The 230,686-nt window shown below is 35.5% G+C and carries 185 protein-coding genes, 1 tRNA gene and 1 other RNA gene (2 of these 187 running past the window's edge); 85 read left to right on the forward strand and 102 right to left on the reverse strand.

What is annotated here, in order from left to right:
- Positions 1-389: the start of an ATP-dependent chaperone ClpB gene (clpB, locus tag RNZ47_RS06345; RefSeq protein WP_311937917.1), read on the reverse strand. The gene continues 2,218 nt to the left of window position 1, outside the view; only the first 389 of its 2,607 coding nucleotides appear in the window; it begins with the start codon at positions 387-389; the stop codon falls past the left edge of the window.
- Positions 390-685: 296 nt separating this feature from the next.
- Here clpB and ytxJ point away from each other — a divergent pair, with 296 nt between their 5' ends.
- Positions 686-1,075 carry a bacillithiol system redox-active protein YtxJ gene (ytxJ, locus tag RNZ47_RS06350; protein ID WP_311937919.1) on the forward strand — a complete coding sequence of 130 codons (390 nt, stop codon included), beginning with the start codon at positions 686-688 and terminating at the stop codon, positions 1,073-1,075.
- A 39-nt stretch (positions 1,076-1,114) separates the two neighbouring features.
- Here the strand turns inward: ytxJ and RNZ47_RS06355 are convergent, their stop codons facing one another.
- Together RNZ47_RS06355 and fahA are read right to left on the reverse strand one after the other, a co-directional pair.
- Positions 1,115-2,293 carry an outer membrane protein assembly factor BamD gene (locus tag RNZ47_RS06355; RefSeq protein ID WP_311937921.1) on the reverse strand — a complete coding sequence of 393 codons (1,179 nt, stop codon included), beginning with the start codon at positions 2,291-2,293 and terminating at the stop codon, positions 1,115-1,117.
- 124 nt (positions 2,294-2,417) lie between these two features.
- Positions 2,418-3,701 (reverse strand): fumarylacetoacetase, encoded by a 1,284-nt coding sequence (gene fahA / locus RNZ47_RS06360; RefSeq protein WP_311937922.1) that lies wholly within the window; start codon positions 3,699-3,701, stop codon positions 2,418-2,420.
- Between the two features lie 199 nt (positions 3,702-3,900).
- On the opposite strand from fahA, the gene glyA reads away from it, so the two are divergent.
- Entirely contained in the window at positions 3,901-5,172 is a 1,272-nt protein-coding gene (gene glyA, locus RNZ47_RS06365) for a serine hydroxymethyltransferase (protein WP_311937923.1), read from the forward strand.
- A 415-nt stretch (positions 5,173-5,587) separates the two neighbouring features.
- On the opposite strand, the gene RNZ47_RS06370 is transcribed toward glyA, so the two are convergent.
- The 10 genes from RNZ47_RS06370 to RNZ47_RS06415 form a co-directional block, all read right to left on the reverse strand.
- On the reverse strand, positions 5,588-6,403 hold the full coding sequence (locus RNZ47_RS06370; protein WP_311937924.1) for a hypothetical protein: 816 nt from the start codon (positions 6,401-6,403) through the stop codon (positions 5,588-5,590).
- A 152-nt stretch (positions 6,404-6,555) separates the two neighbouring features.
- The gene (locus tag RNZ47_RS06375) at positions 6,556-7,200 is read right to left on the reverse strand and encodes a hypothetical protein (RefSeq protein WP_311937925.1); all 645 of its coding nucleotides are present in this window, start codon (positions 7,198-7,200) and stop codon (positions 6,556-6,558) included.
- A gap of 133 nt (positions 7,201-7,333) precedes the next feature.
- Complete coding sequence (locus tag RNZ47_RS06380; protein ID WP_311937926.1) at positions 7,334-8,902, reverse strand: hypothetical protein; 1,569 nt, start codon at positions 8,900-8,902, stop codon at positions 7,334-7,336.
- Positions 8,903-9,028: 126 nt separating this feature from the next.
- Positions 9,029-10,162, reverse strand: coding sequence for a patatin-like phospholipase family protein (locus RNZ47_RS06385; RefSeq protein WP_311937928.1), 1,134 nt, complete (start codon positions 10,160-10,162; stop codon positions 9,029-9,031).
- 78 nt (positions 10,163-10,240) lie between these two features.
- Positions 10,241-11,521: a tetratricopeptide repeat-containing protein gene (locus RNZ47_RS06390; protein ID WP_311937930.1), complete on the reverse strand. Its 1,281-nt coding sequence runs from the start codon at positions 11,519-11,521 to the stop codon at positions 10,241-10,243.
- A 179-nt stretch (positions 11,522-11,700) separates the two neighbouring features.
- Entirely contained in the window at positions 11,701-12,336 is a 636-nt protein-coding gene (locus RNZ47_RS06395; protein WP_311937932.1) for a glycoside hydrolase family 19 protein, read from the reverse strand.
- A 266-nt stretch (positions 12,337-12,602) separates the two neighbouring features.
- A complete protein-coding gene (locus tag RNZ47_RS06400; RefSeq protein ID WP_311937934.1) occupies positions 12,603-15,905 on the reverse strand; it encodes a hypothetical protein in 3,303 nt (1,100 codons plus the stop codon).
- On the reverse strand, positions 15,892-16,812 hold the full coding sequence (locus RNZ47_RS06405) for an AAA family ATPase (RefSeq protein WP_311937936.1): 921 nt from the start codon (positions 16,810-16,812) through the stop codon (positions 15,892-15,894). The genes RNZ47_RS06400 and RNZ47_RS06405 overlap by 14 nt, the downstream gene beginning before the upstream one ends.
- Positions 16,809-18,179 (reverse strand): TIR domain-containing protein, encoded by a 1,371-nt coding sequence (locus RNZ47_RS06410; RefSeq protein WP_311937938.1) that lies wholly within the window; start codon positions 18,177-18,179, stop codon positions 16,809-16,811. Before RNZ47_RS06410 ends, RNZ47_RS06405 begins: the two co-directional genes overlap by 4 nt.
- A gap of 245 nt (positions 18,180-18,424) precedes the next feature.
- Positions 18,425-19,396, reverse strand: coding sequence for a toll/interleukin-1 receptor domain-containing protein (locus RNZ47_RS06415; RefSeq protein ID WP_311937940.1), 972 nt, complete (start codon positions 19,394-19,396; stop codon positions 18,425-18,427).
- Between the two features lie 1,022 nt (positions 19,397-20,418).
- Between RNZ47_RS06415 and RNZ47_RS06420 the strand changes: the two genes are divergently transcribed.
- The 5 genes from RNZ47_RS06420 to RNZ47_RS06440 all read left to right on the forward strand — a co-directional run bounded on the left by RNZ47_RS06420 (position 20,419) and on the right by RNZ47_RS06440 (position 22,677).
- A complete protein-coding gene (locus RNZ47_RS06420; protein WP_311937941.1) occupies positions 20,419-21,177 on the forward strand; it encodes a hypothetical protein in 759 nt (252 codons plus the stop codon).
- Positions 21,177-21,575, forward strand: coding sequence for a DUF5675 family protein (locus tag RNZ47_RS06425; protein ID WP_311937942.1), 399 nt, complete (start codon positions 21,177-21,179; stop codon positions 21,573-21,575). The genes RNZ47_RS06420 and RNZ47_RS06425 overlap by 1 nt, the downstream gene beginning before the upstream one ends.
- A gap of 26 nt (positions 21,576-21,601) precedes the next feature.
- On the forward strand, positions 21,602-21,844 hold the full coding sequence (locus RNZ47_RS06430; protein WP_311937944.1) for a hypothetical protein: 243 nt from the start codon (positions 21,602-21,604) through the stop codon (positions 21,842-21,844).
- 4 nt (positions 21,845-21,848) lie between these two features.
- The gene (locus RNZ47_RS06435) at positions 21,849-22,022 is read left to right on the forward strand and encodes a hypothetical protein (protein WP_311937946.1); all 174 of its coding nucleotides are present in this window, start codon (positions 21,849-21,851) and stop codon (positions 22,020-22,022) included.
- A gap of 322 nt (positions 22,023-22,344) precedes the next feature.
- Positions 22,345-22,677: a helix-turn-helix domain-containing protein gene (locus RNZ47_RS06440; RefSeq protein ID WP_311937948.1), complete on the forward strand. Its 333-nt coding sequence runs from the start codon at positions 22,345-22,347 to the stop codon at positions 22,675-22,677.
- A gap of 639 nt (positions 22,678-23,316) precedes the next feature.
- Here the strand turns inward: RNZ47_RS06440 and RNZ47_RS06445 are convergent.
- The 16 genes from RNZ47_RS06445 to RNZ47_RS06520 form a co-directional block, all read right to left on the reverse strand.
- Complete coding sequence (locus tag RNZ47_RS06445) at positions 23,317-23,973, reverse strand: hypothetical protein (protein ID WP_311937950.1); 657 nt, start codon at positions 23,971-23,973, stop codon at positions 23,317-23,319.
- Between the two features lie 14 nt (positions 23,974-23,987).
- Positions 23,988-25,475 (reverse strand): DUF2779 domain-containing protein, encoded by a 1,488-nt coding sequence (locus RNZ47_RS06450; RefSeq protein ID WP_311937951.1) that lies wholly within the window; start codon positions 25,473-25,475, stop codon positions 23,988-23,990.
- A gap of 20 nt (positions 25,476-25,495) precedes the next feature.
- Complete coding sequence (locus tag RNZ47_RS06455) at positions 25,496-26,308, reverse strand: hypothetical protein (RefSeq protein WP_311937953.1); 813 nt, start codon at positions 26,306-26,308, stop codon at positions 25,496-25,498.
- Between the two features lie 8 nt (positions 26,309-26,316).
- Positions 26,317-32,295, reverse strand: coding sequence for a DEAD/DEAH box helicase family protein (locus RNZ47_RS06460; protein ID WP_311937955.1), 5,979 nt, complete (start codon positions 32,293-32,295; stop codon positions 26,317-26,319).
- A 12-nt stretch (positions 32,296-32,307) separates the two neighbouring features.
- The gene (locus RNZ47_RS06465; RefSeq protein ID WP_311937957.1) at positions 32,308-36,789 is read right to left on the reverse strand and encodes a sacsin N-terminal ATP-binding-like domain-containing protein; all 4,482 of its coding nucleotides are present in this window, start codon (positions 36,787-36,789) and stop codon (positions 32,308-32,310) included.
- A 7-nt stretch (positions 36,790-36,796) separates the two neighbouring features.
- On the reverse strand, positions 36,797-41,671 hold the full coding sequence (locus RNZ47_RS06470) for an Eco57I restriction-modification methylase domain-containing protein (protein WP_311937959.1): 4,875 nt from the start codon (positions 41,669-41,671) through the stop codon (positions 36,797-36,799).
- A gap of 2 nt (positions 41,672-41,673) precedes the next feature.
- Positions 41,674-44,520: a helicase-related protein gene (locus tag RNZ47_RS06475; protein WP_311937961.1), complete on the reverse strand. Its 2,847-nt coding sequence runs from the start codon at positions 44,518-44,520 to the stop codon at positions 41,674-41,676.
- A gap of 15 nt (positions 44,521-44,535) precedes the next feature.
- Complete coding sequence (locus tag RNZ47_RS06480) at positions 44,536-45,486, reverse strand: HipA domain-containing protein (protein WP_311937963.1); 951 nt, start codon at positions 45,484-45,486, stop codon at positions 44,536-44,538.
- On the reverse strand, positions 45,483-45,800 hold the full coding sequence (locus RNZ47_RS06485) for a HipA N-terminal domain-containing protein (RefSeq protein WP_311937965.1): 318 nt from the start codon (positions 45,798-45,800) through the stop codon (positions 45,483-45,485). Before RNZ47_RS06485 ends, RNZ47_RS06480 begins: the two co-directional genes overlap by 4 nt.
- Positions 45,772-46,011, reverse strand: coding sequence for a helix-turn-helix transcriptional regulator (locus tag RNZ47_RS06490; RefSeq protein ID WP_311937967.1), 240 nt, complete (start codon positions 46,009-46,011; stop codon positions 45,772-45,774). Before RNZ47_RS06490 ends, RNZ47_RS06485 begins: the two co-directional genes overlap by 29 nt.
- 208 nt (positions 46,012-46,219) lie before the next feature.
- A complete protein-coding gene (locus RNZ47_RS06495; RefSeq protein WP_311937969.1) occupies positions 46,220-46,828 on the reverse strand; it encodes an AAA family ATPase in 609 nt (202 codons plus the stop codon).
- A gap of 102 nt (positions 46,829-46,930) precedes the next feature.
- Positions 46,931-47,737, reverse strand: coding sequence for a transcriptional regulator (locus RNZ47_RS06500; RefSeq protein WP_311937970.1), 807 nt, complete (start codon positions 47,735-47,737; stop codon positions 46,931-46,933).
- Positions 47,738-47,763: 26 nt separating this feature from the next.
- On the reverse strand, positions 47,764-48,063 hold the full coding sequence (locus tag RNZ47_RS06505) for a helix-turn-helix domain-containing protein (protein ID WP_311937972.1): 300 nt from the start codon (positions 48,061-48,063) through the stop codon (positions 47,764-47,766).
- 226 nt (positions 48,064-48,289) lie between these two features.
- Positions 48,290-49,126 carry an RteC domain-containing protein gene (locus tag RNZ47_RS06510; protein ID WP_311937974.1) on the reverse strand — a complete coding sequence of 279 codons (837 nt, stop codon included), beginning with the start codon at positions 49,124-49,126 and terminating at the stop codon, positions 48,290-48,292.
- Positions 49,127-49,224: 98 nt separating this feature from the next.
- A complete protein-coding gene (locus tag RNZ47_RS06515) occupies positions 49,225-50,472 on the reverse strand; it encodes a site-specific integrase (RefSeq protein WP_311937976.1) in 1,248 nt (415 codons plus the stop codon).
- Between the two features lie 263 nt (positions 50,473-50,735).
- Positions 50,736-50,820 (reverse strand) — tRNA-Ser (locus tag RNZ47_RS06520).
- Positions 50,821-51,179: 359 nt separating this feature from the next.
- Between RNZ47_RS06520 and RNZ47_RS06525 the strand changes: the two genes are divergently transcribed.
- Both RNZ47_RS06525 and RNZ47_RS06530 read left to right on the forward strand, forming a co-directional pair.
- Positions 51,180-51,809, forward strand: a complete 630-nt coding sequence (locus RNZ47_RS06525; protein ID WP_311937978.1) for an NAD(P)H-dependent oxidoreductase — start codon at positions 51,180-51,182, stop codon at positions 51,807-51,809.
- 147 nt (positions 51,810-51,956) lie between these two features.
- A complete protein-coding gene (locus tag RNZ47_RS06530) occupies positions 51,957-53,156 on the forward strand; it encodes a DegT/DnrJ/EryC1/StrS family aminotransferase (RefSeq protein ID WP_311937980.1) in 1,200 nt (399 codons plus the stop codon).
- A gap of 2 nt (positions 53,157-53,158) precedes the next feature.
- On the opposite strand, the gene RNZ47_RS06535 is transcribed toward RNZ47_RS06530, so the two are convergent.
- Positions 53,159-53,509 carry a hypothetical protein gene (locus tag RNZ47_RS06535; protein ID WP_311937981.1) on the reverse strand — a complete coding sequence of 117 codons (351 nt, stop codon included), beginning with the start codon at positions 53,507-53,509 and terminating at the stop codon, positions 53,159-53,161.
- A gap of 141 nt (positions 53,510-53,650) precedes the next feature.
- Here RNZ47_RS06535 and RNZ47_RS06540 point away from each other — a divergent pair, with 141 nt between their 5' ends.
- Positions 53,651-54,256: a pyridoxamine 5'-phosphate oxidase family protein gene (locus RNZ47_RS06540; RefSeq protein WP_311937982.1), complete on the forward strand. Its 606-nt coding sequence runs from the start codon at positions 53,651-53,653 to the stop codon at positions 54,254-54,256.
- Here the strand turns inward: RNZ47_RS06540 and RNZ47_RS06545 are convergent, their stop codons facing one another.
- Positions 54,257-55,141: an AraC family transcriptional regulator gene (locus RNZ47_RS06545; protein ID WP_311937985.1), complete on the reverse strand. Its 885-nt coding sequence runs from the start codon at positions 55,139-55,141 to the stop codon at positions 54,257-54,259.
- Between the two features lie 181 nt (positions 55,142-55,322).
- On the opposite strand from RNZ47_RS06545, the gene RNZ47_RS06550 reads away from it, so the two are divergent.
- The 4 genes from RNZ47_RS06550 (at position 55,323) to RNZ47_RS06565 (ending at position 61,167) form a co-directional block, all read left to right on the forward strand.
- Positions 55,323-57,071 (forward strand): serine hydrolase, encoded by a 1,749-nt coding sequence (locus RNZ47_RS06550; protein ID WP_311937987.1) that lies wholly within the window; start codon positions 55,323-55,325, stop codon positions 57,069-57,071.
- A 195-nt stretch (positions 57,072-57,266) separates the two neighbouring features.
- Positions 57,267-59,477, forward strand: a complete 2,211-nt coding sequence (locus RNZ47_RS06555; RefSeq protein ID WP_311937989.1) for a CRTAC1 family protein — start codon at positions 57,267-57,269, stop codon at positions 59,475-59,477.
- Positions 59,478-59,697: 220 nt separating this feature from the next.
- A complete protein-coding gene (locus tag RNZ47_RS06560) occupies positions 59,698-60,585 on the forward strand; it encodes a hypothetical protein (protein WP_311937991.1) in 888 nt (295 codons plus the stop codon).
- Positions 60,586-60,624: 39 nt separating this feature from the next.
- Positions 60,625-61,167, forward strand: a complete 543-nt coding sequence (locus tag RNZ47_RS06565; protein WP_311937993.1) for a hypothetical protein — start codon at positions 60,625-60,627, stop codon at positions 61,165-61,167.
- A gap of 82 nt (positions 61,168-61,249) precedes the next feature.
- On the opposite strand, the gene RNZ47_RS06570 is transcribed toward RNZ47_RS06565, so the two are convergent.
- Both RNZ47_RS06570 and RNZ47_RS06575 read right to left on the reverse strand, forming a co-directional pair.
- Entirely contained in the window at positions 61,250-61,825 is a 576-nt protein-coding gene (locus tag RNZ47_RS06570; RefSeq protein ID WP_311937995.1) for a GNAT family N-acetyltransferase, read from the reverse strand.
- Positions 61,826-61,953: 128 nt separating this feature from the next.
- The gene (locus tag RNZ47_RS06575) at positions 61,954-62,589 is read right to left on the reverse strand and encodes an alpha/beta hydrolase (protein ID WP_311937998.1); all 636 of its coding nucleotides are present in this window, start codon (positions 62,587-62,589) and stop codon (positions 61,954-61,956) included.
- A gap of 51 nt (positions 62,590-62,640) precedes the next feature.
- Between RNZ47_RS06575 and RNZ47_RS06580 the strand changes: the two genes are divergently transcribed.
- The 5 genes from RNZ47_RS06580 (at position 62,641) to RNZ47_RS06600 (ending at position 67,717) form a co-directional block, all read left to right on the forward strand.
- Positions 62,641-63,066, forward strand: a complete 426-nt coding sequence (locus RNZ47_RS06580; protein ID WP_311938000.1) for a PaaI family thioesterase — start codon at positions 62,641-62,643, stop codon at positions 63,064-63,066.
- Positions 63,067-63,076: 10 nt separating this feature from the next.
- Positions 63,077-64,201 carry a chorismate-binding protein gene (locus tag RNZ47_RS06585; protein WP_311938002.1) on the forward strand — a complete coding sequence of 375 codons (1,125 nt, stop codon included), beginning with the start codon at positions 63,077-63,079 and terminating at the stop codon, positions 64,199-64,201.
- 88 nt (positions 64,202-64,289) lie between these two features.
- The gene (gene menD / locus RNZ47_RS06590) at positions 64,290-66,041 is read left to right on the forward strand and encodes a 2-succinyl-5-enolpyruvyl-6-hydroxy-3-cyclohexene-1-carboxylate synthase (RefSeq protein WP_311938004.1); all 1,752 of its coding nucleotides are present in this window, start codon (positions 64,290-64,292) and stop codon (positions 66,039-66,041) included.
- Positions 66,042-66,182: 141 nt separating this feature from the next.
- The gene (locus tag RNZ47_RS06595; RefSeq protein WP_311938006.1) at positions 66,183-66,521 is read left to right on the forward strand and encodes a DUF2853 family protein; all 339 of its coding nucleotides are present in this window, start codon (positions 66,183-66,185) and stop codon (positions 66,519-66,521) included.
- 365 nt (positions 66,522-66,886) lie between these two features.
- Complete coding sequence (locus RNZ47_RS06600) at positions 66,887-67,717, forward strand: CvfB family protein (RefSeq protein ID WP_311938008.1); 831 nt, start codon at positions 66,887-66,889, stop codon at positions 67,715-67,717.
- On the opposite strand, the gene RNZ47_RS06605 is transcribed toward RNZ47_RS06600, so the two are convergent.
- Positions 67,709-68,137, reverse strand: a complete 429-nt coding sequence (locus RNZ47_RS06605; RefSeq protein WP_311938010.1) for a hypothetical protein — start codon at positions 68,135-68,137, stop codon at positions 67,709-67,711. The two genes, RNZ47_RS06600 and RNZ47_RS06605, sit on opposite strands and share 9 nt — an antisense overlap.
- A gap of 423 nt (positions 68,138-68,560) precedes the next feature.
- Between RNZ47_RS06605 and mnmE the strand changes: the two genes are divergently transcribed.
- Positions 68,561-69,964 (forward strand): tRNA uridine-5-carboxymethylaminomethyl(34) synthesis GTPase MnmE, encoded by a 1,404-nt coding sequence (gene mnmE, locus RNZ47_RS06610; protein WP_311938012.1) that lies wholly within the window; start codon positions 68,561-68,563, stop codon positions 69,962-69,964.
- Between the two features lie 289 nt (positions 69,965-70,253).
- Here the strand turns inward: mnmE and RNZ47_RS06615 are convergent, their stop codons facing one another.
- Positions 70,254-70,814: a hypothetical protein gene (locus tag RNZ47_RS06615; protein WP_311938013.1), complete on the reverse strand. Its 561-nt coding sequence runs from the start codon at positions 70,812-70,814 to the stop codon at positions 70,254-70,256.
- Between the two features lie 239 nt (positions 70,815-71,053).
- On the opposite strand from RNZ47_RS06615, the gene RNZ47_RS06620 reads away from it, so the two are divergent.
- From RNZ47_RS06620 to RNZ47_RS06630, 3 genes are all read left to right on the forward strand, one after another.
- A complete protein-coding gene (locus RNZ47_RS06620) occupies positions 71,054-72,109 on the forward strand; it encodes a serine hydrolase domain-containing protein (RefSeq protein WP_311938014.1) in 1,056 nt (351 codons plus the stop codon).
- A 61-nt stretch (positions 72,110-72,170) separates the two neighbouring features.
- Entirely contained in the window at positions 72,171-72,896 is a 726-nt protein-coding gene (locus tag RNZ47_RS06625; protein WP_311938015.1) for an NAD(P)-dependent oxidoreductase, read from the forward strand.
- A 270-nt stretch (positions 72,897-73,166) separates the two neighbouring features.
- Positions 73,167-73,856, forward strand: a complete 690-nt coding sequence (locus tag RNZ47_RS06630; protein ID WP_311938017.1) for an FAD-binding oxidoreductase — start codon at positions 73,167-73,169, stop codon at positions 73,854-73,856.
- A 63-nt stretch (positions 73,857-73,919) separates the two neighbouring features.
- Here the strand turns inward: RNZ47_RS06630 and RNZ47_RS06635 are convergent, their stop codons facing one another.
- The 6 genes from RNZ47_RS06635 to RNZ47_RS06660 all read right to left on the reverse strand — a co-directional run bounded on the left by RNZ47_RS06635 (position 73,920) and on the right by RNZ47_RS06660 (position 81,028).
- The gene (locus RNZ47_RS06635) at positions 73,920-77,195 is read right to left on the reverse strand and encodes a cytochrome c biogenesis protein (protein WP_311938019.1); all 3,276 of its coding nucleotides are present in this window, start codon (positions 77,193-77,195) and stop codon (positions 73,920-73,922) included.
- 245 nt (positions 77,196-77,440) lie between these two features.
- Positions 77,441-78,709 (reverse strand): hypothetical protein, encoded by a 1,269-nt coding sequence (locus RNZ47_RS06640; protein ID WP_311938021.1) that lies wholly within the window; start codon positions 78,707-78,709, stop codon positions 77,441-77,443.
- A 17-nt stretch (positions 78,710-78,726) separates the two neighbouring features.
- Positions 78,727-79,098, reverse strand: coding sequence for a plastocyanin/azurin family copper-binding protein (locus tag RNZ47_RS06645; protein WP_311938023.1), 372 nt, complete (start codon positions 79,096-79,098; stop codon positions 78,727-78,729).
- Complete coding sequence (locus tag RNZ47_RS06650; RefSeq protein ID WP_311938025.1) at positions 79,098-79,637, reverse strand: DUF4142 domain-containing protein; 540 nt, start codon at positions 79,635-79,637, stop codon at positions 79,098-79,100. Before RNZ47_RS06650 ends, RNZ47_RS06645 begins: the two co-directional genes overlap by 1 nt.
- A 76-nt stretch (positions 79,638-79,713) precedes the next feature.
- Positions 79,714-80,358 carry a GTP cyclohydrolase I FolE gene (folE, locus tag RNZ47_RS06655; protein WP_311938027.1) on the reverse strand — a complete coding sequence of 215 codons (645 nt, stop codon included), beginning with the start codon at positions 80,356-80,358 and terminating at the stop codon, positions 79,714-79,716.
- A gap of 4 nt (positions 80,359-80,362) precedes the next feature.
- Complete coding sequence (locus RNZ47_RS06660) at positions 80,363-81,028, reverse strand: ferredoxin reductase domain-containing protein (RefSeq protein WP_311938029.1); 666 nt, start codon at positions 81,026-81,028, stop codon at positions 80,363-80,365.
- A gap of 143 nt (positions 81,029-81,171) precedes the next feature.
- On the opposite strand from RNZ47_RS06660, the gene RNZ47_RS06665 reads away from it, so the two are divergent.
- Positions 81,172-81,843: an RNA polymerase sigma factor gene (locus RNZ47_RS06665; RefSeq protein WP_311938031.1), complete on the forward strand. Its 672-nt coding sequence runs from the start codon at positions 81,172-81,174 to the stop codon at positions 81,841-81,843.
- Between the two features lie 79 nt (positions 81,844-81,922).
- Here RNZ47_RS06665 and RNZ47_RS06670 read toward each other — a convergent pair whose 3' ends face one another.
- Positions 81,923-82,921, reverse strand: coding sequence for a metal-dependent hydrolase (locus RNZ47_RS06670; RefSeq protein ID WP_311938032.1), 999 nt, complete (start codon positions 82,919-82,921; stop codon positions 81,923-81,925).
- A gap of 237 nt (positions 82,922-83,158) precedes the next feature.
- On the opposite strand from RNZ47_RS06670, the gene RNZ47_RS06675 reads away from it, so the two are divergent.
- From RNZ47_RS06675 to RNZ47_RS06700, 6 genes are all read left to right on the forward strand, one after another.
- Positions 83,159-83,605, forward strand: coding sequence for a hypothetical protein (locus tag RNZ47_RS06675; RefSeq protein WP_311938033.1), 447 nt, complete (start codon positions 83,159-83,161; stop codon positions 83,603-83,605).
- Positions 83,606-83,889: 284 nt separating this feature from the next.
- Positions 83,890-85,221: a beta-helix domain-containing protein gene (locus tag RNZ47_RS06680; RefSeq protein WP_311938035.1), complete on the forward strand. Its 1,332-nt coding sequence runs from the start codon at positions 83,890-83,892 to the stop codon at positions 85,219-85,221.
- Between the two features lie 143 nt (positions 85,222-85,364).
- The gene (locus tag RNZ47_RS06685) at positions 85,365-86,804 is read left to right on the forward strand and encodes a T9SS type B sorting domain-containing protein (protein ID WP_311938037.1); all 1,440 of its coding nucleotides are present in this window, start codon (positions 85,365-85,367) and stop codon (positions 86,802-86,804) included.
- A gap of 1 nt (position 86,805) precedes the next feature.
- Positions 86,806-89,175 (forward strand): PorP/SprF family type IX secretion system membrane protein, encoded by a 2,370-nt coding sequence (locus tag RNZ47_RS06690; protein ID WP_311938039.1) that lies wholly within the window; start codon positions 86,806-86,808, stop codon positions 89,173-89,175.
- 414 nt (positions 89,176-89,589) lie between these two features.
- Positions 89,590-99,285, forward strand: a complete 9,696-nt coding sequence (locus RNZ47_RS06695) for a T9SS type B sorting domain-containing protein (RefSeq protein ID WP_311938042.1) — start codon at positions 89,590-89,592, stop codon at positions 99,283-99,285.
- Between the two features lie 20 nt (positions 99,286-99,305).
- Positions 99,306-100,304 carry a PorP/SprF family type IX secretion system membrane protein gene (locus RNZ47_RS06700; protein ID WP_311938044.1) on the forward strand — a complete coding sequence of 333 codons (999 nt, stop codon included), beginning with the start codon at positions 99,306-99,308 and terminating at the stop codon, positions 100,302-100,304.
- On the opposite strand, the gene RNZ47_RS06705 is transcribed toward RNZ47_RS06700, so the two are convergent.
- The 6 genes from RNZ47_RS06705 to RNZ47_RS06730 are packed head-to-tail and all read right to left on the reverse strand — an operon-like array spanning position 100,301 to position 110,367.
- Positions 100,301-101,020: a 4'-phosphopantetheinyl transferase family protein gene (locus tag RNZ47_RS06705; protein ID WP_311938047.1), complete on the reverse strand. Its 720-nt coding sequence runs from the start codon at positions 101,018-101,020 to the stop codon at positions 100,301-100,303. The genes RNZ47_RS06700 and RNZ47_RS06705 overlap by 4 nt on opposite strands.
- A gap of 11 nt (positions 101,021-101,031) precedes the next feature.
- The gene (locus RNZ47_RS06710; protein ID WP_311938050.1) at positions 101,032-103,416 is read right to left on the reverse strand and encodes a condensation domain-containing protein; all 2,385 of its coding nucleotides are present in this window, start codon (positions 103,414-103,416) and stop codon (positions 101,032-101,034) included.
- Positions 103,417-103,428: 12 nt separating this feature from the next.
- The gene (locus RNZ47_RS06715) at positions 103,429-105,423 is read right to left on the reverse strand and encodes a condensation domain-containing protein (RefSeq protein WP_311938052.1); all 1,995 of its coding nucleotides are present in this window, start codon (positions 105,421-105,423) and stop codon (positions 103,429-103,431) included.
- Complete coding sequence (locus tag RNZ47_RS06720; RefSeq protein WP_311938054.1) at positions 105,420-106,211, reverse strand: hypothetical protein; 792 nt, start codon at positions 106,209-106,211, stop codon at positions 105,420-105,422. Before RNZ47_RS06720 ends, RNZ47_RS06715 begins: the two co-directional genes overlap by 4 nt.
- Positions 106,212-106,216: 5 nt before the next feature.
- Positions 106,217-109,144, reverse strand: coding sequence for a non-ribosomal peptide synthetase (locus RNZ47_RS06725; RefSeq protein ID WP_311938056.1), 2,928 nt, complete (start codon positions 109,142-109,144; stop codon positions 106,217-106,219).
- A gap of 23 nt (positions 109,145-109,167) precedes the next feature.
- Entirely contained in the window at positions 109,168-110,367 is a 1,200-nt protein-coding gene (locus RNZ47_RS06730; RefSeq protein WP_311938058.1) for a HupE/UreJ family protein, read from the reverse strand.
- A 278-nt stretch (positions 110,368-110,645) separates the two neighbouring features.
- On the opposite strand from RNZ47_RS06730, the gene RNZ47_RS06735 reads away from it, so the two are divergent.
- Positions 110,646-111,710 (forward strand): ornithine cyclodeaminase family protein, encoded by a 1,065-nt coding sequence (locus tag RNZ47_RS06735; protein WP_311938060.1) that lies wholly within the window; start codon positions 110,646-110,648, stop codon positions 111,708-111,710.
- On the opposite strand, the gene RNZ47_RS06740 is transcribed toward RNZ47_RS06735, so the two are convergent.
- Positions 111,700-113,322 carry a hypothetical protein gene (locus RNZ47_RS06740; protein ID WP_311938062.1) on the reverse strand — a complete coding sequence of 541 codons (1,623 nt, stop codon included), beginning with the start codon at positions 113,320-113,322 and terminating at the stop codon, positions 111,700-111,702. The genes RNZ47_RS06735 and RNZ47_RS06740 overlap by 11 nt on opposite strands.
- A 192-nt stretch (positions 113,323-113,514) precedes the next feature.
- On the opposite strand from RNZ47_RS06740, the gene RNZ47_RS06745 reads away from it, so the two are divergent.
- The 6 genes from RNZ47_RS06745 to RNZ47_RS06770 all read left to right on the forward strand — a co-directional run bounded on the left by RNZ47_RS06745 (position 113,515) and on the right by RNZ47_RS06770 (position 123,514).
- Entirely contained in the window at positions 113,515-114,666 is a 1,152-nt protein-coding gene (locus RNZ47_RS06745; protein ID WP_311938064.1) for an acyl-CoA dehydrogenase family protein, read from the forward strand.
- A 7-nt stretch (positions 114,667-114,673) separates the two neighbouring features.
- On the forward strand, positions 114,674-116,242 hold the full coding sequence (locus tag RNZ47_RS06750; RefSeq protein WP_311938067.1) for an amino acid adenylation domain-containing protein: 1,569 nt from the start codon (positions 114,674-114,676) through the stop codon (positions 116,240-116,242).
- A gap of 1 nt (position 116,243) precedes the next feature.
- Positions 116,244-116,477: an acyl carrier protein gene (locus tag RNZ47_RS06755; protein ID WP_311938069.1), complete on the forward strand. Its 234-nt coding sequence runs from the start codon at positions 116,244-116,246 to the stop codon at positions 116,475-116,477.
- Positions 116,478-116,512: 35 nt separating this feature from the next.
- A complete protein-coding gene (locus RNZ47_RS06760) occupies positions 116,513-120,628 on the forward strand; it encodes a non-ribosomal peptide synthetase (protein ID WP_311938070.1) in 4,116 nt (1,371 codons plus the stop codon).
- Between the two features lie 70 nt (positions 120,629-120,698).
- A complete protein-coding gene (locus tag RNZ47_RS06765; protein WP_311938072.1) occupies positions 120,699-121,133 on the forward strand; it encodes a hypothetical protein in 435 nt (144 codons plus the stop codon).
- Positions 121,134-121,279: 146 nt separating this feature from the next.
- Positions 121,280-123,514 carry a TonB-dependent receptor gene (locus RNZ47_RS06770; RefSeq protein WP_311938074.1) on the forward strand — a complete coding sequence of 745 codons (2,235 nt, stop codon included), beginning with the start codon at positions 121,280-121,282 and terminating at the stop codon, positions 123,512-123,514.
- Between the two features lie 191 nt (positions 123,515-123,705).
- Here the strand turns inward: RNZ47_RS06770 and RNZ47_RS06775 are convergent, their stop codons facing one another.
- Positions 123,706-124,338: an acetyltransferase gene (locus RNZ47_RS06775; protein WP_311938076.1), complete on the reverse strand. Its 633-nt coding sequence runs from the start codon at positions 124,336-124,338 to the stop codon at positions 123,706-123,708.
- A gap of 154 nt (positions 124,339-124,492) precedes the next feature.
- Entirely contained in the window at positions 124,493-125,527 is a 1,035-nt protein-coding gene (locus tag RNZ47_RS06780) for a glutaminyl-peptide cyclotransferase (protein ID WP_311938078.1), read from the reverse strand.
- A gap of 88 nt (positions 125,528-125,615) precedes the next feature.
- Between RNZ47_RS06780 and ffs the strand changes: the two genes are divergently transcribed.
- Together ffs and RNZ47_RS06790 are read left to right on the forward strand one after the other, a co-directional pair.
- Positions 125,616-125,714: signal recognition particle sRNA small type (gene ffs / locus RNZ47_RS06785), an RNA gene on the forward strand.
- A 150-nt stretch (positions 125,715-125,864) separates the two neighbouring features.
- Positions 125,865-126,668 (forward strand): SDR family oxidoreductase, encoded by an 804-nt coding sequence (locus RNZ47_RS06790; protein ID WP_311938080.1) that lies wholly within the window; start codon positions 125,865-125,867, stop codon positions 126,666-126,668.
- 686 nt (positions 126,669-127,354) lie between these two features.
- On the opposite strand, the gene RNZ47_RS06795 is transcribed toward RNZ47_RS06790, so the two are convergent.
- Positions 127,355-129,823 carry a TonB-dependent receptor gene (locus tag RNZ47_RS06795; protein ID WP_311938082.1) on the reverse strand — a complete coding sequence of 823 codons (2,469 nt, stop codon included), beginning with the start codon at positions 129,821-129,823 and terminating at the stop codon, positions 127,355-127,357.
- Positions 129,824-129,926: 103 nt separating this feature from the next.
- Between RNZ47_RS06795 and RNZ47_RS06800 the strand changes: the two genes are divergently transcribed.
- The gene (locus RNZ47_RS06800) at positions 129,927-130,289 is read left to right on the forward strand and encodes a CoA-binding protein (RefSeq protein ID WP_311938084.1); all 363 of its coding nucleotides are present in this window, start codon (positions 129,927-129,929) and stop codon (positions 130,287-130,289) included.
- Here RNZ47_RS06800 and RNZ47_RS06805 read toward each other — a convergent pair.
- Positions 130,260-131,720, reverse strand: coding sequence for a sodium:solute symporter (locus RNZ47_RS06805; protein ID WP_311938086.1), 1,461 nt, complete (start codon positions 131,718-131,720; stop codon positions 130,260-130,262). The two genes, RNZ47_RS06800 and RNZ47_RS06805, sit on opposite strands and share 30 nt — an antisense overlap.
- A gap of 84 nt (positions 131,721-131,804) precedes the next feature.
- On the opposite strand from RNZ47_RS06805, the gene recR reads away from it, so the two are divergent.
- The 14 genes from recR (at position 131,805) to RNZ47_RS06875 (ending at position 143,252) form a co-directional block, all read left to right on the forward strand.
- Positions 131,805-132,422, forward strand: coding sequence for a recombination mediator RecR (gene recR, locus RNZ47_RS06810; protein WP_311938088.1), 618 nt, complete (start codon positions 131,805-131,807; stop codon positions 132,420-132,422).
- A gap of 6 nt (positions 132,423-132,428) precedes the next feature.
- The gene (locus RNZ47_RS06815; protein ID WP_311938090.1) at positions 132,429-133,529 is read left to right on the forward strand and encodes a glycosyltransferase family 2 protein; all 1,101 of its coding nucleotides are present in this window, start codon (positions 132,429-132,431) and stop codon (positions 133,527-133,529) included.
- A gap of 85 nt (positions 133,530-133,614) precedes the next feature.
- On the forward strand, positions 133,615-134,931 hold the full coding sequence (locus RNZ47_RS06820) for a dihydrolipoamide acetyltransferase family protein (protein ID WP_311938092.1): 1,317 nt from the start codon (positions 133,615-133,617) through the stop codon (positions 134,929-134,931).
- Between the two features lie 132 nt (positions 134,932-135,063).
- Positions 135,064-135,819 carry a hypothetical protein gene (locus tag RNZ47_RS06825; RefSeq protein ID WP_311938094.1) on the forward strand — a complete coding sequence of 252 codons (756 nt, stop codon included), beginning with the start codon at positions 135,064-135,066 and terminating at the stop codon, positions 135,817-135,819.
- Positions 135,819-136,595: an exonuclease domain-containing protein gene (locus tag RNZ47_RS06830; RefSeq protein WP_311938096.1), complete on the forward strand. Its 777-nt coding sequence runs from the start codon at positions 135,819-135,821 to the stop codon at positions 136,593-136,595. Before RNZ47_RS06825 ends, RNZ47_RS06830 begins: the two co-directional genes overlap by 1 nt.
- 206 nt (positions 136,596-136,801) lie before the next feature.
- Positions 136,802-137,413 carry a fumarylacetoacetate hydrolase family protein gene (locus RNZ47_RS06835; RefSeq protein ID WP_311938098.1) on the forward strand — a complete coding sequence of 204 codons (612 nt, stop codon included), beginning with the start codon at positions 136,802-136,804 and terminating at the stop codon, positions 137,411-137,413.
- Between the two features lies 1 nt (position 137,414).
- Positions 137,415-137,756 carry an Hpt domain-containing protein gene (locus RNZ47_RS06840; protein ID WP_311938100.1) on the forward strand — a complete coding sequence of 114 codons (342 nt, stop codon included), beginning with the start codon at positions 137,415-137,417 and terminating at the stop codon, positions 137,754-137,756.
- The gene (locus RNZ47_RS06845; RefSeq protein ID WP_311938102.1) at positions 137,756-139,009 is read left to right on the forward strand and encodes a competence/damage-inducible protein A; all 1,254 of its coding nucleotides are present in this window, start codon (positions 137,756-137,758) and stop codon (positions 139,007-139,009) included. The genes RNZ47_RS06840 and RNZ47_RS06845 overlap by 1 nt, the downstream gene beginning before the upstream one ends.
- A 79-nt stretch (positions 139,010-139,088) precedes the next feature.
- Positions 139,089-139,325, forward strand: coding sequence for a 50S ribosomal protein L28 (gene rpmB / locus RNZ47_RS06850; protein ID WP_311938104.1), 237 nt, complete (start codon positions 139,089-139,091; stop codon positions 139,323-139,325).
- Positions 139,326-139,351: 26 nt separating this feature from the next.
- Positions 139,352-139,534, forward strand: a complete 183-nt coding sequence (gene rpmG / locus RNZ47_RS06855) for a 50S ribosomal protein L33 (protein WP_099574372.1) — start codon at positions 139,352-139,354, stop codon at positions 139,532-139,534.
- Between the two features lie 112 nt (positions 139,535-139,646).
- Positions 139,647-139,799 (forward strand): DUF4295 domain-containing protein, encoded by a 153-nt coding sequence (locus tag RNZ47_RS06860; protein ID WP_311938106.1) that lies wholly within the window; start codon positions 139,647-139,649, stop codon positions 139,797-139,799.
- 274 nt (positions 139,800-140,073) lie between these two features.
- Positions 140,074-141,027 (forward strand): signal recognition particle-docking protein FtsY, encoded by a 954-nt coding sequence (ftsY, locus tag RNZ47_RS06865; protein ID WP_311938107.1) that lies wholly within the window; start codon positions 140,074-140,076, stop codon positions 141,025-141,027.
- A 64-nt stretch (positions 141,028-141,091) separates the two neighbouring features.
- Complete coding sequence (locus RNZ47_RS06870) at positions 141,092-141,520, forward strand: SRPBCC family protein (RefSeq protein WP_311938109.1); 429 nt, start codon at positions 141,092-141,094, stop codon at positions 141,518-141,520.
- A gap of 79 nt (positions 141,521-141,599) precedes the next feature.
- The gene (locus RNZ47_RS06875; RefSeq protein ID WP_311938110.1) at positions 141,600-143,252 is read left to right on the forward strand and encodes an amidase family protein; all 1,653 of its coding nucleotides are present in this window, start codon (positions 141,600-141,602) and stop codon (positions 143,250-143,252) included.
- Here the strand turns inward: RNZ47_RS06875 and RNZ47_RS06880 are convergent.
- Positions 143,249-144,334, reverse strand: a complete 1,086-nt coding sequence (locus tag RNZ47_RS06880) for a serine hydrolase domain-containing protein (protein WP_311938112.1) — start codon at positions 144,332-144,334, stop codon at positions 143,249-143,251. The genes RNZ47_RS06875 and RNZ47_RS06880 overlap by 4 nt on opposite strands.
- A 140-nt stretch (positions 144,335-144,474) precedes the next feature.
- Here RNZ47_RS06880 and rimO point away from each other — a divergent pair, with 140 nt between their 5' ends.
- Complete coding sequence (gene rimO / locus RNZ47_RS06885) at positions 144,475-145,776, forward strand: 30S ribosomal protein S12 methylthiotransferase RimO (RefSeq protein WP_311938114.1); 1,302 nt, start codon at positions 144,475-144,477, stop codon at positions 145,774-145,776.
- Between the two features lie 480 nt (positions 145,777-146,256).
- Here rimO and thrC read toward each other — a convergent pair whose 3' ends face one another.
- From thrC to thrA, 3 genes are all read right to left on the reverse strand, one after another.
- On the reverse strand, positions 146,257-147,549 hold the full coding sequence (thrC, locus tag RNZ47_RS06890) for a threonine synthase (protein ID WP_311938116.1): 1,293 nt from the start codon (positions 147,547-147,549) through the stop codon (positions 146,257-146,259).
- Between the two features lie 182 nt (positions 147,550-147,731).
- Complete coding sequence (locus tag RNZ47_RS06895) at positions 147,732-148,655, reverse strand: homoserine kinase (protein WP_311938118.1); 924 nt, start codon at positions 148,653-148,655, stop codon at positions 147,732-147,734.
- 70 nt (positions 148,656-148,725) lie between these two features.
- Positions 148,726-151,170 carry a bifunctional aspartate kinase/homoserine dehydrogenase I gene (gene thrA / locus RNZ47_RS06900; RefSeq protein ID WP_311938120.1) on the reverse strand — a complete coding sequence of 815 codons (2,445 nt, stop codon included), beginning with the start codon at positions 151,168-151,170 and terminating at the stop codon, positions 148,726-148,728.
- 424 nt (positions 151,171-151,594) lie between these two features.
- Here thrA and RNZ47_RS06905 point away from each other — a divergent pair, with 424 nt between their 5' ends.
- Positions 151,595-153,160 (forward strand): NAD(P)H-hydrate dehydratase, encoded by a 1,566-nt coding sequence (locus RNZ47_RS06905; protein ID WP_311938123.1) that lies wholly within the window; start codon positions 151,595-151,597, stop codon positions 153,158-153,160.
- A gap of 61 nt (positions 153,161-153,221) precedes the next feature.
- Here the strand turns inward: RNZ47_RS06905 and RNZ47_RS06910 are convergent, their stop codons facing one another.
- The 6 genes from RNZ47_RS06910 to RNZ47_RS06935 form a co-directional block, all read right to left on the reverse strand.
- Positions 153,222-154,256: a TlpA family protein disulfide reductase gene (locus RNZ47_RS06910; RefSeq protein WP_311938125.1), complete on the reverse strand. Its 1,035-nt coding sequence runs from the start codon at positions 154,254-154,256 to the stop codon at positions 153,222-153,224.
- 80 nt (positions 154,257-154,336) lie between these two features.
- Positions 154,337-155,194, reverse strand: a complete 858-nt coding sequence (locus RNZ47_RS06915; protein ID WP_311938127.1) for a substrate-binding domain-containing protein — start codon at positions 155,192-155,194, stop codon at positions 154,337-154,339.
- Between the two features lie 14 nt (positions 155,195-155,208).
- Positions 155,209-156,072, reverse strand: a complete 864-nt coding sequence (locus RNZ47_RS06920; RefSeq protein WP_311938129.1) for a nucleoside phosphorylase — start codon at positions 156,070-156,072, stop codon at positions 155,209-155,211.
- Positions 156,062-157,003: a DUF1835 domain-containing protein gene (locus tag RNZ47_RS06925; RefSeq protein ID WP_311938130.1), complete on the reverse strand. Its 942-nt coding sequence runs from the start codon at positions 157,001-157,003 to the stop codon at positions 156,062-156,064. Before RNZ47_RS06925 ends, RNZ47_RS06920 begins: the two co-directional genes overlap by 11 nt.
- 3 nt (positions 157,004-157,006) lie before the next feature.
- Positions 157,007-157,336 carry a translation initiation factor gene (locus RNZ47_RS06930; RefSeq protein WP_311938132.1) on the reverse strand — a complete coding sequence of 110 codons (330 nt, stop codon included), beginning with the start codon at positions 157,334-157,336 and terminating at the stop codon, positions 157,007-157,009.
- A gap of 136 nt (positions 157,337-157,472) precedes the next feature.
- The gene (locus RNZ47_RS06935; protein WP_311938134.1) at positions 157,473-158,423 is read right to left on the reverse strand and encodes an isopenicillin N synthase family dioxygenase; all 951 of its coding nucleotides are present in this window, start codon (positions 158,421-158,423) and stop codon (positions 157,473-157,475) included.
- A gap of 134 nt (positions 158,424-158,557) precedes the next feature.
- Between RNZ47_RS06935 and RNZ47_RS06940 the strand changes: the two genes are divergently transcribed.
- Both RNZ47_RS06940 and RNZ47_RS06945 read left to right on the forward strand, forming a co-directional pair.
- A complete protein-coding gene (locus RNZ47_RS06940) occupies positions 158,558-160,561 on the forward strand; it encodes an alpha-ketoacid dehydrogenase subunit alpha/beta (protein WP_376717816.1) in 2,004 nt (667 codons plus the stop codon).
- Between the two features lie 208 nt (positions 160,562-160,769).
- Positions 160,770-161,642 (forward strand): sterol desaturase family protein, encoded by an 873-nt coding sequence (locus RNZ47_RS06945; RefSeq protein ID WP_311938136.1) that lies wholly within the window; start codon positions 160,770-160,772, stop codon positions 161,640-161,642.
- A 203-nt stretch (positions 161,643-161,845) separates the two neighbouring features.
- Here RNZ47_RS06945 and RNZ47_RS06950 read toward each other — a convergent pair whose 3' ends face one another.
- Complete coding sequence (locus tag RNZ47_RS06950) at positions 161,846-163,279, reverse strand: YfcC family protein (protein ID WP_311938138.1); 1,434 nt, start codon at positions 163,277-163,279, stop codon at positions 161,846-161,848.
- An 81-nt stretch (positions 163,280-163,360) separates the two neighbouring features.
- On the reverse strand, positions 163,361-164,665 hold the full coding sequence (locus RNZ47_RS06955) for a dipeptidase (protein ID WP_311938140.1): 1,305 nt from the start codon (positions 164,663-164,665) through the stop codon (positions 163,361-163,363).
- A gap of 96 nt (positions 164,666-164,761) precedes the next feature.
- Between RNZ47_RS06955 and RNZ47_RS06960 the strand changes: the two genes are divergently transcribed.
- Positions 164,762-165,175, forward strand: coding sequence for a 3D domain-containing protein (locus RNZ47_RS06960; RefSeq protein ID WP_311938142.1), 414 nt, complete (start codon positions 164,762-164,764; stop codon positions 165,173-165,175).
- Positions 165,176-165,178: 3 nt separating this feature from the next.
- Here the strand turns inward: RNZ47_RS06960 and RNZ47_RS06965 are convergent, their stop codons facing one another.
- Complete coding sequence (locus RNZ47_RS06965) at positions 165,179-165,730, reverse strand: ExbD/TolR family protein (protein ID WP_311938144.1); 552 nt, start codon at positions 165,728-165,730, stop codon at positions 165,179-165,181.
- Positions 165,731-165,867: 137 nt separating this feature from the next.
- On the reverse strand, positions 165,868-166,002 hold the full coding sequence (locus RNZ47_RS06970; RefSeq protein WP_311938145.1) for a hypothetical protein: 135 nt from the start codon (positions 166,000-166,002) through the stop codon (positions 165,868-165,870).
- Between the two features lie 640 nt (positions 166,003-166,642).
- Between RNZ47_RS06970 and RNZ47_RS06975 the strand changes: the two genes are divergently transcribed.
- Positions 166,643-167,311, forward strand: coding sequence for a hypothetical protein (locus RNZ47_RS06975; RefSeq protein ID WP_311938147.1), 669 nt, complete (start codon positions 166,643-166,645; stop codon positions 167,309-167,311).
- A 1-nt stretch (position 167,312) separates the two neighbouring features.
- Here the strand turns inward: RNZ47_RS06975 and mgrA are convergent, their stop codons facing one another.
- Positions 167,313-168,326 (reverse strand): L-glyceraldehyde 3-phosphate reductase, encoded by a 1,014-nt coding sequence (mgrA, locus tag RNZ47_RS06980; RefSeq protein ID WP_311938149.1) that lies wholly within the window; start codon positions 168,324-168,326, stop codon positions 167,313-167,315.
- A gap of 142 nt (positions 168,327-168,468) precedes the next feature.
- Positions 168,469-170,775, reverse strand: coding sequence for a S9 family peptidase (locus RNZ47_RS06985; RefSeq protein WP_311938152.1), 2,307 nt, complete (start codon positions 170,773-170,775; stop codon positions 168,469-168,471).
- A gap of 245 nt (positions 170,776-171,020) precedes the next feature.
- Here RNZ47_RS06985 and RNZ47_RS06990 point away from each other — a divergent pair, with 245 nt between their 5' ends.
- From RNZ47_RS06990 to RNZ47_RS07035, 10 genes are all read left to right on the forward strand, one after another.
- Positions 171,021-172,577 (forward strand): DEAD/DEAH box helicase, encoded by a 1,557-nt coding sequence (locus RNZ47_RS06990; RefSeq protein ID WP_311938154.1) that lies wholly within the window; start codon positions 171,021-171,023, stop codon positions 172,575-172,577.
- A gap of 309 nt (positions 172,578-172,886) precedes the next feature.
- A complete protein-coding gene (locus tag RNZ47_RS06995; protein ID WP_311938156.1) occupies positions 172,887-173,396 on the forward strand; it encodes a DUF3124 domain-containing protein in 510 nt (169 codons plus the stop codon).
- Between the two features lie 186 nt (positions 173,397-173,582).
- Complete coding sequence (locus RNZ47_RS07000; RefSeq protein ID WP_311938158.1) at positions 173,583-174,035, forward strand: cold-shock protein; 453 nt, start codon at positions 173,583-173,585, stop codon at positions 174,033-174,035.
- A gap of 39 nt (positions 174,036-174,074) precedes the next feature.
- Positions 174,075-174,983: an EamA family transporter gene (locus tag RNZ47_RS07005; RefSeq protein WP_311938159.1), complete on the forward strand. Its 909-nt coding sequence runs from the start codon at positions 174,075-174,077 to the stop codon at positions 174,981-174,983.
- A 96-nt stretch (positions 174,984-175,079) separates the two neighbouring features.
- Positions 175,080-176,129 carry a glycosyltransferase family 9 protein gene (locus RNZ47_RS07010; RefSeq protein WP_311938161.1) on the forward strand — a complete coding sequence of 350 codons (1,050 nt, stop codon included), beginning with the start codon at positions 175,080-175,082 and terminating at the stop codon, positions 176,127-176,129.
- 90 nt (positions 176,130-176,219) lie between these two features.
- Entirely contained in the window at positions 176,220-176,762 is a 543-nt protein-coding gene (locus RNZ47_RS07015; RefSeq protein WP_311938162.1) for a DUF4251 domain-containing protein, read from the forward strand.
- Positions 176,763-176,993: 231 nt separating this feature from the next.
- A complete protein-coding gene (locus RNZ47_RS07020) occupies positions 176,994-177,620 on the forward strand; it encodes a dioxygenase family protein (RefSeq protein WP_311938163.1) in 627 nt (208 codons plus the stop codon).
- Between the two features lie 127 nt (positions 177,621-177,747).
- Entirely contained in the window at positions 177,748-178,065 is a 318-nt protein-coding gene (locus tag RNZ47_RS07025) for a GNAT family N-acetyltransferase (protein WP_311938164.1), read from the forward strand.
- A 58-nt stretch (positions 178,066-178,123) separates the two neighbouring features.
- Positions 178,124-178,708: a TMEM175 family protein gene (locus RNZ47_RS07030; protein ID WP_311938165.1), complete on the forward strand. Its 585-nt coding sequence runs from the start codon at positions 178,124-178,126 to the stop codon at positions 178,706-178,708.
- Between the two features lie 69 nt (positions 178,709-178,777).
- Positions 178,778-179,215, forward strand: a complete 438-nt coding sequence (locus tag RNZ47_RS07035) for a hypothetical protein (protein WP_311938166.1) — start codon at positions 178,778-178,780, stop codon at positions 179,213-179,215.
- 66 nt (positions 179,216-179,281) lie between these two features.
- Here the strand turns inward: RNZ47_RS07035 and RNZ47_RS07040 are convergent, their stop codons facing one another.
- Entirely contained in the window at positions 179,282-180,067 is a 786-nt protein-coding gene (locus RNZ47_RS07040; RefSeq protein ID WP_311938168.1) for a patatin-like phospholipase family protein, read from the reverse strand.
- Between the two features lie 448 nt (positions 180,068-180,515).
- Here RNZ47_RS07040 and RNZ47_RS07045 point away from each other — a divergent pair, with 448 nt between their 5' ends.
- Positions 180,516-181,712, forward strand: a complete 1,197-nt coding sequence (locus RNZ47_RS07045; protein ID WP_311938170.1) for an acyl-CoA dehydrogenase family protein — start codon at positions 180,516-180,518, stop codon at positions 181,710-181,712.
- A gap of 40 nt (positions 181,713-181,752) precedes the next feature.
- Here the strand turns inward: RNZ47_RS07045 and RNZ47_RS07050 are convergent, their stop codons facing one another.
- The gene (locus RNZ47_RS07050; protein ID WP_311938172.1) at positions 181,753-182,493 is read right to left on the reverse strand and encodes an arylesterase; all 741 of its coding nucleotides are present in this window, start codon (positions 182,491-182,493) and stop codon (positions 181,753-181,755) included.
- 27 nt (positions 182,494-182,520) lie between these two features.
- On the opposite strand from RNZ47_RS07050, the gene RNZ47_RS07055 reads away from it, so the two are divergent.
- The 4 genes from RNZ47_RS07055 to RNZ47_RS07070 all read left to right on the forward strand — a co-directional run bounded on the left by RNZ47_RS07055 (position 182,521) and on the right by RNZ47_RS07070 (position 188,984).
- Entirely contained in the window at positions 182,521-183,210 is a 690-nt protein-coding gene (locus RNZ47_RS07055) for an ABC transporter ATP-binding protein (protein WP_311938174.1), read from the forward strand.
- Positions 183,211-183,257: 47 nt separating this feature from the next.
- On the forward strand, positions 183,258-185,753 hold the full coding sequence (locus RNZ47_RS07060; RefSeq protein ID WP_311939054.1) for an ABC transporter permease: 2,496 nt from the start codon (positions 183,258-183,260) through the stop codon (positions 185,751-185,753).
- Positions 185,754-185,882: 129 nt separating this feature from the next.
- Positions 185,883-186,500, forward strand: a complete 618-nt coding sequence (locus RNZ47_RS07065; protein ID WP_311938176.1) for a MarC family protein — start codon at positions 185,883-185,885, stop codon at positions 186,498-186,500.
- Positions 186,501-186,770: 270 nt separating this feature from the next.
- On the forward strand, positions 186,771-188,984 hold the full coding sequence (locus RNZ47_RS07070) for a DNA cytosine methyltransferase (protein WP_311938178.1): 2,214 nt from the start codon (positions 186,771-186,773) through the stop codon (positions 188,982-188,984).
- On the opposite strand, the gene RNZ47_RS07075 is transcribed toward RNZ47_RS07070, so the two are convergent.
- On the reverse strand, positions 188,977-189,921 hold the full coding sequence (locus RNZ47_RS07075) for a hypothetical protein (RefSeq protein ID WP_311938181.1): 945 nt from the start codon (positions 189,919-189,921) through the stop codon (positions 188,977-188,979). The genes RNZ47_RS07070 and RNZ47_RS07075 overlap by 8 nt on opposite strands.
- Before the next feature lie 904 nt (positions 189,922-190,825).
- Here RNZ47_RS07075 and RNZ47_RS07080 point away from each other — a divergent pair.
- The 4 genes from RNZ47_RS07080 to RNZ47_RS07095 all read left to right on the forward strand — a co-directional run bounded on the left by RNZ47_RS07080 (position 190,826) and on the right by RNZ47_RS07095 (position 195,760).
- Complete coding sequence (locus tag RNZ47_RS07080) at positions 190,826-191,449, forward strand: YqaA family protein (RefSeq protein WP_311938187.1); 624 nt, start codon at positions 190,826-190,828, stop codon at positions 191,447-191,449.
- Positions 191,450-191,513: 64 nt separating this feature from the next.
- The gene (locus tag RNZ47_RS07085) at positions 191,514-191,804 is read left to right on the forward strand and encodes a DUF3817 domain-containing protein (protein WP_311938191.1); all 291 of its coding nucleotides are present in this window, start codon (positions 191,514-191,516) and stop codon (positions 191,802-191,804) included.
- Positions 191,805-193,058 carry a mechanosensitive ion channel family protein gene (locus RNZ47_RS07090; protein ID WP_311938193.1) on the forward strand — a complete coding sequence of 418 codons (1,254 nt, stop codon included), beginning with the start codon at positions 191,805-191,807 and terminating at the stop codon, positions 193,056-193,058. It abuts the gene before it with no gap.
- A 374-nt stretch (positions 193,059-193,432) separates the two neighbouring features.
- Positions 193,433-195,760, forward strand: a complete 2,328-nt coding sequence (locus RNZ47_RS07095) for a hypothetical protein (protein ID WP_311938195.1) — start codon at positions 193,433-193,435, stop codon at positions 195,758-195,760.
- A gap of 187 nt (positions 195,761-195,947) precedes the next feature.
- Here the strand turns inward: RNZ47_RS07095 and RNZ47_RS07100 are convergent, their stop codons facing one another.
- The 6 genes from RNZ47_RS07100 to RNZ47_RS07125 all read right to left on the reverse strand — a co-directional run bounded on the left by RNZ47_RS07100 (position 195,948) and on the right by RNZ47_RS07125 (position 203,188).
- Complete coding sequence (locus RNZ47_RS07100; RefSeq protein ID WP_311938197.1) at positions 195,948-197,543, reverse strand: alkaline phosphatase PhoX; 1,596 nt, start codon at positions 197,541-197,543, stop codon at positions 195,948-195,950.
- Between the two features lie 105 nt (positions 197,544-197,648).
- Positions 197,649-198,707 carry a 3-isopropylmalate dehydrogenase gene (leuB, locus tag RNZ47_RS07105; RefSeq protein ID WP_311938198.1) on the reverse strand — a complete coding sequence of 353 codons (1,059 nt, stop codon included), beginning with the start codon at positions 198,705-198,707 and terminating at the stop codon, positions 197,649-197,651.
- Between the two features lie 344 nt (positions 198,708-199,051).
- Positions 199,052-200,572 carry a hydroxymethylglutaryl-CoA lyase-like TIM-barrel protein gene (locus RNZ47_RS07110; protein WP_311938200.1) on the reverse strand — a complete coding sequence of 507 codons (1,521 nt, stop codon included), beginning with the start codon at positions 200,570-200,572 and terminating at the stop codon, positions 199,052-199,054.
- The gene (gene leuD, locus RNZ47_RS07115; protein ID WP_311938203.1) at positions 200,573-201,169 is read right to left on the reverse strand and encodes a 3-isopropylmalate dehydratase small subunit; all 597 of its coding nucleotides are present in this window, start codon (positions 201,167-201,169) and stop codon (positions 200,573-200,575) included.
- A 71-nt stretch (positions 201,170-201,240) separates the two neighbouring features.
- On the reverse strand, positions 201,241-202,635 hold the full coding sequence (gene leuC, locus RNZ47_RS07120; protein ID WP_311938205.1) for a 3-isopropylmalate dehydratase large subunit: 1,395 nt from the start codon (positions 202,633-202,635) through the stop codon (positions 201,241-201,243).
- 193 nt (positions 202,636-202,828) lie between these two features.
- On the reverse strand, positions 202,829-203,188 hold the full coding sequence (locus tag RNZ47_RS07125) for an acyl-CoA thioesterase (protein WP_311938207.1): 360 nt from the start codon (positions 203,186-203,188) through the stop codon (positions 202,829-202,831).
- A 301-nt stretch (positions 203,189-203,489) separates the two neighbouring features.
- Between RNZ47_RS07125 and RNZ47_RS07130 the strand changes: the two genes are divergently transcribed.
- Positions 203,490-203,906 carry a glyoxalase gene (locus RNZ47_RS07130; protein WP_311938209.1) on the forward strand — a complete coding sequence of 139 codons (417 nt, stop codon included), beginning with the start codon at positions 203,490-203,492 and terminating at the stop codon, positions 203,904-203,906.
- A gap of 9 nt (positions 203,907-203,915) precedes the next feature.
- On the opposite strand, the gene RNZ47_RS07135 is transcribed toward RNZ47_RS07130, so the two are convergent.
- The 5 genes from RNZ47_RS07135 to RNZ47_RS07155 all read right to left on the reverse strand — a co-directional run bounded on the left by RNZ47_RS07135 (position 203,916) and on the right by RNZ47_RS07155 (position 207,706).
- Positions 203,916-204,599: a DUF2461 domain-containing protein gene (locus tag RNZ47_RS07135; protein WP_311938211.1), complete on the reverse strand. Its 684-nt coding sequence runs from the start codon at positions 204,597-204,599 to the stop codon at positions 203,916-203,918.
- Between the two features lie 81 nt (positions 204,600-204,680).
- A complete protein-coding gene (locus tag RNZ47_RS07140; RefSeq protein ID WP_311938213.1) occupies positions 204,681-205,244 on the reverse strand; it encodes a hypothetical protein in 564 nt (187 codons plus the stop codon).
- A gap of 45 nt (positions 205,245-205,289) precedes the next feature.
- The gene (locus tag RNZ47_RS07145; protein WP_311938215.1) at positions 205,290-205,514 is read right to left on the reverse strand and encodes a hypothetical protein; all 225 of its coding nucleotides are present in this window, start codon (positions 205,512-205,514) and stop codon (positions 205,290-205,292) included.
- Between the two features lie 209 nt (positions 205,515-205,723).
- A complete protein-coding gene (locus tag RNZ47_RS07150; RefSeq protein ID WP_311938217.1) occupies positions 205,724-206,626 on the reverse strand; it encodes a mechanosensitive ion channel family protein in 903 nt (300 codons plus the stop codon).
- Between the two features lie 303 nt (positions 206,627-206,929).
- Entirely contained in the window at positions 206,930-207,706 is a 777-nt protein-coding gene (locus RNZ47_RS07155; protein WP_311938219.1) for a tRNA pseudouridine synthase A, read from the reverse strand.
- A 99-nt stretch (positions 207,707-207,805) separates the two neighbouring features.
- Between RNZ47_RS07155 and RNZ47_RS07160 the strand changes: the two genes are divergently transcribed.
- On the forward strand, positions 207,806-208,222 hold the full coding sequence (locus RNZ47_RS07160) for a hypothetical protein (protein WP_311938221.1): 417 nt from the start codon (positions 207,806-207,808) through the stop codon (positions 208,220-208,222).
- Positions 208,223-208,287: 65 nt separating this feature from the next.
- On the opposite strand, the gene hisIE is transcribed toward RNZ47_RS07160, so the two are convergent.
- From hisIE to RNZ47_RS07250, 18 genes are all read right to left on the reverse strand, one after another.
- Positions 208,288-208,881 (reverse strand): bifunctional phosphoribosyl-AMP cyclohydrolase/phosphoribosyl-ATP diphosphatase HisIE, encoded by a 594-nt coding sequence (gene hisIE, locus RNZ47_RS07165; RefSeq protein WP_311938222.1) that lies wholly within the window; start codon positions 208,879-208,881, stop codon positions 208,288-208,290.
- Positions 208,882-208,924: 43 nt separating this feature from the next.
- Entirely contained in the window at positions 208,925-209,680 is a 756-nt protein-coding gene (gene hisF, locus RNZ47_RS07170) for an imidazole glycerol phosphate synthase subunit HisF (RefSeq protein WP_311938225.1), read from the reverse strand.
- Positions 209,681-209,772: 92 nt separating this feature from the next.
- Positions 209,773-210,507, reverse strand: coding sequence for a 1-(5-phosphoribosyl)-5-[(5-phosphoribosylamino)methylideneamino]imidazole-4-carboxamide isomerase (gene hisA, locus RNZ47_RS07175; protein WP_311938228.1), 735 nt, complete (start codon positions 210,505-210,507; stop codon positions 209,773-209,775).
- 1 nt (position 210,508) lies between these two features.
- On the reverse strand, positions 210,509-211,108 hold the full coding sequence (hisH, locus tag RNZ47_RS07180; RefSeq protein WP_311939056.1) for an imidazole glycerol phosphate synthase subunit HisH: 600 nt from the start codon (positions 211,106-211,108) through the stop codon (positions 210,509-210,511).
- Positions 211,109-211,224: 116 nt separating this feature from the next.
- Positions 211,225-212,358: a bifunctional histidinol-phosphatase/imidazoleglycerol-phosphate dehydratase HisB gene (hisB, locus tag RNZ47_RS07185; RefSeq protein WP_311938230.1), complete on the reverse strand. Its 1,134-nt coding sequence runs from the start codon at positions 212,356-212,358 to the stop codon at positions 211,225-211,227.
- Positions 212,355-213,392 (reverse strand): histidinol-phosphate transaminase, encoded by a 1,038-nt coding sequence (hisC, locus tag RNZ47_RS07190; RefSeq protein ID WP_311938232.1) that lies wholly within the window; start codon positions 213,390-213,392, stop codon positions 212,355-212,357. The genes hisB and hisC overlap by 4 nt, the downstream gene beginning before the upstream one ends.
- A gap of 85 nt (positions 213,393-213,477) precedes the next feature.
- Positions 213,478-214,764 carry a histidinol dehydrogenase gene (hisD, locus tag RNZ47_RS07195; protein ID WP_311938235.1) on the reverse strand — a complete coding sequence of 429 codons (1,287 nt, stop codon included), beginning with the start codon at positions 214,762-214,764 and terminating at the stop codon, positions 213,478-213,480.
- A 120-nt stretch (positions 214,765-214,884) separates the two neighbouring features.
- Positions 214,885-215,742, reverse strand: coding sequence for an ATP phosphoribosyltransferase (hisG, locus tag RNZ47_RS07200; protein ID WP_311938237.1), 858 nt, complete (start codon positions 215,740-215,742; stop codon positions 214,885-214,887).
- Positions 215,743-216,063: 321 nt separating this feature from the next.
- Positions 216,064-216,879 carry a prohibitin family protein gene (locus tag RNZ47_RS07205; RefSeq protein WP_311938244.1) on the reverse strand — a complete coding sequence of 272 codons (816 nt, stop codon included), beginning with the start codon at positions 216,877-216,879 and terminating at the stop codon, positions 216,064-216,066.
- 10 nt (positions 216,880-216,889) lie between these two features.
- Positions 216,890-218,923 (reverse strand): VWA domain-containing protein, encoded by a 2,034-nt coding sequence (locus tag RNZ47_RS07210; RefSeq protein ID WP_311938249.1) that lies wholly within the window; start codon positions 218,921-218,923, stop codon positions 216,890-216,892.
- 26 nt (positions 218,924-218,949) lie between these two features.
- Positions 218,950-219,696: a 3-oxoacyl-[acyl-carrier-protein] reductase gene (gene fabG, locus RNZ47_RS07215; protein WP_311938251.1), complete on the reverse strand. Its 747-nt coding sequence runs from the start codon at positions 219,694-219,696 to the stop codon at positions 218,950-218,952.
- A 186-nt stretch (positions 219,697-219,882) separates the two neighbouring features.
- Positions 219,883-220,755: a succinate--CoA ligase subunit alpha gene (gene sucD, locus RNZ47_RS07220; RefSeq protein ID WP_311938258.1), complete on the reverse strand. Its 873-nt coding sequence runs from the start codon at positions 220,753-220,755 to the stop codon at positions 219,883-219,885.
- Between the two features lie 74 nt (positions 220,756-220,829).
- Positions 220,830-221,774, reverse strand: coding sequence for a UDP-3-O-(3-hydroxymyristoyl)glucosamine N-acyltransferase (locus RNZ47_RS07225; protein ID WP_311938263.1), 945 nt, complete (start codon positions 221,772-221,774; stop codon positions 220,830-220,832).
- Positions 221,774-222,340: an elongation factor P gene (gene efp / locus RNZ47_RS07230; RefSeq protein ID WP_311938265.1), complete on the reverse strand. Its 567-nt coding sequence runs from the start codon at positions 222,338-222,340 to the stop codon at positions 221,774-221,776. The genes RNZ47_RS07225 and efp overlap by 1 nt, the downstream gene beginning before the upstream one ends.
- A gap of 74 nt (positions 222,341-222,414) precedes the next feature.
- The gene (gene lpxA, locus RNZ47_RS07235; protein ID WP_311938267.1) at positions 222,415-223,200 is read right to left on the reverse strand and encodes an acyl-ACP--UDP-N-acetylglucosamine O-acyltransferase; all 786 of its coding nucleotides are present in this window, start codon (positions 223,198-223,200) and stop codon (positions 222,415-222,417) included.
- Between the two features lie 94 nt (positions 223,201-223,294).
- The gene (locus RNZ47_RS07240) at positions 223,295-224,701 is read right to left on the reverse strand and encodes a bifunctional UDP-3-O-[3-hydroxymyristoyl] N-acetylglucosamine deacetylase/3-hydroxyacyl-ACP dehydratase (RefSeq protein ID WP_311938269.1); all 1,407 of its coding nucleotides are present in this window, start codon (positions 224,699-224,701) and stop codon (positions 223,295-223,297) included.
- The gene (gene lpxD, locus RNZ47_RS07245) at positions 224,692-225,714 is read right to left on the reverse strand and encodes a UDP-3-O-(3-hydroxymyristoyl)glucosamine N-acyltransferase (RefSeq protein WP_311938276.1); all 1,023 of its coding nucleotides are present in this window, start codon (positions 225,712-225,714) and stop codon (positions 224,692-224,694) included. Before lpxD ends, RNZ47_RS07240 begins: the two co-directional genes overlap by 10 nt.
- A gap of 165 nt (positions 225,715-225,879) precedes the next feature.
- Positions 225,880-227,115 carry an HD domain-containing protein gene (locus RNZ47_RS07250; protein ID WP_311938284.1) on the reverse strand — a complete coding sequence of 412 codons (1,236 nt, stop codon included), beginning with the start codon at positions 227,113-227,115 and terminating at the stop codon, positions 225,880-225,882.
- Between the two features lie 38 nt (positions 227,116-227,153).
- Between RNZ47_RS07250 and porX the strand changes: the two genes are divergently transcribed.
- The 4 genes from porX (at position 227,154) to RNZ47_RS07270 (ending at position 230,036) form a co-directional block, all read left to right on the forward strand.
- Positions 227,154-228,707, forward strand: a complete 1,554-nt coding sequence (gene porX / locus RNZ47_RS07255) for a T9SS response regulator signal transducer PorX (protein ID WP_311938286.1) — start codon at positions 227,154-227,156, stop codon at positions 228,705-228,707.
- Positions 228,708-228,800: 93 nt separating this feature from the next.
- Positions 228,801-229,226 carry a tRNA (adenosine(37)-N6)-threonylcarbamoyltransferase complex ATPase subunit type 1 TsaE gene (tsaE, locus tag RNZ47_RS07260; RefSeq protein ID WP_311938287.1) on the forward strand — a complete coding sequence of 142 codons (426 nt, stop codon included), beginning with the start codon at positions 228,801-228,803 and terminating at the stop codon, positions 229,224-229,226.
- Positions 229,227-229,408: 182 nt separating this feature from the next.
- Positions 229,409-229,552 carry a hypothetical protein gene (locus tag RNZ47_RS07265; protein WP_311938294.1) on the forward strand — a complete coding sequence of 48 codons (144 nt, stop codon included), beginning with the start codon at positions 229,409-229,411 and terminating at the stop codon, positions 229,550-229,552.
- Positions 229,515-230,036 carry a hypothetical protein gene (locus RNZ47_RS07270; protein ID WP_311938300.1) on the forward strand — a complete coding sequence of 174 codons (522 nt, stop codon included), beginning with the start codon at positions 229,515-229,517 and terminating at the stop codon, positions 230,034-230,036. The genes RNZ47_RS07265 and RNZ47_RS07270 overlap by 38 nt, the downstream gene beginning before the upstream one ends.
- Here the strand turns inward: RNZ47_RS07270 and RNZ47_RS07275 are convergent.
- Positions 230,033-230,686 carry the end of a TonB-dependent receptor domain-containing protein gene (locus tag RNZ47_RS07275; RefSeq protein ID WP_311938306.1) on the reverse strand. Its footprint extends 1,773 nt past the window's final position, so the window shows 654 of its 2,427 coding nt (coding positions 1,774-2,427); its start codon lies beyond the right edge, outside the window — the gene reads right to left on this strand; it ends in the stop codon at positions 230,033-230,035. The genes RNZ47_RS07270 and RNZ47_RS07275 overlap by 4 nt on opposite strands.

The raw sequence follows: 230,686 nt of genomic DNA on the forward strand, positions 1-230,686 counted from the left end.
GTTACGCCTTGGTCTTTTAGCATTTGCGCTATTTTGCTGTTCGATTTAAAAACCGCCAAAATTAAATGCTCGATGGAAACAAAATCATCCTTCATTTTTTTAGCAATAATAGACGCTTCGTTTAGCGATTTCCCAGCTTCGCGCGATAACATTAATTCGCTACCCGTAACTTTGGGGAAGCTTTCCAATTGCTTGTCTAAAGCTTGTTGCAGGATATTAATGTTAACATTCAGTTTTTTTAAAATGAATGGCAATACGTTTTCATCAACTTCAAAAATGCCTTTGAAAATGTGCTCGTTTTCTATTTGTTGATGCCCGAAACCCTGAGCAATTTGCTGTGCTTGCTGAATGGCTTCTTGGGATTTTATAGTATAATTATTTAAGTTCATATAAAATTTAATTTTTCATTCCTTTAAAGAGGACATGTTATTATTGTTTTCTTTCTAAAAAAGTAAAAATCTACTATATTATTTTATTTTTACAATAGCACTAAGTCAATAACCTTACCAATGCTATTTGAGCGACAAAATGTCTTGATAGACCTTTGTTCTAATGACTTTTAGTCAGTTTGTAAGATTTAAAATAAGTTTCGACTTAGGAGAGTAATGGATGTGTTTCTGCTTTAAAAGGAACAGTAAAAATGAGATTCCCTCCATTGAGGGTATGAAAATATAATATAGAAATTATGGGATTATTGAATAAATTATTTCGTGGCGATAACGAAGCAAAAGAAGACAAGGTTTTGCCTTGGATTCCTTTAAATGAATTGACTCAGTTAGACAGTATTAAAAATCAATCGGATACCAAAACCCAGGTTATTTTTAAACACTCTACACGCTGCGGTATCAGCAGAATGGTAATGAAGCAATTTGTTGATGCTTATAATTTTACTGAAAAAGACTTTGATTTGTATTATTTGGATTTGCTGAATTACCGTGAGGTTTCTAACGAAGTTGGATATAAATTTCAGGTGCTGCACGAATCCCCGCAGCTTTTGGTAATTAAAAATGGTGCGGTGGTGTCGCATGCCTCCCATGGCGCGATTAACGCTTTGGATTTGAATCGATTTATTTAAACAAAAACACCTCCCAAAAGTTGAGAGGTTTTAAATTGATTATCTAATCGTATAAGAATTTATAATATCCTTGAGTTTGTATTTTAAATCTTCGCCAGTGTCGTAAACCATTTGCTCGTTACTTGGGAATGGCACACGCCTGTTGTCCAACAATAATCTATCCTCTTTGTTTAACGCACGTTTATCGCCTCTTGAGCGTGCGAAATAATGTTCGAAAACAAATTCGCTATCAATGGTAAAGGTATCTAACGGTTGCTTTGATGCCAAATCTAAATACACTACGTCTGCAATAACTTGAGACGACTTGGTTTGAAGCGTTTCCAATAAACGGCATTTTACCCTAATAATTTTATCAACTTTTATATCGTTGCCCAAGGTGTCTTTTACCACATTTCCAGCGCTGTCTAATTGATATTCCCAACCATCTTTAACGTCCTTTTCCCGTAAAAACTCACGTTCCTTAATGCGTTCCGGCGAAATATTAATACGCTTTAAATTGAGGTGCATGGCGTAATCGTATGTAACATCATTTATTTTATTGGCATGATAAACACTCCAAAATTTATTTAATCCGTAAGTATCAAAATTCAACAAATCCTCTTCTAATCGTGTTGGGATTATTTGTTGTGTTTCATTGTTAATGGAAACCAAAATATAGTTGGTGCCTCTTTGGTGGGCTTCATCTAACAGTTCACGCGTGTTTTCGTAATTCGGACTTATTCTGTCTAAATAATCAAGCGTTTGGTAAGCTTCCCTAATCGCAAGTTTGTCATCAGATTCTAAAAGTTTTATGCCTTTTTCATATAAATAATCTGAAAGATTTTTTCGGGACTCAATAATGGCATTGCTATAATTATTAAAGTCAAACGGAATATCTTTGCCGTTTACCTGCAGTGGTAAAATGGGTTTGATAACTTCCTGCCTTGCATTCAAATCCAAATAACGCTCGTAAATCTCCCGATACAATTCTGGGTTATTATCTTTTTTAAGATGGTTTATGGTGTTTAAATCCCTGTCTTCAGCCTTGTAATAGGCGTCTTGTAGCATTAAAACTACGTCGCGTTTACGCTTGGAGTCTTTATTTGTTCGTAGGGTTTTAAGCGCTGTGTTTATGGCCTGATCGTAATTACCGGTATTTACAGCTTTTTCAACTTCTTTTTTTGCACTACAGGCAATACATAATGAAAGTGTAAGGATGATGAGTAGAAATCTTTTCATAGGTTATCATTTTAGGTTATTTGGGATACTATTCAATAGTGGTGCCAAAATACTAAAACTATAGATTAAATACTAATAAATCCGTTAAAACGTAAAATTTAGATATATTTCAGTAAGATTAGTCTTATTTTTTAAAATAAACCGGAAGCAATTTAGTTGAAACCTCGCCAAAGCCAATACGTGTACCATCCTTCTCGCAATGCCCGCGCATAATTACGGTGTCGTTGTCATTTATAAACTTGCGCTGTGTACCGTTATTTAGTTTAATGGGTTTTTCGCCACGCCATGACAGTTCTAACATGGAACCGTAAGAATCTGGTGTTGGCCCAGAAATGGTACCACTTCCCATCATATCACCGGAGTTTATGGGGCATCCATTTATGGTATGATGCGCCAGTTGCTGCGACATGTTCCAATACATATATTTAAAATTCGATTTGCTAACCACGGTTTCTTTAGCACCATTTGGCTGGATGGAAACCTCCAGATTAATATCGTAGCTCTTTTTGCCTTTGTATTGCAAGTATTCCAATTGCGGTTTTAACGGTTTTGGACCATTGACCCTAAACGGCTCCAAAGCATCCAATGTAACTATCCAAGGTGAAATGGAAGATGCAAAACTCTTCGCTAAAAACGGACCCAATGGCACGTATTCCCATTTTTGAATATCGCGTGCGCTCCAATCGTTAAATAAAACCAATCCGAAAATATATTCTTCGGCTTCGTTTACAGGAATAGATTCACCTAAATCGTTGGCATCGGTGGTGATAAAAGCCATTTCCAACTCAAAATCCACTAATTTACTCGGACCAAAAACGGGCTCTGTAGCACCGTTCGGAAGGGTTTGCCCCTGTGGCCTGTGTATCGGGATTCCGGATGGAATAATGGACGAACTTCTGCCATGGTATCCCACAGGAATATGCAACCAATTTGGCATCAACGCATTCTCCGGGTCTCTAAACATGGTGCCCACATTTGTAGCGTGCTCGATGCTTGAATAAAAATCGGTGTAATCGCCAATTTGAACCGGTAATTGCATTTCAATTTCATCCAAACGAAACAATACAATTTCCTTATGCTTTACATTGTTTTTTAACGCGGTGTTTTCGGCATCAAAAATTTCGGCAATTCTATTTCTAACAGCGCGCCAAGTTTTTCTGCCATCGGCAATAAAATCATTTAAGGTATCTTGAAGAAAAATATCATCGGTTAGCGCAATGCCATCAAAATAGCCCAATTGATGCAAAGCCCCAAGGTCTATGGCGGTATCGCCAATGCGCGTGCCTATGGTAATAATGTCATCGCGCGTTAAAAATACACCGAACGGAATGTTCTGAATGGGGAAATCTGAGTTTTTATCGACGTGTAACCACGAAGCTCTATCTGGATTGTTGGCTGATATTTGCATACCTTATGTATTAGATGTTATTTTAATTCGTATCAAACCTACATAATTTTTTTATTTATTTAATTATAAATGCCTAAAAATAGATTTATTTTAATCGTTAATAAATCGGTTTAAAACTTAGGCGTAAAAATATATATTTTGATGTATTTGAATAATCTATTTGTTATTTTTGCGCAACATTTAACTACAATTAAAATTTATGCAACGCGACGAACAAATTTTTGAACTTATTCAAGCTGAAAAAGAACGCCAATTACAAGGCTTAGAACTTATTGCATCAGAGAATTTTGTAAGCGACCAGGTTATGGAAGCTGCAGGCTCTGTATTAACCAATAAATATGCCGAAGGCTATCCGGGAAAGCGTTATTACGGCGGTTGCGAAGTGGTTGATGAAGTAGAGCAAATAGCTATTGATAGGGCCAAAGCCTTATTTGGTGCAGCTTATGTAAATGTGCAACCACACTCTGGAAGTCAGGCAAATACGGCTGTTTTTGCGGCATGCTTGAAACCGGGTGATAAAATTTTAGGTTTCGATTTGTCCCATGGCGGACACTTAACCCACGGGTCGCCAGTAAATTTTTCGGGTAAATTGTACAATCCGTCGTTTTATGGCGTAGAGCAGGAGACCGGTGTTTTAAATTACGATAAAATTCAAGAAGTTGCCACAAAAGAGCAACCAAAACTAATAATTGCAGGTGCTTCGGCCTATTCGCGCGATATGGATTTTAAGCGTTTTAGAGAGATTGCCGATAGTGTAGGCGCTATTTTAATGGCCGATATTGCGCATCCAGCGGGATTAATAGCCAAAGGTATTTTAAACGATCCGTTGCCGCATTGCCATATTGTAACCACAACAACGCATAAAACCTTGCGTGGCCCAAGAGGCGGTATGATTATGATGGGACAGGATTTTGATAACCCATTCGGTATCACGCTTAAAAACGGAAATCTGCGTAAAATGTCGTCGCTGTTGGATTCTGCGGTATTTCCAGGAAATCAAGGCGGCCCATTAGAGCATATTATAGCCGCTAAAGCCATTGCTTTTGGGGAAGCTTTGACCGACGATTTTTTACACTATCAACTGCAAGTTAAAGAAAATGCCAACGCTATGGCCAACGCCTTGGTAGCAAAAGATTACAATATTATTTCCGGCGGCACCGATAACCACTGTATGTTGATTGATTTGCGCAATAAAGATATTTCCGGTAAAGCAGCCGAACAAGCCTTGGTAAAAGCCGATATTACGGTAAATAAAAACATGGTGCCTTTTGATGATAAATCGCCTTTTGTAACCTCGGGCATCCGAATTGGTACAGCGGCCGTTACCACCCGTGGTTTAAAAGAAGATGACATGCCAGTGATTGTTGATTTGATTGATGAAGTAATTAACAACCACGAAAACGAAGCCGTTTTAGAAACGGTAAAAGAAAAAGTAAATGCCATGATGAAAGGCAAACCTTTGTTTGTGTAGTATCGTCATGATGAACTTGTTTCGGCATGACATCATCACATGGAAATATAATGAGCACCTGAAACTAGTTTAGGTTGACTAAAAAATCCTGCGGTAAGCGGGATTTTTTGTTTGGGCGTTTTAACACGCTTTACTCATTGGTATTTATAGAAAATTTTGGAAATCGTGAATATAAATATTTCTCTACTTAATCTTTTTAAAACCTTCATTGCGAAGAAGCTACCGACGTGGCAATCTGTTAATCTTTACCTTAAAACATAATTATAAGTTAGCTAAGTTTTATAAAGGATTTCAAACATTTAGCCTGCGGTGAGCGCAGTCGAACCGTTCAATGGTTAACGCAGTATCCGTTATGTTTTGTGATTTTAGGTATGAAGTTGGTGCTCGTTTGTAACGCGTGCTAGCGGTGGGTCCGTTATTTATTAGTTCCTTCAAGCGTTTTCTGTAGTTCCGTGTTGATTTTTTCGTCCACGATGTCTGTTAGTTTACCACTTTCAAAATCGTATTTTTTAATTAAAGTCGGTTCATTATAATCCTCGAATTTTCCATCGTTGTTTTTATCTACTCCAAAGAGAATAGTCAAATTCTTTTCGTTATTAAGAAACTTATATTCGAAAATATCCATTCCCACAATTTCTACCTTTTTCAATTTTCGTTTTCCTAATGAATAAATATAAAGCGCTTTAAAGTCCAAAAGGTTAATTACTCCGTCCTTATATGTGTCTTTTTCGGAAACACTCATTAAAAGGTAAATATCGTCTTCAAAATATTCGGCTTCCATTTGGCTAAAATTTACTCTCTTATCAAAGAGTTTGTTATTAGTTCCTTCTTTTGAATTATAAACAATTACATTATTGAATGCTCCATAATATTGTCTTGAATATCTTCCATCGCCCATTTCGTAATTTGAAGTGGATTTTGTTAAGTTTAAAAGCCCAGATATGTCTTCTTGTTCATACAGAGTTTTGTGGGAAACTGGAATGATGTATATAGAATTAAGCGTATCAATCAAGCGTGGATTTTCATATGAAATTACTTGCTCTCGTTTATTTTCTTTTTGTAGTTCCTCAATTTTTTCATCCGATAAAATTCCCGTTTCTATATCATCGTCAAATCGTCTATGTTCCATTATTGTTATTGATATAAAAGCCATTAAAGCAACCATCAAAAAAATTACTCCTACTGTTCCTAAAACAGCGAGAAGTCGTTGGTTATATTTCTCAATTTTCATTTAGTTATCTGTTTTTTCATTGTGCCCAATGGTTACGTATTAGAATAGTGCGTTGTTTGTGCGCGAGGATTTTCCGAAGGAAAATCAGATGCAAACAAACAAGTACTAACTTTTGATTTAGGAATAAACTTACGCATTATTTTTATACAATGTTACCACACGTTTTCTTTTATTCCCATTAATTTTCTCATTACCAAATTATATCTAAACATTATTCTCATTCTGTTTTGGCTCGTTTCAATGAGTAAATAACTATACTTTACGTTATAAATTTTGGCTATTTGTTTTCGCCTTTCAGTTATTTCGTCTTTAGGCCAGTCATAAAGAATTAAAAGAATTTCCTTTTTACCATTTCGAAAATTTAATTCAGCTTGATTTTCGTTGTATTTATTGTAAAATTCAGGTTCGACAATTGAATCTCGGTGAATCGCCAATTTTTTGTCAGAAATTCGAAGTTTTAGGGTATCCTTAATGTTGTTAAAATCAAATTTAAATTGTTCGTTAAAAACTGGCGAATGTTCATTGACTATAATTCGGAGAGAATCTTTCAATAAAACTCTAATTTTAAAAACTCCAGTTGAGTCAGTAATAAATTTGATAATACTATCTCCTTGAATTAACTGAACTTTGCTTTTTCGTTTATTCAGATTTTTGGTATATAGGTCTTTAGTGTCCCTAAATAACACAAATTCCGTTGCTTCCGATTTATAAAATTCTACCTTACCAATAATTTCTTTTTGAGCGTAAAGGTTTTGCTGGAAAGCTAGAATGGTCAATATAAAAACTAATTTTTTCAAATGTGTGATAACTCCTTATATAACAACTTTTATTGCTAAAATCCCATAAATAAGCCAGGATAAAGTAAGTTTTGTGTTTCAGTTATTACGTAAATATAACTAATTTTTCTTACAGAAATAAATAAAAAAAGTACTAATCATCCTCAGGAAATGTAATATGCTGATACGCACCCAAATCTGGAGAAACCGTTCGGTTTACATTTAAAATATCAGTGGGCACTTGACTTGAAAACGTGGGGTTGCCCTTATTTATGGCTGCCGATTCGGCACCAATAATTAATTGGTTTAATGCAGTGTCCTTGAAATTGGGGTCTTCGTTAAAAATAGTGTTTTCGTATAGACTGGTGTTTTCCAAATTATAATTTTCTCCCGTAAAATTGTTGTTGTTATCTTCAAAACGGATTAAACAATTGGTGAATTTAAAATTGAAAGCTACCGACGCTTCTTCAATTTCATCTAATAAAATCTCGGGATTATCATTGCCGTAAATAATACAATTATTAAAATTGGCTTCGATTAAATCGGCTAGAATCGCGTTGTTATCTTCATCCGTTACAAAATTATTGAGTAAAACGGAAGGGAATTGCCTAAAGCCGTTACTCCAATAATTGGCAATGGTGCAATGCGTAAAATTGTAGGCACCGCCCAAGGTTCCGGCAAACGAGGATTGCCCCGAATTGTTAATTACCACGTTTTCGGCACTTATTGAGGTGTTGCGCCCCAGCATGCCAAAATTGCTGGAATTGTAAATTTGAGAGTTGGTTATTTTTAGCTTTTCGGTAGCTTCATTCGCATTGCCATCGCTTAAAATCCCAACGGTTGCATTTTTAATTGTCGTGTAGTTTATGGTGTTGTTTATGCTACCGTCCAACAGCCAAATAGTGCCCCATTGCCCTGGCGTATCGGAGAAATTGGGTTCTAAGCGGTCGCCTTCAAAAACAACTTCATTTTCCAATACATCGGGGTCGTCGCTAAAAGCGCCAGTCACATTAATAGTTGCGCCATTGGACACAATAATACCGGAGTTTGAATGGAAATGCAATCGCGCACCGGCATTAACGGTTAAGGTTTCGCCGTTTGGTACGGCGGCAAACCCGTAGATAACATAAGGTTTTTCGTTGGTAAAAGTGAGTTCGGTGGGCAGTAATTCGCGACCTTGTAATTCGGTTTCAATTAATTCGCCGCCAATATCCAATGTTAGAGTTTCAATAACCTTTGTAGTGTTATCTCTGTCTGGATAAATAAAAATGGCATCCCGCACCAAGGTGACCAACTCCACTTTTTGAAGATTTGAACCGGCATCAAACTCAATTTGATCGGTGTAAAGATAAGTCCCATCGGGGTTCGAAAAATTATTGATATCAATGGTAGTTTCAACAAAAATAAATAGGCTGTCGTTTGCCAAAACCTGAATGTTATCGAAGCTTTTGCCTGCAATCCCATCAACATTCAATCTGTAATTAGACGCCGCACCTCGCGCCAAACCCACAGAGGGAATTGCAATATCGTCGTTACTTTTATTATACACTTTTAGGTTATACGTACTTGAGCCAATATTGGTGAAAACGGTATCCAAATAAATGGTGTCTTTAGAAAATTGTAGGCTTCCTGTGCTTGGTGAGAACTCAAAATCCTTTCGGCAAGAACTCCAAAGCATTAAAAAACAAATGGTACATATAAAATAAAGGATACGGCGTTTCATAAATGGGATTGAATAATATAAATAACGACAAAAATAATTAAATATGCATTAGACCGCATCGTTTAATGAAATTTGTTTGGTGAAGCGTAATAATCGTATCAATTTATAACATAATCACCAATAAACTTAATCAAAATGGGCTTTTAAAACACTACTTGATGCAGCAACTCCAATATCGTAAAGTTCTTGTCTGTTTTCGGCATTGCTCATTTCAATTAAGCTTTCCACATCTTTTGCACTGAATGTTTTTCCTAATCCTAAACCATTTAAGTCATTTTCGGTAATTGGAAAGTTATATCTCAAATATTTAATTAGCGCCTTACCGCCCATAAAATCATCTTGTAACGACTCAATTTCCATATCTATATAATGTGCCGTAGGGGAGTTGGAGAGCCATTGTAAAACAATTTGGTTTTGCCAACTGGCATCTTGCATCAACATATCGGGAACATTTTGCGCCCATGTTTTTAACCAAGCTTCCTCAATTTCACTGGTTTGTTTTTTGAAAACACTATAACCGGTGCCTACGGAAACCACGGTTAATTTATCTTCGCCCATATCCCATTTAAAAGGAAAGCCTTTTAAGGTTGCAACCATTAACAATGTGAGTGCCGGATTGTTGGCCATACTAACGCCGCCATCAACAAACGCAGCGCGTTGCCCATCGCCAACATCAATCATTTGTGGAGCAAAATAGGTAGGGGCGGCACTACTTGCTCTTACGGCTTGCCAAAGTGGAATGTTTTTATTCTTACCTATTTTAGTGTCGTAAAATTTACCTTTTGGATGATTGATGATGGGCCACACGCTATTGGTATCGGCTCTTTTGGCAACAATACAAAGCCCGGTTTTAATTTGATCGCTTCCTAAGGTTATGTCGCCAAATGCGTTTTTCAAGCTTTGTTCCAATGCTTTGTAATCGTAGCCTGCTTTTAAAAACTTCCATGTTTCCAAAGGGTTCCAAAAACTTCTTTTATTGCCGAATATTTTTCCGCCTAAATCCATGTAAAGGCTTACTATTTCATCAACCGATTTTCCAATCGCCAATGCCCCAGCAATGATTGAGCCCGTTGAGGTGCCTCCAATGAGGTCGAAATGGTCACAGAGCAGATAGTCGTTTCCATGTTTTTCGCGTAAAATGGTTTCGATTTTTTTTAAATAGCCAAGTGTTAAGGCGCCCCTAATTCCTCCACCATCTAATGAAAGGATGTTTTTTGAACCTGAATTTGGGTCTAGGTGTTCTTGGAATGTTTTTTTCATTTTATTGATTTATTGGTTGGTTATTTTTTTGCAATGTCTATAATGGCTCCAGTTGCTATGGCAGATTATGGCGGTGTCTTATTTAAAATTAATGTTTAAATCTTTAATTTTCTCTTTTTGTTCGGAGTAAGCACTCATAGCAAAGGTGTCGTTTTTTGCTTTGGCCATGTCTTGTGATTTTTTTTCGTAATTCGTCATTAAATCGTCAAGACCTTTGTAATGATAAGCCTCGGCAATGGTAAGTAAAATCCAAATGGCATCTTCTTTTGTAGAAAAATCTGGTTCCTTTTCTAAATTCAAAGCAATTTCCAAAACCGTATTTCTGATATAATCGGCTTTTAATTTTAAATCCTCCCAAGGCTTATGTTGGGATTTTAATAAATCGGTTTTTTTGTAAAGCATGAATGCGGCATTGATACCGTTGTAATAATCTTGTTTTAATTGAAATCCTTTTTCATACGAAACAATGGCATTTTCCAAATAATTGAGGTCGCCGGTTAATTCATATAACCGTTTATTTATGGCGCCTGTTAACCCTAAAACCTCAAGATCGTTACTTTGTAACGGTTGCAATTCCTCTAAAATAATTTTTGCATTAACCAAGGCTTCCAGCTCGTTTGGTTGTTTGGATTTATAGGTACATAAAGCTTGTCGCGAAACAATAAATGCGAGATTGTCTTTTAAAGTCATGTTTTTTTCGGCATAGGTTTTTGCCTCACCGAATAATTTGAGAGCTTTGGAAAAGTCTTTTGTTTTTTTTGCTTCTTCGGCCTTATCCAACAGACTTGCAAAGGATTCGGGGTTTTGTTCGTTTTGGGATGCATCTTCGGTTATGTTCATTTCTAAAGCTTTGAGTTCGTTTTCTAAAAAAGTAAATACGGGGCTATCATTTAATTTTGGTTCTTGATTGAGGACACCTTTTATTATATTGGTTAAGTGCGCTCTAAACCTTTCAACTTCTTTATAGGGAATACCTTGATCTGAATGGGTGTATTGGTGTATCACAAAATGACCGACATCAAAGGGGATACTGCCCATTTGTTCTTGTTCGCAAATCATGATGGTGTGATTTGGTCTTAGAGCGTGCCTAACTCCAAGCTCCCACATTACATTGGCATTTAGCGTTGAGATATCCACCAGGGCAATGTCTGCGTTTTTAATTTCCTGAAGCATCAATTTGTCGATACTTCCAGAAAGGTTTTTATCGATGGCTCTATAACACGAAATGTTCAAGGCATCAAAAACAGGTTTTATGAGTAGGGTATAGGTTTCATCCAAATCCAGCACCCTCATTTTTCCGTTGGCGTAACTGGTTTTTTTTCCAAAACCGATGATGACGAAACATGTTAAATCTTCCATACTCTTAAATTTGATTTTAAGGTTGTTTGCAGGTTGGTTTTAAGATTTGGACAGGGGAGTTTTTGAGATTTACTAATTTAGTGAAAAAAGGATTATGGTTTAAACTCGGGTTAACATTAATTTAAAAGCCGATAAAGTATATGAAATACTACCGCAATTTATTTCTGTTTACGAGTTAATCAACCTTTATCAGCTTCCAAAACCTCATAAAGTCGCTTAAAAGAATCGAGATACTGTTGACGATGTAGTAGGCCATTAGTGCCCCCGTTAATTCGTTTGGTAACCATATGGATGTCGTCGTCATCGGCGTATCTGTTAAGATTGTTTTTTTTCCAAAACCAACAGGCAGAAGTAAGGGCCAATTCTGGATTTAGAATCAAATCAGGGTTGTTTACGCAATCGACACCATGGTCGTGAGCAAATTTTTGATAGTTGTTTTTCCCCGTAAGTTGTATTAAACCACGTCCTCTATATTTCCAACCATCGCCACTGGCCTCATCACCATTGCCCATCCTATTCCCATAAACTCTATTTGCAATTTTTTCAGGTTTGCGCGCGTAGGCTTCTGCTATTTCGTTTGTTTTAAAATACTTTCCAAATACACTCCTTAAAGCTTTCGCCGAATAGTTTAGGTTTTCCTGATTATACTTAAGTCCACCACTTTCGTGCGCAAGTTGAGACAGAAAATGTGCCTTTCTGAGCGGTGTATCTATACCAAAGTTGGGCAATACTGTATTTACATGCGGTAGGTAAAATTCCGCTTTTTTCCAGTTCATGTCGGGGATGATGCTCTGCATTTGGTTGGTGGTTATCATGATTGTTGTATTTAGTTGGTTTTGAAGTTGTTATAAAGGTACAGAATTTTCTCATCATTTAAAGCGTATTGTCAATTTTAAATTTAGTAAGTTTATTATAAGAAATAATTAGGTCAATCTTCAATTAAAATTTTAATGTAAAGGTTTGAAAGATGACCAATTAATTTCTGAATTCTTATTGGTCAAAAAAAACCATCAGCGTATGCGATATTGATTTTTATCTGGGTGGTTTCTCTAGTTTTTTTATTAAGAATTTTGTTTACTGTTTACATATTTAAACTGTATGCCTCTCTTAGCTTTTTATGGGATTTTATCTTGTAAATGATGAAAAGCACACCAATTAATGTTATTAACATTACTAAAATTGTAGGGTTGAGATCAAAATCTTCATATATAATAGCTGATAGTATAGTTAAACTTACCCAGTAAACAAATAACTCAATGGCATGAATATTATGTTTTCTAATTCTAAAGATTAGGAAAATCAGCAATGTTAATAGGCTGGTTACAAAAACTGAAATGGTTTTAGAATCAAAGTCCGTAGAATCTATTAAACCAAAAATTATTGATAGCATAATCATTATCATGTAAATGCTCGATTCGTATCCTAGGTTTTTGTGTTTTAACCATTTGTTTAAAAAAATACCACAGGTTAAAACAAAAGCTATTAGTAGCAGGATTTCACTTTTAAATTCTTCGTACATTATTAAAAGGGAAGTGCATATTCCAATCCAAAAAACAGAAAAACTAGAGTCGCTGATAAACTGGCGTATGTTCCATTTTCTAGCAATTATAAATAGTAAAACAATAAAAAATAGGTTATAAAAAACGAATCCTTCTCTCCATGTGTCTAAAGAATAAATCATTGATACCGTGTAGCATATTGAAAAATATATGCCAATTTCAGTTTTACTAAAGGATTTAATTCTTCTAAATCGAACAATCCAAAATAGTATTGAGCCAATAATAATTAATATAAATGCCAGTAATACAGCATCACTTTCATTATGGCCATTTATGATATTAGGCAGGGAAACCAAAAACATTATAACTAAAAGTAAGGAAAAGAAAAGCCAATACATGGAAACGGCGGCTCCTGTAATCCCTTTTTTAACTTGATTTCTAATTAATAGAATTGTTAGAATAAACGCTATGATTAAATAGTTGAAAAAGCTATTGTCTTCTTTGTTTTTTGTGTTATTCACTATCGTAAAAAAGGATGTGTTTGTTAAGATAAATGCGTACATATAACCGATGGATAGGAACAACCAATAAAAAGCGACTTCAAAGCTATTAAGGAGGCTTCTTTTTCGCATAAATCTATAAAAGGCAAATCCGTAAAGAATGGTTGAAATTGTTATTCCAATGGTTTCTAATTGTTTATCGTCTTCAATTGCTCGATATATATAATCTGATAAAAAGTAAACACCAATAAAGGATAGGGATAAAAATAAAATGGCCCTTGCAAATGTTTTTTTCCAACCTACACCCTTAAATATATTTTGAAGTTCTTCAGGAAGGATAAAGTCTAAGGCAGATGTACTTTTATTGGGCTGGATAGCTTTTATTTCGGTATAATGACCAAAATCCGTATGGCTTTCCATGTCCTTAATTTCTCTACGGATAATTTTTTTCTTTTCATTGGATATATCCCTTATGAGCAATTCATTGACCAACAAATTGAGTTTATACTCATCAAAAGCATGGGTGTTTTTCTTTGGCGGGTTTTTCCGCATTTGCTCCACAATCTTTTTTCTTACCTCATCCTTTGTGGCATCGTCTAGTTGGGCTGTTAATTGCTCGCGATATTCTAGCGGGATAAAACCATTGTTAAAACATGGGATTTTTAAAAGCGATAACAGGTTTTGTTGCGATATAATAGATTTTCCAGGAAACATAACATCGCCCAAATACAGGGTAAGGTCCCAGAAAAGTTGCGGATAGACAGCGCAGATGCACAGCCACTTAAAAACATCGGGCGTTAATTGATAGCTTAAATGCCTAATGCCCAGATTTACATCATCAGGCAATTCAATTCCGGTACTGGCATGCTCAAATTTCCAAGCGCCTAATTGTGTCGATTTTATTTTTTCGAAGGTATCAATAAGTTCAATTAAGCCCGATGAGCTTGCAGGTAAAATGATAAAAGATTGGGATAGTATTTTTTCTCTATAATCCCAATCTGATGTTGGGCGCGGGGTAAGAATGGCAACATCAGACCAGTTATTCATGCCTAGCGCATATTTTTTTATGGCACCTTTGGTAATATCGAGCATTTCATGCCCCATTCCAAAAATAAGAACCCGATGTTTGGGAAATAGCTTTATCAAGTCCTCTAAACTATAATGCTTTTTATTTTGTGATTCACTCCAAAACATGAGCATATTATCTTGGTAAAAAAACTGATCTATATGAATGTCACTTTCAGAAAACTCATTTGCCAAAAAGGAAAAAAAACTGGCTTGATGGCTTTGTAAGGACGATTTATCTATTAAAGCAATATATTCAGAGGGTTTCGATCGGGGCTTATAAGTAAGCTCTAAGAGCCCGCCATGGTTAAGGGTTTCCTTAATGGTACGGTTAATGTCAAAATCCAATTCATCGCCAATTACGCGTTTTCGAAGATGGTGTGCCGTTTGGTATATTTCGTTGTCCCAAATTATTTTAGGTTTATGGTTTAAATTAAATTGCCAAACATAGGGTGGTTTTTTGCCTTGTTCCAATTCGGCAATAAAAGATTGGTTTTGCGATTTATGGTATTCATTTAAAAAGAAAATAAGAATTAAAATAAGTGTTAAATAGATTTCAACGTCGGGTTTTTCAATGTTAATATCTTGTAAGATTTTTGAAGTGTTATTATAATCATAAGAAATAACATTGTTTTTTAACTTAATTATTCTTCTACTTAAAGCTTGGTTATTTTCAAAATCTAATCTTGAATAATAGATAAGATTATCAAGTGTGTAATAGCTTTCCTTTATCTTTCCGATTTTAAATTCTTTTTCAGCTTTTTCAATTGTTTTTTTTGCTTCTGAAAATTTTTCAGTATTTAACTCACGACTTTTTAGCAGATCTGTAAAGGTTTCGTTTATTTCTTCCTTTTTTTGGTTTACTACTTTTTTTTCTGAGATTTCAGGGTCAGGTAGAATAGGTTTAATTAAATAAATATAGCCAATGCCCAATCCAATTAAAACAACTACTGAAAGGACCAACACAACTATAAATTTTTTTCTTTTATTTGAACGTATCTTTTTCTTTCTTTTATCAATATTATTTATAACCTTATTTTTAGGTTTTTGCTTATCGATATTAGCTTTTTTTTCTACGGCACCAAAATAGGTGTCAAAAACAGCGTAAAACTTTTCTTGTTCTTCTGGGGTTTTGGACAAAAGCGGGCCAATAATGTATTTTAGATCCCCGAAAGCAGTTGTGTTGAAATCTATGCGCTGTAAAAGCTTGTAAATATTCAGGTATTGGCCTGTACTCAACTCATAACCTTCTGTTTTCAGAAATTCTAAAAATCGCCAAAGGGGAGCAGTTGTATTTTCTTTTTGCCTATAAGTTGCCATTAACAAACTTTTGTTTAAGGTCTTTAAAGTCATCACTGGTTTTGGCTAAAACAGAATAGCTAATTAATAAAAGTTCTTTTTGTTCTTCGGAAAGCTTATCAAACTCATTAATGTTTTCCAGTTTTTTAAAGTTTAATTGTTCCAAGATTTGCAACCAAGAAAGCAGTTCGGCTGTGGCAGGTTTTTTCCTTTTTATAAACTTTTGGCGTAGGGTTAGAAAGTGTTTTATTAATTGCTCAAGTTCGGTATTGTTAAAGAATTCAGAAGTTAATCGGGCATCAAGAATAGCCAACAGTTCGTCCGAGCTGGGAAATGGTAAATGATAAAATATACAACGTCTTAAAAAGGCATCCGGAAGGTTCTTTTCAGAATTGCTGGTCATTATAACTATAGGTCGGTTTTTGTGTTCGGACTCGAAAAAAGCCCCGGTTTCTGCTACCTCAAAAGAGAGGCTTTCAATTTCGTTTAATATATCGTTAGGAAGGTCTCTAGGGGCTTTATCAATCTCATCGATTAGCACAACCTTTCTGGATTTAGACTTAATCGCGGCACCCAATGCACCCTCTCTAATAAAGGTATTGATGTCCAGATTTTGTTTGGTTTGAACCGACCTAAAATGCGATAAAGCATCATAAGTGTAGAATAAGTCTCTTGATGTAGAAGTGGTTTTTGTTCTAAACACCAAAGGTTTGCCTAAGTTTAATTCATGCGCAATACTGTATGCCAAATGCGATTTTCCTGTACCGGGTTCTCCTGTTAGTAAAAGTGGTTGCCCAAGCGAGATAGCTACATTCACAGCATTAATAAGTCCCTTTGAAGGAATATAATTTTGTGGTGCATTTATGAAATTGTCTGGCTCAAAAGTGCCCAATTTTGACTCTCCTTTGTAAATATTAAAGTTTTTCATCGTGTTATTTCATTTTCTTTGTTTAAAAAATGGTCTATTATTTTGTGTAAATGCGGTTCTATTTCAGACATGGTACGTTTTTTATCTTCGGGACCAAAAACCTTTACCATGGTATTTTTAACGGTTTCTGAGTTTCTGTAAAATTTGCTAAACCATGCTTGTAGCTCAATGTTATCAACGGATTCTAACTCATCCATTTTGCAGAATATTTGAGAAACCTCGTCTTTGGTATCAAAAATTTCACAAGAATCTACACTTTTTACTATTTTATTGATAAGCTTACTTTTTTTAGATGTAATAGAGTGAAATAGGTTCCTTTTGTGGTTAAAGATTAAACAGAAGAAAAACACTATTTTCGTGTCTGTAGCACACTTTATATTGGTTTGAAAAAAATCATTCAGCAACCAGTTTACAAAATCTGCTCCATGATTGGTTTTAAAACAGTCGTGGCTATAAACCTTAAATTTTAGAACTAAATATTTAAACGGTTTTATAGCGTTAAGGTTAATGATTTCATGGCTGCAAAAATTATTTTTAAGTTTTTCGCCGGCCTCCAATTGTATGTTTCTTTCAAGAATTCTCCTAAACTTGTTAATTGAGCCTTTAAGTGTATTTCCGAATTTAAAGGTTGGATAATGTGCTTCTTTAATGGTTATGCTTTTAATGCTTTCGTTTGCATAATCGCTAAGAACCTCTAAGTAAATACGGTAAAAAAAAGAATCGACTTGCTGATTCTCATCACCGCAAATAAAACTGAATTGAAGAAGTGATTTATGGCTAGAATCATAAAAATGTTCTTTGAATGTTTCCCCTTGTTTTGTTCTGTTACAATCAAATTTATAGCTTTCCAATATAGGAGTGTTGGTATCTGGTTCAGACAATATGTTCGATAAACTCTTATTATAGACAACATTTGAAACTTGTTTTTTCCTATTGTCAAAAACCTTTGTGAGTCCTATGGCCACATCGGTGAACGCTTCATCAGTAGTACCCCAACTCATTACTGGTTTACCTTTGGTCGGGAGGCATTCTATTGAACCAAATTGTTCTTGTTCCCATAAGCACGGTCTCAGTATTACGGGAATAACCAATGCAGGGTCGTTTTCATCATCGTGTCTACTTAACGCCGTTTTTAATTCTATATCATTGCAATATTCTGAAGCAATAAAATCGGGGCTTATTAGAAGTAATATTATATCGGCCTCAGTTAAATATTTATCAATTTCTTTTCCCCATTTCTGACCTGGTATAATTTTGCGGTCATGCCAAAGGTCTATAATGTTTCTCCTTTTAAAGCCAGCTAGTTGCTTTAACAATTCATCTTTTAACTTCTCGTCTTGATGAGAATAAGAAATAAATACTTTCATCTTATAAAAATGCTTATGCGATATAATTTATGGAGAAAAAGGGCGTATTTATTATTAAATTAGAACTTTACATTTTTTTGTTTTTGAAGATACCTCCTTTTATTGATATTGGTTTATTATTAAAAAAGTAAATTCAATAAAAAATTCGATATTGATAAGTTAACACAACTTTGCTAAAGTTAAAAAAATGAATTTAGTTATATTGGTTCCTGACGTATGCCGAAAAATGGGGGGGGGTAGTTAAGTTAATTTGTTTTGGCAAACGCGTCCACCTTACCCTCGGATTTAGACATTAAAACACGCCCACTAAAAAAAGTAGGATCATCGTCAATAGACTTTGCGGTATATCCCTGCCAATTACCAATTAAAGTATCACCACCTGCGCCTTGCGGTTTCATCAGGCAAGTTCCACAAATTGGTATTTCGCCCTCGCTCCAATAACTCAATGCGATTTTTCTGTCTGGAGAGACAATGCCTTCCATAGGATATTTCATGCCTTCTGTTCCGTGTTTTTGGGAGTAGCCCACAAAACGGATTCTGTTAGCTGTGGTCCAAGCATAAAGCTCATCTTTTTCAAAAACCTCTTCAGATCCGTCCTCATTTATTTGGGTCCATTTGGCAAACCAATTGCCTTCAAATTTACTGGCGTTTTCAGAATTATGGAACTGGTCGCGAAAAAGGCTTCTAAAATAAAGATCGTTTTTTTCAGCCTTAACCTTTTCAATGTATACCTGAATGAAACCATCCCACAATTTAATATTCTCTTCGGATATGTTTGCTTCTGTGCTGGTTGATAGAATATCGTAACAGCATTTTCGCATAGATTCCAAATTTTCACCTATATAAGATTGTTGATTGCGATAAACGGAATGAAGGCTTTCTTGACCCATAAAATACAGGATTGGCGTAACTTTTTTAGCTCTTCCAATCGACATTCCACTTTCGTAGGCCAACCACGGTTTGTCATTGGAATCGGGAGTTACAATGGCAATTGTTAAAACGGCGTCTTCAATTTCCTTTTCAAGTCGTGTCCGCCATTCTCCAAGTTCCATACCACCTCCTGGTTTTAAATTGCTAGAAAAAAAAATATCTATCTTGGGTAAATTTGCTATGCTACAAATAGTTTCTAACAATTCCCTTAAATTATCCGCTAGTCGTGAATCTTCATGTGCGTGACTTAGAAAAACTTTAGATTCGTGAATATCCTGAGCATTCATCTGTTTGGTTTTTTAGATTTCGATGACTAAATTGTTGGTTTCAATGTATTAAGATAAGAAATTTTTTAAATACGCAGACCATGAAACTGTATTATGCCTTATATATTGATTGATTATTGGAAAACACCCTTTACAATTTTTAATTTATCAATTGAATAAAAGATACGGTCTTAAGGTGATATTATAAGATATTAATGAAAATATAAAAAGCCCATAAACATGATGTTTATGGGCTTTTAGTGGAATTTGACATATTCCTAGCGGAGAAAGAGGGATTTAACTCCTCTTTATATGCTTTTGTAAATCAGTATGTTATAATTTTTTCATCAATTAAGGTAACCGATTTGGACTCCTTTTTTTACGTACTAAATATCACTAAATTGTGTATTGTAAAAATAGTGAATTAAGTCAATAAAAACAATGGTTTTTAGATATAGAACACTAAAATTTGAACTAGTTTTAGTAGGGTGTAGATTGTTTTTATTGATGAATTATCTCCTCAATTATCAAATGGATTTACTATCCTAAAATCAAGTGAGAGACTTGTTCATATTTTATGCCAGCATAAGCACAAAACTCATCAATGGTTAAGAACTCATTGGAGGTTTTATTGAGTTCTTCTTTAATTTTCCGTACGAGTCTAACACTTTGACGATAACTCTTTCCTGTGATTAGCTGAACGTCTTTTGGATAGATGCATACTCTTTGCATGTCATTTTTCATATACTATCTATACTTTTGATTAGGCTTTGATATACATTAACTTACTATATGATTCTACTTTAAACCTGATTAAAAGTACTATTTTTTTATTGATTTCCTTTTTTAGAAAGATACCTCAACTTTTTTCCCTCTCTAGAGGTTATTTATGTTGTTTTCTGTCATCTGTAGCAGATAGTGACATATGGAATCGCTCTTGCTTTTATTATTGATTTAGTCAAGTGATATTTGATTTAAAATCTATCGAGTTTGTTGCAACACCTTAAAGATTTAAACGGATTGTTTAACTAAATATTTAAATTATGGCAAGACAAAAAGGCATAATTAAATTAAAAGGTACTATTGGAGATATTACCTTTTACAAAACCCAAGATGGACATTTAGCGCGCGAAAAGGGTGGTGTTGATGCACAACGTATTGCTACGGATCCTGCATTTCAGAGAACGCGTGAAAATGGGTCGGAGTTTGGTAGAGCAGGGAAAGCAGGTAAAATTTTAAGGACTGCATTACGTCCATTGCTTTTAAATTCTGCGGATAGCAGAATGGTAAGCAGATTAACCCAGTCTATGGTAAAAGTGATTCAAGCGGATACTACTAGTGAGCGTGGATTACGAAACGTGATTGATGGTGAAGCTGAATTATTGTTTGGATTTGAATTTAATATTCGAGGGAAATTAGGGACTAGTTTGTTTGCTCCATTTACCGCTACGATTGATCGTGTGACTGGTACTTTGGATGCTGATTTGGCTTCTTTTATTCCATCTAATATGATTGCAGCTCCAAGTGGTACTACGCATTTTAAAATGGTTTCTGGTGGTGCTGAAGTAGATTTTGAAGCAGAAACTTTTGTTGTTGCTACTTCAGAAACAGCCATTTTACCATGGGATACTACTGCAACTGCAGCAATCAATTTGAGTAATGCTGTTACTGCTAACAGTACTAGTCCTTTGTTTTTAGCACTGGGGATTGAATTTTATCAAGAGATTAATGGCCAAATGTATCCGCTTAAAAATGGCGCTTATAATCCATTATCTATTGTAAAAGTAGATAGTGGTGTATAATGCTATTGGTATTACATAGAATCTATTTCCCTGAAGGTACACTAGGATTGTTGCAAAACGATGGATCAACTATTTGTTACACTATTGAATTGCCCTGGTTAAATAACAAACGTATGGTGTCTTGTATTCCTGAAGGGAAGTACATTCTAAAAAAGCGATATAGCAATAAGTTTGGTTGGCATATTCATCTCATTGATGTTCCAGGAAGAGACTTTATATTAATTCATCCTGCAAATAATGCCAAAAAAGACCTATTAGGTTGTATTGCACCAGTATCTAATTGCACAGGAATAGGTAAGGGTAATTATTCAAGAAAAGCACTCAAAAAATTGACTGATTTGGTTTTTCCAAAGTTAGACAAGAATACGGAAGTGGAATTGTTAATTACCTCTATTTAAAATGTTTCATCTTTAAATTATAAGTTATGAATTTAACAGAACGAGCTAAAGCTCCCACACCTAAATTTTTTAGAGTTTTGAGGACCATTGGATTATCATTATTAGCGGTTAGCGGTAGTATTATTGCTGCTCCTATTGCCTTACCTGCAAGCATTGTAACCATCGCTGGTTATGTAGCGGTTGCAGGGGGTGTTTTATCAGCTGTGAGTCAGGTTACCGTTGATGATCAGGCTAAAAAACAGCCGCAAATAAATGATCAAGTAAATTAGAATCATGAAAACAGATCTTTCACTTAAAGTAGGCACCACGTCTGGTACTTTATTGAGTATTGTACCGAATATTTTTTCGGAAGATATTCTAAAAACTGTTATTTTAGCAGTCGTTGGTGCTTCGGTTAGTTTCGCTGTATCTCTTTTATTAAAATGGTTAACAAAATCTAAAAAATAGATTATTCAGTTTTGATTGGTAACCTTTACTGAATTCATCAAAGTCCAGTCATATCGATTGGACTTTTTTCTTTTGCATAAATTTTTTCAAAGAAAAGAAAAAAAGAAAGCTGATGTTAAGGTAGCGTGGGTGATGCTGTCAAGGTTTTTGTATAAAAGTTTTTTATGCAAAAATGTTGAAACAGGCGTAATGAGTTTCTTTAAAAAAGTTTTATTCAAAACCCGTAGGGCTTGACCTTTATAACATTGCGCGCTGGCAGAAGGAAGCTACCTATATTTGCTGCCTTTTTTTATTTTCATACTCTAATATAAACTTGATTATTATGGAAAATCCTTTTGAAATTATTAATGAAAGATTAGAGCGCATTGAAAATTTACTTACAAACATTTATGCAAATATTGGAACAAAAGAAACCAACTTCATTACTACTAAAATTATGGATATAGAACAGCTTTCAAATTATTTAGGTTTATCTAAATCGCATATATACAAACTTACAAGCAGCCATACAATACCGCATTCGAAAAGAGGTAAAAGACTTTATTTTGATAAGGAAACTATAAATACTTGGGTGTTGGAAAATAAAATATGGACACAGGATGATATTGAAAAACAAGCATCTGATTATTTAATTAAAAAAGGGAAACACTTTTAGGGGAATTAACACTTAAAAAAATAGGTTTCAGTTCGTATTTGAGCGTTGGATGAAGCGTGTGTATGTGTAGCGTTTTAAATAGTTGTTTGATAAAAGAGCATTTAAACAAGCTACTTATACAGGGCTTTTTGACAATAGCTTATTGCTTTTTAAGGAACAAAAAAAGTAATGTGCTATGGCGTATAAATACATTTTATATGCCTATTTTTTTATAACCGCTGACTTGGGTGGTGGGGAAAAGTGGTTTTATAATTTCAAAGAAACGAAAAGTTTATGTTTAAGTTCAAATTTGAGCGTAGGCAAGCCGATATTTTACATAATACCAGTTATAGCTACGAAACAATTAAAACTTGCGTAGCAAAACCTATAAACAATGTTTTGCTACTATAACTTGTATTATGTAACATAGCTTGGGTAAGTTTAGGGTTTTTATGATACCATAATAGATGAATAGCTTATTGTATTTTGGTTTGATTTTATGAAAACCAAAACTGCAATGTGCTATTACCTTGAAGACCTAAAAAACGCTAAACTTGTAAGGTAAGCGGAACAACACAAAAGACAGAGGGTTATTGCTTTACGCAATAAACTGGGTTTTGGGTTGTGGGGATTTTAAAGTCATTAAAGAAACACAAATAATTACCTTGAGCTTTTCAGTTCTTCGTAAGTTTTACCACCTAAACTATTTATAAAATCTTTTAGCCTTATTGTTTTGATTAAGTCAGAATGATATTCATCTTGCTCTGATACATCTTTGAATGTAATTGTGGCACTTATAATTCTATCGTTTTCATCTTTTACAACATTAGAAGTTTCACCTCCACCATAAACACAATCTTCAGACATTAAATAATCAAGTTTTTTTTGAACAAAATCAAGACAAGTTTCATAGCGTAATACATGACAATCGTGAGTTTTCTTTAATTCTTCATAAGTATCTTCATCATTCGTAAATAAGTCACCAACAAAATTAATATCTGCTCCTTTTCTTATAAAAAAATGAAATAAATTTTTGTAAGGTGCTTTGTCAATTAATAATGATAAGAAATTTGGAACCCAATCGTCTACTGAAAAATTAAAACTTACGTTATCATATATAAAAGGATAAAAAATATTTTTGTAAATCTTATAATCTTTATTATTGTAACACCCTTCAATTATTTTAACTAACAATCTTTGTTTATCGCTTTCTGTTAAAAACGGTCTCTTTAACCAGTAAGAAGATAAAAAACGATTATAATTACCATCTTCTAAATATTTGTATAATTCATATGTATATTTATAACCTTGAAGCATCTACATTTTGTATTTTAAATAATTTCTTTCAAAACCTCATATATCTTAACCATCGCATAGGTGTCACGTTTACAATATTCCAGTAAATCTTTTCTTTTTTTTGCGTAATCGCCGGTAAATTCGGCGCTTGCCATTTGTGCAAATATGGTACTTGCAGTACCGCCTTCTTTGATTTCTAAATCTTGGTATGACAACTCTGGTACTAATGCAGGCAGCACATATTTTATTGAATAACTTCCTTTCATTTCTGGGGTATAATACCAACGTTTTTGAAACGGTATCATTAAGTCTTTTAAGCGATTTATTATGTTATTTATTTCGTTGGCATGTGCAGGGAATAATGTGATGAGATCGTTTAGTTTACCTCTTTCGAAGCCTATGTTATAGACTAAAATATCACCTGAAGTACTACAATCTTTAATTAATTGTTTTACAAAAACAATTCTAGGGTCTTCATTGGTGGTTGTTTCTGCTAAATATTCAAAGTGTTGTAACTCTCCTTCTTTTTCTTTCTGAACATGCAGGGAATATTGAAACACAAATTGTTGATAGGGTCTCGTATTATCATAAATAGGAATCGCTGAACCCATGGTTTCAAAATCCAAAAAATATAATGGATAGTTTAGATCGCTTATAAAGGTTGAAATATTTTCTTTATCTATATGCGTGGCACTATTTAATTCGCTTGTGACTTGTAATAGCTGATTCGCATTTAAAGGATTGTTCTCTAAATCAATTTGATCGAGCGTTACAATACCTTGGTCGTATAATTGAAATTTTTTGTTTGTCCTTAAATTTGAAATATCAAAAATTGAATAGTCTGGTATGTGTTTCCAGCAATGTCCTTTGAAATCGCATGAGTAGGGGGAATCACAATGAGCACCAATATCAATATTAGGTATTGTCTCTTGTTTTATAACTTGTTTTAAGTTTTGAACTTGATTCGGTATAATTGGTAACACTTCTAGAACCCTATCAAAAACTGATTCTATCGTAAATAATTCCTGAATATTAATAGGACCATTTTTTAAATATTGGTTATTGATATATACTATGGAAATGTCTTTTAAATCGATTCCAGAATTTACTATGGTGTAGTATTGTATTGCAGCATCATATATATAAGTATCTGAAACACTCGTTGAACTTTTTACTTCATAAGCTTTCCAACCATCCGTTTCTTTTACAAGAATGTCTAACGCCGCTAAAACACCATTAAACTGGAACGTAGCTTCATAAATAATAGTTTCTCCCTTTGCAATAAACTCTTGAGTTTTAAATACCGATTCTTGCATTTTAAAATGGCTAGACGGTGATGCATCCGCACCATTAGGGAATAGCTCTTGAGCCAATAACCCAACATTTGTACCTTGATTGAAGATAGCTTGTAATTGTGCTGGTGTTTCATCCTTTAAATTATAATGATGCTTATAGAGGTACAATGATTTTTCGCATTGTAAGCCTCTTATAAATGTTGATTTTGAAAGGATGGGTTTTTGCATTTTTAACAAGATTTCTAGAATTATATTTGATGATTCATTAAATTCATTAAAACATCAATATTTTTAATAGCCTCATTTAATTTTGTTGTTGATGTGTCATCAACTATTAAACTTTTATTTGGGTGCGCAACAACTAATCTAATTGCATTAATTCTGTGAATCATTTTATCTAATTTACTTGCAGTTAAATTTAAATGTTCAAGAAATCCCAGATTCTTAAAAATATAGACTAAATCTGTTAAATATAGATACTCAATAAAGGTATAGTCATAACCCTTTTTATTATCCTCGTTATACCGAAATAAAGCATCTTTTCCGTTATTAGATTCTGTGCGATTTTCAAATAATTTAATTAGTGTATTATCACTTACTCCATTATTATAAATGTATTCACCCATTTTATGTTCTAATTGAATAATGAGATTGTATAAATACAAATAAACATGCTTACAATTCAAATTACCAATAGTTATCAAACCAACAGTTTCAGAAAGATTATCCAGAAAAAAATAATTGGATTTTGAGCTGTCAAATTTATTGATAGCATCCTCTATGCTTGTTAAATAATAAAGTGTGTTTGAAGCATCAATTTCTTTTTTAATGATATTACCAGTAGAATAATCACTCCACCTAATTGTTGTATAATAATGGGAATAGCTATTATCTTTATTAATAATTGGAAGTACATCAAATTTATAAGCAGACATTATTTGCGATGCATCCTTTATAGTTTTGGATTCACAAATATTAATCCAATCGAGTTTATTAATCCCAGCTAGTGCAACAGATATTTTTGGATTTCCCGGGTCTTTAAAATGGGCTAATTCTTTCATTCAATTTATTACCTTAATAATTTCAATATTGCATACAATCTTAAGAATTCTTCCCAAATTGCTTTATCTATTTCCTTTTGCTCTGTAGTAACTAGATTGGATTTTATATCAAAATCCTTGAATCTCACAAAAACCCTTGACTTATATAATTCATTGGCTTCTGTTACATCAGATTTCATGTATGCATTTGGCCCCGGTTTAGCTAATTCACCATCTGAAATCATTGTATTTACATCTAAAAGCTTTGAAGCGACTACTTCATCAAAGATGTATTTGTTAAATTCATCTTGACGCGCAGCAAAAAAGTATCCTATTTCCGAATTTATATTTAACGAATTGCTATTTGCCAAAAACCATAGTAAACGTTCTATTGAATTTTTTGCTTTTAACAAGCCTTTATTCAGTTTTTGAGCCATTGGATAATTGTTTAATGCTTGAATTGCTTTTCTGAAGCGTAACGCATCAACATACAAGCTGTCTGTTCTCGAATTATCATCTTCGTTTTCAAATAACAGTACATCAGTCCAGCTTAACGACCATGGTATTATATTAGGTGTTTCAGCAATAGCATCTCTAATTACAATGTCTTCATAAAAACGCATGTGTTTATCAGAAGCATGATATGTGTATCCATCTAAATAAATAGCAACATCTTTAAAAGCTAATAAAGTGTCGATGTCATTAACTACCTGACCATCTCTTTCAATTTGGATACACTTTATTAAGAAATCAGTTCTGGTGCTTACTGAAACTCCATCTTTTTCTCCTAAATTTATTTGCGGTCTGATAGCATAAGTTATATTACCTCCATCTATGGGTAATTTTAAGCGATAGGTTTGGATTCCATTTTCTTTGACCTCACCAAACAAAAAGTTCTTATCAGAATATTTTACAGTATAATTCTTTAAAGCATAAATAAATTTAGATTCCAATTCACTTTCTTCAATCATCCCTGTTTTTGTTAGAGAGGAAATACCTTGATTAATTGGTTCCCAATCCTTGGATTGGTCTACAATATTTTTAAATATCTGTTCTGCTCTTTCCCTGCTTAAATCCTCTCTTATATATTGGTTTGAATACGTTAAAATACATCTATAACAACCGTCTTTACCTTGGTCTTTACAGGAACATTCTTTAATTGCCTTATAGGCTTCATTTAATAAATCTGTAAATTCTTTTGGGTTAAATAATTTTTGTAGATAACCTGTTCCTCCAGGGATGGTGTCATAGGCCACCAAATACCTATCAAACCTTTGATTAGCTTGATTATACTCTGAATAAAAGTCGAATGCTACGTGATCTGGATTACCTTTATAATATTTTTTTAGCCCCAATTGCAAACCTGCTTTAAACATTTGCTGTGTCGCCTCGTTTAAAAACTCTTGAACAGGTAAGAGTATTTTTATAGCCTCTGTTTTAATGCTTCTAAATAAAAAGACTTCTTCGAAAACATCATTGGGAACACCATTATAATCTTCTTCTCTATGTTTGCAGAAACCGTAATGAAATTTTTTATAGGTACTGTTTAAAACTAAATTTGGTTTTGAGGTTGACTTACCACAATGCTTGCAAGTTACAAAGCCATGACGAGCTACATTTTCAAATTGATTGATTGTTATGTGACTTGAATTTAATACCCCTGTTCCTAAATTTACCTTTGTTAACTGAACATCTTTTACATATTCGATACCAAATGGAATTTTTACCATTCCCCAGGTACCTTCAATGGTTTTGGGGTTGAATTTGAAGTGCGTAGAAACGGTGTAGTGCTGTTGCTCTCTTTCGTCTTTAGCATCATTAAGTGTCGATTTATTTCTAGAATTTACCGATTTTACGGTCTGTAATCTGGCAAACATATGTTTGTTAGATGCCGAGTTCCAAGATTCATTACCACATTTAGGGCATAGTCCTTTTTCTGCCTTTAAGTCTTCTTCAAGATGGTCGCAATTAGAACAAAAGCGCATTGCAACTAAACTCGATTTTTCTCCACTCCAATCGTAGGTGTTTAAACCCGAAATTTCTAATCTATTGCCTTGACTATAGAAATAATTATCGGGTGCAAACTCTTTCAATGCAGAAGCAGCTGAACGTACTATTTCAAATGATTTGTTTTCAGGTTCTTGTTCGGCACCTTCTGGTTTAAAACCATAAACATGTGCGTTTAAGGTAACACCAGTTTCAGGGAATGCGTAATTAGGTAACACACCCACATTTGTAAGGTGTTCAATAACTTGTCTGGTTTCAATCCCTTTTTTTAACTGCCAAAGCGCCCTTTTTTCACGCGTTAATTCCTTATGCTCGTCATCTGTTTCCCCTAACTCTTTTTCCTTGATATAATCATCAATATCAGCTACTTTTTGAATGATAAAAAAACATTCATTTTTTAAATCCTCGAAGACTCTAACTAATTTATTCTGAAAAACGCCTTGTTGAATGGCTATTTTAATATCATCAATAATAGTCATGTCTATTTGACCATCGTAAGCCGTTTTAAAGGCCTGAATTAATTGTTTTTGATTATCTAAAACAAATCCTAATAATTGATTTATAAAAAACCCTTTGCTACTTAATTTACCTGCCTCTAGTAAGTTTAATTGTTTAATTAAAGCAGGTATTTGATGTCTTTCAGGATCTTCCTTAGTCCAACTATCAAAACAATAAGCTGTAAAATGTCTAAACAAAATGTCTTTAGCATTTAAGAAGCACCCAGGTGTATTTATATCACCTTCCATCATTTCATTAGGTTCTTCATAGTAAAACAAATCATGCGCCTTATTTTGGGAAAAATTTGTGATTAACGCGGTGCCTGAAGAACGTCCTGCACGCCCAATTCGTTGTAAAAAATTTGATGGTAACGGTGGAATACTTGTGTTAATTGCAGCATTTAACGACCCTACATCAATACCCATTTCTAAAGTTGATGTGGCTACCAGCGTATTTAAAGAATTGTAGTTTGGTCTTTCTTTAAAATCGTACTCTGTTTTTTCCCTAACTTTTCTATCAAGTACTCCCGTATGTTCTGATGCATAAATTCTTGGGGAATGCTCTCTATTGTAAATTAAGTTATAATAATTGAATGTGTTGTTGTTTGATTTTCCATATTTACCCGGACATCTATAATTTATACAAGCTGTTCCTTCCACTAGGGCATCATTATTATTGACATTTAAGGTAGATGTACACTCATTACAGCTGTAAGTAGCTACTTTGTTGCTTATAATAATTTTTTCAGGGTTTATGGCAAAATTATCACCATCTTTTGCCGTTTCACTATTTAGAATTTCGGCTTCCAACAAGTGCGCAAATAATTTTTGGTAGAACTCGTTAATAACCGCTGTATTATCGGGTACAAATTGAAAGGATTTTTTAAAATAGGCGTGAAACCAATTGGTTGTTCTAGCATGTGTGCTATCAATAATCCCTCTATTATCTGGATAATTCACTACCAATTTAGGAATACGTGTTCTTGGATGATAACGTCTGCTTAAATAATGTCTACCATCACGCATCCAATTTAAATCCCATATTTTAAGATCTCTTGTTCTAAATTTTACTAAATAATCATGATTTACAGCCCCACGAATACGCATACGGTGTAAACAACCATTTAGAAATTTTAAAAAATCATCTTTCGTCATGCGCTCTAGCATATTCTCATTTAGCCATGGTTCCATGATAGAAAATATGGTCTCAAATTTTTCATGATTAAAACTAGGTGCTGATGAGCTTGTTTTTTCCAATGTCCTACCAATGCCTGCATTATACCCAAACTCTGAAATTATTTCCCAAAATACACGGGTATCAAACTCTTTTTCAAAGGTTTTGGAAAATGAGTTTGTGGTTAAGTTTCTAAAATCTTCAACTCTGGCTTCTCCAATTCTGTCTGCCGGAAAAAAACGATAGAAATAGGCCTCTAAATGGTTTTTTTCTGTTGGATCTGCATGTGTTTTCCAATACGCAATAAATTTTTCTTTTAGAGTAATTAAGTCTGTTGGTTCATTGATTTCATTAATGACTTTTTGCAAAGACGCTCTAAATGTAAACCTGTAATTTCTAGATTCTATAAATCCTGCTTGGTGTGCTGCATCTTGAACACCATTAGTGAATGCTAATACTTTACGATATTTTTCACCACGCTCATCTAAATTTGAAGCGAGTATTTGACTGGTTGTAATAGAATTTAAAGTTGCGATACGCGTACCTATTATACTCATATCGTTATTGGCGTTACATTCAGGACAGGTGTGTAAGCCTTTATTGTCCCTAACTTTTCTGTAAGCTAATAGATTGATTCGTCTATCAGACGGTGTATCATGAAATTTTAAATCTACCTCATGTACATAGGGTGTTATGGCTGCGGTAGGCTCATATTCGTCAATTTTATAATGTGCTGGTGTATTATAGTTTACAAAATAAACGTTTTTGTGATTGCTAAAATATTGTTCATAAACTTCTAATGGATCTAACTCAAATTGGTTTCGGTTGTCTTGCTTATTTGCTAACCATCCGCTTGCTCCACATTCACGACAGAAATACGGTGGTAATGCTTGTGCTTCATTTTTGCCTCCAATTTTATCACGCCATGTAAACTTTGGTTGTTCAGAAAAGACTCTTAACACACCACTTAATTCACGAATCCATATTTGAATTTGAAGGAATAAAAAAGGAAACCGTTCTTTTTCATCTGCTTTAGCTTCTGCAATTAAGGCTAAAATAGACGTGATGACTTCCTCTTTGGGGTGGTAGTCATGTTCAGCATCGTATTCAATGATGTTTTTAAAATTAGCGTTACTATCATCTAACCTATTAATGAGTTGATTTATAGACACAATACCTTCACTGCAAAGTGTACTTATCTCTTTAACAATCTTTAATTTCTTTAATTCGGAAGCTAGTTGATAGGCCGAAATTGATTCAGGAATCTGCCATAATTTCTTTTGGCGCTTTATGTAATCGTGATACTCTTCATCTATTCCTAATCTGCTTTGTTGAATACCGACTAATCTAGGTAAAAAGGTATCTAATTTATCGTCTGGAAGTGTGTAAAATTCTTCGGAAGATAAGCGGTGTTCAATAATCACCGATTCTGGTGGGAAGATTTCTCCAAACACATCAGATGCGTACTGTGTGAGTAGTTTAACCGAATCTTCTCCTTTTCCTATGGTGGCAGAGGTACCAATAGGACATAAATGATTTTCAGGAATATCCAACTTTAATTTCAACCTACGAATCAAATTTGCTACATCTGTTCCTTGCGCTCCGTCATACGTATGTAATTCATCCAATACTAAAAAACGCAGTAGTTCTGGGTTTTCAAAGTTATGTGACCATAGCTTGTTATAATTATGACGCATTAAACCATAATCCAGCATTTTAAAGTTGGTGAGTAAAATATCTGGTGGATTGCTAATGATGTGGTCTCTGTTTTCAATCACATGAGTTTCTCCCATAGTGGTTGGAAACTTGCTTTTGTTTTTTCCTTCACCAATGAATAATCCCGCTGTTATGGTGCCTTTAAGCTTCTCATCATTAAAAATAGTTTCTGCTAAACGTTTGGCCTGGTCTGTAGCCAAGGCATTCATTGGGTATAAAATAATAACTTTTATACCGCTTTCGTTCTTATGTTTATGACAATAATCTAAAATGGGATATAAAAACGATTCTGTTTTACCCGAACCTGTACCTGTAGTTAATAAGGTAGGTTCTGGTTTATGACCATTTTTGGTATGCAATCGTTTAAACGCTTCAAACTGATGTTTATAAGGTGGGAAATTTGGTTTTATTTCTAATGGTAGCTCCTCATCATCTGTATAGGTAACAAAAGGTAATTTTAAGGACACATAAGGTCCTTTAAAAATGCCTTCTTTTGGATGCTCTATAAAGTTATAGAAAGCATCAGACACTACTTTTTCTTTAAAGCTGAATGTTGCTTTTAAATATTCTATTATGGATTGCTTTACTTCGTAAGCTTGTTGCAGTGGTAGCATATTTTATCTTTATTATTCTATATCTAAATAGACAATGTATTCGTTAGTTATTGGTTGGTATTTAGAGTTTGTATAAAAGTCTTTAATAGGAATTATGGTTTTACCATTTTTAACTAACCAAATTTCATAATCTTCTTGATTTTGTTCACCAAAGTTGAATTCATCTTTTGACAAATAAAATATCCCTGTATTAAAGGTTTTTACTTCTATAAATTTAATATTTCCGTTTTCATCTGTAAACCTAATGTCATAATGCAACCCTTCATTATCTTCGGAAGCCTTATAGATGTTCGTGTAATTATTGTCTTTCAGATATTGCATCACACAATCTTCCGAGGCGTTACCAATTTGTTTTAGTTTCCCTTTATTGTCTTTTCCTGGTAAATATGGTTTTCTGTTACCTGCCCCTTTAAAAGGCGTCTTCTTTTGCTTTAGTTTTTCACTCGAAACAACTTCTAATTCATTTGTTTGGGATTGATTTTTGTTTTCGTTTTGATTCGTTTCAGTTTTAGTATTCAATTGTGATTCTAAAATAGCTTTTAAGCTTTCTAAATTTTCTTCAAAATGTAACAGACTCTTTAACTCAATATCCTGATTTATTAGTTCTAATTCTGTATTAGAAAAATAAGAGCCGTTCGTGACTAATATCTTATGAAAGTCCATTATGTTACTTTCTAGTTTTAGATCTCCATAAATACCAGAAATGTAATTATTTAAAATCTTATTTTCCTCTATTTGAAACACGTGTTTTTGGTTTTCTGACATTTCTTTGGCAAAACCTTCATATGCCTCCAGCTTATTTATTTCGGTTAAAAAAGTTTTCTTTTCTTCTAAATTCCCCTTAAGTAGCTTGTTCCAAATTGCTGTTTTAACTTTTGGTTTGTTAGATAATATTATATCTCTGATTGTTTTAAAATGCTGTACTTCATATGAAATTTTATAGGGATAAATATTAGCAAACTCTTTGAGCGATATACGTAACTCGTTAAACAAGTTTTTCAATTTATTGACTTGTGTATTACTAGAAATATTCTCATATTCTAATTTAGCCACATCAAAGCTTACTTTTAATTTTTCTGCTAATAATGTATTTAAAGCGATATCATCTAGTCCTTCATCATATTCAATACCTTTTAAAGTGAACATTGTTTTCCAGAATGCTTGCTTATAATCTGCTAGTCCCAATAATTCTTTAGCTTCTTTTAAAGTATCTTCACTAAAATCTCTTATAATATCACTTTCAACAACCTCTATATCGCTTCTAATAATATTTCGGAATTCTGTCTTGTCATTTTTTACATCAAAGGATAAAGCTAGAATTTCAGCAATGTTATCAGTAAAATCAGAGTTATTAATAAGGTCCTTTAACACATCGAATGAATTTACTTTCATGTAATAGGTGTGCTCCTCAACATGAATGTATTCGTAGGTTGAAGTACCATACTGTTTTTCATTTACCTTATAGTCCAATTCAGAACATAAGACAAGTTTAATCTTATTACAAATTGATGCTTGTATTTGTTGTGATTTTAAATCATCAAAATCATGGATTCTTTGTGCGAGAATGTATGGCTTTAATTCAGAGAGATGCTTATTAAACTGTTCCGAAATATTTTCAAGAATTTGATGTGACTCTAATTCGATTTCAATATCATTTAAATCGTTAATCCCGAAAAACTTTATAGCCTCAACACCACCAGAACGTGCGGGGAAATTAAAAATTGGGAAGTCCTTTTTTAACTTATTAGGTAACTTTATTTTTTCACTAAAATAGATTTGATTTTGATTATAAACTTTATCTTTTTCACCATCATTTGCAAACAACTTTATGGGTGTATTAATAACAATTTTATTCTCTTTATAATGACTTAATGCCTTTTTGTAAAAGGTAACAGACTTTGAACCGTCTGGATATTTAACAGGTAGTTTATTTATAATATCTGCGACTTTCTCAATCGGTAAATCATTAAAATTATCTTTAGCACCTAACGCTACTAAAATTTCTTGAATAACACTTTTAGATAAGTTGTTTTCAATAAATAACGGATGTCTATAATTGATTTCTAAATCATTAACCCAGTTGTATTTTTCATCAATTAATAAATTCCTGAACTTAATATTATAGTGCTTCTCTATTAAATATTTTAGAAAGGACGTTTTTTCTCTGTAATAGTATTTAGTACGATATAAATATTCTACTGTATCTTTATTAGAATCATTATATAACTGACCTTTTAACTTACTGTCAACATGTATCCAAAGAATAAAATTTTCTAATGGGATATTCTTTAATATATCATGGAACCCTACAATGGTAATGACATCTAGTGAATAACTTGTATATACCTCTTTATGAATATATCTGAAATAATTATCAGCACCATTATTTTTAAACTCTTTATTTTCATATTTGGCATGCTCATTCACTTTTAACCACAAAAGATAATCTTGAACCTTGTAAATAGCCTCTTCGTTATTTAAATCGATTCCCAGCTCTTTTGGATTAGCTATATAATTTGCATCTGTATAAATCCCTTCAAAAATAATTTGGTTGGCATGTCCCTTTGGGTAAGTATTGGAAAGTATGGTCTCTGAACTAACCACAACCTCTCCATTTAGGTTTATGGTTGGGATTTCTATTGGTAAAGGTGTATTAATAGCCTCTAGATTTATAAACTCGAAGTTGTGAAATAAACAGCTATTCATTTCCTGAATCACTTCCACTTCATTGATATCTGGTTTCTTTAATTCACTTTTGGTTTCTCTTATAATTTTTTGTGCTAAAAAAGCAGGTTCAAAACTATGAATGTTACATAATCCCTCAAGTTTATCTGCTACAAATCGGCTTCGGTTTTTATCCTTTTGAGTATTGTAATTAAATAGTTCACTTAAACTAAAATATAACTGAGGATTGATAAACTTTATTTTAGCATAATCTGGTGTTTTTAGTGTACTGTTTTTAGTCTCAGGAGTGTACACATATTCATTACCAAGAATTGGTTTTTCATACTTGTCAACAAGCAAATTTAGTTTAATCTTATAGCCTGATAATTCAAAACGTTTTTTTACAATTTCATTTATAAACAAGCTACGTTGCTCAATAGTTAGTGGTAAAGCCGCTATATTGTTAAATACCTGAACAACATCTTTTATGTTTTTAAAGCTGTTATAGATTTCTGAAAAGATTGAAAAGCTAGTGAGATTTACTTTTTCTGCAGGCAATAAATGAAACCCTAAAATTTCAGTTGCTTCTATTTTTTGTAGCATCTTCGCAAAACTATCTCCATAATACACCACTTGGTTAAGTTTACGATAGGTATTATTAACGCAAGGAAACACTTCCTCTTTTTTAAAGGCTGCCTCAATTAAATTGTAATAACCCAAATTATTCAATGTGTCAGCTTTGTAGCTATGATGCAATATTTGTAAAGGTTTATAACTTACCTTTTCTTGGGTAAAGTATTTAGCTACTTTAATAGTAAACTGTACTATTTTTTTAAGAATGATTTTATTTTTATCAGATTGTACGAGTTGGTTTCTTGTAGAATCCAAATCAAACGTAGCATGTAAAATATAAGGTTGTCCTAAATGGATATTAGTTGGAAAAAAGGAATATAATTTCCCTGTAGGTTTTGCCATATTTTCTTCTATGGCTATTTTAATTTGATAGAATTCTTCTTCTATCTTATCACTTTTTAGGACTTCGCCTAAAGATTCTTCTTCTTTAAAAATGTACCATGTGGTGCCTTTGTAACTTATTTTTTCTGTAGGCACAAAAGCATCACTTTCCGTATTAATAGCTTCTTTATGGGTTTCTATAGATTTTACAGATTCGTCAAAACCTTCAAAATTGATACGTTGTAAGCTTTTTAAAAAAAAGAGCGTTTCAGGTGTGATACTTTTAACTTGCTTTAAAATACTGTTAAAAAAAGTAGGTTTATAGGTTATAACTATACTCGTAACATAATTGTTTGATGCTATAGCTTTAACTTCAGGAATGCCTAGAAAAGGTACTGGAATGGCAGTATCAATTAAGCCTTCATCTTTTAAAATAGCGTTACGCTTTTGTTCATCAAAGTTTGAATAGAAAAATGTTTTGCGGCTTTCTTGGTTATACACCAAAGACAGGTTATTGCTTTGAATCTCAATTTGGTCACTCCAATTTATAATAGAACGAAAGCCCAAACCTTTGTTGCCAATATGTTCTTTTTTAGAGATTTTAGAAGAGCGAAAAGGCATAAACAAGGATTTATACCCTTTTTCTGAAAAAGGTGCCCCATTATTACTAATGGTTATGGTATTGGCGTCTTTATCTAATTTAATTAAAACTTCTGTACTACCTTCGTCATCACAATTTTGAAGCAGCTCTAATATTTGCCGCCCATTATAGCCTTTAATGATTTCGTTTTCTTCATTGTACTCCTTTAGTAAATAATCGAAGTCTTTTAAGTAGCCTATTTTTTTTTCTATTTGTGATTTTACGAAGTCTAACATAGGCTATTTAATTGTCGTACTTATTAAAAATAGCCTCAAAATGAGCCCAAGCCACCTTATAATCTTCTACACGGTCGCATTTATCAAATGGTGCGTGGTAGGTTACTACTTTACCTTTGTATAACTCACTTTTTTCTATGGTATGCTCATAGGTTTCTCCTGCTTTTAAGTCTTTAATATCATTCCAAACAGGACGATCTACACCAACTCCTGTTAAACCTTTAGAGCAGGTAAATACAATATTACCTGTGGTATCATACCAAGTGTCATCTTCGTTTTGTTGTAGTACGGGGAACTGTACGTTGTAAATAAGGATTAACTCATCTAACGTTAACCCTAAAGCCATAGCAGTAATAACATCTATCTCTACCAAAGCTTGTCTGCGCTCGTACCAATTGCGCAAGGGCGTTGCCCATTGCCACTCTTTGGTTAAGGTGTTAAATGGTTTTAAGCGTTTATCTGGTTTACTCCAAGTATCTTGTTTAAAATCTTCTTGAAAATTGCGTTCCCATAATGGGGCGTAATATTTGTTTAAACAATTGAGTTGAAGGGTCCTGTTGAATAATTGACGTAAATAGTTTGGTTTAACACCTAAAATTAAAGCAGAAATGCGACTATCAGTTAAGTTTGAAGCACCAATGGTTTTCACAAAAAAATCGAAAACTAAAGAGGCACTTAACCCAGAAAACTCTATTAATTCTATTTCATTTTTAAATGTGACACTAATTACTCCATTAACGTGAGTCGTTTTTGGATGCAAAATAGCTCCTGTTAACGTGCGTTCTCCTGCTTGACTTAACATTTTACGGAAGCCTATTTTGTAATAATCTATCCAATTATCATAAACAGGATTCCCTTCTTCATCTTTACCTGTTTGAAAACCTTTAATTATTGATTCATACCCTGGCGCCACATTTTGCGGTAAGTAATTGGTACGGGCAACATCTTCTTCTTTTAGAACCTCGTGAGATAAAATATCATAATGAGAGTTTAAGGTACAAACCTCGCGTGGTGTTTTATAAAGTGGGTTAGACACATAAAAATGTGGGCCACTATAAATCATCTCAAATTGATTAACCTCTGGAAATTTAGTTTTCCGTTCAATAAATCCAGCATTTAAATCGTTGGTTTCGTCCCAACAAACCGTTATTTTATTTTCAAAATCTTTTACCGTGGTTGGAAATTGCCCTAATTTTTCTAAAACGCTCATAATTTCTTTGGCGTGTACGCTCACTAATTTGGCACTTTGCCAATCGTCTGTACCTTCAAAAGTTTGGGCAATAATTTTAAGTTCTTTTTCTGTGAAGTTTACCAATCGAGAACTATGGGGTTTTATATTCCAAACAAAAGCATTTTTATTTTCATCTTTTATTTTTATTCCCTTTACTTCACCAGCACTATTAGTAATAAAACAACCATCTACTGTTGAAGGATGAAATAGATTTGAAATAGAATTAAAATTAATCTCTAATTTTTCTCCTCTATAAATATGAACTCCATAAATCATTTGATCGTGAACCTCTTGAAAAAGAAGTAGCCCGTTCTTAAATTCAAAATGATATCTCAATCGTTGATATATTTCCTTACGCAAAGGTTGACCTTTAGGGTCGTCATAAACACCTTCTGGGTGTATTAAGCCCAAAAAGCCTTTTTTAGATATCCAATGAAAGCCATTTTCTAAAATACATTTGTACAAGTTGGTTTGTTGGCCTTTAAGCAATGGGTAATTTTGGTAGGCATTCATAAATACCGCAGAGGCTTCAGTTTCTATATACTCCGTAAAATAAGCCTCTTTTTGTGTAGCAACTTCTAAAAAGCTTTGTTGCAATTTACGCACTTGTGGTGCGGTAGTTTTACGTATATCCAACTCTGGGAACACTTCACTCATCAAGCCTTTTTCTTCAAAAAGTAATTTTAACCAAGGCGGGTTACCCACAGCAACATCAAAGCCACCTCGTTCTTTAAATACCTCTATAAATTCTAATTGGTAATGAAAAAAGTGGTTGTTTGCCGCTAATTGGTTCACAATCTTGCTACGCTCATTTTTAAACAACGAGTCAGGATTGCTTTGTAGGGCTTCGCCTAATTTTTTAAGGGTTGCTGTTTTGTCTTTACGGTAACTTTTTAGGGTGTATTGTTTGTTTGGCTCTTCAAACAAGCTTCCTTGTCGTAAACTTGGTTTTGGCAAAAGGTCTTCTTCAACTTCTAGGTCATCATCTTCCAGCAGGTTTAAATCTATATTGATGATTTTTTCAATATCATCGTACCATTGTTGGCGTGTTGGTAACTCTTTGGCATCCCGCATATCCCAAAACCATAAGGCACACCAATAATCCATAATGAGTTTTAATTTGTAATAGGGCGCATTGCTGTTGTTACGTTGTGCTGCTAGTTGTTCTTTTTCATCATAACTGCGTAGACCTAATTTATGTTGTTCCTCGGCTTCATAAGCCCCAAAAAATTCACCTTTGGTTTTGGTTTGGGCATTAATACGTGCTTGGAAGTGATAGTGTTCTTCCAGCAAGAAGTCTATGGCTTTAGAGAGTTTTTGCAAGCGTATAAACTCGTCGCCGTTTATGGGTTGGCAGAAGTCTTTTTTCCAATCGCGAATGTGTGTGGCTTCTGTATCGAACTCGTCTTTTAACAGCTTAATACCAGCTGAAGGCACCATGTTTTTATCGGGCAGCAGGAAATGATAAATCTCGTTGTCCTTGCGTTGTATGGCATCATTAGGTTTAAAATGTAAATGCTTTGGTGCTGTGTCCCACCATTCTTTTTTAATAGGCGAATTGCGTTGTCTGGTGGTTCCTGTTTTTGGGAATTCTACTATAATATCTTTTTTGTTATACACTTTTAACCAAGCGCCCACAACCGCATTCCCCACACCCAAACGGTAGCCAAAAAATGGGGTTTCCATATCTTTATGAATCACGTTAAGCCATAAAGAGAGTTTACCCAACTCGATAGCCGTAGGGTTTAAATCGACCCCATAGGTGTTATTGGTAGCAATGTAGGCTTTTACCTTTTGTAATTCCTCACGAAATTTTTCGGGTGCTATTTTTTGGTTAAGCTCTTTTTGGCGATAGCTTAAATAAGCTTCTGCCAATTGGTTAATCAGTTCGTTATGAAAAGCTGCAGCACCCATTGCAGGTTCCAACAATTTGAGTTCTAAAAGTTCTAGCGCTTTCATTTCGCCAGTTTCTACTTTTTCTAAAATAGATTTCAGCGTGTATTTTACCGTACATTGTGTTAACACCTCTGGTGTATAATACGACGCCGATTTTTGGCGGTCGCGACCACTTAAGCGATATACAAATTGCCCTTTAGGAATAATGACCTCTTTGTTGTTTTTATCTTTCAACACTTCATCATCCTTAAAATCGTCACGTCGTTTACGCGGTACGAGTAAGGTACCCTCTTTAGGTTTTCCCTTGGGATGTACTTCTATATAATCTTGTTCGGCATAAAACCCACGGAAGGCTAATAAACTCTCGTACACCGAACCCAATTGGTTGATGCCCAAATTGGCATAGGAAATACGCCCACGTGCTTTTCCTTTTTGCTTTCGCGATAGGGATAATTGACAAATAACATCTTGCCATACAAAGTTGCGGTACTTGACCCCTTTGAGTTGGTTGAGCTTATCATCATCAAATAAAGGCGAATCGATATGACGGATTCTAAAACTTTTGTTACTGCCGTTTTCGTTTTCACGATAGCCACTTCCCATTAATTGAAAAAGTTGCTGTAAGGAATCGTGAAAGAAATACCCATTTAAACTATGGTCTGTAATGAGCTGGGTTTGTTCTAAATCGCGTAGCATTTCCAAAGAATAGCCTTTTTGATAGACGCTATCTGAAATGGGCAGGATATCTAAATCGGCTCGAGATTCGGCATAAAACACGAATAACAAGCGATACACTATGCTTAAACAGTCGTCCTTCACTTGGGCTTCAAAATTATCGTCGGTTTCATCAAACTCTTCCGACAGTACCGTTTTGCGGTAATACAAGGCTTCATTTGCCAGCGCTTCCACAGCGTGGATGATTCCTTCTTTTAAATCTTTGGTAACCTCGTAAGCACTTTTATGGCTGTCTTCTTCCAGTTGGTCCATTAACACCATATCGCTATCTGGGGCCAGCATTTCTTTAGATAACAACAGATAGAATAAGGAAAAATAGGTGCGTGTTACGGTCGCTTCAGAAAAGAATTCTTCCAAATCAAAATATAGGTATGAGCCTCTAAACCATTTTTCAACATCGATTAAAAACACCACATTACCAGCTATTAGTAAAATATATTGCGGGCGTTCCTTTTGATCTAACAAGCACAATTGTGAAATCGCTTTATTAATTATGACAGGCGATATTTTAAGGTCTTCTTGCACCTTAAAAATGCGGCTCCATTGTGCTCTGTGATAACGTTGCTCTTTAGACTGTAGTTCTTCGTCATCAATATTATACCGCTGTTCGAATAAGCCATCGGGTTCTTCATCTCCTTCTTTAATAAGCGGTTGCATTTCCATCACCATCATATGTAACTTATCACCACGATACAATTTATGGCGTACAGGAAGTACTTCGGTTTCACTAAAATGAAAGGGGTCGTTATATTGATGGTTGCTGCCATCGTAACCTAAAGCATTTAAAAGCAGCGTATGAAATTGGTGGGTTTCGTAAATTTTATCTTTGGTGCGTAAACGCCCTTCAATAATGGTTTGCTTATACTTAAAATACTTATCCTTAAGCGGACTAATGCGTTTTTGTAATGCCTTTTGGTCTTCGTTGCTAAAGCCAGATTTGGTGTGTACTTTTTTAACGAAGTCTTCATCGAAATAATTGGTAGCGAAAAAATCGCCTATGTTGTCTATAAACTTAATCATACCTATGCGTTAAAAAATACAGCCATTACTTTAATATATGCTTCTTGGTCTAGTGCCATGACATTTTTAATGTACTGACTGGAATCGGCCACAATAGAATTAATTTCGTCCAACTCTTTTTCCTTTTTATTTTTCATAAAATTGGTATCGGCCGTATTTTCAAATTTTACCTCTAGCTGTTTTATAGAAGCTTTTTGCCATTTTATAATCTTTTCTTCCTGTTTTACCATTTCGTTGAACATCTGTTTTGACAGTTCTCCTTGTAACTGTTGCATATGTTTCTGTTGTGCATATTCAATTGCTACAGGCAACATTTGGTGTAAGGTCTCTAGTTCTTGAGAAGTGATGTGCTCATCAAATAATTCTTCCTTTAGATGATAGGTTTCTAGAAATTCAACTATAGGCAAACAATTGATTACTTTATCTTCTGAAACTCCCACCACAAAAAAGTCTGAAATAACGGGCTGGCCTAAATTGTTTGAAATTTGACCTTGTAAGATGTACCACGCGGAATTTCTAGGAAGCTTACCACTTAATTTTGCAGCCAACGCTTCGTTTTTAGGCACACTTGCTTCTAGCTTGGTCATATAGTATTTAATAGCAGGATGCAAATCGTATAACATTTGAAACTCTGCCCATTCGTCTGTTTTTTTACGAGCATTTTCAATAGCTTGTTGCACTAAATCTTTATCGGTAGTCAGTTTAAACAGCTCATTGACTTTCGGCTTTGATTCTGGTGGTAAATCATATAAAATTTTATTTAGCTCTTTGGTATGCGTAAGCTCTAAATATTCATCCTCTTTATGAAAAGTAAAATCACCAGACTGTATGAGTTGGTCACCACTTAACTGTGTGAATAATGTTGTGTAATAGCTAAAGTCGTTATTGTAAATAGTTAGTTGTTTTTCGTAGGGATTATCCGTTATGGTTGCTGCCGTCGTATCGTCTTCACTTATAAAAGCTGCTCCATAATCGAAATTTTCTAGTTCTTCTAAAAAATCCTCATCTTGTTTCTCTATAGCTTCAACCACTTTCTTTTCTTCCTCATTGGCATTGTAGAGTTGCATAATGGAACCGATATCACCTAACGTTTTATGCTTTTCTTCTTCCTTTCTAGTAAGGTTATCAATAATATGTAAATCGGTTCTTAAGGCTTCATCATCTGTTTTTCCAACTAGGTAATAGATGTATGGGGTTTTCTTTTGCCCATAACGATCGATACGCCCATTACGTTGCTCTAGTGTAATTAATGACCACGGAATATCGTAATTAAACATTCGGTTACAGTAGTAATGCAAGTTTACTCCTTGTGAGCCAGCATCGGAACACAGCAAAACTCTAACCTTGCTATCTGCTTTTCCGAAATCTTCAATTTTTCGTTGTTGTTCCACATCAGAATCAGAACCACTAAAAGATTGTATTGCTTCTTCTTTAAGTCCAAAATCTCTAATCAGGTTTTCTTTAAGATAGTCCAACGTTGCAATACGTTCAGCAAAAACCACATAGCGGTCGTCTTTCTTTTTACCAGACCAACCTAACTCCATAAGCGTCGCTTTAAACTTCTTATATTTACTATCTTGTTTTGCCTTTAAAATGTCTTCCAAGTACATTCTTAATTCTTCCAACACTTCAAGACTATCTTCAAAATTGGAAGAACTACCACCAATAGATTTTACCTTTTCAATTCTATTATTGATAGACATCAAAGCCGCATAAGGCGACGACATAAATGCTTTAAATATCATAATAGAGAATAATAAATCGTCTTTTGATTTCTTATTCTTAAGCGCTTGAATCCCTTGAATTTTTAAGGTTTGTTGGTAACGTAAAAAAGCGAGTTCTTCCGAAGACAAATCGGTTTCTAAACGAACAATTTCACGGTCTTGAAAATTGGCACGAACAGCGTCTTCTGTAATATCGTTTTTAAAACGTCTTACATAATAGGGTTTAACATCTTCATTGGTATAATTGCCACTTTTGGGGATAGCCGTAGGCTCAATCATATTAATGAGGTTGGCAAAGCTTTCCTTTTTTCCATTATGAGGTGTGGCTGATGTAAGAATCAACGACTCACATTGCTTTGCTAAAAATTGTGCCAAATCTCCACGTTGACTCTGGTTGTTGGCTACCGTATGACATTCGTCTATTACAATAATGTCCCATTGTGATTTTTCTATATAGTGCCTGAATTTCGCATTGTTCTTAAGCGTATCAATAGATACAATGGTCTTGTCGTAGTAATCAAATGGGTTTTTGTTTGCCGGTAATTGTGTTTTTATTTTGGCAATACCCTCACTATCCAATCGCACTAATGGAATAGCAAAACGATTCCATAATTCCTGTTGAAACTGGCCTAAAATAGATTTTAAAGCTAAAACCATAATACGCTTCCCTTTTCCTCTTTTTATCATTTCAGAGATAAAGATTCCCACTTCTATAGTTTTACCCAATCCTACACCATCGGCAATTAATAGTCGAGGTCTAGGTAATTGTAATGCTGTTAATGTTGGTGTTAATTGGTACTCTGAAACATTAAATGCTGCTTTGGTAGCAATAGCAATTTTATCGGAATAAATCGTAGAATTACGGATATGGGTTTCTATATATAGCTTGGTTTTACGATACCCACTTTCGGTATCGGCAATAAACCGTGTATCGTTTGGGTCAACGGGTTTTATTTCGCTATCTATTTTGGTATCGAAAGCGAAACGTTTTCCTTTAACCAATTCACTTATGCCTTCAACATCCAATAATTGACTACCATCAGAATTATTGACAATATTTGTAATTAAAAAATCTTCACCTCTAGTTGTGATGCGTTGACCTACTGAAATAGTTTTTGTGTTCATTTAATTCAAATAATTTTAAAGAGATAAATCTAATTGTTTCGCTCTATTTTCTATCAGTGCTATTAAAGTACTTTTATTTCCATCACTTAAAAAGCTACAGGCGATTAATTCTTGCCATTGCTGCATGCCTTTTTCTATACGATTCCAGAGGTTCTCAATAGCTTTTGCAGGGATTTGTGCTTTGGCCATGGCTTCGTTAAAATCTAGACGTTTTAGTTTGCGTTTTTTACCGTTGAGGTTTAGCGCCAACTCTTCTTGATCCTCTGGAATTAATAATTTAACAGCTACCATATCATAGGCTGGTGCCAATGCATAGTGTTTACTGTCTTTTGCAATGAGTGAAAAGTTTTTTAAATGCATATCGTTATTTCCAATAAGGAAAGAAACAATAACTTGCTCATAAAATTTTACGGCATCCAGTAATGGGTTTTGAGCATAAGTTATAATGCCTTTTGTAATTTGCTCGTAAGATCCACGGTATTTATGCTCTGTGAGTCGCTCTGTGAATTGGCAGGCATCTTCCATAGGGTACTTTTCATTTGTAGCAGTACGATCTATACGCTTGGTTAAATAAGCTAAAGCACCATCTTTTAAAGGGATTAATAAAAAGGGTACTGTTGCTATGCCGCAAGCTTTCGCTAATAACATGGATAATGCTTCAATTTCAGGCATCTGTGGATACATATGAAATGGTGGTTTTAAAATGTACCTGCCATTTAATGCGCCTACAATGGTTAACCTGTTTTGAGCATTTTCTTGAGTAAACCCTAATGATAATTTTGGTTGTACGCCTGTAACAATGATGCGTTGTGCAATGTTTTCTTTTGCCAAGGCTTCTATTTGAGACATCTTATACTCTAATTGCAGTACAGGCGTGTCTTCTTGCCAAAATGCAATTAGGCAGTTTTGATGGTAATTTGTTTCACCATCTTCTAGTTTTTTATGACATGCTAAACAATAGTTCATACTTTCTCTATAATGCTAATATTGCCAATACAATCTCTACAGGTGGTTAATAATAAGCCCATGCGATCTCTTGGATTTATTTTCCAATTTTTATGTGCGATGTCTAATAACCAACCTTCTGGAATTAAACCATCGAAGAACGGGAATAGGTATGCGGCACTAAACGGTTCTTCCTGTAATGGTAAGGTTAAACTCACTGCTAATGTGCTTTCATTTTCTAGGTATGCTTTGTCATACTTAAAATGATAGCCATTGTCGTCTTCGGTTAATATACCTGCTAACGTTTTATTTACCCAGATTTCTCCTTGTCTCATCGCTTATAGGTGTTGGTGTTAGTGTGTGGCCAAAAAATAACAAAACCTGATTTACTTTATCGGTCATTACATTTGGTTTTCCCTGTTCGAGTTCGCGTACAAAACGCAAGCCTACACCTGTGAAGTCTGATAACTCTACTTGTGTTAGATCTGCTTTTTTACGTCTATCCCTTACAAATTGGGCTATGGTGTTTTCTCTATCCCATTCCATTATATTATACCTTTATGGGTACAATATAGTGAATTATTTTATAATTATACCTTAAAGGGTGTAAATTTTATAATTATATTGTGTTTATACCTTTAAGGGTGTAGTTATGTATGGAATCACTTGTTCACTGTTTTAACGTGTTCATTGACAATGAACATCAAAGAATAATGAACACCGACATCAACTATGTTTGAAAACAACTAAACAATTACCTTCGTTTGTCTCTTGAATTATTACTAAAGGCTATTAAATTAAACGATTCTCTTAATCTGCTTCTTACACGATTGCCATAAAATTGCTCTAGCTCTGAAGCTGATAAGTTGGTGGTGAGATGTGTCTTGACTTTTTTATTAATAAATATATCGTAGCGACTTAAAAGAATTTCGCCCATCACATTACATTCGTTGCCGAAGTATTTTAAATTGTTTTCTGTACCTAGATCGTCAAAGCAGATAATACCTACTTTGGATTGATGCAAACTTGGTTTGCTGTACCTGCTTATGACGTCATAACCCTCTTTAATGAATTCGAAACTTACTTCTCTACAGGATTTTACATAGTATTTCCTTTGAGGTGTTGCCAAATGCTTCATCAGTGTCATTAAGGTTGTTTTACCACAGCCTATTGGTCCAGAAAGGAGCATTCCTTTTTCTAAATTGATACCGAATTGATTCGCTAGTTTTTCGTCGTTTGTATTATATGCAATAAGTTTATGAATGATGGTTTTGTCTTCATCATAAATTTTGAAATGGGAACCAAAGAGTTCTTGTCCTTTAGATTCTAGCCATTTGGTTGCTTTTTGGTAGTTGTAATTCATTTTGATTGTAAGTTCTAATGATGGGATTACTCATTCCTTCTTATTAAAACATTTTGGTATTCGTGAATGCTTTCCATTTGCTTCACTCCGTACGCAATGACGTTAAAGAGGTTCTGCATAGTTTTTATTGGTTGCTGTGTTGAGGTTATTTGGGCGAATTGTCGGTGTTGTGTCGGTGTTGTTGTGGTGTTGTGCATTAAAATTAGCGCTATTAATCATCCAATTTTGTGCCGCTGCTTTCCAATTGGCCATAGGTGTTTTGCCACCTACTAGCCAGCCATTACTGGAGAAGTAATTAAAAAACTTTTTGGCTTCTAATTCTGGAAAATTTTGTTCCTGGAAGTATTTTAAAAGTTCTTGTTCTGTTGGCATGTCCATACTTTTATTCTTTTTGCGCAACTTTTTTTGTTTTGTATTATCTTCTTTTTTTAAATCTAAAGCTTCATTTTTAGAATCTGGAGATTGCTTGCTCACGTTTGAATTGTTTAACTTATTTGTATTGTTTATACTGTTTATATAAGATACCTCTGCTTGTTCAGGACTTGTACCAGTACTAGTATAAGACTTGTCTGTTACTTGTTTTATAACCTTACTGTTTTTTGGTTTTGGTTTTAAGTTTTCAGAAAAATTAAAGAGATGTACCAAGCTTCCTTTATAAGGATTGTATGATGGTTCGTATTTTATATAGCCTAATGCGTGTAAATTTTTTAAGCATTTATGGTAGGTTGCTTTGGAGCTAATTTTGCTGATGCGCATGACTTCATCGCGTGAAATGCTAATGGGATTTCTGAAGCGGTTACAGTTCCAGAATTGAAACAGTGCGATGTATAAACTGATGTGTGTTGGGTTTAAGGTGTGATCGTTAATGACTTTATCAAAAAAGCCGGTTAAGTGTTTGATGTAGTTCATGAATACAGATATTAGTTTTTTGATGATTAATTTTCTAGCATGTTTTGGATGTCTTCATACTTATAGTAAATGATGCCACCAATACGCTTGAAATTGAGTGTTCCGTTAATGCGAAGGTTTTGAAGTGTTCCTGGAGAGATGCGCAATAGTTTTCTAACTTCTGAAGATTTTAACCATTGCGCTGGTTTGTCTTCTTTTTTGATAGTCTTTAATTCTGTAAGTAGCGCATTCACTACATTTAATAGATCTCTTTTAGTAACCAGTTGGTGATTTAAGAGTTCTAAATTTTCTGTTTCTGGGAACAATGTCTTTGGATGTAAATTCATAATAAAGTGTTTTGTATTGTTATGGTACAAAGCAACCTTATTTCGTAATTTTTCATTAACAAGGTGAATCCAAGGTGGGTGTTATTTTGATTGAAAATCGTTTAAGATGTTGATTTTTAATTATTTGTTTAGTGAGTTCTTATAGGTTTATTTAGATGAGAAATTGAAAACTGTTTAAATTATGGCCTTAATAATGGAAACCATAGTAGGGATGACCTTGTGTGCTTTAGGAGTCTTCTTCAAGTAATTTTTGGTTGAGGTTGTCTGCTAAACTATTTAAGAATTTGGTACGTACCGTTTTTCTGATCTTGATATCTTGGTATATTCTGTAAATGCTATCTTCTAATTCCATATTAAAGATTTTGCCAATATGAGTCGCCAATTCTTTAACATCGGTATTACCATTGTTGATTAGCTTCGCATGTTTTAAAGCATAGATAAGTTCTACCAAATCTATTTTGGTACCAGACCAGGAATAATTAATTTGTTGGCCATAGTTATTGGTGCCACTTTTATTGTCGATTTCATCAATTTTGCGTTCCAAGTAATTAATCAACATGTCAGCACTAATTAGGTTTGCTACTTGATAATCGTGTGATGTTGATATTTTAGAGTCAAAAAATAATAGCATGGAGTGATCGCGAATGATATCTTTATAAGGTCGTCTTATAAAATAATTGGTGTCGTTGTAGGTTGCTCTCGATCTATAGTATTCATAGAAGTCACGGTTTTCCTTTCCAGATAGCGTTGCTTTATTTAAGGCTTTGATATAATGTTTACGTTTTCCTTTTTTGCCTGGAGGCAGGGTAGATTCTATCTTTAAAATGTATTTGTAGTATAAAATTTTAGAAACTAATGATGGCTTTAATTCTTTAAAGAAATAGATTTCATCTTTTTCATTATCAAAGCAAAATGTTTTTACCCATTTATTGATTTGCTTAAGCTTTTTTTCTAAAAAGAAAATCATTTTTTGACTATGCTCTATGATGTTGCTATACGTGCTTTTGAGTAATTCAAAGTCACGCTCCAATTCTTGAAAGAATGGTATGCAAAAGGTATTCATAGATTAAAAAATGGTTTATTTTGAGTGCTATCAAAATAAACCATTTTATGTTAAAATTATTGAAATGAACACTTAAAAAGTTTTCAACATTATCAAAATCAACCAATTTGTTTGGCTTTTGAAATGGTGTGTGTATTGCCTAGTTTTTCCTTTAATAGTCGCATATCGTCGCTTACTTTTCTATCTAAAACTTTTGCATAATGTTGTGTGGTTCTTAAATTTTTATGGCCAAGCATTTTACTAACGCTTTCGATAGGTACACCATTTGAAAGTGTGACTGTAGTCGCAAATGTATGACGCGCAATATGGAATGTAAGCTCCTTATTTATTTCGCATATTCCTGCAATTTCTTTTAAATAGGCGTTCATTTTTTGGTTGCTCAATATGGGAAGTAATCGATCTTCGTTTAAACATTGTGGATGATCCAAATATTTATCAATGATTAATTGTGTTACTGGTAGGATTGGAATTTTTGAAGCTGATTCTGTTTTTTGACGATGTGTAAATATCCATTTCTCACCATCAATACCCAAACTGATGTGAGATTTAGTTAGGTTTTTAACATCGATATATGCTAATCCAGTAAAGCAGCTAAATAAGAATATATCTCTTACCAGAGATAGACGTTCTGTTGCAAATTCCTTATTTAGTATTTTTTGAATTTCATCTTCTGATAAGTACACGCGTTCGACTTCTCTAACTTTTGCTTTGTAATTGCTAAATGGGTTTTTATCTATCCAATTATTCGCTAAACATATCTTGATGATTTTGCCGAAATTCTTGATGTACTTTACAGCTGTATTATTGCTGCAGTTTCTTACGCTTCTTAAATAGAATTCATATTCTGTAACGAAAGCATGATTAATTTTTAAGATATCAATGTCTGATACTTTATATTTCCATTCTAAAAAATCGATAGTATGTTTTAATGATGTTTTGTAGCGTTCTAATGTTCCTGGTGCATATTCTTTACCAACCAGTTCTTCAATCTTTTTATTATGATCTTTGAATATGGGAATGAGCATACGTTGCTTTTCATCAAGTCCGAGTAGTTTACTTTTAAATGCTTTTGCTGTAATTGGGATATTCTGATGAATAAACTCCATTTGCATATCAATAATCTTGATCTTTAGCATATCAAGCTGTCTGTTTACTGAACGAGCTTCTTCTGATTGGCCTTTCATTTTGCCGGCAGATGCAGACCATTTGGCGGGTTCTACAAATCTTCCGGTACTCATTTCAACTCGTTTACCGTTAACTGTAATGCGCGTGTAGATTGGGAATAAGCCATTCGCATTGACTTTTGCTCTTTTTGCATAAAAGAGGATAGATACTTTTGTTTTCATTTTTGGTAACCTTTTTAATTAATATTAAACTTAATTTTTAGCCCAATACGACACAAGATGTTTACTATTTGAACTAGCTGTAACACTTGTAAATACTTGGGAAAGCTTAAAAATCGGTTACCCTAAAAATTGTAAAAGTTGAGGTAACCGATTTTACCACCTTTGTTACACGATTTAATGAATATTTTGGTATGTGCTAAAAAGAAAAAACCCTTTAAAACATACGTTTTAAAGGGTTTTGGTGATTTTTGAAAATCAATCAGCGGAGAAAGAGGGATTCGAACCCCCGGAGGTGTGACCCTCAACAGTTTTCAAGACTGCCGCATTCGACCACTCTGCCATTTCTCCTTGAGTGCCTCATCAGCTATCCGCTGAATGCGGGTGCAAATATAGAACCCTTTTTTATTTCTTTCAAATAAAATATCCACTTTTTTAAAATAAATTTTGCCTCGCATCCCATAAGTTTAATCGAAAAGAAATCCTCGAGGCTTGCCTTGTGGTTTCCGTCGAAATTGTCATTCCCGAGAAATCGGGAATCTAAATAACAAATTTCGCTTTTTTGCCCTAAGGTTAAAATGAAACGTGCGCAAAACCTCTATGTCTTTGTCTCCAAGATACTTCGTTTCAAGAAATTTTTATTTTATCCAACTTCATGCTAAAAAGAAATTTTCAAACCTTATTTTTGTAACCAAAGCATTGCAAAAAATATGGATACTATAAAACAGTTACAATGGCGGTATGCAACCAAAAAGTTCGATGCCGATAAAAAACTATCCAAAAACAAACTCGACATATTAAAACAAGCCTTTAATTTAACGGCAACATCCTATGGCCTGCAAACCATAAGCCTCGTCATTGTTGAAGATAAAGTCATACGCGCATCCTTGGTAGAGCATTCGTACAACCAAAAACAAGTATTGGAAGCCTCGCATTTATTGGTCATTTGCATTCAAGACAACATTCAAAAATTCGATGTAAACGACTATTACAAAAACATAAAAGCCATACGCAACACCCCAGACAGCATACTGGAACCCTACAGAAAAGGACTTGCCGAAATTATGGGCAGCATGACAATTAACGAGCAACAACAATGGTCCACAAACCAAGCCTACATCGCCTTGGGCAACCTAATGACCATCTGCGCCATCGAAAATATAGATTCCTGCCCCATGGAAGGATTCATCTCAAAAAAGTACGACAGCATTCTAAAATTAAAAGAAAAAGGACTAAAATCCGTATTGCTGCTCCCCGTAGGTTACAGGGCAAAAGACGATATGTTTTCCGGTTTTAAAAAAGTAAGAAAACCAATTAAAGAAACAATAATAGAAATATAAATTATTTGGGCGTTACCACAAGGGTCGGGCTTTCGGCAGTCGCTTTTTTGTGTTGCATAGGTGCAACAACACAAAAAGAGCTTCAACAAATGCCTCAATCCCTAACGCAAAGGCAACGTCCCGTACAACCATAAAGAAAAATACATTATGCCAGGATTCGAATTATTTGGAGATTTAGAACGAAACGAAGTTAACGATGTTTTACAAAGCGGCGTACTTATGCGCTACGGTTTTGATGGCATGCGCAATGGCCATTGGAAAGCCAAAGAGCTGGAAAAAGCATTGGAAAACACCTTGCAATCCAAACACGTACAACTGGTTTCCAGCGGTACCGCGGCCGTATCGGTAGCTTTGGCAGCAGCAGGTGTAGGCGCGGACGACGAGGTTATTATGCCCACATTCACCTTCGTGGCCAGTTTCGAGGCCATTATGATGCTGGGAGCCATCCCCATATTGGTCGATATTGACGATACTTTGGGCCTAAACCCAGAAGCTGTAGAACAAGCCATCACCCCAAAAACAAAAGCAGTAATGGTGGTACAAATGTGTGGCAGTATGGCCAATATGAAAGCTCTGCAAGCCATTTGTACCAAACACGGTTTATTGTTGGTAGAAGATGCCTGTCAAGCCATTGGCGGAACTTTTAATGGCAAACCCTTGGGCAGCATTGGCGATTTAGGCTGTTTTTCGTTCGATTTTGTAAAAACCATAACCAGCGGCGAAGGTGGCGCCGTAATTACAAATAATAAAGATTATTACCTAAATGCCGACCATTATAGCGACCACGGTCACGACCATATTGGTAACGACAGAGGCGCAGAATCCCATCCGTTTTTAGGCTATAATTTCCGTATTTCCGAGCTGCACGCCGCCGTAGGTTTGGCCCAAGTAAAGCGATTACCGGAATTTTTGGAAATCCAAAAAAGAAACTACGGCATTTTACGCGAGGCTTTATCGCAAATACCCGAGGTTACGTTTAGAACCGTGCCCGAAGGTGGCGAGGAGAGTTATGCCTTTTTAAATTTCTTTTTACCCAATTTAGACATGGCACGACAAGCATCCGAAGCCTTTAAAACCAATGGTGTCGACGGTTGTTTCCATTATTTCGATAACAACTGGCATTACATCAGAAAATGGGACCATCTAAAAAACTTAAAATCATTGTATCCAATTTCCCAAGAAGTTAAAAAAGGCTTGGCTTACCTTCAAACCAAAACCTTCGAGAAATCAGATTATTATATAGCCCGAAACATATCCTGTTTAATAAAATTATCGTGGACCGAGACCGAGGTAAAAGCGCGTGCTTCAAAAATGGTTGAAGCCATAAAGCAGATTGTTAAAAGTTAAAATTAAAGATGTGCCATTTGGTTTTTCCGCTTTTTGTTTTTACCAACAAAAAGGTTAATGGTTACGCTTGCCGTTAAACCGCCCAATGCGGTGGCGCCCCATTCGCCGGTATCAAATCTGTTGTTGTCTTTACTGCTATCGTAAACCTCTTTGGCAAGACCCGCAAGGGTAGCGGCGCCCAAACTGTACCAAAAGGCTTTCTTTTTGTTTTTTGTGGTGGTGTAAACTACGGTATAAGTGGTTGCCGATATTAATGCACCGGCACCAAAATGTAATTGGTCATCACTGGAAATAGTCTGTGCTTTGCATAATCCCGTAACGGATAATGCCAAAAGAATCATAAAGGGTTTCATATATTTAGTGTTTTGTTACTTTATTATAATTGTAAGTATTATTTACAATAGCATTATTATATATTTGATGAAATACCCGTTTATTTGATTATTGACCATTATTTGAATTAAATTAGCTAATTATTTGAATATGACAGCTATATGAAGATCACTACCGAAAAACAACTCCGTGAGTTATACGGTTTCCCTAGCGGAAGAGCAAAAGATAAAGTGTTTTCAACCTTGGATAAGCACGCCATAAACTTTATAAAAAAATCGCCTTTTGTGGTCTTGTCTTCGTCAAATAAAGACGGTAAACACGACGCATCACCACGAGGTGGGTTTCCGGGTTTTGTACATGTGAATAGCGATACGGAACTTATCATTCCGGATGCCAAAGGCAATAATAGAATGGACAGCTTATCGAATATTATAGAAACAGGAAAAGTTGGTTTACTGTTTTTAATTCCGGGTGTTGACGAAACCTTGCGTATAAATGGAAACGCCTATTTATCAACTGATACAAACCATATAGATTTATTTGCTTCGGAACAACACCCTCCCAAAAGTTGTATAATTATTAGCGTTGAAGAAATGTTTTTGCACTGCGCCAAAGCCTTTATGCGCTCCAAGTTATGGGACACATCCACCCAAATTAACCGCGATGCATTGCCAACTATGGGACAAATGCTTAAAGACCAATTAGGCTCAAAAGAAGCCCCGGAAACCCGCGAAGCCATGGTTAAACGTTATAAAAAAGATTTGTAATTACTTAACAGGAATATAAAACTCCGTTTTTAGTTTCTCTTCCGCCACACGTTCCGGGTTGCTTATATAGCGTTCCCTAACAGGTTCGTCGCGCAGTTCGTAATCGGTGTTCAACAGCCATTCGTTAAAAATATAGTTATAAACCTCGGCAAAATATTTATAAGAACCTTGATATAAAAACACAGCAAATTTGCCGCCCTTTAAAGTTTTTACACCAATTTCTCCAACGGGTTTTGCCGCTTTGTGAATAATCAAACAAGCGTCGTATCTAATTTTATCGTCGTCGGTAACCTTTGGGTCGTCATGCGGTAATCCAATCATCTTAATACCTTTGGTAAATAGTTTTTGTTCCTTTACCTGTCCCCAAAGTTTTTTCCAAGCGCCGGCATAATCTAATGTTTGGTAAGCGCCTTGCATACGATAATACAAGCATTGTTTATCTTCAATATCTTGAATTTTTGGCTTTTTAATGTTTATACTTCGACTTTGCTCAGTACTGGATTTAGCATTCATAATGTTCGTTTTTTTTAAAGTGAATAGTTTGTTTTTCCGATATTCGGTAGGCGATATTCCAAAATGGGATTTAAAGGCTTTTGATAATGATGAGGGCGTTTCAAAACCAACACTGTATGCAATAGTTTCCATACCCGAAGAGGTATACCGAATCATTTTTGCAGCCGTTTCCAATCGCGTTCTGGAAATGTATGCGCCAATGGGTTCGCCCAATAAAGCTCTACTAATACGGTGAAAATGAAATGGCGAAAAACACGAAATTACTGCAAGGGTTTTTACATCAATCTTGCTATCCAAATTATTGTGAATATACTCAACAATAACATTTAGTTTTTCTTCATAAAAGGCTCTGTTTGTTTGTTTCGGTGGCATTGTTTTGTATTAGTTTATTTGATATAACAAATATATTCGCTAATTAATATAAGCACTTTCCCAATCTTGCTGTATTTCACTCTCACATTTAAAATTGTTATTTATTATGTAACTTATAGCATGTTTCAATCGTCATATCACTTAAAATTAATTATTAACCAATCAATCAAAATTTAAACTTATGAAATCATTTTCAAAGCAAATCGTTTTAACATTTTCTATATTTTTATTATATAATACGAATTTTGCTCAAAATAAAGTTGAGCAAATTAACGAGCTAATTAGTGTGTATGCCGAGTACGGTAAATTTAACGGTTCTGTTTTGGTGGCGGACCACGGAAAAGTGATTTACAAAAAAGGCTTTGGTATGGCAAATATGGAATGGGAGATACCAAACCAACCCAATACAAAACATCGTTTGGGGTCGATAACCAAACAGTTTACGGCAATGCTTATTTTGCAGTTGGCCGCCGATGGGACATTGGATTTACAATCACCCATTACAACTTATCTTCCGGATTACCCAAAAGATAAAGGCGACAAAATTACCGCACATCATTTGCTAACGCATACTTCTGGAATACCAAATTACACCGCGTTTCCCAGATTTTTTCAAGACGAAAGCCGCAATCCGTATACACCCGATGAATTTGTTGAAAAATTTGCGGATAAAGATTTAGAATTCACTCCCGGTGACAGGTTTAATTATAGCAATTCGGGCTATTTTCTTTTGGGCGTAATCATTGAAAAATTAACGGGAAAAACATATGAGCAAATGCTAAACAGCCATATTTTTACGCCATTAAACATGCATGATTCGGGTTACGATAATCATGCCGATATTATAAAAAATCGCGCAACAGGCTACGAAAAAAACGGTAACAGCTATATAAATTCAAGATATTTGGATATGTCTATTCCGTATGCCGCTGGGTCTTTGTATTCAACCGTTGAGGATTTGTATCTGTGGGATCAAGCCTTATATACCAACAAATTGTTACCACAAAAATATATGGACATGTATTTTAAACCTCAAATTTCAGCTTGGGGAAATAACCATTATGCCTATGGTTGGGGTGTTGGTTATGAAAAAATAGGAAAATCTACCGACAGTATTTATACCATAGGTCATGGCGGCGGCATTAACGGATTTAACACCAATATTTCCCGAGCACTTTCCGATAAATCGTTGGTCGTGCTTTTAAGCAATGCAGGAGGCGCACCACTTAATCAAATGACGCAGGCTATACGGGGTATTATGCATGGTAAAGCGTATAGTTTACCCAAGAAATCGGTGGCCAATGCCTTGCTTGCCGTTATCAACGATAAAGGTATTGACGCAGGAATAACGTACTATAATACGATTAAAGATTCTGAAGATTATGAGTTAATAGAAGGCGAAATGAATGCTATTGGTTACCAACTGATGCAATCTGAAAAGGTTGATGAAGCAGCAAAAGTGTTTAAACTTAATATTGAGGCATTCCCTAAATCGTCGAATGTATATGATAGTTATGCTGAAGCGTTGATGACTTTGGGCAAAAATGATTTGGCTATTGCCAATTACAGAAAGTCTATCGATTTAAACCCGAATAATCAAAATGGTATCGATTTTTTAAAGAAATTGGGCGCCGATGTTTCAGAGTATGAAAAAGAGATTGTCGTGCCAGAAGCTGTTTTAGAAACCTATGTTGGCAAGTTTGAACTGGCACCCAATTTTGTTTTAACCATTAGAAAAGAAGGCAGCCAATTAAAAGCGCAAGCCACAGGGCAACCCGAGTTCGATATTTTCCCTAAAACCCAAAATGTGTTTTATTTAAAAGTGGTGAATGCCCAATTAACGTTTAATAAAAACGATGTAGACGACGTTGTTAGCATCACCCTTTTACAAGGCGGACGCGAAACTACGGGTAAACGCATCGAGGAATAAATCATAAATCATTGGTTTGATATTTAAAAGCACTTTCCAGCATTTGGAGCGTGCTTTTTTGTTTGTAACTGTTGATAACTTCACTTTTGTTTGAGTAAGAAAAGTTTTAATTTTGATTGCAAGTAAATTATTCACACGAATTTATATCCACACTAAAAGGCAAAATATTGGAAACACTAAAAATATAATGATCAGATGAAATGGAATAAAATATTAATAGTGCTACTCTTTTTGTCGGCCTGTAAATCGGATAATAAACCAGCAGATAACCCGAAACCAACAAATGTGGATGCGGAAACTGCATTAATGGCCAACATGCTTAAGGAGTTATACGATACGGGCGATCCAAATGTAAATTATCATTGGAATAAAAAACTGGCTTATTTGTATAAAGACAAAATGGCAAATGGACCACAGAACAAGAAATCGACCAATTGGTTTCGGTATTGCACAGAACTGTTGCGGGCCGGAGAAAATGAACGTTGTATTGAAGAAATTGAATCTTTTATAAAAGAGCGAAATTCTACTGTTGAACAACTCATTAATAGAAGAACACTTCCTATTGTAGAGCTATTGGCACTGGCGTATTTACGAAGCGGAGAGGTTGAGAATTGCAATAAATACCACAACGCGTATTCGTGTATTTTACCTTTAAAGGACGAAGCGTTTCACAGGAATAAAAACGGATCTCAAAAAGCCATTGAAATATACGCCATGATGTATGAAAAATTCCCAAAAGACATGTACAAATGGCTCCTAAATTTGGCACATATGACGCTGGGCGAATACCCCGATAAAACCCCTAAAGACTACTTTATTACATATCCCAATTGGCAAAAAGAAAAAAAGGATTTCCCTGCTTTTAAAGAGGTTGCCATGGGGTTAGGTATTGCCCAAAACGGTTTATCGGGCGGGGTGTGTTTAGATGATTTCAACAACGATGGACTTATTGATATTTTTGCAACGTCGTACGGAATGACAGACCAATGCAAATTGTTTATCAATTCCGGAAAAGGATTTGACGATGCCACGGATAAAGCAGGTTTAACGGGTATTGTTAGCGGACTAAATAGCATTCAAGCGGACTATGATAACGACGGTAATGTAGATATTTTAATTTTAAGAGGCGGTTGGTTAGGCGCAGGTGGCAACCACCCAAATTCACTTCTTAAAAATAATGGCGATGGCACATTTACCGATGTAACAAAATCTGCCGGTTTGCTTTCTCTGCACCCTACGCAAACAGCATCGTGGGCCGATGTAAACAATGATGGTTACCTCGATCTTTTTATAGGAAACGAGTCAAAACCAAACCAGTCCCATCCTTGTGAATTGTACATCAACCAGAAAAACGGCACCTTTTTAGAGCAGGCTTCAAAACACAATTTAGGGGACATAAAGGGCTTTGTAAAAGGGGTGAGTTTTGGTGATATAAATAACGATCAGTGGCCGGATTTGTACGTTTCCATCATGGGAGGCAGAAATTTATTATTCAGAAATGATTCCGGAATTTTTAAAGACATTACAAATACCGCAGGTGTAAAAGACCCCATTTTTAGTTTCCCGTGTTGGATTTGGGATGTGAATAACGATGGGTTCAATGATATTTTTGTAAACAGCTACGATGCAAGAAATCTGCATCAGTTATCAGACGATTTTTCAAAAGAGATTCAAGGCAAGCAAGTTACCTCAGAAAAATCCAGATTGTTCATTAATAATGGTGATGAAACCTTTACTGAAATGAGCAAAGCATACCATGTAAATATTAGCATGTACACCATGGGCTCGAATTTTGGGGATTTGGATAATGATGGTTGGCTGGATTTTTACATCGGCACCGGTGCACCAAATTTTAATTCGGTTATCCCGAACAGAATGTTTAGAAATGTTAACGGCACCCATTTTGAAGAAGTCACGTCGGCAGGACGGTTTGGGCATATTCAAAAAGGACATGGCGTTGGGTTTGCAGATTTTGATAATGACGGCGACCAAGATGTTTACGCCGTATTGGGAGGCGCTTATGAAGGCGATACATACCCAAATGTTTGTTTTGAAAATCCCATATCGATTAATAATTGGATTGTACTCGATTTGGAAGGCGTAAAATCAAACCGCAGTGCCATCGGAACAAAATTAAAGCTCGAACTTGAAAATGACAGAACCGTATATCACAGCGTAAATACAGGCGGCAGTTTTGGTGGCAACACGTTACAAGCAGAAATAGGATTGGGACGTTCCGAATCCATTAAAACCTTAACTGTGTATTGGTCCAATAGCGAAGCGCAAATATTCGAAAATATTCAAGTGAATAAAAAATATAAAATTATTGAAGGGCAAAACGAAATAGTAGAAAAAACATATACGAAGTTAAATATGCTATTTAATCAGGATGGGCATCATCATTAAATGTTTTGTTCGTAGTTGCTTTTTAGTTTCTTTAAGCTTGTTTTTTGTTTATAAGTGTTGATAATTACGTACAACTACGTATTGATTTTCTTGTGTTAAAATTTTATCTTAGCTTAATTGTAATGTCCCGATTATTATCGGGATTGTTTCTGTATTATCAGACTATAAATCATTAAAGCGATTTTATTCTGAATAGTTAGGCAAAGTTTAAATCTATTATATGGAAGAACAACAACCAGAAGAACAGACTACTGACAAATTCGAAGAAAAATTTGAAAAATTCATTGAAACGGCAAATGGAGAAATTACTTCATTAAAAACAGAATTGAACGATATTACGGAGTTATACAACGATTTCGTAAAAAAGCCGAGTACGGCAGTTTTAAGTAAAGCAGAGAAACTGAATGAAACATTTGAAAAAGTAAATGAATATAGTTCAGAAATAGCACAAATCGAAACTAAAGTTCAAGAGTTCGAAACTAAGGTTTTTGGAAAAACCACCGAGGATACAGAGTCTTTAAAATTTAAGCTAAATGACTTAAAAACTCAACATGAAGAATTGAACGGAGAATGGGAAGGGAATTTCGAAACTCTGTCTTACAAAATTGAAGGTCTTTTACCGGGCGCAACTTCCGCAGGACTTGCTAAATCATATTACGACCAAAAAAGGAGTTATAAAACACCAAATGTTATTTGGTCCGCTGTTTTTACTTTGACAATGATTGGGATGGTTTATTATGCAATACAAACAGTTAATGATAGTAGTGACATTGGAAACGCATTTATGAATATACTATCAAGAGCACCTTTCTTTATACCTACCATTTGGCTTGCATTATTTGCAAGTAAACAGCAAAGTCAAAATAGAAGACTTGAACAGGAATATGCTTATAAAGAAAGCCTTGCCAAATCATATGATGGATATAAACGAGAAATCGAAAAACTACCTGAAAGTGATGAGAAAAATGAAATTATGGAAAAGCTGATTCGTTCAATGGTCGATGCGGCTGGATTTAATCCAAGTTCTACTTTAGAAAAGGTTTCTCATAATGACAAACCACCCATTTTGGGAAACTGGTTTGGACGGAAAGAAGAAATTAAAAAATAAGATATTGCCTTACTCCGTTTCGGCTAAATACAAATTATTATGGATATAACTGAAATAGTTTCTCGTTTGGATGACGCAATAGGTTCGGACTTCGTTGCCTCACTGGCTGGTTTGTCTTTGGCGGCAGCTGCATTCTTCATACCTAGTGCAAACCATACACTTGAAAAACTGCAAGAACGCATTAAGACTTTGAGTAAATCAATTACTAAAGGCAGTAAACATGGGTATAACGAAACACCTTTAACTAAAGAGCTTGAAAAGCTTGAACTACAAGTAAAATCAACAGAAAAAGCTAAAAAAGGACTTATAACTGCATTTATGATTTTTACATTTTATGTGGTTTATACAGTAGGAATTGATTCATGGATTGATGAAAACTTATTTACACCAGGACTAGTGGAATTTAACTCTCTAGAATTTACTTTTCAAACAGTGGATGTTATTATTAGTTATATATTTCTAGGTTTTGCTGGACGTTATTTGTGGACTGGTACGAGAGCGATTGGAGATTATTTTGACATTGATTTTAAAGATGAGCAAAAACGCTTGAAAGATATTTTCGATAAGATAAATAAAAAATAAATATCGTCTTGATTCATGCTAGCGTTCCTCCCGCGCTAGCGCTCTTCTCCTAACACGTGCCATCAAAACAAATAAATACGCGTCACAGGTATTCAGCAAAAACACTATGCTTAATCCCAGCCCATTCATCTTTCAAAATCCCATAGCAACAGGTACTACGTTTAAATCCATCAAGCATTAGGGTGTCTTTTCGTAAAATGCCTTCAAGGGTAGCGCCCAATTTTTCAACCGCTTTTCTAGATTTTATGTTGCGTTCGTCTATTCTAAATTCTACTTTATCAAAATCCATAACTTCAAAGGCGTAGCGTAGCATTAAAAATTTCATGTTAGCGTTAAGTCCGCTGCCTTGAAACTCGCTTCCAATCCACGTCCAACCAATGTGCAATACTTTGTTTTTCCAATTAATCAATCCAAAACGCGTGCTGCCTGCATAGGTATTACTTTGTTTATCGAATATAATAAACGGTATGGTGGTTTTGTGGAAATAGCCATCAACGGCGGTTTGTACGTAGGTTTTTAAATCGTCGGGCGTATCGATTTTACTGGGCGAGAATTGTATTAAATCGGGCTGTTGCGCAATGGGCCATAGGTGTTTGTAATTGCTTAAATCTAATAGCGAAAGTTTAACGCGGTGGTTTTCTAGGGTTGGTGCTTTCATGTGGTTTGCGTCATTGATTTGTCATTCCCGCGAAGGCAGGAATCTTTTTAATTGTAAATGCGTGTTCTATTTAAGGGATTGCCACGTCGTCCAGATAGCTATCGGGGCTCCTCGCAATGACGTTTAGTTTAAACCAATCCAATTACAATATCAACATTCACCTCGTGCTTGCCATCAAATAGGATAACATTCAAATGGTCCTTAAATAAAAGCTGTGCTTTTGTGGTTTCGCTTTGTAAGCGTTCATCTGTTAAATATTCATCATCGGTACCACAAATCAAACTTACTTTTGCCGTTAAAAACGCAAAATCTTCAGCTTGTAGTTCTTTGGGAATGCCACCGGAATGCAACACCAATTGGGCACATGGTAATTGACGTTTTGCCACATAACGCGCCGCAACACTAACCCCTTGCGAATAGCCAAACACTATCAAGTTGAGGTCCACCGGGATGTTTTCAGCTTTAAAAACCGCATCAAAATTACGCATCACGTTTTCGGTTTCCATTTCAGTGCTTTCTTTTGTTAACCAACTGGAACCAACGTGTTTGAATTCGGATTTTAAATAATATTTACTGGCGGCTTGCGGTGCAATAATATAATTTTCATCAGGATTCAATCCTTTAAAATATCTTAAAAAATACCGACTCAAATAGCCCATGCCATGGCAAACAAACCACACGTTTTTGGTCGATTTGGTAAGTTCGTTTAGCGTAGAATACGAGTTGGATATGGTGTATGATATTTCTTTTTCTTGTAATTTCATTTACACTTATGTTTTGTATTTTTGTTTGCGATTTTAAAAATACACTATTCTATGCAATTATCTAAAGAAGTCATATTAGAACGGTTTCAAGCTATGGCTAAAAACACTTTGTTGGAAACCTTAAAAATTGAAATGATTGATTTTGGCGATGACTTTTTGATTTTGAAAATGCCAGTAACCCCTAAAGTACATCAACCCGATGGTGTATTACATGGTGGCGCAACAGCTGCTTTGGCAGAAACCACCGGAAGTTTTGCAGCTGAATTGTTTTTAAATACCAAAGGTTATTTTGTTCGCGGTATTGAGATTAGTGCCAACCATGTAAAAAGTGTACGTGATGGAAACGTTTATGCTAAAGCTATTTTTATTCATAAGGGCCGAACCACGCAATTGTTTGAAATTAGAGTGACCGATGATAACGATAACCTGATTTCGCTGTGCAAATTAACCACCATTTCGCTTCCTAGAACCAAATAACCTCAAAATTTTGGAAGATTTTTTTAACCGTATTGAAACACAATACCGCAACCATTTGCCTTTTGTGGTTTACAGAAAACCCAATGAAGATGCTGTTAAAGCGATGCTTCAACAAACAAGCGATTTGTTTTTTACCCAAGAGTTTACCGAAAAAGGATTTGTGTTTTCACCTTTTGACGATGCTGAAGATTCGGTTTTAATACCTATTGAAAATTCGGAAGTAATTTCTATTTCTCAACAACTTGTCATTCCTGCGGAGGCAGGAATCCACTCAGATAGTAGTTTTGCTCAAACTGAAAATGAATCAAAAAACCGTCACATCAACCTCATAAAAAAAGGCATCAAAGCCATTACCGAAAATGCTTTTGAAAAAGTGGTTTTATCGCGGCAGGAAACGGTTAGCCTTTCGGCGGAAACCAATCCCATTTCCATGTTTAAAAACCTTTTAAAGGTATATAAATCCGCTTTCGTGTATTGCTGGTATCACCCCAAAGTAGGGATGTGGTTGGGCGCCACACCGGAAACCTTAATTAAGATAGAAGGCAAGCAATTGTCTATAATGGCATTGGCTGGAACGCAGGATTTTAAAGGCACCTTGGATGTGGTTTGGAAAGCCAAAGAAAAAGATGAGCAGCACATTGTTACCCAATTTGTAACCGACAGTTTAAAGCCTTGGGTGGAACACCTAAAAATAGCGGAAACCGAAACCGTAAAAGCGGGTAATTTACTGCATTTAAAAACCATGATTTCGGCAAGATTGCAAGCCCATGCAAAATTAAAGGACATTATTTCGGTATTGCACCCAACACCGGCAGTTTGCGGATTCCCAAAATTTGATGCCAAACAATTCATTTTAAAGAACGAAAATTATAACCGCGAATTTTACACCGGTTTTCTTGGGGAGCTGAATTTTGAAACCACAAAAGCACCGCGTTCGGGTAAACGCAATATTGAAAACAGGGCTTATGCCATAAACAAAAAAAGCACGCAATTGTACGTTAATTTGCGTTGCATGCAATTAAAAGATAGCAAAGCCCTAATTTACGTTGGTGGCGGTATTACCGATAGTTCCATTCCGGAAAGCGAATGGGACGAAACGGTTTCAAAATCGCAAACCATGAAACGTATTCTTTGAATTTTCTACAAATTCAAAGCTATTTTTTATTAAACATTCGTGTATTAGTGGCGCAAATTTTCACTTAGGTTTTGTACTTTTGAAAACCATGAAATACCCTAAAATTCCACTAGCGCAAACCGTTATTCAGCTTTGTAAAACCAAGGGCATAAAGCACATTATTATTTCTCCGGGAAGCCGGAACGCTCCCTTAACCATTGGGTTTACCAACAATCCGTTTTTTACGTGCTACAGCATTGTCGACGAGCGTTGTGCCGCCTTTTTTGCATTGGGCATTGCACAGCAACTGCAAGAACCAACGGCTGTGGTGTGCACATCGGGCAGTGCGTTGTTAAATTATTATCCCGCTGTGGCGGAAGCCTTTTATAGCGATGTACCTTTGGTGGTGTTATCGGCAGACCGACCCAAACATTTAATTGGCGTTGGCGATGGGCAGACCATAAATCAGAAAAATGTATTTGAAAACCATATTTTATATTCGGCAAATTTGAAGTTGGATTTAAATGAAAAAGACGATGTAGAGGAGGAGTTGCCCATTTTTAAAAATATGGAAAACAAAATTGAAGCTTTATTGGGTTTAAAACAAGGTATTCAAAACTATAATGAAGTTGAAATAAATAAAGCCATTAACACCGCATATTCAAAAAACGGCCCCGTGCATATTAACATTCCGTTTGATGAACCTTTGTACGATATGGTTGATGAACCCGAAGTAACGCCTAAGGTAATTCCCGTTGAAAACAAAACTTTACAAGTTGAAGCTTCGGTTTTAAGGGATTGTATAAATGATTGGAATGCGGCTTCAAAAAAAATGGTTTTGGTTGGCGTTAGTCCACCAAATAATATGGAGCAGCAATGGTTGGATATATTGGCAAAAGACGACAGTGTGATCGTGTTTACCGAAACCACCTCGAATTTGCATCACGAGGCGTTTTTTCCGAGTATCGACAAAATTATCGCGCCTTTAAAAGATGATCATTTTAAAAACTTGCAACCCGAAATTCTGTTGACTTTTGGCGGTTTGATTGTATCGAAAAAAATAAAGGCTTTTCTTCGTAAATATAAGCCCAAGCAACATTGGCATATTGATTTGAATAAAGCGAACGATACGTTTTTTAGTTTAAACCAATGGATTAAAACCACACCAAATTTCTTTTTCTCACAATTTTTGCCGGAAATTGATTTAAAGGAAAGTGATTATAACGGGGTTTGGAAATCGGTAAAAGAAACCCGAAAGTTTAAGCATGCCGATTATCTTAAAAGTATAGATTTTTCCGACTTAAAGGCTTTTGAAATTATTTTAAACAGTATTCCAAACCACACGGTTTTGCAATTGGGCAATAGCTCTACGGTGCGTTACGCACAATTGTTTGATTTGAACAAAACGCTGGAAGTATTTTGCAACCGCGGAACAAGTGGTATTGATGGCAGCACAAGTACAGCTGTGGGTTGCGCGGTGGCCAACCCCAAACAAACCACATTGATTTCGGGCGATTTAAGTTTTATTTACGATAGCAATGCCCTATGGAACAATTATATACCGAACAATTTTAGAATCATTATTATAAACAACCAAGGTGGCGGTATTTTTAGGATTCTGCCCGGGCATAAAAACACTGAAAATTTCGATACTTATTTTGAAACCAATCATAATTTAACGGCCGAACATTTATGTAATATGTATGGTTTTGTATACGAATCGGTATCCAGAACATCCGATTTAAAAGACCGTTTAAATACGTTTTATGCCGCAAGCCAACAGCCGAAATTATTGGAAATATTTACGCCTAAACATTTGAATGACGAGGTGTTGCTCCAATATTTTAAGGCTATGGCTTAAATTAAAGTGACTTACCGTAAATTGCTGTGTCTAAAAAATAGTTATCTTTAAAAACGTATTTATAAACCCAATTGGATTGTTTTGAGTTTTTAGCTTATAGGCAAAAAATCAAATAAAATTCATTAAAAAACTATTTTAATTATGAGTAAAAGAGACGAGCTTATTGCAAAATATGCTGCAGATTTAAAAGACAAATGTGGTGTTAACCCAGACATGGATTTATTAACCAAAGTAACAATTGGTTGTGGGCCATCAATTTACAATGCAGATTCTGCAACGGTTTCAGGGTCGGACGACACCGAATTGGCCACCGTTAAAAACAATTTTTTAATTAAAAAATTAGGATTAAAAGATAGCGCCGATTTAGATAAAGGCATAAAAGCCGTTATGGACAAATACGGACAATCTAACAGAAATAAATACAGAGCGGTGGTTTACTATTTATTGGTTAAGCACTTTAAAAAAGAGTCTGCTTATTAATATGGGCAGTTTTATATATTTTAAAAGCGTTGCAATTGTTGTAGCGCTTTTTTTTATGCCGAAATTTTAGTGCTTTGTGGGTAGTTTGATAGTTGTTTGGGCGTTACAAAACTTAACAGGTATAATTACCGACTGCAGACTGATTACTGCCCACAGCGGACTGCTGCGCAAGGGATAGAAGTGGAAAGCCCACAGCGAGCCCCGATTGTTATCGGGACGAAGCGAGGACTTGTAGTGGATAGCCCGACCTGCCACCCTGAGCGCAGTCGAAGGGCAAGGTTGCGCCAAAAAATAAACTATAAATAACCGATTAAGTTGCGCCTTGTAAACTACGACCGCGGATTAAAAATTGTTACCTTTGCCACATGATACATTTAGGACAAATAAATACTTTGGAAATACTGCGCGAAACCGATCATGGCGTGTATTTAATTGATGATGAGGACAACGAGGTTTTGTTGCCCAATAGATATGTTCCGGAGACTTTTAAAATTTGGGACAAAATTGATGTTTTTGTGTATTTGGACAATGAGGAACGACCGGTTGCCTCAACAGATTTTCCTTATATTATGAAAGGCGATTTTGCGTTGTTGCGTTGTAATCAAGTTACAGAATACGGTGCTTTTTTAGATTGGGGCTTGGTTAAGGAATTGTTTTGTCCGTTTAAGGAACAGGCCTTTAAAATGAAACCCGGTGGTTGGTATTTGGTGCATTGTTACTTGGATGAAAAAACCGATAGGCTAGTGGCATCGAGCAAAACAAACCGGTTTTTAGACAATAAAGAGCTTACGGTTGCCGAGTTTGATGAAGTGGATTTGATTGTGTCTCATCCATCGGATATTGGGATGAACGTGATTGTAAATAAAACGCATTTGGGCTTGATTTACAATAATCAGATTTTTAAGGATATTAGTGTTGGCGACAAACTAAAAGGGATTGTTAAAAAAATACGCCCCGGCAACAAATTGGATATTGCTTTAGGGCAAATTGGCTATAGAAACATTGAGCCCAATGCAGAACGCATTATGCAGGAACTACAGGATAATAGCGGGTATTTGAATCTTACCGATAAGTCGAATCCGGAAGCTATAAAAGAGCAGCTTCAAATGAGTAAAAAGAACTTTAAAAAAGCGGTAGGCTCGTTGTATAAACAGAAACTTATTGAAATAAAACCAGACGGTATTTATTTAGTTTAAGGAAAAAGAGGTGCTGGTTTTTACTTTGCCGTAAACGTTATTAATGGCCTCTTTTATGCTGTTGTAACTAATGTTTTCTGAAAGACAGAAACTGTTTTCAATTTCGGCATTCATTTTGCCCGCAAGGTTGTAGCTAACAACCGCATAACTGCATAGGTTTTTAACTTTTTTTCGAAATAAATCGGCATCTAAAAGTTTTACAGAGTACGAGTTTACTCGGTTTGCAATAACACCAAAAGGTTTTGCGGTGCCAAAGTATGTGTTAATTTCATCGAATATTTCTTTGGAATTGTCAATGTCGACATGTACGCCTTCGTTAAATTCAACAACCGCGATATGATTAAAAAAGTAGATATTACCCAAGTCCTTTTGTACAGATTTAATGATGTGATTTGAAAATTCAGACTCGATTATTCTCATAAAACTGCAAATCTTTTCCTCGTTGCTCTAGGTGGATTAAAAGTTATACTGTTTTGGTTTTCTGTTACTTATGACACTTGATGATGCATAAAGTCACATTTAGAAAAAAACGGATTTGCAAATATACTATGCATACATAATATATTTAAGGATAATATTATTTTTATAGAGAACACAATGTTTTGATTGAATCTGTAACAATAATGTTAGGGTTTTATGTTTAAGTTGCTTTTAATCAAACAAATGCAGGTTTTGGGCATTATTTTTGTACCAATGAAATTTGAAAATATGGTGTGTTTTACGAATTGTTGTTCTTGAAAACGTCAGATATTTATTTTTAGCAATTCTAAATAAGGATTTTACTGCTGTTTATATTAAACACACTTTATCAAAATTGGCAAAGCATTTTACTATTTTTGCGTCATGATAAATCAAGATACCATAGTCGCATTGGCAACACCCTCTGGGGCAGGAGCCATTGCCGTTATTCGACTTTCTGGGAGCGATGCCATACGTATTGCGGAGAAACAGTTTAAATCGGTTTCTGGTAAAATATTAAGCAAACAAGCGACGCACACCATACATTTAGGGTATATTATTGATGGCGAAAGAACCATTGATGAAGTGTTATTGTCCATTTTTAAGAACCCAAATTCTTATACGGGTGAAGATGTTATCGAAATTTCGTGTCACGGTTCTAATTACATTCAACAAGAAATTATCCAATTGTTTTTGCGAAAGGGCTGTAGAATGGCTACCGCGGGCGAGTTTACCCTACGTGCCTTTTTAAACGGGAAGTTGGATTTATCGCAAGCTGAAGCTGTCGCAGATTTAATTTCTAGCGATAACGAAGCGAGTCATCAAATAGCAATGCAGCAAATGCGTGGTGGTTTCTCGTCTGAAATTGCCAAACTCCGCGAAGAGCTTTTAAATTTCGCATCGTTAATAGAATTGGAGCTCGACTTTGCCGAAGAAGATGTCGAGTTTGCCGATCGTACCCAATTTAAAGAATTGGTAGCTCGTATTGGTTTGGTTTTAAAACGTTTGATAGACTCGTTTGCGGTTGGAAACGTGATTAAAAACGGAATTCCCGTTGCTATTGTGGGCGAACCCAATGTGGGGAAATCAACGCTTTTAAATGCGCTTTTAAATGAAGAACGCGCCATAGTTTCGGATATTGCCGGTACGACACGAGATACCATTGAAGATGAAATTTCAATTGGCGGCATTGGGTTTAGATTTATTGATACCGCTGGTATCCGAGAGACTAAAGATGTTGTTGAAAGTATTGGTATAAAAAAGACTTTTGAAAAAATTGAACAGGCTCAGGTTGTTGTCCTGCTGTTGGATGCCAAAGCGTTCAAAACTCAAAGCTCAGTATTCAGGGTTGAGATAGAGAAGATAAAAAATAAATATCCGCAAAAACCATTGCTTGTTATTTTAAATAAAGTTGATGAAATAAGTAAAGACGATAAAGAAATAATTGCGGCTATTTCAAAAGAAATCGAGAAAACCCATGTTTTAAAATTATCGGCTAAAACAGGAGAAGGCGTTGAGACGCTTAAAGAAAAACTACTGGAATTTGTTAATACCGGTGCTTTAAGGAATAGTGACACAATAATCACAAACACAAGGCATTACGATTCGTTATTGAAAGCTTTAGAAGAAGTTGATAAAGTTAAATTCGGATTAGAAACAGGCTTGTCTGGCGACCTTTTAGCCATCGATATTCGACAAGCTTTATATCACTTTGGGGAAATTACAGGCGAGATTACCAATGATGATTTACTGGGGAATATTTTTGCTAATTTTTGTATTGGGAAGTAAATTCATTTATAATAAAAATCTTGAAAATGGCCCTTATTATTTCAAAGGAAGAATTAAGAGCCGCTAACATTCCATAAAGTTTTCCCGGATCTTTTAAAAAACACATATGTATATCTAACGATACCGCTTTTGATAATTTTATAGTCATTTTCAGCAATATAATAATATCAAAAAAGGATCGAGTAACTTGGTTAGGAACCAACGTAGAATTTCAATGGTTTATGGCTTTTTAAAAGAAAGAGTTTCAATGGAAAAAATCATTAGAGAAATACTCTCCATAATATTATTTCTATTTAGGTTTGGTAAATAAAACATAAAAAAAGGAGTAAAATACAAACATTAAAAACAATAAAGCTAAAGAGATTATTCTAACGTTTTCAAACGGTAAAATAATATTAAATAGTCCAATCAACATAGCTATTAATGACATACTGCTTAATTCTTTGTCATTCTTATCAAAACTGCGGCTATAACATATTTGCTTAAAGATTCTGGTTAGTATCGGAATAAAAAAAGAAAATATAAGTACCAAATAAAATGCACACCACTGTGGATTTAAAACGCTTTCGGTAATTCCTAAAAGATAAAATAAAAAGAACATGCTGGCAAGTTCCAAAATATCGAATATAAAATCCAAACCCATATAATCTTTATCCGAATTGTCGTTATTTTGAATATGCTGAACACTAAAGTACAATGCTAAAAACATGGCAAAACCAATTTGAATTTTTTCTTTGTTAAAGCCACCAAGTACAATAAGCATAAATAATGTGCCTAAGACTGCGGGATAGAATAAAGTGTACATTAAACGGTGCAACTTTTCCTTGTCTAGTTTCCTTTTTTCGCTCATACTTATATATTTAATATTCTTCTAATTAAATATAATATAAATAGTTTTAATTTTAACGTGATAATTTTAGGGAAATGCTGTGGCTTTAGCGCCAATTGTTATAATTGAACAATACTGTACCATGTGTAGTTAATCAATTCATCCATACTATTATACAGTTCGGTAATTGATAATTTATTTTTATTGCGTTATCAACCATATTTGCACCATAAATTAAAAAACCATTAAATTATAGGTTCATGAAGAATACCTCAAAGAAAATAAGTAAAGGAAAACAAATTTTTAGAATCGTATTACTTGTTGGGACTTTAATTTCCTTATGGTTTGTGCCCTGGATATTGGTAATAGCATGGATATTACCACTGCCAGATACGGTACAGGAGCAAGTCGATCAAACTTTAAGTTATGATTTTGATGGCGTTATTGTATATGTAGATGAAGCCGGCAAACCTCCAGCATTCTATACAGCTGGTTATCATAATAAAGAAGAAAAAATACCAGCCAATCCTAATGCCTTGTTCAAAATTGCAAGTATTAGCAAGCTTTATGTTGCAGTTGCTATCACTAAATTGGCTAATAACAATCTTTTGTCTTTGGATAAAACAGTTGCTGATTACTTTCCAGAACTCGTAGGAAGAATAGAAAATGCTGATAAAATCACCTTACGAATGATGGTACAACACAGAAGTGGCATTCCTAATTTCACGGACAATCCTGATTTTTGGAAAAACCAACCAAACACCAATATAGATGTGCTTCAATATGCATTGGATTTACCGGCAGACTTCGAGCCAAACAAAGATTATGGTTATTCAAATACGAATTATTTATTGCTTTCAAGAATCATAGAACAAGTTACGGGAGGTAGCCGTCAGGACTATTTCAACAAGGAAATATTAATGCCACTTGGGTTGAAGAATACTTTTGGTTCAATTGATGACGTAAATATGGACGATGTTATGAGGGGTTATTATGTTGGCATTGAAAAAGACTTCAAAAACGAGAATAATGGAATGATGATAGCTACAGCAGAAGATGTTGGTATTTTTTTAAGGGCTTTAAATGATGGTACATTACTTAATGAAAAAGAAATGGAAATCTATGCGTCAATCTATGAATTTAATCATGGCGGATTAGCTCCAGGTTACCAATGTATGGCAGAATACCATAAGGATATTGATGCTGTTGTCGTTCAATTTATGAACACAACCGATTTTGAAGGCTACCAATGGAATTTGTTGGAGATAACACATACACGCGTTGTTAAAATATTACGTAAAGCAAAAGGTCTTTAAGTGAAACAATTGTACTAATACATCGTCTATAAAACAAATAATGCAATCAAAATAAATCAGTATGACAGTTTTAGTAGTGGGTGCCAGTGGTGCCACCGGAAGTAAATTAGTAGAACAGCTTTTGGCTAAAAACCACCAAGTAAAAGTAATTGTAAGATCACCTGAAAAGTTACCGGAATCATGGAAACCCAATGGTAATCTGGAAATTATTTCTGCTAGTATATTAGAACTAAGTGATACGGAAATGGTTGAAATAGTCAAGGATTGTCAAGCCGTTGCGTCTTGCCTCGGGCATAATTTAACTTTTAAAGGCATTTACGGACAACCAAGAAAACTCGTAACAGATGCTACGCGACGCTTATGCCATGCTATAAAATCAAATTATCCGCAAAGTCCAACAAAGTTTGTATTAATGAATACGACTGGCAATCGAAATCGCGACTTAAACGAACCTATTTCTTTTGCGCAAAAATGTGTTATTGGGCTTCTTCGTTTGTTGTTGCCACCTCATGTAGATAATGAAAAAGCAGCAGATTATTTACGAACACAAATTGGTCAAAACAATAATTTTATTGAATGGGTTGCAGTTAGGCCAGATGGCTTAATTAACGAGGATAAAGTAACTGCTTACGAAATACACCCTTCGCCAACACGGAGCGCCATTTTTAATGCGGGTAAAGTGAGTCGTATAAATGTTGGCCACTTTATGGCAAACTTAATCGATAACGACAACTTGTGGGCTACTTGGAAAGGACAAATGCCAGTTATCTACAGCAAATTGCATTAGAGCTATTACGTGTATTATATTTAGTGACATCGGGTTTACGAAATGTATGGGCTTCGTGTGAATAAACATTTTTTATGCGATGCCGTAAGTTTAAGACTATTTTGAATCCTACTTTGGTATAATTCTATTTTATTGATCAACTTAATAGTTTGACATAAAATTTCACCTCATTTTTATTTCCACAAAACAGCTACATAAATGGAGAGCTTTTTTTGTAACTAATTAAGTAAAAATGCATCCAAAAATAAAGATTTTTAAACTTTATAAGAGATGGGTTTTATTTTTCCGTACAAAGCAAAGGTTATTAATGTTATAACCATTAGTCATGACGTTATTTTATTAAGGGTAACTAAACCATTTAAATTCAATTTTGTGGCTGGTCAAGCAGTTGATTTGAGTATCGATAAACCTGGTTACGAACTATCTGTAGCTCCTTTTACTTTAGTTAATGAAGCATCAGACGATTATTTAGAGTTTGTTATAAAAATATATCCAAATTCAAATGGTCTTACAAAAGGTATTGCCCAATTATTACTTAATGACGTAGTTCAACTATCCAAAGCCTGGGATTCCTACGAATATAATGGCAGAGGAACTTTTATAGCTGCAGGGACTGGTATTACGCCTTTTTTACCCATATTTAAAGACATGCGGGATAAAGGAATTGATTTAAAGAAAGAGCATAGGTTAATTTATGCCAATAAGACAAAAGAGGATATTTTATTTTACACAAAGTTGAAAAAGTTATTTAGCTCCAAGTTGTTTGTTACTTTAAGTAGAACTAAATCTAAAAATCTTCATTTTGGTAAAATAGATAAAGATTACTTAATAAAATTTATCAAAAACACAGAACAGCATTTTTATGTTTGTGGCCCTAAAAAATTTGAAGAAGATGTAAAATCACACTTAATCACTATAGGTGTAAATCAAAACTATATTCAGACTGGTTACAAATTTTAATCACTCATTTATAATAAAATCATTAATCATAAAGTAAACCAATCATCAAGCTTAGTTAATTATTTAATTAATGTATTGTTTGTTTCTATGTTTTAAATAAGCGGTTAATGATAAGATTAACATACAACAAGCCGTAATATAAATCCATATAGGAATTGGAATTGGGTCGCCAGCTGCATAAGAGTGTAAACCTGCTAAGTAATAGTTAACCCCAAAATATGTAAATATAATTGACCAAATTGCCCACAGGCTGGCTATATTAAAGGTAAGTTTACCTCGAAGCTTCGGAACCAATCTTAAATGAAGCACGACCGCATAAATAATAACCGAAATAAATGCCCAAGTTTCTTTAGGGTCCCAACTCCAATAGCGCCCCCAACTCTCGTTGGCCCACATGCCACCCAAAAACGTGCCTATGGTTAGCGCAAAAATGCCTATGGTTAAAGCCATTTCGTTAACTATGGTCAGCTCTTTAATGGCATGTTTTGTTTTTTTAGTGGGTTTAGCACTAAATAATATGAGTGAAATGGTGCTCAACACTGCCGATAACCCAAAAAAACCATAACTGGAAGTAATAATACCAACGTGTATCATAAGCCAATAAGATTTTAAAACTGGCTCTAAAGGAGTGATCTGCGGATCGAGCATGGAGCCACCGTGCGCAAAGCCCATCATAATCATAGCTACCAAGGCCCCAGCAGCAGGAATAAAAGCATTCCGGTTTTTATAAAGCAATAATCCGGCTAGTACACCCATGGCTGAAATAAATATGATGGCTTCATAACCGTTGCTCCATGGTGCGTGCCCTGAAAGAAACCAGCGGACCGCTAAGGCTGTTGTTTGAATAATTAATGCCACAATTAGTAACACCGACATTGATTTAATTAAAAAACGAATACTCCGATTCTGCTTCGATTCTATTGAAAACACCTCTGCAAAACCAAGAATTATCATAAAAAGCCCCAAAAAACTGTAAGCAATCATTAACCAAAAGAAAATGTTTAAATGGTTATAAAGAATTTCCAAATTCACTTTTAAGGCTGTTGGGACAACGTCTTTTCCAAAATTTTGTTGAAATGAATTTATGTTTTCAAGAGCTTGATCTGCTTTAGTCCAGTTTTGGGTTTTTAAACTTTTTTTAACACCATTAAAATAATCGTTCAAAAACCCATATGCGGTTTTGTCAATTTCAACTAAATTTTCATTAGTACTATAAATCCAACTCGTCCATGTATTTAAGGGGTCGTTTTTTATAGGAATTGCCGTTGTGTAATACCCAAATGCAATATTGCTAAAAATATTGAATCGTTCGGTTACTTCTATTACGGCTTTGTCATAATTGGATTGGTCGGCTTTTCGTTTACTAAAAGATTTGCTGTTTTGTTCATCTAGCTTATAAATTCCGGTATTTGTGTCAACAAGATTTGTATATGATGTGTAGCCTTCCCTATTAGCACCAGTTTCTTTAATAAGTTTATCACCTCCTTTTTTACTAACTTTTATCAAAGGTTTGTCTGCCCAAAAACCAGGGTCAATTTGCATTGAAATAAACCATTGGTTAGAATTTATACGAATATTATTATTTTGATAAGCGTCTTTTTTGTAAAGTTTTCTAAGTAGTTCTAAGGTGTGTGTGTCCATAGGTTTTATTCTACCTTGAAAATCCTGAACCAAAAGATGCCCAAATTTTTTGGCATGATTAGGATTAATAATTCTATTTGTTCCAAGTTCTTCTGGTTTAGCAAATTGAGCGTTTGCTCCCAGAAGTGGCTGCTTAGCTCTTGCCGTGTCTGTAATTTCGGCTTTATTGTTTTGGGCAATACAGGGGGTAGTGCCACCTAAAAAAGCTACAAGCAATAAGAAATGAAACAGATTGCGGTTTTTTTTATGTGTTTTTTTTAATGATTTATTCAGCTTCCAGAAATAAGTATCTTTCCAAAATAAGGTAAAAAACATACCAATAAATAATAATGAATATCCGAAATAGGTCATGTTAGTTCCCCACTTATCTGCATTCACCGAAAGAATGGTTCCCGTTTCATCCGGAAAATAACTGGCTTGAAAAAAACGATATCCTTTATAATCCATAACATTATTCATATAGATATGATGTTGTTTTTTATAACCAGTGTCTATAACCGTTATTTTGCTCTCGTACGAAGAGGGATTGTTAGACCCTGGGTAGCGTTCAAGCAAAAAATCATCACAGCGTAAATGAAAGTCTGTGTATAATATTTTAGAACCAAATCCTAAAGATACATTTAAACCGTTGATAGTTATGGTTTTATCTAACTGGGTGATGCCTTTTCCTCCCTTGATTATCAGGGTGTCCGCGAATTTTCCCGAGCTTACTTTTAACCGGATAATATCCAAAAGATTTTTATTGTTAGGATTGCTCTTATCACTTTTATAATAAACGATTTTTCCTCTAAAGGTGTTTTTTGGAATAATAAAACTGGTGTTGTTTACTGTATAAAGGGCCCTTTTGTTTAATAATGTATATTTATTTGCTTTGATTTTTCCTGAGTTTTGAGCGAATAAAGACGAGTCGATTAACACGCCTTTTTGTTGACCTTCCATGGAAAAATATTGACCGTTTGTAGGAAGGGCAATTTTAAGAATACCTCCTTTTTCTTCCAACTGAACAGCACCTTTAATTGGCTTGTTGAAACTAAATAACATCCCATTGATTTTTTTGGTTTCGCCAGTTCGTATATAATTATTTTTTCGGCTACCTTGGTCAATAGTTATTATATGGAGCATTTTCTCTCCTTTTTCTGTTTTTTGAATGGAATCTTTAGCTAACGGGATGTAGTCGAGTGTTTTAAGTGTAATAACTTTATCATCAAACTTATAATTTTGTTTGAAAGTTCTTTTAAATGGCCACTTTGTGTTTTTAGCGTTAAAATATGACATCATATATGGATGCTTGTCGTAGCTGAGTGTTTTATTCCCATCGGTGACCACTAGTTTGAAATAGGTAAGGTCGCTGATTATTTTATTGGTGGTTTGTCCTTCTTCAATGGGCATTTGCCCTTCAAAGCCCGTATATCGAGTAATTGCACCTCCTAAAAACATAAAAATAAACGCCAAATGAAATACGAGTATTGGCCACTTTTCTCTTCTTGTAAGCCTATAGGTTTTTATATTAACGGTAAACAAGGCAATAAGCCAAAGCATAAGGATTTCAAACCAAGTAGCGTTGTAAATTAATGTTTTCGCCGTAGCGGTATCATAATCATTTTCAATAAAAGTGGCTACGGCCATGGATATGGCGAATAACAATAACAGAACGGTCATGGTTCTGGTTGAAAATAAAATATGTGTTAAGTGTTTCATTAAAACTTGTAAATAGTTGAAATATTATAAAACCAGTGCCGATAACTTTTAGCATGGTTTTTCATTACACAGAAAGAGGAGGGAGGTCTTGTAAATGCGTAGGTCTTTAATAGGTTGATGTTTGGCTATTTTAAAAAAATGCACCTCTTTTTTAAAATAGATTCCCTTAGGGAATTCCGCTTTTAAAAGAGATGCATTTAAAAAAGCAACATAAACAACCACTTTTGGTTTACTAACCCCTTTTTTTAAATAGATTTTAAATATTCGGTAAGATCAGTCTTTTCAGAAGCGCTTAGGTTAAGATTGTTTTCTAGGTTATATCTTTCAACCACATCGGCCAATGTTGCTGCAGAGCCATCGTGAAAATATGGGGGATGCTGCCAAATACCTTTCAATGGTGTAACACGCCAAAGTTTTGTTGCAGATCGCTTTACATAATCTTTATCAATTGCCACGGATGCACTTTGTGGGTGCAATTTTCCGCCTTCAATAACATCGGTAAATAAGGGTCCGGAATGGCAGGTTGCACACTGTCCTTTTCCCGAAAACAGCACCTTGCCTCGTTCAGCTGCAGCCATATCAAAAGAACCCGTTGGAGGCTTTGGTGCCGATATTGAAAATTGATATGCTTGCAATGCCGGTAGTTTATCTGTTACTAAGTCGTCGCCTTCTCTGTTGTCGACTACCAAACCAAGGCGTGGGTCTTCAAAATATCCGTGGCCTCGCATTTGAGTTACGGCCACATATCTATTCCAATAAGCCACTGGCCCCACTGGTTCGTGCTCTATATCGCCATCACCGGTAAAAATAGCTTTGGGTAAACCATATAAACCAAATGCAGGAGGAATAACCACGGGGTTGTTTATGCCATCATTATTGAATCTTGGGTCGTAAATTCCGGGTCCCCAAGACGCATAAATATCTTTAGTAGCTTGATCTAAAGCTGGCGATAATGAAATGATTAATCCTGGGTTTAAATCTCTGTTGGCCCAACCGTCCAATCGATTCCCTATTCCAGGAGCAAATGAGTCGTCAACAGTTGAGTGGCATAGGGCACAAGTAATACCCACACGATCTAATTTTAAACTACCATCTTCTTTTTCGCTAACCTGTCCTTGAACACCAACTACAGCGTTAAGCTGCAAGAGTGTTAATGTGGTTTGCGGATCTTCTAAATCTACATCTCCGTTTTGGATAGCTGTTACCACGGCTTCTGGTAAAGCCGCGGCATCAACTTTCAACCCAACACTTAAAGCTGTGGCAGGACTCACAGCACTTTCTATGACTTGATTCATTTGTAATACATCGGTCCAAAATGTTTCATCACCAAACGTATCGTATCTAAAAACTTGTTTTCCTTGTTCCACCAATTGTGGATCTAATGGGGGTAAATTTAAATTACCCTCACCCGGTGGGATTGTGATAATAGTACCAGAATCGTCTCTATCACAACCCACTGCAGTGATTAAAAAAATGAAAACTCCAATTATTTTAATGATATTATTTAATTTCATAATTACTTATTTTATTATTATTTAGCTAGTGTAATAGTACCTTTCATGACCTTATGAAGATTGCAGAAATACTCGATGTCCTCATTAATTACTTTCGACCACTTTTCGCCTTTATTAAAAGGTTTTGACGTCCATTTATGGCTTAGCTCTTCGGTAACATCATGAGGCACAAAATCTTTATTAATCCAAACAACAGTATCTCCTTTTTTTACGGTTAAATTGGCGGGATTAAATTTCATTCTAAATATGGTTACCGTATGTGTTGTGGGCGCTTTGGAAAAACCCACATTGTTTTCTGGATTTTTATAACCCATTAAAAACATTATCAGTAAAATTAATGCCGCAAAAAACAGTAAATATTTTGAAATTGAAGATTTATGTGTTCGCATTATTTTGAAATTTTACTTCGTGCCATTTTTGCATGCCCCAAATGTGCTTCTAATGCCGGAACAACTGCCTCCAATAGGTTTTTTAATTCTGCATTTTTGGCTTGCGGAATTAATAAGCCGTTAACTGCATCAATAACTGCTTTATGGTATGCAACTTCGTTATCAATGTAGGTTTTGTCAAAATCTTGTTTTTTGGTTTTTTTGAGCTTTTTAAGGGTTTCTTTTGATTGTTTTAACAAAGATTGGCTTACCTCATTATCTTTGGGAGTTACACCTAGTTTTGTAACCAACGCAACGGCTTGTTGAATTACAGCGTTATGATCTTCCATCATCCTGTTGGCAAAATCAATAACCTCTTTGTTTTTAGACCGCTTAATAGCCATTTTTGCATAATCAATATCTATTTGATTGGCAACAACAGCCACAGAAGCTATTTCTGAATCATTTAATTTTGGCGTTTCTTGGCCCCACATCATGTTTGGTATCGATAATAACAATACGCAAGTCATAATCAACGTAATTTTAATTTTTGTATTCATAATTTTGTTGGTTTTAAATGTATTTGCCTTTTTGATGCAAATAAGCTTTAGGGGTTACAAATTTTCTCTAAAAAAGTTATTTGGTTATAGAATTAATAAATCTTGACTTTTCTTTATCTTTTGAAAATTTTCCACTAAAAAAAGTTGTTTTAGTAATACTGTCCCTGTCTTTAATACCACGAGAAGCTATGCATAAATGGTTAGCTTCGATATAAATGGCCAAATCGTCTGTTTTTAATAAATCTTTTAGTTTTTGTCCAATTTCAACTGTAAGTTTTTCTTGTATTTGAGGTTTGCTGGCATAGAACTGAACAATGCGATTAATTTTGGACAACCCAATAACTCTGTCTTTTGGAATATAAGCCACTGCTGCTTTTCCGAAAAAAGGCACAAAATGATGCTCGCAATAAGAGTGTACCGCAATGTTATCAACCACAACCATTTCACGATAACCACTAGCGTTTTCGAAAAAAGATATTTTTGGAAAATTATTTTCATCCAGCCCTCTAAAAATCTCATTGATATACATTTTTGCCACTCGTTTTGGGGTGTCTTTTAAACTTGGATTGTCAAGGTTTAACCCTAACGTTTCCATTATTTTACCAAAATGATATTCTATGGCTTCTAATTTTTCTTGATATGTTGTGTTTTGATGTAATTCTTGAATGCTATTACTTGATAAAACCTCGGTTTTATACATTCCTTTGCCGTTAATTTTCATGGGTTTAATATATAGTTTGGATTAAATTTTGATTAACACCGAGTTTAACTAAGTCCTTTTTTGCACTTTTTAGCAAGGAGATAGGTCCGCATAAATAAAAATTTTGATTGGTGTTACTTATAGTTGCTTCTAAAAATTCATAGTCAATATGGCCAAAAGCGTGATGACTTAGATGATCTCTACTTAATATATTGTGAAACCTGTTTTGTAATATTTCTTTAAGCTCCTTTTTAAGGATGATGTCTTGTGCTTTTCTGTTGGCAAAAATTAAACGATGGCCTTCTATATTATTTTGTTCTTTTAGCAATCTTAGTATGGGGATAAAGGGTGTTATTCCAGAGCCAGCAGCAATAAATACTCCCGGACCTTTGTATGTGAAGGAATCCCATGCTTCAGAAATTAAAATGCTATCATTAACTTTTAATTGAGCTAGTTTAGCGGTAATTCCATGGTGTTTTTGATAGATTTTTATAATAAACTGTAGGTCTTTATCCTTTTCATAAATACTCGTAAGTGTAAAAGGGGCTTTTAAAAAATTTTTGCCCTCAGGTAAGGATATTTCTACTGCTTGACCAAGGTTATAAGTAAATGGTTCTGGCTTTTCAATTGACAATTGAATAACATTGTGCGCCAACCATGATTTGTTTAATACTGTGGATAAATAGTTCAAAGTTATAGGATATTAAAAATTAAAACTTCAGTGAATTCTTCAAACCTTTAAGGTTTTGTTTCTTTAGATGAGATTCTTAAAAAAAGGTTACAAATACTGTAACCTTAAAAAGAAATTTGCATCCAATAAGAAATTATATAGATATGAAAGGCAACCCAACAATCAAAATTGAACTTAATGAAGCTTTGATCATTGAGAAAGTACTAGATGGGGAAATAGAATTATTTGAGATACTTTTACGCCGTTATAATGAGTTGTTGTTTAGAACAATAAGAAGCTATGTTGATGTTGAAACCGATGTAGAAGACATTATGCAAGACACTTATATCAAGGCGTTTGAGAAATTGTACCAATTTAATAATAACGCTATGTTTTCTACTTGGTTAATACGAATAGGCATAAATGAGGCCTTACAGAAAAAAAGAAAGACTTCAAAATATAAAACTGTTGCTCTGCAACAAGACGATTATGTTTTACAAATTGAAGACCGGACAATTATGAACCCTGAACACAAAGCTATGTATAAAGAATCCTCCTGTTTTATGGAAAAAGCCATTGATACACTTCCAGAAAAATATAAAATAGTATTTATGCTTAAAGAGGTTGAAGGGCTAGCCATTTCTGATATATCAAAATGTTTAAACTTGAGTAATAGTAATGTTAAAGTTCGTTTACATAGAGCAAGGAAAATGCTTCAAAATTCCATTTTGAGCTTAACCGATTACACGAATATTTTTGAGTTTGGTAACTCTAAATGTGATAGGATTGTGAATAACGTTATGGAGTATATCCATAAAACGTATCCTAGATTTTAGGATATTTGTTTATGTGCTAGTACCAAATATATAGCGGCTTTCTTGTTTTTAGACATGAACATTGAAAAAATTAGCACCATCAATTCCCTTTTAAGCGCACCCACAAATCGGCTAATAGTTTTTTTCCATCGCGCTTGTTTTTTTCTTGTTCTATAAATTGAACATCGCCAAATTCGTCTACTCGAATTTCATACTGAAATACAAAATCTTGGGCGTTTGGTGTCATGCTTAAAAGCCCAAACCGTAAGTCGTTATAAAATAATTTATTGTTTTTTTTGGTGATGGTGTACCAACCTTCAGAAACAGCAATCATCTGTTTAACCTTTTCGTTGTCAATAAGTTTTCCCAGTAACTCATGATTTTTTTTATAAGTTTCAAAAGTGATGGGTTGTGTGTCAAAAAAAGAATAATTACCCAACAAATAAGCATTATTGGTATCAACATTTACGCTCCAAAGTATGGTGTTAAGCGGTGATGGTCTGGTGTCTATTTGTTGATAGCTTATGCCTTGGTTTAGTAGCGCATCTTCAAACTCTCTAAACGCTGCCCATTTTAAAACAAAGGTCAAAGCCAAATATGTGGTACTGATAATTAAACCGATATTATTGTAATAGCGCCGTTTTTTGGAGGTTTTTTTCTGGAACATTGCCAAAATTAAAAACACTAAAAACGGCAAGGTGTAAAGAGGATCGATTACAAAAATGGTTTTAAACGCCAACCGCAAGTCAAAAGGCCAAAATAGTTGTGTGCCCCAAGTGGTGTGGGCATCTAAAATGGAATGCGTTAAAAATCCCCAAAAAAATAACCAAGACCAGCCTTTAAATTTTTTATAGGTTTCAAACCTAGAAACCAGCCACCCAAAAAGCGGTGCAAAAAGTACGGCAAACGCAACGGAGTGTGTAAACCCACGGTGGATAGACAGCGCCGTTACGGTATCTGTAAAGTGGGATGCGAAAATGTCTAAATCTGGAATAGTGCCGGCAATGGCACCATATAAAACAGCTTTATTGCCTACTTTTTTTCCTAATATGGCTTCGCCAACGGCAGCCCCTAATACTATTTGTGTTAATGAATCCATGTTGTTTGCAAAAATAGACTTTGCAAAGCAATTATAAAATCTTAAATAGTTTTGATAATGGGTTTATACAGTATCAGTTTTACTTTCAGGTATTTACTAAATCTAAATAGGGTTTTTGCACCATTTCAAATCACATTTTATCTTTTGAGTGAAAAAATATTATTAAAAAATCGATAAAACGCTTGTTTTTTACGATTAATTACATAAATTTGTGGTTTGAACCCCTAAATCTTCGACATGAAAATAAGAATTATATTAATAAGTTTTAGCTTTTTTTTAGTTACAGGCCTTAGTTTTGCTCAGAAAAATAAAGCTCCAAAAAGCATTATAAGCGATAAAGTTTCTATTAAAAAATATCATACTAAAGAAGATCTTGAGCGCATGCAAAAAGGACAATTGCTGGATTTATACGTCGAGCGAATAGAAAGCCTTGTTAAGTTGCTGCCTTATATTGCATTTGCAACTAAGCCGGGTGTAACCATGACTTCCTTGGGAATCCCAAACGATAAAGATAACCGATCGGCACTGGACGATCAATTCGAAGCCACTAAAAGCTTTTTAGAAACAAATGGTGAATTCCAACGGCGCATTTTGCCTTACTCGGATACAACAAACCTTGTCGCTGCTATTTTGTTTTATGAAGAAACCATGAAATCCTTGCATGAATATAGCGAGTTTCATTAATAATTAATTTCAACAATTAGTTGTTTTTTTAGTTTGTTTTAAAATTTAGGAATAATATAATAGACGAAAGTCATATTATTTTATTCCTTTTTTCATTCAAAAAAGTGAATTTACCCTATTATTTTAAATCTAATTAAAGTGCATTTCATCGATGAAATCATAAATATATTATATAATTTTATGTATTTTATCGTGAAAATTGGTATTTCATGGATTTTTTATTATATATTTGAGCGTTATATAATAGGAAATCTAATTTGTTTTTCCAACATAAAATATTAATTATGAAAAACTTTATTCAATTGCTTTGCATATGTCTTTTATCTATAGGCAGTGTTTTTGGGCAACAAGAAAAGGGGATAATAGGTACCGATAATTGGTTATACAATTGGACGGAGTTTAACCCCAAATCGCAAAACCATGGCGAGCCTAACCAAATATTAGCCGGTAATATTACGGAAGACACCAAGTTGTCTAAACGTAACGTATACCTTTTGTCTGGAAGTGTTTTTATTACAAACAACGCAACACTTACCATAGAACCGGGAACGGTAATAATTGGTGATTATCAATCTAAAGCATCCCTTACTATTACTAAAGGTGCAAAAATAATTGCCGATGGCATTGAAACAGATCCTATTATATTTACCTCAAACAGAAGCGTTAAAAGAGCCGGTGATTGGGGAGGCATTATAATTCTTGGAGATGCGCCAACAACAAAATTTGGAAGTGGCTCGGTAGCTTCATATTATCCTAAACTTGATGCAACAACCTATGCAAATTCAAATTATGGAGGTGAAAATTTAGCCAGTAATTCTGGAATTTTAAGGTATGTAAGAATTGAATATGCCGGAAAACGAATTAATAACGATGGGTATTTTAACGGACTTCTGCTGGCAAGTGTAGGCAATGAAACCGTTTTGGAAAATATAATGATAAGCCATTGTGCCGGTAATTCGTTTGAAATTTTGGGCGGGGAAACCTATTTGCACAAAGCCGTGTCATACAAATCTAACAGTAACGACTTTAAATTTAATTTTGGTGCAAAGTGCATGCTATCAAACTCTTTGGCCATTCGGTCGCCTTACGTGTCAAACAGCGCCGGAGCCCGATGTTTATTGATTAATTCTTATGATAATAAAGAAGAAATCGATTTTTCTAAACAAGGAACCACCGTTGTTGCAAAAAATTTAACCTTAATAACAGATACCGACGATTTAACATCAGCCATTCAGCAAGGTTTGGTTAAAGAAGCCGTATATGTTGGGCATAATGCATCGCTTGAAATGAATAAAAGTGTTATTTCTGGGTTTAATCCAGCGGTTTTATTTGAAGATAAAATTAAGGTAAATCAAGAAAATTTAGAGAAAATCAAATTTACCGATATGTATTTTAACAATTGCAATGGAAACATTTTTGTTGAAAACAATATGAATAATGAAGATTTGGAAAACTGGTATGGAAATTCTGCTTTCTTTAATGTGTATTCTAAAAGTGATAACTCTGAAACATTTATTGATTTGAATAACAAACGACGTCCAGATTATAGACTCAGAATAAATAAAATAATAGCTTCAAACGAAATAGACCCAGATTTAAAGCGCGTAGACAATTAGAAGTGTAATTTAATAGGATTTAAAAACACCCTGTTTTGATATGCTAAGGCATTATTTTAATTGAATCAACAATTATAAAACAGGTAAATTAAATTCTATAGCCCCAAAGATGATTGTTTCTCTTCTAACGAAAATAATGTCAAATGAAGAATTTTACTATTACCTACATAGTTGTTTTTTTTATGCTCTCAATACCTAAAACCATGGCTGCTCAGGTGGTTATTAGTACCCCAAGTTTAGGTTTTAGTCAAGCTTGTGCAAGTGCTTCATTTAATACTTATAATATTAGTTTTGCTTTTTCACCTGAAGGCAATTTAGGTTCAACCAATCAATTTATAATCGAACTTTCCGATGCTTCGGGAGCGTTTTCAAACGCCACCGTAGTTTATACGTCTGCACAAGGCGCGGTTACAACATCGCCGGCAACCCTGAGTTTTTCATTGCCAACAGATACTGCTGGCCAATCCTATAAAGTTAGAGTTAAAAGCACGGCACCAGCTGCTACAAGTACGGGGTCTGTGTCTTTTCCTGCCTATTATAAAATTCAAGACACGCCATTTTCAATCAATAATTTAATTGAAACAGGTGTGTATTGTTCTGGTGGCAGTTATTTGTTAACTATTGATAATCCGGGAACCGGCGACAACGATTCGCCGTTGCAATACCCATCGCTCACTTTTAATTGGTACAAAGAAACCAGTCCAACTACATCGGTTTTTGTAGCTTCCGGTAATACATTGTCGGTTAATCAACCGGGAACGTATTTTGCCGAAACCAATTACGGGTCATGTACGTCCAACTCGTTTTCAAACCGGGTTACGGTAAGCGAATCTACTACAAATGGCACCTCTACCATTAATTCCAGTTTAGGCAATCCGTATTGTGCCAGCCAAGGCTCTACAACTTTAAGTGCCATAAATGGAGTGAGTTACCAGTGGTATAAAGATGGTGTTGAAATTTCTGGAGCTACAAATCAAATGTATGAAACGAATGAGACTGGGGCTTTTTCAGTTGATATTGATTTAGGCGATTGTAGCACGAGTGCCTCCATAGATTTAGACGGAATTGGTTTTACAAGTGAAATTGATGTTACGGAAGTGAATATGATTGAAGATGGTGAAACCTTAACGGCAACGGTAACCACAACAGCTAGTTCACCTGAGTTTAAATGGTATTTTAATGATACATTAATAACAGGTGCCACTGCCAATAGTTATGAGGCCACTAAAACAGGAAATTATAAGGTTGAAATTACACAAACCGTAGGCTGTGATACGACTAAGGAGTTTCAATTTTCCGTTCAAACGGCCTTTCCCAATGTTTCCGATATTCCTAATTTAATAAGTCCCAATGGCGATGGGATAAACGATACTTGGGTTATCCCACAAGAGTATGTAAATGGAGCAAATGCTACGGTAACTATATTAAGTGCACAAGGGGAAATTATACTTCAAACAAATAATTACTTAAACAATTGGCCAGAAAACCAATTGGATTTTAAAAGTGTAAATCCGGTTTATTACTACGTTATAACCACTTCAGATAATAAAACTAAAAAAGGCTCGATAACAGTTGTTAAATAGTATGAAAAAATGCCTATTACATATCGTTTTGTTTTTCTGTATAACACAACTGTTTTATGCTCAGGAAGATGGCGTTATCGCGTTTGATGTGCCTTCGAGAAATTCCTTGAAATTCAATAAATACACCATTAACCCAACATTTAGTTTTGTTAGAGAGCAAAATAAATACATAACCTTTTACAACAAAAGGCAATGGGTACAGTTTGATGATGCACCATTAACCTATTTAGCAAGTTATGCCGGCAGGTTTCGGGAAAATATGGGGATTGGTGTCGGTGTGTTTCAGCAAGATTACGGGGTGTTAACTACCTTTGGCGGTATTTTAAACTTTGCCTACAATGCTGCACTTAATACCGATAGCAATTTAACCTTCGGTATGAATCTTGGGTTTTACAAAAGCGGTATAAACGAAGGCAGGGTTAACACAAACTTTCCGGATCCATCCTTGGAAAACATTCCATCAAATTCGATAATTACCATAAACCCAGGAATAAACTACGGTACGGCGTTTGTAGATTTTGGTGTTTCCGTTAAAAATGCGGTTGCATATAATTTACTAATCTCTGAAATGATTGAAGACAATCCAGAGCAAAGTATTCAAGGTCATTTTATGTACACGGGTTATATAAATAGTCGCGGTTTTTTTGATGAAAGCAAATTTTCAGGATTATTGCGTTCCGAGTTTAAAAAAGACCAAACCATCATTTCAGGGCTTGTTATGCTAACCGTTTCCAAAGGTATTTGGGCGCAAGCTGGTTATAGTAGTTTTTATGGGGTTTCAGGCGGATTGGGATTAAACATCACTTCGCAAATCGCCATTGAATATAACTATGAAAAAGCCATAGGCGATGTGTCAGCTTTTGGTAATTCGCATGAAATTACCTTGGCCTACAAATTCAAAAACCAAGAACGTTATAACTATAGTGGTGACGATGAGGAGCAAGCGCTGTTGTCTACAACAAAGAAGCGAAAAGTATTGGCCAAAAACAGCACCACTCCTAAATTGACAGAAGAAGAAAGACGCATAGCTAAAGAAGAAGCACAAGCCAGAATAGAAGCAAGACGATTGGCAGCAACAGCCAAAGCCGAAGAAAGACAACTGGCAGCGCAACAAAGACAGACTAAAACAGAGCCGGAAGCCCAAACAATAACCGATGAGGAGGTTAAAAATGAATTGGATGAAAATGCTGAAATCGAGGCACAGAACAAGGCTAATGAAGAAAGGTTGAAGTTAGAAGAGGCGAATAGACTAAAAGCGGAAGAAGCCACACGATTAAAATTAGAGGAAGAGGCTAGAGCAAAAATTGCGGCTGAGACCAAGGCTAAGGCCGAAGCAGAAGAATTGGCTAAAATTGCTCAAGCCGAAGAAGATGCAAGGTTGGAGGCAGAGAAGAATGCCCAAGCTGAAGCCGAAGAAAAAGCTAAAGAACAAGAACGATTACAAGCTGTGCAAAAAGCAGATACGGTACAATTAAACGGTGTTATGGTCCCTACAGCTAATGATAGAGAAGCTTTGGCCATGCAAAGCCTTGCCGAATTAACGAAGACTTCAAAAATTGAGCAGCAGGATTTATTAACGCGTTTAGGAGCTACTGTTGATAGTAAGAATCAAGATCTTAAAGATTTAAAAGAAGAAAACGATTTAAGCGAACAAGGTATTTACAAAGCTCCAAAACCGTTTAAAAGTGTATCGGCAGAAAACGCCAAAATAGAATCTTTAAAAGATGAGATTGATAATGTTATTGAATCTCAAAATCAAAAAATAGCCCAATTGGAGATTTTATATAATGAAAGACTTAAAACGGTCAATGATAAAAATGATGAAACCAATGCCTTTTATTTTAAAGCCATTCAAGATTTAAAAACGGAACAAATGCAGGCTTTAAATACTAAAGATAGGTTGCTATCTACTTTAGAAACGATTAAAGTCGCCACAGAAATAGAAAGAAAAAGAAGGATTAAACGTGCGGCTTACGATAATGAAGAAGACCGATATTTAAAGGATAGAGCAGCATTAAATCAAATAAAGCAATTTACACCAGTTGCCTCAGAGCCTTTGGCACCAGAAGATTTTGACTCTGGAGAAGCGCACAGTAGCAGCATACAAATTGTTAAGGATGTTAAAAATACCGAAAGCGGATATTATGTTGTTCTTGGCGTGCATAGCGATGTGGCAAAAAGAGATGAGTTTTTAAGAAAAGCAGTTGCGGCAGGACAAGCAAATATTGATTTCTTCTTTGATGTAAATACCAGTAAATACTATATTTATTATCAAAAGTTTGATGATATTGAATCTGCTAGAAACGCCATGTCATTAAAAGGAAGCGAGCCATACAACCAAAATATGTTTATGGTTAAAGTTGAAAACTAACAACGTTGAAAATAGCTTTAATCCTATCAAATTTGCCCGAGCTTTGGTTGAATTTGGATAGAAGGTATTTGCGTTTTATTGAGAACTGCTGCTTTTTACTGATATGAATAAACGTAAATAGTTCATTATTTTTAAAAATTTGGAAGCCGTTTACTAAAATTGATGTATATAAAATATTACAAAATAATAATTTTTTTAAGTTTAAAGTAGCAATTCAACGATAAAATGCTTAATTTATTGTATATCATGCTAGTGGTTTAAAAAATTTTAACGATATTTATCCCGTTTAAAAACATTAAATTTAGACGAAATACACTTTAGGTAATATTGTACTTACTTTAGTGATTTAAAAACAGCTAAAATTATTTCTTTTTTATTCCCCAAGTAAAACTGAAATACTAAACTTAACCGATCATGAAAAAAACTACTTATGTTAGCATTGGACTTGTAGCTATACTCCTTTTAATAAGTTTACAGGCTTTTTCTCAAAATTTTGTACCATTTGCGCCCAGGTTTAATCAGGATTTAAAAGGTGATATAGTTTTGATTGGTAACAATATTTTAGGTCCAGACAATAACGCATTTAACGACAACTCTACATACAACCATAGGGTTAATATGCGATATATTGATATTGACGGCGATGCCTCAACATTTAGTTCCTCTAGTGCAGATTTGGTAATCCCAGATCCTAGTTGTTATAACATTATTCATGCTGGGCTATATTGGAGTGCTGTTAACAGTGGTTCAGAACCGATTACGGATATAAAATTTAAAGGACCATCAGGTAGCTATAACGATGTTGTTGGAACTGTTATCTTTAATTCCAACGGAACTTCTGTTGACGGTGGTAATAGTTTTCCATATGCTTGTTATGCAGATGTTACTGGTATTGTTACTGGTTTGGCTACAAATATAGGTACGTATACCGTTGCCAATGTGTCGAGTGCCGAAGGGCGTACGGCTTCTGACAGACCTTATAATGGTACAGGACATTCAGCAGGATGGTCATTATTTATTGTTTATGAAAACCCTACATTACCCGGCAAATCAATTACCAGTTTTGATGGTTTTAGTGCTATAAGTGTTGCCGGGGGAAATCCAACTTTGGATGTTCCTGTTTCTGGTTTTAGAACCGTTCCTGCTCCAACACCGGTTAGAGCGAATTTTGCATTTGCAGCTTTAGAAGGCGATAGCCCAATCCTGGGTGATCAGTTGTTGCTTAACGGTGTAAACCTTTCAACTGCAGATAGGCCTGCTACCAATTTTTTTAATAGCTCGGTTACACAATTAAGTGCATTGCCCGTAAATAATAGAAACCCCAATAGTACAAATACTTTAGGTTTTGATACGGGTGTCATGGTTGTTCCTAACCCAGGAAACACAGTAATAGCTAATAATGCCACTTCGGCAACGGTTCGTTTAGAAACTAGTGGCGATACTTATTTTCCTTATTTCTATGCTTTAGCAGTCGATATAATTGAACCAAACATAGTTCTCACTAAAATAGTTGAGGACGCTTTAGGGAATGATATTGGTGGCCAGTTAGTTAGTCTTGGCGATGAACTAAATTACGTCATTGGTTTTCAGAATACAGGAAATGATAATGCTACAAGCCTTATAATTAGAGATATACTTCCTATAAATGTTGTTTTTAACTATCCATCAGATTTAGGGATTTTACCTCCAGGAGTGAGTGTGCAAAATTATGATTCTACTACCAGAGAAATAATTTTTGAAGTTGATAACTCAGTTGTCGAAGTAAATGACCCTGTACAGGAAATTCGTTTTAAAGTAACCGTTGTTCAAACCTGTAGCTTATTAAATGATGCTTGCGATAATATTATTAGTAATCAGGCATTTGCAACTTACAACGGAACGTTAAATCCATCTTTCACCATATCAGATGACCCCAGTTTTAACACCAACGCAGGTTGTTTGTTAAACACCTCGGCTACTAATTTTTTAGCTGATATTGACTGTGTGTTTTCTGAGGAGGTTATACTATGTGGAGCAAGTACAGTGTTAACGGCCGGTGATGGATACGATTCGTATTCCTGGTCTACAAGCCCATCCGGAACACCTGTTATTGGCACAACCCAATCGATAACCGTTACTACTACAGGAACATATTATGTACAAAATACGGCGACCGCACCTTGTCAATCTATCGATCAAGAATTTGAAGTGATTACTTTTGGAGCGGGTGTAACAAACCCATTAATTCCGTTTGCAGATCAAGTGGTAGTTTGTCCGAATGATGGTAAAGAATTGCCCAATTTCTTTTTATGTGGGGCAGGTGATACGCGAGATATTCAAACCAATATTACCGATACCTCTTCAATTATTTGGGAGCGATTGGACGAAACAAGTTGTGCGGCTGTTGCCAATCAAGATTGTGCCAACGAAGACCCAGGCTGTACTTGGAATCAAGTTGCAACGGGACCAAATTATCTCATAGATACGGCTGGTCAATACCGATTAACCTTAAATTATACTGGTGGTTGTTTCAATCAGTTTTATTTTAATGTATATACCAATTTACTGGTTCCAACGGTATCGTCGCGAGATATTTTTTGTACCACGCCAGGTGAGATTGTTGTAGGCGGTGTACCTAGTGGTTACGAGTATAGTATTGATGGCACTAATTACCAAGCCAGTAATACCTTTTCAATAACTACTCCAAATATATATTCAGTTTATATAAGACAGATTGGTGTATCTCCAAATCCGTGTATTTTTACTGTACCGGATGTTCAAATCCGCGAACGCGATTTTACGGTTTCCACCATTATTAACCAACCTTATTGTAATGGCGAATTGGGTAGCGTGGTTTTGGCCGCAAATGATGTGCGTCCGCAATATTTCTTTTCAATTTATGATGGTGCTACTTTGGTGAATAGTGTAGGGCCTATCAATGATGATAACTATACGTTTTCAAACCTAAACCCGGGAATTTATACCGTTAACATATCTACTGAAGATGGCTGTACATTTTCTGATGATATTGAAATTATAAATCCACCGTTGTTGGAAGCGACGGCAGCAATAACGCAACCATTAACTTGTACCGACGGTGAAATAACGGTTTATCCAGTGGGTGGCACACCACCATATTTTTATTTTGTAAACAGCACAACGGTCTTTCAAACAACACCCATAATTCCGGTAACAAGCGCAGGTGTTTATAACATTACGGTTGTAGATTCCAACAACTGTTCCACAGATACCTCTATAACTGTTGATACGACTCCGGCACCAGATTTTAACGTGACTAAAACGGATATTCTGTGTGCGGATGATTTGAATTCTGGTTCAATTGATATCAACGTAACCAATCCTAACGGAAATAGTTTACGATACAGTATAGATAATGGCACAACGTTTTTTAACTCGCCAATTTTCACAGGACTTACCGCTGGAAATTACGATGTTGTTGTGGAATATACCTTTGGAACAGACGTATGTTTATCAGCTCCACAACCTATTACCATTATATCTGCAACAGCTATTTCAGGAACGGCAACCTTAACTACACCCTATACTTGTACAACCAATGGTGTGATTACCGTTTCTGGAGTTTCTGGAGGAAACCCACCGTACACCTATAGTCTTGATGGTTTTACCTTTCAAGCAGGAACCACTTTTTCTGGATTGACCGATGGGACTTACACAGTAACCATTCAAGATGCCAATAGCTGTACATTTGTTACAGCTCCAATTACTATCGACCCGTTAAATCCGCCAACCGATTTAACATTTAGCAATACACCATTAAGTTGCCCTGCAATTACAACAGATGTGACCATTACTGGAACCACGGGTGGAACCTTACCATTAGAATATCAAATAATAGCACCAGCAGTTTCGGCTACAGCATATCAATCTTCAAATGTGTTTTCTGGATTAGCACCAGGTACATATACATTTCAAGTGAGGGATGCTAATGATTGTGTTTATTCCGAAAACTATACTATCAACGATTTACCACCCTTAAGTATCGTTGCCCAAACCACCAGTGATGTTAGTTGTTTTGGAGGAGCCGATGGCGCTATACAATATAACGTATCCGGCACAACAAATTTTAATTATACCATTAACGGTGGTACGTCGCAGGCAGGATCGTCTCCAATTAACCTAACAGGCCTTAGTGCGGGTACTTACAACATCGTTATTACCGATAATGATACTAATTGTACTTCTACAGCATCGGCAACCGTGGGAAGCCCAAGTGCTGCATTAACATTATCAGCAGATACATCTCCCATTACATGTAATGATGATGGTAGTGTGCGATTAACCGTTACAGGAGGTTGGGGCGGAAACACCTTTACAGTGACCCAACCCGACGCCACTTCTGCACCAACATCGGGAGGGGGAGTGTTCTCTGGTTTAACGCAAACGGGAACCTATACCGCTACCGTAACCGATGCAAATGGTTGTGTAGCTACAACAACATTTGTTTTAAATCCTTATGTAGCGCCAACCGCAAGTATAGCCACAACCTCGAATCTTTGTTACAACAGTACTTCGGGTGCCAGTCTTGAGGTTACTGCTTCGGGAGGACAAACACCTTATCAATATAGTATAAACGGTGGTGCCTTTGTAAGCACGAATACCTTTACTAATTTAACACCTGATTCCTATGTGATTACGGTTAGGGATGCTTATGGTTGTGATGTAGTTTTACCGGCTCAAATCATAGCTCCTCAGTTAAACTTAAATACGGTTTTAAACAAGGGCTTGGACTGTACGGCCACAGCAGATGCTCAGATTACAGGTACTTTCTCTGGGGGTTATGCACCCTATACTTATGCCGTCTCATTCAATGGTGGTGCTTATGCGTCTTTAGGTGCAACAGGTTCGCCATTTAATTATAATACAAATACAGATGGAACCTATCAGTTCAGAGTGACCGATGCTCAAGGTTGTACCGTATTTTCTGCGGTAGAAACCGTGAACGCTATTTCGTTACCTGAAATTACTTCGTTAACCCCAACAGAGCCTTTATGTTATGGCGATTCCAGCGGAGCCATTGATGTAGTAATCAATAATACAATGGGCACCCCACCTTTTACCATTAATGTGCTTAATACCACCACAGGAACAGATTACGGTACACAAACAAGCAGTTTGCCTTCGGGCGATTACACGGTTACCTTAACCGATGCCAATTCTTGTACGGACGTTGAAACTGTTACAATTTCAGAGCCAAACCCCATTGCTTTCGATTTAACTAAAGTGGATATTACATGTAACAACCCAGGTGGGTCAAGTTTGGGGTCTATTACGGTTGAAAACGTTACGGGCGGAACGGCACCTTTTACCTATTTTATAACAAATAATTTTGGTGATGTTATTCCGGGTAACCCGTATTCAGCGGTTTCCAATGAGAACCACACCTTTAATATCATCAATTTTGGTACATATACCATAAACGTTGTTGATGCCAATGGCTGTAGTTTATCGCAGCAAATCGTTATTGCATCTCCACCTTCGGATTTATTAATCGATGTGGCCACCGTTGTACCAGATTGTACTTCTGGCGGTACTGCTGTTGTGCAGGCTATTTCTGTAGTAGGGAGTGGTAGTTACGAATTTGCCATTTTGGAATTTAATACGTCGCCATACGCCTTACCTACTTCTTATTTACCACCAGATGTACCTGGAGGTGATACAAGAACTTTTACCAACTTAACACCGGGTGTTGTTTACACCTTTGTGGTGCACGATCTTGTGACGGATTGTTACTATGTGAAATCTGCCGATGCGGCCATTGACCCAGCCTCACCTTTAACATCATCCGTTATTCCAAATAATGTGGTTTGTTTAGGGGAAGATAATGGAAGCGTAACTTTTACAATTGATAATTTTGACAGCACAACCACTTCAGTTGATTATGCTATTTATAGGGCTTTTACCAATGTGCTTATTGATGGGCCAACCAATGTACCGGTTACTTTTGGCGTTCCGGAAACCGTTACAACACCAGCTCCCGGAACATTATCTATAGGGCAATATTATATTGTTTTTACCGAAAACGGTACGGGTGCATTTAACGGCTGTGAAACTGCTTCAGCCATATTTGAAATTAATGAATCTTCTGTCGATTTAGATATTACAGCATCTGTAGATACCAATGCAAACTGTAATCCAAGTTCAGGTGTAATTAGTGCAATAGCAACTCATGGTACGGCACCGTATCTCTATCAAATTACAACATCGGTAGTACCGCCATTGGCAACGGATCCTTCGTGGGCATCGGCTAGTACTTTTAATGTAAATGCTGGTACTTATTACGTACATGTTATAGATGCTTATGGTTGTATCAGATCGACTAGTGCTTTAGTTATGCCTACGGATCCTGAACCTGTAATTACTGCAGTAAACAGCAACGCTTGTACGGCAACTGAGGGTAATTTTGAAATTGATGTTGCATTAACAACATCGGGCGTAGCTCCGTATAGCTTTAGTATTGATGGCGGTGCATTTCAAGTACGTACTACACCATTTACCCTATCTGGATTATCTTCTGGTTCGCACACTGTTGAAGTTAGAGATGTCAATGGCTGTGGTAATTTGGTAACTGTAGATATTGAGGCACCTCTTGGTATATCAGCAGCTGTAACGGCTTTACCTACCTGTGCTATTAACGATGGAGAGATTACTGTAACTGGTGCCGGTGGAAGTGGTAGCTATACCTATAGTATTAGCCCAAGCCCTGCTACCATTGTGCTTGTTGGCAATACGTTTACAGGTGTGCCAGCGGGAACCTATACCATTACCATTACAGATACCGTTACAGGTTGTACCAATACAACAACTGTAAGCTTAGATGCTGCAACACCTGTAACTTTTGATGCGCCTACTATAACCGATGCTACCTGTAATGGTGGAAGTGATGGTCTTTTTCAGGTGAATTTATCACCTACGAACGACAATCCGGTTTACACCTATCAAATAATTGCTGGCCCTACGACAACGGCGGTACAAAATTCTAATGTTTTTACAGGTCTGACAGCGGGAACTTACACGGTTGAAGTCAACTCAGGTAGAGGTTGTACAAATACACAGGATATTACAATAGCAGAACCTCCAGTATTGACTGCCTCGGGAAGCGCAATAGCTTTTGCTTGTGCAGCAGATAATTCGGTTAATCCATCCACCCTTACCATTACAGCAACGGGTGGTACCGCACCATATACCTACAGTATTGATGGAACCAATTACTTAAGTTCTAACACCTTTGAGATAATAGATACAAATGCCGTACAAAACATTACATTTTATGTAAAAGACAATAACGGTTGCGATACTACGGGATCAGTAGTTATAAACCCGCTAATACCCATAACCAGTACATTTACAGGCACACCAGTGGATTGTAATGCATCTGGTACGGTTACCATTAACGCCACGGGAGGCTCAGGTAATTTTGAATACCGATTATTGCCAAGTGGAGTTGCTCAAGTATCCAATGTATTCTCTATTACATCTCCGGGTGATTATTATTTTGAGATTACCGATACAACCACCGGATGCTATATTACAACAGCAGCTTACAGCGTGGCACCTTACGATACGGCGACAATAGCCTTAACGCCAACAGCTCCGGTAACCTGTTTTGGTGATAACTCGGGCGCCTTTGAATTGCTTGTAAATGGATACTCAGGGAACTATACATATACTGTATTGGATAGCTTTGGTACTGCAGTTCCTGCTTTTACTAACATACCTGCCAATACGTCAACAAACCCGATAAGTGTTACCGGTATGGCAGCAGGAAGTTATTCAGTGGAAATTACAGAAACGGACAGCCCATTCTGTACCGCTTCAGGAAGCGTAATTATAAACTCTCCTGCGGCAGCTTTAAGCTTAACTGCATCGGAAACATCGAGCGTAACCTGTGATGATAACAGTGGTACCATCACAGCAGTTGCAACTGGTGGTTGGGGCACGTACGAATACGAATTAACAGGCGCTGCAACGGTGGCATATTCTTCAAACGGAACGTTTAACAATTTATCAGCCGGTAATTATACGGTCAATGTAAGAGATGCCGGAGGCTGTATAGTTTCCAACAGTGTATCATTAGTTGTTCCACCTCCAATCACGGCAACGGCAACGGCCAACGCACCGGTATTATCTTGTTTTGGAGATTCAAATGGAACGATAACTGTGAGTGCCGTGAGCGGCGGACAAGGAAGCAATTATTCATATACATTGAATATGATTGCTCCAACAGTAAGTACTTCTGGACCGCAATCGTCAAATGTATTCAACGGATTGGTTGCCGGTACTTATAATGTTGAAGTTACCGATGCTTATAATTGTACATTCACGTCCGCTGATATTGTTATTACCGAACCTTCACCAATTCAATCCAATTTAGTGGCTGCAACTACAACTACATGTACAACCGATGCTTCATTGACCTTAAGCGCAACGGGAGGTACAGGAACTTACGAGTATAGTTCCGATGCTGCTTTTAGCACTGTTTTAGGCACCTTTGCCTCATCGATTACTATTAATGGTGCAACACCGGGAACCTATCAATATTACGTAAGAGATGCTAATGGCTGTGTGTCTAGTGTATCCAACGAAATAACCATCGATCCATTACCAGCATTAGTGGTAAATTTAGATACTACCAATGCCTCCATCAATTGTGCTGGCGACAGTACCGGCGTTATTATTGCAACTGCCGAAGGTGGTTTGGGCAGCTATATATATACCTTGCAAGATGGTACGGGAACGGATATTTCTCCAGCGCCCGTGCAAACCAGCCCTGGTGTATTTACCGATTTACCGGTTGGAACCTATCAGGTACAGGTTGATAGTGGCGATTGTTTAACTGTAAGCGCGCAAACTACCATTACTGAGCCAATAGCACCTTTAGTTGCTAACTTTACGGTAACCGATGTAACTTGTACGGGAAGTAATAATGGTGTGATGGAAATTACGGCATCGGGTGGAACAGGTATTATAAAATATGCGATTTCTCCGCAATTGAACCAGTTTTTTGAAACGCCTATTTTTGAAGATTTAGCTCCCGGGACTTATCAGGCTATTGCTCAAGATGAATTAGGCTGTTATGTTATTTTGGATTTTACAGTTAGCGAACCTCTACCGGTGATGCTAACCATTGTGCCAAACTCCATTATTCCTGAAGTTTGTAATGGTGATTTAGATGGTGAATTCAGTATTGATATTTCTGGAGGAACTTTGCCATACAGCGTGAGTTTAGATGATATTAATGGCACGTATACACCAGGAACCTTAACACAAACCCAATTCGATTTTACAGGATTGGCCGGTGGCGATCACGTAGTTTACGTGCGCGATGCACAAGGTTGCGAATCTGAATGGAATATCACATTCCCACCATCGGTTTTAATAGACCCCATGGTTGCGGTGGATTTTGGTTGTACCAATAATTTATCGACCAATACTGTTACGGTAACCGTTGATGCGAGTGTTAACCCATCAGATTTAGATTATTCACTTAACGGCGGTGCCTATCAAACCAGCAATGTGTTTAATGATGTGCCTCCGGGATTAAACCATTTTATAGACGTTAGGCACACCAATGGCTGTATCCAAAGGACTGATACCTTTGATATTGCGGCTTATGATCCTTTAACATTGTCTTTAGAAGATGGCGCGCTAAACGAAATTGTAGCAATAGCTTCCGGCGGTACGGGCGATTACGAATTTACATTGAATGGTGAATCTTACGGAAGCACCAATACGTTCCTGATTTACGCATCTGGAGATTACACCGTTACCGTAACCGATAGCAATGGTTGTTTTGCCTCTGTTACGCGATATTTTGAATATGTTGATGTGTGCATACCTAATTATTTCACGCCTAATAATGATGGAAATCAAGACGAATGGGGACCAGGTTGTACAGACCAGTACAGAGACATGACCTTTGATATTTTTGATAGATACGGTCGTAAAGTAGCCACTTTGCGTGCAGGAGAAAAATGGGACGGAAAATACAATAGCAAAGAGCTTCCTACGGGAGATTACTGGTATGTTGTAAGGCTTAATGATACTAAAGACAATCGAGAATTTGTTGGCCACTTTACACTGTACAGATAAAACCCTCAAAAAATAATAAAATGAAAAAATCAATCATATATCTTCTTTTTATTGCTGTAACATTTAGTTACGGTCAAGAATTGAATTTACCAGTTTTTACTCAATATTTGGCAGATAACGAGTTTGTAATATCGCCTGCGTATGCTGGTATTGGCGATAATTTAAAAATCAGGGCCAACGGATTAACACAATGGGTTGGTATAAAAGGCGCGCCCGATAACCAATCGGTTTATGCCGACTTTAGAATTGCCGATCGCTCGGGTATTGGTGTGTCTTTGTATAATGACAGAAACGGAAACACGATTCAAACCGGGGCTAAATTCTCGTTTGCCCATCACTTGGTTTTAGATTATTATTCGAAACAATATTTATCGTTTGGTATTTCGTATAACTTAAATAATTTTAGAATTGACATTAATAATTTTACAAATTATGACTCAAGCGGAAACCCAATTCCACCTTCAAATATAACAGACGATAGGCGCACATCAAACCACAATTTCGATGTGAGTGCTCTCTACAGGTATAAAGGCTTCTTTTTAAGTTTTAATGCCAATAATATTTTAGACAAAAACATTGATAAAGACATTAGAAAATTAGAACCAAATCTCATTTCAAATTATCAGCTTTATTCTGGCTTTACCTTTCGAGGGCCTAAAAAAAGTGGATTGGAATACGAACCTTCTGTATTTTATCAACTGTTTAGTAGCGATAAGCGATCTGCAACCGATTTGAATTTTAAGTTTAGAAAATACAATAAAAACGATGATTATTATTGGGCAGGACTATCTTATCGATTTCTTAACGACCAATTTTTAAAACCCTTAAATGTTGGGCCTATGGCCGGGTTTAAAAAGCAACAGTTTTATTTCGCTTATGCCTACCAAGTTACCATTAACGATTTGGCACGATTTAATTCGGGTACACACGTGGTTACCATTGGGATAGACTTTTTACAAGGTATTAGCAATTGCCCGTGTACACAAAGTGCCGTACGTAAATCGCTTAGTTATGATTAGTAATCGTTAAAATTAAAATATTCAACTGTTTTAATATTGCCTTTAATTGAAATGGCGCCCAAATAATCTGGCTGACGTGAAAATGTAAAAAGCTTCCATTGGTGTTTTTCCGCGGCATCCCATTTAGTTTCCAATAATTCAGTTTTTTTATCTGAATGTATACAAACTGAAAACGAATCTAATGGAAAAGAAAGCCCCACGGATTTCGCTTTTATAAAAGATTCTTTTCGTGTCCAACATCGGTAAAAGTATTCAACCTGTTTCTCTTTTGGAACTTTTTTTAAAGTTTCAATTTCTAAGGTTGAAAAGAAATTTGAAGCGATTTCAAAAACATCAAAATTATCTTTAATCTTTTCAATATCAACGCCAATTTCAAAATTCTTAACAAAGCTGAGTACGATTATTTCCCCGGAATGTGATATATTGAATTTTAAATCTGAATCAAAATTGTATTCAGGTTTCCCGTATTCGCCGTATTTGAATTCAATTTCTTTGGCATCCATATTCAAATAAAAAGCACTTAAAAAACGCAAAGCGCCACGCGCAATTATAAATATATTTTGGTCTTTTTTAAATCGGAATTTTGAAGCCTTTTGTTTTTCATCCATATCAATAAGATGCTTTAGGTTTTCAATTATAGGGGTTACATAATTAACATTTACCACCCAAGTGTGTATTGTTTTTGGGGTTAACTCTATTGGGGTTTGCAGTAACAAATGTTTATGATTTAATTAAGGTGCTTATTCAATGTTTCAGCAACAGATTTCACGTCGGGTTCATCAAAAAGCGTTCTATGGTCGCCTTCTGTATTTATAATGTGAACATGATTTGCGAGCTTATTCCACGACGCACATATTTCCTTATTAAATAATTCATTTACTTTTTTGGTTAGTACCAGCGTGATATCCAAGTCGTAAGACTTCCATTTGTATTTATTGTAAATATTAATGAGATGCACGGTTGTGCTTGAGGTGTTCTTAGCTTCAGTGCTTCCAAATATTTTTATAAAAAAAGGCTTTATATATTTTTTATAACGATAAGAAACCATGATGCTAATGACGCTTGTAGGGTTTTTAAGAAGACGTTTTAAAAATCCTAAAACCCTCATTTTAAGTCTGTCAGCGGTAATAAACTCTTGTTCGGCCATGGTGTCCATAACAATAAGGTTGGCTTTGTGCCCCAAGTTTTTTAAAAGGTTAGACATTTCAAAACCTACCGCGGTACTGTGGCAATACACCATTAAATTAAAAGGGCCTTCTGGATAGGCCATGCGTATTTCTTTTACATAGTCAACAGCCATAGCTTCAATGTTTTTGTGTTTTGGCAGTTTACCAAATAACCCCGATGGTTGTATGGCATAAACGGGTCTGTCTTTATCAATATATTTAGCAAATGTGTTGTAAAAAAAAACGTGTCCGCCACCAGCATGTAAACAGAAAATGGGCGCTTTGGAGCCTTTGCTTCGTATGGGAACAAGGTTGTTCCAGTTTTCTGTTTTCAATCCGCTTTCGTTTTCAATCAACGTTGCTAAACTTGCAATAGTTGGATGTTCTAAAAGTGTGGTTGGCGATAGTTGAATGTTAAGCAAATCTTCAATTAGAGTAAACATCCTCACAGCTAATAATGATTTGCCCCCAATTTCAAAAAAGTTATCCTCACTACTTATGGCATCTTTATTAAGTAAGTTTTGCCAAATTGCCAATAGGTCAACTTCTATTTTGTTTTTAGGAACCGCAGCAATATTTGTATTTTTTTTAACTATTGATGGCTGTGCAATAACGTCTGGATTGATTGGTGTTGTATTATCGAATATAGTTTTTATGGATGGGTTTTCGTTTTGGTCAAGTACGTTGATGATTTCTTCAAATTGACTTAAAAACCAATGATTTGTTTCATCTGAAAAAAGGGATTTATCTGATGATAAATGAATATCGATAGATTGGTTTGTACTTATTACGGTTAAGGTTAAAGGATAGGTTGATGTGTTGCCACTTTGTAAGCTATGCACCTCAACACCTCCAGATTTAATGTTTTTCCATGGGAAATTTTCAAAAACAAAGAGGCTATCAAAGAGTTGGTTTGAAGTATTTAACCATTCTGAAATACTGTTTATTGAAACATGCTCAAATTTTCTGGCTTCTAACTGCTGTGACTGTATTTTTTTAAGGCAGTCCTTGACACTCAAATTGTGGTCTAATTTTGTCCTCACAGGAATCACATTGGTAAACATGCCTGCCATGAGTTCTATATTTGGAAAATCACCCGATCGTCCTGAAACCGTATTGCCATAAACCACATCGAGGGAATTTGAATATTTAGAAATAATTATGGCCCACAAACCCTGAAATAAAGTGTTCAAAGTAATTTGATTGGATTTTGCCAAGGCTTGTGCTTTCTGTACGGTTTCAGTCGATAGCTGTACATTGCTTTTTACCGCCGCTTGTAATGGCAATTGATTTTTATTGAAGAAGAATGGAGTTTCAAAGTCTTTAAAAGTGTCTAGCCAGAATGTTTTTGCAGCATTTTCATCGGTGTCTTTTAACCAATTCAAATAGGATTTATATGGTGGTATGGGTTCTAATAAAGCTTTTACATTTTTAACCAAAGCCTCATAAAATGTAAATACATCTTTTAAAATAATGCTTGATGACCAACCGTCCAATAACAAATGGTGACAGCTCCAAACCATGACATGAGAATCCTGCATCGTTTTGATTACACTAACTTTTATTAAGGGTTTTTTTTGAAAATCAAGACCAGATTTTTTATTATTGGCTTTAAGAGTTTTTAGCTTTTGTCGTTGGTTTTCAATGGTTTCGGTAGTCCAATCTAAAGTAGTCAAATCTATTTCTATGGTTCCACTGGGTTTTACAATTTGTATGGGCTTTTTTATTTTTTCCCAATGCACTGAGGTTCTTAAAATGGCATGCCTCTTAATAGCTAAATTCCAAGCTTGTTTAAATAAATCTATTTTTAAAACACCGTCAATGGTGCATTGCACATTTAAAAACCCAAGATCTTTTTGTTGGGTGAGATGATGAAAAAGCAATGCCGTTTGCATGGTGCTAAGCGGGTAAATGGCTTGTATTTTGGGTTTGGCTATTTTATCCATAATTCATGTAGGTTACAAAAGTTCCATTAAATTGTCAAGGTCCTCTTGATTAAGGCCGGATTCAGGAAAATCCGAAGGCGTGTAGCTACCACTTTCCTTTATGTTGCAATAGGCAATAAGCGCTTTTAAATTAGCTTCGTAAGCATTGGCTAATATAAAGATATTGTCTTGTGTGTATAAATCTTTTGTATAGCTCCAATTAATGTGCAATTTACCGTTTTTAACAAGAGTGTTGATTTCAATTTGATATGTTCGCTCACTTAAAGGGCTTCTTGTGCCATGCGACAGAAATTCAAAATCTATTTTCGAATTATCAAAGAAGTCGTTAACACTTCCTAAATAATTAAAAACCACTTTTGGGTTAATGTCTAAATCGGTTATTACATCACTTTTATTCCATAAATATTTTAATATGCCATAACCCATCCCGTTATTGGGAACGGCGTGTAATTGCTCTTTTACAGATTTTATTTTTTCGCCAATATCATCCGTTTCGATATTGCTAAGCATCACAGGATAATAAGCTGTAAACCAACCAACGGAGTTAGAAATATCTACGGTGCCATCATCCACGGCGCGCCCTTGTTTTTCCAATCCTAGAGAAAAATGCTCGATATTGGCCCATTCGCAGATTGTATTTAAAAGTGCGGTAATCAATAAGTCTTCGGTTTTGGTGTTGTATAGTTTATTGGCTTTTAAGAGTAGCTCAGTAGTACTTTCGGCATCAATAATGTTGGTGTGGTTGCGTATTGAACTTTCGTTGTACACCTTGATATTGGTTTTAAAATCCACAGGAAACTTTTTTGAATCGTTTTTCTGTATAGACCAAAACGGTAATTCGTTTAAAACTTTACCGGAATCAATTAAAGATTTTAAATAGCTGCCCCATTGTTTTAGCGAATCTGTTTTTTTGCCAAAAGTGATGCTTTGGTTGTTTGCTATTTGTTTTAAAGCAGATTGCACGTCGTTAAAAATGATGTTCCAAGACACAAAATCGATTACCAAATGGTGTGCAATAATATACACTTTGTTCTTTTGGGTTTTTCCACAATTAAAATATATGAATTTAAATAAACTGCCTTCTTCCAGATTAATGCTCTGTTGGACAGAAGCAATTTTGTCTTTAATTTCAGCGTCTTGTGCGTCTTTGTTGGAAATAAATTCTAAGCTGAATTCATTAAAAGGACTGATGGATTCCGGATTTAAAATGAAAGCTTTCCAGATATTCTCATGTTTAATAAAACTGGAACGAAGCGCATCGTGATGATATATTAATTTTGATGCTATGGACTCAATGTTTTTAGAGCTGATATCATTTGATATGTTTTTTACTTCGGCTATTTGATTCCAAAAATGCGGCATCATTTTATGGGTATCGAAAAACCAGTGTTGTATGGGTGTTAGTGGCACTTCGCCTGTAATAATTGATTCGATAACGGTTTCAATATTGGTCTCTTTTGAAAAAAGCGAAAGCTCAGCTATGGTTTGGTTTTCAAAAAATTGATTGGCTTTTAACTCAATGCCAACTTTTCGAGCTTTTGATATAATTTGAATGCTCAATATGGAGTCGCCACCAATTTCAAAAAAATTATCGTGTATACTTATCGGCGAAAAATCTAAAACCTCTTCCCAAATTTTAACTAGTTTTTCTTCAATTTCGGTTACTGGCTCTTCAACACTTACTGTGTTTTTTTCTTTCGCGCCGTTAATTTTAGTTTTTAACAATTCTCTTTTATCAACTTTTCCATTTGGTAGTAAAGGTATTTTTTCTACTTCCATAAAAGCAGAAGGCATCATATAATCTGGAAGCCTATTTTTTAAATGTGCTTTTAATCCATCAATGTCTAAAGAGTTTTCTGTCTCTAAATAGGCTACTATCTTTTTTTGCTTGTTTAATTTTGAACGGTTGGCTTCCTTTACAACAAAGTCTTTTATTTTTATTGCAAGTAGCTTGCGCTCGCTAATGGAAAGTTGCTCTATTTTATATTTTAATTTTTCTTCGGTCATTTTATAGCTTTAATTACGACTATGGAATTTGCCCACCACGTATCTTTTACATCCTTTGGCATTTTTAAAGGAATAGTTTTAATAATAAACGCAGAGAAATGTTTGAGCAACGATTGCTGGTGTTCTCTACTTAAAGAATCGATTTCATTTGAAAAATAAGTAAACGCTCCACCAGGTTTTAAATGTTTTGCGGCGTGCGAAAAGAAATGTTCGGCAAACGTTACGCTTCCATTTACGTATTGCATATACTCATCGTCATTCAAAGGATATGTGTGGAAGAGTATGCCATCAAAAACCTCTAAAGCATCAATGGTATCCTGCCATAAACCCGGAACTAAGTGTATGTTTTTATGAGTATGTTTTTCTTCAAATGCTTTAAAGTAAGTATTTATAACATCGTTATTGCATTCTATGGCGGTATAGCTGTCAATTTGGAACTCAAGGATCATTTCCGCCGAAATACCTCTGCCAAAGCCAATCTCTAAAATATCGCCTCCGTTTTCTGCAATGGCTTTGGCCATTTCCTGCATTAACGGAATTTGCCAATCTTCCATGATTTCCTGGGGTGTCATTACTTTTTGTTGCCTATCGGAACTGTGACCTTGGGCTGATACTCCCGGAACAAAATGTTTAGTCTGTTCGTCTAAAATCTTCAAATTACCAGCAAATTCCTTTAACGCTCTATTTACAACTGCATTACGTTGTGCGTCTTTTGGTGGGCGAATAAAATCATCGTCATGTAAGGAGACAACAACTTCAAATTCCTTGGAGCGTTTAATCTTTTTCATATTGTTTAAGCTTCTATTTGGTTTAGCAAGAATTTCTGTTCATCGCTATTCAATGCATTGATAGAAGAAAAAATGGCATCTAAATCTTCATTGTCCATCATTTTTAAAACATCAACCAATTGTTTTATTGGCATGGTTTTATCTAAATTTTTAAAATCTGTACTATTATCGTCATCAACAAGAACAACGGCATTCTTTATTGCGGCATTATAGTCTTTTATGACTTTTTCAATTTCATTTAACTCCACCCTAAACCCTCTGATTTTTATTTGTTGATCGGCGCGTCCTAAAAACTCAATGTTTTTATCGCTGGTATATTTTCCTAAATCACCGGTTTTATATAATTTTTTAGATGGATTATACGGGTCTTTTATAAAGGCTTTATCGCTTAACTTTGGGTTGTTTATATAACCGCTGGCAAGCCCATGGCCACCAATGTATATTTCGCCAACACTCCCAAAGGGCACCAAATTAAGGTGCTGATCCAATAAGTAAATTTCTGCACCGGCAACTGGTTTTCCTATTGGAATGATTTGATAATCTGTATTTTTAATTTGATGTGCAGTACACCAAACAGTAGCTTCTGTTGGACCGTATTCGTTGTAAAGCTTTACACCGTTTAGCTTGTTGAAATGAGCTGAGGCTAGGTTAGGGTAACAAGCCTCACCAGCAACTATTGCGGTTTTCAGGGACTTTAATTTTTTAGCGTTTACATATTCAAGAATCAATTTATATAAAGAGGGCAGCATGAGTGTATGGCTAATAGATTGATCTTGAATAATGTTGGCTATTGAGTCAACATCCTGTTCCATGCGTTTTTCTGCAATCACTAAATTACCACCGGTGCACAAGGTCCAGAAAATTCCAGCTTTAGAGCTGTCAAAAGAAATGGAAGACATTAGTAAAAAGGCACTGGGGTTTCCGTCATAAAAATCTAATCTACCTGCCGTAGAGCTTATAATATTTTTGTGGGTAATAGAGACGCCTTTGGGCTGCCCCGTGCTTCCAGAAGTGTAAATAACGTAAGCTATATCAGTATTATTTGCATCCGTAATTTTTTGTTTAATTGGACTTACGGGAGCATTTAACGCTTCTATAAAAAGTTGCTTGGTATCAGGTGCCTTAAATATTTGGGAAAAATGTTGTTGGGTTATAACCGTATTGACCTTGGCATCATTAATCATAAAATGGATACGCTGTTCTGGGTATTCTGGATCTATTGGCAGGTAAGCACAACCAGCTTTTAAAATTCCTAACATGGCAACTATCATATCAACAGATCTATCAAGACACAAACCAACAATTTCGTTGGGTGTATTAATGTGATTTATTAAATGATTGGCAATTAGGCTGGCTTTGTCGTTTAAGACTTTGTAGGTAATGGAAATCCCTTTATAAGTTACGGCGATATTATTTGGATGCGAAACACTTATATTTTCAATGATAGTGTGAATGCCCTTGAATTCTGAAAAATGATTAGATGCCGGCTTTTCTTGGTTTAGGAAGAATTGCTTTTCTGAATCTGTAAGCATGGGAAGTTCTAAAATACGCCTTTCTGGATTTTTTATGGCACCTTCTAAAAGTAATTTGAAATATTCTTGAAAACGATTGATGGTAGACTCTTTAAATAAATCCGAGGTATACTCGAATGTTGAGGATAGGATACCGTTTTCTTCAGCAATATATAATGTCAAGTCGAATTTTGAAACCTTAAAATCATGCCAAGTATGAATTAAATCTACATTTTCATTAAATGAAGGATTTTCCGGGACGGCATGGTACAGAAACATCACCTGAAAGAATGGGTTTATGGCTAACGATCGTTCTACTTTTAATGCTTTAACCAAAGCATCAAAAGGTACATTTTTATTTTCAAATGCGGCAAGGGTGTTTAGTTTAACTTTGTTTACCAAATCCTTAAAAGTTATGTTCGGCGAGCAATTTGTTCTTAAAATTATGGTTTCATTAAAAAAGCCTATAATATCTTCCAACACTTTTTGATCCCTGTTTGTAATGGGCGATCCTATTAAAATATCCGTTTGCCCACTACATCTGTATAGGAACACGTTATACACCGTAAGCATAAGTACATAGGGCGTGGTTCCCAGTTGTTTTGCGAACGTTAGAATATTATTGGATGTTGCTTTGCTGTAATGTTGTGTAAATGAGGCAGCCCCCTTAAAAGTTGGATGCAAAGGCCTTGTAAAATCTGTAGGCAAATTTAAAACAGGGATATTGCCCGAAAGTTTAGTTTTCCAATAGTTCAGGCTGTTTTTGTTAATTTCGTTTTTACTCTGCCAATACCCATAATCGGTGTATTGCAGCACTGTTTTTTTACTGAAATTGTTGTTGTTTAAACTTAGCGCTTTATAATGGCCTGCCAAATGTTCCCTAAATATCTGCATGGACCATTTGTCGGTAATGATGTGGTGCAACGTTATTTGCAGGATGTATTTTGTAGTGTTTGTTTTAATTAACGTAGCACGAACCAAAGGGGGTTTTGTTAAATCAAAATATTCTCCGGCATCGGCTTCTATAATTTTTTCGCATTTTACTTTTTTTTCTGTTTCAGTAAGTGGACTAAAATCGTGAGTATCAATATGAAGCTCAGAATCATCATTGATTTTTTGAAAAACAACCCCATCTTCAATATGGTAAGTGGTTTTTAAAATATCATGTTCTTTATAAACATTCTTTAAACTTTCAACCAATATTGGTTCATCAAGATGCCCGTTAAAGGTGTAAGTTTCAGAATAATTGTAAAATGCATTTTTAGGATACATTTGTTGTAAAAACCAAAGCCTTTGCTGTCCGTGCGACAAAGGAATTTTTATACCGACGGGCGCTTTTTCAATGGGGTTTATGGAAAGGTTGTATTTATCCCTATTTTTCCATCTGTCTAGCAATGATATTTTTTGAGATTCTTTTTCCATCTATAATATTATTTGATCAGAGGTTATCTCAATCCTAGAGAAACAGCGATTTCATAGGTCCAAGATGTTATTAGTTCGTCTAACATTAAATTAATATCAAACACGCGTTCTATAAACCAATATAGAGAAATAACAATTAATACGATTGATATATATACCAAAAGCTTTGGGTAAAGTTGTAATTTTCTCAAAAGGAATAGCACAGGAAATATTATTGCAATAATAGCAATTTGACCTATTTCAACACCAACATTAAACCCTAGTAAAGATAGGGTTAAAAACTCGTTAGTTAAACCAAGATCACTCAAAACACTAGCGAAACCAAAACCGTGAAACAATCCAAAAATAAATGCGATAACCCAGTCTTTCATTTTAAAAATAGGCCTTATGTTATGATACGCCGCTAATCCAATTGAAAAAGCAATGATTGATTCTACCAACCGAGAAGGAAGGTTAACTATTTCTAAAGACGCTAGGGTTAAAGTGATGGTGTGTGCTACTGTAAAGAACGTCACTACTTTAATAATATAGATAAATGCCGATTTAAAGGTCTTAACTGGTTCCCAATTAAAAGCACGATGCGTTTCAAGGTTGTTTTTTCGCCTTCTTACCACAGACGGAAGTATAAGCGCCAATAAAAATAATATATGGTCTAAACCAATCCAAATATGCCAAACACCTTGTTTAACCATGGCATAGAAACCATTCCAAATAGACGATTTGGTTAGGTCCATGGTGTCTTGTGTTTTGCTGGGCGAAAAGTCCAAAGTAATATTGGCTTCCTCATTTATAACGCCATCACGCCAATTATATTCTGTAATTAAATACCCCCGGTGGGTGTTGTCTTTATCGAAAATTGCGCTATATTTTACGTTTAAATTTTTAGGTAAACTTTTGGTGTTTTCCAAGTGAAAGTAAACTTGAACAAAATAGCCCAAATTAAATTCGAAAATTCCCGTATCTTCTAAAATAATTTTATGATTCCCCAAATCTGATGAAAAAGATGTATTGCTTAAAAGGTACGCTTTTATATCATCTATAATAGGTTCGACGTCCCCTAGTGTAACTCCATCTTTAAAATCGGTACCAAATACTTTGTTAACTTCCCGTATGTTTATTTCAAATCTTCCATGAATATCATCCGTTTCATAAATGCGTAAAAAAATATAACTTTGATTGGGTATGTGTGCCAAGGCAAATAAAGGCAGGAAAAAAAGTATCAAGAGCAATTGAGTCTTTTTCCTTAAAAAGGAGTATTTCATAGAATTTTTTTAGAGAGCACGACAACGCGCTTTTTTTATAAATAAAGCAAAAAAAAAATTTCTTTCTAAAAATATACGTTGAATTACAGTTTTAGACAGTGAAAAGTGCTTAATGTCTTGAAAAAACAACTTCTTGTCGAAACCAATTGGTTACTTAAGTAAAATTGGTTAAAATATTATACATTACAATAAAAAAGCGAATACATTTATTTTGTGTTTGTTAAAAGAGCTATTTGTTTATGGGTAAAATTACAACCTTGTTATTGTCTGCATCAGATGTAAATTTGCTCATGCAAAATTATGGCATTGACCGTTTAATGGACGACTTAATTTTTAGGTTAATCAAAGAATTTGAGAATTTCAATACAACCGATACAGTCATTCCAATTCGGTCTGGATTTAATTATAGTACAGAACATGTGGGCCTTATTGAATGGATGCCTGTCTATAAAAAAGGAGAAGAAGTCGTTATTAAAGTTGTTGGTTATCACCCTAATAATCCAGATAAATTTAATTTACCAACTATTTTATCTACCATTTCATGTTACGATACCAAAACGGGCCACTTAAAAGGTTTGGCCGACGGTGTACTTTTAACGGCACTTCGCACAGGAGCGGCATCGGCGGTAGCAAGTAAATATCTGGCACATCCACAAAGCTCCACTTTAGGGCTCATTGGTTGTGGGGCGCAATCTATTACCCAATTACACGCTATTTCCAGGTTGTTTCCTATTAAAAAAGTGCTCATTTATGATATTGATATTGAAGCTGTAAAATCCTTTGATAATAGAATTTCTCTGCTAGGATTGGATATAGAGATATTGCCTACTGAAATTGTTGATATTTTAAGCGAGAGTGATATTGTTTGCACAGAAACTTCTGTCAATGTTGGAGAGGGCCCATTGTTTACGGAGTATAAAAACAAGCCGCATCTTCATATTAATGCAATTGGATCAGATTTTCCGGGTAAGATTGAATTGCCTTTAGCTTTGCTTAAAGAAAGCTTTGTTTGCCCCGATTTTATCGAACAGGCCAAAAAAGAAGGGGAGTGCCAACAATTAACGGACGACGAAATAGATTCTGATTTATATACCGTTATTCAAAACTACCATAAGTTTAACCATTTAAAAGATGAGTTAACCGTTTTTGATTCTACAGGTTGGGCGTTGGAAGATCAAGTTGTTATGGACTTATTTCTTGATTTAGCCAATGAATTTAAAATTGGCAAGGAAGTATCTCTCGAAAACATAAGCAGCGATGTAAAAAATCCATACCATTTTTTATATCATTCAGTTATCGTTTAAATTGATTATTGGGAATGGTTAGGTATTTTAATTCTTGATTGCGTATTTCTCTAAACCCTGTTTTTTTAGAATAAAAAGTTGTAGACTCAACGATAACAACACGTGTAATTTTTTCTTTGACGTCTTGGATTTTAGAAGGCGGTGATGTCCAATAAAACGGAAAAGCCTGTATGGGCATTAGATTGTCAAAATGAGCTGTTTTTTTGTTCCAGTTAGTTAGGTATTGCACTAAAAAATCTTCGTATTGCTTTTGCTTGATAGCGTTTTTATGCAAACTACCTTTTAATTTTTCATATTCAAAAATCTCCTTTACAGATCTTTCGGTATTAAAATAGTTGCTCATGTTGGCATTGGTTGCACCCCATGTAATAGGCAGTCTTGGTTGTTCTTGCCAAAATTTAACAGCTCCAAGAGTAAACTGATAATCATAATGAGAGAAAAAATTTGGTGCCAAACGGTATCTTTCACTTTCGGAGGTTTCACCATAAATCTTGTAAGTGTAACTTAATGGGGCGTCGCACCAGGTAAGGCTTTTGGCTTGGCACCAAAACCGTCCACCACCAATTATAACTATTGAAATAATAAAATACTTTTTGTTGAAAATTTTATTGAGATTGTATTTTTTAAGCGAAAAAAGAAATAATGATGCAATAAGCACAACAACCCACATCCAAAAGAAAATCCCAGAAAAACCAAATATTCCTAAATGCATAATGGCAGCCCCAAAAATTAAAAAACGTGCGCATTTTATATGAATGAAAAATAGAAGCATCCCACATTCTATTGCAATGGTAAGCAGCTTTAAAGGGATATTGAACCAGCTTAAAAACCCAGTTAGATCTGTTATGGTTTTGGCTGTTAAAAATGATAGCCAACCGTTTGCATAACCCGAAGGTACCAAAAAACTTATCTGGTCTTTAAATATCCAGTATATGTTGAATTTGTTTAATCCCGAGGTAAAGTAATGGGTTGCAATTAAGCACCCAAGCATAAAGAGAAAAAAAGTTGGATTAAAAGTATTGGTAACAAGTTTTAAAATATAAAATACAATAAATAGAATTAGTATTTTAATTAATAGGAACGGCGGTGTGGCAATGGAAAATGTGGGAAGATATTCAAATTGCCCTATTATTGCCAACAAAACGGTTAAATAAGGAAACAAAAAAAAAGGTCTCCAGTACACACATAAAGTAAGCACAACCAACAAGATGCGATCTGTGTAATGCACCTTGTTAAAAAAGAAATTAACATCGTAGGTTGCATAAAACCAGGTTAATAAAAGTGTTGAAATAATCAGAAAGTTCCTGATTAAGTTATTATTTCCAAAATCGCGCCATGTTATAAGAAGTTTCTTGTTGAAAAAGCCAATAAAAACCAGAACGATAATCAACAAATACGGTTTGAGGACCAATTGCTTTAAAAATCCAAAATAAATAACGTTTTCGTAGTAAGCTTCAATGGGTAGTATTGTTGCCCAAAACAAACCTCTGTGCAATATTATAAACGTAATTAGCACAATAGTTATTTGTACGATTATTTTAATCCACTCTTGAAAATCTACATTAAAATTATTTAAAAACTTTTCGTAGAATGAATCAATTAATCTATTCATGCAAATAGCTGTAAGTGGGTTATTTCGTTAAAATTAGGGATTATTTTCGTCAAACTAAAGTAATTACTAGTCAACTTACGGTGTAAAGGCTTGATAGCTGTACCAATTAAATGTATATTTATTAACTCTATAATTGATGGTTATCAATTAAGAAACCAATAAAAAACAAAATTTTAACTAAACTTTTTTACGTTGGATTTATCTTGGACAAAAGAACAGCTTGATTATAAAAAGAAGGTGATTGATTTTGCCGAAAAAAACTTAAATAATGCTTTAAGTGACCGTGATAAAGATTGCATTTTTTCTCGTGAAGACTGGGAGAAATGTGCAGGTTTTGGTATACAAGGGCTTGCAAGTCCGCTTGAATATGGTGGCAAAAACAACGAAGTAGATATATTAACGGCAACATTGGCAATGGAAGGTCTGGGTTATGGCTGTAGAGATAATGGATTGCCTTTTAGTTTGAATGCACAAATGTGGACCGTACAATTACCAATAGTGCAATTTGGTTCAGAATTTCAAAAAAACAAATACCTAAAACCAATGGCATTGGGCAAGCAAATTGGATGTCATGGCTTAACCGAAGCCAATGCGGGCTCAGATGTTTTTAATATGGAAACCACAGCCAATAAAGTGGAAGGGGGCTATATTTTAAATGGCAGCAAAAGACTCATAACCTTAGGACCCATTGCAGACATTGCTTTGGTATTTGCAAAAACAAATCCGAAGTTGGGAAAGTGGGGTATAAGTGGTTTCATTGTTGAAAAAGGCACCAGAGGTTTTAGTGTTAGCGAAAACCAACCAAAAATGGGACTGCGTACGGTACCTATTGGTGATTTGGTGTTTGAAGATTGTTTTGTGCCCGAGGAAAATCGACTTGGAAAAGAAGGAGCAGGTTGGAGCATTACCATTACATCTTTAGAATACGACAGATGTAGTATTTTGGCTAGCCAGCTCGGGGCAATGGAATACCAATTAGAGTCCACCATAGCATTTGTTAAAGAAAGAAAACAATTCGGAAAATCTATAGGGGAATTCCAATCGGTTTCAAACCGTATTGCCAACATGAAACTACGTGTTGAAACTTCTAGACTTTTATTATATCAAGTCGCTTGGTTGAAAAGGCAAGGAAAGCCTGCCATGATGGAGACAGCCTTATTAAAATTGCATTTAAGCGAAAGTTTTGTGGCCTCAAGTATGGACGCCATTCGTTGCCATGGCGGTAGCGGATACCTTACCGAGTACGAAATTGAACGGAATTTAAGAGATGCTGTTGGCGGTGTTATTTATGCAGGCACTTCCGATATTCAAAGAAACATCATTTCAAAAACCTTAGGACTTTAATCGCATAATGGAACTATTCACATTAACTGATATTATAAAGAATTCAGCTGATTTTTACCCAAATAATGAGGCTTTTAAATGTGAAGATACATCAGTTTCTTACAAAGAATTAGATGTTAAAACAAGCCAGCTCGCAAAATGTTTAATTGATTCTGGAGTAAAAAAAGGAGATAGGATAGGCATTTATTTAAACAGATGTATTGAAACGGCAATAGCTATTTACGGTATATTAAAAGCAGGTGCTGCGTACGTACCGCTAGATTTTAGCGCACCACACCAAAGGACCCGTTTTTTAATTCATAATTGTAGTATAGCATTTTTAGTAACTTCAAATAAGCAAAAACGAAAAATAGCATCCCTGCTCGATGGTAGTTTATCATTAAAAGGAATAATTGGGCTAACGCATGATATGCCAGTAAAAACCATATCATGGGATATTGTTTTTAATATAAACCTTAAAAATTACCAAGCCACAAAAATTATTGAAGACGATTTGGCTTACGTGATGTTCACTTCCGGCTCGACAGGAACGCCAAAAGGCATCATGCACACACATCGCAGCGGGCTTAATTATGCGAAGTTATCAGCTGATTTGTATCGAATTAACCCAAATGATAGGATAGCTAATCATGCACCAATCAATTTTGATATTTCAACTTTTGGGTATTTTTCAGCACCTTTAGCTGGGGCTTCAACGGTAATAATTACAGATGCTCACACAAAATTCCCGGTAAGTCTTGCCAAATTAATGGAAAAGGAAAAATTAACCATTTGGTATTCCGTTCCTTTAGCATTGGTTCAAATTCTATTAAGTGGCGCCTTGGATAAAATTAATTTGAATAGTCTGCGATGGGTATTGTTTGGAGGTGAGGTTTTTGGGTTAAAATACCTAGAGGAACTCATTAAAAAATGGCCCAATGCAATGTTTTCCAATGTATACGGCCCTGCCGAAGTTAATCAATGCACATATTTTAATTTTAATTCAATATCAAATGTAAATTCTCATTTACCAATTGGGAAAGTATGGGGTAATACCGAGTTTAAAATACTTGATAATGATGATAAAGAAGTCGTTAAAGGAGAAAAAGGAATATTGGTTATTAGGTCGGGCACCATGATGCAGGGATATTTTAATAACGAATCCCTTACGCATCAGTCATTTTACAAAGAACAAAACACGGCAAATTTAGAATTGAAATATTATAGGACTGGAGATGTTGTTTATGAAAATGAAGATAATGATTTGGTTTTTGCAGGCAGAAACGATCGGCAAGTTAAAATTAGAGGATTCAGAATCGAACTTGATGAGATTGAATCCATATTACTTAAACACCCTTCTGTGAAGGAAGCATCGGTTTTGGTTGTAGAACGAGAAGATAACAACAGCATGGTTTATGCGGCCATCTTATTATTTCCAGAAACGATTACCTCTATTACAGAACTCATGGCGTTTTGTAAGTTGCATTTACCAGTTTACGCTGTACCGGACCAAATACAAATATTCGAAAGTTTACCAAGAACGAGTTCTGAAAAAATAGATAGAAACGCTCTTATAAAACTAATAACAAAGCAATAAAATGGACAAAACAATATTAATTTATATAAAAGAACAATTACTAAATAATGATATTGAAGACGATTTTGATGCCGATGACGACCTTTTAGGTTCCGGTATCTTAGACTCTCTAGGAATGGTACAGCTTATAGCTTTTGTTGAAAAAGAATTTAAAATTGCGGTTTTGCCAGAAGAAATGATTATTGAAAATTTTATGACCGTTAACCACATTGTAAACTATGCTAAATCTAAATAGTATGATATTGAAAAAGGCTTTTAAAATATAGATATATGCACTTAACCAAAAGTCAATTTTCAATATGGATGGGGCAAAAGCTAAACCCCATGTCGCCATTGTATAATATGGCGCATACTTTTGATATTTATGGCGCCATAAATCCTATCGATTTTAAAAGAGCTTTCAAAGCATTAATAGAACAGTCTGATGCGTTGCGCAGTGTTTTTTACGAAATTGATGGAATGCCCCAACAACAAAGTCTACCGGAGTTTCAGTATGAGATGGCAGTTTTGGACTTTTCAAATTTGAATACATCCGAAATTAATAATTGGATAAAAACAAACAGTAAAAAACAATTCGATTTAAGTAAACGCACTTTTGAAACTAAATTGATTAGGGTAAACAGCAATCATTTTATCTGGTTTTTAAATATCCACCACATCGTTACAGATGCTACATCATCAACTATTCTATTTGGTTTAATGAGTAATTTGTATAAGCGCTTCAATGAAAATGAACATGAGAATTTAAAGCCCATACCGCAATTTGAATCCTATATCAACTTCGAAGCAAAGCATCGTTCTTCACAAAAAAGCAAAGAGATTAGTGCGTATTGGGAAGAAAAAATCGCTACATTGGAAACTGCTCCAATATTATACGGTAACAAAAACAACTATTCAACTACCAATGCAAAAAGAGTTTTAATTGAACTTGGTTCTAAGCGGTCTAAAAAATTAAAAAGCATTGCACAAATGACGCAAGTGCGTTGTTGGACACAAGATTTAACCTTATTTAATATATTTCTTAGCATTCTTTTTGTTTACATTTATAGGATTAGCAGACAAAATAAGCTGGCAATTGGCGCACCCACACATAACAGACCCAGTAAGAATTTTAAAAATACTCCGGGACTTTTTATTGAGTTTTTTCCTTTAATAACAGACGTTCAACCGAACGATACCTTTTTGGAGGTTTTGCAGCGCGTTAAGTTGGAAACCAACTCCTATTTGCGCAATGCACAACCTGGAATGTCTAATGCTGCTTTAAACAAAAGCTATAGTGTTGTTCTTAATTTTATTAATGCAAATTTCTCGGATTTTAATGGTATACGTACGCAATCACAATGGATTCATCCCGATCACATTGATGCCACACACGATTTAAGGTGTCATGTTTATAATACGCATGCAGAAAGTGAGTTGTCTTTGTTTATGGATTTTAATGAGGCGGTTTTTAGTGCTGAATTATGCGAGAAAGCCCCAACGCATTTTCTAAATGTTTTGGATGAATTTATAGACGACATCAATCAGCCCTTTCAACAAAAGTGTTTGGTTACAACTGATGAAAAAGGGGTATATGTGACTAAAGAATTGCAGGCTACAAACCCATACATTTCAATTTTAGAAACTTTTGAAAAACAGGTAAAAAACACGCCAAATGCTATTGCGCTTCAATATAAAAACGAAACGTTAACTTATAACGGTTTAAATAAAAAAGCAAATCGGTTAGCACATTATTTAAATAAACAAGGTGTGGTTCAAGGCGATAAAATTGCTATTTATAATTATAGAAATTCAGACTATATTATTAGTGTTTTGGCAGTAAAGAAATTAGGAGCGGCTTTTGTACCTATTGCTTCAAATCAGCCTTCAGAACGCATTGATTTTATAATTTCAAATTCAAATTGCGCTTATGTTTTAACGAATAATGAGTTGAAAAGCAATTTAGATGCAGTTGAAGTTCCAATAGTTGATACATCATCAATTAAAGAAAATTTAGCAAATCAATCATCTGAAAATTTAGGTATTAAACAAGTTGAAAACGGACTCGCTTACGCGCTTTATACATCGGGTTCTACAGGAAACCCAAAAGGTGTTTTAATTTCAAATAAAGCCTTGTCAAATTATATATTTTGGGCTAAAGATTATTATAATTTTTCCAATACATCTGCTTTTGCGCTTTGTACTTCAATAGGATTCGATTTAACCATAACATCAACCTTTTTGCCTTTAATAAGTGGTGGACGAATTGTGGTTTATAAAGAAAACACTACTGGTCCAGATACGGCAATTTTAGATGTAATTAAAGATAACCTTGTTGATATCATTAAACTAACGCCTTCCCATTTAAACCTTTTTAAAGATAAAGATTTAACAGATTCAGCTATCGAGAAAATAATAGTTGGAGGTGAAGACTTTAAAGTGAATCTAGGAATATCCATAAAAAAAGCATTCGGAAATCGCATTAAAATTTTTAATGAATACGGTCCAACTGAAGCCACTGTTGGATGTATTGTTGCCGAATTCAATCCAGAAAATCATAATGAAAGTTCAGTACCCATTGGGGTGCCCATTTCAAATATGCATGCCTATATTTTAGATGAATACAAAAATTTAGAACCAAAAGGTGTAATAGGTAATTTGTATTTAAGTGGCAATAGTTTAGCGGATGGGTATTTGGGATTGGAAGGATTAACAAAAGAAAAATTTATTGATAATCCTTTTGTAAAAGGACTAAAAATGTATCATACTGGCGATTTAGCACGAATAAATGATGCTGGAGAATATGAATATTTAGGTCGGGTAGATGAGCAGGTTAAACTACGTGGTTACAGAATTGAGTTAACCGATATTGAATCTAATTTAAATGCTATTGATGGCATAGAAAATTGTGCTGTTGTTTTAACCGAAAGCAATAAAACAAAGATTGCCGAGGCAGATGTTATAAACTGTACAGATTGCGGATTACCTTCAAACTATCCGAATAGCGATTTTGATGAAAACGGTGTTTGCCATTTATGCAACGCGTTTAAAGGGTATAAAGAAAAGACTGAAAAATATTTTAAAACTGAAGCCGAATTAAAAGCAATTTTAACTACAAACAAGGGCAATAATTCAACTTACGATTGTTTATCGCTGTTAAGCGGTGGAAAAGATAGTACTTATATTTTGGCGCAATTGGTAGGTATGGGCCTAAAGGTTTTGGCATTTACCTTAGATAATGGTTACATCTCAGAGCAAGCTATTGGCAATGTAAAACGCATTGTTGAAAAACTTGGAGTTGACCATGTTTTTGGAACAACAGAACACATGAACGCCATTTTTATAGATAGCTTGAACCGTCATAAAAATGTGTGCAATGGTTGCTTTAAAACTATTTATACACTTAGTACCAAAATAGCCCTGGAAAAGCAAATTCCGTTTATCGTTACAGGTTTGTCACGCGGGCAATTTTTCGAGACACGACTAACCGAAGAGCTCTTTTGGGATGAAGATTTAGATGTTAAAAAAATTGATGATACCATTTTAGAAGTTAGAAAATTATATCACAGAGAAGAAGATGCGGTAAAAGATTTATTAGATGTATCCATGTTTGAAGACGACGAAGTTTTTGATAAAGTTCAGTTCGTGGATTTTTACAGATATTCCGATGTAAGTTTGGAAGATATGCTTAAGTATTTAGATGAAAAAGTAGGTTGGATAAGACCAACTGATACGGGCCGATCCACAAATTGCCTCATCAATCAAGTGGGTATTCATGTGCATAAAAAAGAAAAAGGCTATAGTAATTATTCGTTTCCGTATAGTTGGGATGTGCGCTTAGGGCACAAAACCCGAGACGAAAGTCTTGAAGAAATCAATGAATATATTGATGAAGTTGAAGTAAAACGTATTATGGAAGAAATTGGTTATGAAGAATCTGATGCTTTTGAAAATGATGAAAAATTGGTGGCCTATTACACCGGTGATGCATCCGTTACGGTAAAAGAGCTAAAAGAGCGATTGTCAAAAAGATTGCCAAATTATATGGTCCCTTCTAACTTTAAGCATTTAGATAACATGCCGCTTACCAAAAACGGAAAAGTAGATAAAAAAACATTGCGAAGTTTTAATACCGAGCAATTGGAACTTGCAACCACCTATGTGGCCCCAAGAAATGAAATAGACGAGCTTATTGAAGATATTTGGAAAGATGTACTGCGTTTAAATAAAATTGGTATTCACGATAATTTTATTGCTTTAGGTGGCCATTCATTGGCGGCAATACGTGTTACTTCGAGGTTAAATGAAGAGTTGGGTATGGAAATTCCGCTCAATAAAGTGTTCAATCTGCCAACCATTAAAGCATATTCGGACTATTTAGAGCAAACCATGTTAGAATTATTATAAAAAAAGTTAAAACCACTAGTGTTAAAATTCCGTAGGTATTGAAAACAAATAATGCTATTGTATTATAAAAGTGAAAACAGTTAAAGCACATATTATTAAATTTACAGCCATCGCCATTAGCGTTATGTATATTTTTATGCCTTTGCATAAAGAGGTTAAATACGTTTTGCACAGTATTTCCCATGCCTTGGAAATGCCCGATAATTTAATATCGCACCATCATAACGAGAACCTAAACTATAAATTTAAAGCATCTACAAACAGGTATCACGAGCATAACATACTGGATTTATTGGATGGTTTATCAGACGCAAATAGCAACACCAAAAACCAAAACTTACCAAATGTGGTCGATATTAAAATCGATAAACATTTTCATAATTCAAAATTCAATATTCAAGAATTAACCGTAACCAAATCATCACCAGTTATAGATTCTTATAAAGAAAAAGTAAAAGCGCTTTTTTACGTAAAACTTAAAATACCTCCTCAAAAATATTCTTAACGGCATTGTTTAAAAAACCATTACACCTTTTGTAACGGAATTACATGCTGTCCTTTAAAACATTTCAATCTATTATAATATAAACAGTTGCGCATGTTTTGCCCTTACTTTTGTTTGGGAACGTGCTATGACAAAAAAATTAGATAATGAAAAAACATATATTTCTCTATATGCTTTTAGCTGTTTTTAGCAGTGTAAAAGCTCACGAATTAAGCGGTATTATTACATCAGAAGATAATAATAAACCATTACAAGGCGTTGGGGTTTACAATAAAACCACAGGCGCATATACATATACCAATGTTTCTGGCTATTTTGAGTTAGATGATATTTCGGAAAACGATATCATCTACTTTTATCAATTGGGTTACGAAAACCAACAACTCGTTATTGTTAAAAAGCATTTGGATAGCGAAATCAATATCTCATTAAAAATATCTTCAGCGTCTTTAGATCAGGTTTTAATCGTTTCAAAAGTAAACGTATTAAGTAATTTTGTTAATGTTGATTTAAAAACAAGTCCTGTAAAATCATCGCAAGAAATACTGAGAAAAATTCCGGGATTAATTATTGGTCAGCATGCTGGCGGCGGAAAAGCAGAACAAATATTTTTACGGGGTTTTGATATAGATCACGGCACCGACATAGCTATTGATGTTGATGGTATGCCAGTAAATATGGTGTCGCACGCCCACGGTCAGGGCTATGCCGATATGCACTTTATAATCCCCGAAACTATTGAAAATATCGATTTTGCAAAAGGTGCTTATTATGCCGATAAAGGTAATTTTAACACGGCTGGATATGTTGATATTAATACAAAAAGAACCATAAAGGATAACATCGTTTCGGTTGAAGCTGGCCAGTACAATACGTTACGCGCGTTAAGTATGTTAAAAATTGTTGATGAAGAAAATAGTAAGGCTTATTTAGCTTCAGAACTAATGCTATCCGACGGCGTTTTCGAGTCACCACAAAACTTCAACCGTATCAATGTCATGGGGCGTTATAATTTCAATAATTATACCGACCAAGAATTTAACATGGCCATTTCCCATTTTCAAAGTAAATGGGATGCCTCGGGACAAATTCCCGTGCGTGCTGTTGAAAGCGGATTAATTGGAAGGTTTGGCGCTATAGATGACACCGAAGGCGGAAACACCAGCCGAAGCAATTTTTGGATAAACCACAACAAACAGTTGGACGAGCATTCATTAATAAAATCATCGGCTTATCTTTCAAAATACGATTTCGAATTGTTTTCAAACTTCACCTTCTTTTTAGAAGACCCTGCAAATGGCGATCAAATCCATCAAAAGGAAGACCGAACCCTTATAGGAGCGAAAACAGCTTACGAGCATTCGTTTCATCTTGACGACCACGATGCCCAGTTAAAATATGAGTTAGGAGTTGGTTTTAGGTATGATGATGTAAACGATGTGCAATTATCGAGAACTTTAAATAGGCAAACTATTTTGGAACGATTAGCATATGGAAATATTGATGAGCTAAACGGATTTGCATTTGGGCATATAACCTACAAAATATATAAATGGACATTCAACCCGGGTTTGCGCTTAGACTATTTTAATTTTGATTATGAAAATTTACTGACCACAACCTACGACAATAAAAGTGAAAATAAATTTTTGGTTAGTCCAAAACTGAATGTTATTTATGCCGCATCCCCAAAATTGCAAGTTTTTGCAAAAACCGGTTTGGGCTATCATTCAAACGATACCAGAGTGGTTACGGCAAATAACGGCAAGAAAATTTTACCAACCGCTTTTGGTACCGATATTGGAGTAATCATGAAACCCGTTGACCGATTAGTAATTAATGCGGCGTTGTGGAGTTTGTTTTTACAACAGGAATTTGTGTATGTTGGTGATGCCGGAATAGTAGAACCAAGTGGGAAAACCAAACGCTATGGGGTAGATTTTGGTTTGCGTTACCAAGTAACCGATGGCTTATTTTTTAATACCGATGTAAATTATACCTATGCCAGAAGTAGCGATGACCCTGGCGGACAAAACTACATTCCGTTGGCACCAGATTTAACTTCTTCAGGAGGTTTAAGTTTCAGGGATTTTGGTAATTTTTCGGGTGGATTGAGTTATAGGTATATTAAAGACCGTCCGGCAAACGAGGACAATTCTATCGTGGCCGATGGCTATTTTATTACCGATATGAATTTAAATTACAACCTTAAAAACTGGACCTTCGGATTGATTGTTGAGAATTTGTTTGATAACGAATGGAACGAAACCCAATTTGCAACGGAAAGCCGATTGTTTAACGAACCAGATGCTGTTGAGGAAATTCATTTTACTCCCGGAAGCTCTTTCTTTTTAAGAGGAAAAATATCGGTTAGATTTTAGATTTAAAGCACAACTATTTAAAATTAAAGAGGTTGTTAGAAAAGTTAATTTCTATTCTAAATGTCACATTGAGCGTAGTCGAAATGTTTTGGTTTTCGGAACATTGAAACTTCCACTGCGCTCCGTTTGACATAGGATAATCACTTTTTAGGTAACCTCTTTGCTTTCAGTTTTTGGCCCAACCGTTTAGATTAAAAACCGGTTTTCATTTTTATCACTCTTCCTGGATTACCCACCACAATAGAATAATCTGGAACATCTCTAATTATCACAGCACCAGCCCCAATTACGCACCATTTCCCTACTTTAATTTCTGGTATAATTACTGCGCCTGCGCCAACATGGGTGCCTTCTCCAATTTCAACCAAACCACACAGTGTGGCGTTAGGTGATATATGTACGAAGTCTTCAATAATATTATCATGATCCACACTTGCAAGGGTATTAATTATAACATGATTGCCAATTGTTGTATTTGGTTGTATGGCAGCTCCTGCGTAAACTACTGTGCCTTGACCAATTTTTACACTGGAATCTATAATTGCCGAGCCATGTATGGCTTTTGAATACTCACTTTTTAAAAATTTTGAAACCTCATATCTTTGCTTGTTGTCACCAATGGCAATGATAAATGGGTCGCCTTTATGCGGAAAACCATTGGCCCTTTTCCTTGAGCTTATAATTATGTTATCAAAATTCGGATGACTTAAAGCTGGATCATCATCAAAAACATCTGTAACAGAAATTCCATTATGAATCAGTATTGATTTAATAATTTGAGAATGCCCACCAGCACCGTATAATCTAATTTTGCTATAGCTCACTATTTATATCGAATTGCGATTGTTTAAAAATATCTATTATATAATCTTTAAAACATGATAATTGTTAGTTGTAAACATTAAGCTTAAATTATAAAAAGTGTTAATTCTTTAATGAGTCTTCATCCTAATTAGATTATAGTTGTTGAAATAAAAATTATTTCTCAACAACCTCAACCTCAAACAATTTATCCCAACGTTTGCCTGTAACAAATATAGTTTTAGTTTTTGGATTGTAGGCAATGCCGTTTAAAACATCTAATTTATCGTGTTGGGCTACCTTTTTCTTAAGTGATGAAAAATCTATCACACCAACCACAGCACCGTTTTTAGGGTTTATAATGGCCACACCATTTTTTTGGTAAATGTTAGCGTAGATCTGACCATTAATCCATTCCAATTCATTAATACGCCCTATTTTACCTTTGTTTGTATACACTTGAATATAATCCTGCTCTACCAAAGTATCAGGATCTAGCAGCCATATTTTTTCGGTGCCATCGCTTTTATAAATCATGTTATCGTCATTGCACAACCCCCAACCTTCTTTACTGTTACCGTATTTAAAACTACTTAATTTATCGAACGTGTTAACATCGTACACAAAACCTATGTCTTCTTGCCATGTGAGTTGATAAATTTTGTTATTTAAAATGGTTAACCCTTCACCAAAATACGCGTCGGCCAGATGTATATTTTTAATTACATTACCGGTTTTATAATCTACTTTTCTAAGTTTCGATTCTCTGTATTGCCCCGTGCTTTCGTAAATGGTGTCGTTAAAAAACTCAATGCCTTGGGTGTACGACGTAATATCGTGCGGATATTCATTTATAATACGAAACGTATAAATTTTTGGAATTTCGTTATTTAAAATAGTAACATTTGTATTGGTTGTTTGCTTTTGGTTATTGAAATACACTGTAGCTTCAACCGTGTATTTTCCCAATTTATGATTGCTTAAATCAAAAGCTTCACCAATGGCTTTCCCGTTTAAAGTATATGAAACCGAATCGATAACATGATTTTTTTTGTTTTCTAAAGAAAGGTTTAAAGTTTCGGATATTGAAATATTGCCTTTTTCAGCATTCGTTGTAATAGAAAAATCACTTTTTTTCTGACCGGAATTAGACCCGCAAGATGCCATGATTAAGCTTAAAAATATGAATGTGAGTGCTTTGGATGTATACATTTTACGCTATAAATTTAGACCAAGATATTTATTTAAAAACAGTATAAAAAATTATTGTGAAAATTTTAAAAGGTTGTATCTTTGCAGTCGGCAAGTCCTACACAACCAGCTCCTGTTGAATCCTCCAGGGCGGGAACGCAGCAAAGGTAAATGGTCGTAGCGGTGTGATGTAGGTAGCTTGCCTTTTTTTGATTATTCTGAATCCTTTCCAAAAGAAAGGACTTTTAATATACCGATTAAGATTTGTTAGTGGAAATACTAGCAAATCTTTTTTCATTTATGCCCTTTATATCGATTTCATTATTAATTTTACCTTTTTAATTATTCATTCGTTTTTATGTCTAAAGTTGTTTTAATAACAGGGGGTTCCTCGGGAATAGGAAAATCAGTTGGCGAGTATTTAACCCAAAAAGGATTTGTTGTTTATGGCACCAGCAGAAACCCGGAAAACTACAAAAACAGTGCGTTCTCAATATTGAAACTGGATGTTAAAAATAATGATACCATAAGGGAAACCGTAAACACCATTATTAAAAGCGAAGGTAAATTAGACATCCTTATCAACAACGCCGGCGCGGGCATAACGGGGCCCATTGAAGAAATCCCAGAAGCTGAAATTAAAGCCAATTTCGAAACCAATTTTTTTGGACCTATAAATGTGATTAAAGCTGTATTGCCACAAATGCGCAAACAGCAATCGGGTTTAATAATAAATATTACCTCTATTGCTGGCTATATGGGCTTGCCGTATCGCGGGATATACAGTGCCAGTAAAGGTGCTTTGGAACTTTTAACCGAAGCGTTTAGAATGGAGTTGAAAGATTTTAATGTTAACATGACCAATGTGGCCCCCGGAGATTTTGCTACCAATATAGCGGCAGGCAGATATCACGCGCCACTTTTAGATGGTTCGCCCTATAAAAAACCATACGGTAATACTTTGAAATTAATGAATGAACATGTCGATTCCGGCAGTAATCCAAACATGATGGCAGAAGCCATTTATAAAATTATAAATACAAACTATCCGAAGGGCCATTATAAAGTAGGGGAGTTTATGCAAAAATTTTCTATAGTGCTTAAAAGAATCCTTCCCGATAAAGTTTACGAAAAACTATTGATGAACCATTATAAACTTTAAAAGCTTTTGAATGGTCTTTAAGGCTTCCATTTCTACAAAAAAACAAAAGGATGGCAACTGCAATTCCGAATGTAAAATAAAGAACCCAAAACAATACGTTTTGGGTTCTTCAGCTATTAACCACCATTAATTTGTAATGAATACAAACTAATATATATGACGTGAAAAACTAATTTTTATTATATTTTTTAACATCTTTAACACAAGAAACTCGAAATTTAATTTCGAGTTTCTATTTTTTACACACTAAGCAATTTACATGTTTTTTAATGACGACTAATTCAAATAAAAAAAACTTTATGATTAGCGCTTATTATTTTGACGTATTATTTTTTAATTCATTACACAGAGAATCAATGTTTTAACTGTTTTGCATAAAAAAAACTCGAAATTTAATTTCGAGTTTTCTAAACATACGAATCTTTGATTGACGAAAATTTTATTAAATGAAGGTGACTAACTCTTAAAATAATTATTTTTCGTGTGATTGTATGGGCATATAACGAATGGTTTTTGTATTTATTGTATTGATTGTCTGTTTTTTAACATTTTTAACATTTTTTTTTAAATGTATTAACAGTTTAGCAAACAAAAACCCAAAAGAGATATCCTTTGGGTTTTCTTATTTAATAACCGTGCAATAACACTAACCATCAACTATCATGCAAGTCATTAAATGTTATGTTTTAAAGGAAACCTCCGCCACCGGATTTTGTATTATCATCACGATTTTTGCGCGATTTGGCACGGTATTTACCGCCACCAAAGCGGTACGATAAACTTGCTTGTACGGTGTGGCTCTCCCAATTGAACTGACCGTTCTGTACAAAAGGCTTTGTGCCTTCAAAAGCAAATTTCATGGTGTTTAAAACATCATTGAAGTTTAAACTAAATGAGCCTTTGCCTTTGGCAAAACTTACACGAGACCCCAGATTTATAAAATACATGGGTTTCATATCAAACTGTAGCGTTTTGTTTTTTCCTCTGTAAAAACCAAAGGCCGTAAAACTTAGGGTATTGCTCACTTTAAAATTATTGAACATTCTAAAGTTCCAAGCTACATTGTCAACTTCATCAATATTGGTTTCAATATCATCAATAGTGGCTGTTTCAATAGGCGCTGTTAAGGTTTCGGCTATACCTTTTTGTGTTTGCGAGTACAAATCGAAACTTCCGTTTATGCTCCACCATTTAGTTGGTCGGTAATTTGAAGATAATTCAATCCCGTAAGCCGAGGTATCATCAAAATTATCATGGGTTAAAATAATACGTCCGGAATTTACATCGGTTCTATCAATAAACAGGGCTCTGTTAATTTCATCTGAAATAATTCTGTAAAAAACACCTCCGGTTACGCTTCCTTTTCTGTTATTTAAAGTTCTGGTGTAATTGGCTTCAACCGAATTTGTAAACTGTGGACGCAAATCGATATTTCCAAAAGAAGAAATTAAAGGTGTGCTCCACTCTTTAATTGGGTTTACTTGCCCAATGCCTGGGCGGTCTACACGACGGCTATAACTAAATTGATACGAATTCTTTTCTGATGGCGAATAGGTGATAAAAGCCGATGGATAAAACTCAAAATAATCATTTTTAAACGCCTCGGTACTTGCAGCTTCAGACGATAGTGCCAAGGCGTCCTCCTTTACATTTTCAGTGCGCAGACCTATTTGATAGGTCCATTTATCAAGTTTTTTGCTAAAGGTGGCGTAAGCGGAATAAATATCCCGGGTATAATCAAAATCGTTGTTTGGTGTCGGTCTTAAAACACCTTGGGCGTTTAAAGTTTGACCCGTTGATGAATAGGCGATATCCGAATTAAACAAACGTGCCTGTAAGCCCAATTCCAGTTTTGTGGTTTCAGATAACGGGTTAACATAATCTAAATTTACCGTGGTGCTTTTTCTGTCGGTATTATTAAAATCCTTATAATCTTCATTTGAGCCTAGTAGAAATTTAAAATCTGCTGGGGTGTCATCCTCAAACGTATTGTAATCCACTTCTAACTCAATATTATGGCCATCTTCTAAAAAATCATGCACATAGTTAAAATTGTACTGCGATGACATGTTATCGCTTTCGGCAAGGAAAATTTGATTTTGGTCAAACGACGGATTGCTGTAAAACAACGCTTCAGTTTCGCCTTCGGTACTGCTATTGGATGTATTTTGCGTGGTGAAAAACGACATGGTGTTCTTGTCATCCAAATAAAAATCCAAGCCTAATTTATACAAATGCGATTGCCTTTTATCTAAAAACTTAAAGAATTGCTCCGAGTTATTCTCAGGTCTTTCAACATTTCCGCGGTTTCTGTTTTTTGAGATATTATTGCTGTAACTCCCATATAAATTTAACTTTCCGTTGCGGTAATTCATGTTTAAGGCACTATTGAATTTAGCTTCTTTTTCATGGCTTAACCCCAAGCTTAAGTTACCGTTAAAACCTATCATGGTATTTTTATGAAGCACGATATTTATAATGCCGCTCATACCTTCGGGATTGTATTTGGCTGAAGGATTGGTGATTAACTCAATAGATTTTATGGCTGTTGAAGGAATTTGTTTAAGCAACTGCGCCGTTGGAATGTTTGATAGTTTACCATCAACCATAACACGTACATTTTGGTTACCGCGTAAACTAATATCGCCCGTTTGGGCATCGACGCTAACCGATGGAATACCAACCATAAGCTCTGATGCGCTACCTGTTGCCGCTAAATCCTTACCAATGGTAATTACTTTTCGGTCTACTTTTTGTTGAATTGTAGAGGTTTCGGCCAAAACCGTAACGGCATCTAAACCTTCGGCTTCTTCTTCTAAATGAATGTCACCAATATTGACTTTGTAGTTGCCTTTGCCAATGGTAATGTCTTTGGTAATGGTTTTGTATCCTATATATTGAATACTCAATTTGATATTGCCTTCGGCCACTTTATCAATTTCGAAAGTGCCATCTTCTAAGGTAATACCGCCAGTTAAAATTTCGCCTGCCGTGTTTTTTATAATAACATTTACATACGGTATGGGTTGTTTTAACTTTGCGTCTAAGACTTTACCTGAGATTGTACCCGTTTTGTCGGCATCATTTCCAGGATCTGTGTGTGCTTGTGTAGTAATCGCGAATAGTAATAAACACGCTAAGAATAAGTTTTTCATTTTGATTGGTTATTTTTTTGATTGATTAAAAGTAATACTGTGTAGACGTGTAGATTTAAATACTGTTACTATATTTAACAAAACTTAACATCTTTTTAACATTATGAGTAAGAAAACACTAGTGATCGGCGCTTCGGTAAAACCAGATAGGTATTCAAATTATGCCATTCGAAAGCTTGTAAATAAAGGGCATAACGTTGTATCTTTTGGGCTTGAAGCGGGTACGGTTGCGGGAGTACAGATTGATAGACAACTACAACCATACGATAATATACATACCATTACACTGTATTTAAACCCCAAACGGCAAGAAGCGTATTATGATTATATAGTGTCCTTAAAACCCGAGCGCGTGATTTTTAATCCGGGGACGGAAAATTATGAGTTTTATGAAATTTTAAAAGAAAACCATATTGGTTATGAGACAGCTTGCACTTTAGTCCTTCTTTCTACTAATCAATATTAAGCCCAAATATGTGATGATGCCGTTGAGTGGTAAAATTTCCCAATGAAATTTATAAGCTCCTAAAACACTTTCCGGTAACGATGTAATGGCAAGGCTTAATGTTATGGATAACAACGCAACAATCCACGCATATTTGTCTTTAATTTCACGTTTGGTTAAAATACCAAAAGCGAATAGACCTAAAAGCGGCCCATAAGTGTAGGTAGCAAATTTGAATAAGTTGCTTACCACGTTGCCCTCCAAATTGTTAAATACAATAACCACGATTATTAATAACAACGAAACGCCAACGTGAACTTTTTTTCGCAGCGGTTTTTGCTCTGCTTCGGGTCTTTTTTCAATGTTCAAAAAATCTACCGAAAACGAGGTGGTCAATGAGGTTAACGCACTATCTGCGCTACTATAAGCAGCCGCAATTAACCCGATAAGAAAGGTAATGGATAGCGCATTACCCAAACCTTGATTCATGGCAATTTCCGGGAACAGCAAATCGGTACGTGTAATTTCGTTTACAACCGGTATTTGCAAGTTGAATTTATCGGCATAAATAAACAGCAAAGCACCAAGTGATAAAAAGGCGAAATTTACAACAATAACTAAGGTAGCCATGGTAAACATGTTTTTCTGGGCGTCCTTTTGGTTTTTACACGTTAGGTTTTTTTGCATCATATCTTGGTCCAAACCCGTCATGGCAATCGCTATGAATATACCTCCAATAAAGTATTTCCAGAAATAAGTGGTCGCATAGGGATCATCAAAAAAGAAGATTTGACTTTTAGCAGAAAACGATTCAGATTTCAGCATACTGATTAAGGTAAAATCCAATTTTTGGTTTATCAAATAAATACCAACACCCACCGAAACGAGCATCGCCAAGGTTTGCAAAGTATCGGTCCAGATAATCGTTTTTATACCGCCTCTATTGGTGTACAGCCATATTAATAAAATGGAAACCACAACGGTTAACCAAAACGGCACACCGAGCTTTTCAAAAACAATATACTGCATCGATAAAGCCACTAAATACAGCCGGAATGAAGCACCGGTTACCCTAGAAAGCAAGAAGAAAAAAGCCCCGGTTTTATAACTTACTTTACCAAATCGCTGCTCTAAATATTGATAAATTGACGTTACATTTAGTTTGTAATACAACGGAAGCAATATTAATATGATAAATAAATATCCTACAAAAAACCCGAAAACACCTTGCATATAGGCAAATTGCTGGCCGCCAATCATCCCCGGAACCGAAATAAACGTTACACCGGAAAGCGATGCCCCAATCATTCCAAAAGCCACCAAATACCACGGCGATTGCTTTTTGGCCTTAAAAAAAACGTCGTTACTATCGTCTTTTCCAGTTAGATATGAAATTAAAATAAGTAAGCCAAAATAGGCAGCAATAAGTAGAAGGATTTGTGTTGCGGTCATAAAAACAATTTTTCAACTGCCAAATTACGTAAAAGTTGATAAGATTATAAAACAAGTTCAGAATAAATAGTAAATTCGCAACCTATGGAGTTTTCTTCAAAATTGTTAGAACGGGCCGTAAACGAAATGTCGCAATTACCAGGAATTGGTAAACGTACCGCATTGCGTTTGGTTTTGCATTTATTAAGGCAGCCTAAAGAGCAAACCACTGCACTGTCGCAAGCATTACAGAATATGCGCAGCACCATAAAGTTTTGTGAATTCTGCCACAATATTAGTGATTTCAATCTATGCGAAATATGTGCCAATCCCAACAGAAATGAAACTATTATTTGTGTGGTTGAAGATGTTAAAGATGTAATGGCCATTGAAAACACCAGTTCATTTAAAGGGTTATACCATGTTTTGGGCGGAAAAATTTCGCCAATGGATGGCATTGGACCACATGATTTGAATATTGAAACCTTAGTAAAAAAAGTAAAACAAGGCGTGGTTAAAGAACTTATTTTTGCGTTAAGTTCAACGATGGAAGGCGATACCACCAATTTTTATATTTACAAACAAATTCAGGATTATAACGTTATCACATCAACTATAGCGCGAGGTATTTCGGTTGGTGATGAGTTGGAATATGCCGATGAGATTACCCTAGGAAGAAGTATCGTAAATAGGATTCCGTTTGAAACCTCTTTAAAATTATAATTTCATTTGAAGCTCTCAGTTGTAATTTTAAACTATAATGTGCGCTACTTTTTAGAACTCTGTCTAAAAAGTGTGCAAGCCGCTATTGCCGAAATTGAAGCAGAAATTATTGTAGTTGATAATAATTCTGAAGACGATAGTTGCAACATGGTAAGTGCATTGTTTCCTGAGGTGAAACTCATAAAAAATAAAGAGAATTTTGGTTTTTCAAAAGGAAACAACATTGGCGTTTCTCAGGCTACAGGCGAGTATATTTGCATATTAAACCCTGATACAGTCGTTGCAGAAGATACATTTAACAAGATTCTTGATTATGTACAAACAAAAGAAAAATTTGGCATCGTAGGGTGTAAATTAATAAACGGTGCAGGAGATTTTTTACCGGAAAGCAAGCGAAATGTTCCGTATGTAAATGCCGCTTTCAAAAAATTGCTGGGTAATTCAAAAGACTATTATGCGAATCGTTTAAATGAAAATGAAACGGGCAAAGTCGATGTGTTGGTCGGGGCGTTTATGCTTGTAAAACGCGATGTGTACAATGCGGTAAATGGTTTTGACGAAGATTATTTTATGTACGGCGAAGACATCGATTTATCATATAAAATGCTAAAGACTGGTTACCAAAATTACTATTTTGGAGACACTACGGTTATCCATTTTAAAGGCGAAAGCACTTTAAGGGATAAATATTATGCACGTCGTTTTTATGGCGCCATGCAAATATTCTACAAAAAGCATTTTAAGAAAAACATACTGTTCGATATGCTCGTCTGGCTTGGTGTAAGGTTGGTTTATATTCTCAGAAAAACACCGGTAAAAAAGGTGGTGCCTATTGAAAAATATGTGTTAGTTTCTAATCAAATCAATGAAAAGCTTAAATTTGTATTGCAAAAAGAGATAACTTTAAAATCAGATTTAAGAAATATTCAAAAATTTACAGAAGTTATTTTTGATGCCAAAGCATTAGGTTATAAAAAGATTATTGAAATGATTGAAGAAGGTGTAAACAACGAACCTGTCACCTATAAAATTTTATCGGAAAACTCCAATTTTATATTGGGGAGTGACGATGTTATCAGTAGAGGAGAAGTTATTATTTTAGAATAATGATTTTGTAAATAATTTAAAAAAATCAATCATTTTTTATTAATTTTGCAAACTCAAATTAAAAAACAAGGATTATATTATTGATATGGCAAAGTTTGAACTTAAATTACCGAAAATGGGCGAAAGTGTTGCAGAGGCAACAATAACTGCTTGGTTAAAAGAAGTTGGCGATTCTATCGAATTGGATGAAGCGGTTTTAGAAATTGCGACCGATAAGGTAGATAGCGAAGTGCCAAGTGAGGTTGATGGTGTTTTAGTTGAAAAACGTTTTAATGTTGATGATGTCGTTCAAGTTGGTCAGGTTATAGCGGTAATTGAAACCGACAGTGAAGATGGTGGTTCCGTAGCTGAAACTGCACATGCTGAAACCGAAAATCAAGCGGCGGCTGTTGAACAAGTTGAGCAGACTGTAACTGTTGCAAAAGAAACAGTGGCTACGGTGAGCTCTAGCGCGGGTCGTTTTTATTCACCATTGGTAAAAAACATTGCAAAACAAGAAGGTATTACACAAGAAGAATTAGATGCCATTACAGGTTCGGGTAAAGACGGACGTGTAACTAAAAACGATATTCTAAACTATATAGAAAATAGAGGCGCTGCTAAAAAAGTAGAAGCTCCGGTTGAAACCCCAAAACCGGTTGGAAAAGCTGAACCACAACAAAAAACAGCACCAAAACCTATTGTTGCAAGTGGCGGAGATGAAATTATTGAACTTACCAGAATGGGCAAACTCATTGCGCATCACATGGTGGAATCCACGCAAACATCGGCACACGTTCAAAGTTTTATTGAAGCCGATGTTACCAAAATTTGGAATTGGAGAAAGAAAGTTAAAGATGGCTTTATGAAACGTGAGGGTGAAAATTTAACCTTTACGCCAATTTTTATGGAAGCCATTGCTAAAGCATTGCGCGATTTCCCGATGATGAATATTTCCTTGCAAGGCGATACCATTATCAAAAAGAAAAATATTAATCTGGGTATGGCCGCGGCTTTACCAGACGGCAATTTAATTGTGCCGGTTATAAAAAATGCCGATCAGCTTAATTTGGTTGGCATGTCCAAACAAGTTAACGATTTAGCAAACAGAGCACGTTTAAACCAACTAAAACCAGACGATATCCAAGGTGGAACGTACACCGTTACCAATGTGGGCACCTTTGGAAGTATTATGGGCACACCCATTATCAATCAGCCACAAGTAGGGATTTTAGCATTGGGGGCCATACGTAAAGTGCCAGCGGTTATCGAAACGTCTGAAGGCGATTTTATTGGTATTCGCTATAAAATGTTTTTATCGCATTCTTATGACCACCGTGTTGTAAATGGCGCATTAGGCGGGCAATTTGTAAAAGCGGTTAAAGATTATTTGGAAGCTTGGGATAGTCAAAGGGAGATTTAATTTCATTTTGAGCAAATCGAAGAATCTGATTATGGAAATAATAAAAAAACCAACCCATAAAACGGTTGGTTTTTTGTTTTTTACACTTTGGTAAGTTTAGTACCTTTATCAATTGTAAAATAAAAGTGATTTATGCATTCAAACAAAAACAATAATTTATCAAGCTTTGTAAAAAGCCAAATGGCTGTTGTTTTTTTTGTTCTCAGTTTAAATGTGTTTTCCCAACCTAAAACCATTTATGCAGATCAAAATGATAGAATCATATCTAAATCGGATTACCAAAAGAAAATAAACTCGTCTATTTATACTGGTTTTCTATATAGAACAGATTCCGTAGTTTTGGAAAAATTGAGATTGAATTATTACTTTGGTAAATTAACTCCAATTGTAAGAACTCAGTTTTTTAAATTTTTAAATCATAGGCATCAAATAGATACGACCAAATCTTTGCTTATTCGTTACACGGATACTTTAAGAGCAAAATCTGAATATCCGATAAGGGATTTTTTTATTTTAAACAACCATGAAATCAAAGATTATAGCGTTACTTATAAGAAATTTATATCAGGAAAAAAGAGTAGTGAAGTGTATTACAGAAGGTATAAAAGGAAATTAGTTTATTTGGAATTCTACCTTCATAACAACGGTCATCCAGAAGTTTATGAAAACTTACGTTGGCACAAAGACTACGGAGGCCTCATAAAGAAGATTTTTCATTATTTAAAAAGTGATTTAAGGACAATTATAATTCATCCCGATGGTGAATTTTATATAGAATCTTCTGAAACAAAACTGCCTTTTCCCGATTTGTTTAGGAAAAGAAATTGGTTTAAACATAAAAACCAATTCATTAAAGACATTAAAGAATTAAATAACATATATAATTAATGCAACTCAATCTCACAAAACCCATTTGTTTCTTCGATTTGGAAACAACAGGAGTTAATATTTCAAAAGATCGTATCGTAGAAATAGCCATACTTAAAGTACACCCTAATGGCAAGGAAGAAAGCAAAACCTGGTTGGTAAACCCGGAGATGCCCATCCCAAAGGAAGTAACGGAAATCCATGGCATTTCTGATGCCGATGTGGCCGATAAGCCCACGTTTAAGGAACTGGCAAAAGAAATTTACAACCTTATTAAAGACTCCGATTTGGGAGGCTTTAATTCCAATAGATTCGATATTCCGCTTTTAGCCGAAGAAATGCTTCGTGCCGAGGTTGATTTCGATATGAAAAACCGTTTGTCTGTCGATGTGCAAACCATCTTCCATAAAATGGAACAGCGTACTTTAAGTGCTGCCTATAAATTTTATTGCGATAAAAATTTAGATGGTGCGCACAGTGCCGAGGCCGATACCAATGCGACCTTTGAAGTGTTAAAAGCGCAAATCGCCAAATACGACGACCTTGAAAATGACACCAAATTTTTAGCCGAATTTAGCTCGCGAAAAAAGTTTGCCGATTTTGCAGGTTTTATAACCTATAACAAAAAAGGCGAAGAGTGTTTTTCTTTCGGAAAACACAAAGGCAAAAAAGTCACCGAAGTGCTGGAAAAAGAACCCGGGTATTTTGGTTGGTTGTTAAATGCCGATTTTCCGTTGTACACCAAAAAAGTGCTAACGGCTATTAAGTTAAAGAGCTTTAATAATAAACTGGACTAAAGTGAAGTTGCAGTTTTCAGTCTTGGTCGCGGACCTTGGCAGATAGCTGCGTTAGGGATTGAACGGTCTGTTTGAGCTCCCCGACGCAGGAGGGAGCGAGTAGTGAAAGCCCGACCACTTGCACTGAGCGCAGTCGAAGGGTTGTGGTAACGCCCAAATTAAATCTTTGCATCTTAGCGCCTTTGTGCAAGAAAAATGAATATATTATGAAACTTATTTGCATCGGCAGAAATTACACCGAACACATTAAAGAACTGGAAAACGAAAAACCATTGGATCCGGTAGTTTTTTTGAAACCAGACACGGCCATTCTCCTTAAAAAACAACCCTTTTTTATTCCGGATTTTTCGGATGATGTGCACCACGAAGTCGAAATTTTGGTAAAAATAAATAGAGTAGGGAAGCATATTGATAAAAAATTTGCACATAAATATTATAATGAAATCGGGCTTGGAATTGACTTTACCGCACGCGATTTACAAAGCCAGTTAAAGGCAAAAGGCTTACCTTGGGAAAAAGCAAAAGCCTTTGATGGCGCTGCCGTTGTTGGAAATTGGTTACCTGTTGACAGTATTAAAAACGTGAACGATATAAATTTCTCGTTGCAAAAAAACGGTACCGTAGTACAGCAAGGAAATACAAGCCACATGCTCTGGAAAATTGATGACTTGATAGAATATGTGTCAAAATATTTCACTTTAAAGATTGGAGATATTATCTTTACGGGCACACCGGCGGGAGTTGGCAAAGTTATTGCTAACGATAAGTTGGAAGGATTTATAGAAAACAAAGCTATGTTTTCAATTACAGCTAAATAAAATGGAACAACATTATAAACTATATAGGGTACGCGAATTGGCCGATAACGACGAGGATTTTGTTAAAACCTTGGCCGAAACATTTTTAGAAGAAGTGTCTGAAGATGCAGAACGGCTAAAAAATGCGGTGGCCGAAAAAGATTATCAAGAAGCTTATCAAGCAGCTCATAAAATGAAACCTACGGTAGATTTGTTTGAGCTTGGTATTCTTGACGATTTAATCGAGGTTCAAGATTGGGGAAAATTCACCAAAACAGATATGGATATTACCGAAAAGCTAAATATTGTTATTACGGCGGTAGACAAGGCTTTGGTGGAAATTAAATCCGATTTTAAGCTGTAATGCAAGCCGAAATAATTACCATTGGCGATGAGTTGCTCATAGGGCAGGTTATCGATACCAATTCTGCATATATTTCAAAACAGCTTAATAAAATTGGCGTTTCGGTTTATCAAATGACTTCCATTCAAGATGATAAAACGCACATTCTGCAAGCTTTAAAAGAAGCCGAGGGAAAAGCCGATATTATTATACTTACCGGTGGATTGGGCCCAACAAAAGACGATATTACCAAAAACACGCTTGCTGAATTTTTTAACGACACCTTAGTTCGTGACGCTTCCGTATTAAAAAATATTGAGCTTCTCTGGGGAAAAAAAATAAATCAACCGCTTAAACAGGTTAATATAGACCAAGCTTTGATACCTTCAAAAGCATCGGTTTTAATGAATAAATACGGTAGCGCCCCAGGAATGTGGATTGCATCAAAAGGCAAAGTATTTATATCGCTTCCCGGTGTGCCTTTTGAGATGAAGGCTTTAATGGAACACGAGGTGCTTCCTAAATTAAAGGATACTTTTAAATGTCCGTTTATATTGCATAAAACACTATTGGTTTATGGTGTTGGCGAAAGTTCGCTTGCCGAAAGAATAGAGGATTGGGAAGACGCCTTGCCAAAACACATCAAGCTTGCTTATTTGCCAAACTTAGGCAAAGTGAGGCTGCGATTAACCGCAAAAGGGTTTGATGAACAACAAATAAAAAACGAGGTACAGCAACAAATAGACCGCTTGTTACCTTTAATTAAAGATGATTTTTTTGGTTTTGAAGAAGACGAATCCTCCATTGAAACCGTTATAGGAAAGCAATTGGTAAAATTAGGCAAAACACTTGCTTTGGCCGAAAGTTGCACTGGCGGTAAAATAGCCGAACAAATCACTGCCAATGCAGGAGCCTCCGCTTTTTTTAAAGGCGGTTTGGTAACCTATGCCACACAATCTAAAATAGATGTTTTGGGAGTTCCGAAAGCCATTATCAATGTCCATTCCGTGGTAAGCGCGCAGGTTGCCGAGGCCATGGCAAAAAACGCTTTGCAAATGTTTAATACCGATTACGCCATTGCAACCACAGGAAATGCGGGGCCGGAAAAAGGCGATTCCAATGCCGAGGTTGGCACCGTTTTTATATCCATAGCGACAAAAACACATGTTTTTTCCGAAGTATTCAACATGGGAAACCATCGTGTAAAAGTGATAAATAAAGCCGTAAATAAAGCCTTCGAAATGCTTCAAAAAGAAATTTTAAAAAATAGATAAAAAATAGGTTGTCATAATATAAAGTATTTGTATATTTGCACCTCGAATTTAAGCAACAAAAAAATTAAAGTTATAAATAATGTCAAGAGTTTGTGAACTTACAGGAAAGAAGGCAATGGTTGGAAACAACGTGTCTCATGCATTAAATAGAACTAAACGCAAATTTAATGCGAATTTAGTGAAAAAACGTTTTTACATTCCAGAAGAAGATAACTGGGTAACTTTAAAAGTTTCTACTTCTGCTTTAAAAACAATTAATAAAATTGGTATTTCTGCAGCAATTAAGGAAGCAAGATCTAAAGGGTTTTATAAATAATAGCTGTATTTAACAAGTAAAAAGACATGGCAAAAAAAGGCAACAGAATACAAGTAATATTAGAATGTACAGAGCATAAAGAGTCTGGGCAACCAGGAACTTCACGTTACATTACTACAAAAAACAAAAAAAATACGCCAGAAAGAATGGAGATTAAAAAATTCAATCCAATTCTTAAACGTATGACAGTTCATAAAGAAATTAAATAATTAGAAATTTTTCCAAGAAAATTTCAAATAACCCAAATTAGAAATTTTTCCAAGAAAATTTCAAATAATATAAATTAGAAGTTTTAAAAAATTTCAAAACGCATAAGTAGTCATGGCAAAAAAATCAGTAGCATCATTACAAACAGGATCAAAAAGATTAACAAAAGCTATAAAAATGGTTAAGTCTCCAAAAACAGGAGCTTACATGTTTGTTGAGTCTATCATGGCTCCAGAATTTGTAAACGACTTTTTAAACAAAAAGTAAAAACCAAATTACATCAATATTTTAAAAACTGCTTTCATTTCCTGGAAGCAGTTTTTTTATGCTTATATTTTAGTAAATTTACTGCCATAATTGCAGTAAAAAAATGTGGTGCGAAAATTGACAATAACCATTTGGGCGTTACCACAAGGGTCGGGCTTTCGGTAGTCGCTTCCCGATAAAAAAATCGGGAGAGCTTCAACAATACCTCAATCCCTAACGCAAAAGCAAAATTATATGGAGCCTAACAACTCGACAACAAACAACCAGCAACACTATGAGCTTTTTTAAAAAAATATTTTCATCGGAAAAAAAAGAAACATTAGATAAAGGATTGGAAAAATCCAAATCCAGTTTTCTCGGTAAACTAAGTAAAGCCGTAGCGGGAAAATCTAAAGTAGACGATGAAGTTTTGGATAATCTGGAAGAAGTTTTGGTATCTTCCGATGTTGGCGTAAACACCACATTAAAAGTTATCGAGCGCATAGAAGAGCGTGTTGCAAAAGACAAATATCTGGGCACCGACGAGCTCAATAAAATTCTCCGCGAAGAAATCGCAGGCTTATTAAGCGAAACCAATTCCGGCGAAGACACCGAGTTTACCATTCCGAAAGATAAAAAACCCTATGTCATCATGGTGGTTGGCGTAAACGGTGTGGGCAAAACTACAACCATTGGTAAGTTGGCGTATCAATTTAAAAAACAAGGTTTAAATGTGGTGCTTGGTGCAGCCGATACTTTTAGGGCCGCAGCGATAGACCAATTACAGGTTTGGGCAGACCGCGTAGATGTACCTATTGTAAAACAATCTATGGGTAGCGATCCGGCATCGGTGGCTTTCGATACTTTACAGAGCGCCGTAAACCAAAATGCCGATGTGGTTATTATTGATACTGCCGGCCGTTTGCACAATAAAGTAAACTTAATGAATGAGCTTACCAAAGTAAAACGTGTGATGCAAAAAGTGGTTGATAACACGCCAAACGATGTGTTGTTGGTGCTTGACGGCTCTACCGGTCAAAATGCTTTTGAGCAAGCCAAACAGTTTACCGCAGCTACCGAAGTAACAAGTTTAGCGGTTACAAAATTAGACGGCACTGCAAAAGGTGGGGTTGTAATTGGGATTTCAGACCAGTTTAAAATACCCGTTAAATATATTGGGGTTGGCGAAGGTATTGACGATTTACAGGTTTTTAACAAGTTTGAGTTTGTCGATTCGTTTTTTAAATAAACGTTTTGTCATTCCCGCGGAGGCGGGAATCTTATAATCGATAATTTTTCATAATTTTATAATTATGAGTTATTCTATTTTTCATAACTTTCAAATAAAAGCATCTCCAAAAAAGGTGTTTGATGCGGTGTCCCAACCCGAGCACCTCGATAACTGGTGGACTTTAAAATCTTCAGGGAAACCAGAGATACATGCAACATATAATTTAAATTTTACCGATGATTACAATTGGTTCTGCAAGGTTTCAAAAGTAAAAAGCAATGCGGCATTTCATTTAAAAATGACAGATGCCGATAAAGATTGGAAGCCAACCACCTTTGGTTTCGATTTGGAAGAAACCGAAAATGGTACCATGGTGAAGTTTTGTCACGTAAATTGGCCGGAAAACAATCATCATTTTAAACATTCTTCATTTTGTTGGGCTTTGCTGTTAAACGGCCTAAAGAATTATTTGGAAAAAGGCATTATCATTCCTTTTGAAGATAGAAATTGAGACGGTAATTTATCATTCCTGCGCAGGCAGTAGAATATTTCATTTAAATTTTTCACTATTTTAGTGCAAAATACTGACCATGAGACTTTCTATATTTTTCTTATTCTCCTTTTTAATCTTTTCTTGTAAAAACCCAAAAGCAGACCATAGTGTTTCTGATAATATTGCTTTAGAAGACGCCATGGTTTTTTCAAACGATTCCATTAAAGATTTTAGAGCATTTAAAGTTTTGGATTCAGAATATATCAATGTTTCTGAGCTATGGGAACCTTTTGAAAACGACTTAAACGATTTTACGGACGAAACTTATAACCGTTTAAAACCATTAATTTTAGAAGCAAACATTCCAACCCTTCACGAACACATATCATCTGGTAAACTATCTTACGAATTGCTCACTAAATTCTATTTGTATCGTATTAGAAAGTTCGATAGAGAAAATTCTTTATCATTAAATTCAGTAATCTCATTAAATCCGAATGTCATTAAAGAAGCCATAAAAGCAGATAACACAGATTTTGAGGTTGAGCCACATGCCATTTATGGCATGCCAATTTTATTAAAAGATAATATAAATACAGAAGGAATGCCTACGACTGCTGGAGCTGTGGCGTTACAGAATAATAACACCGAGGATGCTTTTGTGGTAAAACAATTGAAAAGCAAAGGGGCTTTAATTTTAGGAAAAACCAACCTAAGCGAATGGGCCTACTTTTTCTGTGGCGATTGCCCAAGCGGCTATAGTGCTGTTGGCGGACAAACCTTAAATCCTTACGGACGAAGAATTATGGATACAGGTGGTTCGAGTTCGGGTAGTGGTGTGGCCGTTGCTGCTAATTTTTGTGTTGGGGCAGTGGGTAGCGAAACGTCTGGTTCAATATTGTCACCTTCAAGTCAGAATTCAGTTGTTGGCTTAAAACCAACCATTGGCTTGTTGAGCAGAAGCGGTATTGTGCCTATTTCGTCAACTTTGGATACACCGGGACCGATGACCAAAAACGTAACGGATAACGCCATTTTATTAGACGCGATGTTTGGTTTTGATGACAGCGATTCCAAATCGATTGCTACAAAATCCGGCACTGGTTTTTATGGTAACAAAGCGTCGTTTAAAAACGATTTGACCGGGAAGCGCTTTGGGGCATTCAAAAGACTGATGGAAGATTCACTTTACGTCCGAGCAATTGCAGAATTAAAAATTAAAGGCGCTGTAATCATTGAGGTTGAGGAAGAAAAAGTTGATTTACCTGATTTTTTAAGGTTGTTAAATTTAGATATGAAAACCGATTTGCCTGAATATCTTTCAGATTACGCGAGTAACGAGGTTGCGGTGGCGTCTGTACAAGATGTTATTGATTTCAATAAAAAAGATTCCTTAAATCGGATGCCTTATGGCCAAAAACTATTTGAAGGTATTGTAGCAGATAGTTCAAGCCACGAAGCGTTTCAAGAGATAAAAAACACATTAAAGGCTAATGGAAGAAGTTTTTACGACAAACCTATGAAAGAACACAATCTTGATGGGTTTTTATCAATAAATAATTACCATGCAGGTTTTGCAGCCGTTGCCGAATACCCTGCTATAACGGTTCCCATGGGTTATACAGAAAAAGGCGCTCCAAAAGGCTTAACGTTTATTGGGAAACCTCTATCTGAAAATGATTTATTGGGTTGGGCATATATATATGAGCAGGTTTCCAAAAGGCGAAAAGCGCCAAAAAACTATAATTAATCAATTAGTTTATTGATTTCGCCCCAAAGGTCGTTATCAAAACTCGAAGGCCCCAATAAAGCTTCGCCGGCATCATCGCCCATTCTAACTATTACAAGGTTTTTACTGGGAACGATGTACAGTTTTTGATCGTCTTTTCCTAAGCCCGCAATTAAATCATCTGGGGCATTCGGCATTAATTTCCCTTGGAATTCCATAGTCAACCCTGGGCCTCTAAAACTATATTTTCCATTCAACCACCACAAATAACCATAAGCTTTATTTAGGTTTTGCGAGGTGTTCGTCATTGCTTCAAAATAGCTGTTATCATTTAAAATGACAGTGTCATTCCACACACCTTTATTTAGATTCAACAGTCCAAACCGCGCCATATTTCGGGCGGTACTATAGTATAATTTAAAATAGCCAATGTGTAACCAAGCCCCTTGTATCCCGATTTTATTCTTTAATTTATCATTAAAATAATTACTAAAATCGGTATTAACGGCATTGCCCACAATGTCGTGTAATATGGTATAAGGCCCGTTGTGATAGTACCAAAAACTACCGGGTTCGTTTTTGTAAATTAAACAATCGGGGTCTGTGCAATTGTTGTTAGGCACGGTAAAATCCAATCCCGTGGTCATCGTTAAATGATTCCAAATGCTTATATTTTCTTCCTGTTCTGTCGTTAAACTGGTCCATCCGCTACCCAAATAATCGCTCGATGCATCATCAATACTTAAAAAGCCTTCTTGTTGCGCAATACCCGTAGTAAAGGCCACTAAGGTTTTGGCAGCAGAATTCCACGCTAAGTTAGAGGTTTCATCTTCTCCATTTCCGTACCATTCAACCACCATACGGCCATCCTTTAAAATGATAAAAGCTTTGGTGCCTTTGCTTTCAACGTAATTTAAGAGCGGTTGTAAGGCACTTTCATTCCAACCCAAATCACTCACCGATTTTGTTTCCCAAACATTAGAATTTATCGGTGGAAAATAGAGTTCGTTATCGATAGGAGTTTCATCAATAGGTTCATTATTGGAAGCGCAATTAAAACAGGATATTGCAATAATCATAAAGTAGTAGATGATCTTTTTCAAAACAGTAGATTTTATTTTTTGGACATGTAAATATACTAAAGGTTTAATTGGCATATTAAATTTCAAAAAGCGCAATTAATAAATCTTAGCTCTTAAATCGTTTCGTATTGCGTATCTTTGCGCCCATATTTATAAAACCTATGCGCACAAAAACGCTTAAAAAGAATAAAATAAACGTAGTAACTCTGGGCTGTAGTAAAAATGTTTACGACAGCGAGGTGTTAATGGGACAACTTAAAGCCAATAATAAAGAGGTTGTACATGAAGAGGAGGGCAATATTGTAGTGATTAATACCTGCGGTTTTATTAATAATGCCAAAGAGGAAAGTGTTAATACCATTCTGGAATACGTACAGAAAAAACAAGAAGGAGAAGTTGATAAAGTGTTCGTAACGGGCTGTTTAAGCGAACGTTATAAGCCCGATTTGGTTAAGGAAATCCCCAATGTGGATGAGTATTTTGGAACCACCGAACTACCCGGTTTACTTAAAGCTTTGGGTGCCGATTATAAGCACGAGCTTATTGGCGAACGTTTAACCACGACACCTAAAAACTATGCCTATTTAAAAATTGCCGAAGGTTGCGACAGACCCTGTAGTTTTTGCGCCATTCCTTTAATGCGCGGAAAACATAAAAGCACGCCGATTGAAGAGGTTGTTATTGAAGCTGAAAAGCTGGCAGCAAACGGTGTTAAGGAATTGATTTTAATTGCACAGGATTTAACGTATTACGGACTGGATTTATATAAAAAGCGAAACTTAGCCGAATTGCTTGAAGCGTTGGTAAATGTTGAAGGTGTGGAGTGGATTCGGTTGCATTACGCATTTCCAACGGGTTTCCCCATGGATGTGTTGGAGGTGATGGAGCGCGAGCCGAAAATATGTAACTATTTGGATATTCCGCTGCAGCACATTTCAGACTCGATTTTAAAAAGTATGCGCCGTGGAACCACAAAGGAAAAAACTACAAAACTGCTTCAGGAATTTAGAGCTAAAGTTCCTAAAATGGCCATTAGAACCACGTTAATTGTGGGATATCCCGGAGAAACCGAAGCACATTTCCAAGAGTTAAAACAGTGGGTTACCGATATGCGTTTTGAACGTTTGGGATGTTTTACTTATTCGCACGAAGAAAATACCCATGCCTTTAATTTAGAAGATGATGTGCCGGAAGACGTGAAAATTGACCGTGCCAACCAGATTATGGAAATCCAATCGCAGATTTCTTGGGAATTGAACCAACAAAAAATAGGGCAGGAGTTTAAAGTGGTTATCGATAGAAAGGAAGGTAATTATTTTATTGGGCGCACCGAATTTGATTCGCCCGATGTGGATAACGAAGTGCTTATTGATGCTACAAAAACCTATTTAAAAACAGGTGAATTTGCTACCATTAAAATTATTGAAGCTGAGGATTTTGACCTTTATGGTGAGGTTGTTTAGGTAGTTTCGTTTAATGCAAAAATAAAGCTCCGTTTTAATGAGCTTTATCGGGTGTTAAACGAAGGTGTCGTTTTTTTTCTGACAAAGTCAATAATGCTTTTTTTAAAAGTTTGAAACTACCGAAGTGCTATTTAAAATCGAGTTTTACACCCTGAAGCAAAAAATCAAACAGATATTCGGGCGCAAAAAGCCCCCATACAATCGGAATACATATTAATGTGACCATCGCGTATTTTAATATGTTATTTTCATTTTTACTAAGTAAGATCAATACTATGTAAATAACTAAATAATATAGAAACAACCAACCAAAGGCAATTGAAAACAATGGCATAAAACCACCAAGCAATAAAGTGATAATAGTTGCTATCGCTAATATTATTAAAGTTATCAAGCATGTTTTTTTTAGCAGTTTCATAAATTATTTTTGGTTTCTGTCCGTATGTCTTCGATGTTTCTCTAGTTTGATAAAATCAAAACCTACTTTAATAAAAAGTCTTTTAAATCATTATAAGCCGAAATCTTCGTCGCTACTTTTTCCTTATCCATAACCGCCTCGATTTGGGTTGGAAACGGCTGTTTTTCTTTTATAACTTCTTCAACCACATCCAAAAACTTGGTGGGATGCGCCGTTTCTAAAAATACGCAATGTGCGTTTGGGTTTTCTTTTAAATACGCTTTGCATCCTAAATAGCCCACGGCACCGTGTGGGTCTGCCACGTAATTGAATAGTTCGTAAATTTCCAACATCGCTTCTTTGGTGGTCTCATCTGAAAAACTATACGACGACAGGTTGTCTTTTAACGCTTCAAAGTTGTTTTTATAAATTTCCTGAATACGGATAAAGTTACTCGGGTCGCCTACGTCCATAGCATTGCTTATGGTTTGTACCGATGCCTGAGGTTGGTAATTTTGCGATTGTAAATAGCGGGTCACCACATTGTTTTCATTATTAGAAGCAATAAAATGTTTAATGGGCAATCCCAATTGTTGTGCCATCATGCCCGCACCGACATTGCCAAAATTTCCGCTTGGTACGGAAAACACCATGTTTTTATGTTTTTTATGCAATTGTTTATAGGCAAACATAAAATAAAAGAGTTGAGGTAACCAACGTGCAACGTTAATGGAATTGGCCGAGGTAAGTTGCATTTGGCTTGTTAATGCCTCATCTAAAAAGGCGGTTTTAACCATGGCTTGGCAATCGTCAAAAGTGCCATTAACCTCTAAAGCTTTTATATTTTGACCCAAAGTTGTAAGTTGCTTTTCCTGTATATCGCTCACTTTTCCGCTGGGGTAAAGGATCACGACATTAACGCCTTTTACACCTAAAAATCCATTGGCCACAGCACCACCTGTATCGCCCGATGTGGCTACCAAAACGGTTACTTCGTTCGTGTTGTCTTTGTTAAAATAACCTAAACAGCGTGCCATAAAACGCGCACCAACGTCTTTAAACGCCATGGTTGGACCATGGAACAATTCTAAAGTAGAAATGTTTTCATTGAGTTGAACCACAGGGAAATCAAAACTTAAGGTTTCTTCAACGATGGTTTTTAAAACCGCTTCCGGAATTTCAGGCGTAACGAATTGTTTAATGGCTTCGAAAGCTATTTCGGAGTGCGATAAATTATCGATATCATCAAAAAATGATTGTGGTAAAGGCGTTATGCTTTCCGGGAAATACAAGCCTTTATCTGGCGCTAATCCTTTTATAACCGCATCTTTAAACGATGTGTTTGGTGCTTGTTTGTTTAATGAGTAGTAGTTCATTTCTTTTATATTGACCGAAGACCGTTGACGGAAATCTGGTTATTAGTTGTTCGTAATTCTAATCCATTCGTCATTGCGAAGCAAATTTTTATTTGCTGTGGCAATCTGTTGATAATTTACTTAAATTTAAAAGATTGCCACGTCGTAAAAACTCCTCGCAATGACATCTATTTCAATTTAATCTATTCAATAATCTTTATGCCTTGTGTATTAATTTTGCACACATAAGTATCAAACTTTATATTCGTTTTTGAGTACACGTTAATCATAGCTTCCTCTACGTTTTTAGCTTTTTCAATTCCTTCGGACAACGAAAAAATTGAAGGTCCAGAACCAGAAATCCCAGAGCCCAAGGCGCCATGTTTTAAAGCGGCTTGTTTTACGTCGTCAAAATACGGAATCAGTTTACTTCGGTGTGGTTCTATAATAACGTCGTGCAGCGACCTTTTAATTAATGGGTAATCGTTGGTGTGCAGCGCGTGAATTAAACTCCCAAAGTTACTCCATTGCGTTATGACGTCTTGAAGCGGAACTTGTTTTGGCAGAATGGCTCTGGCCTCGGACGTTTTTATTTCAATCTGCGGATGAATAATGGTCGCATACAAATTATTGGGCACAGGAATTTGTAAAACCTCAAGTGGCGATACGCTTTTTACCAAGGTAAATCCCCCAAAAATAGCTGGTGCCAAATTATCGGCGTGTTCACATTGGCTCGCCAATGCTTCGCCTTTTATGGCAAATGCCGTGAGCTCCGTTTTATTAAAAGGTTTGCCCAAAAGTTCGTTCATTCCAAAAACACTGCCCACCGCACTGGCGGCACTACTGCCAATACCACTTCCGGGTTTTATGTTTTTACGGATTTCAATTTCGAAACCACAATCTGGATTTACCGCCTCGTACATGGCCAATGCCGAAACCCCAGCTACGTTTAACTCGGTTTCCGTGGGTAAATTAAAACCTTCAACCTTGGTTATAAAAATGCCTTTTTTGTCAACTTTTCTAATCGTCATTTCATCGCCAATCGTGTCTAAGCAAAAGCCCAACACATCAAAACCACAAGCGACATTGGCAACTGTTGCAGGCGAAAATATTTTTATTTCGTTCATATTTTTATAGAATTAAGAAAAGAGAAATGAGACAAATCTATTTTCTCTTCTCTTTATTCTTTTGTCCTTTTTAATTATTTCCAATTCTAATAATATCAGAGAAAATACCCGAAGCCGTTACATCGGCTCCAGCACCTGCACCTTTAATAATCATGGGCTGCTCTGGATAACGCTGGGTGTAAAACATCACAATATTATCGCTGCCCTCTAAATTGTAAAAGGGGTGCCCTTCAGGAATTTCCTGTAAGCCAACGCTTGCTTTTCCGTTGTTAAACTGTGCCACGTATTTTAATTGGCATTGGTTCGCTTTCGCGGAAGCATATAAGTTTTGATAATGCGCTTCGTCATCAATTAACGTTTGATAAAAATCATCAACCGTAACGCTTTTTAACCCTGATTCCGATAAGAATGGAGTATTTTCAATGTCTTCCAAATTCATTTCTACACCACTTTCCCTGGCCAAAATTAAAATTTTTCGGGCCACATCCACACCGCTTAAATCAATTCTTGGATCCGGTTCGGTATAGCCTTCAGCCTGTGCTTGCTTAACCACGTCATGAAACTTGGTATTATCATTAAAGTTGTTAAGAACGAAGTTTAAACTGCCCGATAAAACCGCTTGAATGGATGTGATTTTATCACCTGAAGCTATTAAATTGTTCAACGTATCAATAATAGGTAAACCGGCACCAACATTGGTTTCAAACAAATAAGGGGCGTTGTATTTAAGCGATAAACGTTTTAACAAACGGTAATTTTCGTAATCGCTGGAACAAGCAATTTTATTACAAGCCACCACACCAATACTTTCGCGCAAATATTTGGCGTACAAATTGGCCACGTTTTTATTTGCAGTAACATCTACAAAAATGCTATTGCGTAAATTCAATGCTTTTGTATTTTCAAAAAAGCCTTCTAAAGTCGCTTTTTCTCCAGTTGTTAATAGCGCTTTCCAATTTTTTAAATCAATGCCATCTTCATCAAAAATCATGGTTCTGGAATTGGATAACCCAATAATGCGCAAGTTGATTTTTAAGTTTTCCTTTAAGTACTTTTTTTGTTGTTTAATCTGTTCCACCAAGCGCTCGCCAACATTACCAACGCCCGTTATAAATACATTTAACTGTTTGGTTTGGGTTTCGAAAAACTGCTCGTGCAATGTGTTTAACGCTTTTTTCACGTCTTTTTTATCAATAACCGCAGAGATGTTTTTTTCTGAAGCACCTTGTGCAATCGCACGAATGTTGATATTGTTTTTTCCTAAAGTGCTAAACATTTTACCACTAATACCTTGGTGGTTTTTCATGTTATCGCCAACCAATGCAATAATTGATAATCCGGTTTCTACAATAATCGGGTCAATTTTATGGAGCGCAATTTCATTTTCAAACACTAAATCGATGGCGGTTTTTGCTGCTTCGCTTTCGTTTTCATCGAGTCCTAAACAAATAGAATGTTCCGACGATGCCTGTGTAATTAAAACTATATTTATTTTTTCCTGTGCAAGAGTTTCAAACAAACGTTTTGAAAACCCGGGAATACCAATCATGCCGCTGCCTTGAAGTGTTAACAAGGCAATATTGCTGATGTTGCTAATACCTTTAACGGGCAATGCCGCATGGGATTCGTCATTGGAAATAACCGTACCCGCCGCTTCTGGTTTTAGTGTGTTTTTTATGTGGATGGGAATGTTTAAATCCAAAACCGGTTGTACCGTTGGTGGATATAAAACCTTGGCGCCAAAATGCGATAATTCCATAGCTTCTTGATACGAGATTTTCTCAATCGGGTAGGCTTGTTTTACTAATTTAGGATTGGAGGTAAACATGCCGCTAACATCGGTCCAAATTTCCAATTGTTCTACCTTTAAAGCTGCTGCAACAATGGCCGCTGTGTAATCGGAGCCACCACGACCGAGTGTGGTTTGTTCGCCTAAAGTTGATTGTGCCACAAAACCCGGAAGTACGGTAATTTGCTGGCTTGCCGATTTAAAATAATCTTTAATGTTTTTATTGGTTATTCCAAAGTTCACTTCGGCTTTCGTGAAATTTGAATTGGTAATTATCAAGTCTTTTGAATTTTTTCGTTCTGCTGATAACCCCCTGTTTTTCATGGTTTCAGCAATGATGAAAGACGATAAAGCCTCACCAAAGCCAACAAGCTTATCGGATGTTTTTGGCGACAATTCATTAATCAAATAAATGCCGTCCAATAAACTTTTAAGTTCGTTTAGCCTGCTTTCAACAGCGGTTAAAATAGAGTGATTGTTATCTGGATTGAGTTCGTTTATAATTTCAAAATGAATATCCTTGATGTTGCCGAACGTATTTATGAAACCGCTGTCTTTATTTTTTGCTTGGTTACCGGCTTGTAAAAGCTTATCGGTAATACCGCCAACTGCTGAAACCACAACTATTACAGCACCGTTTTTCGAATAATTATCTAGAATTTGTATAACGCTATTTATGTTTTTTGAAGAACCTACAGATGTTCCTCCAAATTTTAAAACCTTCATTTTTAATGAATTAGTATTTTTAGTAAATTGATTAAGAAAATGTAATTGTAAAAATTACAAAGATAGCCTAAAGAGAATATAGTTAACAACCCCAAGGGGTAATGGTAGTACCAAAAATAGAAGCTGTGCCTTTTGTAGAAAAAGGAAGTGCTTGGATCATATTTTGGTTTAAAAGAATCATTATAATCATATATAATACAATTCAAAATTATTATTTTTAACTTAATAAAAAAACAAATCGAACTTTTTTATAGTATTCTTATGAAGTCTCTATTTTTATGAAAGAATAATGCTAAAATTTATTATGAATTGAAGAATTGATAATTGATAAAAGGAACATTCGCAATTAGCGATTTATATTCAAATAGGAATATTTTATTGGTGTGCTTCAAGCGGACGATACAAAACATATAGATAAAAACACATGAAAGTATTTTCAAAAGAACAAATTTATGAAGGTGACAAGCTAACTGCCGAACGCCAAAACATCACATCTACCGAATTGATGGAACGTGCAGGCACCCAAATTTTTAATTGGATGCACATGCGTATGCAAGGTGCCCAAGTGCCTATTCACGTATTTTGTGGCATTGGTAATAATGGGGGCGATGGTTTGGTGATTTCCCGCCATTTGGTTACACACGGTTACAATGTTAAAACCTATGTGGTTAATTGTAGCGATAAGCGTTCAAAGGATTTTTTGGTTAATTACGACCGCATAAAAAATGTAACTAAAAAATGGCCAACCCTATTGAGTTGCACCGAAGATTTTCCTGAAATTCACCATGACGATATCATTGTTGATGCCGTATTTGGAATTGGGCTTAACCGACCCGTAGATAGTTGGTTAAAAGCGTTATTTATGCATTTTAGGAGCACAAAAGCGTTTACGCTGTCTATTGACGTACCTTCAGGATTAAGCACCGATAAAGTGCCAACAGACCCCGATGCAGTGGTTTGGGCGGGTTACACCTTGAGTTTTGCATCGCCAAAATTAGTGTTCTTTTTGCCTGAAACCGCAAAATATACCGTGCAATGGGAAGTGTTGGATATAGACCTGGACCAAGAATTTTTATACACCACCGAAACGGAAGTCGATTTAATTGGAAAACATGAGGTTTTGCCCATGTACATTCCTAGGGAAAAGTTTTCGCATAAAGGGCAGTTTGGGCATGCGCTTATTATTGGTGGAAGTTACGGGAAAATTGGTGCGGTAACCTTGGCAAGTAAAGCCGCACTATCGGCCGGAGCGGGTTTGATAAGTGCTTACATCCCAAAATGTGGGTATGGGGTTTTACAAACATCGTTTCCTGAAGCTATGGTAATTACCGATGAAAACGAAGAACTTATTACTAACATCGATTTTAAAAAAGTAGAACCCACTGTTATTGGTTTTGGCGTGGGCGTTGGTACCAACCCTAAAACCGTAAGTACTCTTGAGGCATTTTTAAAAACCAATAAAATACCATTGGTTATTGATGCCGATGGGATAAACATATTATCAAAAAAGAAAGCCTTATTACAATTATTGCCCGAAGCCACGGTTTTAACGCCACATCCTAAAGAATTGGAGCGCTTGATTGGCAAGTGGAAAGACGATTTTGATAAACTAAAAAAAGTAAAAGCTTTTTCAATAAAACACAGCACTATAGTCGTTATTAAAGGCGCAAATACCATAACCGTATTCCAAGATAAATTATATGTAAACACCACAGGAAACCCAGGGTTGGCTACTGCGGGAAGTGGCGATGTGTTAACGGGTATTATAACGGGTTTAATATCTCAAGGTTACAATCCGTTGGTCGCTGCTGTTTTTGGGGTGTATTTACATGGAAAATCCGCCGACATCGCTGTTGAGGATTTTGGCTATCAAAGTTTAATTGCGAGCCATGTGATAAATTATTTAGGTGAAGCTTTTATAGATTTGTTTAAACAACCCGAACAGCCGCCACAAGAGCAGGAAGAGGATAAAAAAGAAGATAAAAAGTAATTTATACACCCATAAAAAAAGCCGCGATTTGCGGCTTTTTTGTAAAATATTATATTGAGAATTAAATATTCAATTCGGTAAATAGTTCTTTAATAGATGAACTTGATGGTCTAGGCGCATCAGGAGTTACTACATTTCCGTTAGGATCAATCAATAAAAATCTTGGAATACCTTTAATTTTATAATCTTGAACAAATTGAGTTTGCCATCCTTTAGGTGCAAATAATTGGATGCCTCCTAATTCTTTATCGGTAACCATGGCTTTCCAGTTTTCTCTGGCTTTATCCCAAGAACCGCCGTGACTTCTATCGTCATCAATCGATAAACTAACAAACTGAATGTCTTTTCCGTGGTATTCTTTTTCCAAGGCTTTTAAAGATGGAATTTCAGCTTTACACGGTCCGCACCAAGTAGCCCAAACATCAACATACACATATTTCCCTTTTAAATCGGAAAGCGACGTGGTAGAGCCATCAATATTTTCAAAGTTTTCAAACACTGGAGAAGGTGTTCCTTTTGGCAGCTCTTCTTTTAGGGCAATAGATTCTCCTAAGTATCGCTTGTAAAAGTTCAACATGGGTTCAATCTCATTTTTGCCTTTGTTTATTACTGAGGTGTCAACATGTGAATTGACATCGTAAAATGCAGACAACTCATTTTTTATATTATCCAATTCCGATTCTAAACCAGCCATGTCCAATTTAGATAACTCGTCCATGTTCAATAATTTTTCCTGAAGTAATGATTTTTCAGCTAAAAAATTACTGTGTTCTGCACCTTCACCTGAATATTTTACTGATTCATCAAATGCTTTGGTATCAACGGCTACGTTTAAATCGAATCCGTTTTTTAAGAATGCCGCTGTAGATTCACTTCCATCATAAAGAAAATAAACACCGGTTTCAACTTTTAAAGTATCCTTAAAAGTACCATCTTCATTAACTTGAATGGTTTTTGAATAGCCTCGGGTTCTAACAACTAAAGAGTCGCTGTTTTTATCTGTAATTTTACCTGATAGGGTAACATAATCTTTGGGTTCTTCTTTACAAGACACTGCTACAACAAAAGCGCAGCATAAAATAAATAGTTTTTTCATTTTTTTAGTTTTAAAGATGTAAAAATAGCCATTAAGACAGTTTTTATGGCAGGATTAACAATTGTTTAAGAAATAGAAGTTTATTGCACGTTGTGCGTAAGCTGATTATAATCGACAATTTTAGGAATAATATTGAGGGCAAATAATTGGTTTTGAACATGCTGTAGTGTTTTTTTATCGATAAGTTTTTGCGACCACTCGGTTAAACTTAACCATTTTTGCACATCTTCAAGCTTTTGCTCGTAACGATTTGCAATGGTTTTATCAATACTTGGGATGTCTTTAAATTCCGCAGTGGTATTATTAATTATACGTAAAATGGTTTTAAGTGTTTCGGTATCTGATGCGATAAAATCTTCGTGAACCGCTATTACAAAACAAGGCCAGGGCGATGGGCAATTGCCAATGCGCCTAAACGTACCTTGGTCTACAATGGGTTTTGTTGTAAATTTTTCCCATAAAAAATAATCGGCTTTTCCATTGGTTAATCCTTCAACCGCACCGTCGAGATTTTTTATTTCCTCAAAATTCAAATCCTCTTCCAAATCCCAATTATTGTTTTTCGCGTTGATGTATGCCATTAAATGCGAGCCCGAACCGTATCTGCTAATCGCGGCTTTGGTTCCTTTTAAATCTTCAACCGATTTGTAAGGTGAATTGTGTGCCACATGAACCCCCCAAATTAAAGGCGTTTGCACAAAGGTTTGTACAATTTTACTCGGATTTCCGTTTATAATATCCGTTACAATGCCTTCGGTAAGAATAACAGCAATATCGATTTTTTTATCCCGTAGCGCTTTGCACATTTCGCCTGTGCCACCGTAATAATCGTGCCAGCGCAGATTAATGTTTTCGTTTTTGTATTCCCCTTCTTTTAAGGTTAAATACCACGCTAAATTAAAATGCTCGGGGACACCGCCAATGTTTATTTGCTTCATTAATGTCAATCTTTTTATATTCTTTCTAAGGTGTAAATAATCAGGTCTTCTACCACTTTTCTAGGGTTTTCGCTAAACGTTCCGTTGGCTCTATTGGCAATTATTGCGTTTAATGATAGGGCACGATGGCCCAATAATTTAGATAATCCGTAAATCGCCGATGTTTCCATCTCTAAATTTGTAATGCAAATACCTTCAAAATTAAACGCATCCATTTTTTTGTTCAAACTGGCATCTTGTAAAGGCAAACGCAAAACACGCCCTTGAGGGCCATAAAATCCGCCTGCAGTGGCCGTTACACCAGAATATGTTTTTTCACTTGTAAAGCGTTTTTCCAATACCTCGCTATTTTTCACTACAATGGGGCGAGCATTTAAAGGGGACCAATTGGTTTGTTGTATAAAAGCGTCTTCTATTTCCGAATCGCAAATCGGTTGAATCTGATAGGCGTGAAGCATTCCGTTTAAATCCAGCCCATGAGAGCTTAAAACAAACGAATCTACGGGAATGTTGCTTTGCAGCGAGCCCGATGTACCAACCCTAATAATATCCAGACTGGTTAGTTTTTCTTTTGGTTTTCTGGTTTTTAAATCGATATTAACCAGCGCATCCAATTCGTTTAAAACTATATCGATGTTATCGGGCCCAATGCCCGTAGAAATCACCGTTATACGTTTGCCTTTATAAGTTCCGGTATGGGTTTTAAATTCTCGTTTTTGGGTTTTAAATTCAATATGGTCAAAATGCTTGGAAACTTTTTCAACACGATCTTGGTCGCCAACAAATATGACGGTATTTGAAATATTTTCGGGTTTTAAATTAAGATGATAAATACTGCCATCTGGATTTAAAATGAGTTCGGAGTTTTTAATGCTCATTTACAATTGTTTTTACTAATTTATTCAGCGTTTTGTTGAATTGAAAATCGAATTTATTCACACCACCAAAAACCATTTCATTATTTAATTCAGCTGAAAAATTATGAGTGCCTAAAAGCGCTTCATGCCCTTTGCGATTGAGTACGATATGATCATTTTCAACGGTGAAAAAGATATTTAATTTATCTATTAGTCTGTCCAATTGAAGGTCGCCATACCCGTAATACCCTTGATAATTAAGGGCGTAACCCAACAAATGGTGTTTCGATTTTATTTGGTTATCCTTTACAATACTCAATATGTTTTGCTCTAAGATATTTAACCCACTTTTATGGTCTGGAAATCGTTTTAAATGTGCCTTTAAGCAATTGCTTAAATATTTAAAGGTGGAGCTTTTTACAATATAGGGTTTAAATAAATTATGGTCTTTGCCACAATATATGCCCCAAAGGGTAGTAGCTAATTGAAGGTCTTCGGGTTTTAATTCTACTTTGGCTTTATAGTGTTTTAAAAGCTGTTCTGTAGAAAGTTCAGCTAAACCCTTCAGGTTCTTTTCTCCACTAATTCGGCCACTGCTAACGAGATAAATAGGGTTGTTTATCTTTTTTTGCTGAAGCAGATTAATAACCGCCAACATGTTGATGTGGCAAAATAAATCGTATTCAAACCAAAGAATAATTTCTGAATACTTTGTTGTATCCTCTAGTTTATTCAATTCTGCTTTTAACTCAGACACATCTAAATCTATGTCGTAAAAGTCTTTTAAAAAGGTAGATCTTAAATTAAAAAAATGGGCGCTATCCACAGTAGTTTCCGTTGGGCCTTCACATAGCATTTCTTGCCATGTAAGTTTGTCGCCAACAATATCAAGTTCGTTTAAATAGTTTGTTAAACTATCTCCATTTGTAATATGCAAGGGTTGATTAGCCATAAATTATCCTCCAACACGTTTTACATTAAAGCCTTTGTCTTTTAGCATTTGCATGATTTTATCCCGGTAATCGCCTTGAATGATGATTTTATCGTCCTTAAAACTACCGCCAACACTTAGTGCTTTTTTTATGTCTTTTGCAAGTGCTTTAAAATCTTCGGTAGCTCCAGTGTAGCCTTCTAAAATGGTTATGGGTTTGCCTTTTCGTTTTTCGTATTTGCAAATAATAGGATCGTCTTGCATCCACAAATCGTTAGTTTCTTCGGATTCGTTTGGGCTATCTTCAGAAACATGTTCTGGAAATAAATTTTTTAATTGATCTTGTAAATCCATATTAGCCCCTCTTAATCTCCCCACAGGGGAGAAACTCAAATTGGGTATTTGAGTTTTTTGTTTTATTTGTTAGATAATTATTCTATTTTCTTTATAATTTATTCCTTCCCTTTGGGAAGGTTAGGATGGGCTTTTTTTACTTTTTTATCAGTCCAAGTTCAATTAAACGTTCATTTAAAAACTCTCCAGCCGTAATATCATCAAAAGCCTTAGGGTTTTCGTCATCAATACAGCCTTCTAAAACATTCAGTTTCATTTCACTAATAGGATGCATGAAAAACGGAATGGAGTAGCGGGAAGTGCCCCAAAGTTCCTTAGGTGGATTAATAACGCGATGTATCGTGGATTTCAATTTATTATTGGTGTGTCTCGAAAGCATATCGCCCACATTAATCATGAGTTCATCGGGTTCTGCGATGGCATCAATCCATTCGCCTTTATGGTTTTGCACTTGCAATCCACGACCTTGCGCACCCATTAAAAGCGTTATTAAATTGATATCGCCGTGCGCCGCTGCACGAACTGCTTCTTTGGGCTCTTCGGTAATTGGTGGATAATGTATGGGTCTTAAAATAGAGTTTCCGTTGTGGATGTAGTTATCAAAATAAGTTTCCTCTAAATCTAAGTGCAAGGCCAAAGCACGCAACACGTATTTAGCGGTTTTTTCAAGCATGTTATACGCCTCTTTTCCAACGGTATTAAAGTTTGGCAATTCCTCAACGGTTACATTTTCAGGGTATTCCGCTTTTAATTTTGGGTTGTCCTCAACGTATTGTCCAAAGTGCCAAAACTCCTTTAAATCGCCTTCTTTTTTGCCTTTTGCGCTTTCTTTTCCAAACGATACATAACCACGTTGTCCTCCAATCCCAGGTATTTCGTATTTCTGTTTCGTTTCCGTTGGCAAACTAAAAAAACGTTTTACTTCAGCGTATAAATCGTCGACTAGTTTATCATCTAAAAAATGCCCTTTTAATGCTACAAACCCAATCTCTTCGTAAGCTTTTCCAATAGCATCTACAAAATTTTGTTTTCTAACAGGGTCTTCAGAAATAAAGTCATTTAAATTAACACTTGGTATGATATTCATAAGAATAATTTTTTATTGTATGTATTACAAATGTACAAAAACATTGTAAATTTTTTCAGCTATAATTTAAGGTAACTTTTCTGTTGGTATATTCAATTTATGCTATATTTGATAAAATTTGAAACATCAGTTTTATGAGTGAAACCAAGTCTTTATTTAACATGGATTACCATATTAAAGACCTCGATAAAAAAGAGTTAATTCAACTCTATACCAACATGCTCAAACCCAGAATGATTGAAGAAAAAATGCTTATCCTGCTCCGTCAAGGTAAAGTAAGCAAGTGGTTTTCGGGTATTGGGCAGGAAGCGATTTCGGTTGGTGTAACCATGGCCATGCACAAAAACGAGTACATTTTGCCCATGCACAGAAACCTTGGCGTATTTACTGCTAGAGACATCCCTTTGCACCGATTATTTGCGCAGTGGCAAGGCAAGGCATCGGGGTTTACAAAAGGGCGAGACCGCTCGTTTCACTTCGGAACCCAAGCGTATAAAATTGTTGGGATGATTTCGCATTTAGGCCCGCAATTGGGTGTTGCCGACGGTATTGCGTTAGCCAGTAATTTGAAAAACAAAAGTGAAGTTACAGCTGTTTTTACAGGTGAAGGCGGTACCAGCGAAGGTGATTTCCATGAGGCGCTAAATGTGGCTTCGGTTTGGAATCTTCCGGTATTGTTTTGTGTTGAAAACAATGGCTACGGCTTATCGACACCTACCAGAGAGCAGTATAATTGTAAAGATATCGCTGATAGAGCTGCGGGTTACGGCATGGAATCGCATATTATTGATGGCAATAATATTATTGAAGTTTACACCAAAGTTAGGGACATTGCCGAAAGTATTAGAAAAACACCCAGACCCGTTTTAATTGAATTTAAAACCTTTAGAATGCGCGGTCACGAAGAGGCGAGTGGCACAAAATATGTACCGCAGGACCTTATGGATGCTTGGGCTAAAAAAGATCCGGTGGTTAATTTCCAATCATTTTTAAAAGGAGAAGGATTGTTAAATGAAGTTGAAGAAGTGTCAATAAAAGAAGGTATATTAAAAGAAATTAATGAGAATTTAGATATCGCTTTTAATGAAATTGATATTATTCCAGATGAAACCAATGAGTTAAATGATGTGTATCAAGATTTTGAATATGAGGAATTTACTCCAAACAATAACACCAAAGAAGTTCGTTTGATAGATGCCATTTCGGATGGGTTGAAACAAAGCATGCAACAACATGACGATTTGGTAATTATGGGACAGGATATTGCCGAATATGGTGGCGTTTTTAAAATTACCGAGGGTTTTGTTGAAGCCTTCGGAAAAGACAGAGTACGCAATACACCAATCTGCGAATCGGCCATTGTTGAAGCTGCCATGGGGCTTTCTATTGCCGGAATTAAAAGTGTGGTGGAAATGCAATTTGCAGATTTTGTGACTTCTGGGTTCAATCCTGTGGTTAATTATTTGGCAAAATCGTATTACCGTTGGAATCAAAATGCCGATGTGGTAATACGCATGCCTTGTGGCGGTGGTGTTGCGGCAGGACCGTTTCATTCGCAAACAAACGAAGCATGGTTTACCAAAACCCCTGGTTTAAAAGTGGTATACCCCGCATTTCCGTATGATGCCAAAGGTTTGTTGGCAACCGCCATAAACGATCCAAATCCGGTGTTGTTTTTCGAGCATAAAGGTTTGTACAGAAGCATCCGTCAAGAGGTTCCGGTAGATTATTACACCTTGCCTTTTGGAAAAGCTTCAGTTTTAAAAGAAGGTAAAGATGTTACCATTATTGCTTATGGCGCTGCGGTGCATTGGGCGTTGGAAACTTTAGATGCCAATCCATCCATCCACGCTGATTTAATAGATTTAAGAACCCTTCAGCCCTTAGACACCGAAACAATTTACGCTTCTGTTAAAAAAACAAGTAGAGCCATTGTTTTGCAAGAAGATTCCTTGTTTGGTGGTATGGCAAGCGATATTTCCGCACTTATTATGGAACATTGTTTTGAGTATTTGGATGCCCCCGTAAAACGCGTGGCAAGTATGGAAACACCTATTCCTTTTGCCAGTCAATTAGAAGACCAATACCTCGCTAAAGGTAAGTTTGAAGCTGCTTTAAAAGATCTTTTGGCGTATTAAATTTGATGTGTGGTGAAATGGGTTGAAATAAAAAGTTCCATAAAAAATTATTATTCGTCATTGCGAATCATTTTTTTGGATGATGTGGCAATCTGTTTATTGATAACTTATATAAAAATTGAAACTAAAAATTAAAAGATTATCACGCTGCATTTTATTACGCTCATAATTACGTAAATATTAGTGTATTTGTGGTAAAATAAAATTTATGAATTACGTTGAAGCTTTCATAACAGCATTTTTCAATACCTTAAATTGGACATGGGATTCCATTACCTTTAACGTGCCTTGGTACACCAATTATTTTTGGGGTTTAATCGTTATTTCGCTTGTTGTTTGGGGCTTGGAAATTGTATTTCCATGGCGAAAAAACCAATCTATTTTTAGAAAGGATTTTTGGCTCGATGCCTTTTATATGTTTTTTAATTTCTTCATTTTTGCGATAGTTATCAGTGGTGTTTACAAGTGTTTGGAGGTCTTGTTTTTAGAGTTTAATATTACCGTGAAATCTTTGGCGGTTGTTGATATAGCAGCCATTCCCATGTGGAGTCAACTCTTGATTTTCTTTGTGTTCCAAGATTTTGTGCAATGGTTTACACATGTTTTATTGCATCGTTATAATGTGTTGTGGAAGTTCCATAAGGTGCACCACTCTGTAAAGGAAATGGGTTTTGCGGCACATTTGCGTTACCATTGGATGGAAAATATTTTTTATAAACCCTTAAAGGTTTTGGTTGTGATGCTTTTAGGTGGTTTCGAGCCCGAGCAAGCCTTTATTGTTCATTTTGTTGCCATTACCATTGGTCACTTAAACCACTCCAATATAAAGCTGACTTACGGCCCATTAAAGTATGTTTTTAACAATCCGGTGATGCATTTGTACCATCATGCGTACAGTTTGCCCAAAGGCCGGAATTACGGTGTTAACTTTGGGATTAGCCTAAGTTTGTGGGATTATATTTTTAAAACCAATTATGTGCCTGAAAAAAGTGGCACCATCGAATTGGGTTATTCAGATGATGAAAGGATGCCCAAAAGCTTTTTTAAGCAACTTTTTTATGGGTTTAAAAAGGGGGATTAGTTATAAATCAACCTCAAAACAATCAATCTAATTGGTTTCTTATTCCTTTATACATTTCTTTTGGCGGGAAGGTTTCAACATAAAATAGAATTGCAATGTATTTCTTAAGTTTATAAATAAATATGAAGTTTATAGACTTATTTGAGGTTAGTAATTCTTTGTATTAGGTTGTTGTAAAATATATATTAGAAACCCTCTAACTTTTAATAACCGATAACAATTGCTATGGCTATAAATGCTAATGCGAAAATCATACTAATTATGAATAAAGGCAAAATTAGCTTGAACCATTTTTCATAAGAAACCTTGGCTAATCCCAGCATAGCCATTAACACGCCGTTTGTTGGAATAATAAGATTTGAAAGTCCGTCACCTAATAAATACGCGAGTACGGCTGTTTGTCTTGATATGCCTAATATATCTGACATTGGTGTCATCAAGGGCATAGATACTAAGGCTTGACCAGACGCAGATGGAATAAAAAAGTTCATTCCTGATTGAAAAAACAACATGCCTTCAGCAGCAGCAATTTTTGGCATGGACAAGAGTACTTCGCTAGCGTTATAGAGTAAAGTATCAATAATCATCCCTTCTTGAAGTACAACAGATATACCACGAGCTACTCCAACTACCAATGCGGGAACAATCATAATCTGCAAGCCCTTTGTGAATGCTGCCATAGACTCATCACCCGACATGCCTGCAACTTTTGACACTACAATTAATATCCCAATAAAACAGGCACTCATTTCAACAAGTCCCCATCCAATAGTTTGCACAGCAATAAGAATAGCTGCATACGACACAGTAAAAAAGAGAAGAATATAAATATGTTTCCTTTCAAATTTTTCTTCCTTAAACGATCCAAATTCATCCAGGTTAAATTGGTCATTTTTCATCAAACTAAGTGAAGGTTTTTTCTTTATTTTATCTCCATATCGAGAAATGAAATAAAAACCAATTACTGCATAAACTACAAACAGTATTAGTCTAAATCCTATACCAGATCCAATAGGAAGCTCCGCAATAATTTGGGCAATTTGCACATTAAATGGATTTGTTACACCACAACTCCAGCCCAAATAAATTGGCACGCTTAACAAAGCAAAACCAAATAGGCGATCGTAACCTAAACGCTTGGATAAAACCAGAAAAACAGGAACTAAAGCAATGGTTTCTGCTGCTATTCCCATAAATGATGCACCCGAAAAGATTGTCATGTAAACTAAAAAAAGAAGCAGCTTAGGTCTGTTTTTAAACCTAGCAATCAATGCAAAGAGAAATGCATTTATGGTGCCTGTTTGCTGAATTAATGAGAAAAGCGCTCCGATAATGAAAACATAAAACACAAGTATGGCTGAGTCTCCTAAGCCTTTTGGTATGGCACTAAAAACACCTAGGACAGAAACTGGCGAGGATTTACCTTCAATGTTTTCACCAATTAGTGCCGCTTTTAATGTATAGTTCTTGGGAATTTCTTTATAACTATTTGGTACAACAACAGTTTGCGTTATACTACCATAGTCTTTAGTTGTTCGTTCGAAACTTCCACTAGGTATTACGTAAGATAGTAAAGAGCAAATAATTATAATCCAAAAAAGAAATATAAAAACATGAGGGATTTTGATTTTTATCATTGGTTATTGGTTGGTCATAATGAAGCACAACTATGCTTATATTTTATATTTCATCTGAAAAAAAGAAAAGATAAATCAAATTCATTTAGTATTAAGCGTTTTCGCAACAGCTTCAACTTCATCTAAAACACGCAGTAAATTACCGCTCCAAAGCATTTCGATTTCATCTTCGGTATAGCCACGTTTTACCAATTCCAAAGTTACATTAAAGGTTTCTGAAGCATCGCTCCAGCCTTCAATACCACCGCCGCCATCAAAATCGCTGCTGATGCCTACGTGCTTTATACCTATCTTTTTTACCAAATAATCAATATGGTTTACAAAATCTTCCATACTTACATCTTTAGGAAAATCTTTTGTTTTTGATACTTTTTCATTTACAATTTCCGGAATGGCATTCCAATCCGGATTAGCTTTTAATGCCTCTTGGGTTTCTTTGTCAAGGCTTCTAAATTCCCATCGGCCATACCATTTAAGGCCTAATGAATCTGCCACTTGATGCCTTAATTTGTTTAATGCGGCTTGTCGTGCTTCATTTTTTTCGGTATTCAAATACGCCTTAAACGCCACGGTTTGTACAACACCACCGTTTGCCTTCATCCATTCCAATTGTTCGTCATCCAAATTTCGGCTGTGATTGCATAAGGCCCTGGCCGATGAATGCGATGCTATTATGGGCGCTTTGGTAAGTTCAATCATATCTTGCATGGCTTTTTTTGATGGGTGCGACACATCAATCATCATTCCCAAACGGTTCATTTCCTTAATCACTTCCTTCCCCAAATCGCTCAATCCGTTGTGCAACCAAACACCATCTTCTTCACCTGTATTGCTATCGCACAATTGGCTATGACCGTTATGCGATAACGACATGTAACGCGCACCGAGGTTGTAAAATTTTTCAACATTTTTAATGTCCAATCCAACAGGGTAGCCGTTTTCAATACCAATCATAGCCACTTTTTTGCCCGATTTGTGGATGCGTCGCACATCATCGGAAGTTGTTGCCAAGGCAATATCATTTGGTGCAATATCATCAACTAATTTATGAATCGCATTAAATTTAGACATGGCATTTTCATAGGCTTTTTTATAACCTTCGTCGGTTAAGGAATCTTGACCCGTGTAAACAATAAACCAAGCCACATCCAATCCGCCTGCTTTCATTTTGGGCAAATTGACTTGCGATTCTAAATTTTGGGTGTAGTTAATGGAGTCTGTAAAATTCTTCACATTAATATCACAATGGGTATCTAAAGTGATAACACGCTCGTGTATCGCTTTGGCGCGCTCCATTAAAGTGAGCGTGTCGTCGGTTTTTTTGGAGTTGTTTTTACAGGCCATAAGCATAAATAATGCGCAGAATAATAAATTAGTGATTTTCATTTTTTTGTCATCAGTTTTTAAAAAGTGAAAGTACAAAAACTAATACACTTTTATAAATAGCTTATAATCAGTATATTTAATAAAATATTCGATATTATGTTATATAGAATTTTTATTCCTATTGTGTTTTGTGCATTGCTGTTTAGCTGTGAAAAAGAAGTAAAGGTTAAGGAAATTTATGATTGGAAAACCATGCAAGTTACGGCAACCGCTTATAATTCGTTGGCGTACCAAACCAACTCCAATCCGAAAATAACGGCGTTTGGCGATAGCCTAAAACCAGGGTTAAAATATATTGCGGTGTCGAGAGATCTTTTAAAAATGGGGTTGAAACACAATACACCTGTGAAAATTAAAGGGTTTGAAGGTGTGTATTTGGTTAAGGATAAAATGAATAAGCGCTGGATAAACCGTATTGATATTTATATGGGTGTTGATGTGAAAGCCGCAAGAAACTGGGGCAAAAAAAAGATTTCTATTACTTACGGCGTTCCTAAAAAAACAGAGTAGCTCTTATTTTGTAATGGCTTCCGATAAAATAAACGGATAGGCATCTTTAACTTTTTTCATATCTGTTTTCGATAAATCGGCTACATCCTTTTTAAGTATGTTTTGGCTGTATGTTTGTCGTAATTCGTAATACGCTTTGGTTAATTCGTCTTGTACCGCAATAAAGTGTTCATAGCTGGTTTGCTTGCCTGTTTGTAAAGAAACGACGGCCTTTTTGGGGTTGTCTGATGCGTTTTCAGATTTTGCCCCGTTGCAATAATTACAGCTTTCATCGCCGTTGTTATCGATAAACTTTTTTGTGGCTTCTTTTAAATCCTTTAATGCAATCACCTCATTATCCAGCATGATTTCATTGTTGTTATTAATCATAATGCGCAAAATGTTGCGTTCGTTAATCGGAATATTGGTGGGTATTTCACTGTATTTTGGCAACATTCTATTAATGCCATGATCTTTTGGAATGGTTGCGGTAACTAAAAAGAAAATAAGTAATAAAAATGCAATGTCTGCCATAGACCCTGCATTGACTTCGGGAATTAATTTAGAGTGTCTCATGTTTGTGGATTTATTGTTAATTGAAAAAGAATTCCTCGAGCTTGTGCCTCGTGGTTTCCGTTGAAAATTGTCATTCCCGAGAATACGGGAATCCAACTAAAGTTCACAAAAACAATACCACTTTTCAGAGATGGCGTTTAGTGCGCATACCGCTTAGTGCCTTTCCAGATAACACCATTTGAGTTGGTGAAACTTAAAACACGTCTGCTGGTCAATAAATTTTCTTTAGTGATTGACCCCAAATGTTTTGATATTTTGATAGCTGTTCGCATGATTATTTAAATATTGATTGATGATGATGAATTTTAATTAAAGACGTTACACTATCTGTAACGTCTTTTGGTGTTCCATTGGTTGCTCTTTGTGCGGTTTAAAGTGCCGCTTAATTGATTGTTGTTTAGAGTTCTCATGATTTTTTGATTTTAATTTGATTAATGAATGTTTTACCGTTCAAATATTTTTAAAATAGTGTTGATTAGTTGTTTAAATACCCGAACGGTTGTTTAATGATACTAGGTGGCTTATTATCTAAAGCGTCTTTTAGTATTCCATTGGTTGCTCTTTGTGCGGTTTAAAGTGCCGCTTAATTGATTGTTGTTTAAAGTTCTCATGATTTTTGTTTTTTAATTGATTTATACTAAGTAGACGACAAGAATTAAGTTTTGTTACAGTACTATGCATAACATACTAATAAATTAACATATTTTAACTATTTAAGTAGGGTAGTAGCTAAGTCTGTTAGGGATTTTTAGACGTATTGCTATGTTTAGGAATGGTTTTTGCTTAAATAAATGCTAAATTACATTGGTAATAAGTAGAATTACAGATAAAAATAATAGCTTTGAAAGCCCATAAAATACATACCGATAATAATTGTAGTGTTGAACAACAATTTGTTATATTTTTTAAATAATGAAAACCTATTTTTATTTTTTAATATTATGTTTTTTTGCTTTAACCGCAAACGCTCAAATAGATAGTAAAAATAAATCTACATCTATTCCTGCCGTTGAAAGTAAAAAAGATTCTGCCGATGCTAAGTCGTTGTTACCTTCAAAACCTATTGAAAATAATGCGATAAATGGGATGTCTGTCCCCAAAAGCAATACGTCTTTAAGTTTTCCTAAAAAGGAATTTTCCATGTTTGGTGAAAAATTTGGAAACCCAGGTGAGTTGTATGAAGACAGATTCAATAAAAAATCAAAAGACCTGAAAACAGAAATGGGTTTGGGGGCCAAAGGCAGTACAACCGACCAGTATTTTGGGGATTTTAAAACCAAATCAAAATTTGTTAGGGTGATTTATCGGGATTTTGGTTTACAAGATGGCGATTATATTCGCGTATTGGTAAATGATGAAATTTTAGAATACCGCGTACTTTTAACAAATGCTACCAAAGGGTTTAGATTGGACTTAAAAGAAGGTTTTAATAAAATAGATTTTCTCGCTTTAAATGAAGGTTACTCCATGCCCAATACAGCCGAATTCCATGTTATTGATGATAAGGGTAATATTATTGCGGGAAATCAATGGAATCTTTCTACGGGAGTAAAAGCAACTATTATTGTGGTTAAAGAATGATTTAAGAAACAATCTCATCAATCAATTTCAATTCATCTTCAGAAAAATCCAAACAATCTAAAGCTTTTACATTTTCTTTCAATTGGTTAGAAGAACTAGCGCCCACTAATACAGATGTTACTTGTTTCTGTCTTAAAATCCAAGCAATGGCCATTTGCGATAGTTTTTGTCCGCGTTCTTGTGCCACAGTATTTAGGCCTTGTATTTTTTCAATATTAGATTGAACCGTTTCTGCGTTCAAAAAAATCGAATCGTTTCCTGCTCTGGAATTTTTAGGAATCCCCTTTAAATATTTGTCGGTAAGCATTCCTTGGGCTAAAGGTGAGAACGCAATACAGCCCACGCCATTGTTTTCTAAAGTATCTAAAAGTCCATCTTCAACCCAACGATCGAACATAGAATATCTGGCTTGATGCAAAATAAAAGGCACATTCAAATCCTTTAGTATTTTGGCAGCCTTTTGAGTGTCTTCTGGACCATAATTCGAAATACCAACGTATAGCGCTTTTCCTTGACGAACAATATCTGCCAAAGCACCCATGGATTCCTCTAGAGGTGTATCCGGGTCTGGTCTGTGATGATAAAAAATATCAACATGATCTAAGCCCATTCGTTTTAAACTTTGGTCTAAACTGGATATTAAATATTTTCTGGAACCAAAATCCCCATAAGGTCCAGGCCACATATTATAGCCTGCCTTTGTGGCTATAAACAACTCATCTCTATAAGGTTTAAAATCTTGTTTAAATATAGTTCCAAAGTTTTCTTCGGCAGAACCCGGAGGAGGCCCATAATTGTTTGCGAAATCCAAATGCGTTATCCCTAAATCGAAAGCTGTTCTTAAAATTTCCTTTCCATTTTTAATATCGTCAACAAAGCCAAAATTATGCCACAACCCCAATGAAATAGCAGGAAGCAGTACACCGCTTTTTCCGGTTCTATTGTATGTCATGGTGTCGTATCGTTGTGTATCGGCTTGGTATGATGCTGTTTTGGTTTTGTCGTTTGTCTGCATGTTTTCAATTTAATAAAGGCGTATAAAAATAGGAATTAGTTTTCAGTAATAGCGGATTCTTATTCAATTTTAATACCGTGTAAAAACAAAAAGACCTCTTAAATTTTTAAGAGGTCTTTATAAATATAATTAAATGAATAATTTAATCTTTTAAAGGCTGCTTAACATCCTGTTTTAAATGTTTTGCATAAAAGCCCATCATCGCTTTGTAAAGGGCGATTGAGTTTTCTTCTTTTGCAAATCCGTGGCCTTCATCATACTTTACCATATAAGGCACATCAACACCTTTGGCGCGTAAAGCTTCAACAATTTGATCGGATTCATCGATATTAACCCTAGGGTCGTTTGCTCCTTGAACCACAAAAAGAGGTTTCTTTATTTTATCAATATGAAAAACAGGGGATACTTCATCCATAATGGCTTTTTCCTCCGGAACATCTAAATCATACCAAATCTCTTTGATGATTTTTAGGTAAGGTTTCCAATAAGCCGGCATACTTTCCATAAAGGTAAATAAGTTTGATACCCCAACATAATCAACACCACAGGCGTATAAATCTGGGGTTTTGGTTAGGCCACGTAAAACAGCATAACCGCCGTGGCTACCACCGTAAATAGCGGCATTATCTTTATCAACCCAACCTTTGTCGATAACATATTGCAAACCATCTTCAACATCGTCCATGGCTTTTCTACCGATTTGTTTAAAACCGGATTCTAAAAATTCTCGTCCGTAGCCACCGGAAATTCTAAAGTTTACTTGTAGCGTAGCATAACCGCGACTTGCAAAAAGTTGCGCTTCTGGATTAAAACCCCAAGAATCCCTAATCCCTTGTGGACCACCGTGTGGATTTACAATTACAGGCACTTTCTCTCCGTTTAAAGCCGCTTGTGGCAAGGTGATATACCCATGAATGGTTTTACCGTCTCTACTTTTAAACGTAATGGGACGCATTTCTGCCATATCGTTTTCAATAAGATTTGGCATTAAATTATAAAGCAATTTAAATTCGTCTTTTTTAGGATCGTAAGAGTAATAGGTGCCGTATAATTTATCGCTTTGTATAAAGATTAAATACTTGCTTTCGTCATCCGTTACATCAGGAATAGAATAATTATATCCCGGGAATTTAGTGGTGATTCTTTGATGTAATTTTTTAAAATAATCACTTACCGGAACGATGTTTCTTTTTTCGCCTTCATAAGAGAAATAATCCAATTCGTAACCTCTATGTCTTGATAATCCTAAACTGGATACATCGTATTTATCATTCGAAAATAATTTTTTAATCACCTTATCTTCTTTCAAATCGTATAAATAGATTTGGGTTTTATCGCTATCTAAATTTGAGATTACATAGGCTTCATGCGGATTGTCAGACGCATAGTTGAAGCTTATTATTGAAAAGGTATCTTTCCAGCTTAATTGTTTTTTAACTTCGTAGTTATCGCCATCGGTAGCGTAGTACAAATCGATGTTTACACCATCGCGAAGTTTTGAAAAGCCACGTAAATTACCATCTTTATCGAACTCGTAACCATTAATGGGGTTGGCAGCGTCTTCGTTTTTATAAAGTTGCTTAAGCTCGCCCGTTACAATGTTTATTTTATAAGGTTCGAATATTTGAGGATTGTTTTGATTCATAGAAATAATCATATGATCTTTATCTTCCTTTAAACCATTAAGAATGTTCACTTTTACACCATCAAAAGGCGTGAGTTCTTTTTGGTTTTTTTCATCTACATCTACGGCAAATAAGTGGTAATCTTCGTTACCGCCTTTGTCCATAACATAAATTAATCTCGAATCGTTTGCCCAACCAAAACCTCTAATAAGTTCTTCTTTTTCTTCAATAACCCGAGTAACCTCTTCGGTTTCAAGATGTTTTACGTAAACATGGTTTTTTTTGTTTTCATCTTTTTCGCGGTAAGACAAATAGGTGCCGTTTGGTGAAAAACTAAACGACCTCGCTTTGGGTCTTGCAAAATAATCCTCAACCGAATATTTGTAATTCGTGGGATCCCAATTGGCTAATTTTTCCAAATCGGCATCCGAAGTTGGTAAAGCCGTATTACCCGGCAATGTTTTAACGGTTTTGTTAAGTGTTAATGGCATTTCGTTTGGTCCTTGATAAAATGTTCCTGTTAATGTATTGTCTGCAAAAGTACCAACATATTTTATACCAGCCTGATTAAATTTGATTGTTAACGTATCATTGGCAAAAGTGGTTACATCCATAGGGATGCCCGTGGCGCCTTGCGATGGGCTATCCATGGTTGAAGTGTATGCGTCGCCTTCCATGGCTACGTTAAATACTAATGGGATTTCGGTGCCTTGTACAGCTAATTTTCCTTCCCAAGCACCTACAATGTCTTGAGCGTTTACCTGTGTTACCATTCCTAAAAATAAGAATAGAGCGCCGCTGAATTTTAAAACTGTTGTTTTCATATAAATGGTTTAAGATTAAAAGATTCGTTTATTAACGATCTGTTATAATACGTTGTTAGTTGGGCATTACCAGATTTTGTTACACATTAACTTAAAAAAAAGCTGAAAAATATTTATAACAATGCCATTTTCAACAAGATACAGGTTTTTAAGATGGTTAAAAAAAATCATTTTTAATTTTACCGGGAATCATGCAACAAAAACCCTTTAAAGGTGTTATTTTTGCACGTCTGAAAATCAAATATATGTCGAAAGTATCCACTGTAGAATTAGAAGAAAGAAAAGCTGGTAAAGACCTTTATAGTTATCAAAAGGGGGCCATTGATAAAATTTTTACTGCGTTTGAAGAATCTCCAGACGACTACCATTTGCTGTATCAGCTCCCAACTGGTGGTGGTAAAACGGTAATTTTTTCTGAAATAGTAAGGCAGTATTTAAAACACCACAAAAAAAAGGTGCTTGTTATGACGCACCGTATCGAGCTGTGCAAGCAAACCTCGAAAATGCTAACGGAATTTGCGGTACATAATAAGGTAATTGATAGTAAGGCGGATTTAAGCGACCAAGCAGAATACAGCTGTTTTGTGGCGATGGTTGAAACCTTAAATAACAGATTGAATGACGATAAACTGGATATATCGGACATTGGATTGGTGATTATTGATGAGGCGCATTACAACTCGTTTACAAAATTGTTCAAGTTTTTTAGCCAGTCGTTTATTTTGGGTGTAACGGCAACACCTTTAAGTTCGAGTATAGAATTACCAATGACCGATAATTACGATGAATTGATTGTTGGCGAAAGTATAGAATCCTTAATAGAAAATGGCTTTTTGGCACGTGCCAATATGTACTCGTACAATGTGGGTTTAACCTCGTTGGTGGTTGGTGCCAATGGCGATTATACTGTAAAATCTTCAGAAGATTTATATACAGATAACGACATGCTTACCAAATTGATTCAGGCTTACGAAGAACGCTCCAAAGGTAAAAAAACATTAATTTTCAATAACGGTATCAACACCTCGTTGCACGTTTACGACACCTTTAGACGAGCCGGTTACCCGATAGCACATTTAGATAATACCAATACCAAAAAAGAGCGTGCCTTAATTTTAAAATGGTTTAAAAAAACACCCGATGCGATTTTAACTTCGGTAAGTATTTTAACAACCGGCTTTGATGAACCCACCGTTGAAAGCATTATTTTAAACCGAGCCACAAAATCCTTAACGCTGTATTACCAAATGATTGGTCGTGGCTCGCGTGTTTTAAAGGATAAAAAGACTTTTGATGTTATTGATTTAGGAAATAACTTCCACCGTTTTGGCGCTTGGGGCGACGATTTGGATTGGCAAAAAATATTTAGATCGCCGTATTATTATCTCGATGCTTTATTGAGTGACGAGGAATTGGAAAGCAATTTCAGATATGAAATGCCCGATGAATTGCGCGCAGAATTTTCAAAATCGAAAGAAGTGTATTTCGATATTCAAAAAACCTATGTCGATTCTGTTAGAGCGGGCGAGTCCTCAAAAGTGGTTTTAGAGCGTTCCATCGAGCAGCATGCCAAAATATGTATAGAAAACAGCGAAGATGTTTACGATGCATTGGCTTTAGCCAAAATGCTGGGAGACGATATCGATTTTAGAATTGGCAGATACACCAAATGCATAAGTAAAAGCACTTTTAATTTTGTTGAATGGCTTAAGGGCGATTACAAGAAAAAGCTTAACTCTTATTTGCGGTCAAATTTTGATGAAGTTTTTGAGCAAATCCACGGGTATCCGCCAGAAGATTAATCGAAAAGAATTCCTCGAGGGCCTGTTTCGGGGTTTCCGTTGAAATTGTCATTCCCGAGGCATCGGGAATCTAAATAACAAATTTCTATTTTTGACCCTAAGACCAAAATGAAACGAGCGAAATACCTCTATGTTCCGATAGCTATCGGGACTGCCTCAAGGATAGTTCGTTTCAAGAAATTTTTTATTATAAGTCTTCGTTTATGTTCGTTATGATTAATAATTAATTTTAGTAAATTGTAAGCTTAAGTCATTCAATGGCCGATGCAACGCAATAAAACGGATTCGTATACTAAAATAGGGCACTAAATGAAATACAAGTATTTACCCATAATATTAATTATTATACTTTTTAGTTGTACTGAAAAGAAAGAAAACAGTTCATTAAACCCAGAAAACTGGTCGAAAAGAACGGTAAACCTCAAAGCTAGTGATTCGCTTGAATACGGGAAATCCTATCTCTCGATTTACTCGCAAATTTATAGTATGTCCGAGCATACAACGCACAACTTAACATCCATGGTGAGTATGCGAAACACCAGCGAATCGGACACCATTTACCTGTTAAGAGCCGAGTATTTTGACACGCACGGCAAGTCGGTTAGAAAATATTTTGATGCGCCCATATTTTTGGCGCCTATGGAAACAACAGAGATTATTATAGACGAAGTTGACGTTTCTGGAGGCACAGGCTCCAATTTTATTTTAGAATGGAAAATACCGCGAAATTGCCCGGAACCTTTGTTTGAAGGCATAATGACGTCCACTATGGGGCAACAAGGGTTATCGTTCACAACACATGCCAAACGAATAGAATAATATTGCGGAGTTTTTAACTTCTAATGCTTTTCGTTTTCCACAAACGCTATGGTGCATTTAATAGGGCATCGGTTTGCAAATACTTTTATGGCTGAATCAGTATTAATACCGTGATTATTATAGCATCATAAAAATAAGGCGTATATTTACACACTAATTTTTAAAATCTACAGGATAATATAAACTATGGCAAAATCGCAAGTTACATTCAACAAAATTGAAAAAGAAAAAAAACGCTTAAAGAAAAGAGAAGAAAAGCAAAAAAAGAAAGAAGCTCGTAGAGCCGAAGCTAAAGAAAACCCACAAGGTATTCAGTTTGCTTATGTTGATTTTAATGGTAATTTAACCGATACGCCACCAGATCCAGCCATGCGCGAAAAAGTAGAAGCAGAAAGCATTGAGTTGGGCATCCCTAAAAAAGAAGATAGAGTAGAAGAGGAGCCAACGGCCAAAGAAGGCAAGGTCTCGTTTTTTGATCATTCAAAAGGTTTTGGTTTTATTTTAGATAGTATCAATCAAGAAAAATATTTTGTTCATGTGAGCGGTTTAATTGATGAAATTGCCGAAAACGACAAAGTTACTTACGAACTTGAACGCGGACAAAAAGGCATGAACGCTGTTAGAGTAAAGAAAATCTAGTTTTCACTTCCTTTAAACATTTTAAACTCAAAATATGGTATGAGTTTACCCCGAAAAACTATTCTTATAATATTGGCATTTTTCGCCATATACGTTATTTGGGGTTCTACGTATTTGCTTAACAAAATTTCCGTTTCGCATTTACCGCCTTTTTTTCTGGCTGCAGTTAGGTTTTTAGTGGCAGGAGCCATTATTTTTCTAATCGCTAAATCGCTAAAAGTCAGTCTTAAAATTTCAAAAAAGCAATTGTTAAACGCTTCCATTGCCGGGTTCTTGTTTTTAACGTTGGGCAACGGACTTGCTGTTTTGGCATTAAAATATATGGATAGCGGCTTTGCTGCCTTAGAGATTTCAGCACAACCATTGGTAGTTCTTATTATGATGCGCCTGCTTTATGGCAAACGCATTGCGCTCATGTCTTACATAGGTGTCATATTGGGTTTTGTGGGCATCTTTCTTTTGGTCAGTCAGCAACAAATTATAAGTCAGGAAGGGCAGGTTTTAGGTATGGTTTTAATTTTTGCGTGTATGCTAAGTTGGGCTTATGCCAGTATTTTTGTTGGAAAAGCAGATTTACCAAAAAACTCCTTTGTAAATACGGGCTACCAAATGCTAACCGGTGGTTTGATGCTGGGTGTTATTAGCCTTATTTTAAACGAACCTTGGTCGTTGCCCCACCATTGGCAAAGCGATGTACAATGGGCTATGGTAGGGCTTATTCTATTTGGAAGCATCGTGGCGTTTACCGCTTTTAACTTTCTGTTAAAAGAAGTCTCACCCGAAAAAGTGGCAACATCAACTTATGTAAACCCCATAATTGCTTTAATATTGGGATGGTGGATTTTAAACGAACAGATTACAACGCAATCTATGGTTGCAGCCGTTGTTTTGTTAACCGGTGTGTATTTTATAAACACCAAACGCACCTTTAAACCACGGCGCATTTAAAAAGGCCGTTTGTTTTGCACATTATAAACTGATAGCCTTTTAAAGTTTTGCGAACTCTTAGCTTATTCGTAATTTTGCCAGCTATAAAATAAATAGATGAAAGTACCAAACAGAATAAATGTATTTCGCCGTAAGCTGATGCATTTTATTACCAAAAATATTGGTAGTTCTCAAACCGAGCCTAAATTTGATCCCAATACAAAGGTTGATATAAAAAAAATTTTAATCATTCGCCCCAACCACAGATTGGGCAATCAACTGCTTTTAACGCCCATTGTACAGGAAGTTATTGATACTTTCCCCAATTGCGACATCGATTTGTTTGTAAAAGGAGGTGTGGCATATCCGGTTTTCGAAAACTATAAAGAAATAAAAACCATTTTTCAGCTTCCCAAAAAACCTTTCAACCATTTGTTTAAGTATGTAAAATGCTGGGTTTTAATCAAAAGAAAACATTACGATTTGGTAATAAATGGCGACAAAAACTCATCTTCAGGACGCTTGCTTACGCAAATCTCAAATGCCGATTACAAGGTTTTTGGCGATGTGAATGAGGTCATTAAACAAAAGCATAGCGATTACGAGCATATTGCAAAATACCCCGTTTATAATTTAAGGCATTATTTAACCAAGTTGGGCTTTGATGAAAATAGGAGCGAGGTGCCCACTTTAAACATCAAGTTAAGCGACACCGAAATTGAAAACGGTAAAAAACTACTTGCGGATATTGTTAAAAACGACAAGCAAACCATCTGTATTTATACCAATGCCACGGGTAATAAATGTTATTCTGAGGATTGGTGGAACACGTTTTATTCGCGTTTGAAAACTGAATTTGAAACCGGTTTTAATATCATTGAAATGTTGCCGATTGAAAACATTTCGAAAATCAACTTTAAAGCCACACATTTTTACAGTAAGGATATTAGGGAAATGGGTGCCATAATAAACAACACCGCTATTTTTATTGCTGCGGATAACGGGGTGATGCATTTGGCGAGCGCATCGGAAACGCCCACAATAGGGTTCTTTTCGGTAACCAACGAAAATATTTATGCGCCTTACGGAAACAGAAGTTTGGCTTTAAATACCAATACAACAACAATGCAAGATTGGGTTGCCGAAATTAAAAAGGTTTTGAGCTAATTCGATACGGTTTTAAATTTTTAACAATCTGTTATTACAACAATTTAATGATATTTTGTAATTTAGAAACACACTTAAGATTGCTTAAAAATGAAACCTTTATCCATAATAACCCTAATTGTTGCCATTGCTTTTTTTTCGTGCAAATCGGCAAGCTCTAAAGTTACCGACGAGGAAATTAAAGCGCTTGAAACCTTAGTGGAAAACAAGAACTTTAGCATTGAATCCAATTGGGCTTTTCCACGAACTACGGCGGCTATGCAACGTGTGCTCAATTCTGGGATGTTGCCGGCAGGAAGCTCAACGGGTGCTATAAACCTTATCGGAAATTCAAATTTTTTAACTATTTCTGGCGATAGCATCACCTCGTATTTACCGTATTATGGCGAGCGTCATACCAATGTAGGTTATGGCGGAAGCGATGGTGCCATTCAATTAAAAGGGATTGTTGAAAACTATACGGTTACCCAAGGTAAACAGCATGATTATACCATTTCGTTTGATGCCAAAAGCAAATCTGAGCGCTTTAATATTAGCATTACGCTGTACCCTAGTTTAAAAAGCTATGTGAAGTTAATCGGTGCTTCACGAAGTTCCATTTCCTATTCTGGGCAAGTTAAACCTTCAGGTTAGATGAAATTTCAGGGTCTTTGCAACCCGAAATCCGTTGTGTATTATCAATACTAAAACACGTCAACAGCGTCCATACGAAGCGAAATTGAAGTGCTTCATATAGGTGTTTTGCTTTTTAAATAACAAAAATGTATTTCATCTATTCATCGTAAAATATCATAGTTCAATCGAATTTTTTATTTTTCAAGGTGATAATTATTTAATTTCGAATAGATTATAAATAATTACTCCATGAAAACCCTCTCGAATGCACTATGCATATTGCTATTAATTAGCTTTTCAGTAACTGCAAATGCCCAGGAAACCGATAATACTTCAAACGATATTCCGCAGAATTACAAGAAGCGCAGTCCGATTTACGATTACGCCGAAAAACAATTAAACAGTGTGGATACCATTCCCGATTTTGTATCTCGCTCAAATAAATTAAAAATAACGGGCACCATTTATGAAAGTGATGGAAAAACACCGGCAAAAAATGTGTTATTGTTTATACATCAAGCCGATGAAGATGGTAATTTTGAACTGAAAAGACACAACAAAAAACGCTATGTAAAACACCGTGGATGGGTAAAAACCGATGCCAACGGACGCTATACCTTTTACACTTTTATACCCGGAAAATATATGTTTGGTAACGAGATTACACAAATTCTTCCGATAATAAAAGAGCCTAATAAACCCGAATATAAAATTGAATCGTTTGTGTTTGATAACGATCCGTTATTGACGGAATCCTGCCGTTTAAAAATTGAACAGACCAATCCCAATAGAATTCTTAAACTCGACTTGAAAGAAGGCTTATTTGTTGCTAACCGCGATATCATCCTTGGTAAGGAACTTGAAATTTATGAATAATCCAATCGCATAACCTGTTTGATAAATAATGCGTTTTAGTTTCGAATGGTTCTATACATTCATTCACATAAAATAATCATTTAAAATAGCTCAGTATACTGAGCTATTTTTTTTTATATTTATCGATATGAAAGACGAATATAGAAATATACCACTTGTAAAAAACGAAGCTGACAACCGTTTCGAAATGGAAGTCGATGGACACATCGCTGTAATAGAATATAAAGAAACGAGCAGTAAAATCGCATTGATACACACCGAGGTTCCCAAAGCTTTGGGCGGGCGTGGTGTTGCCTCTGCCATAGTTGAGAAAACCCTAAATTATATTAAAGAGCAAGGTAAATTGCTGTTGCCATTTTGTCCCTATGTATTTGCCTATATTAAAAAACACCCCGAATGGAAATCTTTAGTGAGCCCCAAGTTTAAAGATTATGATAAGCTGTAAAAAAAACTTATTCTTATTAAAAGGAAAATTAAAATACAATCTCAATTAAAAGCACAATATGAAAACAGGTAGGTTAGAAGCATTTAGCGATGGTGTATTGGCCATTGTTATTACCATTATGGTATTGGAAATGAAGGCCCCCGAAGACACCACATTTAAAGGTTTGCTTTCTGTGGCTCCCATATTTATAAGTTATTTGTTGAGCTTTATTTATCTGGGCGTGTATTGGAACAATCACCACCATTTAATGCAGGTAACCCAAAAGGTAAACGGAAAAATTCTTTGGGCTAATCTGCATTTATTGTTTTGGTTGTCGCTCATTCCGTTTACAACGAGCTGGATAGGCGAGCAAAGTCACCATACCGTTGCTTTACCGGTGGCCACTTATGGCTTTGTGCTACTCATGTGCGCTATTGCCTATTTTATTCTTGAGCGTGTATTGATTGCATACCACGACGAAAATTTTGCTTTAAACAAACTGTGTAAGAGCACGATTAAAGACTACATATCTGTGGGGATTTATATCATTTCAATTCCTTTGGCTTTTGTAAACACATGGCTATCTATAGCTTGTTATGTGTTGGTGGCGCTTATTTGGTTAATGCCCGATAAACAACTTGAAGACCTAATGGAGGACATGTAAGGAATAGCCTTAGCATAATAGTATTTTGACTTTAATCGCATAGTTGCACCTCATTTTGAAAAACCGCCAATGAAATTATCTGAAAACAATAAAAAATCACTTTTAGTTTCAATCCATCAACTGATTGAGGAAAACGCTAGCCATACTGTAAATCACCTTGAAAATAAAAGAACAAACCAACTAATAAATTATCCATCGAACGGAGGATTAACGGAATCGGAAAAATCCGAATTGGAAAAACTAGAAATCAATCCGACCTTAAAAAGTGCTTTGAGAAAAGTATTCGCAAGCAATACCGCTGACGTTTTTTTCGCTGTACTTAATATAATAGACGGAACATCAGACCCAACTGTTGAATTTGGAGAATGGGATGATGTTATGTTGGTTGATTATGATGAAGAAAATGAAATCGATTCAATGCTTCACGACGACTTTTACGGAACATATTGGGATTGGAAAGAAAAAAGACCAAATCCTGGTTGGAAATTAGACTTACTTGAAGAATAAAAAATGCTGTACGGTTATACGATTCCCTTATATGCGTAACGCCTCCAAGGGAAAACCATAATTCAATTACATTTTAATCTTAGTGTCCAGTAATTTTGATGCATAATCATAGCCTAACACATAAGCTTGTTCTATGCCTCGTTTATCCAATACGCCAATTTTATCAAGGCCTTTGGGGTTAAAAAGTAAATCGGGTATCAAAAGTTTTTCTTTAGCATTGGCGTGCAACATTAAAAGATTTGTGCGTTGTGTGATTTGATAATAGCTCTTGAGTTGTCCTTTGGTAACCTCCTTCATTGAGGTTGTATAAGAGCCAATAATTAAATCGCAGTCGCCCATTAATGGTTCTATAGGGAAATTATTCATAATACCGCCATCTGCATAAAGACTTCCTTTAATTAAAACCGGACTAAATACCGGTGGTAATGCTGCAGAGGCCAGTAACGGTTTAAATAAATCGCCCTTGCTAAAAAAATGAGGCTCCCCTTTTTCCATATTGGTAGCCACAATAGTTAATTTCCTGTGTAAATTTTCAAAACTGCTTGATGAAAAGAAATCTTGAAAAAAAGGTATGTACTTGTCAGTATCAAAAAGTCCAGGTTTGTTTATGGTTACAAAATTGTACTTTAACAAGGGCGTTTCCTTAAAAAACATAAGCATATCTTCTACAGATTTTTCATCGGCATATAAGGCTGCTATCAAAGCACCTGCGCTTACGCCAGATACGGACTCTGGGTAGATTCCCCGTTCCAAAAGGGCTCTTAAAACACCAATGTGAGCAATACCTTTAACACCACCCCCAGAGAGAACAAGCCCCGTACTTTTATTAAAAAAACCATCGCTTTTTATCATAAAAAATCAAATAAAAAGTTAAATTAACCCGTTGTGCATTTTGGCAAAGTTCTGTCAATTCGAGTGAATTTTACAACTGAATTGAGTAAAATTTAAATCGAGAATAATAATTTTTGTACCATAAATGGGTTTTCGATACAATTTTTCGTTCCTCAAAATCACTCGAACTGACATATTGAAATTATTTTCATTCAAAATGCACAACGGGTAAAATTAACACAATTAAATCTGTTTTCTAATTATTTAGAAAAATAGTAATTGAGATTATGTTTTTAAAAATGTCACGACATCGAAGTGTGTAATTCAACAATTCCCATTTATAAATTTGACCAGCCATTAAAATTATGATGATAGGAGTGTAGCCTAATGTGTTTGAAATGAGATTTATGGTTACCTTTATTATTTCAATGGGATATTATTAAGAATCAATAATTTAAAAGAACAGGCTATGTTACAAAATGTATTATTAGAACGCGAAATATATGCATCAGAAGAACATAAAATGATGCAAAAAATGATTCGGGATTTCATTAAAAATGAAATTCTTGATCATACCGAAGAGTGGGAAAAAAACGGAATGGTAAGCCGAAACATCTGGGAACGTGCGGGAGAATTAGGTTTGCTATGTATCGATATGCCTGAACAATACGGCGGTAGTGGATTGGATTTTAGCTTTAGTGCCTTATTTATTGAAGAATTGGCTAAAGAAGGCGTTAATGGACCTGGTTTTTCGTTGCATTCCGATATTATTGCACCATATCTATTAAAATACGGTACCGAAGCCCAAAAGCAAAAATACTTACCAAAAATGGCTACGGGCCAGCTCATTACAGCCCTTGGTATGACCGAGCCAAACTGTGGTAGCGACCTTCAAGCTATCAAAACAACCGCCGTGGATAAAGGCGACCATTATGTGGTTAACGGGCAAAAAACCTTCATTACAAATGGTTACATGAGCGATATGTCCATTGTAGCCGTAAAAACCCATCATGGCACAGAAAAAGAAGCTGTGTCTTTATTGATTATGGAAAGCGCATTTGAAGGTTTTGAAAAAGGCGTACCTTTCAAAAAAATAGGCATGAAAGCCCAGGATACCTGCGAATTGTTTTTTGATAACGTAAAAGTTCCAAAAGAAAATTTATTGGGCGAAGAAGGTTTGGGTTTTAAAATAATGATGACAGAATTAGCCAGAGAACGTTTAACAGTAGCACTTACCGCTATTGGTGGGGCAGAAGGTGCTATCGAAAAAACCATTGAATACACCTCCACAAGAACCGCTTTTAAACAACCCATTGCCAATTTTCAAAACACCCAGTTTAAATTGGCCGAATGTGCCGCACAACTGCAAGTCCATCAAGCTTTTTTAGACCGCTGTACGCGATTGTTATCAAACCATAAGCTCACGGCCGAAAGCGCCTCAATAGCAAAGTATTCGGCAACCGAAATGCACGGTAAAGTCGTTGATGAATGTCTGCAATTATTTGGGGGTTATGGTTATATGTGGGATTACCCAATTGCCCGCATGTATGCCGATAATAGAGTGGCCAGAATTTATGCCGGAACCAACGAAATTATGAAAGTACTGATTGCTCGTGGTTTGTTTAAGAAATTGTTTCAGGAGATGAAGGCTAAAAGGAATACATGATTTAATTCTTTTTTAAAGCCAAAACAAAACCAAAAAGCTATTAAAGCAAAGGCTTTAAAACTTCCCAAACGTTATTGGCTACTATTTTATGACCTTCCTCGTTTGGATGAATACCATCCCGTTGATTTAATGACGCAACACCACCCACATTTTCTAAAATAAAAGGAATAAATTCTAAATTATTTAGAACTGCAACATCTTTAAAAAGAGCTTTAAATTTTGTGGTGTAATCTTGTCCCATATTGGGTGGTAATTGCATCCCAGCAAGAATTATAGTTGTTTCTGGACTTTTTTCTTTAACTGTATTTATAATGGCTTGTAAATTAGATTGTGTTTCGGTTATGGGCACTCCACGCAAACCATCGTTGGCACCAAGTTCTAATAAAAAGATGGTAGGCTTTTGTTTAATAACCCATCCAATTCTGCTTTTACCACCTGCTGTGGTTTCACCACTCACGCCAGAATTTATCACGGTATAATTCAAATTTAATGAATCAATACGTTGTTGTAAAACGCCAGTATAAGCATCGTTGGTGTCCTCTAAACCATAACCGGCAGTAATACTATCACCAAAGCATAAAATAGTTTTATTTGCCTGGTTTTTTACCAGTGTGTCTTTGGGTTGCGTTATAGTTTGTTGTGCTTCATTACTGTTTTTTGTGTTGGTGTCGCCACAGGACACTATAAGTAGTACTAAAATAAAATAACAAAACTTTAAGAGTTTAGCGGCTTTTCTAGTTGGTACAGTGAAATGCAATCGATAATTTTGAACTTTGGACATAAGTCTATCTTTTAAATTTAAATTCACATGTCAAAGATATTAAAGATTACTGGGTTAGAGAAAACTTACACCAGTGGTAACAAACAATTAACGGTTTTGCACGATATCTCTTTTGATGTCGAACAAGGACAAACGTTTTCAATTGTTGGACCATCAGGAAGTGGAAAGACAACCTTGCTCGGACTTTGTGCAGGATTAGACCAATCAAATGCTGGTACAGTAGAATTATGCGGACAAGATTTAAGCCTTTTAAACGAAGACCAACGGGCACAGTTACGAAATAAGGAAGTGGGATTTATTTTCCAAAACTTTCAATTGTTACCCACACTTACAGCACTTGAAAATGTGAGTGTGCCTTTAGAGTTACAAGGATCTAAGAATGCTACAGCTAAGAGTATGGAGCTCCTGGAAAAAGTGGTATTAGGAGATAGAGTGCATCATTATCCGTCGCAACTTTCGGGTGGCGAACAACAACGCGTAGCTTTAGCTCGTGCTTTTGCAAATGCGCCTTCTATTTTATTTGCAGATGAACCTACTGGAAATTTAGATGAAGAAACTGGCGAAAAAGTCATTCAGTTATTGTTCGATTTAAACAAAGAAAACGGAACCACCTTAATTATTATTTCGCACGACATGGAATTAGCCAATAGAACACAACAAATTTTAAGGCTTAAAGGTGGAACAATAGTAAGCAACCAAACTACCAGCGTCCTGTGAAAAACAATAATTTAAATCAAAACTTACAAACCACTTGGCTTTTTAAAATGGCTTGGCGAGATGCCAAAGCTAGTAAAGTGCGCTTGTTGTTATTTATGGCATCCATTATTCTGGGTATTGCTGCTGTAGTATCTATTCAATTATTCAGCACCAATTTAAAAGAGAACATCCAGAGTCAGTCTAAAACCATGATGGGAGCCGACTACATCATCGACTCCAGACAAGAACCTACGGAATCTGCACAGGCGATTATCGATTCCTTAAACCCTGATGCTTTCGAAATCAGCTTTGTATCTATGGTGGCTTTTCCTAAAAATGGAGGCACTAAATTGGTGAAGGTTCGCGGTATGGAAGGCGACTTTCCTTTTTATGGTAAAGCACAAACGCTACCAGAAGCTGCTTCAAATAATTATCAAGCATCCGGAGGCGCTTTGGTGGATGCAGCTTTAATGCTTCAATTCAATGTAAAACCTGGGGATTCTATAAAAATTGGCGACATATCATTGCCCATTTCCGGCGCATTGAAATCTATTCCGGGAAGCTCTTCTTTTTCGAGTGCGATGGCACCACCTGTTGTTATCCCTTATCGGTTTGTTGAAGCTACAAACCTCATACAATTTGGAAGTCGTAAAGAATACCAATATTTCTATAAAGCTTCTGATACTTTAAATTTAAATCCGTTTAAAAACAAATTAGAACCACTTTTGGAATTTGAAAATGCGGACATTAAAACACATAAAGATGCAACAAGACGCTTAGGAAGACGCTATGAAAATGTTGGTAAATTCTTGAATTTAGCCGCTTTTATCGCCTTACTTTTAGGTTGCATAGGTATTGCCAGTTCTGTAAGTATTTATATTAAAGAGAAATTAAAAGCCATTGCCGTTTTAAAATGTTTGGGTGCTTCTCGGCTTCAAAGTTTTATTATTTTTCTGATTCAAATTGCGGCCATTGGTATTATTGGTGGTTTAATAGGTTCTATTATTGGCATTGGGCTTCAAACCCTATTTCCATATTTGCTAAAAGATTTTTTACCGTTTGCACTAGACATTTCTATTTCTGCCCAACCGCTATTTATAGGTGTATTTTTAGGACTGTTTATGTCTGTTTTATTCGCACTTTTACCATTGCTGCGTACGTGGTATGTGTCGCCATTAGAGGTATTGCGTGTTGATGAAAATGCCGTACAAGAGCCATTAAAAATACGTCTTTTGGTATTTGGCGCTATTTTGGTATTCTTGTTTTTATTCGCCTTTTGGCTGATTCAAAATCTGTTATACGCTTTCGTATTTGTTGTGGCTTCAGTCATTACATTTATCCTTTTAGCAGGAGTTGCTTTAGGCTATATTAAGATGATCAAACGGTTTTTTCCAAAGCATTGGAATTTTACCGCACGCCAAAGTTTGCTTAATTTATTCAGACCAAACAATCAAACGGTGGTTTTGGTCGTTGCTATTGGTTTAGGCACATTTTTAATTAGCACCTTATATTTTACAAAAGATATTTTATTATCAAAAGTCGAACTAGGGCAGACCACACAACATGCAAATATGATTATTTTGGATGTTCAACCCGAACAACGCAGTAATGTGGTACAAAGCATAACGGCAAAAGGCTTACCCTTACTTAATAATATGTCGTTGGTTACCATGCGGATGCATAGTATTAAGGGCCGATTGGTAAATGATATTCGTCAAGATAGTGCACCTCAAACAAGACGTTGGGTATTAAACCATGAATTTAGAACCACGTATCGGGATACCCTTACGGCCTCAGAAGCCATCATAAAAGGAACTTGGACGCCTCAATTAAATGCCAATGAACCCGTAGTGATTTCCATTTCCGATAATTTAGCAGCCGATGCCAACATTACCGTTGGAGATGCCGTTGTTTTTAATATCCAAGGTGTTTTAATAGAAACGACAGTGGGTAGTATCCGTGCCGTTGATTGGGCGCAAATGCAACTCAATTTTTCCATTGTTTTCCCTAAAGGTGTTTTAGAAGAAGCGCCACAATTTAATGTGTTAACAACTTCAGTTCCAAACGAGAGGGTTTCCGCAGACTTACAGCGCACTTTGGTTAGTAAATTCCCCAATGTGTCTATTATAGATTTAAGACAGGTTTTTAACTTTGTGGAAGATATATTAAATAAAGTGTCGTGGGTTATTAATTTTATGGCATTTTTTAGCATCCTTACGGGAATTATTGTTTTAATAGGCTCGGTAAGAACCAGCAAATACCAACGTATAAAAGAAAGTGTATTACTGAGAACCCTTGGTGCCAAAAACAAACAGATTTTACAAATTTCAGCTTTTGAATATGTGTTTTTAGGACTTTTAGGTAGCTTGGTCGGCATTTTATTGGCATTGGTAGGCAGTTTATGTTTAGCGGTTTTTATATTTGAAGAACCCTTTTTACCTTCCGTGATTCCATTTGTGGTTTTTTTACCAGGCATTACCTTGTTGGTTTTGGGCATTGGATTAAGCAATATCCAAACAGTTTTAAGGAGTTCGCCTTTAGAGGTTTTGCGTAGGGAAGGTTAAGCTTAAAATAAGATATGTAGAAATTACGCGAAATTTCAATACTTTGTAAGGTAATTTAAAATAAAGTAAATTTCAGTAGTACAAACAGATGGAATTTAAGTTCTTTGCGGTTCAAATTTTAAAATAAAAGTGGATAATTTAATTACATTCTCAATCACCGTTTTTACTGGTTTCTTTGCCATTACCAACCCCATTTCAAACATGACTGTTTTTGTGTCTTTAACACAAGGTTTAGATAAAGAAACAAAAAGGGATATCAATAAAAGGTCTAATATTATAGCTTTTATCATTGTAACGGTATTTGTTCTTTTAGGAAAATACATATTCGAACTGTTCAATATCAGTATTCCCGCCTTTAAAATAACGGGAGGCATCTTAATATTCTTTATTGGTTTCGAAATGCTACAGTCCAAACAATCCAATGTAAAAAGCATTAATAATGTAGATACCAAAGAGGATATTGCGGTTTCACCAATGGCCATTCCAATTTTAGCTGGACCCGGAACCATCGTTACAGCCATGAACTTTGTGGCTAACGTTGAAACCATTCATATCTTTTTAGTGATTGCCATATTTGGAAGCATGAGCTTGATTACCTATCTAACTTTTAGAGCTAGCGACCTTATTGTAAAAATAGTGGGTAATAACGTTATTTCTGTAATTGGTAAAATAATGGGATTGGTTATTGCCATTATAGGAACAGGCATGGTGATACAGGGCATTAAAATTAGCTTTGATTTATTATAGAAGCTAAAAGTTTCGAGAGTACCAATGATAATATTTGAATTATAATGTTCCGCGTTATGTAACTTTGCTTTGGCAAAAGCGAAAGTTGTTACTACTTTTTCTTTACAAATGTTTCTCTGCGTTGTTAATGGAACACTTTTTATGCGACGACGTAGGAGGGAAGCGTAAAGTGTGTAGAATGAATTTAATAAAATCTTAAAATTTTAGTAGGATTATTTTAAAAGTGTCCGTAAATTTGTCCGTGTCCGCAAAAACGTCCGCACAATAAATATGGCTACAATAAATTTCTATCTCGATAAAACTGATAAAAAAGGATTTGCTCCAATTCATTTACGAATTAATTGTAATTCTGAACAAGTTAAACTATCAACAGGCGAAAAAATTAAACCAAAAGATTTTGATATTGATACTCATCTTGTAAAAGAAAATGCAGAGCGAGTTACTGAAATCAATCATTATTTAGGCTATCTAAAAGATAGGGCAGACGAGTTATTAAATAATTCTTATAAAAAGAGTTATACCAACAAAGAAATAAAGTTAAAGCTTAAAGACTTTGTTAAAGCATACAAAGAAGGGCATAAAGTTAATATAGTTAGAGAACAAGTATCCCTTTATGGAAAACCATTCACATTTGTAGATTTATTTGCAGGTGCTGGTGGATTTAGTGAGGGTTTTATTCAAGCTGAACACAATAACAAATTTTTTGACTTCCTTGTTGCAAATGACATTAATGAAAATTCTGAATTAACTCACGTCGTACGTTATAATCACCAATTAGGTTTAGATGCAGATTTTTTATGTCAAGATATCACAGAACCTGATTTTTTAGATAATTTGCTCTCAAAAACCAAAGACAAAAAAGTTGATGTTGTTTGTGGTGGGCCACCTTGCCAGAGTTTTAGTTTAGCAGGAAAAAGAAAGAAGTTTGATAAAAAAGATGATTTATTTTCTCATTATTTAGAGGTTATAAAAGTACTTCAACCAAAGTATTTTATAATGGAGAATGTAAAAGGGATACTAACAAAAGAGAAAGGAAAAATTAAAGAATTAATTCTGAAAGAAATTAATTCTATTGTTGATATTAAAGAAATTCCAAGGCTAACAACTTTTATTAAATCTTTAAAAAAATCTAATGTAGAAAATGAGTTTCTTTTGAATTGTTTAGTCAAAAGGGTTGAAATAGAGCAGTATACTGATTTAAAAGCTGAAGAATTTAAAGAAGCTTATATTAAAGCAATTGACTCTAAATTTAGAAAGTTAACACCTAATATTGCAGATTACAAAACAAGTAAAACTGACGAAAGAATTAGTACAATTAGACATGGGTTTAATCTGTTAGTTAGAAATAAGGAATGGGAAAAATTAAAGCGTGACATTATACGCGAGAAGGATTTCTGTAATATTGACAACGATTATTTTGTTGACTCATTTACTCAATTTCTTACTGATATAGATTCTAATGAAATTATCAATAAAATAGAAGAAGCTTTTAGTAGATTGAATGTTGCTAAAGACTTTGAAAAATCTTGCTATGATATTATCCAAGCGTTAAAAATTTATGTGTTAAATATAGATGATTGCCTTACGCTGATTCGTGATAACTGTAATACAAAACAAAGCAAAGAATTAGATACTATAATAAACGATATAAGACTTTATAGAATTGAAGCTCCATTTGTTGCTAATTCATCAAATTATGGAGTTCCTCAAAATAGAGAAAGAGTTTTATTTATAGGATGTAGAAAAGACCAAAAATTCATTTCTGAAATTCCAGCAACTGTTACCGAAGAGGAAAAAGTCACAGTATTTGAAGCTTTACATGATTTAGATTTCATTGGAAATAATGAAGAAGCCCACAATTATCAATTAGTTAATATTTCGAAACAATTTAATGGTACTGCAAAAAAAATGAGGAGTCTTTTAAAAACTCGTTCAATTGAAGGTAAGCCAATAAAAACAAAAGGAAAAACATTTGCAGAATGGAGTAAAAAAGGTAGACTAAACGGTCGATTTACAAAAGCAAAGAAACCATTTTATGTAAAGAGTACTGAAGCTTTAATTAATAATTTAAGAGTTCATGACATTTTGCATAATCATAAAACAAGTAATCAAGGAGAAAACGTAATTAAACGACTTGATATAATTTTAAAAGAAGGAGATTATAAAAAAGCTCAAACTAAATTGGACGAATGTGGTTTATCATCTAATAAAAGAAATTATAATGTTTTAAAACCAGATAATCAAAGTCCTACTATTATGACAATTCCAGATGACTACATACATTATAACTCTCCAAGAGCTCTAACAGTTCGGGAGATGGCAAGATTGCAATCATTTGATGACTCATTTGTCTTTCAAGGAAAACGTTCTACTGGTGGAAATAATAGAAAGACTGAATTACCTCAATATACATTAGTTGGTAATGCTGTTCCACCACTAATGGCAAGAGCAATTGCGACAGAAATTTTAAAAAACATCAAGTAATATCAAAATAATCTAAATCTCCATTTAAGTCAGATAGTATATTAGCAATACTTCTTCTAACATTTGTTGGAAATACATTTCTGAAATTATTGTTATAAATTTCTTTAATTGAACTTGCTATTGAGCTACTTGTTGGGTAACCCCAATAATTGCCTCCAGTTAAGTTTCTAACTCTATTTACAGAAGTCGAATTTTGTTTATAGGTAGATAAAGCATTTGTTGGAACCGTCATAAAAGAATACGAAAAATTCGCCAAATCCTTCATACTATAATTGTTTCTTCCTAACGATATCGAATTATTTGCAAAAGTATTGGTTTCGTAAATCATACTCCATAACATAGGGATTTGAGCATTATCGTTCCAGTTAGTTTTACATTGAATAACACCCAATTCAAAATCATCAAAATGTAATTCCGCTAACCTATTAACTATCTCTTTATAGTTAAAGTTTCCTCTTTTTACATTTGGAATAACATTTCCTTGACTATCAGATAAATTAAGTGTACTTCTATCGTTTGTAAACTCTGATTGATTTGGGAAAACCATAATAACTATATCTGACTCCGTATTACTTCTAAAATTACCGTAATTCACAGAAATACAATCTCTTAAAGGTTCTGGTAAGTTAGATGTTTTTCTAACTGCTACAGCTCTTGTTCCTGCAAAACAAAGGTTTAAATACCAACATACTAATCCTTCCCAGCCATAGCCACCACCAGATAACGAGTCTTGTGTTCTTCCACCAGCTCTTGTAGATAAAAATATATCTGACAAATTATCACCCAAATTAAGAATGTCGCTTTGATTGTATTGTGACCCTAATATAGCTGTAATTCTTGCTTTCCAAGTCGTCCAACCATTTGTAAATGCCGAAAGTTCGAAGCAACTTTCAACTGAAATTCTTCGAATATATTCGGTTAAAGTTTGTGTAACCATAAATTTTCATTGTATATAAACAAAGTTACATATTTGTTATAAAACGACCTCATAGAATTTTGGTAAAACAATAAGGTGAAAAGAGCGTGCATATTTTTAGGCTATACAAATGCAGTGATCCAGTGGATGATTGTATTTGGATACAACACTTTACTGAAATAACGTTTCAAATCGTATTTAACTAAAAATGTACTTTTGGTACATTTTCTTAACGCCAAATAGTCTAAAATATAGCGAATGAGCCGTTAATTGTTTCCAAAATTATATTTTAAAATACCTACTTGATTTTTTTGTTTCTTTTTTTATCAAGAAAAAAAGAATTAATAAAACCTTTAGAAGTTCAAAGTATTAATTTCTATTTTTATATAATATTTATAGTTACAATTAAAAAAAGATTAAATAGTAACAAGAATAGAATAAGTGCTTAGAATTTTATCCTTCATAAAATTTAAGCTCTTGTGGCAAGCTCACGAGAATCGTCTAAAATTTTTTATTACGGATATTTTATCGAATACACGATTTTTAATAAGAGCAAAAAGGGTAGCTTTTATTTTGGTATTTCGACTGCGCTCAATATAAACTCAGGCAAGCGTTGGAAGTTATTCATAGATTTTTATTGTTTAAATTATAAAAATAACTAGGAAGCCACAATTAGCTTGTCATAATTACTATCGATATAAGTCTAAGACATTATATCTGCAATTATGTCAAATAGCGCCCAAAAGCACTATTACGCTAATTGTTATATTTGTACTATAATTTACATTATGTAAAATAGAATATTCAAAAACCCCCTCTAACTCCCACTATAAGAATTAATTAACAAGTTGTTGGTAAAAAAATATTTCATAAGAAAAATGCATGTTGTATATTTGCACCCTCTCTAAAGTATTGAGTAAAAAAAATGAAACTCGAATCTAAGCAAAAATCAAAGGATAAAAAATCGCGGCTGCAATTATTGCACCAGTACTATTCGTATACCGGATTTTATACTTTTGTTTGGCAAGCTGTACTAAAAGCATTGCCATACATTGTTGCTATAGTTATTGCGGTTTATGCCGTAAACCACTTTTTTAATATCAATGCGGCTTTAACGCGACTTACCGAAATATTGCCCGCTTTTGGGGTGTTGTCTTTTTTCTTTGTATCAGAAACCCTTTTGGGATTGATACCACCAGAGGTTTTTATTGCTTGGGCAGGTAAAATGTACAGCCCTTGGTTTTATTTAAGTCTTTTGGCCATTTTGTCGTATTGCGGTGGACTGTTATCGTATTGGATGGGAAGAATGATTACCAGAATTCCATCGGTTCACAGCTATCTGGAGGTTAAAATGGAAAAGCAGCTTAAAAACTCAAAAAAATGGGGCGGTTTTTTAATTGTGGTCGGCGCTTTGTTACCACTACCCTTCTCAATTTCGTGTATCGCTGCTGGCATTATAGAGTTTCCGTTTAAAAATGTGGTCCTTTACGGCTCACTCAGATTATTGCGTTTCGCCATTTACGGTCTTATTATTTTCAACGCTTTATAAAATTCTCTTAAAACGTACTGTTTATCCACTTTTCTGTGCTATTTTTGCACAAAATTAAGTGTCTATGTTTTCATTTATTAACATGTTCAGGCTTGTTGCCCTTTTAGAAGGTATATCGTATATCTTATTGCTATTTATAGCGACACCCATTAAGTATTTGGCCCATGATCCGCAATACGTAAAACTTCTGGGAATGCCACATGGCATTTTGTTTATTGCGTACATCGCTTTAGCTTTTGTTTTTAAGAATGATTTTTCTTGGAACAACAAACAATTCGCCGTGGTGCTTTTGGCCTCTATCATTCCGTTCGGCACCTTTTACGTGGACAGAAACTACTTAAAAGCTGCCAAATAAATGGATTCAAAATACACACACTTTTTTTATGATTATTTAGTGTCTTTAGGAACAACCGAAACGGTTGCCAAATACCTAAACATGCTTGCTTTATTAATCATTTTAATAGTTGTTGTGTCTATTATTGATTATATCATCAGAAAATTGCTAAGGGGCACATTCTCACAATTTGCCGCGAAATCCAAAACAAAATTCGATGATATTTTGGTGGCCAACAAAGCGCCACGAAACATTGCGCACATTATCCCCTTACTGATTGTAATAGAATATATTCCCGTAGTATTTATTGATTTCCCTACGTTTGAAAACTTCATCAAAAAAAGTTTGGAAGTATTCGCTATCGTTTTAATACTTTGGATTGTAAGAAGCATTTTAAACACCATAAAAGATTACCTTAAAACCTTACCGCGATTAAAGGATAAACCCATTGATAGCTACATACAGGTATTTATGATTTTTGCTTGGATAGCGGGTTTTATGTCGGCCATAGCCGTAATTACAGATATTCCATTCTTAAAATTTCTTACCGGATTAGGAGCTATTTCGGCCGTTATTTTATTAATCTTTAAAGATACCATTCTGGGTTTTGTTGCCAGCATCCAAGTGTCCATAAACGACATGGTGCGCATTGGCGATTGGATTACGTTTGAAAAATACGGTGCCGATGGCGATGTTATCGAAATAACCTTGGCGACCGTAAAAGTGCAAAATTTCGATAAAACCATTACTACCATCCCAACCTATGCGTTGATTTCCGATTCGTTTAAAAACTGGAGAGGCATGTCGGATTCTGGTGGAAGGCGAATTAAAAGGGCCTTATTTATTAAGCAAAACACGATTAAATATTTAACCGATGACGAGGTTGAAAAGCTTAAAAAAATACAGTTGATTACGGGGTATTTGGATAGCAGACAAGACGATATTAAGGCGAATAACAGGAGAAACGACATAAACAAGGAACTCCTGATTAATGGCAGAAACTTGACAAATTTTGGGGTTTTCAGAAAATATATCGATTCGTATTTAAAAGCCCATTCGGCAATTAATAAAGATATGATGATTATGGTGCGTCAATTGGCGCCAACAACACAAGGTATTCCGTTAGAAATATATACCTTTAGTAGCGACAAACGATGGGCCAATTACGAGTATATTATGGCCGATGTTTTCGATCATCTTATCGCAGCACTTCCCTATTTCGATTTGGAAATTTTCGAATTACCGAGCAACACGACGTTTAAAGATCAGCTTTAAAACATTTGAGGTTTTCCTTGGATGTATTCAAGACAATACCGTTGCTTTACATCACCAATCTTTTGGTTATAAGATAGTTGGCCTGAAAATACCTATAAATGGGGATTGACCCGCAAGATAATATGCACTATATTAACCTGATTATTTCTTAAATGATTAAGACGCTCTCACAAATCATTTAAGCTTCCTTTATTAGTACAATTTTCTCTCTCTAAGTTTTAATTACAACAGGATTTTAATTCTGTGCATCTCTCGTTTTGACACTTATTTTATTAGCTCTTTTTTCTATGATAAAAATGAATAAATATATCAAGGAGTAAGCCGAAAATCCGAATATAAAAAGAGAGTAAGCAACAAATCTAAAACTACAAGTCATGGCAGAAAACCCAAAAAATCAGAATTTAAAGTTCAAGATTCAAGTGAGTTATGAACAAGAACCTAAAGAAAAAATAGACCTTATCGGGTTTCTTTTTAACTGCAAAGGAAGACTGTTGCAAAAACAACCTGTTAGAAACAACGAATTGCAATTCAGTCTTAAGGACATGCGAAAACCAAGAGCATTTCGGAATACCACGAAAATAGACGATCTCCGATTATTCATTGCTCCTGCTGCCGATAAACGTGCTTTGAAAATTACTACCCTTAAAGAACTGGAAGTCTATAAGGCTTACGAACCCATAATGGTAACCAGTAACGAAGGCGGTGTTTCAATAAAACCCATACCCGATGTGTTTTCTGAATATTGGCTTTACTGTAAATGCCGTGTAACGGGTAAAATATCAAAATGGTTTAACGGTGGTAATGTTTGGGAGGACAAACCTGTGTGTCGTGCCCGTGTGCACATTTGTGAAATAGACAACATTTTTTATTGGATTAATAAAGTACCCGATTACATTATTACCAAAATTCCCGATGCCATATTAAAACCGGAAAGGGTGAAAAAAATTCCAATTCCAATCCCAGACCCTCCTCCTTTTCAATTTCGGACCACACCTGATTTGCCCCAGCCTCAGCCTCAGTTATTCAACCTTTTCGATACGACTTCGGTTGAGATGAAACGTCAGCAAATTACAGCCAATTTACCCAATTTGGATGATGCCATTGTGCAAAAACTAAAAACCGGAAACGCCAATATCATCCGTGAAGCCATCGTAAAGAATTATGCTTTATTCCATCCTTGGTTTTGCCTATGGCCTTGGTGGTGGCGCTATTTCTATCGCTGTAAAGAACTGGCCGTGGTAAAAACCAATGCCCACGGACGTTTTGACGCTAGTATAACCTATAATTGTTTTGGTGATAAACCGGACATCTACATTTGGGTAGAATATTTTATCAACGGCGAATGGACAACCGTTTACAGACCACCAATCCCCTGCCATACCCATTGGAACTATATCTGCGGAACCGATATAATCATCCATATCACAGACCCAAGGGTACCGGTAGATTGTTGTTGCGATTGCCCAATTGGAGGTGAACTGGTTTTTGTTAGAACGATTAGCAAAAGCACGAGTGTGTCGCATATTAATCAAAACAGCTATCTACAAGCACCTCCGGGGCAAACCGTGCCTTACGACCGTATTGGCTTGACGGATGCCTCGGCCAATGGTGATGTTTCCCCCATAACAACGGCAGTAGGCGACTATAAGCGTCCCTTTGGTGGAAACCCTTCTTTTTATATGGGCTTTGGAAGCGACCTTCCAAACAGTGGTATTTATTATTATCGCTGGAGCTATCGTCAAAAAACATTTGCAGATTTAGTGGCAGCAGGCAACGAAGACGACGACTTTATACCACTAATCCCATTAGGTGGAGAAGTGAGAAAAGGATATGATTATGAATATCTAGATTCAAACAACGACACCCAGATTGGTACAAACAGTGTGAATTTGGGGCCTAAGATCGTTGGCGGTAATGATAATTTATACATCATCCCGCCACAACAACCCGACGAAGCGCCATTTAACGTTCCAGAGTCAAACCCACTTTGGCATGAGCAAACCTACAATATGCGTACCATGCAGTTTGATTCTACTACTTTGTTAGGCCCAGATAAGTCTACACTAGGTGGAGATGGTTTGTATGAGTTTAAATTGGAATTATTTGACCAATCCGGAAATCTGCTGAGCAATATTTCCAGATCAACATTTAAAGTACCTCAATACGGTAATGCCAGTTTTAGTGAAAATGCGCCCAATCCGTTACTTGAAGACCCAACTGGGACTGCGGAAAGCGGAGGCACTGCAGATGCCTTTAAAATTCTGATGCGATTTGATAATGAAAGCTGTGATGCCGATATTTTTACAATCAATGTTAACGGAGCACCGGCTTCGTTGGATTGCTGTGGTTTTGTAAATTATAAACCGGGCGGTGTTGAAGCTGATCTTGAAATTACCTTTGAAGCAACCCACCCCAATAATTTTGCAGTGTTTAGCTTTGGAGTTGTAAAAGGCACTTGTGGCGGCGTTCCTGAGGCAAATGCCCACGGCATGGTTATAGACAGCGCCTCTGGATATACATTGAGCAGCGGTATATACAGCAAGCATTTTACGCCAGCCGAATTACTTGGCGAGTGTTATGACAATGGTGAGGGAAAAGCTGCTTTTGGGCAAAATTTAAGGGTGCTTACCATGGCAACAGATGGTTATTCGCGAGTAAAACGCGATGCCGGTAAAAGTGCAGCGTTTGCCTTAGAACCTTAAAATAAAATGTAGTATTAAAATTAAAAAAGAGGCTGTATCTGAAAAGTGATTGCCTGAGTCAAACGGAGCGCAGTCGAAGTTTTAATGTTCTGAAAACCAAAACATTTCGACAGCGCTCAATGTGACATTTAGAATAGAAATTGACTTTTTCAGACGGCCTCTTTTTTCAGTTTTGTTGTTACCAGGTTTATTTTATAACCAATTTTGAAGCCGCTTTATCATTCACTTTAAAAAGATAAAGACCAGACTGAATATCTTTAAGATTCAATGTTACTTCATTCAAGTCATTATAATCAACATCTAGTAGTTTTTTCCCCGAAATGGCATATAGTTTTATATTATTGATTTGATTTCCTTTTATAATTAAATTCTTTGATGATTTTATTGGATTTGGATAAAACGTAAATCCATCATCAAAATTCTCATCTTCAACCGAAAGTGCCGAACCTAAATTTTCAGATAAAGCAATCACTAAACTCGTGCCTTTATCAAAATCTACCGTATTTCCCGCGGCATCAACCTGATTAGCAGCATTTCCTGGATCCGGATGCTGAATAGACATAAATAAATATTTGTAATCTGGAGTAAATGTGATACCCGTTGGCTCAGAGCCTATTGGAACTTTTCCGAAAATTTCAACATCCGGACTTGCTTGGGTATGGCCGTTTTTTACAACCCAAATAAAACTATTGCCACTATCTTGAAACACCCATAAATTCCCATCGCAATCAAAAGCCAAATTATCATTGCCATTACCCCAAGCAACCAAGGTTGTACTGGTACCATCATTTATATCGTAGCTTGCACCGCCACCAACAAAGGTTTCCATGGTTACGGTTGAAGCCGATGTTTCCAAGGGATCTGAATCGGAAAACCGATATACGGTACCTTCCCCTTTTACGGCAAAATACACCATGCCATCAGGCCCAATCTCTACATCTTCAATACCGGCAAAAACTGTAGCATCATGGCCAGATGCACCACTTTGGGTCAATGTTGAGTTTTGTTCGGATTGCGTAGTGTTATCCAAAAGTATCCAGCTTCCTGTTCCGTTCTTTGAACCTTTAAAAACATAAAGCAATCCCATGCTTAAATCCTGAAAATTTGTAGCAACATACTTGTATAAATATCCGGGATTTGAATCTGCACCTTGATAAACAACCGTACGGCTCGTAGGGATGGCATTAATGGTTTGTATGGCCACATTTTCGTGCGCAAAATTTCCCATGGCATAGTGTTTTGCAACAACACTTTTGGTCGCAGGATTAATTTCAATATTCCAGCCCAGGTCGTTATAACCATCAAAAGGCGGGAATGTATCGGGTATAGTACCCTCTTCGCAAGTAATAACAGTTCCCCAAGGTGTAACTGCTCCGGAGCAATTGGCAGCCGTACCTCCTACCGCAGTAAAATCTAAATCTTCTGATGCTGTGGTTTCCCATAACTCGGTTGTCGCATTAAAATTAATATCAAAAACCATTACGCCACCGCCACCATCGGTAAGCGCGCTGCCTTCCGAATTTATACTTAAATAGCCATTGGTACTACTATTGGCTATGGGTACATAAGCCGTAAAATCTGGCTTAGGCTTAAAGGTTCCGCCTGCGGTTAGAGCATCTCCAACTTCAGCTATTTTTTGAAAGGTATGACTAGAAGACAAAACGAATGACGCAGATTGAACTGTGTTAGGGTCTATTGATGTAAAATCACCAATATTTTGTGATTGAAAAGTATAGGTTACTAAAAAGAAAAGGGACAGCATTGTAAATTTTAATAGTTTCATAATTCCTATTTTTAAATTAATACTGAAAAAGATTCCCAAAAAAAAATGGATTTAGTATAAAGTTACTAAATCCATTTTAAAAAAACACCTATAAGAGATTGTTTTTTAGATATTTGCAGCCAGCCAGTCGCCTACTTCTTTTGTTCCGTAGGCTTTTCCGCCATCGGCCAAATCTTCGGTAACAATGCCTTCAGCCAAAGCTTTATTTACGGCATCTCTAATAGCTTTACCTTCTTCGGGTAAATTAAAGGCGGTCTCAAACATCATAGCTGCCGATAGAACCGTTGCCATTGGGTTGGCAATATTCAGTCCCGTAGCCTGTGGGTACGACCCGTGAATAGGCTCGAACAAAGCTATATCGGCACCCATGGAAGCCGATGGCATTAAACCCATCGAACCCGAAATTACAGACGCTTCATCCGTTAAAATATCACCAAATAAGTTTTCGGTAATCAGCACATCGTAGCTATTTGGCCATTGCACCAAACGCATCGCTACGGCATCAACAAACTCGTAACTCACTTCCACTTCCGGATAATCTTTTTCCATCGCTTGCACCGTTTCACGCCATAAACGCGAGGTTTCCAAAACGTTGGCTTTATCCACACAGCATAATTTTTTCGAGCGCGTCATGGCCAATTCAAAACCCTTTTTGGCTAAACGTTGCACTTCGGCTCTGGTGTAAACACAATTGTCAAAAGCCGTTTCACCGTTGTCTCTTCTCCCCTTTTCTCCAAAGTAAATACCACCGGTCAGTTCACGTAAAAACACCAAATCGGTACCTTCAATACGCTCTTTTTTCAATGGCGATTTATCCAATAACGACGGAAATGTAAACGTTGGTCGCACATTGGCAAACAAGCCCAGTTTTTTACGCATTTTTAATAAACCTTGTTCTGGGCGCACTGGCGCACTTGGGTCGTTATCGTATTTTGGGTGACCAATAGCACCAAACAAAACCGCATCCGATGCCGCACAAATAGCATGCGTTTCATCCGGATAAGGCTCACCAACAGCATCAATGGCCGCGGCACCGGTTAAGGCCGGTTTCCATGTAATTTCGTGTCCAAATTTTTTGGCAACCGCGTCGCTAACTTTTACGGCTTGGTCTATAACCTCTGGTCCAATGCCGTCTCCGGCTAAAAGGGCAATATTAAATTTCATTGTTGTTTATTTTATATTTTAAAATTTTATTTTTAATGTCACTTCGAGTAATTCCAATTTTATTGGAATTGTACTTCGACAAGCTAAGCAGAGCTATCGAGAAGTTGGGCGTTCCCTTCGCTTTATACCTACAAGGTTTAAAAAGAAACCTTGCATGTAACGCTTCGGTCGGGCTTTCGGCAGTCGCTCCCTCCTACGTCGGGGAGCTTCAACAAATGCCTCAATCCCTAACGCGGAACCCAGCCCTAGCCCCTCCAAGGAGGGGAACTTTCACTCTTATTAACTAAAAGCGATTTATTATTCGTACGCACGCAAACTCCCGTCTTCGGTCATCCGTCATCAATTCAACTCACTATTATATTCAGCATTTTCTCAGTGGCCTTTATGGCCGAAACCGTTTGGTCCGAGTCCAATCCACGGGTTTTAAATTCCTTTTCGGTATTCTTCCAAGTAATAATGGTTTCACACAACGCATCCGATCGGCTCCCCGGAGGAATCCTAACCGCATAATCTATCAAATCGGGCAGCACGAGTTTTTTCCTTTTAAACACATTTCTTATCGCGTTTATAAACGCATCAAACTGTCCGTCGCCCTGTGAATGCTCTTCAAAAGTCTCGTTTTCAATACTAATTGATACCGTAGTTGATGGCTTTAATCCTTTGGAATGTGTTAATACATACGAGTTCACTTTAACCTTTTCTTCATACGTTCGGTCTAATACATCCGAAATAATATAAGGCAAATCCTCTTTGGTAACTACCTGTTTTTTATCGCCCAACTCAATAATGCGCTGGGTAACCTTCTTTAAATCTTCATCGTCAAGCTGCAGGCCCAATTCTTGTAAATTCTTTTGGATGTTCGCTTTTCCAGAGGCTTTTCCCAAAGCATACTGCCGCTTTCTACCAAAACGCTCGGGCAGTAAATCGCTAAAATAGAGGTTCTTTTTATTATCGCCATCGGCATGAATTCCAGCCGTTTGCGTAAATACGTTGGCGCCAATAACTGGTTTGTTGGCAGGAATCATAACCCCAGAAAAATTCTCCACGAGCTTGCTTACGGTATATAAAACCTTTTCGTTCACGCCTATTTTAACTTCTGGCATAAAATCGTTTATAACCGCAATAGTGCTTGCCATGGGTGCGTTTCCGGCGCGTTCGCCCATGCCGTTTACCGTTAAATGCAAACCGTTGGCTCCGGCCTTTAAAGCTTCCATAACATTGGCAACGCCCAAATCGTAATCGTTGTGCGCGTGAAAATCGAAATGTAAATTTGGGTATTTGTCTTTTATTTCCTTTACAAATGCATAGGATTCTGGAGGTGTTAAAATACCCAAGGTATCCGGTAGCATAATCCGCTTTACCGGTTGTGTGGATAAAAACTCCAAAAACTCAAATACATAGGCTTTGGAATTTCGCATACCATTACTCCAATCCTCTAAATAAATATTGGTTTCAATGTTGCTGACTTTGGCCAGCTTTAAAGTATTTTTAATTTCTTTAAAGTGCTGATTAGAAGTCTTTTTAAGTTGATGGGTTAAATGGTTCAATGAACCTTTGGTTAACAGGTTTTGAACCTTCGCACCAGCCTCTTTCATCCAGTTAATGGACACACCATTATCAACAAAAGTCAATACTTCAACAGCGTGCAAATAGCCATTTTCAGCAGCCCATTGCGTAACATCCTTTACTGCTTGCAGTTCACCTTCCGATACTCTGGCGGAGGCGATTTCAATACGATCTACCTTTAATTCCTCCAGTAAAAGTTTTGCAATGGTTAATTTTTCAGAAGCAGAAAACGACACACTCGATGTTTGTTCGCCATCGCGCAATGTCGTATCCATTATTTCTATGCGTCGTGTTGCCATTTACAACATCAAATCATTAGCAAAAGATTCTATGTCGCCTTTCATATTCTGAAGATAATCAATATCGTCAAAACCATTTAGCATGTTATCTTTCTTATAGCTATTAATTTCAAAAGATTCCTGCGCACCAGTCGAGGTGATGGTAATGGTTTGGTTAGGCAGATTCACTTCAATTTCCGTATTGGGGTCTTTGTAGATTTCCTCAAAAATCTGTTCTGAAAATTCCGGGCTCACCTGAACCGGTAAAACGCCAACATTTAAACAGTTATTTCTAAAAATATCGGCAAAGAAACTCGATACGACACAACGGAATCCGTAGTCGTAAACCGCCCAAGCAGCGTGCTCTCTTGAAGAACCCGAACCGAAATTCTTGCCCCCAACTAAAATTTTACCGCTGTAAATAGGGTTGTTTAAAACAAAACTTTCCTTTGGTGTATCGTCATTATTATATCTCCAATCACGGAATAAATTGTCTCCAAAGCCTTCACGTTTTGTAGCTTTTAAAAAACGCGCCGGAATTATTTGATCGGTATCCACATTTTCCAATGGTAAAGGAACTGCTGTGCTTGTTAGTATTGTAAATTTATCGTAAGCCATGTTTTATAAGTTTAAAGTTCAATATTAAATATTCAAGGTTTTAAAACGTCTTAATATTTTACTTTTGTATTTTAAATTAATTCTCTAGGGTCGGTTACTACGCCGGTAACTGCGGCGGCCGCAGCGACCAACGGACTTGCCAATAGGGTTCTTGAACCCGGACCTTGGCGCCCCTCAAAGTTTCTGTTTGATGTACTTACCGCATATTTACCAGCAGGTACTTTATCGTCGTTCATCGCTAAACACGCCGAACAACCCGGTTGTCTTAATACAAATCCAGCTTCGTTGATAATGTCTAAAAGACCTTCTTCTTTAATCTTGTCTTGAACTTCGTGAGACCCAGGAACTAACCACGCTGTGATATTTTCGGCCTTTTTTCGGCCTTTAACTATGGATGCAAATGCACGAAAATCTTCAATTCTACCATTGGTACAGCTGCCTAAGAATACGTAATCTACTTTTTTGCCAATCATGGCATCGTTTTCTTCGTATCCCATATAATCCAAAGACTTTTTGTAAGTAGCAACGCCACCTTCAACAGCTTCGGCATTTGGAATGTTTTTTGAAATACCCATTCCCATACCTGGATTTGTTCCGTAGGTAATCATCGGTTCAATATCGCTCGCATTAAAAGTCAATTCTTTATCAAAGGTTGCATCAGCATCGGTTTTTAAGGTTTTCCAATGTGCTACGGCTTTATCCCATGCTTCACCTTTGAGAGAAAGTGGTTTGTCTTTTAAATATGCGAAAGTGGTCTCATCTGGAGCAATCATGCCGCCACGGGCACCCATTTCAATGGATAAATTACAAACTGTCATACGGCCTTCCATGGTCATGTTTTCAAAAACATCACCGGCATATTCAACAAAATAGCCTGTTGCGCCAGATGTTGTTAATTGTGAAATGATATACAAAGCCACATCTTTTGGTGTAACACCTTTACCTAATTGTCCATTTACATTAATGCGCATTTTTTTAGGTTTGGGCTGCATGATACATTGTGTAGATAATACCATTTCGACTTCCGAAGTGCCAATACCAAAGGCAATAGCGCCAAAAGCACCGTGTGTTGATGTGTGCGAATCGCCACAAACAATCGTAGCGCCAGGGAATGTAATACCGTTTTCTGGCCCCACAACGTGAACAATACCGTTCTTTTTATGGCCCAATCCCCAATGGCTAATACCGTATTCGTTAGAATTGTCTTCTAAAGCCTTTAATTGATTTGCCGACAACGGGTCTTCAACTGGTAAATGCTGATTTATGGTTGGGGTATTATGGTCTGCTGTAGCAAATGTACGTTCGGGGTACAATACGCTTAGACCTCTGCTTTTTAATCCTAAAAAAGCAACAGGACTGGTTACTTCGTGTATAAAATGGCGATCTATAAAAAACACATCTGGCCCACCTTCTATCTTTCTTACAACGTGTGAATCCCACACTTTGTCAAACAATGTTTTGCTCATAAAATATCTTATAATTTAGTAAGGAATACAAAGTTATAGTATAATGGAGTTATTTAAAACTTTAGCGGGCTTTGTTATTGAATTTTTATAAAATTTCCAATAGAAGCATTATAAATTGAATTTTATGCAACAGAACAACTTAATTGATTATAATATTTAAAACAAATTTACAACCGTTTTGCTCGTTTATATTCTATATGTTTTTACCGTGTGCTTTGGGCTTTCCGTCCTCGCCCAAATTAACCATAATAATATTGGAAATGGTTATTATGGTTTCGTGTGTCATAATATTTCTAACCTCACAGCTTAAGGAAATATAAGCGTTTCCAACCTTGGTGATTTCAATGCCAATTTCTACCACATCGCCTTGTTTTGCCGAAGCCACAAAATCTATGGCACCCATAGATTTTGTAACTACTTTTTTGTTGTCAAATTGAATGATGGCAAACAACGCTGCTTCTTCGTCTATCCATTCCAAAAGGCGACCGCCAAAAAGGGAGCCGTTTGGGTTTAAATCTTCAGGTTTGATCCATTTTCTTGTTTGAAATTTCATATATAAGGGGGTTAGTTAAAATATTAATATCTATAATATTTTTTGTTGTTTGCCTTCAGTGAAGTCCATGTTTTCTGGATTATCTACGCTTCCAAATTTCATAGGGCCATGTTTTTTTAAAATTTAAACAAACTCATGTTCGTTGTTATTGGTTATCAAGATGTTGGTCGCCAGCGCTGCTCATTTTAAATATTATTTAAAGATAGAAAAATCTTCAATGTTAATAACCTCGTTGATAATAATAAAGGTATTGGTCATTATAAGCTCTGATTATTGATATTTTTAATAAAAATCCTAAACCATGAACTCAAGATTATTTAACCTAAAAAGTATTCGCCCAGAAATTTCATCTGCAACAATTAATGATAATATGAGTGCTGATGAGCGTTTTCAGAATTTAGTTTTGCGCCCTGTGATCAAGCTGCAAAACGAATTGCTTATTGAAGTTTTTAAAAATTATGTGGTTAAACACAAATCTGTTTTTTATGATTTGTCATTACAAAAACGTATGGATTATATTGAAAATGCGATTCAAAAAGACATGAAATTCAGAAACTCAGTAAAAGGTATGATTATCGGGCTTTTTACTGTAGAAGAATATTTAATTTACATTGAAAACTCTTCGGCTTTAAACAAACGCATGATGCATATTGTAAAGGAACGTTTGTTAAGCAACATTCAATTGTTCGAAAAACCTGAGTTGCTAGCTGCGGTTTAAAAACCATAATCACTTTTCGATTAAGGAAACCCCATTCAAATCCGTAGTCAACACGTCGCTCATATAATCAAAATACGGACGAATAGCTTTAAACGAAGTATTTATGTCGTCTAAAAAATTGGCGTCCAAAACAGCTTTGTCGGTAAATTTTTTAACGAAAATATATTGTTTCTTTTTAATTAAATCGATGGCTTTGTGCTCTTTATCGAAACCTCTTGGAGCGGTTTTTACTTCGTCGCCAACAAAACCTCCCCAAATGGATTTAAAAGATTTATTCCCAATTATTTTGCGGATTTCTGAATCGTCCATTTCAAACTCTTTTCTAATACGCTGCAAATCGGCTTTGGCCGGTTCCCAGAAACCGGTTGCAATAAAGCTTTCGTTGTTAGGCTGAATGTGCAAATAATAGCCGCCACGTAATTTAGGCTTTGTTCTGTGAAACGATCCACCAAAATGGGTTTTGTACGGCAGCTTGTTTTTGGAAAAACGCACATCCCTGTATATTCTAAAAAGTTTCAGTTTATCTATGTCGTCGTGTTTGTTTAGGTTTTCTAAAACCGAATTGTAAATTTTTTTAATCTCTGTTTCAATCGCTTTAAACTCCGGTTTGTTTTCGTTAAACCAATCGCGATTGTTGTTTTTTTCAAGTTGTTTAAAAAAGTTTAATGCCGATTTTAATGCTGATGTGCCCATTCGTTTTTTTTTAGAGGTTCTAAAGTACAAAAAGTCCCGAATTAATCGGGACTTTTATAAGTATCTTAACAAGACATGGCATTACCTCATGTCTTTACTCTCTTTGCTATAAGTCATTTTTTTAATGCGCTTTGAAGCATCATCAAAATATTCTACTACAAAGTTTCCATTCTTATCAAAATAACCAATACCATTGTGCATTTCGCCTCTTATAATATAGTTGCCGCTGGCACTTGTTGACCATGCTTTTCCTATTTTAACAAACTCATTTTCGTCTTTATCGAATATAATATCGAAACCTCTTTCATTTGGTGTAAACTTATACGTTTCGTTACCACTCACAAAAAATGTCTCCTTTGTTAAAACATCATAATCGGCATCGTTGTCGTCATCAACCATAACCATTTTTTCTACTTTTTTTGTAGCGTTTACACGGTTTTGATTAACTTTATTTTCATCCTTTTTATCTAGTTTAACGTCTGCGGTTTCGCGCGTAATAACTTTTACTTTTTTCTCCGAGGTTTCTTTATCGTTCTTGGTTTTAACAATCTTTACCTTGGTTTCTTGTTTTACTTCTTTTGGTTTTTCCTGTGCCATGGCACTGCCTATAAAAAGTAGTGCAAACGCAAATATTAAGTTTTTCATTTTTGTTTTTGGTTTTATGTTTTAAAAAAAGTTTTGTGCTTGGTATTAACTTTTAACACTATCTTTTTTTGCTTCTTCTTTTATTTCCTCGATTTCATCTTTTACATCTTCAACTGCATCTTTTAAATCATCAGAGGCATCCTCTAATTCATCACCAATGTTATCAATAGCTTCTTCTATTTTTTCATCGGTTGTTTTTTTCTCCCTACAGCTTGTAAAGACTATTGATGTTGTAAATACCAATGCCAATATTAAAATGATTTTTTTCATGATTTTAGGTTTTTATATTAATTGTTTAAAATGATAATAGCTTATTTATTTTGAAATAAACCTACTCTAATTTTTAGAGAATTTGTATGATATCCATTTTAAAAATAGGTTGTGTAGACTATTTAAGTTACGTCCTAAAAATAAAAGACGGATGTTTTTTTAACTTTTTTTAACTTGAGATGTTAAAACCAGTTAATACGTAATTTTGCCTAATTTTTTGAAATTTCTTTTGAAACTTTCGAGTTTTCAAAAGCCAATTTATTATCAAACTGAAGTGTGCGAATTGGGAATGGTATATTAATTCCAGCCGTATCGTAAGCTTTTTTAATTTCGATAATAGCCGTGGTTTTGGCATGTAGTTTTTCCAGCATGCTTTCTGCATCTATCCAAAATCGGCATAGAAAATTTATTGAGCTGCCTCCAAATTCGGTATAATAAAACTCGACGTTTTCTGCGCTTTCAACTTGATCGAAAGCTTGGGCGATGGTTTTTTTAGTCAATGTTTTTACTTGCTCTAAATCCGATTCGTAGCCCACGCCACATTCAACCGAAACGCGCATTTTGGTAGTTAGCGAGTAGTTTTTTAAAGGGTTTTCCAAAATCATTTTGTTTGGCATAATAACAATATTGTTATCGGCTTCCTTTAAAACAAATTCCTTGAGATTAATATCGATAACTTCGCCCGAAAAACCATTGGTTTCCACCCAATTTCCTATTTGTATTTTTTTTCTAAAAGACAACACAATTCCCGCTACGGTGTTGCTAAGCGTGTTTTGCAACGCCAAACCAATGGCTAAACCTGCAACACCGGCTGTGGCCAATAACGAGGTTAGCGTTTTACTTAAATTTAAAATACCCAACGATATATAAAGCCCGACTAAAACGAGAACTACCGATGAAATTCTTGAAATAATTTGAGCGACAGATTCCTGTTTAACTTTTTTAGATACTAATTTGTAGGTGTATTTGTTTACATATTTGGCAATAAAAAATGCAGTTATTAGCACCAAAAGGGCTAATCCGAAATTTGGTAAATATTCAATTATAGTAGTTAGCCAGTCTTGTAATTTTGATACGATGGCGTCAAAAGCTTCTGTTATCGTGTTTTCCATTTTTGTTTAAGTTTTAAATTATTAATTCGTTTTATTTAAAAGACGAGTTAATACTTAAAAATGGTAGTCCGTTAAAAGGAAATTTAAAGCTATAATGATTTTTAACAATTTTTCTTCTTTCATGTTCAAATAACTCATATGTTAGTTTTAAAGGTTTTTTAGTGAATGATTTATGTTTCATTCCTCTTTGAAGCTAAATTAAAATATAAGCTGCATAACATTTTGTTCATTTGATATGAATACTTGCTCATTTACAAAAATGATTGAAAAACAAGCAATGGAAGGAAGAATTGAAGTCAAATCTTATTCAAATTCAATTTTATTTAAAATGAGCCCTGAAGCCGGAGCGATGTAGTGCATTTTTACCGTACTATTTGGAAGTAGACTTTTACGGATATCGTCCAATGATAATTTTCCTTTGCCTAAATCAATTAGCGTTCCCATCATTAATCGGATTTGATTTCGCATAAACCCTTGGCCTTTTACCCTTAGCACATAGGATTTTTGAGGAAAATAATTTGCGGTATAAATGGTGTTTTCAACCAGTTCGCATAACAATATTTCTCTGTTGTAAACACCATTATCCGTTGGTTTGTAGCAATAGGGTTTTAAGTAATTTTCGCCTTCAAAAAGTTTGGCACCTTGTTTCATTACATTAATATCCAATTCATCAAGAATGGTAGTCATTATCGGGGCGCAAAAGGGATGGCATTTTTCACCATATGTAAACAAATACAGATACTCTTTAACTTTGGAGTGTTGAATTATATTAAATTTCTCATCAACTTCCTTAATGTTTAAAGCACGAATATCTTGTGGCAGGTTATAATTGAATAATTCCAAAAAGGCGTTTAAATCTTCAATAGGTTCAAATAAAAACAATTCGATTGCCGCATGTTCTGCCGAAACCATCGCATCGGTTCTGCCAGAACTTAAACTCTTAAAGCGTTTGCCTTCTAAAATAAAATTTAATGTTCTATCTACCATTAAATGTAGGGTTTTTACATCGGGTTGCTTTTGCCAACCATGAAAACGATAGCCTAAATATTGAATAGAAATGAGATAAAAATACTTGTTCATTATTGTTTATTAGAAGAAGGAAAAATACGCTCTTTTATTAATTGTGACAAAAAATTTATACATTGTATTATATTTATAACTAACTAAAAACCAATTATTATGACAAATTCTTCCAACAAACCTCCAGTTTGGTTCTGGATTGTGAGTTTAATTGCACTCGCTTGGAACGCTATGGGTGTTGACCAATATTTAGGTCAAGCTTACAATACAGAGCGATGGCGTTCTGCATTAACTCAAGAACAATTAGATATTGTTTCCAATCATCCAACTTGGTTAACCGCTGTTTTTGCAATAGCTGTTTTTTCGGGTGCTTTAGGTTGTATAGCGCTTTTACTCCGAAAAAAATGGGCATATTCTTTATTGAGTATATCGCTCTTTGCCGTAATTATCCAAATGGGTTATTTCTTGGCAAATGGGCATACGGATAATTTAGGAATGACAATTTCCATTATACTATTTTCCATATTTTTAGTCTGGTTTTCTAAGCATTCAAAATCTAAAGGCTGGATATCGTGATATAAAAAATATTTCAATCAACCATTTTTTAAGAGGCTTTTCCCTAACCAGAATAAGGCCTCTTTTTATTTGTGCCTGTTTTTTAATTCTGCTTCAATATCTTTTAAAGTAAATCCTTTGGCTTGCAACAACATCAAATAATGAAAAAGCAAATCGGCCGATTCGTAAAGAAATAACTCATCGTTATTATCCATAGCCTCAATAACGGTTTCTACAGCCTCCTCGCCTACTTTTTGAGCCACTTTGTTAATCCCTTTTGAGAACAAACTCGCCACATAAGATTTTTTGGTGTCTTTATTTGCAACGCGCTCTGCAATCACAAGTTCCAAAGTTGAAAAGAATCCGTAATTAGCTGTGTTTTTTTCTCCCCAACAATTATCGGTGCCTTTGTGGCAGGTTGGCCCTTGTGGATTTACTTGAATTAGGAGCGTGTCGTTATCGCAATCATTTTTAATTTCAACGAGATTTAAAAAATTTCCACTTTCCTCGCCTTTAGTCCATAAACGCTGTTTACTTCTGCTAAAGAAAGTAACTTGTTTGGTTTCCAAGGTTTTGTTATAGGCGGCTTCATTCATATACCCCAACATCAACACGTTTTTTGTATTGGCATCCTGAATGATTGCGGGAACAAATCCGTTTGAATCGTATTTAATAGTCATAACTTATTCTTTATGTGATACTGAAACAAGTTCAGCATGACGACTAAAGTCGCACTTCAATATTATTAGCTTTTAATTCTTTTTTTAATTCTGGAATAGGGATTTCTCCAAAGTGAAACACACTGGCGGCCAAAGCAGCATCAGCTTTTCCGTCTTTAAAAGTGTCTATAAAATGTTGAACGTTTCCTGCCCCACCCGACGCAATTATGGGTATATTTAAAGTTTCAGAAAGTTTTTTTAAGGCTTCATTTGCAAATCCGTTTTTGGTACCATCATGATTCATTGATGTGAATAAAATTTCGCCGGCACCTCTTTTTTCAACCTCTTTGGCCCACTCAAACAAATCTAAATCGGTTGGAATGCTGCCACCCGCTAAATGTACTTTCCATTGGCCGTCCACTAATTTCGCATCAATAGCAACGACTACGCATTGGCTTCCGAATTTGTTAGACAGCTCGTTTATTAACTCTGGTCGTTTTATTGCAGAAGAATTAACCGATACTTTATCTGCGCCACATTTTAAAAGCGCATCGACATCTTCAACAGACGAAATGCCACCACCAACGGTAAACGGAATATTAACTTGTTCTGCGACGTGTAAAACCATATCTAATGTGGTTGCCCTTCCTTCTAAAGTGGCCGAAATATCTAAAAAAACGAGTTCGTCTGCCCCAACGTTGGCGTATTGTTTTGCTAACTCAACCGGGTCGCCGGCATCACGTAAATCAACAAAATTTATGCCTTTTACGGTACGTCCGCTTTTAATATCTAAACAGGGTATTATTCGTTTTGTTAACATGAAATATTCTAATTTTCATTTCCGCAAAGGCGGAAATCTTAATGTTTTAGTTATCAAGTGGATTCCTGCCTTCGCAGGAATGACAAATTCAATTATACAAATTTTTCTAATTGTTTTAAACTGATTCTGTTTTCGTAAATGGCTTTTCCTATAATTACACCTTCGCAGCCAATTGCTTTTAAAATAGGCAATTCTTCAATGTTTGAAATGCCGCCAGATGCGATTAACTTTATGGATTGCCCACTACTACTGTTTGAGCATTCTGTGATAATTTGTTTATACAGTTCAACCGATGGGCCTTCCAGCATACCGTCTTTTGAAATATCGGTACAAATAACATATTGGATACTCTTTTTTTGATATTTTTTTATAAACGGAATAACATCCTCTTTACTCTGTTCCATCCAACCGCTAATGGACACTTTTCCGTCATCGCTATCGGCACCCAAAATAATTTTTGTGGCACCATATTTTGATATCCAACCTTCAAAAGTTTCAGGATCTTTAACTGCAATACTTCCTCCGGTAATTTGTCTAGCCCCAGAATTAAAAGCAATGTGTAAGTCTTCATTCGTTTTTAAACCTCCACCAAAATCAATTTTAAGATTTGTTTTAGATGCGATTTGCTCTAACACTTTATAGTTTACAATATGTTTAGCTTTTGCGCCATCTAAATCTACCAAGTGCAAATATTCAATTCCTGAATCTTCAAAAGTTTTGGCAATTTCAAGCGGACTTTCACTGTATATTTTTTTTGTTCCATAATCGCCTTTGGTTAAGCGGACACATTTACCGTCAATTATATCTATGGCTGGTATTATTCTCATGTTATAATTCTATAAAATTTTGCAATATTTTAGCTCCTGCAAAACTACTCTTTTCTGGATGAAATTGTACACCATAAAAATTATTGTGTTTTAATGCCGATGCATAATTCAATCCGTAATCCGTTTTAGCAATGGTTTCTTTACAATGTTCTGCATAATAGCTATGCACTAAATACATATATTCGTTTTCTTTAATTCCTTTAAACAAGTCAGACTTTAAATCATTTATAACATTCCAACCCATTTGTGGCACTTTTACACCGGATGTAAAACGCTTAACATCTGTTTGAAAAATGTTTAAACCTTTTGTGTTACCCTCTTCAGTAAATTTACACATGAGCTGCATGCCCAAGCATATCCCTAAAACGGGTTGTTTCAGTGTCGGGATTAAAACATCCAATCCACTCTCCTTTAACATTTTCATGGCACTACTCGCTTCGCCTACGCCCGGGAAAATTACTTTGTCCGCTGCAATAATTTCCTCTGGATTATTCGATAAAACAGCGTCATAACCTAATCGTTTAAATGCAAACTGTATGCTTTTAATGTTTCCTGCGCCGTAGTTTATAATAACAACAGAAGCTCCATCTAGCTTCCCCATAGGGGAAGAACTCTTACTCGAACGCTTTAGTTCACTCATATTTTGAAATTCTTTTTTATTGATTTGCTTTATTAGCAAACCTTGGAATTCCCCCTTTTGGAGGTTAGGGGGCTTTTTTATAGCATCCCCTTTGTACTTGGTAAAATCATTTTTTCCACATCACGTTTTACGGCCATTTTAATGGCTTTTGCAAAGGCTTTAAAAATAGCTTCAATTTTATGATGTTCATTTGTGCCTTCTGCCTTTATGTTCAAATTGCATTTTGCGCCATCGGTAAAGGATTTAAAGAAATGAAAAAACATTTCGGTTGGCATTTTGCCAACCATTTCGCGTTTAAAATCGGCTTCCCAAACGAGCCAATTTCTTCCGCCAAAATCAATAGCCGCCTGAGCGTAGCAATCGTCCATAGGCAAACAAAAACCATAGCGCTCAATACCTAATTTGTTGCCCAAGGTTTTGTTGAATAGTTCGCCCAAAGCAATCGCAGTGTCTTCTATGGTGTGATGCTCGTCGACTTCCAAATCGCCATCAACCTTAATGTTTAAATCCAATTGCCCATGTCGCGCTATTTGGTCTAACATGTGATCGAAAAAAGCAAGCCCCGTATCAATTTTGCTCTTTCCTGTACCATCAAGATTCAGTTGAATAGCAATTTTAGTTTCATTAGTATTTCTAATAAGACCACCAGAACGCTCATCTGCTTTTAAAAATTGATAAATTTTTTCCCAATCATTGCTCTCCAAAGCAATATAGGCATCTAACTCTTCACGCTTAACCGTAATTTCATCAGTCCCCAAATGGGTCTCATCATTTATAAAAATACCTTTTGCCCCTAAGTTTTTTGCCAACTCAATATCTGTTAACCTATCGCCGATTACGTATGAATTTTCTAAATCGTACTCCTCAGAATAATACTTGGTAAGCAAACCCGTATTTGGTTTGCGTGTTGGCGCATTGTCTTTGGCATAGGTTTTATCAATATAAATCTCCTTAAATTCAATGCCTTCATTTTTAAAGGTTTCTAAAATAAAATTATGAATGGGCCAAAATTTTTCTGAGGGATTATCCGGTGTTCCCAACCCATCTTGATTGGTAACCATAACGATTTCGTAATCCAGTTCTTTGCAGATTCGTCCTAAATATTGAAATACTTTTGGGTAAAACACCAGTTTTTCAAAGGCATCCACCTGCTCGTCTGCCGGTTCTTTAATCAAAGTGCCGTCTCTATCTATAAATAGTACTTTTTTCATTCTAATGATTTTAAAGTGCTTATCAATGTTTCGTTTTCGTTTTTAGTGCCAACTGTAAACCTTAAACAGTTTTCGCATCCATACTGTGTGGTTCGGTTTCTTATCACGATACCTTTAGCAATAAGTTGATTGTATCGTTTCGTGGCATCATCTATTTTTACCAGAACAAAATTGGCATCGGTGGGATAAATTTTTGAAACAAAACTGATTTGTTGCAATTCCGCCACTAAAACCTCTCGCTCTTTAAGGATGGCTTCAATTTGGTTTTTTGCCAAATTTTTTATCGATAATTGCTCAACGGCTTTCTGTTGTGTAAGCTCGTTAACGTTGTATGGCGGTTTTATTTTGTTTAAAACTGAAATAATTTCTTCTGAAGCAAAGCAAATTCCCAACCTAATTCCTGCCATACCGTAGGCTTTTGACAACGTTTGGGTAACTATTAAATTTGGGAGCTCATTTAGTCTGTTTATCCAACTTTCATTATTTGAAAAATCTATATAAGCCTCGTCAATTACAACCAAACCGTGAAAAGATTGTAGTAATTTTTCAATTTTTCCTTTAGAAAAACTATTCCCGGTAGGGTTATTTGGTGAGCATAAAAATATGATTTTTGTTTTATGGGATGCCGTACGAATTATGCCCTCTAAATTAGGCTGAAATTGTGGGGTTAAAGGAACTTTGCGGTTTTCAATATTATTAATTCTCGCCAAAACCTGATACATGCCGTACGTTGGCGGCAATGTGATGATGTTGTCTTGATTGGGTTCGCAAAAGGCTCTAAAAATCAAATCCAACACCTCGTCGCTTCCATTTCCCAAAAGCATGTTATTTGTGGAAACACCCTTGATTTCTGATAAAATAGATTTTAATTTTCCCTGTTTTGGGTCTGGATAACGATTTACACCATTTTCAAACGGATTTTCATTGGCATCTAAAAAAACCATCGCATCACTGCTGCCTTGAAACTCGTCGCGCGCGGACGAATACGGTTTTAGGGTTTTTATGGTTGGTCGAACTAAGTTTTTAATATTCATTTTTTTTGTCTCACTGAATCTGTTTCAGTGTCTCATTTAATTGTTATTTGTGCGATGCTGAAACCCGTTCAGCATATCGCCGCTTTTAATTTTTCAAATCTTTTAAGCGAATTGAAACCGCATTTTTGTGGGCTTGTAAACCTTCGGCTTCCGCCATTAATTCTATAGTTTCGCCAAGGTTGAGCAAACCTTCCTTTGATATTTTTTGAAAGGTCATACTTTTTAAAAAGCTGTCTAAATTCACGCCCGAATACGCTTTGCTAAACCCGTTTGTTGGTAAAGTATGGTTTGTTCCAGAGGCATAATCGCCGGCGCTTTCAGGGGTGTAATTACCAATAAAAACAGAGCCCGCATTCATGATGCCATTAATATAAAAATCCTCATTTTTAGCGCTGATAATAAAATGCTCTGGACCATATTCGTTAATCAAATCGAGTGCTGTTTCATCATTTTCGACATAAATTAATTTGGAATTAGCGATGGATTTTTCAGCAATCGCTTTACGCGGAAGCACCCTTAACTGTTTTTCAACTTCGTTTGAAACCTCTTTAATCAACCGGTTTGAAGTCGATACCAAAAAAACCTGACTATCTGTACCGTGTTCGGCTTGACTTAATAAATCGGATGCCATGTACGACGCCTTTGCGGTATCATCGGCAAAAACCAGCAACTCGCTCGGGCCTGCAGGCATATCGATGGCCACATCGTATTTTGTGGCTAATTGTTTTGCAACCGTTACAAATTGATTTCCGGGACCGAAAATTTTATAAACTTGCGGTATGCTTTCTGTTCCAAACGTTAAGCCAGCAATGGCTTGAATCCCTCCAACTTTAAAAATTTTTGTAACTCCACAAAGTTTCGCGGCATATAATATTTCTGGTGCCAACGCACCGTTTTTATTAGGCGGCGAGCACAAAACAATCTCTTTGCAACCTGCAATTTGCGCCGGTACGCAAAGCATTAAAACGGTGGAAAACAACGGTGCCGTACCGCCAGGGATGTAAACACCTACTTTTTCAATGGGGCGTTTTTCTTGCCAGCATATAACACCTTTTGTGGTTTCAATTACAACTTTTGGTGTTTTTTGAGCGGCATGAAAAGCCTCAATATTTTGTTTTGCCTTTTTTATAGCGGTTTGAAGTTTTACAGGAACATTATCAATGGCTTCTTCAATTTCTTTCTCGCTTACTTTATTGGTTTGTAAATTAACAGCATCAAACTTTTGTGTGTATTTTTTAATGGCTTTATCCCCGTTTTTATTTATATCATCAAAAATTTGATTAACGGTAGCTTCAATGTCATTTACGGTTTGCGTTGGCCGTTTTAAAATTTCTGACCAATCGTTTTTATTTGGATTGTTAATGATTTTCATTGATTAATTTTTTCTTCATTTCCGCGAAGGCGGAAATCTTTTTAAACAAAACACCTTTTATGATTAGTGAAATATATGATGATATTTCCACCTTCGTGGAAATAAAAAAAACTATACATACTAAAGCACCATTTTTTCAATTGGGCAAACCAAAATACCTTGAGCGCCGTTTGCTTTTAATGCTTCAATAACATCCCAAAATTCGTTTTTATTAATTACGGAGTGCACAGAACTCCACCCCTCCTGGGCCAAGGGTAAAACCGTTGGGCTTTTCATTCCGGGCAGTAAATTAATAATATCGTCGATTTTTTCATTAGGCGCGTTCAACAAAATATACTTTGATTGCCTGCCTTTTAAAACCGATTGTATTCTAAATTGAATCGTATTTAAAATGGCTTGTTTTTCTTCTGATAAAAGTGGTGAAACGGCCAATACAGCTTCAGATTTTAAAATAACTTCCACCTCTTTTAAATTGTTTTTAAAGAGTGTGCTTCCACTAGAAACAATATCGACAATGGCATCTGCCAACCCTATATTTGGGGCGATTTCAACTGAACCATTAATAATGTGAAGCTTAGCGGTTACACCGTTTTCTTTTAAAAAATTCTGCACCGTATTTGGGTACGATGTGGCGATACGCTTGCCGTTTAATTCTTTAATACTGTTATAAGTTGACGATTTTGGTACGGCAATACAAACCCGACAGCTTGAAAAGCCCAATTTTTCAGCAACTTTTATGTCATTGCCTTTTTCAATTAACACATTTTCGCCAATAATGGCGGCATCAACTACGCCATCTTTAAGATACTGCGGTATATCGCCATTTCGCAAATAGAATACTTCTACGGGGAACCCTTTTGCCGATGCTTTTAATTGATCTTTCCCGTTATCGATATAGATTCCGATGTCTTTTAAAAGCCTCATCGAGTCTTCGTTTAAACGTCCCGATTTTTGTACTGCAATTTTTAGTTTACTCATTTATTTGTTTTTTATGAGTTTAAAACAACCAAGCTTTTTTAAAATTAAAAACCCGCTTGATTGTCTCAAACGGGTTTAAAAATATGCTGATTTTATTCAATACATCTTCAGTTCGCTTGAGAGCAAATATGAAAATGATGAGGATGTGCTTGAATAAATGTCATTTCTTTTGTTGTTATTGCAAATATCTATAATTAAATTTTATAATTCCAATTATTAAAAACAAATTTTACAATTATTAAATATTCTATATTTTTATTTATAAATGATTATTTAATTTTTAAAATATCAATATAAAAACTGAATAATTTAATTTTCAGCTTACTGATTTCCTAAAATAATGGGCAATCCGCTATCGCCAGAACCAATAACAATAACCTTGCTATTTGGTGATTCTGCTAATTTCATGGTGGCGTCAATACCTTTATCTTGTAAAATCTTATCAGTTAAAGAGGCGCTTAAAAGCCTGTTTGATTCTGCTTTTCCTTTAGCTTCAATAATTACTTTTTCAGCTTCTTTTCTTGCACTTTCAAGTCTGAACTCATATTCCAAAGATTCTTGTTCTTGTTTCAACTTGCGCTCAATAGCATCTTTTATTGTTGACGGTAAAGTAACATCGCGTACCAAAACTTCATTTAACTGAATAAACTGACCTTCCACAATGTTCTTGGTTTCTTCAAATATTTCCTGTTGAATGGCATCACGTTTGCTAGAATACAATTGTTCTGGTGTGTAACGCCCCACAACACTTCTGGCCGCACTACGTATGGCTGGAAGCAAAACACGCTCCTTGTACATTTCACTTTTTTCTTGGTGCAATTTCCCTAAATTTTTAAAATCGGGTTGAAACCAAACCGAAGCCTCTAATTTAATGTCCAATCCGTTTGAAGATAACACGTTCATTTTCTCAGTAACTTCCTGTTGTCTTACCTCATATACAAAAACCTTGTTCCAAGGTGCAACTATATGAAAGCCTTCGCCCAATGCGGGTTTATCTACAACAACACCTTCTCCAAAGGTTCTAAAAAGCACACCGGCCTCACCAGAGTCGATGGTTACTGCAGATTTTGATAATAAAACAACTAATACTATTGCTACAATTACAAAGGGTAATGCAATTTTTGGTAATTTTTCCATTTCTATTTCTTTAAATTAATCCGTTATATTTTCGTAAAAACCACTCACTTGCTAAGCTTAAAGCAATGATTATGAGTAGGTATTTCCAATCGACCAAAGGTATGATATTTTTATTGCTTTTTTGAATAGAAGCGTAACGATTATTACTTAATAAATTGTTAATTAAATCGTTTGAATCATCAATAAAATAGCTAGTTCCTCCACTATTTTCAGCTAACTGATTTAGCTTTACCACATTGGCGTTTAAAAACTGCTGTTCGATGTTGTATTCCAAAATTTGAAAAGTCCCGGATTTTGAAATGTTTTCGTTGGTAGCTTTAACCGTAAAACTATAGGTTGAAGGTGGCAAACTGCTTAAATCCACTTGATAATTGTTGTTTTTTAAAATGAGCGGAAATGTTTTTTCTTCATCCGAATTTTCATCTTTTACATTGATATTAAGTGTTTCCCGTGTATCGAACGTATAATTCTTATCGAAAAATTGTGCTTTAATGATCACGTTTGTATTGCCGTTGTAAAACGATTCATATTCAACATTCAATCGGTTCTTGCGTTTGTTCGAGGCTAAATATTGAACGAGTTTCCCAATAAAATTGTCAAAAGCGTTAAACGACTTCGTGTTTATAAAACTTTGCGCCCGCCATTGCCAAATGTTCTCTCCAAATAAAATGGCTTCCCTCCTTTGGTTTGCTTCAAAAGACACCAATAATGGTTGGTTTGTTGAAACATTCCCCAATTTTTTATTGAGAATAGTTTCAAAAGGAATTGAAAATTCAACCGCTCCAAAATTTGATTTTAAAGGCGGAAACGACTCAAAATCTATATCATCAATAATAAAGGGTGCATAGTTTGGATTTAATTCCGCTTGATAGTCTTCAGTTTGGTTTGTTATTACTTGATTGAAATTTTCACTCGTTCTATTCACAAAATTTAAGTCGGTTTTAGTGCCAACAATTATAAATATGTTTTTGTTTTCTCTATGGATAACATCAAATAATTTTTTAAACTTATTGTTTGGCTGATTAACTATAAGTAATTGAAAATCATTTATTTGATTAATGATTTCATTTGAATTTAAAAACGCGACGGAGCGTTGTTCATTGCTTTCAATACTTTTCTTAAGCGCACCTAAATCTGGGTGCGGAAAATCGGAAACAATAGCGATTTTTGTTTTTTGATCTATAACTTCAACAGCAAAATTCTTTGAGTTATTAATGATATTTTTCTCGTTTTCAATGGGGATTACAGTCGCTTTGAAATTGCTAACCCCAACCCTATTTGCTGGCAATGTAAAATTGATGGTTTTCGAGTTATTGTTTTTGGTGAAATTAACAGCATGTGAATAAACCGTAGCATTGCCTTGGGTTATAACAATACGGGAATTGGCATTACTATTTCCATTATAAGTGATTATTGCCTCAACAGGAAAACGGTTTTTCAAATAGGCGTATCTATTAACATTGAGTTGATGTATTTTTAAATCGGTGTGCGTTACCGTATCGCCCAAAATAATAGGATAAATTGGGCTTTTGTATTTTGAGGTTATAAACTCGTAATCATTCCCGTAGGTTTGATTGCCATCCGAAATAAGAATGGTGGCCGTATTCAAGTCGCTATACACTTCGGATAACTGACTGAAGGCATCAGATATATTGGTTTGTTTTTCGGTAAACCGAAGGGAATCAAACGGTATAAGTTGCTCGCCAAAAGTGTATTTTGAGATATTGAATTTAGCGTTTAACTCTTTGTTTTGAGATAATCTATCAACTACATTTAAAGTGTTTTCGTCTTGTTTTAAATGTTTTATAGAACTGGAATTATCAATAGCAATTACAAGGCTTGGTTTTTCCGTGGTTAATGTAAGTTGTTCAAACTTGGGATTGATAAGTAATAAAAAAACTGAAAACAGCGTAACAAACCTTATAAAGGAAAAAAGCACGTTTAATTTAGAAACTTTCTGAGTACCTTTTATATACTGAAAAAGCGCTAATAAAAGCGCTATAATTCCAGCAATAATAATGTATAGTATAGTTTCTGTTTGCATTAAAGCTCAACGCTTTTTTTAATAGATTAAGTAAGCATGCCGCCATCAACGTTTAGGGTCTGTCCCGTAACGTAGGCACTCATGTCGCTCGCTAAAAACACGCAAACGTTGGCGATATCTTCTGGAGTTCCGCCGCGTTTTAATGGTATGGCTGCACGCCATCCTTTTACAACTTCTTCATCTAATTTAGCAGTCATTTCGGTTTCAATAAACCCGGGAGCAACCACATTGCTTCGTATGTTTCTTGAACCCAATTCCAATGCCACGGATTTTGAAAATCCAATAATCCCCGCTTTTGAAGCTGCGTAATTGGTTTGACCCGCATTTCCTTTTACGCCAACCACCGAACTCATATTGATTATAGAGCCCTTGCGTTGTTTTAGCATAGTGCGCTGTACGGCTTTTGTCATGTTAAAAACCGATTTTAAATTAACTTCGATAACTTTATCAAAATCTTCCTCGGTAATACGCATTAATAAATTGTCTTTGGTAATACCGGCATTGTTAACTAAAATATCAATACTTCCAAATTCGGCCGCCACATCTTCAGCTAATTTTTGAGCTTCATCAAAACTCGCCGCATTGCTTTTATAGCCTTTAGCTTTTACACCCGAAGCATTTAATTCGCTTTCAAGTTCGTTTGCTGCTTCAACCGAAGAGCTGTATGTAAATGCAACATTGGCACCATGTTCTGCAAATATTTTTGCAATGCCTTTTCCGATTCCTCTACTTGCCCCTGTGATGATGGCCGTTTTTCCTTCTAATAATTTCATTATATATTATTTTTAGTAGCCACGAATACAAAATAATAACTATTTGAATTCGCTTTTCTTTGGTTAGTATTTATTTTCCTTTCAAATATAGTAAATCCTAGATTGCCATAAATAAAAAAACCTCACAAAATTATGTGAGGTCTTTAATGGTCTTTGTTAATTTATTTCAGTCTAAACGGTCTGTTTTTATGCTAAAACTTCAGCTATTTTTTTACCAATTTCGGCTGGTGAATCCACAACGTGAATCCCACAAGCTCTCATAATTTTCTTTTTGGCCTGAGCGGTATCATCACTTCCGCCAACAATAGCACCAGCGTGCCCCATGGTTCGACCTGCAGGAGCGGTTTCGCCGGCAATAAAACCAACTACGGGTTTTTTGCTTCCACTGGCTTTGTACCAGTTTGCTGCATCGGCTTCCAATTGTCCGCCAATTTCACCTATCATAACAACAGCTTCTGTTTCCGGGTCGTTAATTAATAACTCAACGGCTTCTTTAGTGGTTGTTCCAATAATTGGATCGCCACCAATTCCAATAGCGGTTGTAATCCCTAAACCTTGTTTTACAACTTGGTCGGCCGCTTCATAAGTTAAGGTTCCAGATTTGGAAACAATACCCACTTTTCCTTTTTTGAAAACAAAACCAGGCATGATACCAACTTTAGCTTCATCGGGAGTGATTACTCCAGGGCAGTTAGGGCCAATTAATCTGCAATCTTTATTTTTTATATAATTTGCTGCTATAATCATATCAGCAACAGGTATGCCCTCAGTTATCGTAATAATTACTTTGATACCGGCATCGGCTGCTTCCATGATGGCATCGGCAGCAAATGCTGGCGGTACGAAAATAATCGTAGTATCTGCACCAACTTTATCAACAGCCTCTTTAACAGTGTTAAAAACGGGTTTGTCTAAATGGGTTTGACCACCTTTGCCCGGGGTTACACCACCAACAACATTGGTACCGTATTCTATCATTTGGGTAGCATGGAACGTGCCTTCGCTACCTGTAAATCCTTGAACTATAATTTTTGAATCTTTGTTTACTAAAACACTCATAGAAGATTATTTATCATTAATTTAATCACTTACAAAAGTAATTTTTTAATTCTATTTTTAAAGTAAAAACTGAATTACTTTTTTTCGCTTTGCTTTAATTTTTCCAGCAACTCTGGAATCTTTCTAATCGAAGCGATTTCTTTATATTTTGTACGGAAGTCGTCTGCAGGAATTCCAAAATAGCTTTTGCCACCCTCTAAAGATTTACTAACGCCTGCCTTTGCCGATATAACGGCTTTAGCACCAATGGTAATGCCACTGGTAATTCCCACTTGCCCCCAAATGGTTACTTCGTCTTCAATAATAACACAACCAGCGATACCAACTTGCGATGCTATTAAGCATTTTTTGCCAATAACGGTATCGTGCCCAATTTGCACTTGATTATCTATTTTTGTGCCTTCTTTAATGGTTGTATCGGCAGTTACACCTCGATCGATAGTACAAGCTGCACCAATATCTACATGGTTTCCAATAACGACACGCCCACCAGATTTTAGTTGATCGAAGCCTGAAGGTCTGTTTTTATAATAGAATGCACTGGCCCCTAAAACCGAACCTGAGTGAATTTCAACATAGTCGCCAATAATAGCATTATCATAAATACTTACATTGGAATGAATGATGCAATAGTCTCCAATAACGACATTGTTGCCAATAAAGCAATTCGGTTGGATTACCGTGTTTTTTCCAATTTTAGCAGAATTTGATATTTGGTTATTTGAAGATTGAAAGGGCTTAAAATGATTGGTAAGTTTATTGAAATCCCTAAACGGGTCATCGCTAATAAGCAATGCTTTGCCTTCTGGGCAATCCACTTTTTTATTGATTAATATAATGGTTGCTTTTGATTCTAAAGCCTTATCGTAATACTTCGGGTGATCGACAAAAACAATGTCTCCAGATTCAACCACATGAATTTCATTCATGCCCAAAACAGGAAAATTATCATCACCAATATATTCACAATCAATTAATTGCGCTATTTCTTTTAAAGTATGTGTTTTAGGAAACTTCATTATTCCTTAACACGTTCTTTGTACGTCCCTTTGTCGGTTTCAATTTTAATTTTATCACCTTCATTAATAAATAAAGGTACATTTACCTCTGCACCTGTTTCAACGGTTGCAGGTTTGGTAGCGTTGGTTGCCGTATTGCCCTTTACTCCGGGTTCGGTGGCGGTAACCTCTAAAATAACACTTGCTGGCATTTCTACCGATAACGGCATATTATCTTCTGTGTTAATAATAACCGTAACCACTTCGCCTTCTTTCATTAAATCCGGTCTGTCTAAAGCAGCTTCAAGCAATCTAATTTGTGTGTAATCGGCTTCGTTCATAAAGTGATAAAACTCGCCATCATTGTATAAATACTGAAATTTATGGGTTTCTACGCGTACATCATCAATTTTATGACCTGCTGAAAATGTGTTTTCCAGCACCTTTCCGCTTGTAACACTTTTCATTTTTGTTCGAACAAAAGCTGGTCCTTTACCAGGTTTTACGTGTAAAAATTCAATTATTTTATAGATGTCGTTGTTGTATTTGATACATAATCCGTTTCTAATATCTGATGTACTTGCCATGTTTTGTCGTTAAGTTGTTATTTGTTTGTTGTTGCGTTGAAAACTATTCATTTGAATTTTTCAAAAATGGGCTTTTAATTCGATTTGAAGTAGCCTTTCATAATACCGCGTTGTGAATTCTTTATAAATTGAAGAATTTCGTCACGTTCTGAAGTGGCTTCCATTTCAACTTCAATAATCCCTGAAGCCTGTGTGTTGTTGTAATTTTTTTGATAAAGTATTCTGTAAATATTCTGGATTTCCCTTATTTTTTCAGTTGAATAACCGCGACGTCTCAACCCTACGGAATTTATACCAACGTAAGACAAAGGTTCTCTGGCAGCCTTTACATAAGGAGGCACATCTTTTCTAACCAAGGAACCACCGGTTACAAAAGCGTGATTGCCTATGGATACAAATTGATGAACGGCTGTCATGCCCGCTAAAACCACATAGTCGCCAATATTGATATGGCCTGCAAGCGTGCTGTTGTTTGAAAAAATACAGTTATTCCCAACAATACAATCATGCGCGATGTGGCAATAGGCCATAATTAAACAATTGTTACCGATGACGGTTTTCATTCTATCGGCCGTACCTCTATTTATGGTTACGCATTCTCGAATGGTAACGTTGTCGCCTATTTCAACCGTGGTGTCTTCGTCGTTATATTTTAAATCTTGCGGCACAGCAGAAATTACTGCTCCTGGAAAGATATTGCAGTTTTTACCTATGCGAGCACCTTCCATTATGGTAACGTTACTCCCTATCCAAGTGCCTTCACCTATTTTAACATTATTATGAATAGTAGTAAAAGGCTCTATCACAACATTTTTAGCAATTTTTGCGCCCGGGTGGACGTAAGCTAGTGGTTGATTCATTTTTGTAATTTTATATTGATAAGTATGTAAAAATGTGTTCGCAATGTAATGTTTCTAGTTTAATTGAATATGAAAAACACTGCTGGTTTATTAGTTATTTAACTTTTGATATTTGAGCCATTAGTTCAGCTTCTGCACATAACTTTCCGTTAGCGTACGCATAACCTTGCATGTGGCAAATACCTCGGCGTATGGGTGATATTAAATCACATTTAAAAATTAAAGTGTCGCCCGGAGATACTTTTTGCTTAAACTTAACATTATCCATTTTCATAAAAAATGTCAAGTAATTTTCTGGGTCTGGTACCGTGTTTAAAACGAGTACGCCCCCTGTTTGTGCCATGGCTTCAACAATTAAAACACCAGGCATTACGGGAGCACCGGGAAAATGACCTTTAAAGAACTCTTCGTTCATGGTTACATTTTTAGTTGCGATAACATGATGGTCGGACAGTTCAAAAACCTTATCGATTAACAAAAATGGCTGCCTGTGCGGAAGCATTGCCATAATTTGGGTAACATCCATTAAAGGCGGTTGGTTCAAATCAATATTCGGCACATTATTACGACGTTCGTTTTTTATAATTTTAGACAATTTTTTTGCGAACTGTGTGTTTACAAAATGTCCGGGTTTATTGGCAATTACCTTACCTCGTATTCTTGTACCTACAAGAGCTAAATCGCCCAAAACATCAAGTAATTTATGTCTTGCGGCTTCGTTAGGATGATGTAGTGTAAGATTATCTAAAATACCATTTGGTTTTACGGCTATGTTGTCTTTTTTAAAGGCTACTCTTAATTTTTCCATTGTTTCGGGCGATAACTCTTTATCCACATAAACAATGGCGTTATTCAAATCACCACCTTTTATCAAACCATGCTCTAAAAGCATTTCAATTTCATGCAAGAAACTAAAGGTTCGCGAATCTGCAATATCTTCTTTAAAATCTGAAATGGTATTTAAAGTCGCGTTTTGAGTGCCTAAAACCTTAGTGCCAAAATCGACCATTGTCGTAATTTGATACTCTTTGGAAGGCATTACTAAAATCTCGCTGCCTGATTCTTCATCGGTATAAGAAATAACGTCTGTTACCACATATTCTTCCCTAAACGCATCCAACTCAACTATTCCTGCTTCCTCAATGGCTTCAACAAAAAACTTTGAAGACCCATCCATAATTGGGGGTTCAGATTCATTTAATTCAATAATAGCATTGTCGACATCCAATCCCACTAAAGCGGCAAGCACGTGCTCTGAGGTTTGTATAATAACACCGTTTTTTTCTAAACAGGTACCGCGTTGCGTATTGGTTACAAAGTTGGCATTTGCCTCAATAACTGGCGCACCTTCCAAATCGATACGCTTAAAAGCAAGTCCTGAATTGGCGGCAGCCGGTTTAAATGTTAAGGTTACATTTTTCCCGGTATGCAACCCCACCCCTTTTAAAGACACCTCGTTCTTTAAGGTTTTTTGTTTTATTTCTGTGTTAACTATTCCCATTTGCTTTTTTCTAAATCATTAATATTCCTAACAATTTTTGGTAAGTTTTTAAAGTGTACATAAGATTTGTTAAAATCTGCATAAGGTAAGGCCGGCGACCCTTGCAGGACTTCGTTATCTTTTACATTTCTACCAATTCCAGATTGTGCCTGTATTTTTACATTATTACCTATGGTAATATGGCCAACAATACCAACCTGCCCGCCTATTTGGCAATTTTCTCCAATTTTAGTAGATCCCGCAACTCCCGTTTGGGCAGCAATAACCGTGTTTTTACCAATCTCGACATTGTGCGCTATTTGAATTTGGTTATCCAACTTAACACCACTTCTTATAATGGTTGAACCCAAGGTTGCCCGGTCTATGGTGGTAGCCGCACCAACTTCTACGAAATCTTCAATAATCACATTTCCTATTTGTGGCACTTTATTATATTGGCCTTTTTCGGTTGGCGCATAACCAAAACCGTCTGCTCCAATGATTACCCCAGAATTAATAACACAATGTTTACCAATAATACAATCTGAATAAATTTTAGCTCCAGAAAATATAACGGTATAATCATCTATAACCACGTTATCGCCTATATAAGCGTTTGGGTATATTTTTACTTTACTTCCAATATTTACATTTTCTCCAATATATGAAAACGCGCCTACGTAAACATCTTCGCCATGTCTTGCGGAATCAGATATAAAAGCCGGACTTTCAATACCTGTTTTAACGTTTTTTATTTGATTGTAATACTCAAGTAATTTAGAAAAGGATTTATAAGCATCATCCACTTTAATCAATGTGGCATTAATCTCTACTTCCGGATCAAAAACCTTGTTTACTATAGCAATGGATGCCTTGGTGGAATATATGTATGATGTGTATTTTGGGTTAGCAAGAAACGTTAAGGAGCCTTCGGTACCTTCTTCAATCTTTGAAAGTCTTGACACTTCAACATCTGGGTTACCAACGACTTCGCCCTCTAATATATCTGCTATTTGCTGTGCTGTAAATTTCATCTGTTTGAAAGTAAATTGATTATTATGTCAGATGTAATTCGCATAGAGAAAATATTATTTGTATTTAATGTTTTGATTATGCTCATTTCACACTTTAAAATTTGTTGTTTTTTTGATTACCGCAAAAATAGGAAAAATGTGCTAAAGTTTTTCATGTGCCACCATCTATTGTTTTTTGGTTGCAATATGTTCTTTCGGATAACAGATATAGTATTTGGTTACCGGTTTTGATAAGGCTTTAAGGTTTAACTGATCGGAAGCCTTTACAATGTCTTGAATTTTACCTGACTTGTGCAATATGTTTATGTTTTGGTGCTTTAATTGATACGCCTGATTTGAAATACTTCCCGTAAACACAAAATAGGAGGCTTCTTCTTTTGAAATGGCGTACTTTTTAATTAATTTTTGAATGTGTTTTTCAAGCTTGCCTTTAATAACCAACTTGTTTTTCATTTTAATTTTCAATAAATCCCGGTTGATTATCATTTCGCATAAATTACGCAGCACAAAATCGTCGTGGTGTTGCCATTCTTTCATTGCCGAAATAATATCGTAATCATCCAATTGAGAGAATATGTTTAGGGTTTCTTCATTAAAATTTTCTATCGAAATTTCATGTTGCAAAAAATACTGAAGCGATTTACTGGCATTCAGCTTCACGCCTAAGCTCGTTAATTCTTTGGCGCGTTTTAAAACCCTTATCAATAATTGTTCGGCAACCAATCCTGTTTTGTGCAAATACACTTGCCAATACATCAGCCGTCTGGCAACTATAAATTTTTCAACACTATAAATGCCTTTTTCTTCAACAACCAACTCATCATTTACAACGTTTAACATGGTAATTAAGCGCTCGCTGTTTATGTTTCCCTCGGCTACACCGGTATAAAAACTATCGCGTTTCAAGTAATCGGCTCTATCCATATCCAATTGGCCCGAAATTAATTCGCACATAAAATTCCTGTGATATTCGCCTTTAAAAATTTTAATGGCCAACGTTAAATTTGAGTTAAATTCTTCGTTTAGCCGCTCCATAAAAAGCAACGAAATTTGCTCGTGCGACACATTGTTTACAATGCTGTGTTCCATGGCGTGAGAAAACGGCCCGTGCCCAATATCGTGCAATAAAATGGCAATGTAAAGCGCTTCTTCTTCAGCTTTCGAAATGGCAACCCCTTTAAAACGAAGTACATTAACCGCTTGTTGCATTAAATGCACACAGCCAATAGCGTGATGAAAACGCGTGTGATGTGCCCCGGGATACACCAAATAAGACATGCCCATTTGTGTAATTCTGCGCAAACGCTGAAAGTACTTGTGCTGTATTAAATCAAATATTAATGAATTTGGTATGGTAATAAAACCGTAAATTGGGTCGTTTAATATCTTAAGTTTGTTCAAACTTTACTTTTTAATTAAATATTTACAAATATAACTATATGAGCACAATAAATATACTATGGGTTGATGATGAAATTGATTTACTTAAACCACATATATTATTTTTAGAAAAGAAAAATTACAAAGTTACCACATGCAATAGCGGTACTGAGGCTATTGATATTTTAGATGATGTAAAGTTTGATATTGTTTTTTTAGATGAAAACATGCCTGGATTGACCGGTCTTGAAACCTTGAACGAAATTAAAGAAAAACAAGACAACCTTCCTGTAGTTATGATTACCAAAAGCGAAGAGGAATATATTATGGAAGAAGCTATTGGCAACAAAATAGCCGATTACTTGATTAAACCCGTTAACCCCAACCAAATATTATTGAGCCTAAAAAAGAATTTAGACCACTCCAGATTGATTTCAGAGAAAACAACCTCAAATTATCAACAAGAGTTTAGAAAAATAGCTATGGATTTGTCTATGGTTAATTCTTATGACGAATGGGTAAGCCTTTATCAAAAACTAATTTATTGGGAAATTCAATTGGAAGATATCGAAGACGCCGGTATGTTCGAGATTTTAGAATCCCAAAAAAATGAAGCAAACATTCAATTTGGCAAGTTTATAGAAAAAAAGTACACGGGTTGGTTTCAGCCAAATACAGAGGCGCCCGTAATGTCGCACACCTTGTTTAAGGAGAAAATCGCGCCACAGTTAAGCAAAGAACAACCAACGCTTCTGGTGGTTATCGATAATTTGCGGTACGACCAATGGAAGGTTTTCGAGCCCATCATTAATAATTATTACAAAAAAGAATCTGAAGATGCCTTTTTCAGTATTCTTCCAACCGCAACCCAGTATGCCAGAAATGCTATTTTCTCTGGGTTAATGCCAAGCGATATGGAAAAACTATTTCCTCAATATTGGAAAAACGATACCGATGATGGCGGTAAAAATCTTTTCGAAGCAGAATTTTTAGAAAGCCAAATGAAACGATTGGGCTTGAACCATTTAAATTACGAATACCATAAAATAACAAACCTAAAAACCGGTAAAAAATTGGTTGAAAACTTCAACTCATTAAAAAACAACGATTTAACGGTTTTGGTTTATAATTTTGTCGATATGCTATCACATTCCAAAACCGAAATGGAAGTGGTTAAGGAACTCGCATCAAACGATAAAGCATACAGATCACTGGCACTTAGCTGGTTTAAAAACTCACCCTTATTGGAAATGATTCAGCTCGCCCAACAACTTGGTTTTAAGCTTATGCTAACTACCGATCATGGTACGATTAATGTTAAAAATCCATCAAAAGTTGTTGGCGATAGAGACACCAGTTTAAACTTGCGCTATAAAACAGGAAGAAGCTTAACCTATGATGACAAAGATGTATTGGTGGCAAAAAACCCAAAAAACATCCATTTACCGTCTATAACCATGAGCAGTTCTTATATTTTTGCGAAAAGCGACTTGTTTTTCGCCTATCCGAATAACTACAATCACTACGTCAGTTATTTTAGAAATACCTATCAACACGGTGGTGTTTCGTTGGAAGAAATGATTATTCCATTCGTGGTCTTAAATCCAAAATAAAATCCATGTAATACCAAAAAAACCGACGAAATACATTATTGGTTAGGTTTTATTAAAAATTTTAGTTAACATTGCATTATAAAAATTTACACATTGAAAATCAGCTATGAGTTAAATGAAGTTAAAAACGTTGCAAAGAAAATAATTGAAAATGCAACTAGTAAAACTTTATTATTTTATGGTAATATGGGAGTTGGTAAAACAACGCTAATAAAAGCCTTAGTTAAAGCACTTGGTAGTGATGATGAAGTAAGCAGCCCAACCTTTTCAATTGTTAATGAATATCAAATTGATGACGGACTGATTTATCATTTCGATTTATATAGAATAAACGATATTGAAGAGGCTTATAATTTTGGTATAGAAGATTATTTAGATTCTGAACATTGGAAGTTAATTGAATGGCCAGAAAAAATTGAATCGGTTTTGTATGAAGATTTTAATACAATTCATATTGATTTTGACAACAGAAACAAAAGAATTTTAAAAATAAATATTAAAGCAGACAGTCTAAATTAAAGTATAATTTGAATAAAAAAATAACATAAACACTCTAAAATTTGAAGAATTACGGGAAACCCACAGCGTAAATTTTAAAAAACACGGTTTTTAACATAATTTTAACATTTAAGCACTTTCTTCAAGATAGTCATTAGTTACATTTGGATTAAATAATTAATTAATTTAAATCCCTTAAAAGAATGAAAACTAAAAAGTATTTAATGGCAATCGCAATTTTTGGAGGTATGTTATTCTTAGCCCAATCTGCTAATCAGTACAACCTTGATGCACAACAAACAGCAAAAATTGACAAAAGAAAGATTAAAGTTCCAACACACGGATAGAAAATCTTTAGTTATAGGTAGTATAATTGCAACACTAATAGCAATTACACCATTCCTATATACTTTATACAAAAGTGTTCCAGATGTAAAAACCTGGGACACTTTTTTTGGTATTTATGAGAGCAATTATTACGAAAGTATCCATGTGTTAGCATGGACTCTTATCACAAAGTTTATTCCTTTATTCTTGTTGTTTATATGGTTTTTTACTTGCAAACATTGGTGGTATCATACTTTATTGGTGCCAATTGCTATGTATGTATTCCAGATAATCCAAGTGTTTAATGACGATTTAATTTTTGCTGAAGAAAACCAAGTCATTTATTTATTACCTGTTATGGCAATAGTTATACCCTCAATTTATCTAATTAGAGCACGAATATTCAATAAAATAAATGAGGCCAATAAATCTTTAGAAGAACTAGAGGATGAATTTAAAATATCTCCCAAAAACTTTTGGGCCAAAATAAAACAGTATTTTTAATTGGTTATGTTGCCCAATCTGTCACGTTCGTCTAATATTATTTCTTTTTTATTGGTACGCAGTCTAAAGTTTCCAAACTTATAGTTGAACCCAAAAGTAAACAACCGGTTTTCCATTCGAGATTTAAAAAACACATCTTGATTTAAATATCTTGTTGTTTGCGTAAAGTTTTGTGTATTGAATATATCTGTAACACCAATGCTTACAGATGCCCTATTATTCCATAATGTTTTTCTTAAATTAACATCAAAACCCGATCTGGCACTTACAAGTGATGCACCGCCTGCAATAGGAGAAATATGTAAATAAGAAACATCTGCCGTTAAACTATTATCTTCTAAAAAAGAAAAGTAATTAATAATTTGAGCATATACAGACCATTTGTCTACAGATAGCAACTCATTAGCGCTTTCAAGCGCAAAAAACTGGTTTTCATAATAAAATAACGAAGATAGCACATACAAATTCCAACGTGGCAGCACTTCAGTATATGTTGTAAAATCCAGTCCGTAAGAAATACTACTATCTATATTGGCATTAATATACTTTAATATATAATTATCATTGTCCTGAAATACGATTTCATACGTGGGATTTTTTTCAAATGTATAATACACTTCAAAAGTGTATTTATTTTTTAAAGTATAGCC

It is taken from the genome of Hwangdonia seohaensis (assembly GCF_031932625.1).
GTDB classification, from domain to species: domain Bacteria; phylum Bacteroidota; class Bacteroidia; order Flavobacteriales; family Flavobacteriaceae; genus Hwangdonia; species Hwangdonia seohaensis.

What these genes read in the sequence shown, in the direction of transcription:
- RNZ47_RS07210 (WP_311938249.1), bottom strand. Translation starts at nt 218,923, where the DNA reads ATGCAAACAGAAACTATACTATACATTATTATTGCTGGAATTATAGCG.
- RNZ47_RS06595 (WP_311938006.1), top strand. Translation starts at nt 66,183, where the DNA reads ATGAGTAAAAGAGACGAGCTTATTGCAAAATATGCTGCAGATTTAAAA.
- RNZ47_RS06620 (WP_311938014.1), top strand. Translation starts at nt 71,054, where the DNA reads ATGAAGAATACCTCAAAGAAAATAAGTAAAGGAAAACAAATTTTTAGA.
- RNZ47_RS07100 (WP_311938197.1), bottom strand. Translation starts at nt 197,543, where the DNA reads ATGAAACTATTAAAATTTACAATGCTGTCCCTTTTCTTTTTAGTAACC.
- RNZ47_RS06465 (WP_311937957.1), bottom strand. Translation starts at nt 36,789, where the DNA reads ATGTTAGACTTCGTAAAATCACAAATAGAAAAAAAAATAGGCTACTTA.
- RNZ47_RS06385 (WP_311937928.1), bottom strand. Translation starts at nt 10,162, where the DNA reads ATGAAAAAAACATTCCAAGAACACCTAGACCCAAATTCAGGTTCAAAA.
- RNZ47_RS06675 (WP_311938033.1), top strand. Translation starts at nt 83,159, where the DNA reads ATGAAAATAAGAATTATATTAATAAGTTTTAGCTTTTTTTTAGTTACA.
- leuC (WP_311938205.1), bottom strand. Translation starts at nt 202,635, where the DNA reads ATGAGCAAAACATTGTTTGACAAAGTGTGGGATTCACACGTTGTAAGA.
- RNZ47_RS06845 (WP_311938102.1), top strand. Translation starts at nt 137,756, where the DNA reads ATGCAAGCCGAAATAATTACCATTGGCGATGAGTTGCTCATAGGGCAG.
- RNZ47_RS06630 (WP_311938017.1), top strand. Translation starts at nt 73,167, where the DNA reads ATGGGTTTTATTTTTCCGTACAAAGCAAAGGTTATTAATGTTATAACC.
- RNZ47_RS06820 (WP_311938092.1), top strand. Translation starts at nt 133,615, where the DNA reads ATGGCAAAGTTTGAACTTAAATTACCGAAAATGGGCGAAAGTGTTGCA.
- RNZ47_RS06735 (WP_311938060.1), top strand. Translation starts at nt 110,646, where the DNA reads ATGGGTAAAATTACAACCTTGTTATTGTCTGCATCAGATGTAAATTTG.
- RNZ47_RS06530 (WP_311937980.1), top strand. Translation starts at nt 51,957, where the DNA reads ATGCCAGGATTCGAATTATTTGGAGATTTAGAACGAAACGAAGTTAAC.
- RNZ47_RS06580 (WP_311938000.1), top strand. Translation starts at nt 62,641, where the DNA reads ATGCAATTATCTAAAGAAGTCATATTAGAACGGTTTCAAGCTATGGCT.
- RNZ47_RS06535 (WP_311937981.1), bottom strand. Translation starts at nt 53,509, where the DNA reads ATGAAACCCTTTATGATTCTTTTGGCATTATCCGTTACGGGATTATGC.
- rimO (WP_311938114.1), top strand. Translation starts at nt 144,475, where the DNA reads ATGCGCACAAAAACGCTTAAAAAGAATAAAATAAACGTAGTAACTCTG.
- RNZ47_RS07025 (WP_311938164.1), top strand. Translation starts at nt 177,748, where the DNA reads ATGAAAGACGAATATAGAAATATACCACTTGTAAAAAACGAAGCTGAC.
- RNZ47_RS07090 (WP_311938193.1), top strand. Translation starts at nt 191,805, where the DNA reads ATGGATTCAAAATACACACACTTTTTTTATGATTATTTAGTGTCTTTA.
- RNZ47_RS06370 (WP_311937924.1), bottom strand. Translation starts at nt 6,403, where the DNA reads ATGAAAATTGAGAAATATAACCAACGACTTCTCGCTGTTTTAGGAACA.
- RNZ47_RS07085 (WP_311938191.1), top strand. Translation starts at nt 191,514, where the DNA reads ATGTTTTCATTTATTAACATGTTCAGGCTTGTTGCCCTTTTAGAAGGT.
- RNZ47_RS07150 (WP_311938217.1), bottom strand. Translation starts at nt 206,626, where the DNA reads ATGGAAAACACGATAACAGAAGCTTTTGACGCCATCGTATCAAAATTA.
- RNZ47_RS07155 (WP_311938219.1), bottom strand. Translation starts at nt 207,706, where the DNA reads ATGAACAAGTATTTTTATCTCATTTCTATTCAATATTTAGGCTATCGT.
- RNZ47_RS06550 (WP_311937987.1), top strand. Translation starts at nt 55,323, where the DNA reads ATGAAATCATTTTCAAAGCAAATCGTTTTAACATTTTCTATATTTTTA.
- RNZ47_RS06715 (WP_311938052.1), bottom strand. Translation starts at nt 105,423, where the DNA reads ATGACCGAAGAAAAATTAAAATATAAAATAGAGCAACTTTCCATTAGC.
- RNZ47_RS07225 (WP_311938263.1), bottom strand. Translation starts at nt 221,774, where the DNA reads ATGAAGTTTCCTAAAACACATACTTTAAAAGAAATAGCGCAATTAATT.
- hisB (WP_311938230.1), bottom strand. Translation starts at nt 212,358, where the DNA reads ATGAAAAAAGTACTATTTATAGATAGAGACGGCACTTTGATTAAAGAA.
- RNZ47_RS06920 (WP_311938129.1), bottom strand. Translation starts at nt 156,072, where the DNA reads ATGAGCATTAAAAACTCCGAACTCATTTTAAATCCAGATGGCAGTATT.
- RNZ47_RS07020 (WP_311938163.1), top strand. Translation starts at nt 176,994, where the DNA reads ATGAAAACCCTCTCGAATGCACTATGCATATTGCTATTAATTAGCTTT.
- RNZ47_RS07265 (WP_311938294.1), top strand. Translation starts at nt 229,409, where the DNA reads ATGAAAACTAAAAAGTATTTAATGGCAATCGCAATTTTTGGAGGTATG.
- RNZ47_RS07035 (WP_311938166.1), top strand. Translation starts at nt 178,778, where the DNA reads ATGAAATTATCTGAAAACAATAAAAAATCACTTTTAGTTTCAATCCAT.
- RNZ47_RS06770 (WP_311938074.1), top strand. Translation starts at nt 121,280, where the DNA reads ATGAAAAAACATATATTTCTCTATATGCTTTTAGCTGTTTTTAGCAGT.
- rpmB (WP_311938104.1), top strand. Translation starts at nt 139,089, where the DNA reads ATGTCAAGAGTTTGTGAACTTACAGGAAAGAAGGCAATGGTTGGAAAC.
- RNZ47_RS07015 (WP_311938162.1), top strand. Translation starts at nt 176,220, where the DNA reads ATGAAACCTTTATCCATAATAACCCTAATTGTTGCCATTGCTTTTTTT.
- RNZ47_RS06625 (WP_311938015.1), top strand. Translation starts at nt 72,171, where the DNA reads ATGACAGTTTTAGTAGTGGGTGCCAGTGGTGCCACCGGAAGTAAATTA.
- RNZ47_RS07160 (WP_311938221.1), top strand. Translation starts at nt 207,806, where the DNA reads ATGACAAATTCTTCCAACAAACCTCCAGTTTGGTTCTGGATTGTGAGT.
- RNZ47_RS06840 (WP_311938100.1), top strand. Translation starts at nt 137,415, where the DNA reads ATGGAACAACATTATAAACTATATAGGGTACGCGAATTGGCCGATAAC.
- RNZ47_RS06835 (WP_311938098.1), top strand. Translation starts at nt 136,802, where the DNA reads ATGAAACTTATTTGCATCGGCAGAAATTACACCGAACACATTAAAGAA.
- RNZ47_RS06570 (WP_311937995.1), bottom strand. Translation starts at nt 61,825, where the DNA reads ATGAAAGCACCAACCCTAGAAAACCACCGCGTTAAACTTTCGCTATTA.
- RNZ47_RS06455 (WP_311937953.1), bottom strand. Translation starts at nt 26,308, where the DNA reads ATGAAAGAATTAGCCCATTTTAAAGACCCGGGAAATCCAAAAATATCT.
- menD (WP_311938004.1), top strand. Translation starts at nt 64,290, where the DNA reads ATGAAATACCCTAAAATTCCACTAGCGCAAACCGTTATTCAGCTTTGT.
- hisF (WP_311938225.1), bottom strand. Translation starts at nt 209,680, where the DNA reads ATGTTAACAAAACGAATAATACCCTGTTTAGATATTAAAAGCGGACGT.
- RNZ47_RS07070 (WP_311938178.1), top strand. Translation starts at nt 186,771, where the DNA reads ATGGCTACAATAAATTTCTATCTCGATAAAACTGATAAAAAAGGATTT.
- RNZ47_RS06495 (WP_311937969.1), bottom strand. Translation starts at nt 46,828, where the DNA reads ATGAATTACAACTACCAAAAAGCAACCAAATGGCTAGAATCTAAAGGA.
- RNZ47_RS06525 (WP_311937978.1), top strand. Translation starts at nt 51,180, where the DNA reads ATGGATACTATAAAACAGTTACAATGGCGGTATGCAACCAAAAAGTTC.
- lpxA (WP_311938267.1), bottom strand. Translation starts at nt 223,200, where the DNA reads ATGAATCAACCACTAGCTTACGTCCACCCGGGCGCAAAAATTGCTAAA.
- RNZ47_RS06690 (WP_311938039.1), top strand. Translation starts at nt 86,806, where the DNA reads ATGAAAAAATGCCTATTACATATCGTTTTGTTTTTCTGTATAACACAA.
- RNZ47_RS06940 (WP_376717816.1), top strand. Translation starts at nt 158,558, where the DNA reads ATGAGTGAAACCAAGTCTTTATTTAACATGGATTACCATATTAAAGAC.
- thrA (WP_311938120.1), bottom strand. Translation starts at nt 151,170, where the DNA reads ATGAAGGTTTTAAAATTTGGAGGAACATCTGTAGGTTCTTCAAAAAAC.
- RNZ47_RS07060 (WP_311939054.1), top strand. Translation starts at nt 183,258, where the DNA reads ATGGCTTGGCGAGATGCCAAAGCTAGTAAAGTGCGCTTGTTGTTATTT.
- RNZ47_RS06485 (WP_311937965.1), bottom strand. Translation starts at nt 45,800, where the DNA reads ATGAGACAAGGAGAAATCTGGGTAAATAAAACGTTAGCAGGTATATTA.
- RNZ47_RS06800 (WP_311938084.1), top strand. Translation starts at nt 129,927, where the DNA reads ATGAGTAAGAAAACACTAGTGATCGGCGCTTCGGTAAAACCAGATAGG.
- RNZ47_RS06915 (WP_311938127.1), bottom strand. Translation starts at nt 155,194, where the DNA reads ATGAAGCAAATAAACATTGGCGGTGTCCCCGAGCATTTTAATTTAGCG.
- RNZ47_RS06475 (WP_311937961.1), bottom strand. Translation starts at nt 44,520, where the DNA reads ATGAACACAAAAACTATTTCAGTAGGTCAACGCATCACAACTAGAGGT.
- hisC (WP_311938232.1), bottom strand. Translation starts at nt 213,392, where the DNA reads ATGAATATTAAAAACTTAGTTCGACCAACCATAAAAACCCTAAAACCG.
- mgrA (WP_311938149.1), bottom strand. Translation starts at nt 168,326, where the DNA reads ATGCAGACAAACGACAAAACCAAAACAGCATCATACCAAGCCGATACA.
- RNZ47_RS07095 (WP_311938195.1), top strand. Translation starts at nt 193,433, where the DNA reads ATGGCAGAAAACCCAAAAAATCAGAATTTAAAGTTCAAGATTCAAGTG.
- RNZ47_RS06565 (WP_311937993.1), top strand. Translation starts at nt 60,625, where the DNA reads ATGGATATAACTGAAATAGTTTCTCGTTTGGATGACGCAATAGGTTCG.
- RNZ47_RS07055 (WP_311938174.1), top strand. Translation starts at nt 182,521, where the DNA reads ATGTCAAAGATATTAAAGATTACTGGGTTAGAGAAAACTTACACCAGT.
- RNZ47_RS06355 (WP_311937921.1), bottom strand. Translation starts at nt 2,293, where the DNA reads ATGAAAAGATTTCTACTCATCATCCTTACACTTTCATTATGTATTGCC.
- RNZ47_RS06665 (WP_311938031.1), top strand. Translation starts at nt 81,172, where the DNA reads ATGAAAGGCAACCCAACAATCAAAATTGAACTTAATGAAGCTTTGATC.
- thrC (WP_311938116.1), bottom strand. Translation starts at nt 147,549, where the DNA reads ATGAACTACTACTCATTAAACAAACAAGCACCAAACACATCGTTTAAA.
- RNZ47_RS06965 (WP_311938144.1), bottom strand. Translation starts at nt 165,730, where the DNA reads ATGAGACACTCTAAATTAATTCCCGAAGTCAATGCAGGGTCTATGGCA.
- RNZ47_RS06960 (WP_311938142.1), top strand. Translation starts at nt 164,762, where the DNA reads ATGTTATATAGAATTTTTATTCCTATTGTGTTTTGTGCATTGCTGTTT.
- RNZ47_RS06490 (WP_311937967.1), bottom strand. Translation starts at nt 46,011, where the DNA reads ATGGAATGGGATAGAGAAAACACCATAGCCCAATTTGTAAGGGATAGA.
- RNZ47_RS06825 (WP_311938094.1), top strand. Translation starts at nt 135,064, where the DNA reads ATGCATTCAAACAAAAACAATAATTTATCAAGCTTTGTAAAAAGCCAA.
- RNZ47_RS06985 (WP_311938152.1), bottom strand. Translation starts at nt 170,775, where the DNA reads ATGAAAACAACAGTTTTAAAATTCAGCGGCGCTCTATTCTTATTTTTA.
- RNZ47_RS07130 (WP_311938209.1), top strand. Translation starts at nt 203,490, where the DNA reads ATGAACTCAAGATTATTTAACCTAAAAAGTATTCGCCCAGAAATTTCA.
- RNZ47_RS06600 (WP_311938008.1), top strand. Translation starts at nt 66,887, where the DNA reads ATGATACATTTAGGACAAATAAATACTTTGGAAATACTGCGCGAAACC.
- RNZ47_RS06415 (WP_311937940.1), bottom strand. Translation starts at nt 19,396, where the DNA reads ATGAATGCTCAGGATATTCACGAATCTAAAGTTTTTCTAAGTCACGCA.
- RNZ47_RS06895 (WP_311938118.1), bottom strand. Translation starts at nt 148,655, where the DNA reads ATGAACGAAATAAAAATATTTTCGCCTGCAACAGTTGCCAATGTCGCT.
- RNZ47_RS06700 (WP_311938044.1), top strand. Translation starts at nt 99,306, where the DNA reads ATGAAAAAATCAATCATATATCTTCTTTTTATTGCTGTAACATTTAGT.
- fahA (WP_311937922.1), bottom strand. Translation starts at nt 3,701, where the DNA reads ATGCAAATATCAGCCAACAATCCAGATAGAGCTTCGTGGTTACACGTC.
- RNZ47_RS06740 (WP_311938062.1), bottom strand. Translation starts at nt 113,322, where the DNA reads ATGAATAGATTAATTGATTCATTCTACGAAAAGTTTTTAAATAATTTT.
- hisH (WP_311939056.1), bottom strand. Translation starts at nt 211,108, where the DNA reads ATGGGGAAGCTAGATGGAGCTTCTGTTGTTATTATAAACTACGGCGCA.
- RNZ47_RS06685 (WP_311938037.1), top strand. Translation starts at nt 85,365, where the DNA reads ATGAAGAATTTTACTATTACCTACATAGTTGTTTTTTTTATGCTCTCA.
- RNZ47_RS06695 (WP_311938042.1), top strand. Translation starts at nt 89,590, where the DNA reads ATGAAAAAAACTACTTATGTTAGCATTGGACTTGTAGCTATACTCCTT.
- rpmG (WP_099574372.1), top strand. Translation starts at nt 139,352, where the DNA reads ATGGCAAAAAAAGGCAACAGAATACAAGTAATATTAGAATGTACAGAG.
- RNZ47_RS06505 (WP_311937972.1), bottom strand. Translation starts at nt 48,063, where the DNA reads ATGAATTTACATCCAAAGACATTGTTCCCAGAAACAGAAAATTTAGAA.
- RNZ47_RS06910 (WP_311938125.1), bottom strand. Translation starts at nt 154,256, where the DNA reads ATGAAAAAACTATTTATTTTATGCTGCGCTTTTGTTGTAGCAGTGTCT.
- leuB (WP_311938198.1), bottom strand. Translation starts at nt 198,707, where the DNA reads ATGAAATTTAATATTGCCCTTTTAGCCGGAGACGGCATTGGACCAGAG.
- RNZ47_RS06445 (WP_311937950.1), bottom strand. Translation starts at nt 23,973, where the DNA reads ATGCTTCAAGGTTATAAATATACATATGAATTATACAAATATTTAGAA.
- RNZ47_RS06860 (WP_311938106.1), top strand. Translation starts at nt 139,647, where the DNA reads ATGGCAAAAAAATCAGTAGCATCATTACAAACAGGATCAAAAAGATTA.
- RNZ47_RS06605 (WP_311938010.1), bottom strand. Translation starts at nt 68,137, where the DNA reads ATGAGAATAATCGAGTCTGAATTTTCAAATCACATCATTAAATCTGTA.
- RNZ47_RS06720 (WP_311938054.1), bottom strand. Translation starts at nt 106,211, where the DNA reads ATGAAAAAGATTAAACGCTCCAAGGAATTTGAAGTTGTTGTCTCCTTA.
- RNZ47_RS07125 (WP_311938207.1), bottom strand. Translation starts at nt 203,188, where the DNA reads ATGAAATTTCAAACAAGAAAATGGATCAAACCTGAAGATTTAAACCCA.
- RNZ47_RS06420 (WP_311937941.1), top strand. Translation starts at nt 20,419, where the DNA reads ATGGCAAGACAAAAAGGCATAATTAAATTAAAAGGTACTATTGGAGAT.
- RNZ47_RS06405 (WP_311937936.1), bottom strand. Translation starts at nt 16,812, where the DNA reads ATGAAAAACTTTAATATTTACAAAGGAGAGTCAAAATTGGGCACTTTT.
- RNZ47_RS06930 (WP_311938132.1), bottom strand. Translation starts at nt 157,336, where the DNA reads ATGGATTTACAAGATCAATTAAAAAATTTATTTCCAGAACATGTTTCT.
- RNZ47_RS06795 (WP_311938082.1), bottom strand. Translation starts at nt 129,823, where the DNA reads ATGAAAAACTTATTCTTAGCGTGTTTATTACTATTCGCGATTACTACA.
- RNZ47_RS06510 (WP_311937974.1), bottom strand. Translation starts at nt 49,126, where the DNA reads ATGAATACCTTTTGCATACCATTCTTTCAAGAATTGGAGCGTGACTTT.
- RNZ47_RS07010 (WP_311938161.1), top strand. Translation starts at nt 175,080, where the DNA reads ATGAAAGTACCAAACAGAATAAATGTATTTCGCCGTAAGCTGATGCAT.
- RNZ47_RS06640 (WP_311938021.1), bottom strand. Translation starts at nt 78,709, where the DNA reads ATGAAATTAAATAATATCATTAAAATAATTGGAGTTTTCATTTTTTTA.
- RNZ47_RS06615 (WP_311938013.1), bottom strand. Translation starts at nt 70,814, where the DNA reads ATGAGCGAAAAAAGGAAACTAGACAAGGAAAAGTTGCACCGTTTAATG.
- RNZ47_RS06410 (WP_311937938.1), bottom strand. Translation starts at nt 18,179, where the DNA reads ATGAAAGTATTTATTTCTTATTCTCATCAAGACGAGAAGTTAAAAGAT.
- RNZ47_RS06710 (WP_311938050.1), bottom strand. Translation starts at nt 103,416, where the DNA reads ATGGATAAAATAGCCAAACCCAAAATACAAGCCATTTACCCGCTTAGC.
- RNZ47_RS06545 (WP_311937985.1), bottom strand. Translation starts at nt 55,141, where the DNA reads ATGCCACCGAAACAAACAAACAGAGCCTTTTATGAAGAAAAACTAAAT.
- RNZ47_RS06435 (WP_311937946.1), top strand. Translation starts at nt 21,849, where the DNA reads ATGAAAACAGATCTTTCACTTAAAGTAGGCACCACGTCTGGTACTTTA.
- RNZ47_RS06515 (WP_311937976.1), bottom strand. Translation starts at nt 50,472, where the DNA reads ATGAAAACAAAAGTATCTATCCTCTTTTATGCAAAAAGAGCAAAAGTC.
- RNZ47_RS07050 (WP_311938172.1), bottom strand. Translation starts at nt 182,493, where the DNA reads ATGTCCAAAGTTCAAAATTATCGATTGCATTTCACTGTACCAACTAGA.
- RNZ47_RS06680 (WP_311938035.1), top strand. Translation starts at nt 83,890, where the DNA reads ATGAAAAACTTTATTCAATTGCTTTGCATATGTCTTTTATCTATAGGC.
- sucD (WP_311938258.1), bottom strand. Translation starts at nt 220,755, where the DNA reads ATGAGTGTTTTAGTAAACAAAGATTCAAAAATTATAGTTCAAGGATTT.
- RNZ47_RS06995 (WP_311938156.1), top strand. Translation starts at nt 172,887, where the DNA reads ATGAAATACAAGTATTTACCCATAATATTAATTATTATACTTTTTAGT.
- RNZ47_RS06470 (WP_311937959.1), bottom strand. Translation starts at nt 41,671, where the DNA reads ATGATTAAGTTTATAGACAACATAGGCGATTTTTTCGCTACCAATTAT.
- RNZ47_RS07080 (WP_311938187.1), top strand. Translation starts at nt 190,826, where the DNA reads ATGAAACTCGAATCTAAGCAAAAATCAAAGGATAAAAAATCGCGGCTG.
- RNZ47_RS06725 (WP_311938056.1), bottom strand. Translation starts at nt 109,144, where the DNA reads ATGGAAAAAGAATCTCAAAAAATATCATTGCTAGACAGATGGAAAAAT.
- RNZ47_RS06990 (WP_311938154.1), top strand. Translation starts at nt 171,021, where the DNA reads ATGTCGAAAGTATCCACTGTAGAATTAGAAGAAAGAAAAGCTGGTAAA.
- glyA (WP_311937923.1), top strand. Translation starts at nt 3,901, where the DNA reads ATGCAACGCGACGAACAAATTTTTGAACTTATTCAAGCTGAAAAAGAA.
- folE (WP_311938027.1), bottom strand. Translation starts at nt 80,358, where the DNA reads ATGAAAATTAACGGCAAAGGAATGTATAAAACCGAGGTTTTATCAAGT.
- RNZ47_RS06750 (WP_311938067.1), top strand. Translation starts at nt 114,674, where the DNA reads ATGGAACTATTCACATTAACTGATATTATAAAGAATTCAGCTGATTTT.
- RNZ47_RS06955 (WP_311938140.1), bottom strand. Translation starts at nt 164,665, where the DNA reads ATGAAAATCACTAATTTATTATTCTGCGCATTATTTATGCTTATGGCC.
- RNZ47_RS06480 (WP_311937963.1), bottom strand. Translation starts at nt 45,486, where the DNA reads ATGAACTATTGTTTAGCATGTCATAAAAAACTAGAAGATGGTGAAACA.
- RNZ47_RS06380 (WP_311937926.1), bottom strand. Translation starts at nt 8,902, where the DNA reads ATGAAACGCCGTATCCTTTATTTTATATGTACCATTTGTTTTTTAATG.
- hisIE (WP_311938222.1), bottom strand. Translation starts at nt 208,881, where the DNA reads ATGACTATTAAATACGATTCAAACGGATTTGTTCCCGCAATCATTCAG.
- RNZ47_RS06500 (WP_311937970.1), bottom strand. Translation starts at nt 47,737, where the DNA reads ATGAACTACATCAAACACTTAACCGGCTTTTTTGATAAAGTCATTAAC.
- RNZ47_RS06430 (WP_311937944.1), top strand. Translation starts at nt 21,602, where the DNA reads ATGAATTTAACAGAACGAGCTAAAGCTCCCACACCTAAATTTTTTAGA.
- RNZ47_RS06790 (WP_311938080.1), top strand. Translation starts at nt 125,865, where the DNA reads ATGTCTAAAGTTGTTTTAATAACAGGGGGTTCCTCGGGAATAGGAAAA.
- RNZ47_RS06805 (WP_311938086.1), bottom strand. Translation starts at nt 131,720, where the DNA reads ATGACCGCAACACAAATCCTTCTACTTATTGCTGCCTATTTTGGCTTA.
- RNZ47_RS06460 (WP_311937955.1), bottom strand. Translation starts at nt 32,295, where the DNA reads ATGCTACCACTGCAACAAGCTTACGAAGTAAAGCAATCCATAATAGAA.
- ytxJ (WP_311937919.1), top strand. Translation starts at nt 686, where the DNA reads ATGGGATTATTGAATAAATTATTTCGTGGCGATAACGAAGCAAAAGAA.
- RNZ47_RS06450 (WP_311937951.1), bottom strand. Translation starts at nt 25,475, where the DNA reads ATGCAAAAACCCATCCTTTCAAAATCAACATTTATAAGAGGCTTACAA.
- RNZ47_RS06975 (WP_311938147.1), top strand. Translation starts at nt 166,643, where the DNA reads ATGAAAACCTATTTTTATTTTTTAATATTATGTTTTTTTGCTTTAACC.
- RNZ47_RS06760 (WP_311938070.1), top strand. Translation starts at nt 116,513, where the DNA reads ATGCACTTAACCAAAAGTCAATTTTCAATATGGATGGGGCAAAAGCTA.
- RNZ47_RS06905 (WP_311938123.1), top strand. Translation starts at nt 151,595, where the DNA reads ATGAAAGTATTTTCAAAAGAACAAATTTATGAAGGTGACAAGCTAACT.
- RNZ47_RS06830 (WP_311938096.1), top strand. Translation starts at nt 135,819, where the DNA reads ATGCAACTCAATCTCACAAAACCCATTTGTTTCTTCGATTTGGAAACA.
- hisG (WP_311938237.1), bottom strand. Translation starts at nt 215,742, where the DNA reads ATGAGTAAACTAAAAATTGCAGTACAAAAATCGGGACGTTTAAACGAA.
- RNZ47_RS06755 (WP_311938069.1), top strand. Translation starts at nt 116,244, where the DNA reads ATGGACAAAACAATATTAATTTATATAAAAGAACAATTACTAAATAAT.
- RNZ47_RS07000 (WP_311938158.1), top strand. Translation starts at nt 173,583, where the DNA reads ATGGCAAAATCGCAAGTTACATTCAACAAAATTGAAAAAGAAAAAAAA.
- RNZ47_RS06395 (WP_311937932.1), bottom strand. Translation starts at nt 12,336, where the DNA reads ATGATAACCACCAACCAAATGCAGAGCATCATCCCCGACATGAACTGG.
- RNZ47_RS07045 (WP_311938170.1), top strand. Translation starts at nt 180,516, where the DNA reads ATGTTACAAAATGTATTATTAGAACGCGAAATATATGCATCAGAAGAA.
- hisD (WP_311938235.1), bottom strand. Translation starts at nt 214,764, where the DNA reads ATGAAAATCATTAACAATCCAAATAAAAACGATTGGTCAGAAATTTTA.
- RNZ47_RS06650 (WP_311938025.1), bottom strand. Translation starts at nt 79,637, where the DNA reads ATGAATACAAAAATTAAAATTACGTTGATTATGACTTGCGTATTGTTA.
- lpxD (WP_311938276.1), bottom strand. Translation starts at nt 225,714, where the DNA reads ATGAAATTTACAGCACAGCAAATAGCAGATATATTAGAGGGCGAAGTC.
- RNZ47_RS07110 (WP_311938200.1), bottom strand. Translation starts at nt 200,572, where the DNA reads ATGGCAACACGACGCATAGAAATAATGGATACGACATTGCGCGATGGC.
- RNZ47_RS06400 (WP_311937934.1), bottom strand. Translation starts at nt 15,905, where the DNA reads ATGGCAACTTATAGGCAAAAAGAAAATACAACTGCTCCCCTTTGGCGA.
- RNZ47_RS07140 (WP_311938213.1), bottom strand. Translation starts at nt 205,244, where the DNA reads ATGAAAAACTTAATATTTGCGTTTGCACTACTTTTTATAGGCAGTGCC.
- RNZ47_RS06425 (WP_311937942.1), top strand. Translation starts at nt 21,177, where the DNA reads ATGCTATTGGTATTACATAGAATCTATTTCCCTGAAGGTACACTAGGA.
- RNZ47_RS06645 (WP_311938023.1), bottom strand. Translation starts at nt 79,098, where the DNA reads ATGCGAACACATAAATCTTCAATTTCAAAATATTTACTGTTTTTTGCG.
- RNZ47_RS07075 (WP_311938181.1), bottom strand. Translation starts at nt 189,921, where the DNA reads ATGGTTACACAAACTTTAACCGAATATATTCGAAGAATTTCAGTTGAA.
- mnmE (WP_311938012.1), top strand. Translation starts at nt 68,561, where the DNA reads ATGATAAATCAAGATACCATAGTCGCATTGGCAACACCCTCTGGGGCA.
- RNZ47_RS07005 (WP_311938159.1), top strand. Translation starts at nt 174,075, where the DNA reads ATGAGTTTACCCCGAAAAACTATTCTTATAATATTGGCATTTTTCGCC.
- RNZ47_RS06935 (WP_311938134.1), bottom strand. Translation starts at nt 158,423, where the DNA reads ATGAATATCATACCAAGTGTTAATTTAAATGACTTTATTTCTGAAGAC.
- RNZ47_RS07040 (WP_311938168.1), bottom strand. Translation starts at nt 180,067, where the DNA reads ATGATAAAAAGCGATGGTTTTTTTAATAAAAGTACGGGGCTTGTTCTC.
- hisA (WP_311938228.1), bottom strand. Translation starts at nt 210,507, where the DNA reads ATGAGAATAATACCAGCCATAGATATAATTGACGGTAAATGTGTCCGC.
- RNZ47_RS07030 (WP_311938165.1), top strand. Translation starts at nt 178,124, where the DNA reads ATGAAAACAGGTAGGTTAGAAGCATTTAGCGATGGTGTATTGGCCATT.
- efp (WP_311938265.1), bottom strand. Translation starts at nt 222,340, where the DNA reads ATGGCAAGTACATCAGATATTAGAAACGGATTATGTATCAAATACAAC.
- RNZ47_RS07135 (WP_311938211.1), bottom strand. Translation starts at nt 204,599, where the DNA reads ATGGGCACATCAGCATTAAAATCGGCATTAAACTTTTTTAAACAACTT.
- recR (WP_311938088.1), top strand. Translation starts at nt 131,805, where the DNA reads ATGGAGTTTTCTTCAAAATTGTTAGAACGGGCCGTAAACGAAATGTCG.
- RNZ47_RS06390 (WP_311937930.1), bottom strand. Translation starts at nt 11,521, where the DNA reads ATGGAAGATTTAACATGTTTCGTCATCATCGGTTTTGGAAAAAAAACC.
- RNZ47_RS06925 (WP_311938130.1), bottom strand. Translation starts at nt 157,003, where the DNA reads ATGGCTAATCAACCCTTGCATATTACAAATGGAGATAGTTTAACAAAC.
- porX (WP_311938286.1), top strand. Translation starts at nt 227,154, where the DNA reads ATGAGCACAATAAATATACTATGGGTTGATGATGAAATTGATTTACTT.
- RNZ47_RS06560 (WP_311937991.1), top strand. Translation starts at nt 59,698, where the DNA reads ATGGAAGAACAACAACCAGAAGAACAGACTACTGACAAATTCGAAGAA.
- ftsY (WP_311938107.1), top strand. Translation starts at nt 140,074, where the DNA reads ATGAGCTTTTTTAAAAAAATATTTTCATCGGAAAAAAAAGAAACATTA.
- RNZ47_RS06670 (WP_311938032.1), bottom strand. Translation starts at nt 82,921, where the DNA reads ATGGATTCATTAACACAAATAGTATTAGGGGCTGCCGTTGGCGAAGCC.
- RNZ47_RS06555 (WP_311937989.1), top strand. Translation starts at nt 57,267, where the DNA reads ATGAAATGGAATAAAATATTAATAGTGCTACTCTTTTTGTCGGCCTGT.
- RNZ47_RS07145 (WP_311938215.1), bottom strand. Translation starts at nt 205,514, where the DNA reads ATGAAAAAAATCATTTTAATATTGGCATTGGTATTTACAACATCAATA.
- RNZ47_RS06945 (WP_311938136.1), top strand. Translation starts at nt 160,770, where the DNA reads ATGAATTACGTTGAAGCTTTCATAACAGCATTTTTCAATACCTTAAAT.
- RNZ47_RS06970 (WP_311938145.1), bottom strand. Translation starts at nt 166,002, where the DNA reads ATGCGAACAGCTATCAAAATATCAAAACATTTGGGGTCAATCACTAAA.
- RNZ47_RS06950 (WP_311938138.1), bottom strand. Translation starts at nt 163,279, where the DNA reads ATGATAAAAATCAAAATCCCTCATGTTTTTATATTTCTTTTTTGGATT.
- RNZ47_RS07205 (WP_311938244.1), bottom strand. Translation starts at nt 216,879, where the DNA reads ATGGAAAAATTACCAAAAATTGCATTACCCTTTGTAATTGTAGCAATA.
- RNZ47_RS06540 (WP_311937982.1), top strand. Translation starts at nt 53,651, where the DNA reads ATGAAGATCACTACCGAAAAACAACTCCGTGAGTTATACGGTTTCCCT.
- RNZ47_RS06440 (WP_311937948.1), top strand. Translation starts at nt 22,345, where the DNA reads ATGGAAAATCCTTTTGAAATTATTAATGAAAGATTAGAGCGCATTGAA.
- RNZ47_RS06780 (WP_311938078.1), bottom strand. Translation starts at nt 125,527, where the DNA reads ATGTATACATCCAAAGCACTCACATTCATATTTTTAAGCTTAATCATG.
- RNZ47_RS06870 (WP_311938109.1), top strand. Translation starts at nt 141,092, where the DNA reads ATGAGTTATTCTATTTTTCATAACTTTCAAATAAAAGCATCTCCAAAA.
- leuD (WP_311938203.1), bottom strand. Translation starts at nt 201,169, where the DNA reads ATGGCTTACGATAAATTTACAATACTAACAAGCACAGCAGTTCCTTTA.
- RNZ47_RS06635 (WP_311938019.1), bottom strand. Translation starts at nt 77,195, where the DNA reads ATGAAACACTTAACACATATTTTATTTTCAACCAGAACCATGACCGTT.
- RNZ47_RS07240 (WP_311938269.1), bottom strand. Translation starts at nt 224,701, where the DNA reads ATGGGAATAGTTAACACAGAAATAAAACAAAAAACCTTAAAGAACGAG.
- RNZ47_RS06575 (WP_311937998.1), bottom strand. Translation starts at nt 62,589, where the DNA reads ATGAAATTACAAGAAAAAGAAATATCATACACCATATCCAACTCGTAT.
- RNZ47_RS06875 (WP_311938110.1), top strand. Translation starts at nt 141,600, where the DNA reads ATGAGACTTTCTATATTTTTCTTATTCTCCTTTTTAATCTTTTCTTGT.
- fabG (WP_311938251.1), bottom strand. Translation starts at nt 219,696, where the DNA reads ATGAAATTATTAGAAGGAAAAACGGCCATCATCACAGGGGCAAGTAGA.